Annotated in this window: 233 protein-coding genes, 1 tRNA gene and 3 pseudogenes (2 of these 237 cut by a window edge); 74 read left to right on the plus strand and 163 right to left on the minus strand. The window is 51.3% G+C overall.

Translation table 11 applies throughout. The annotated features are described in order from the left end of the window. On the plus strand, positions 1-1,052 hold the 3' portion of the coding sequence (locus UNDYM_RS24465; protein WP_162043451.1) for a PAS domain-containing sensor histidine kinase. 319 nt of this gene lie to the left of the window's left edge; 1,052 of the gene's 1,371 nt are visible here — the last part of the coding sequence; its start codon lies beyond the left edge, outside the window; the stop codon is at positions 1,050-1,052. Between the two features lie 5 nt (positions 1,053-1,057). On the opposite strand, the gene UNDYM_RS24470 is transcribed toward UNDYM_RS24465, so the two are convergent. Together UNDYM_RS24470 and UNDYM_RS24475 are read right to left on the minus strand one after the other, a co-directional pair. Further along, positions 1,058-2,290: an ATP-binding protein gene (locus tag UNDYM_RS24470; protein WP_232063585.1), complete on the minus strand. Its 1,233-nt coding sequence runs from the start codon at positions 2,288-2,290 to the stop codon at positions 1,058-1,060. Positions 2,291-2,308: 18 nt separating this feature from the next. Continuing rightward, complete coding sequence (locus tag UNDYM_RS24475; RefSeq protein WP_162043452.1) at positions 2,309-2,998, minus strand: response regulator; 690 nt, start codon at positions 2,996-2,998, stop codon at positions 2,309-2,311. A 214-nt stretch (positions 2,999-3,212) separates the two neighbouring features. Here UNDYM_RS24475 and UNDYM_RS24480 point away from each other — a divergent pair, with 214 nt between their 5' ends. Both UNDYM_RS24480 and UNDYM_RS24485 read left to right on the plus strand, forming a co-directional pair. Then, positions 3,213-4,091 carry an intradiol ring-cleavage dioxygenase gene (locus UNDYM_RS24480; protein ID WP_162043453.1) on the plus strand — a complete coding sequence of 293 codons (879 nt, stop codon included), beginning with the start codon at positions 3,213-3,215 and terminating at the stop codon, positions 4,089-4,091. A 289-nt stretch (positions 4,092-4,380) separates the two neighbouring features. Beyond that, positions 4,381-6,174: an ABC-F family ATP-binding cassette domain-containing protein gene (locus UNDYM_RS24485; RefSeq protein WP_162043454.1), complete on the plus strand. Its 1,794-nt coding sequence runs from the start codon at positions 4,381-4,383 to the stop codon at positions 6,172-6,174. A gap of 72 nt (positions 6,175-6,246) precedes the next feature. Here UNDYM_RS24485 and UNDYM_RS24490 read toward each other — a convergent pair whose 3' ends face one another. The 4 genes from UNDYM_RS24490 to UNDYM_RS24505 all read right to left on the minus strand — a co-directional run bounded on the left by UNDYM_RS24490 (position 6,247) and on the right by UNDYM_RS24505 (position 9,052). After that, on the minus strand, positions 6,247-6,519 hold the full coding sequence (locus UNDYM_RS24490; RefSeq protein ID WP_162043455.1) for a DUF2614 family zinc ribbon-containing protein: 273 nt from the start codon (positions 6,517-6,519) through the stop codon (positions 6,247-6,249). Between the two features lie 49 nt (positions 6,520-6,568). Continuing rightward, positions 6,569-8,065, minus strand: coding sequence for a sensor histidine kinase (locus UNDYM_RS24495; RefSeq protein ID WP_162043456.1), 1,497 nt, complete (start codon positions 8,063-8,065; stop codon positions 6,569-6,571). 58 nt (positions 8,066-8,123) lie between these two features. Further along, positions 8,124-8,765: a response regulator transcription factor gene (locus UNDYM_RS24500; RefSeq protein ID WP_162043457.1), complete on the minus strand. Its 642-nt coding sequence runs from the start codon at positions 8,763-8,765 to the stop codon at positions 8,124-8,126. A 122-nt stretch (positions 8,766-8,887) separates the two neighbouring features. Then, positions 8,888-9,052, minus strand: a complete 165-nt coding sequence (locus UNDYM_RS24505; protein ID WP_162043458.1) for a hypothetical protein — start codon at positions 9,050-9,052, stop codon at positions 8,888-8,890. A gap of 159 nt (positions 9,053-9,211) precedes the next feature. Here UNDYM_RS24505 and UNDYM_RS24510 point away from each other — a divergent pair, with 159 nt between their 5' ends. Further along, complete coding sequence (locus UNDYM_RS24510; RefSeq protein WP_162043459.1) at positions 9,212-9,883, plus strand: energy transducer TonB; 672 nt, start codon at positions 9,212-9,214, stop codon at positions 9,881-9,883. Here UNDYM_RS24510 and UNDYM_RS24515 read toward each other — a convergent pair. Continuing rightward, the gene (locus UNDYM_RS24515; protein WP_162043460.1) at positions 9,880-10,080 is read right to left on the minus strand and encodes a hypothetical protein; all 201 of its coding nucleotides are present in this window, start codon (positions 10,078-10,080) and stop codon (positions 9,880-9,882) included. The two genes, UNDYM_RS24510 and UNDYM_RS24515, sit on opposite strands and share 4 nt — an antisense overlap. A gap of 215 nt (positions 10,081-10,295) precedes the next feature. On the opposite strand from UNDYM_RS24515, the gene UNDYM_RS24520 reads away from it, so the two are divergent. Both UNDYM_RS24520 and UNDYM_RS24525 read left to right on the plus strand, forming a co-directional pair. Further along, positions 10,296-10,652, plus strand: coding sequence for a hypothetical protein (locus tag UNDYM_RS24520; protein WP_162043461.1), 357 nt, complete (start codon positions 10,296-10,298; stop codon positions 10,650-10,652). 85 nt (positions 10,653-10,737) lie between these two features. After that, positions 10,738-12,363, plus strand: a complete 1,626-nt coding sequence (locus tag UNDYM_RS24525) for an alkaline phosphatase (protein WP_162043462.1) — start codon at positions 10,738-10,740, stop codon at positions 12,361-12,363. 82 nt (positions 12,364-12,445) lie between these two features. On the opposite strand, the gene UNDYM_RS24530 is transcribed toward UNDYM_RS24525, so the two are convergent. The 6 genes from UNDYM_RS24530 to UNDYM_RS24555 all read right to left on the minus strand — a co-directional run bounded on the left by UNDYM_RS24530 (position 12,446) and on the right by UNDYM_RS24555 (position 18,613). Beyond that, positions 12,446-13,285 (minus strand): penicillin-binding protein activator LpoB, encoded by an 840-nt coding sequence (locus UNDYM_RS24530; RefSeq protein ID WP_162043463.1) that lies wholly within the window; start codon positions 13,283-13,285, stop codon positions 12,446-12,448. 46 nt (positions 13,286-13,331) lie between these two features. Further along, entirely contained in the window at positions 13,332-13,946 is a 615-nt protein-coding gene (gene lpoB / locus UNDYM_RS24535; protein ID WP_162043464.1) for a penicillin-binding protein activator LpoB, read from the minus strand. Between the two features lie 53 nt (positions 13,947-13,999). After that, a complete protein-coding gene (locus UNDYM_RS24540) occupies positions 14,000-14,401 on the minus strand; it encodes a YcfL family protein (RefSeq protein ID WP_162043465.1) in 402 nt (133 codons plus the stop codon). A 22-nt stretch (positions 14,402-14,423) separates the two neighbouring features. Next, the gene (locus tag UNDYM_RS24545) at positions 14,424-15,965 is read right to left on the minus strand and encodes a COG3014 family protein (protein WP_162043466.1); all 1,542 of its coding nucleotides are present in this window, start codon (positions 15,963-15,965) and stop codon (positions 14,424-14,426) included. A gap of 211 nt (positions 15,966-16,176) precedes the next feature. Then, complete coding sequence (locus UNDYM_RS24550) at positions 16,177-17,154, minus strand: S9 family peptidase (RefSeq protein ID WP_162043467.1); 978 nt, start codon at positions 17,152-17,154, stop codon at positions 16,177-16,179. Between the two features lie 244 nt (positions 17,155-17,398). Then, a complete protein-coding gene (locus tag UNDYM_RS24555; RefSeq protein WP_162043468.1) occupies positions 17,399-18,613 on the minus strand; it encodes a toxin-antitoxin system YwqK family antitoxin in 1,215 nt (404 codons plus the stop codon). Between the two features lie 284 nt (positions 18,614-18,897). Here UNDYM_RS24555 and UNDYM_RS24560 point away from each other — a divergent pair, with 284 nt between their 5' ends. The 3 genes from UNDYM_RS24560 (at position 18,898) to UNDYM_RS24570 (ending at position 23,782) form a co-directional block, all read left to right on the plus strand. Next, on the plus strand, positions 18,898-21,246 hold the full coding sequence (locus tag UNDYM_RS24560) for a Tex family protein (protein WP_162043469.1): 2,349 nt from the start codon (positions 18,898-18,900) through the stop codon (positions 21,244-21,246). 282 nt (positions 21,247-21,528) lie between these two features. Then, positions 21,529-23,049, plus strand: a complete 1,521-nt coding sequence (gene adh / locus UNDYM_RS24565) for an aldehyde dehydrogenase (protein ID WP_162043470.1) — start codon at positions 21,529-21,531, stop codon at positions 23,047-23,049. Between the two features lie 343 nt (positions 23,050-23,392). Continuing rightward, positions 23,393-23,782 carry a DUF779 domain-containing protein gene (locus UNDYM_RS24570; protein WP_162043471.1) on the plus strand — a complete coding sequence of 130 codons (390 nt, stop codon included), beginning with the start codon at positions 23,393-23,395 and terminating at the stop codon, positions 23,780-23,782. On the opposite strand, the gene UNDYM_RS24575 is transcribed toward UNDYM_RS24570, so the two are convergent. Continuing rightward, a complete protein-coding gene (locus tag UNDYM_RS24575) occupies positions 23,783-25,630 on the minus strand; it encodes a sigma-54-dependent Fis family transcriptional regulator (RefSeq protein ID WP_232064266.1) in 1,848 nt (615 codons plus the stop codon). A gap of 283 nt (positions 25,631-25,913) precedes the next feature. Between UNDYM_RS24575 and grxD the strand changes: the two genes are divergently transcribed. Further along, positions 25,914-26,225, plus strand: coding sequence for a Grx4 family monothiol glutaredoxin (gene grxD, locus UNDYM_RS24580; RefSeq protein ID WP_162043472.1), 312 nt, complete (start codon positions 25,914-25,916; stop codon positions 26,223-26,225). 7 nt (positions 26,226-26,232) lie between these two features. Further along, positions 26,233-26,823, plus strand: coding sequence for a UbiX family flavin prenyltransferase (locus UNDYM_RS24585; RefSeq protein WP_162043473.1), 591 nt, complete (start codon positions 26,233-26,235; stop codon positions 26,821-26,823). Here the strand turns inward: UNDYM_RS24585 and UNDYM_RS24590 are convergent. After that, on the minus strand, positions 26,820-27,665 hold the full coding sequence (locus UNDYM_RS24590; protein WP_162043474.1) for a hypothetical protein: 846 nt from the start codon (positions 27,663-27,665) through the stop codon (positions 26,820-26,822). The genes UNDYM_RS24585 and UNDYM_RS24590 overlap by 4 nt on opposite strands. A gap of 164 nt (positions 27,666-27,829) precedes the next feature. On the opposite strand from UNDYM_RS24590, the gene UNDYM_RS30870 reads away from it, so the two are divergent. Both UNDYM_RS30870 and UNDYM_RS30875 read left to right on the plus strand, forming a co-directional pair. Continuing rightward, positions 27,830-28,693, plus strand: a complete 864-nt coding sequence (locus UNDYM_RS30870; protein WP_232063586.1) for a hypothetical protein — start codon at positions 27,830-27,832, stop codon at positions 28,691-28,693. Then, positions 28,675-29,913, plus strand: coding sequence for an esterase-like activity of phytase family protein (locus UNDYM_RS30875; protein WP_232063587.1), 1,239 nt, complete (start codon positions 28,675-28,677; stop codon positions 29,911-29,913). The genes UNDYM_RS30870 and UNDYM_RS30875 overlap by 19 nt, the downstream gene beginning before the upstream one ends. Before the next feature lie 55 nt (positions 29,914-29,968). Here UNDYM_RS30875 and UNDYM_RS24600 read toward each other — a convergent pair whose 3' ends face one another. Next, positions 29,969-30,853, minus strand: coding sequence for a LysR family transcriptional regulator (locus UNDYM_RS24600; protein WP_162043475.1), 885 nt, complete (start codon positions 30,851-30,853; stop codon positions 29,969-29,971). 78 nt (positions 30,854-30,931) lie between these two features. Between UNDYM_RS24600 and UNDYM_RS24605 the strand changes: the two genes are divergently transcribed. Both UNDYM_RS24605 and UNDYM_RS24610 read left to right on the plus strand, forming a co-directional pair. Next, positions 30,932-31,360, plus strand: coding sequence for a DoxX family protein (locus UNDYM_RS24605; protein WP_162043476.1), 429 nt, complete (start codon positions 30,932-30,934; stop codon positions 31,358-31,360). Positions 31,361-31,372: 12 nt separating this feature from the next. Next, positions 31,373-32,035 carry a glutathione S-transferase family protein gene (locus UNDYM_RS24610; RefSeq protein WP_162043477.1) on the plus strand — a complete coding sequence of 221 codons (663 nt, stop codon included), beginning with the start codon at positions 31,373-31,375 and terminating at the stop codon, positions 32,033-32,035. Positions 32,036-32,094: 59 nt separating this feature from the next. On the opposite strand, the gene UNDYM_RS24615 is transcribed toward UNDYM_RS24610, so the two are convergent. The 7 genes and pseudogenes from UNDYM_RS24615 to petA form a co-directional block, all read right to left on the minus strand. Next, positions 32,095-34,281 (minus strand): S9 family peptidase, encoded by a 2,187-nt coding sequence (locus UNDYM_RS24615; RefSeq protein WP_162043478.1) that lies wholly within the window; start codon positions 34,279-34,281, stop codon positions 32,095-32,097. A gap of 191 nt (positions 34,282-34,472) precedes the next feature. Beyond that, a tRNA-Thr gene (locus UNDYM_RS24620) sits at positions 34,473-34,548 on the minus strand. Positions 34,549-34,606: 58 nt separating this feature from the next. Then, the gene (locus tag UNDYM_RS24625; RefSeq protein WP_162043479.1) at positions 34,607-35,098 is read right to left on the minus strand and encodes a ClpXP protease specificity-enhancing factor; all 492 of its coding nucleotides are present in this window, start codon (positions 35,096-35,098) and stop codon (positions 34,607-34,609) included. A 155-nt stretch (positions 35,099-35,253) separates the two neighbouring features. Beyond that, positions 35,254-35,865, minus strand: a complete 612-nt coding sequence (locus UNDYM_RS24630; protein ID WP_110256517.1) for a glutathione S-transferase N-terminal domain-containing protein — start codon at positions 35,863-35,865, stop codon at positions 35,254-35,256. Positions 35,866-36,016: 151 nt separating this feature from the next. Beyond that, entirely contained in the window at positions 36,017-36,781 is a 765-nt protein-coding gene (locus UNDYM_RS24635) for a cytochrome c1 (protein ID WP_162043480.1), read from the minus strand. 22 nt (positions 36,782-36,803) lie between these two features. Next, positions 36,804-38,215 (minus strand): annotated as a pseudogene (locus UNDYM_RS24640) (cytochrome bc complex cytochrome b subunit). Beyond that, entirely contained in the window at positions 38,215-38,829 is a 615-nt protein-coding gene (gene petA, locus UNDYM_RS24645; RefSeq protein ID WP_162043481.1) for a ubiquinol-cytochrome c reductase iron-sulfur subunit, read from the minus strand. The pseudogene UNDYM_RS24640 and the gene petA overlap by 1 nt, the downstream one beginning before the upstream one ends. Before the next feature lie 400 nt (positions 38,830-39,229). Here petA and mscL point away from each other — a divergent pair, with 400 nt between their 5' ends. After that, on the plus strand, positions 39,230-39,649 hold the full coding sequence (mscL, locus tag UNDYM_RS24650; RefSeq protein ID WP_162043482.1) for a large conductance mechanosensitive channel protein MscL: 420 nt from the start codon (positions 39,230-39,232) through the stop codon (positions 39,647-39,649). A 160-nt stretch (positions 39,650-39,809) separates the two neighbouring features. On the opposite strand, the gene UNDYM_RS24655 is transcribed toward mscL, so the two are convergent. Beyond that, positions 39,810-40,571, minus strand: a complete 762-nt coding sequence (locus tag UNDYM_RS24655) for a Nif3-like dinuclear metal center hexameric protein (RefSeq protein ID WP_162043483.1) — start codon at positions 40,569-40,571, stop codon at positions 39,810-39,812. Positions 40,572-40,584: 13 nt separating this feature from the next. Here UNDYM_RS24655 and UNDYM_RS24660 point away from each other — a divergent pair, with 13 nt between their 5' ends. Both UNDYM_RS24660 and UNDYM_RS24665 read left to right on the plus strand, forming a co-directional pair. Continuing rightward, positions 40,585-41,760 carry a Do family serine endopeptidase gene (locus UNDYM_RS24660; RefSeq protein ID WP_162043484.1) on the plus strand — a complete coding sequence of 392 codons (1,176 nt, stop codon included), beginning with the start codon at positions 40,585-40,587 and terminating at the stop codon, positions 41,758-41,760. 6 nt (positions 41,761-41,766) lie between these two features. Next, entirely contained in the window at positions 41,767-42,441 is a 675-nt protein-coding gene (locus tag UNDYM_RS24665; RefSeq protein ID WP_162043485.1) for a DUF2461 domain-containing protein, read from the plus strand. Here UNDYM_RS24665 and tatC read toward each other — a convergent pair. From tatC to UNDYM_RS24825, 32 genes are all read right to left on the minus strand, one after another. After that, entirely contained in the window at positions 42,427-43,200 is a 774-nt protein-coding gene (gene tatC, locus UNDYM_RS24670; protein WP_162043486.1) for a twin-arginine translocase subunit TatC, read from the minus strand. The two genes, UNDYM_RS24665 and tatC, sit on opposite strands and share 15 nt — an antisense overlap. 44 nt (positions 43,201-43,244) lie before the next feature. Beyond that, complete coding sequence (tatB, locus tag UNDYM_RS24675; protein WP_162043487.1) at positions 43,245-43,730, minus strand: Sec-independent protein translocase protein TatB; 486 nt, start codon at positions 43,728-43,730, stop codon at positions 43,245-43,247. Between the two features lie 46 nt (positions 43,731-43,776). Continuing rightward, the gene (gene tatA / locus UNDYM_RS24680) at positions 43,777-43,992 is read right to left on the minus strand and encodes a Sec-independent protein translocase subunit TatA (protein ID WP_162043488.1); all 216 of its coding nucleotides are present in this window, start codon (positions 43,990-43,992) and stop codon (positions 43,777-43,779) included. A 118-nt stretch (positions 43,993-44,110) separates the two neighbouring features. After that, entirely contained in the window at positions 44,111-44,482 is a 372-nt protein-coding gene (locus UNDYM_RS24685; RefSeq protein WP_162043489.1) for a histidine triad nucleotide-binding protein, read from the minus strand. 47 nt (positions 44,483-44,529) lie between these two features. Continuing rightward, positions 44,530-44,883, minus strand: a complete 354-nt coding sequence (locus UNDYM_RS24690) for a phosphoribosyl-ATP diphosphatase (protein ID WP_162043490.1) — start codon at positions 44,881-44,883, stop codon at positions 44,530-44,532. A gap of 10 nt (positions 44,884-44,893) precedes the next feature. Then, positions 44,894-45,295, minus strand: a complete 402-nt coding sequence (gene hisI, locus UNDYM_RS24695) for a phosphoribosyl-AMP cyclohydrolase (RefSeq protein ID WP_162043491.1) — start codon at positions 45,293-45,295, stop codon at positions 44,894-44,896. After that, complete coding sequence (hisF, locus tag UNDYM_RS24700) at positions 45,292-46,056, minus strand: imidazole glycerol phosphate synthase subunit HisF (RefSeq protein ID WP_162043492.1); 765 nt, start codon at positions 46,054-46,056, stop codon at positions 45,292-45,294. Before hisF ends, hisI begins: the two co-directional genes overlap by 4 nt. Next, a complete protein-coding gene (gene hisA, locus UNDYM_RS24705; protein WP_162043493.1) occupies positions 46,053-46,844 on the minus strand; it encodes a 1-(5-phosphoribosyl)-5-[(5-phosphoribosylamino)methylideneamino]imidazole-4-carboxamide isomerase in 792 nt (263 codons plus the stop codon). Before hisA ends, hisF begins: the two co-directional genes overlap by 4 nt. A gap of 100 nt (positions 46,845-46,944) precedes the next feature. Then, on the minus strand, positions 46,945-47,583 hold the full coding sequence (gene hisH / locus UNDYM_RS24710) for an imidazole glycerol phosphate synthase subunit HisH (RefSeq protein WP_162043494.1): 639 nt from the start codon (positions 47,581-47,583) through the stop codon (positions 46,945-46,947). 49 nt (positions 47,584-47,632) lie between these two features. Then, positions 47,633-48,235: an imidazoleglycerol-phosphate dehydratase HisB gene (gene hisB, locus UNDYM_RS24715; protein ID WP_162043495.1), complete on the minus strand. Its 603-nt coding sequence runs from the start codon at positions 48,233-48,235 to the stop codon at positions 47,633-47,635. Next, on the minus strand, positions 48,232-49,308 hold the full coding sequence (gene hisC / locus UNDYM_RS24720; protein WP_162043496.1) for a histidinol-phosphate transaminase: 1,077 nt from the start codon (positions 49,306-49,308) through the stop codon (positions 48,232-48,234). The genes hisB and hisC overlap by 4 nt, the downstream gene beginning before the upstream one ends. 69 nt (positions 49,309-49,377) lie before the next feature. Continuing rightward, complete coding sequence (locus tag UNDYM_RS24725; RefSeq protein ID WP_162043497.1) at positions 49,378-50,151, minus strand: site-specific DNA-methyltransferase; 774 nt, start codon at positions 50,149-50,151, stop codon at positions 49,378-49,380. A gap of 43 nt (positions 50,152-50,194) precedes the next feature. Beyond that, positions 50,195-51,511, minus strand: a complete 1,317-nt coding sequence (gene hisD / locus UNDYM_RS24730) for a histidinol dehydrogenase (protein ID WP_162043498.1) — start codon at positions 51,509-51,511, stop codon at positions 50,195-50,197. 17 nt (positions 51,512-51,528) lie between these two features. Then, positions 51,529-52,194 (minus strand): ATP phosphoribosyltransferase, encoded by a 666-nt coding sequence (gene hisG, locus UNDYM_RS24735; protein ID WP_162043499.1) that lies wholly within the window; start codon positions 52,192-52,194, stop codon positions 51,529-51,531. Beyond that, positions 52,194-53,444: a UDP-N-acetylglucosamine 1-carboxyvinyltransferase gene (gene murA, locus UNDYM_RS24740; protein WP_162043500.1), complete on the minus strand. Its 1,251-nt coding sequence runs from the start codon at positions 53,442-53,444 to the stop codon at positions 52,194-52,196. The genes hisG and murA overlap by 1 nt, the downstream gene beginning before the upstream one ends. After that, on the minus strand, positions 53,444-53,680 hold the full coding sequence (locus UNDYM_RS24745; protein ID WP_162043501.1) for a BolA family protein: 237 nt from the start codon (positions 53,678-53,680) through the stop codon (positions 53,444-53,446). Before UNDYM_RS24745 ends, murA begins: the two co-directional genes overlap by 1 nt. Positions 53,681-53,766: 86 nt before the next feature. Further along, the gene (locus UNDYM_RS24750; RefSeq protein WP_370529150.1) at positions 53,767-54,522 is read right to left on the minus strand and encodes an ABC transporter permease; all 756 of its coding nucleotides are present in this window, start codon (positions 54,520-54,522) and stop codon (positions 53,767-53,769) included. A 5-nt stretch (positions 54,523-54,527) separates the two neighbouring features. Further along, a complete protein-coding gene (locus UNDYM_RS24755; RefSeq protein WP_162044779.1) occupies positions 54,528-55,448 on the minus strand; it encodes an ABC transporter ATP-binding protein in 921 nt (306 codons plus the stop codon). Between the two features lie 171 nt (positions 55,449-55,619). Then, complete coding sequence (locus UNDYM_RS24760; RefSeq protein ID WP_162043503.1) at positions 55,620-55,895, minus strand: lipid asymmetry maintenance protein MlaB; 276 nt, start codon at positions 55,893-55,895, stop codon at positions 55,620-55,622. A 27-nt stretch (positions 55,896-55,922) separates the two neighbouring features. Further along, positions 55,923-56,576 carry a phospholipid-binding protein MlaC gene (locus UNDYM_RS24765; protein ID WP_162043504.1) on the minus strand — a complete coding sequence of 218 codons (654 nt, stop codon included), beginning with the start codon at positions 56,574-56,576 and terminating at the stop codon, positions 55,923-55,925. 122 nt (positions 56,577-56,698) lie between these two features. Beyond that, the gene (locus UNDYM_RS24770) at positions 56,699-57,475 is read right to left on the minus strand and encodes a VacJ family lipoprotein (protein ID WP_370529380.1); all 777 of its coding nucleotides are present in this window, start codon (positions 57,473-57,475) and stop codon (positions 56,699-56,701) included. Continuing rightward, entirely contained in the window at positions 57,472-57,948 is a 477-nt protein-coding gene (gene mlaD / locus UNDYM_RS24775; RefSeq protein ID WP_162043505.1) for an outer membrane lipid asymmetry maintenance protein MlaD, read from the minus strand. The genes UNDYM_RS24770 and mlaD overlap by 4 nt, the downstream gene beginning before the upstream one ends. 134 nt (positions 57,949-58,082) lie before the next feature. After that, complete coding sequence (gene mlaE / locus UNDYM_RS24780) at positions 58,083-58,850, minus strand: lipid asymmetry maintenance ABC transporter permease subunit MlaE (RefSeq protein WP_162043506.1); 768 nt, start codon at positions 58,848-58,850, stop codon at positions 58,083-58,085. After that, on the minus strand, positions 58,847-59,650 hold the full coding sequence (locus UNDYM_RS24785; RefSeq protein ID WP_162043507.1) for an ABC transporter ATP-binding protein: 804 nt from the start codon (positions 59,648-59,650) through the stop codon (positions 58,847-58,849). The genes mlaE and UNDYM_RS24785 overlap by 4 nt, the downstream gene beginning before the upstream one ends. A gap of 342 nt (positions 59,651-59,992) precedes the next feature. Continuing rightward, entirely contained in the window at positions 59,993-61,456 is a 1,464-nt protein-coding gene (locus UNDYM_RS24790) for a glutamate synthase subunit beta (protein WP_162043508.1), read from the minus strand. A gap of 113 nt (positions 61,457-61,569) precedes the next feature. Then, positions 61,570-66,258, minus strand: a complete 4,689-nt coding sequence (locus tag UNDYM_RS24795) for a glutamate synthase-related protein (protein ID WP_162043509.1) — start codon at positions 66,256-66,258, stop codon at positions 61,570-61,572. Positions 66,259-66,705: 447 nt separating this feature from the next. Then, positions 66,706-67,404: a transposase gene (locus tag UNDYM_RS24800; RefSeq protein ID WP_162043510.1), complete on the minus strand. Its 699-nt coding sequence runs from the start codon at positions 67,402-67,404 to the stop codon at positions 66,706-66,708. Between the two features lie 252 nt (positions 67,405-67,656). Beyond that, positions 67,657-67,998: a hypothetical protein gene (locus UNDYM_RS24805; protein WP_162043511.1), complete on the minus strand. Its 342-nt coding sequence runs from the start codon at positions 67,996-67,998 to the stop codon at positions 67,657-67,659. Between the two features lie 228 nt (positions 67,999-68,226). Further along, positions 68,227-69,204: a phosphate/phosphite/phosphonate ABC transporter substrate-binding protein gene (gene phnD, locus UNDYM_RS24810; protein ID WP_162043512.1), complete on the minus strand. Its 978-nt coding sequence runs from the start codon at positions 69,202-69,204 to the stop codon at positions 68,227-68,229. A 282-nt stretch (positions 69,205-69,486) separates the two neighbouring features. Further along, positions 69,487-70,608: an aldose epimerase family protein gene (locus tag UNDYM_RS24815; protein ID WP_162043513.1), complete on the minus strand. Its 1,122-nt coding sequence runs from the start codon at positions 70,606-70,608 to the stop codon at positions 69,487-69,489. A gap of 32 nt (positions 70,609-70,640) precedes the next feature. Next, positions 70,641-71,531 carry a heparin lyase I family protein gene (locus tag UNDYM_RS24820; protein WP_162043514.1) on the minus strand — a complete coding sequence of 297 codons (891 nt, stop codon included), beginning with the start codon at positions 71,529-71,531 and terminating at the stop codon, positions 70,641-70,643. A gap of 9 nt (positions 71,532-71,540) precedes the next feature. Then, positions 71,541-72,380 (minus strand): NAD-dependent epimerase/dehydratase family protein, encoded by an 840-nt coding sequence (locus UNDYM_RS24825; protein ID WP_370529493.1) that lies wholly within the window; start codon positions 72,378-72,380, stop codon positions 71,541-71,543. 297 nt (positions 72,381-72,677) lie between these two features. Here UNDYM_RS24825 and UNDYM_RS24830 point away from each other — a divergent pair, with 297 nt between their 5' ends. From UNDYM_RS24830 to UNDYM_RS24845, 4 genes are all read left to right on the plus strand, one after another. After that, positions 72,678-73,670 carry a LacI family DNA-binding transcriptional regulator gene (locus UNDYM_RS24830; RefSeq protein ID WP_162043516.1) on the plus strand — a complete coding sequence of 331 codons (993 nt, stop codon included), beginning with the start codon at positions 72,678-72,680 and terminating at the stop codon, positions 73,668-73,670. Positions 73,671-73,970: 300 nt separating this feature from the next. After that, positions 73,971-75,869, plus strand: a complete 1,899-nt coding sequence (locus UNDYM_RS24835; RefSeq protein WP_232063588.1) for a hypothetical protein — start codon at positions 73,971-73,973, stop codon at positions 75,867-75,869. A gap of 75 nt (positions 75,870-75,944) precedes the next feature. Continuing rightward, positions 75,945-78,365 (plus strand): TonB-dependent receptor, encoded by a 2,421-nt coding sequence (locus UNDYM_RS24840; RefSeq protein ID WP_162043517.1) that lies wholly within the window; start codon positions 75,945-75,947, stop codon positions 78,363-78,365. A 182-nt stretch (positions 78,366-78,547) separates the two neighbouring features. Beyond that, entirely contained in the window at positions 78,548-79,558 is a 1,011-nt protein-coding gene (locus UNDYM_RS24845; RefSeq protein ID WP_162043518.1) for a right-handed parallel beta-helix repeat-containing protein, read from the plus strand. Between the two features lie 18 nt (positions 79,559-79,576). On the opposite strand, the gene UNDYM_RS24850 is transcribed toward UNDYM_RS24845, so the two are convergent. Further along, positions 79,577-80,848 carry a DEAD/DEAH box helicase gene (locus tag UNDYM_RS24850; protein WP_162043519.1) on the minus strand — a complete coding sequence of 424 codons (1,272 nt, stop codon included), beginning with the start codon at positions 80,846-80,848 and terminating at the stop codon, positions 79,577-79,579. Between the two features lie 185 nt (positions 80,849-81,033). Here UNDYM_RS24850 and UNDYM_RS24855 point away from each other — a divergent pair, with 185 nt between their 5' ends. Continuing rightward, positions 81,034-81,561, plus strand: coding sequence for a GNAT family N-acetyltransferase (locus tag UNDYM_RS24855; protein WP_162043520.1), 528 nt, complete (start codon positions 81,034-81,036; stop codon positions 81,559-81,561). A 24-nt stretch (positions 81,562-81,585) separates the two neighbouring features. Beyond that, complete coding sequence (locus tag UNDYM_RS24860) at positions 81,586-82,005, plus strand: VOC family protein (protein ID WP_162043521.1); 420 nt, start codon at positions 81,586-81,588, stop codon at positions 82,003-82,005. Positions 82,006-82,156: 151 nt separating this feature from the next. Here the strand turns inward: UNDYM_RS24860 and ssb are convergent, their stop codons facing one another. Beyond that, the gene (gene ssb / locus UNDYM_RS24865) at positions 82,157-82,654 is read right to left on the minus strand and encodes a single-stranded DNA-binding protein (protein ID WP_162043522.1); all 498 of its coding nucleotides are present in this window, start codon (positions 82,652-82,654) and stop codon (positions 82,157-82,159) included. 34 nt (positions 82,655-82,688) lie between these two features. Beyond that, a pseudogene (locus tag UNDYM_RS24870) lies at positions 82,689-83,872 on the minus strand (MFS transporter). 190 nt (positions 83,873-84,062) lie between these two features. Between UNDYM_RS24870 and uvrA the strand changes: the two are divergent. From uvrA to UNDYM_RS24885, 3 genes are all read left to right on the plus strand, one after another. Then, complete coding sequence (gene uvrA / locus UNDYM_RS24875) at positions 84,063-87,002, plus strand: excinuclease ABC subunit UvrA (RefSeq protein ID WP_162043523.1); 2,940 nt, start codon at positions 84,063-84,065, stop codon at positions 87,000-87,002. A gap of 379 nt (positions 87,003-87,381) precedes the next feature. Next, positions 87,382-87,954 (plus strand): aminoacyl-tRNA hydrolase, encoded by a 573-nt coding sequence (gene pth, locus UNDYM_RS24880; protein ID WP_162043524.1) that lies wholly within the window; start codon positions 87,382-87,384, stop codon positions 87,952-87,954. Beyond that, positions 87,951-89,054 (plus strand): patatin-like phospholipase family protein, encoded by a 1,104-nt coding sequence (locus UNDYM_RS24885; protein WP_162043525.1) that lies wholly within the window; start codon positions 87,951-87,953, stop codon positions 89,052-89,054. Before pth ends, UNDYM_RS24885 begins: the two co-directional genes overlap by 4 nt. On the opposite strand, the gene UNDYM_RS24890 is transcribed toward UNDYM_RS24885, so the two are convergent. The 6 genes from UNDYM_RS24890 to UNDYM_RS24915 form a co-directional block, all read right to left on the minus strand. After that, positions 89,051-89,656: an ACP phosphodiesterase gene (locus UNDYM_RS24890; protein ID WP_162043526.1), complete on the minus strand. Its 606-nt coding sequence runs from the start codon at positions 89,654-89,656 to the stop codon at positions 89,051-89,053. The two genes, UNDYM_RS24885 and UNDYM_RS24890, sit on opposite strands and share 4 nt — an antisense overlap. A gap of 61 nt (positions 89,657-89,717) precedes the next feature. After that, on the minus strand, positions 89,718-89,930 hold the full coding sequence (locus tag UNDYM_RS24895; protein WP_162043527.1) for a hypothetical protein: 213 nt from the start codon (positions 89,928-89,930) through the stop codon (positions 89,718-89,720). Further along, positions 89,930-90,385: a hypothetical protein gene (locus UNDYM_RS24900; protein WP_162043528.1), complete on the minus strand. Its 456-nt coding sequence runs from the start codon at positions 90,383-90,385 to the stop codon at positions 89,930-89,932. Before UNDYM_RS24900 ends, UNDYM_RS24895 begins: the two co-directional genes overlap by 1 nt. A gap of 19 nt (positions 90,386-90,404) precedes the next feature. After that, positions 90,405-91,325 (minus strand): SPFH domain-containing protein, encoded by a 921-nt coding sequence (locus tag UNDYM_RS24905; protein WP_174244966.1) that lies wholly within the window; start codon positions 91,323-91,325, stop codon positions 90,405-90,407. A 185-nt stretch (positions 91,326-91,510) separates the two neighbouring features. After that, the gene (locus UNDYM_RS24910; protein ID WP_370529386.1) at positions 91,511-92,605 is read right to left on the minus strand and encodes an MFS transporter; all 1,095 of its coding nucleotides are present in this window, start codon (positions 92,603-92,605) and stop codon (positions 91,511-91,513) included. Further along, a complete protein-coding gene (locus UNDYM_RS24915; RefSeq protein ID WP_162043529.1) occupies positions 92,599-92,820 on the minus strand; it encodes a hypothetical protein in 222 nt (73 codons plus the stop codon). Before UNDYM_RS24915 ends, UNDYM_RS24910 begins: the two co-directional genes overlap by 7 nt. 141 nt (positions 92,821-92,961) lie before the next feature. Here UNDYM_RS24915 and UNDYM_RS24920 point away from each other — a divergent pair, with 141 nt between their 5' ends. Together UNDYM_RS24920 and UNDYM_RS24925 are read left to right on the plus strand one after the other, a co-directional pair. Next, a complete protein-coding gene (locus UNDYM_RS24920; protein WP_162043530.1) occupies positions 92,962-94,647 on the plus strand; it encodes an SgrR family transcriptional regulator in 1,686 nt (561 codons plus the stop codon). Between the two features lie 113 nt (positions 94,648-94,760). Then, positions 94,761-96,146 (plus strand): MATE family efflux transporter, encoded by a 1,386-nt coding sequence (locus UNDYM_RS24925; RefSeq protein WP_162043531.1) that lies wholly within the window; start codon positions 94,761-94,763, stop codon positions 96,144-96,146. Here UNDYM_RS24925 and UNDYM_RS24930 read toward each other — a convergent pair. After that, a complete protein-coding gene (locus tag UNDYM_RS24930; RefSeq protein ID WP_162043532.1) occupies positions 96,118-96,912 on the minus strand; it encodes a type IV pili methyl-accepting chemotaxis transducer N-terminal domain-containing protein in 795 nt (264 codons plus the stop codon). The two genes, UNDYM_RS24925 and UNDYM_RS24930, sit on opposite strands and share 29 nt — an antisense overlap. 243 nt (positions 96,913-97,155) lie before the next feature. On the opposite strand from UNDYM_RS24930, the gene ychF reads away from it, so the two are divergent. Together ychF and UNDYM_RS24940 are read left to right on the plus strand one after the other, a co-directional pair. After that, the gene (ychF, locus tag UNDYM_RS24935) at positions 97,156-98,247 is read left to right on the plus strand and encodes a redox-regulated ATPase YchF (protein WP_162043533.1); all 1,092 of its coding nucleotides are present in this window, start codon (positions 97,156-97,158) and stop codon (positions 98,245-98,247) included. Positions 98,248-98,444: 197 nt separating this feature from the next. Continuing rightward, positions 98,445-99,611, plus strand: a complete 1,167-nt coding sequence (locus tag UNDYM_RS24940; RefSeq protein ID WP_162043534.1) for a GGDEF domain-containing protein — start codon at positions 98,445-98,447, stop codon at positions 99,609-99,611. A 234-nt stretch (positions 99,612-99,845) separates the two neighbouring features. Here the strand turns inward: UNDYM_RS24940 and UNDYM_RS24945 are convergent, their stop codons facing one another. Beyond that, entirely contained in the window at positions 99,846-100,958 is a 1,113-nt protein-coding gene (locus tag UNDYM_RS24945; RefSeq protein WP_162043535.1) for a LacI family DNA-binding transcriptional regulator, read from the minus strand. Positions 100,959-101,106: 148 nt separating this feature from the next. Beyond that, complete coding sequence (locus tag UNDYM_RS24950) at positions 101,107-101,745, minus strand: cysteine hydrolase family protein (RefSeq protein WP_162043536.1); 639 nt, start codon at positions 101,743-101,745, stop codon at positions 101,107-101,109. Between the two features lie 129 nt (positions 101,746-101,874). On the opposite strand from UNDYM_RS24950, the gene UNDYM_RS24955 reads away from it, so the two are divergent. From UNDYM_RS24955 to UNDYM_RS24965, 3 genes are all read left to right on the plus strand, one after another. Then, on the plus strand, positions 101,875-102,867 hold the full coding sequence (locus tag UNDYM_RS24955) for a GlxA family transcriptional regulator (protein ID WP_162043537.1): 993 nt from the start codon (positions 101,875-101,877) through the stop codon (positions 102,865-102,867). A 163-nt stretch (positions 102,868-103,030) separates the two neighbouring features. After that, the gene (locus UNDYM_RS24960) at positions 103,031-103,798 is read left to right on the plus strand and encodes an MOSC domain-containing protein (protein WP_370529389.1); all 768 of its coding nucleotides are present in this window, start codon (positions 103,031-103,033) and stop codon (positions 103,796-103,798) included. An 86-nt stretch (positions 103,799-103,884) separates the two neighbouring features. Beyond that, on the plus strand, positions 103,885-105,030 hold the full coding sequence (locus UNDYM_RS24965; RefSeq protein ID WP_162043538.1) for a sensor domain-containing diguanylate cyclase: 1,146 nt from the start codon (positions 103,885-103,887) through the stop codon (positions 105,028-105,030). A 6-nt stretch (positions 105,031-105,036) separates the two neighbouring features. Here UNDYM_RS24965 and UNDYM_RS24970 read toward each other — a convergent pair whose 3' ends face one another. From UNDYM_RS24970 to rsmD, 3 genes are read right to left on the minus strand one after another with little or no spacing between them, the layout of a single operon-like run. Further along, positions 105,037-105,303 carry a YfhL family 4Fe-4S dicluster ferredoxin gene (locus UNDYM_RS24970; protein WP_162043539.1) on the minus strand — a complete coding sequence of 89 codons (267 nt, stop codon included), beginning with the start codon at positions 105,301-105,303 and terminating at the stop codon, positions 105,037-105,039. Between the two features lie 39 nt (positions 105,304-105,342). Beyond that, positions 105,343-105,843 (minus strand): pantetheine-phosphate adenylyltransferase, encoded by a 501-nt coding sequence (gene coaD, locus UNDYM_RS24975; protein ID WP_162043540.1) that lies wholly within the window; start codon positions 105,841-105,843, stop codon positions 105,343-105,345. A 55-nt stretch (positions 105,844-105,898) separates the two neighbouring features. After that, complete coding sequence (gene rsmD / locus UNDYM_RS24980; protein ID WP_162043541.1) at positions 105,899-106,594, minus strand: 16S rRNA (guanine(966)-N(2))-methyltransferase RsmD; 696 nt, start codon at positions 106,592-106,594, stop codon at positions 105,899-105,901. Positions 106,595-106,702: 108 nt separating this feature from the next. Here rsmD and ftsY point away from each other — a divergent pair, with 108 nt between their 5' ends. The 4 genes from ftsY (at position 106,703) to rpoH (ending at position 110,677) form a co-directional block, all read left to right on the plus strand. Beyond that, complete coding sequence (gene ftsY / locus UNDYM_RS24985; protein ID WP_162043542.1) at positions 106,703-107,797, plus strand: signal recognition particle-docking protein FtsY; 1,095 nt, start codon at positions 106,703-106,705, stop codon at positions 107,795-107,797. Between the two features lie 26 nt (positions 107,798-107,823). Beyond that, positions 107,824-108,498: a cell division ATP-binding protein FtsE gene (locus tag UNDYM_RS24990; protein WP_162043543.1), complete on the plus strand. Its 675-nt coding sequence runs from the start codon at positions 107,824-107,826 to the stop codon at positions 108,496-108,498. A gap of 31 nt (positions 108,499-108,529) precedes the next feature. Further along, positions 108,530-109,444, plus strand: a complete 915-nt coding sequence (locus UNDYM_RS24995; protein ID WP_162043544.1) for an ABC transporter permease — start codon at positions 108,530-108,532, stop codon at positions 109,442-109,444. Positions 109,445-109,780: 336 nt separating this feature from the next. Further along, complete coding sequence (gene rpoH, locus UNDYM_RS25000; RefSeq protein ID WP_162043545.1) at positions 109,781-110,677, plus strand: RNA polymerase sigma factor RpoH; 897 nt, start codon at positions 109,781-109,783, stop codon at positions 110,675-110,677. A gap of 174 nt (positions 110,678-110,851) precedes the next feature. Here the strand turns inward: rpoH and UNDYM_RS25005 are convergent, their stop codons facing one another. The 5 genes from UNDYM_RS25005 to UNDYM_RS25025 are packed head-to-tail and all read right to left on the minus strand — an operon-like array spanning position 110,852 to position 114,717. Then, positions 110,852-111,433 carry an SCO family protein gene (locus UNDYM_RS25005; RefSeq protein ID WP_162043546.1) on the minus strand — a complete coding sequence of 194 codons (582 nt, stop codon included), beginning with the start codon at positions 111,431-111,433 and terminating at the stop codon, positions 110,852-110,854. Then, positions 111,430-112,314, minus strand: coding sequence for a heme o synthase (cyoE, locus tag UNDYM_RS25010; RefSeq protein ID WP_162043547.1), 885 nt, complete (start codon positions 112,312-112,314; stop codon positions 111,430-111,432). The genes UNDYM_RS25005 and cyoE overlap by 4 nt, the downstream gene beginning before the upstream one ends. After that, positions 112,311-113,402 carry a heme A synthase gene (locus tag UNDYM_RS25015; protein ID WP_162043548.1) on the minus strand — a complete coding sequence of 364 codons (1,092 nt, stop codon included), beginning with the start codon at positions 113,400-113,402 and terminating at the stop codon, positions 112,311-112,313. Before UNDYM_RS25015 ends, cyoE begins: the two co-directional genes overlap by 4 nt. Before the next feature lie 9 nt (positions 113,403-113,411). After that, positions 113,412-113,969 carry a cytochrome C oxidase subunit I gene (locus UNDYM_RS25020; RefSeq protein WP_232063456.1) on the minus strand — a complete coding sequence of 186 codons (558 nt, stop codon included), beginning with the start codon at positions 113,967-113,969 and terminating at the stop codon, positions 113,412-113,414. 34 nt (positions 113,970-114,003) lie between these two features. Beyond that, complete coding sequence (locus tag UNDYM_RS25025) at positions 114,004-114,717, minus strand: SURF1 family protein (protein WP_162043550.1); 714 nt, start codon at positions 114,715-114,717, stop codon at positions 114,004-114,006. 61 nt (positions 114,718-114,778) lie between these two features. On the opposite strand from UNDYM_RS25025, the gene UNDYM_RS25030 reads away from it, so the two are divergent. Then, the gene (locus UNDYM_RS25030) at positions 114,779-114,979 is read left to right on the plus strand and encodes a twin transmembrane helix small protein (RefSeq protein ID WP_110256438.1); all 201 of its coding nucleotides are present in this window, start codon (positions 114,779-114,781) and stop codon (positions 114,977-114,979) included. A 116-nt stretch (positions 114,980-115,095) separates the two neighbouring features. Here the strand turns inward: UNDYM_RS25030 and UNDYM_RS25035 are convergent, their stop codons facing one another. The 7 genes and pseudogenes from UNDYM_RS25035 to UNDYM_RS25060 all read right to left on the minus strand — a co-directional run bounded on the left by UNDYM_RS25035 (position 115,096) and on the right by UNDYM_RS25060 (position 120,916). Continuing rightward, a complete protein-coding gene (locus UNDYM_RS25035; protein WP_162043551.1) occupies positions 115,096-115,956 on the minus strand; it encodes a cytochrome c oxidase subunit 3 in 861 nt (286 codons plus the stop codon). Positions 115,957-115,995: 39 nt separating this feature from the next. Then, positions 115,996-116,211 (minus strand): DUF2970 domain-containing protein, encoded by a 216-nt coding sequence (locus UNDYM_RS25040; RefSeq protein WP_162043552.1) that lies wholly within the window; start codon positions 116,209-116,211, stop codon positions 115,996-115,998. Beyond that, positions 116,208-116,804 (minus strand): cytochrome c oxidase assembly protein, encoded by a 597-nt coding sequence (locus UNDYM_RS25045; RefSeq protein ID WP_162043553.1) that lies wholly within the window; start codon positions 116,802-116,804, stop codon positions 116,208-116,210. The genes UNDYM_RS25040 and UNDYM_RS25045 overlap by 4 nt, the downstream gene beginning before the upstream one ends. Positions 116,805-116,816: 12 nt before the next feature. After that, complete coding sequence (locus UNDYM_RS30880; RefSeq protein ID WP_232063105.1) at positions 116,817-116,924, minus strand: cytochrome oxidase small assembly protein; 108 nt, start codon at positions 116,922-116,924, stop codon at positions 116,817-116,819. 48 nt (positions 116,925-116,972) lie between these two features. Beyond that, entirely contained in the window at positions 116,973-118,568 is a 1,596-nt protein-coding gene (gene ctaD, locus UNDYM_RS25050; RefSeq protein WP_162043554.1) for a cytochrome c oxidase subunit I, read from the minus strand. A 24-nt stretch (positions 118,569-118,592) separates the two neighbouring features. Then, positions 118,593-119,780: a cytochrome c oxidase subunit II gene (gene coxB / locus UNDYM_RS25055; RefSeq protein ID WP_162043555.1), complete on the minus strand. Its 1,188-nt coding sequence runs from the start codon at positions 119,778-119,780 to the stop codon at positions 118,593-118,595. A 222-nt stretch (positions 119,781-120,002) separates the two neighbouring features. Next, positions 120,003-120,916: pseudogene (locus tag UNDYM_RS25060) on the minus strand (methyltransferase domain-containing protein). Between the two features lie 71 nt (positions 120,917-120,987). On the opposite strand from UNDYM_RS25060, the gene UNDYM_RS25065 reads away from it, so the two are divergent. The 3 genes from UNDYM_RS25065 (at position 120,988) to UNDYM_RS25075 (ending at position 124,819) form a co-directional block, all read left to right on the plus strand. Continuing rightward, positions 120,988-121,728, plus strand: a complete 741-nt coding sequence (locus tag UNDYM_RS25065) for a ComF family protein (protein ID WP_162043556.1) — start codon at positions 120,988-120,990, stop codon at positions 121,726-121,728. A gap of 9 nt (positions 121,729-121,737) precedes the next feature. Continuing rightward, complete coding sequence (gene trmL, locus UNDYM_RS25070; protein ID WP_162043557.1) at positions 121,738-122,208, plus strand: tRNA (uridine(34)/cytosine(34)/5-carboxymethylaminomethyluridine(34)-2'-O)-methyltransferase TrmL; 471 nt, start codon at positions 121,738-121,740, stop codon at positions 122,206-122,208. 130 nt (positions 122,209-122,338) lie between these two features. Next, complete coding sequence (locus UNDYM_RS25075; RefSeq protein WP_162043558.1) at positions 122,339-124,819, plus strand: GGDEF and EAL domain-containing protein; 2,481 nt, start codon at positions 122,339-122,341, stop codon at positions 124,817-124,819. Here the strand turns inward: UNDYM_RS25075 and rfaE2 are convergent. From rfaE2 to UNDYM_RS25150, 15 genes are all read right to left on the minus strand, one after another. After that, positions 124,816-125,295: a D-glycero-beta-D-manno-heptose 1-phosphate adenylyltransferase gene (rfaE2, locus tag UNDYM_RS25080; protein ID WP_162043559.1), complete on the minus strand. Its 480-nt coding sequence runs from the start codon at positions 125,293-125,295 to the stop codon at positions 124,816-124,818. The two genes, UNDYM_RS25075 and rfaE2, sit on opposite strands and share 4 nt — an antisense overlap. 324 nt (positions 125,296-125,619) lie before the next feature. Beyond that, positions 125,620-126,483 carry a ferritin-like domain-containing protein gene (locus tag UNDYM_RS25085; protein WP_162043560.1) on the minus strand — a complete coding sequence of 288 codons (864 nt, stop codon included), beginning with the start codon at positions 126,481-126,483 and terminating at the stop codon, positions 125,620-125,622. Between the two features lie 299 nt (positions 126,484-126,782). Then, on the minus strand, positions 126,783-127,715 hold the full coding sequence (locus tag UNDYM_RS25090) for a CysB family HTH-type transcriptional regulator (RefSeq protein WP_162043561.1): 933 nt from the start codon (positions 127,713-127,715) through the stop codon (positions 126,783-126,785). Positions 127,716-127,754: 39 nt separating this feature from the next. Continuing rightward, a complete protein-coding gene (locus tag UNDYM_RS25095) occupies positions 127,755-128,819 on the minus strand; it encodes a sulfate/molybdate ABC transporter ATP-binding protein (protein WP_162043562.1) in 1,065 nt (354 codons plus the stop codon). 18 nt (positions 128,820-128,837) lie between these two features. Next, positions 128,838-129,743 carry a sulfate ABC transporter permease subunit CysW gene (cysW, locus tag UNDYM_RS25100; RefSeq protein WP_162043563.1) on the minus strand — a complete coding sequence of 302 codons (906 nt, stop codon included), beginning with the start codon at positions 129,741-129,743 and terminating at the stop codon, positions 128,838-128,840. 2 nt (positions 129,744-129,745) lie between these two features. Next, complete coding sequence (cysT, locus tag UNDYM_RS25105; RefSeq protein WP_162043564.1) at positions 129,746-130,600, minus strand: sulfate ABC transporter permease subunit CysT; 855 nt, start codon at positions 130,598-130,600, stop codon at positions 129,746-129,748. Positions 130,601-130,874: 274 nt separating this feature from the next. Next, complete coding sequence (locus UNDYM_RS25110; RefSeq protein ID WP_162043565.1) at positions 130,875-131,720, minus strand: EAL domain-containing protein; 846 nt, start codon at positions 131,718-131,720, stop codon at positions 130,875-130,877. Between the two features lie 24 nt (positions 131,721-131,744). Further along, positions 131,745-131,960: a molybdopterin-binding protein gene (locus UNDYM_RS25115; protein WP_110256421.1), complete on the minus strand. Its 216-nt coding sequence runs from the start codon at positions 131,958-131,960 to the stop codon at positions 131,745-131,747. Positions 131,961-131,986: 26 nt separating this feature from the next. Then, entirely contained in the window at positions 131,987-132,913 is a 927-nt protein-coding gene (locus UNDYM_RS25120) for an ATP-binding cassette domain-containing protein (protein ID WP_174245000.1), read from the minus strand. After that, a complete protein-coding gene (gene ssuC, locus UNDYM_RS25125) occupies positions 132,913-133,788 on the minus strand; it encodes an aliphatic sulfonate ABC transporter permease SsuC (RefSeq protein ID WP_162044784.1) in 876 nt (291 codons plus the stop codon). Before ssuC ends, UNDYM_RS25120 begins: the two co-directional genes overlap by 1 nt. Positions 133,789-133,806: 18 nt before the next feature. After that, entirely contained in the window at positions 133,807-134,952 is a 1,146-nt protein-coding gene (gene ssuD / locus UNDYM_RS25130; RefSeq protein ID WP_197741945.1) for an FMNH2-dependent alkanesulfonate monooxygenase, read from the minus strand. A gap of 142 nt (positions 134,953-135,094) precedes the next feature. Beyond that, complete coding sequence (locus tag UNDYM_RS25135; protein ID WP_232063591.1) at positions 135,095-136,072, minus strand: sulfonate ABC transporter substrate-binding protein; 978 nt, start codon at positions 136,070-136,072, stop codon at positions 135,095-135,097. Between the two features lie 8 nt (positions 136,073-136,080). Then, a complete protein-coding gene (locus UNDYM_RS25140; protein WP_162043569.1) occupies positions 136,081-137,067 on the minus strand; it encodes a sulfonate ABC transporter substrate-binding protein in 987 nt (328 codons plus the stop codon). A gap of 130 nt (positions 137,068-137,197) precedes the next feature. Next, positions 137,198-137,704: an NADPH-dependent FMN reductase gene (gene ssuE, locus UNDYM_RS25145; RefSeq protein WP_370529394.1), complete on the minus strand. Its 507-nt coding sequence runs from the start codon at positions 137,702-137,704 to the stop codon at positions 137,198-137,200. Positions 137,705-137,796: 92 nt separating this feature from the next. Beyond that, a complete protein-coding gene (locus UNDYM_RS25150; protein ID WP_162043570.1) occupies positions 137,797-138,807 on the minus strand; it encodes a sulfate ABC transporter substrate-binding protein in 1,011 nt (336 codons plus the stop codon). A 311-nt stretch (positions 138,808-139,118) separates the two neighbouring features. Here UNDYM_RS25150 and UNDYM_RS25155 point away from each other — a divergent pair, with 311 nt between their 5' ends. After that, positions 139,119-139,688: a glutathione peroxidase gene (locus tag UNDYM_RS25155; RefSeq protein ID WP_162043571.1), complete on the plus strand. Its 570-nt coding sequence runs from the start codon at positions 139,119-139,121 to the stop codon at positions 139,686-139,688. Positions 139,689-139,702: 14 nt separating this feature from the next. Here the strand turns inward: UNDYM_RS25155 and UNDYM_RS25160 are convergent, their stop codons facing one another. Next, positions 139,703-140,500 carry an IclR family transcriptional regulator gene (locus UNDYM_RS25160; protein ID WP_162043572.1) on the minus strand — a complete coding sequence of 266 codons (798 nt, stop codon included), beginning with the start codon at positions 140,498-140,500 and terminating at the stop codon, positions 139,703-139,705. Positions 140,501-140,630: 130 nt separating this feature from the next. Here UNDYM_RS25160 and UNDYM_RS25165 point away from each other — a divergent pair, with 130 nt between their 5' ends. The 3 genes from UNDYM_RS25165 (at position 140,631) to UNDYM_RS25175 (ending at position 143,718) form a co-directional block, all read left to right on the plus strand. Then, a complete protein-coding gene (locus UNDYM_RS25165; RefSeq protein ID WP_162043573.1) occupies positions 140,631-141,593 on the plus strand; it encodes an MBL fold metallo-hydrolase in 963 nt (320 codons plus the stop codon). Between the two features lie 206 nt (positions 141,594-141,799). Further along, on the plus strand, positions 141,800-143,476 hold the full coding sequence (locus tag UNDYM_RS25170) for an FAD-dependent oxidoreductase (RefSeq protein ID WP_162043574.1): 1,677 nt from the start codon (positions 141,800-141,802) through the stop codon (positions 143,474-143,476). After that, positions 143,476-143,718: a DUF2783 domain-containing protein gene (locus tag UNDYM_RS25175; protein ID WP_162043575.1), complete on the plus strand. Its 243-nt coding sequence runs from the start codon at positions 143,476-143,478 to the stop codon at positions 143,716-143,718. The genes UNDYM_RS25170 and UNDYM_RS25175 overlap by 1 nt, the downstream gene beginning before the upstream one ends. Here the strand turns inward: UNDYM_RS25175 and UNDYM_RS25180 are convergent. Next, positions 143,715-144,335 (minus strand): TetR/AcrR family transcriptional regulator, encoded by a 621-nt coding sequence (locus UNDYM_RS25180; RefSeq protein ID WP_162043576.1) that lies wholly within the window; start codon positions 144,333-144,335, stop codon positions 143,715-143,717. The genes UNDYM_RS25175 and UNDYM_RS25180 overlap by 4 nt on opposite strands. Before the next feature lie 262 nt (positions 144,336-144,597). On the opposite strand from UNDYM_RS25180, the gene UNDYM_RS25185 reads away from it, so the two are divergent. The 7 genes from UNDYM_RS25185 to UNDYM_RS25215 are packed head-to-tail and all read left to right on the plus strand — an operon-like array spanning position 144,598 to position 150,367. After that, positions 144,598-145,899: an NAD(P)/FAD-dependent oxidoreductase gene (locus UNDYM_RS25185; RefSeq protein ID WP_162043577.1), complete on the plus strand. Its 1,302-nt coding sequence runs from the start codon at positions 144,598-144,600 to the stop codon at positions 145,897-145,899. Beyond that, a complete protein-coding gene (locus UNDYM_RS25190) occupies positions 145,896-146,720 on the plus strand; it encodes a DUF1365 domain-containing protein (RefSeq protein ID WP_197740953.1) in 825 nt (274 codons plus the stop codon). The genes UNDYM_RS25185 and UNDYM_RS25190 overlap by 4 nt, the downstream gene beginning before the upstream one ends. Continuing rightward, positions 146,717-147,979: a cyclopropane-fatty-acyl-phospholipid synthase family protein gene (locus UNDYM_RS25195; RefSeq protein ID WP_162043578.1), complete on the plus strand. Its 1,263-nt coding sequence runs from the start codon at positions 146,717-146,719 to the stop codon at positions 147,977-147,979. The genes UNDYM_RS25190 and UNDYM_RS25195 overlap by 4 nt, the downstream gene beginning before the upstream one ends. After that, positions 147,976-148,554, plus strand: a complete 579-nt coding sequence (locus UNDYM_RS25200) for a chalcone isomerase family protein (RefSeq protein ID WP_162043579.1) — start codon at positions 147,976-147,978, stop codon at positions 148,552-148,554. Before UNDYM_RS25195 ends, UNDYM_RS25200 begins: the two co-directional genes overlap by 4 nt. Positions 148,555-148,592: 38 nt before the next feature. Next, complete coding sequence (locus tag UNDYM_RS25205) at positions 148,593-149,144, plus strand: DUF3833 domain-containing protein (RefSeq protein WP_232063592.1); 552 nt, start codon at positions 148,593-148,595, stop codon at positions 149,142-149,144. Beyond that, positions 149,141-149,908 (plus strand): SDR family NAD(P)-dependent oxidoreductase, encoded by a 768-nt coding sequence (locus tag UNDYM_RS25210; protein WP_162043580.1) that lies wholly within the window; start codon positions 149,141-149,143, stop codon positions 149,906-149,908. The genes UNDYM_RS25205 and UNDYM_RS25210 overlap by 4 nt, the downstream gene beginning before the upstream one ends. After that, positions 149,909-150,367: a nuclear transport factor 2 family protein gene (locus UNDYM_RS25215; RefSeq protein ID WP_162043581.1), complete on the plus strand. Its 459-nt coding sequence runs from the start codon at positions 149,909-149,911 to the stop codon at positions 150,365-150,367. Positions 150,368-150,379: 12 nt separating this feature from the next. Here UNDYM_RS25215 and UNDYM_RS25220 read toward each other — a convergent pair whose 3' ends face one another. The 13 genes from UNDYM_RS25220 to UNDYM_RS25280 form a co-directional block, all read right to left on the minus strand. After that, positions 150,380-150,808, minus strand: coding sequence for a nuclear transport factor 2 family protein (locus UNDYM_RS25220; RefSeq protein WP_197740954.1), 429 nt, complete (start codon positions 150,806-150,808; stop codon positions 150,380-150,382). A gap of 108 nt (positions 150,809-150,916) precedes the next feature. Beyond that, a complete protein-coding gene (locus UNDYM_RS25225; RefSeq protein WP_162043583.1) occupies positions 150,917-152,131 on the minus strand; it encodes a phospholipase effector Tle1 domain-containing protein in 1,215 nt (404 codons plus the stop codon). 12 nt (positions 152,132-152,143) lie between these two features. Further along, a complete protein-coding gene (locus tag UNDYM_RS25230) occupies positions 152,144-152,614 on the minus strand; it encodes a hypothetical protein (RefSeq protein ID WP_162043584.1) in 471 nt (156 codons plus the stop codon). A 570-nt stretch (positions 152,615-153,184) separates the two neighbouring features. Further along, complete coding sequence (locus UNDYM_RS25235; protein WP_162043585.1) at positions 153,185-153,499, minus strand: HU family DNA-binding protein; 315 nt, start codon at positions 153,497-153,499, stop codon at positions 153,185-153,187. A gap of 232 nt (positions 153,500-153,731) precedes the next feature. After that, entirely contained in the window at positions 153,732-154,718 is a 987-nt protein-coding gene (locus UNDYM_RS25240; protein ID WP_162043586.1) for a hypothetical protein, read from the minus strand. A 94-nt stretch (positions 154,719-154,812) separates the two neighbouring features. Then, positions 154,813-155,913 (minus strand): M23 family metallopeptidase, encoded by a 1,101-nt coding sequence (locus tag UNDYM_RS25245; RefSeq protein ID WP_162043587.1) that lies wholly within the window; start codon positions 155,911-155,913, stop codon positions 154,813-154,815. Next, positions 155,903-156,613: a hypothetical protein gene (locus UNDYM_RS25250; RefSeq protein ID WP_162043588.1), complete on the minus strand. Its 711-nt coding sequence runs from the start codon at positions 156,611-156,613 to the stop codon at positions 155,903-155,905. The genes UNDYM_RS25245 and UNDYM_RS25250 overlap by 11 nt, the downstream gene beginning before the upstream one ends. After that, positions 156,613-157,263, minus strand: coding sequence for a hypothetical protein (locus UNDYM_RS25255; RefSeq protein WP_162043589.1), 651 nt, complete (start codon positions 157,261-157,263; stop codon positions 156,613-156,615). Before UNDYM_RS25255 ends, UNDYM_RS25250 begins: the two co-directional genes overlap by 1 nt. 43 nt (positions 157,264-157,306) lie before the next feature. Further along, positions 157,307-158,998, minus strand: coding sequence for a hypothetical protein (locus UNDYM_RS25260; protein ID WP_162043590.1), 1,692 nt, complete (start codon positions 158,996-158,998; stop codon positions 157,307-157,309). 16 nt (positions 158,999-159,014) lie between these two features. Then, complete coding sequence (locus UNDYM_RS25265) at positions 159,015-160,184, minus strand: hypothetical protein (RefSeq protein ID WP_162043591.1); 1,170 nt, start codon at positions 160,182-160,184, stop codon at positions 159,015-159,017. 14 nt (positions 160,185-160,198) lie between these two features. Then, complete coding sequence (locus UNDYM_RS25270) at positions 160,199-160,849, minus strand: hypothetical protein (RefSeq protein ID WP_162043592.1); 651 nt, start codon at positions 160,847-160,849, stop codon at positions 160,199-160,201. A gap of 164 nt (positions 160,850-161,013) precedes the next feature. Further along, positions 161,014-161,640 carry a hypothetical protein gene (locus UNDYM_RS25275; RefSeq protein WP_162043593.1) on the minus strand — a complete coding sequence of 209 codons (627 nt, stop codon included), beginning with the start codon at positions 161,638-161,640 and terminating at the stop codon, positions 161,014-161,016. Next, positions 161,640-162,128: a hypothetical protein gene (locus tag UNDYM_RS25280; protein ID WP_162043594.1), complete on the minus strand. Its 489-nt coding sequence runs from the start codon at positions 162,126-162,128 to the stop codon at positions 161,640-161,642. Before UNDYM_RS25280 ends, UNDYM_RS25275 begins: the two co-directional genes overlap by 1 nt. Before the next feature lie 177 nt (positions 162,129-162,305). On the opposite strand from UNDYM_RS25280, the gene UNDYM_RS25285 reads away from it, so the two are divergent. Together UNDYM_RS25285 and UNDYM_RS25290 are read left to right on the plus strand one after the other, a co-directional pair. Next, the gene (locus UNDYM_RS25285; RefSeq protein ID WP_162043595.1) at positions 162,306-162,833 is read left to right on the plus strand and encodes a hypothetical protein; all 528 of its coding nucleotides are present in this window, start codon (positions 162,306-162,308) and stop codon (positions 162,831-162,833) included. A gap of 83 nt (positions 162,834-162,916) precedes the next feature. Further along, the gene (locus UNDYM_RS25290) at positions 162,917-165,166 is read left to right on the plus strand and encodes a DotA/TraY family protein (protein ID WP_162043596.1); all 2,250 of its coding nucleotides are present in this window, start codon (positions 162,917-162,919) and stop codon (positions 165,164-165,166) included. A 315-nt stretch (positions 165,167-165,481) separates the two neighbouring features. Here UNDYM_RS25290 and UNDYM_RS25295 read toward each other — a convergent pair whose 3' ends face one another. The 14 genes from UNDYM_RS25295 to UNDYM_RS25360 all read right to left on the minus strand — a co-directional run bounded on the left by UNDYM_RS25295 (position 165,482) and on the right by UNDYM_RS25360 (position 178,339). Next, a complete protein-coding gene (locus UNDYM_RS25295) occupies positions 165,482-166,483 on the minus strand; it encodes an HNH endonuclease (protein ID WP_162043597.1) in 1,002 nt (333 codons plus the stop codon). A gap of 38 nt (positions 166,484-166,521) precedes the next feature. Continuing rightward, the gene (locus tag UNDYM_RS25300) at positions 166,522-166,773 is read right to left on the minus strand and encodes a hypothetical protein (RefSeq protein WP_162043598.1); all 252 of its coding nucleotides are present in this window, start codon (positions 166,771-166,773) and stop codon (positions 166,522-166,524) included. A gap of 538 nt (positions 166,774-167,311) precedes the next feature. Further along, a complete protein-coding gene (locus tag UNDYM_RS25305; protein WP_162043599.1) occupies positions 167,312-168,406 on the minus strand; it encodes a hypothetical protein in 1,095 nt (364 codons plus the stop codon). Positions 168,407-168,410: 4 nt separating this feature from the next. Next, a complete protein-coding gene (locus UNDYM_RS25310) occupies positions 168,411-169,064 on the minus strand; it encodes a DUF882 domain-containing protein (RefSeq protein ID WP_162043600.1) in 654 nt (217 codons plus the stop codon). An 8-nt stretch (positions 169,065-169,072) separates the two neighbouring features. Beyond that, positions 169,073-171,643, minus strand: a complete 2,571-nt coding sequence (locus UNDYM_RS25315; protein ID WP_162043601.1) for a type IV secretory system conjugative DNA transfer family protein — start codon at positions 171,641-171,643, stop codon at positions 169,073-169,075. A 103-nt stretch (positions 171,644-171,746) separates the two neighbouring features. Beyond that, complete coding sequence (locus tag UNDYM_RS25320; protein WP_162043602.1) at positions 171,747-172,535, minus strand: hypothetical protein; 789 nt, start codon at positions 172,533-172,535, stop codon at positions 171,747-171,749. Positions 172,536-172,575: 40 nt separating this feature from the next. Next, the gene (gene icmP, locus UNDYM_RS25325; protein ID WP_162043603.1) at positions 172,576-173,733 is read right to left on the minus strand and encodes a type IVB secretion system coupling complex protein DotM/IcmP; all 1,158 of its coding nucleotides are present in this window, start codon (positions 173,731-173,733) and stop codon (positions 172,576-172,578) included. Further along, positions 173,711-174,238 (minus strand): lytic transglycosylase domain-containing protein, encoded by a 528-nt coding sequence (locus UNDYM_RS25330; RefSeq protein ID WP_162043604.1) that lies wholly within the window; start codon positions 174,236-174,238, stop codon positions 173,711-173,713. Before UNDYM_RS25330 ends, icmP begins: the two co-directional genes overlap by 23 nt. A gap of 10 nt (positions 174,239-174,248) precedes the next feature. After that, a complete protein-coding gene (locus UNDYM_RS25335) occupies positions 174,249-174,791 on the minus strand; it encodes a hypothetical protein (protein ID WP_162043605.1) in 543 nt (180 codons plus the stop codon). 23 nt (positions 174,792-174,814) lie between these two features. Beyond that, positions 174,815-175,393, minus strand: a complete 579-nt coding sequence (locus tag UNDYM_RS25340) for a hypothetical protein (RefSeq protein WP_162043606.1) — start codon at positions 175,391-175,393, stop codon at positions 174,815-174,817. Beyond that, positions 175,390-176,124, minus strand: coding sequence for a hypothetical protein (locus tag UNDYM_RS25345; protein WP_162043607.1), 735 nt, complete (start codon positions 176,122-176,124; stop codon positions 175,390-175,392). The genes UNDYM_RS25340 and UNDYM_RS25345 overlap by 4 nt, the downstream gene beginning before the upstream one ends. A gap of 5 nt (positions 176,125-176,129) precedes the next feature. Beyond that, positions 176,130-176,747 (minus strand): hypothetical protein, encoded by a 618-nt coding sequence (locus UNDYM_RS25350; RefSeq protein ID WP_162043608.1) that lies wholly within the window; start codon positions 176,745-176,747, stop codon positions 176,130-176,132. A gap of 11 nt (positions 176,748-176,758) precedes the next feature. Then, positions 176,759-177,259 carry a hypothetical protein gene (locus UNDYM_RS25355; protein ID WP_162043609.1) on the minus strand — a complete coding sequence of 167 codons (501 nt, stop codon included), beginning with the start codon at positions 177,257-177,259 and terminating at the stop codon, positions 176,759-176,761. A gap of 306 nt (positions 177,260-177,565) precedes the next feature. Next, positions 177,566-178,339 carry a hypothetical protein gene (locus UNDYM_RS25360; RefSeq protein WP_162043610.1) on the minus strand — a complete coding sequence of 258 codons (774 nt, stop codon included), beginning with the start codon at positions 178,337-178,339 and terminating at the stop codon, positions 177,566-177,568. A 744-nt stretch (positions 178,340-179,083) separates the two neighbouring features. Here UNDYM_RS25360 and UNDYM_RS25365 point away from each other — a divergent pair. After that, complete coding sequence (locus UNDYM_RS25365; RefSeq protein ID WP_162043611.1) at positions 179,084-179,950, plus strand: hypothetical protein; 867 nt, start codon at positions 179,084-179,086, stop codon at positions 179,948-179,950. A gap of 32 nt (positions 179,951-179,982) precedes the next feature. On the opposite strand, the gene UNDYM_RS25370 is transcribed toward UNDYM_RS25365, so the two are convergent. From UNDYM_RS25370 to UNDYM_RS25380, 3 genes are all read right to left on the minus strand, one after another. Next, positions 179,983-180,333: a hypothetical protein gene (locus UNDYM_RS25370; RefSeq protein ID WP_162043612.1), complete on the minus strand. Its 351-nt coding sequence runs from the start codon at positions 180,331-180,333 to the stop codon at positions 179,983-179,985. A 166-nt stretch (positions 180,334-180,499) separates the two neighbouring features. Further along, entirely contained in the window at positions 180,500-180,742 is a 243-nt protein-coding gene (locus tag UNDYM_RS25375) for a hypothetical protein (protein WP_162043613.1), read from the minus strand. Positions 180,743-180,825: 83 nt separating this feature from the next. Beyond that, positions 180,826-181,665, minus strand: coding sequence for a hypothetical protein (locus tag UNDYM_RS25380; protein ID WP_162043614.1), 840 nt, complete (start codon positions 181,663-181,665; stop codon positions 180,826-180,828). A gap of 470 nt (positions 181,666-182,135) precedes the next feature. Here UNDYM_RS25380 and UNDYM_RS25385 point away from each other — a divergent pair, with 470 nt between their 5' ends. After that, positions 182,136-182,474, plus strand: a complete 339-nt coding sequence (locus tag UNDYM_RS25385) for a hypothetical protein (RefSeq protein WP_162043615.1) — start codon at positions 182,136-182,138, stop codon at positions 182,472-182,474. 91 nt (positions 182,475-182,565) lie between these two features. Then, positions 182,566-183,096: a PH domain-containing protein gene (locus UNDYM_RS25390; RefSeq protein ID WP_162043616.1), complete on the plus strand. Its 531-nt coding sequence runs from the start codon at positions 182,566-182,568 to the stop codon at positions 183,094-183,096. 7 nt (positions 183,097-183,103) lie between these two features. Here UNDYM_RS25390 and UNDYM_RS25395 read toward each other — a convergent pair whose 3' ends face one another. Then, positions 183,104-183,793 carry a thiol:disulfide interchange protein DsbA/DsbL gene (locus UNDYM_RS25395; protein WP_162043617.1) on the minus strand — a complete coding sequence of 230 codons (690 nt, stop codon included), beginning with the start codon at positions 183,791-183,793 and terminating at the stop codon, positions 183,104-183,106. A 299-nt stretch (positions 183,794-184,092) separates the two neighbouring features. On the opposite strand from UNDYM_RS25395, the gene UNDYM_RS25400 reads away from it, so the two are divergent. Genes UNDYM_RS25400 through UNDYM_RS25415 form a run of 4 tightly spaced genes read left to right on the plus strand, consistent with a single transcriptional unit; the run spans position 184,093 to position 186,467 of the window. Beyond that, positions 184,093-184,971 carry a hypothetical protein gene (locus UNDYM_RS25400; protein ID WP_162043618.1) on the plus strand — a complete coding sequence of 293 codons (879 nt, stop codon included), beginning with the start codon at positions 184,093-184,095 and terminating at the stop codon, positions 184,969-184,971. Then, positions 184,971-185,411, plus strand: coding sequence for a hypothetical protein (locus UNDYM_RS25405; RefSeq protein ID WP_162043619.1), 441 nt, complete (start codon positions 184,971-184,973; stop codon positions 185,409-185,411). The genes UNDYM_RS25400 and UNDYM_RS25405 overlap by 1 nt, the downstream gene beginning before the upstream one ends. Beyond that, positions 185,408-186,061 (plus strand): hypothetical protein, encoded by a 654-nt coding sequence (locus UNDYM_RS25410; RefSeq protein WP_162043620.1) that lies wholly within the window; start codon positions 185,408-185,410, stop codon positions 186,059-186,061. Before UNDYM_RS25405 ends, UNDYM_RS25410 begins: the two co-directional genes overlap by 4 nt. After that, positions 186,051-186,467 (plus strand): hypothetical protein, encoded by a 417-nt coding sequence (locus UNDYM_RS25415; protein ID WP_162043621.1) that lies wholly within the window; start codon positions 186,051-186,053, stop codon positions 186,465-186,467. The genes UNDYM_RS25410 and UNDYM_RS25415 overlap by 11 nt, the downstream gene beginning before the upstream one ends. Positions 186,468-186,544: 77 nt before the next feature. Here UNDYM_RS25415 and UNDYM_RS25420 read toward each other — a convergent pair whose 3' ends face one another. From UNDYM_RS25420 to UNDYM_RS25510, 19 genes are all read right to left on the minus strand, one after another. Next, positions 186,545-187,984: a hypothetical protein gene (locus UNDYM_RS25420; RefSeq protein WP_162043622.1), complete on the minus strand. Its 1,440-nt coding sequence runs from the start codon at positions 187,982-187,984 to the stop codon at positions 186,545-186,547. Between the two features lie 112 nt (positions 187,985-188,096). Continuing rightward, a complete protein-coding gene (gene icmT, locus UNDYM_RS25425; protein ID WP_162043623.1) occupies positions 188,097-188,384 on the minus strand; it encodes an IcmT/TraK family protein in 288 nt (95 codons plus the stop codon). Between the two features lie 18 nt (positions 188,385-188,402). Beyond that, positions 188,403-189,656 (minus strand): type IV pilus twitching motility protein PilT, encoded by a 1,254-nt coding sequence (locus UNDYM_RS25430; RefSeq protein ID WP_162043624.1) that lies wholly within the window; start codon positions 189,654-189,656, stop codon positions 188,403-188,405. 13 nt (positions 189,657-189,669) lie between these two features. Further along, a complete protein-coding gene (locus tag UNDYM_RS25435; protein ID WP_162043625.1) occupies positions 189,670-190,614 on the minus strand; it encodes a type IV secretory system conjugative DNA transfer family protein in 945 nt (314 codons plus the stop codon). Positions 190,615-190,633: 19 nt separating this feature from the next. Beyond that, positions 190,634-191,167: a DotD/TraH family lipoprotein gene (locus UNDYM_RS25440; protein WP_162043626.1), complete on the minus strand. Its 534-nt coding sequence runs from the start codon at positions 191,165-191,167 to the stop codon at positions 190,634-190,636. A 532-nt stretch (positions 191,168-191,699) separates the two neighbouring features. Further along, positions 191,700-194,735: a type IV secretion protein IcmB gene (locus UNDYM_RS25445; RefSeq protein ID WP_162043627.1), complete on the minus strand. Its 3,036-nt coding sequence runs from the start codon at positions 194,733-194,735 to the stop codon at positions 191,700-191,702. Positions 194,736-195,131: 396 nt separating this feature from the next. Further along, the gene (locus tag UNDYM_RS25450; RefSeq protein ID WP_162043628.1) at positions 195,132-195,533 is read right to left on the minus strand and encodes a hypothetical protein; all 402 of its coding nucleotides are present in this window, start codon (positions 195,531-195,533) and stop codon (positions 195,132-195,134) included. A gap of 147 nt (positions 195,534-195,680) precedes the next feature. Next, positions 195,681-196,280, minus strand: coding sequence for a hypothetical protein (locus UNDYM_RS25455; RefSeq protein WP_162043629.1), 600 nt, complete (start codon positions 196,278-196,280; stop codon positions 195,681-195,683). Between the two features lie 31 nt (positions 196,281-196,311). After that, positions 196,312-197,433 (minus strand): hypothetical protein, encoded by a 1,122-nt coding sequence (locus UNDYM_RS25460; RefSeq protein WP_162043630.1) that lies wholly within the window; start codon positions 197,431-197,433, stop codon positions 196,312-196,314. A gap of 68 nt (positions 197,434-197,501) precedes the next feature. After that, the gene (locus tag UNDYM_RS25465) at positions 197,502-198,959 is read right to left on the minus strand and encodes a DotG/IcmE/VirB10 family protein (RefSeq protein WP_162043631.1); all 1,458 of its coding nucleotides are present in this window, start codon (positions 198,957-198,959) and stop codon (positions 197,502-197,504) included. Next, positions 198,960-200,048: a DotH/IcmK family type IV secretion protein gene (locus tag UNDYM_RS25470; protein ID WP_162043632.1), complete on the minus strand. Its 1,089-nt coding sequence runs from the start codon at positions 200,046-200,048 to the stop codon at positions 198,960-198,962. It lies immediately after the preceding gene. Positions 200,049-200,064: 16 nt separating this feature from the next. Next, on the minus strand, positions 200,065-200,790 hold the full coding sequence (locus UNDYM_RS25475) for a DotI/IcmL/TraM family protein (RefSeq protein ID WP_162043633.1): 726 nt from the start codon (positions 200,788-200,790) through the stop codon (positions 200,065-200,067). A gap of 29 nt (positions 200,791-200,819) precedes the next feature. Then, positions 200,820-201,140, minus strand: a complete 321-nt coding sequence (locus tag UNDYM_RS25480; protein WP_162043634.1) for a hypothetical protein — start codon at positions 201,138-201,140, stop codon at positions 200,820-200,822. A gap of 376 nt (positions 201,141-201,516) precedes the next feature. Next, positions 201,517-201,951: a hypothetical protein gene (locus tag UNDYM_RS25485; protein ID WP_162043635.1), complete on the minus strand. Its 435-nt coding sequence runs from the start codon at positions 201,949-201,951 to the stop codon at positions 201,517-201,519. Between the two features lie 62 nt (positions 201,952-202,013). Next, complete coding sequence (locus UNDYM_RS25490) at positions 202,014-202,409, minus strand: hypothetical protein (protein WP_162043636.1); 396 nt, start codon at positions 202,407-202,409, stop codon at positions 202,014-202,016. Then, a complete protein-coding gene (locus UNDYM_RS25495) occupies positions 202,406-203,107 on the minus strand; it encodes a hypothetical protein (RefSeq protein ID WP_162043637.1) in 702 nt (233 codons plus the stop codon). The genes UNDYM_RS25490 and UNDYM_RS25495 overlap by 4 nt, the downstream gene beginning before the upstream one ends. 19 nt (positions 203,108-203,126) lie before the next feature. Beyond that, on the minus strand, positions 203,127-203,567 hold the full coding sequence (locus UNDYM_RS25500; protein WP_162043638.1) for a hypothetical protein: 441 nt from the start codon (positions 203,565-203,567) through the stop codon (positions 203,127-203,129). A 5-nt stretch (positions 203,568-203,572) separates the two neighbouring features. After that, positions 203,573-203,845 (minus strand): hypothetical protein, encoded by a 273-nt coding sequence (locus UNDYM_RS25505; protein WP_162043639.1) that lies wholly within the window; start codon positions 203,843-203,845, stop codon positions 203,573-203,575. 58 nt (positions 203,846-203,903) lie between these two features. After that, positions 203,904-204,479 carry a hypothetical protein gene (locus UNDYM_RS25510; protein ID WP_162043640.1) on the minus strand — a complete coding sequence of 192 codons (576 nt, stop codon included), beginning with the start codon at positions 204,477-204,479 and terminating at the stop codon, positions 203,904-203,906. A gap of 165 nt (positions 204,480-204,644) precedes the next feature. Here UNDYM_RS25510 and UNDYM_RS25515 point away from each other — a divergent pair, with 165 nt between their 5' ends. The 3 genes from UNDYM_RS25515 (at position 204,645) to UNDYM_RS25525 (ending at position 206,668) form a co-directional block, all read left to right on the plus strand. Then, the gene (locus UNDYM_RS25515; RefSeq protein WP_162043641.1) at positions 204,645-205,019 is read left to right on the plus strand and encodes a hypothetical protein; all 375 of its coding nucleotides are present in this window, start codon (positions 204,645-204,647) and stop codon (positions 205,017-205,019) included. After that, positions 205,019-205,495, plus strand: coding sequence for a hypothetical protein (locus UNDYM_RS25520; protein WP_162043642.1), 477 nt, complete (start codon positions 205,019-205,021; stop codon positions 205,493-205,495). The genes UNDYM_RS25515 and UNDYM_RS25520 overlap by 1 nt, the downstream gene beginning before the upstream one ends. 162 nt (positions 205,496-205,657) lie before the next feature. Next, on the plus strand, positions 205,658-206,668 hold the full coding sequence (locus UNDYM_RS25525) for a hypothetical protein (protein ID WP_162043643.1): 1,011 nt from the start codon (positions 205,658-205,660) through the stop codon (positions 206,666-206,668). A gap of 7 nt (positions 206,669-206,675) precedes the next feature. Here the strand turns inward: UNDYM_RS25525 and UNDYM_RS25530 are convergent, their stop codons facing one another. Together UNDYM_RS25530 and UNDYM_RS25535 are read right to left on the minus strand one after the other, a co-directional pair. Then, complete coding sequence (locus tag UNDYM_RS25530) at positions 206,676-208,517, minus strand: phosphoethanolamine transferase (protein ID WP_162043644.1); 1,842 nt, start codon at positions 208,515-208,517, stop codon at positions 206,676-206,678. A gap of 54 nt (positions 208,518-208,571) precedes the next feature. Then, positions 208,572-209,093 carry a hypothetical protein gene (locus UNDYM_RS25535; RefSeq protein ID WP_162043645.1) on the minus strand — a complete coding sequence of 174 codons (522 nt, stop codon included), beginning with the start codon at positions 209,091-209,093 and terminating at the stop codon, positions 208,572-208,574. A 156-nt stretch (positions 209,094-209,249) separates the two neighbouring features. On the opposite strand from UNDYM_RS25535, the gene UNDYM_RS25540 reads away from it, so the two are divergent. Then, positions 209,250-209,507, plus strand: a complete 258-nt coding sequence (locus UNDYM_RS25540; RefSeq protein ID WP_162043646.1) for a hypothetical protein — start codon at positions 209,250-209,252, stop codon at positions 209,505-209,507. A 130-nt stretch (positions 209,508-209,637) separates the two neighbouring features. After that, a complete protein-coding gene (locus UNDYM_RS25545) occupies positions 209,638-210,534 on the plus strand; it encodes a hypothetical protein (RefSeq protein ID WP_162043647.1) in 897 nt (298 codons plus the stop codon). Positions 210,535-210,576: 42 nt separating this feature from the next. Here UNDYM_RS25545 and UNDYM_RS25550 read toward each other — a convergent pair whose 3' ends face one another. Further along, positions 210,577-212,592 (minus strand): NADPH-dependent 2,4-dienoyl-CoA reductase, encoded by a 2,016-nt coding sequence (locus tag UNDYM_RS25550; protein WP_162043648.1) that lies wholly within the window; start codon positions 212,590-212,592, stop codon positions 210,577-210,579. Between the two features lie 168 nt (positions 212,593-212,760). Between UNDYM_RS25550 and UNDYM_RS25555 the strand changes: the two genes are divergently transcribed. After that, complete coding sequence (locus UNDYM_RS25555) at positions 212,761-213,303, plus strand: PadR family transcriptional regulator (protein WP_162043649.1); 543 nt, start codon at positions 212,761-212,763, stop codon at positions 213,301-213,303. Positions 213,304-213,318: 15 nt separating this feature from the next. On the opposite strand, the gene UNDYM_RS25560 is transcribed toward UNDYM_RS25555, so the two are convergent. Further along, positions 213,319-214,389: a flavodoxin family protein gene (locus UNDYM_RS25560; RefSeq protein ID WP_162043650.1), complete on the minus strand. Its 1,071-nt coding sequence runs from the start codon at positions 214,387-214,389 to the stop codon at positions 213,319-213,321. Between the two features lie 258 nt (positions 214,390-214,647). On the opposite strand from UNDYM_RS25560, the gene UNDYM_RS25565 reads away from it, so the two are divergent. Together UNDYM_RS25565 and UNDYM_RS25570 are read left to right on the plus strand one after the other, a co-directional pair. After that, entirely contained in the window at positions 214,648-215,097 is a 450-nt protein-coding gene (locus tag UNDYM_RS25565; protein ID WP_162043651.1) for an OsmC family protein, read from the plus strand. Between the two features lie 24 nt (positions 215,098-215,121). Next, on the plus strand, positions 215,122-215,709 hold the full coding sequence (locus tag UNDYM_RS25570) for a Fe-Mn family superoxide dismutase (protein WP_162043652.1): 588 nt from the start codon (positions 215,122-215,124) through the stop codon (positions 215,707-215,709). A 54-nt stretch (positions 215,710-215,763) separates the two neighbouring features. Here UNDYM_RS25570 and UNDYM_RS25575 read toward each other — a convergent pair whose 3' ends face one another. After that, complete coding sequence (locus UNDYM_RS25575) at positions 215,764-216,717, minus strand: hypothetical protein (RefSeq protein ID WP_162043653.1); 954 nt, start codon at positions 216,715-216,717, stop codon at positions 215,764-215,766. Between the two features lie 11 nt (positions 216,718-216,728). Next, positions 216,729-217,148: a hypothetical protein gene (locus tag UNDYM_RS25580; RefSeq protein WP_162043654.1), complete on the minus strand. Its 420-nt coding sequence runs from the start codon at positions 217,146-217,148 to the stop codon at positions 216,729-216,731. 290 nt (positions 217,149-217,438) lie between these two features. On the opposite strand from UNDYM_RS25580, the gene UNDYM_RS25585 reads away from it, so the two are divergent. Continuing rightward, positions 217,439-218,407: a hypothetical protein gene (locus UNDYM_RS25585; RefSeq protein WP_162043655.1), complete on the plus strand. Its 969-nt coding sequence runs from the start codon at positions 217,439-217,441 to the stop codon at positions 218,405-218,407. Between the two features lie 112 nt (positions 218,408-218,519). Here the strand turns inward: UNDYM_RS25585 and UNDYM_RS25590 are convergent, their stop codons facing one another. Beyond that, positions 218,520-219,431, minus strand: coding sequence for a PhaM family polyhydroxyalkanoate granule multifunctional regulatory protein (locus tag UNDYM_RS25590; protein WP_162043656.1), 912 nt, complete (start codon positions 219,429-219,431; stop codon positions 218,520-218,522). 33 nt (positions 219,432-219,464) lie between these two features. Next, positions 219,465-220,778, minus strand: a complete 1,314-nt coding sequence (locus UNDYM_RS25595; protein WP_232063593.1) for a branched-chain amino acid ABC transporter substrate-binding protein — start codon at positions 220,776-220,778, stop codon at positions 219,465-219,467. 110 nt (positions 220,779-220,888) lie between these two features. Between UNDYM_RS25595 and UNDYM_RS25600 the strand changes: the two genes are divergently transcribed. Together UNDYM_RS25600 and UNDYM_RS25605 are read left to right on the plus strand one after the other, a co-directional pair. After that, positions 220,889-222,025, plus strand: a complete 1,137-nt coding sequence (locus tag UNDYM_RS25600; protein ID WP_162043657.1) for a DUF3108 domain-containing protein — start codon at positions 220,889-220,891, stop codon at positions 222,023-222,025. A gap of 2 nt (positions 222,026-222,027) precedes the next feature. Then, entirely contained in the window at positions 222,028-222,786 is a 759-nt protein-coding gene (locus tag UNDYM_RS25605) for a DUF3108 domain-containing protein (RefSeq protein ID WP_162043658.1), read from the plus strand. Between the two features lie 15 nt (positions 222,787-222,801). On the opposite strand, the gene UNDYM_RS25610 is transcribed toward UNDYM_RS25605, so the two are convergent. The 3 genes from UNDYM_RS25610 to queC are packed head-to-tail and all read right to left on the minus strand — an operon-like array spanning position 222,802 to position 225,775. Next, complete coding sequence (locus UNDYM_RS25610) at positions 222,802-224,238, minus strand: bifunctional serine/threonine-protein kinase/universal stress protein (RefSeq protein ID WP_162043659.1); 1,437 nt, start codon at positions 224,236-224,238, stop codon at positions 222,802-222,804. Between the two features lie 12 nt (positions 224,239-224,250). Next, entirely contained in the window at positions 224,251-224,994 is a 744-nt protein-coding gene (locus UNDYM_RS25615; protein ID WP_162043660.1) for a metallophosphoesterase, read from the minus strand. A 58-nt stretch (positions 224,995-225,052) separates the two neighbouring features. Further along, on the minus strand, positions 225,053-225,775 hold the full coding sequence (gene queC, locus UNDYM_RS25620; protein ID WP_162043661.1) for a 7-cyano-7-deazaguanine synthase QueC: 723 nt from the start codon (positions 225,773-225,775) through the stop codon (positions 225,053-225,055). A 154-nt stretch (positions 225,776-225,929) separates the two neighbouring features. On the opposite strand from queC, the gene UNDYM_RS25625 reads away from it, so the two are divergent. Continuing rightward, the gene (locus tag UNDYM_RS25625) at positions 225,930-227,213 is read left to right on the plus strand and encodes a lipopolysaccharide biosynthesis protein (protein WP_162043662.1); all 1,284 of its coding nucleotides are present in this window, start codon (positions 225,930-225,932) and stop codon (positions 227,211-227,213) included. On the opposite strand, the gene UNDYM_RS25630 is transcribed toward UNDYM_RS25625, so the two are convergent. Both UNDYM_RS25630 and UNDYM_RS25635 read right to left on the minus strand, forming a co-directional pair. Further along, positions 227,182-229,119, minus strand: a complete 1,938-nt coding sequence (locus UNDYM_RS25630; protein ID WP_162043663.1) for a serine aminopeptidase domain-containing protein — start codon at positions 229,117-229,119, stop codon at positions 227,182-227,184. The genes UNDYM_RS25625 and UNDYM_RS25630 overlap by 32 nt on opposite strands. A gap of 10 nt (positions 229,120-229,129) precedes the next feature. Then, on the minus strand, positions 229,130-229,706 hold the 3' end of the coding sequence (locus UNDYM_RS25635; RefSeq protein ID WP_162043664.1) for a glycoside hydrolase family 2 protein. 1,961 nt of this gene lie beyond the right edge of the window; only the last 577 of its 2,538 coding nucleotides appear in the window; its start codon lies off the right edge, out of view — the gene reads right to left on this strand; the stop codon is at positions 229,130-229,132.

Genomic DNA, 229,706 nt, shown 5'->3' on the forward strand with positions numbered 1-229,706 from the left:
ACGAGTTGGGTGAACTGGTAGATGCCCACAATGCCTTGGGCGATGTCTTGCGCAAGCAAAGATTGAATCTGGTACAGCGTGAATTGCTGCTTGATACCATGGTGCAGAACACGCCAGTGGCGATGATGCTGGTGGCTGACCATGGCCCCATTGTCTTCGCCAATATCGCGGCCAGGCAATTGCTGAACCAGGGGCGCAAACTCGAAGGTTTCAGTTTCAATGAGGTGATGACGCAAGTCTCGGCCTCGTTGCGCGAGGCCATACTGCGCGGTGGCGATGGCTTGTTCACAGTAGCAGCCAAAGATGCAGAAGAAGAGGAAGAGGTGTATCACCTGGCACGCCGCCACTTCAGCCTGAATGGCCGCCATCATGAATTATTTTTGCTGCGCCACCTGACGGTGGAATTGCGCCGCCAGGAAGTGCAGACCTGGAAAAAAGTCATACGTGTGATCAGTCATGAACTCAATAACTCATTGGCACCGATAGCCTCGCTGGCAAATTCTGCTGCGGTACTGGTAGGCCGTGGCCAGACCGAACGTCTGCCTGGCATCTTGCTCACGATAGAAGAACGCACCCGCCATCTGGAAAGTTTTATCGATGGTTATGCACGCTTCGCCAAACTACCGACACCGAGGCTGGAGAGTACGCACTGGGATAGCTTTATCGCTGGCCTGAAGTCGCAAGTCATCTTCACCGTGACTGACAGCTTGCCTGAAGAACCTGTCAACCTCGACAGGGCACAAATGGAACATGCGCTGCTGAACCTGTTGAAGAATGCCCATGAGTCTGGCTCAAGGGAAGATGAAGTATTTCTAAACATACGCAACTTGCAAGGCGTCATACGCATAGAAGTCATGGACAGGGGCAGCGGCATGACAGATACGGTGATGTCGAATGCCCTGATCCCCTTTTACTCCACCAAACGCAGTGGCACAGGCCTGGGCCTGGCACTGGTGCGTGAAATCATAGAAGCACATGGCGGCAGGATCAGCCTGCAAAACCGTGAAGGCGGCGGCCTGAACGTCAGCCTGTTCCTGCCTTTATCACCCTAAGCAAATTAAGAAAATGCCACTGGCAAAACCATCAACATGCACAGCCCGGCGGCACGGCGGTTGCTGGCCGTGATGCTGCCGCCGTGCGCCTGTATCACGCGCTGGGTAATCGCCAGCCCCAGGCCATAGCCTTCGCTGCTTTGTTCTGCCAGCACACTACGGTAGAAAGGCTGGAAGATACTCTGCAATTCAGCTTCCGGCACGCCTTCGCCCTCATCCAGGATGGATACATGTAATTGCGTGCCCAGTACTTCTGCGTGTAGGGTCACGGCAGTATCGGGACGGGTATGCCGTATCGCATTGCGCAAGACATTTTCCATCGCGCGGTGCAGCAATTCATAGCGCCCCAGTACGCACACCTTGCTGATGGCATCGGCAGAATATTCTGTCTTGAACGCCTTGCCTGCGGTCTTCGCTTCAAAGTGGGCATTGTCAGTCAGGTCAGCGAATAATTCGTCCATGTGTATCAGGTCTTGCCCTGCATGGGCGCCTGCTTCGAGACGCGACAGTGTCAGGATTTCACCGACCAGCTTATCCATGCGCACGGCTTCCCTGTCCATGCGCACCATGTATTCTTCTGCCTTGTCCGGCTGCTGGCGCGCCAGGCCTATCGCTGCCTGTAAACGTGCCAGTGGTGAGCGCAATTCATGTGACACATCATGCAAGAGGCGGCGCTGGTTTTGCAGGGAACCTGTCAACTGCTCGGCCATGCGGTCAAAGTCACGGCCCAGCTCTGTCAATTCGTCCTTGCGCTTACCCATGCTGTCTCCTATGCGCGTCTGTAGTTTGCCGCCTGCCAGCTCATGAAAAGCCTCGCTGAGCCGGCGTATAGGCTTGGACATATACCAGGCCATCAGGGCCGCAAACAGCAGGCTGGCAAACAGGGCAACTACCATGGGAATGAAGGCACGCGAATCGCCGCCGTCATGCGGTGGCTTGCGCATACCCATAGGCACCGGCCCAGGCTCACCAGGCGGACCACCGGGTCTGGCTGCGTCACGGAAATCCGGACCGGGACCATGTTTGAATTCAGAACCGGGGCCGGGGCCACGCCTGTCTTCATGCCGGGGTTTGTCGGGCTGCACAGTCATTGCGGCAGCCCTGGCCATCTCTTCATTGCTGCGCTTGATCCAGAAGGTCACACTGATACCGGCGATTGCCGTCAATTGCGCCAACCAGATGAAGAAAAAGAATTTCCAGAACAAGCGACCGAGTTTCAGCATACTGAGTTTAGGCATCATTACTCGCTTATTCACTTACTCGCGCGTCAGCATATAACCCTGGCGATATACCGTCTGTATGACAGTACGGCCATCGGCAAAGGCGCTGATCTTTTGTCGTATGCTGCTGAGGTGAACATCGATATTGCGGTCGAATCTGGCCAGTGGGCGGCCCAAGCCCTGCTCGGACAATTCATTCTTGCTGACGGTTTGTCCGGCATTTCTTGCCAATAACTCCAGCAAGGTGAATTCAGTGCTGGTCAGGTCCAGCATTTTATTATTCCATTCTGCCCGGCGTTGCCCTGGCCATATCTGCAAGGCACCAACGACCAGGCATAATCGGTCCTGGTCGGCATTCATGCCACTCTCGGTACGGCGCAGGATGGCCCTGAGCCTGGCCAGCAATTCTCGTGGTGTACATGGCTTGGGCACATAATCATCGGCCCCCAGTTCAAGACCGATGATGCGGTCGACATCATCGCCACGCGCCGTCAGCATCAGCACCGGCATGCGGCTGTGCTCGCGTATGCGGCGCAGGGCTTCGATGCCATTCATGCGCGGCATCATGACATCCAGTACGGCAATCGCATGCTGGCCGGACAGAGCGTCTGTCACCGCCTGCTCACCATCATGCACAGTAGTAATGGCAAAGCCCTCACGCTCAAGATATTCCTTGAGCATGCCTACCAGTTCGACATCATCGTCTGCGAGCAGTACCTTGGTCATGTTGTGTATGGGTATAAATTTTATGTATGGGCTCAGGTATTGATAATAACAAAGCCATTCATACACGCGTGCAAATTTACCTGCTTTTACAGTCCGGCAATTTCCAGGACACAAAATCCTTACCTAACTTTACCTTTGCTTTACTGCACTTAACAAGTCATCAAGACACAATGCAGCAACACTAATGTAATACCCACAGCGAGGAAAACACATCATGGAAAAGCATGGCAATCAACTGGAAACCGATCTTCATACCCTGATGCAGTCATCTGCCTCACGCAGGCAAATGCTGCGCTGGATATCGGCGGGTGGCGCTGCGACCTTGCTGGGTTGTGGCGGCGGTAGTGACGCCTCCACGGCAACATCGACATCATCAACGACAAGCACCACAGGTACAACTACGGGCACTAGCACAAGCACGGGAACAACAGGCAGCACGACTTCCTCCTGCAGCATCATCCCGGAAGAAACTGCCGGACCTTATCCCGGTGACGGCAGTAACAGCAATGGTGTAAGTATTGCCAATGCGCTGGCGCTGTCCGGCATAGTACGCAGTGATATACGTTCCAGTATTGCCGGTGCCAGCGGTGTGGCGGCAGGTGTGCCCTTGACCATCAAACTGCAACTCGTGAATACCAAAACCAGTTGCGCCTCTCTGGCGGGTTATGCGATCTATCTGTGGCATTGTGACAGGGATGGCAATTATTCCATGTATTCATCCGGCATCACTGCTGAGAACTATCTGCGCGGCGTGCAGGAGACAGACAGCAGCGGCAGTGTCAGTTTCACCACAATCTTCCCTGGTTGCTATTCAGGACGTATCCCGCATGTACATTTCGAGGTTTATCCCAGCGTGAGCAAGATCAGCAGTGCCAATAACAAGGTCAAGACTTCGCAATTCACCTTCCCTATGGCAACTTTGAATGAAGCCTACCAGGCCACGGGCTATACCACCAGCGTGCGCAACCTGTCGCAGATCACGTATGCAACAGACAATGTTTTCAGTGATGGCACCAGCCTGCAAATGGTCAGCGTAACTGGCAATGCCACACAGGGTTATGTCGTGACCCTGACCGTAGGCATTTCCGTATAAAACTTACAATGCCGGGGACAGAAGCAACTTGTTTTGCTCCCGGTATTTGCATAGAATCGGGTTTTATTTCTACTCTTTTCAAGAAAGGAGGAAATATGGAAGTTCTAAAGTATGCCATCAGCGGCATACGCAACTTTGGTACCTTTGCCAGCTCTTGTCCTGAATCCATCGCGCAGCGATAAAAGGCGAGAGCACATATATCCCATCACCCTCCGGGCCAGTTCTCGGCTCATTATCGTTAGCGCTCCTGTTGACGTGGATGTTTGCATCCCAAAACAAAGACAAGAGCATGACTACCTTATTATCTGCACAAGCATTACAACTCGACACCAGCCACGGTGTTTTATTCCAAAACCTTAACCTCACCCTGCAAGTCGGTCAACGCATAGGCTTGATAGGTCACAACGGTAGTGGCAAATCGACCTTGCTCTCCCTGCTGGCAGGACAACGTAGCACCAATAGCGGCAGCATACAGATGGCACGCCTGTGCCGCCTGCAATATGTAGAGCAACATCTGCCACCTGCTCTGCATGCGCTGAGCCTGTACGATGCGATGCTGGATGCCATCAATGACCAGCCAGAATTGCACTGGCGTGTCGATAGTCTCTTGCAAGAACTCGGCATCGATGCAAGCACTGCCGGGGTAGCCGTACAATCCCTGTCAGGTGGCCAACATACCCGCCTGCTATTGGGCCGTGCCTTATTACGCGACCCCAATCTCTTGCTGCTGGACGAGCCCAGCAATCATCTCGACTTGCCATCGCTGTTATGGCTGGAAGAATTTTTGCTGAACTGGAAAGGCGCATTTGTGCTGGTGTCACATGACCAGCGCCTGCTGAACCGTGTGACACGACAAAGCTGGATCTTGCGTGACCGGCAAATCACCTGCTTTGACCAGCCCTGCTCTGACGCCCTGCAATCCCTGGCTTTGGCGGATGAAGCCGCACAGGCCAGACGTGATGCAGAGCAATCTGAAATTGACAGGCTGGCAGCCAGCAGCAAGCGTCTGGCCATCTGGGGCAGTGTGTATGACAATGAAAAACTGGCACGCAAAGCCAAGACCATGCAAAAACGGGCAGACCGGCTGAAGGAAGAACAAACCACAGTCACCGAAGGCCAGCCCTGGACTTTGCAATTGCATGGCAAGGCATCGCCTGCCAATCATTTATTGCAACTTGAGAACCTGACAGTCAGGGCAGCGGCTGGTTTGCCAGCGCTGTTCAAACTGGAGCAATTCGGTGTACGGCCGGGTGACAAGATTGCCCTGCTTGGCGCGAATGGCACGGGCAAATCTTCACTGCTCAGGCAGTGCTGGCAAGCGATACAGTCAGGCCAGGAGTCAGACCAAAAACCCGACCAAAAATCAACACAGGACAGCGAACACATCAGTTGGCATGCGGCAGCGCAGATCGGTTATTACGACCAGTCTTTGCAACAACTGAATAGCGATGCCAGTCTGCCTGATGCTCTGTATCCCTTTGTCGCTGGCTCTGATACTGCCAGGACAGAACTGGCACGCAAGCAGGCACTGATCTCAGCAGGCTTTCCTTATCACCGGCATCAGCAAAAAGTGGCATCGCTGAGTGGTGGTGAGCGGGCACGTCTGTTGTTTTTGGCACTCTCACTGGCCAGCTACCATTTGCTGTTTCTCGATGAGCCAACCAATCATCTGGACATGCAGGGCAAGCAGGAATTGACAGAAGCACTGGCAGGATTTGCCGGTGGCTTTTTGCTGGTATCGCATGACCGGGATTTGATAGAGCAAAGCTGCCAGGAATTCTGGGTAGTACAGGATGGCCGTCTGGAAAGATGGCTGGATGCAGAAAGTGCCTATGAATGCCTGCGGCAAAAACAGCCTGCATCTGAAGTTAGGCAAACAATGCCGGCTACACCTGACACACTGCATAGTAAAGTTAGCGAGACAGTGCTCAGTGATACAGAGCTGGCTTTGCAAAGATTATGTGAACTGGAAGAATTATTGCAAGCTGATCTGGCGCGCAAACCCAGGCACCAAAAGCCACAACAACAGGCAAGCTGGCATCAGGAAATGGCAGATTTAAATCAGTTTCTTGGTCTGAATTAATTCGCCTGACCAGCAGAAAGTCGTTCCCGTGGAGCACAACATCAGGCAAGCAAGATGTCGTGCTCCGTTTTTTTAACTGCCGGGCAAACCCTGGTCACACCACATGCATGCCTCACGCTGACTATCGGTACGCATGCTGCATGCCGGGCATGCCACCAGGTTTTCTTTTTGTGTTGAAGCGTTTGAAAATACCCTGAAAAATATCCATACAGCCAGGGCAGCAAATCCCACAAAGAAAACCAGATATACCGCAGCAGAAGCAGATATCCAGTCCTGCTGTACCGCCAGCGCGATCAACAGCAACAACACTGCACTGAAAACTGATATTCTGAACAAGAATTTCATCTTGCGTATCCCTTATATATTTCCTTATCCCTCATCCCTTAGTCCAGGTTCATGCGAGCGGAAAGCGTATGAGCAATTGCGTCCCGGCTACGGGCGAGGACTGCAATTCAATCTCACCATTAAAAGCCACCACGCGCTCGCGCATACCGGTGATGCCTATGCCAGCAGAGCTGTGGTGTATATCAAAACCCACACCATTGTCGCTAACCTCTATCTGCAAACTCTTTTGCTCTTCCAGCATGGTCAGGGCCACTTCCACTTGTGTCGCCCCGGCGTGCTTCATGACGTTGGACAAGGCTTCTTGGATGATGCGATAAACTGAAATTGCCAGCCCGCTATCGAGCCCTGAAAAATCTCCGTCGCTATCAAAATGAAACTGGCAGCCTGGCACATTGCTGTTGTAATGCCTGAGCATGTCTTCGACCGCACCTTGCAAGCCCAGCATATCCAATACTTCAGGCCGCAGGCGGCGCACCAGGTTGCGGCCATTGGCATATAAATCCAGCGTCAGTTTGGTGATGGCTCTGGCGCGCTCCTGGATTTCTTCACTGGCACCATCAGCGGCCATCTGCGCAGCAAGGTGCTGTATGCGTTGAGCTTCCAGCCTTGCGGCAATCAATGAGGCATTCAGTTCATCGTGTATTTCTATAGCGATGCTCTTGCGTTCATCTTCTACTATGCTGTGCACCTTTTGTATGAGCTTGCGTTTCTCTGCATTGGCCTTTAACGCTTCATTGCGCGACTCCATCAAATCACGCGTTCTTTCCTGCACCTTGTTTTCCAGATCCTGTTTGGCCTGTTGCAGGCTGATGGACATGGCATTGATAGAAATCTGCAAGTCCCCTATTTCGCCACCCGTAGTCACTTCCAGCGTATTCGAATAATCACCTTCACGTATCTCACGCAAGGTTTCTATGGATTTTTGCAAGGGCCGCGTCAGGCTCAATGCCAGATAGACTGCCAGCACCGCGCTGACAAACAAAGCCAGCCCACTCATCGCCAGTTCAAACATGAAGCGCTGGCTATGTTTGGCCAACATGCGCGTCGCTGACATCGTGACCCTGACATAACCCAACATATCTGCATCTTTACTATCCTTGCTGGCCGTGGTCAGGGGCAAGACACCTGATGTCGCAGTCCTGGATTCTTTGAGCAAATTCACCCACACCAGTTGACGTCTGACTGGTACTTCGACCGAATGTTCCGCTTGCTGGATTTTTTCTGTAGAGATGACGTGCAGGATGTCTTTCTTGTCCGTATCGAGCACATCTATCCTGGCAATGCTGCGGTCTGACAGCATGACATCGCTCATGGTGCTTTTCAGGCCGGGCAGGTTTTTGGTCAGCAGGTTGTATTCCACACTCTCGGCCAGTGCTGTGGAGATCACATAGGCACGCTCCAGCAATTCTGCCTTGCCCTCCTGCAGGCGCGACTGATAGGAATACCAGACTACCGAGCAAAACATGTAGATCACTGGCACAAAGATGATGAGGAACAGGCGCGAGCGCAAATCCCAGTTGCGCCAGAGCAGCGCGGCAAAATTCATTGCGGCACTGCCTTGATCAAGACGGATACCAATGCGTACATCTTTGTCTGCAACAGCATCACGGTGCAATCAATCCATGTTTCACTGCTAGTTTGGTAATATAGGCAGGGCGATGTACACCCAGTTTTTCCTTAATGGCCTGGCTGACATTACTGATGGTTTTTAATGACAGGTCCAGCCGCTCGGCGATCTCGGCATTGGTCAGGCCTTCTGCCATGAGTTTGAAAATTTCCAGGTCACGCTCATTCAATAATGATTGTGGCGATTCATCCCCGCGCACCGACAGATTCGCCAGACGCTCTGCGATCTGCGGCAGGAAATACAATTCCCCCTGATGGGCGCGCTGCACAGCGGTTGCAAGGTCAGCCGGATCACAGTCCTTGGTCACAAAGGCCTTGGCACCGAGGCGATAAGCCTCCTTGATCAGCGCATCCTGATCAAACTGACTCAGGAAGACAATCTTTGCATCGGCAAACTGCGCAAGGATATCGCGTGCGGCATCCAGGCCAGTCAGGTCGGCACCAAAGCGTATGTCCAGTATCACGACATCCGGCTTCAAGGCTGCATATTGCTCAAACGCCTCCTGCGGTGTCCTGGCCTGCCCCAGCACGCTAATCCCCAAACTACCCAGCGACATGGCAAAACCCGTCATCACGATGGGATGATCATCAGCCAGCAATACCCGTATGCCATTTTGCATAATTACAACACCTTATAGATTAGCAGAGTTAATTACTCATCAAACGCAATAGTAATGCTTTTTACTAGCAATTGCATTAGCAGTAGCGCATAAAGTATGGACCATAGTGACAAAGGCGATTATTAACGGGGTTTTTCAATCCCGGCTGCGGCGGTAACCAGAGCAGCAAGTAGAAATGAAACGGGGATATTTTTTCTTTCAGGCAACGCGGAAACGATGAAATCGGCAATAAATGCCTCATGTGAGAAGCCACAAATCACAAAATAAATAAAATAAATGCTTTTCAAGTGACATTTTTATTGCTATCGTAAAGCACATGGATTGCACATAAATGCCATTTTCAACTACTCCCACAGTTAAGAAACGGCAAAAACAGTTGCATCTCCAAGCCAGCCCCGGCATGTGCTTGCGCCACGCCGGGCCAGATCCCAAACCTGGAGAACAAAATGGAATTTACACAAAACCAGCAACATCCCTTCAAGCGCATGTCACGTTTGGGTGTAGTCGCCGTGCTGCATGTGGCCCTGTTGGCTGCTTTGCTTAACAGCATGAAGATCAAGATCAGCCCGCCAGTTTTTTTTAAACCCGAGTCAATTCACGAAATTGAAAAAATCAAACCTGTAGAACCCGACCATCACCCAAGTACACCCAAGACTTTGGCCCCGCCCATAAATCCGCCTATCGCGCCTCCGACAGTGGTACCGGATAATCCACCGTCCGTTACCCCTCCTGTAGTACGTGGTGGCAAAACCGATGACGGCGAGACAGGGAAAGTCATTGAAGGCACAGGCGTGTCGGGTGGCGGTACCGGGACAGGCACTCAAGCTGTAAAGAACCCGGTCCATGTTGCAGCCGTCGTCGATATGAGCCGCTGTGAAAAGCCCGCCTATCCAGCAAGGTCGATACGTATTGGAGAGACCGGGACAGTGACACTAGCCATGCTGATAGGTACAGATGGGCGTGTGCTTGAAACCAAAACAGAGGGTAGCAGTGGCTCACGCGACCTCGACAAGGCAGCCAGCCAGGCTCTGTCACTGTGTCGTTTCACACCCGGCACCATCGATGGTGTAGCACAGCAAAGCTGGACCAGGGTGCAGTATGTCTGGAAGATAGATTAATCAGGAAGGGAAACAACAAGACAAGTCATTCCCAATGTCTTTCCCGCTTTGCCGCTTTCCCGTTTTTCTGCCTGCCTGTCGTCCGGTACCTGCGACAGGCAAGGCAGTTTTTTTAAATAGAACTTACGCAAAACCGCGCCAAGCTTGCAGCCGACCGTACTTCCCAATTCGTCATAGCCGCGCAGGCGGGTATCCATGCCTGATCGGTCCCATCGGCCTTACTGCCAAGGTGGTTGACCAACGATGGATTCCCGCTAAAAGCATGTGGGAATGACGGTTTGGGGTACTCTGTATTTATTGTGCTCATTGTGCTCATTATGATGTCTGCATGGCCGAAACAAAAATCGTCCAGGCCAATTTTGTGTAAGTCCTATTAAATATGAACTGACACCTTACGAATAACGAGCAAGCCATGTACCGCAAATACAACCACTCCAGCTATCTTCGCGCCCTCTGCTTTTTTGTCAGCATGATGCTGGCTTCTTACACAACGGCTACTTTGCCTCCCGCGATCAATAGCGAAAAGGACTTACCTGTACTCATGGTCAATATTCAGGATCATGCGGCCACCTCAACTGCAGCAAGTATTCCTGCGTTTACACCCTATCACGGCGCTATCGAACGCTCACCTTATCTGGGCTGGATTGTCCTGATATGCGCATGGCTGCTGCCAGCAGGCATGCTGGTGGTAACGCTTGTTACCGTGTTTGACTTTCGCAAACGCAGGCGGGACGATGAATTATTTACTGCGGCCCTGGCAGCACACTAAATCAAGTCTGCATCTGCATTGACATGTCTTGGTCATACTGGCACTTTAGAATAACGGCCATCTAAAATCCCTCTAAGGAAAAGCCATGTCCAAGGATCGCAAGCCAAACAAGAGTGAACTGCAACGCCGCCAGTTCCTGTGCAATGCCAGCGCCAGTGCTGCTGCCATCATAGCAGCAACCGGCCTGCCCAAAATCGTACGCGCACAAACAGCACCCGCACTCATCACCTCAGACAAGCTGCGCCCGCAATTGCCCTGTGGCGTCATGAGCGGCGACATCACGCGCGACAAAGCCATCATCTGGAGCCGCACTGACAGGCCAGCACGCATGTTGCTTGAGTATGCCAATAACGAAGCTTTCAAAAATGCTGCCAGCATCAATGGCTCGCTGGCCGTACCCGGCACAGATTACACAGCACGCATAGACTTGAGCGGTTTACCCGCAGGCCAACGCACTTATTACCGCGTGCGTTTCCAGGACCTGCAAAACCCGTCTGCTGTCAGTGAGGCAGTACAAGGCAGTTTGCTGCTGCCAGGCGGCAAAGAACGCGATATCACATTTGCATTCTCAGGTGATGAAGCGGGCCAGGGCTGGGGCATTAATGAAGCTTTTGGCGGTTACCGTATTTATGAAAGCATGCGCCGCTTCCAGCCTGATTTTTTCATTCACTCAGGCGACCAGATTTATGCTGACGGCCCCATACAGGCGCAAGTCAAACTGGATGATGGCAGCCTGTGGAATAACATCACCACACCCGCCAAGTCCAAAGTCGCAGAAACCCTGGACGATTATCGCGGCAATTTTGCCTATAACTTCTTGGACGCCAGCAAGCGCCGCTTTGCTGCCGAAGTACCCTTCCTGGTGCAATGGGATGATCATGAAGTACGCAATAACTGGTACCCAGGCCAGCAAATAGGCGAAGCAGAAAAACGTTACCAGCAGCGTGATCTGAATACCCTGGCAGCAAATGCACGCAGGGCCATGTTTGAATACAATCCCTACCGCATAGACCAGCATGATCCAGACCGTATCTACCGCATGTTCAGCTACGGCCCTCTGCTGGAAGTATTCATGCTTGATGAGCGCAGCTACCGTGGCAAGAATTCACCGAATCTGCAAACGACATTGAATGATGACGCAGCCTTCCTCGGCAAGCCACAACTGCAATGGCTGAAACAGGCACTGCTGCGTTCACGCGCTACCTGGAAAGTCATCGCCAGCGACATGCCCATCTCCATTGTCGTACCAGACCTGAACCCCGATGTCCCCAAAGGAACTTATGAAGCCTGGGCTAATGGCGACAACGGCAAACCACTGGGACGCGAACTGGAAATTGCTGAGATACTCAAATTCATCAAGCAGCACAATATCAAGAACGTGGTCTGGGTCACCGCCGATGTCCACTATGCAGCGGCGACTTATTACACGCCGGAGAAAGCTAAATTTACCGACTTCAAACCCTTCTGGGAATTTGTCGGCGGCCCCTTGAATGCGGGTACCTTTGGCCCGAATGAAGTCGATCAAACCTTTGGACCCGATGTGAAATATGTCAGCGTGCCGCAGGGCATGAAACAAAACCGCTCACCAGCAGAATTGCTGCAATTCTTTGGCATTGCGAAAATTGATGCGAAGACCAAGGCGATGACCGTGTCCATCCACGACATCGATGGCAAGAGCTTGTATAAAGTCGATATCAATCCAGAAGCCTGACAGGCTTTCAGTTACCGATGTATTTCAAAAAGCAAAAAGCCTGGTGAACACCAGGCTTTTTTACTATTGGACTGCCACAAGATTATTTATACACAGTGACCGGCTCAGTATTTTGAACAGGCACAACAGGCTGCCCATTTTGTACGCGGCCATACTGGCCACGGTTGGCGCCGCGTGGTGCACCGAACTGCACTAACAACTCATCATAGGCTGCATCAGCCAGGCTGCGGGAAGTCTCTTGCATGACCTTGCCACGGTTGAAGACTACGCGGTCACCGGCACGGCTGATGATCTTGGTATCGACACCAGAACCGCTGGCGCTGAAAGCTGCCTTGATTTCATAGGTCTTGGTATTGATCAGGCTAAAGTCAGCAACCAGGTCCAGTGACAGGCTGGCTGTCATGGAGTTGCCGTATTGCAGCTGATTACTCTCCTGGCGGAACTGGATATTGCTTACAGTACCAAACAAGACATAATCAGCACCAGGGTACATGCCCTGCTTGATACGGCCTATGATGTCATAGATTTTTTCCATGGGCTTGCCGACATAAGGGCGTGCCTGTACCAGGGAAACACCACCACCCTTGATCAATGCGCCTTTGAGGTCAGCGGTATAAGTCTTCAATTCACCACGGTCGATATAGGTATAGAAACCTTCGGCTTCGTAGTAATTGCTTTCGCTCTTGGCGTTCACATTGCCGCGCTGGGAGTAACTGTGATCGGTTTCACGCTCACTATAGCTGCCCTTGACACTGCTCTTGCTGGAAGCAGAAACCACACGGAAATATTCACTGACTTTTTCTTCATAAGTCAGGTCAGTCACCGCAATTTTTGGGATGGTCATTTTTTGTTCAGCTGCAACAGCAGAAAATGCCGCTACCGAGCAAAACAAGCCTGCCATCAGTTTTTTCAGATTCAACATCGTATTGCCTCTTTAAGAAAATAGCGCTTCAGAATGACGCACGAAATTAACGCTTGGAAGTTTTACGAATTTCTTTTTCGTCTTGCCATTCGATGGAACCATCTTCAATGTCATACAGCTTCAGGGTCATTTTGTAGAACACGTCCTTGGTGTTGGCATTTTGCTTGACGATAGAAACAATCTCGCCTTCCAGGGAATATTTGGCAGCAGTCATATTGCCCACTTTTGCCTTGCCCTGTGCCTTGTACAAACCACTCTGGTTCTGGCGCTGCAATTCATCCACGCCTTGTTGCATTTCATCGGCACTACGGGTGAACTTGACCTTGCGGCTTTTCACGAGTGCGGTCTGGATGGTGTTCATGATGGACTTGGTATCGATGTATTCGCTGGTCTTGTTGCGTACACCGGCCAAAGTCATGGTCGGGCGATTTGCCAGTACTGGGTCTTCCAGCAGGGAACCGACCATTTTTTCTGCAATCATTTGCAGGTCAGTAGAACCAAACTCATTGGTGACAGTTTCTACCGCCTTGTTGTCGCCATAACTAACCTGGCGAGCCAGGCTGACTGTAGGCTGGGACAACCTGGTCTGGCAGGCAGTCAGTGAGAGGCCAAGCAAGACGACGAGCGCGCAGCTTTTGGACAGTGAGGAAATGCGTTTCATAAATACTCCGTAAAAAATAATCTTGTTACTGTTCACTATTTCACTATAGGTGATTAGCGTGGTTCTGCGCTGAGCTCTATCCTGAAATCCGTCGCTTGCGGACCATAAGCCGTGCCTTTGACGAACTGGCTTTGCTGGCCCAGTATCATCAATGGTTTCCAGACTTCGCCATCACCTACCTGCATGCCTGCTGCATCAGTCCAGCGGAAGCGGTAATACACACGGACATCGCGGTTGGTCAGGTTGACCATCTCGGCCTGCACGACCATGACATCATTCTTGCGTTGTGAACGCAGGTCAGTCACCTGCACACCTTCTAGCGTGCCACGCACCATCAATTTGGCAGCAATACCGGGCGAAGATGCATTCGGGATATCCTGGGCCATGACAGGGGTGACAAAGCAGGCAGCCAGCAAAGCCGTGCATGCCGCAAATTGTTTGGAAATCAGTTTCATATATCCTCTTCTATCCTATAAATCAGTTGGATTTGGTGCCGGTGGTGCTGACTGTACTGGTGTTGGCCGTTGCGGCATTGGCTTTCACTACAGGTTTTGCCTTGACTGCTTGCTTGCCCTTGACAGGTGGCTTAGGTGCTTCTGCCGCTTTGGTTTCTGGCTCGGCCTGCAATTGTGCGACAGGCGTCACGCTGCCAAATTTTGCCAGGTCACCCAGGTAAGTCTTGTCCTGGTATACGCGCACAGGAACCACCATGTAGCGGCCATCGACCGTGATCTTGCTTGATTCTCCACGATTGCCAAAATTCAGATCATAATCGCCTGGAGGCAAAAATGCACGGGCGACAAACACGCGGTCTGGCAAACTGCGCCACATGCGGTCATCTGCCGGGCTCTCAGTCGCAGCAACTGCCAGATTGGCTGCCAGGCCAGCGAGTGCACCAAAGTTTTTATTTACCTGGTCCTGCACCAGACCCTTGGTAATGGCGCGCACCGCAGCACGTGTATAAATACCTGGCAATTCATCTTTCAAGGCCTTACGTGCCATGACGTTGAAGTCGGTGACCAGCGCGGTAGGCAGCATTTGATTACCAACACGGATACTGTTGATGACAGGTGCATTCGGGTCAGGGTAAATCACCGGGAAAGCAAACGAGATCGTCACCAGGCCACGGCCAGTAGGTATTGGGAAGGCGATTTTCTTGGATTGGCGAGCAGGTGAATTACCCGCCTCAATGATGAACAGTACATCCGTCACGCCTTTCTTGCGGCGGAAGCTGGTGCGCTGATCCAGTCCTTTCAGGCCATCTTCGAGCACTGGCAGATCGGGGCGCAATTCTATCGCCTTGCGGTAACCAGGAGCAGCCAGGCCAGGCTCATTCAGGGCTTCATAAACAAAACCTGCAAGATAGTGGCTGAGGGCATTCTGATAACCGTTTTTCAGTTTCAGCACTTCAGGGTCGTTCAGGGTTTCTACCGGATAGCCATTGAGTTCCTTGCCGGTGGAACTGACGCCTTTGTCCTTGGCTTCTTTCTCTGCTTCGGCTGTTTCTTTAGCGCGGAATTCTGCAATAACGGCTTCACGCTCATGCGTGCGTTTGATATCTACGCGGGCAGTATCGAGGTCACCCAGGTTCAGCCTGTCCATGGCCATGCGCGTGGTCAGCATGACTTTTTCATAGTCCTGGCCTTCATAGTCGCGGCTGGCATCACCCATGATGGTAGCGCCAATCTGGCCCATGAGTTTTTGAGGTGAGGATTTGGCAGTTTCTTCCCAGATTTTGACTTTGGCATCGGCCACGTCAAAAGCGTCCAGGCTGTCCTTATAGCGCTTGCCTACGCGCAACAATTCACCCTTTTCCAGATTCAACAGCAAGTCGGTTTTGTTATTGCCTTGCGTTTGCGCTTCTACCTGCCTGATTGCTTCTTCAATCTGGCCAGATTTTGCAACGGAAAGTGAGGCAGCGACTTTGCTGTCATGCGTAGGCGTAGTCACGCAACCAGTCAGCACAAGTGCGGCAACAACAGGTGTCAGGGTAAAGGCTTTTAGGCGCATAGTTATCATTATTGATGAGCTTGTGTAAGAGGAAATGCAAAACGCACGCATGGAAATACCCACGCGTACGTATAGCCGCCAAGTATAGTAAGGCTTTGTTTTTTTGTCATGCCGTTTACTGCTACAAATCCAAAGTTCTTGTAACTAGTTGTAATGAAATGAAGGAAAATGAATACTGTTTCGATATGAATTGCCGAAGATCAATGAAACTGCAGCAAAACTAATGTTCAAGTAGCCACAAATCTATCTGATGCATGAAGTCAGGTAAATAGTTTTTATCTTTCGTAGCAAGGCTGTGACCAGCATCGGGGAAACGCCGTATTTCTATGGTTTTTCCTGCGGCCTGAAACCGTTGCTGCAACTGGGCAAACGCATTGATTGGAATTACCGGGTCAGCGTCTCCTGCCGCCAGCAATATGGGTATGTCCAGCGCCAGCAAATTGGCAGTTTGTGGAATGGCGGCAATCTCTGACCAGTACCGCCAGCTGCGGCCATGTATTTGATCAGTATCGGGATCGGTTGGCGTAACACTTAAGCCAGTCTGTAATTGCTGCCAGGCGGGCAGCATTGCAGGATTTTGCTTCGCCAGTGAGGCATACACATCCAGCGCATTCATGCCAGCATGCGACAATAAAACCAGATGCGTTGCGGGTAGTTGCTGCGCCAGTACGGGCGCCAGTTCTGCCCCTTCGGAAATACCCATGATGATCAGGCGTTGCGGTGCTTTGCCTTGGGCTTGCAGGCCCGCCATTTGCGCACGTATGAATTCCAGTTGATCCGCCTGCCAGCGGGATGGATGATCAGCAAGTTTGTAGGCAGCACCGCAAGAGGTACCGTTCGAACCTGGCAAGATGTGGCGCTTGTGCATGATGAAAATCCGCGTACGGCCACTCTCACCTTCGAGACCGGAAAAATACTGCGGCAAAAACGGCCCCATGCTGACACAGTCTGAACCAGAGATCACAAAGATCACATTGCGCAAAGGTGCATCGAAGTCTTGCTGCTGCCAGGGCTTTCTGTTCATGTCAAAATAAATCGCCTTGCCACCATCCCTGAACTGGAATTGATGGACATTGACTGCTAGCTGTTCACGCCGCAAATCGGCCACGCTGCAGGCACACAGCAGGCAACCTAGCATCATGGCTGCCAATCTCATGAATAGCCCGGGCATATCAGAAAGCGCGAGTCTGTACTTCATCATGGATTCCAGCATCGTAGCACTGCTGTCTGGAATAATGTGCTTGACAAAAAATGACGGACAGATTCCCTCCCTTTCAAGGGGAGGGCTAGGGCGGGGATGGATTTCGGTCAAGTGACCGTTACTTAATTTACAGAAGAATCGCCATGACATTGGTTGTACTTTGGTGCCAGAACAAGTCAAGATAATTATTATGAAAAGCAGTGAGCATTACGGGAAACGCATACCCAGCAGTGTATTAACATTATTTTGAAAACGCCTTGCGCGATCCATCTTCATAGACCTGGTCATCAGCAAGCAATTTACCGCTATCATCCCAGCTACGCTCGCGCTGTATGCGGCCACGCTCATCGTAATGAGATTCCCGCGCCAGCATGCCGTTTTGTGCAAAGCTCTGGTGCACACCAATCGGACGTTCGCGGTAGCGGCCTTCATAGACATAGCGTTCAAGACTGGATAGTTTGCCATTATCAAAATAATTGCGCACTTCCTTGACGTCGTCCTTGCCTTCGACGGTGTATTTTTCACTGCGTTTGGGCTGGCCATTCAGATAAAAACTGTAGTCGGCAATCAGGCGGTTCTGGCGACGCCCCTCTTTTTCAGTCAGCGCATACAGTTGTTCACGCACTTTTGATCCACTCTCGTGATATTCAATTTCACGCTCTATGGTTGCTGGTTTTTCCGTGACATTCCAGGCGGTTTCCTTGCGCAAAACACCTTTGTCGGAATAGACCTTACGCGTTTTCTGCTTTGGTCCGAGCTCATCGACCGTATCAGGCTTGCCATTGTCATGGAAGTAGGTACTCTGCTGGCTCAAGCCTGCAAGAAAGCTGAACTGGCTCTTGAGCTTGCCACTTTCAGAATACAATTGCACCACTGAAGTCTTGCCCTGGAAACCACACAATGCTGCATCGTTGACATGTGGTGCCAGCAGGGGTTTGTCGCCACATTCGAGTTCACTCAGTTGCTTGTCTTGCGTATATTTGACAGAGGCTTTGTCACGCGGCCCCTCACCTACGAATGCCACGCGCCGCAATACACCATTCGGATACCAGGCACGCAAGAGACCACGGGTGCTTCCATTGACATTGTTTTCTTCCAGGATCACCTGTCCATTCGGTGCAAACTCCCGCAATTTGCCGTCGGTATTGCCTTTTTCATTGACACTGTATTCCTTGAACAGCACACCATCCTTGTAATAGCGCACCAAGCCGATATAGACACCGGCGCGCAATTCCTGCTCGCGCACCAGCTTGCCGCTATCCCTGTCCTTGCACTTCATGATGCCGGTTTTGCCTGCTGTGGTATAGCCATTGGCCGGATTGACTGATTCCTTGTTCAGCTCGCAATCCTCGACTGCAAATACAGCTGAAGCTGGTGCAATCAACATCGCGGCAACGATGACCTGGAAAGCAGATGGATATAAATTCCGGCTCGAATGAAAGAAAGTGGCGTCCATAATTTCTTGAGGTAAGTGGCAAAATATGCAGCAATTAAGCTAACTTTAACACTAGTAAAACTAAATCCTGTAAAACTTGGTAAGTGAAACTCGAAATGAAAAGACTGTGATAAGTAATTGATAAACAACCTGTTTATCGCTGCCCGACATCTCTTTTTAACATGCAATTCAGGCAATTTTGAAGTTCTAACCCTAGTCTCTTCTGCTGTCAAGACTGGCATAAAGTCGCAAATTGCGTATCATCTGCGCCTTGATTGCTTTTTTATTGTCTGGATTCTGGATTTATGTTGCCTTCGATTGAACAAAGACTTGCCGTAGAGCTGGCTGCCAAGCCGGTTCAGGTTGCCGCTGCTGTTGCCTTGCTGGACGAAGGTGCAACCGTCCCGTTTATCGCCCGTTACCGTAAAGAAGTGACTGGTGGCCTGGATGATATACAGCTGCGCCTGCTGGAAGAGCGCCTGCGCTACCTGCGCGAGCTGGAAGACCGCCGTACCGCCATCATCGCTTCGATAGAAGAGCAGGGCAAGATGACCCCAGTACTGCTGGACGCCATCACCCACGCCGAAGACAAGACCCGTCTCGAAGATTTGTACCTGCCCTATAAACCCAAGCGCCGCACCAAGGCGCAAATCGCTGTTGAAGCTGGCTTGCTGCCACTGGCCGATGCCTTGCTGGCCGACCCGATGCTGAACCCGGATACCGAAGCGGCCAACTATCTGAAGCCCGCCTTCACTACCGACAATGGCGACAACCCCGGCGTGCCAGATGCCAAGGCTGCCCTCGATGGTGCACGCCAGATCCTGATGGAACGCTTTGCCGAAGATGCGACCCTGTTGCAAGCCCTGCGTGAATACCTGAATGACCACGGCATTGTGGAATCCAAGGTCGTTGCTGGCAAAGAAGAAGCCGGTGAAAAATTCGCCGATTACTTCGATTATTCAGAAACCCTGGGCACTATCCCTTCTCACCGCGCCCTGGCCCTGTTCCGTGGCCGCCGCGAAGAAATGCTGACTGTGACTCTGCGTCTCGACAGCGAAGAAGAAAAACCAAAATGGGATGCGCCGCTGAACCCTTGCGAAAGCCGCATCGCTGCCCGCTTTGGCGTCAGCCAGAAAGACCGCCCTGCCGACAAATGGCTGGTCGATACTGTACGCTGGGCCTGGCGCGTCAAGGTCTTCATGCATCTCGATACTGAGCTGATGGGCAAGCTGCGCGAAACCGCAGAAATTGAAGCCATCAATGTATTTGCACGCAACCTCAAAGCCCTGCTGCTGGCAGCACCTGCTGGCCCACGCGCCACCATGGGTCTTGATCCTGGTCTGCGTACCGGCGTTAAGGTGGCGATCGTGGATGCCACTGGCAAGGTCGTTGAGCATGCGACCATTTACCCGCATCAGCCGCGCAATGACTGGGATGGTTCGCTGCAGGTATTGTCGCAACTGGCGGCCAAGCATAATGTATCGCTGATCTCCATCGGCAATGGCACGGCTTCGCGTGAAACCGACAAGCTGGCCGGCGATTTGATCAAGCTAAAGCCTGAACTCAAGCTAACCAAGATCGTGGTCTCTGAAGCTGGCGCATCTGTGTATTCTGCCTCTGAATTTGCATCCAAAGAATTGCCTGACCTGGACGTCTCCATCCGTGGTGCGGTATCAATTGCACGTCGCCTGCAAGACCCGCTGGCTGAGCTGGTGAAGATTGATCCTAAATCCATCGGCGTAGGCCAGTACCAGCATGATGTCAGTCAATCACAACTGGCGCGCTCGCTTGATGCCGTCGTTGAAGATTGCGTGAATGCGGTTGGTGTCGATGTGAATACGGCTTCTGCCCCTTTGCTGGCCCGCGTGTCTGGGCTGTCATCCAGCGTGGCGCAAAGCATCGTCAATTTCCGCGATGCCAAGGGCATGTTCAACTCGCGTTCTGACCTGCGTGCAGTACCGCGCCTGGGCGACAAGACTTTTGAGCAGGCTGCCGGTTTCTTGCGCATCATGAATGGCAGCAACCCGCTGGATGCTTCTGCAGTCCACCCTGAATCTTATCCGCTGGTAGAAAAAATCCTGGCTGATATCAAGAAGGATGTGAAGGGTGTCATCGGTGATGCTGGCTTGCTGAAGTCTTTGAATCCAGCCAAATACGCCGATGAAAAATTTGGTGTACCTACGATTACTGACATCATCCGCGAGCTGGAAAAACCAGGCCGTGACCCGCGTCCAGAATTCACTACCGCCACCTTCAAGGACGGCGTAGAAGAAATCAAGGATTTGCGCCCTGATATGATTTTGGAAGGCGTGGTCACCAACGTTGCCGCCTTTGGCGCTTTCGTTGATATTGGTGTGCATCAGGATGGTCTGGTACATATCTCTGCCTTGTCCAACACCTTCGTCAAGGACCCGCATACAGTCGTCAAGGCTGGCCAGGTCGTCAAGGTGAAAGTGCTAGAAGTCGATGTCAAACGCCAGCGTATCGCCCTGACCATGCGCCTGAGCGATGCAGCGCCTGTCGCTGGCAGCAAGCCTGAACAGCGTGGTGACCGCAATGATGCCAAGCGTCTCAATCAACACCGTTCACAAGCCCAGGCACCAGCACCTGCTGGCAACGCGATGGCAGCGGCGTTTGCGAAATTGCGTGGGTAAGTAATAAGCAAGCACTAAACTAGTTGATCAGACTGTCCCAAATTGTGACAGTCTGATCTGTGTTGCGAAATAATGTGACACCTTGATTTGTCATTCCTCTCTCCTCCGCAAATCCGTCATTAGCATCGGCAGTCATTCTCCCTCTGCACCTTCTCCCTCGCTAATCTGTACCTGCTGTATTTTTCCGCAAGGAAAATATTTTAGCCATGGCATGCCGTTTGCGTTGTTATCCCCGTGTCGCAGCTTATGCACACCATCTAATAAACAACGGAGACCACCATCATGAACATGGCAGACATCAGCAAACTCGGTATCAGCAATCCTTTCGCCAAACGCTACGATAATTTCATAGGCGGCAAATTTGTGGGCCCGGTCAAGGGTGAATATTTCGAGAATATCAGCCCCGTCATCGGCCAGGCTTTTTGCGAAGTCGCGCGTTCAACCGCAGAAGACGTGGAGCTGGCACTCGATGCTGCCCATGCCGCCAAGAAAGCCTGGGGCAAGACCTCGCTTGCTGAGCGCTCGAACATCCTGAATAGAATTGCAGACCGCATGGAAGCCAACCTCAGCCTGCTGGCAACGGCAGAGACCATAGACAATGGCAAACCCATACGCGAAACCATGGCGGCGGATATTCCTCTGGCGATTGATCACTTCCGCTATTTCGCTGGCTGCATACGGGCGCAGGAAGGTACTGTCGCGCAAATCGATGACCAAACTTATGCCTATCACTTCCATGAACCGCTGGGTGTCGTCGGCCAGATCATTCCATGGAATTTCCCTATCCTGATGGCGGTGTGGAAGATGGCACCGGCACTGGCCGCAGGCAATTGCATCGTCCTCAAACCGGCAGAGCAAACACCAGCATCCATCATGGTGTTGATTGATTTGATCAAGGATTTATTGCCGCCTGGCGTCTTGAATATCGTGAATGGCTTTGGCCTGGAAGCTGGCAAGCCACTGGCTACCAGCAAGCGCATTGCCAAGATTGCCTTCACTGGTGAAACCGGCACTGGTCGCCTGATCATGCAGTATGCATCGCAAAACATCATCCCTGTCACGCTGGAACTTGGTGGAAAATCACCGAATATTTTCTTCGCCGACGTCCTGGATCAGGACGATGCCTTTTTCGACAAATGCCTGGAAGGTTTTGCCATGTTCGCGCTGAACCAGGGCGAAGTTTGCACCTGTCCATCACGCGTGCTGATACAGGAATCTATCTATGACCAGTTCATGGCCAGGGCCATCAAGCGCGTGGCGGCCATCAAGCAGGGTAATCCTCTCGACAGCACCACCATGATAGGTGCGCAGGCTTCACAGGAACAACTGGAAAAGATTTTGTCCTATCTGGACATAGGCAAACAGGAAGGCGCACAACTCTTGCTGGGTGGCGAAAGGAATATGCTGGATGGTGACCTGGCCAAGGGTTATTACGTGAAGCCGACTATCTTCCAGGGTCACAACAAGATGCGCATCTTCCAGGAAGAAATCTTTGGCCCTGTCGTATCGGTCACTACCTTCAAGGATGAAGAAGAGGCGATATCAATTGCCAACGACACCTTGTACGGTCTGGGTTCTGGCCTGTGGACACGCGACGGCTCCCGCGCCTTCCGCGTGGGCCGCGCCATCGAAGCTGGCCGCGTGTGGACCAATTGCTACCACCTGTATCCAGCGCATGCAGCATTTGGCGGCTATAAACAATCCGGCATAGGACGCGAGAATCACAAGATGATGCTGGATCATTATCAACAGACTAAAAACCTGCTGGTGAGCTATAACCCTAATGCGATGGGGTTCTTTTAGTAGTCATTAAGTTCAAGACCTCTCAATACAGAGATGCAGAGAGGGGAATGTGGCCTGCATTTCATGAAACTAGGTCAACGTGAACCTGCATTTTCTGAGACTTTCTAAAATCCGGTGTATAGCCTCTTCCCCTTCAAGGGGATATTTGTGGGAATTCGCAAAGCATTGCTTTGCGCCACAAATATCTAAGCCGCATGCAAGCGGCGCAGTGGAATGGGCGGGATGGGGATGGGGTTCTTCCGCCAGCGGAATACATAGTCGATCAACCGAAACCCATCCCCACCCTAGCCTTCCCCTTGAAGGGGAGGGAATTTATACATAATTTATCGGAGTACAGGAAAAAATGACCACTATCCCCGCTCGCGTCACCGCTACTCCCGCTGCGCTGGAATTTATCAGCGCGCTACAAACAAAATACGGCCCGCTATTATTTTTCCAGTCTGGCGGTTGCTGCGACGGCAGTTCACCCTTGTGTTACGCCAGGAATGAATACGGCATCGGTAATGCCGATGTGTATCTGGGCGATCTGGATGGCACACCGTTTTATATGGGTAGCGATCAGTTTGAGTACTGGCGGCACACGCAACTGATCATTGATGTCGTCAATGGTATGGGTGGCATGTTTTCACTTGACAATGGCACGGGCAAACGTTTCCTGACGCGCTCGCGCCTGTTTACCGATGAAGAGAATGATTTGCTGGGTACGGCGGTTTTACACGGCCCGCAAGCTTGATCAGTCAATCTTCAAAGCGGCCAGCTTGCGGTAAATTGTATTGCGCGACACCCCCAAGGCCTTGGCCGCAGCAGTGACATTGCCCTGATGCTGTTGCAGGGTCTGTTGTATGGCATCCATTTCCAGCGCATCGAGACTGGCTGGTGTTTGACTCAAGGCCATGGCTGCGGGTTTCTGTACCACATCCATATCTTCCAGAAAATCCTCGGGCAAATGTTCGAGACGGATTTCCATATCGGCGTCCGTCATGACGATGGCGGTGCGCAGGAGATTCGTCAACTGGCGGAAGTTGCCTGGCCAGCCATGGGCATGAAATAACTGCATGACTGCAGGCGCTATCCTGTATTGCCTTCCTTCGCTTTCTGTCGCCAGGACTTTAGCTATCACGACATCAAGGTCTGTGCGTTCACGCAAGGGTGGTAAGCGCACTACCAGACCATTCAAACGGTAATACAGGTCATCACGGAATTCGCCTTTGCCTATCATCTCGCGCAGGTTGCGGTTGGTGGCGCAGATCAGGGCGAGGTTGACGGGGATGGATTTGCTGCTGCCGAGAGGTGTCACCATGCGTTCCTGCAAGACCCGCAGCAAGCGGGCTTGCAGATTCAGTGGCATGTCACCGATTTCATCGAGAAATAGCGTGCCACCATTGGCCTGCAAGATCTTGCCGACATTGCCTTTCTTGCGTGCACCAGTGAAAGCGCCATCTTCATAGCCGAACAGTTCTGATTCAATCAGGGTTTCTGGTATCGATGCACAATTCACGGCAACAAAGGGGCCGGATTTACGCGGTGAATCATTATGAACAGCCTGGGCCAGTAATTCCTTGCCAGTGCCAGTCTCACCCGTTACCAGTATCGAGATATCACGCCCTATGACACGCTTGAGTTTATCGATGGCGCGGGCAAGTTGCTCATCGCCGGTATCCAGATAATGCAGGCTCGATAGCTTGGATTTGACTTCTACCGACTGCGGTTCACGTGCATTGTCCAGCACATGCCTGGCAGCGGCTGAAGGACGCTTGAGGCTCTGGCTTTTGGCATACACACGCACACCATTATGCAGGCACAGCGTCAGCAAACCCGGAGTCGCGGTGCGGTAGTGTTCATGCAAAGCTGATACAGGCAAACCAAACAGGGAACTGAAAGTGTGCGTTTGCAAAGCAGATAGTGGCAAACCCAGCTGGAACAATCCACTGCGGCTGGCCGATAAAAAACGGCCATCATTGTCAAAGCAGGCGATGCCCTCCATCAGGGTACCCAAAAATTCCGGGCGGCTATGAAAACTGAGTTTGATGGCATCCTGAAAAGAAGAGGCAAACAACTGGTTTTCTATCATCTGCGCCGACATGCGCACCAGGGCCATGGTGTGCTTGTGGAAATTATGCTGGTCACCCGTCACATCCAGCACACCGATGACATTGCCCATGACATCAAAGATAGGTGCAGCAGAGCAAGTCAGAAAATTGTTGGCTTCGAGATAATGCTGGTCGGCATGGACGATGGTGGGTGTTTTTTCGGCAATGGCCGTGCCTATGGCATTGGTGCCTTTGCTACGCTCAGACCAGGCGACACCGGGGCTGAGGGCCACCCTGTCCGCTTTTTCCAGAAAATCAGCATCGCCAAGAGTATGTATGATGAGCCCATTCACATCGGTCAGGATGACCATATTGTGCGTGTTAATTATTTGCTCATACAAGTTTTCCATGACGGGCAAGGCATGCTGGTGCAAGACCCGGTTTTGTTCCAGCAGGGTCTTGATATCTGTCTTGCCCAGCGGGCCATAGTCTGGCGCAGCCGTGCGCGGCAAGCCATAGGCGGCTGAGCGTTCATGTGCCTGTTCTATCATCATGCGGGCAGATGATGCAGGACTTATGCCAGGGCCAGGCTTTATTTGCCCGGAGGAAATTCCAGTGTCACGCATTTGCATACGGGTCTCCAGCAACTGGCCGATTTTTTCGGCTCTAGGTAGGATATTGAGCACTTAATGTAACACTATTAGCCCATGGTGCCTGAAACTGCAAATTGATTTACATTAACTTTCCTGCACCCGGATACGCTGCTGCGGCACTGCGTGAGGCTTTCTACTATAATGCAGGTATTCGTAATTCAAGTATTCAAGAAAGATAGCCATGAGCGACGTACAAAGCTGGATCAAAGAAACTGTTACTGCAAACCCTGTAGTGTTATTCATGAAGGGTACGGCCCAATTCCCGCAATGCGGCTTTTCTGGCCGTGCGATTCAATTGCTGAAAGCCTGTGGCGTGCAAAACATGGTCACCGTGAATGTGCTGGAAGACCCGGAAGTGCGCCAGGGCATCAAGGACTTTTCCAACTGGCCTACCGTACCACAGTTGTATGTCAAAGGCGAATTCATTGGTGGCTCTGACATCATGAATGAAATGTTTGACAGCGGCGAATTGCAGACTTTGCTGAAAGACTAAGCAAGGCATGACTGACGCCGCAGCCCCCAAGCGCCTGATTGTTGCCATTACCGGTGCAACGGGTGCGATCTATGGTGTGCGACTGTTGCAAGTCTTACGCAATATTTCTGGCGTAGAAAGTCATTTGCTGATTTCAGAAGCAGGTGTACTGAACCTGCACCAGGAAATGGATTTGAAACGCAAGGACGTAGAAGCCCTGGCCGATGTTGTCCACAATGTGCGCGATGTCGGTGCCAGCATTGCCAGTGGTTCGTTCTTGTCAGACGGCATGGTCATCGCGCCCTGCTCAATGAAAACCCTGGCAGCAGTGGCACATGGGCTGTCAGACAATCTCATCACCCGTGCTGCCGATGTGGTCTTGAAAGAACGTCGCCGCCTGGTCCTGATGGTGCGCGAAACACCTTTCAATCTGGCGCACTTGCGCAATATGACAGCCGTGACAGAAATGGGCGGCATCATCTTCCCGCCCCTGCCCGGTTTTTACCACCGCCCGCAAAGCATAGAAGAGATGGTCGATCACACGTTGGGTCGCGTACTCGATATGTTTGCCTTGCCGCATGAATTAACGCCACGCTGGCAAGGTCTCAAAGAATCTTAATAGCGATCCATAATCAATTGGGTCTTCAGAGAATCCTCAGCTACAAACCAGCCACGCGAAATCAGATAAGCCTGCAATTCATCATGCTTGGCAGATGCTGTTGCTTCGCTCGTGGTCTTGAAAGAAGCTTCAACGATATAGTCAGTGCCTGTGCCAGCCTGGTTCAGGATAGGCCAGACTTCGATGTACAGCTTCAGGCCACTCCAAGTACCAACTGAGCGCTTGGCCAGTATCGGGCCATACTTGCGCGAACTGTCGAGCATGGATTTGCCCCAGCCGCTATACAGCCAGTTATCCATCTTGCCGGGGATATTCTTTTTGAGCAGGCTGCGGGAGTCGCTGGCAGACGGCAAGTCCATGCCACTGTAACCCGATTTGCTGTCTGTCTTGCTGTTGGAAATACTCAGGGTTTTCTTTTGATAGCCCCATTCAACCTGGGCTTCGTAATTCTTTTCAGTGGAATCAAAACCTTCAGCATTGGCTTTGTACAGGGCCTCGGTGATATTGCCATTGTCGATGGCATAGCGCTTCTTGTAGGTCAGCTCGAAATCACTTTCACCTTCTGTCTTGCGTATCCGCGCTATCCAGGTATTGCCATAGATATCTTTGGCATTGGTATCCATGAACAGCACATTCATTTTGGTCACGGACGTTGGCATATTGAAGGTGCTGAGTACCGTACTCTTGAGTTTGTGATCTGCATCGAGAACCACGTTCGGGTTCATGAGCAATTTGACTTCATAGTCGGGCACCATATTGCTGGCGGCAATTGCCTGGCCTAGAGGCAGCAACAATGTCAAAGCCAGACCAGATATTGCGCGACGTATCGTAGATTTCATCATGATGTGCACTCCATGGATTTTGTGTGAGCACACTATAAGAGCCAATTGTGACCTTCGCATTACGACAGGCATTATCGATAGTGTCATTGCTGCGTCACATGGCGGTAGTAAATTCGCGGGCAAGAATTTTCACGCAAATTTATCTATTCAAAAGGTCATATCAAATGATGCAAAGTAACAAGAACCTGATACTCAGCAGCCTGGCTGCCGCCATGCTGCTGAGCGCCTGCGGTGGCAGCAACAACAATACTGTTGCCACCACACCTGCCACACCTACACCAGTCAATGGCGTATTTCTGGATGCTGCTGTGGATGGTCTGGAATATTCTGTTGCCGGTGGCAGCAAGCAAAACACATCTGCCACTGGCGGCTTTAACTGCAATGTGGGCGACACTGTTGCGTTTTCTGTGGGTGGTATAGGTATCGGCTCTGCTCCTTGCGCCACGACCATTACACCATTGACACTGGCTAATTCCAGCAACGTCAAGGATGACAGTGTAGTCAACCGCCTGCTATTCCTGCAATTGCTGGACGAAGACAATGATGTTGCTACAGGTATCAAAATACCTGCTACAGTAAAAACTGCGCTCGCTGGCCAGGCGCTGGACTTCAATGCCAATGCAGCCAACTTCAATACGGCACTGACGGCAACTTTGGCCAAGCTGCCAGCGAATTACCAAAAGCTCACCGTGGATGCAGACCGCCGCACCCTCGTACGCGAACATTTTGAAGACACCATGGCATCCAGGCTGGGCACACCTGTCGTTGATACTGTCACGCAAACCAATGCCCTGGGAACGGTCAGCGCTGCCGTCACTCGTTACCAGATACAGGCTGCGGATAATTTCTTTGTGCCGTATGAGGGTAGCAATGCTGCAGTCAAGGCAGAATTCCCTAAAGGTTTCTTGCCATCCTATGGCTCTGGCCTGACCTTCAAGGGCAAAGCCGCTGATGGCTCGCTGGAATTTTATGGCATCACCGACCGTGGTCCTAACGGCGATGGCCCAAAGTGCCAAATTCTGTCGTGACGCCTGGCGCTACTGGTACTAGTGATGCAAAATTCTTCCCATCCCCCAGCTTCACGCCTTCCTTTGGCCTGATTAGTATAGGCAAGGATGGCGCGGTCCTGAAATCCAGCACACCAATCAAGTTCAGCTCCACCATCAATGCATCAGGCCTGTCTATCGCGGCAGGTAAAGTCGGTTCTTCTGCCGAAGTGCCTTTGAATGATGCCGCCAAATTTGATGCCAGCAGCAAGACAAGCTTTAGCGACTATGGACTCGATACTGAATCCATCGTCTATGATGCGGCACGCGGTGTAGTCTGGGTATCAGATGAATATGGTCCTTTCATTTTGAAGATTGATGTTGCCACCGGCATCATCCTGAAAAAATACCAGCCAGGCACAGGCGCAGCCGACCTGCCTGCTGTCTTGCTGAAACGCCGTGCCAACCGCGGCATGGAAGGCTTGTCACTGGAAGTCGCCACCGGCAAATTGAATGGTTTTGTGCAAAGCCCGCTCGATGATGGCAAGGCCAATTACATCGTGCCCGGTGCAACTGCAGCGACCAACGAAAGCATCAAGGATTACGCGAAGTTCAACCGCTGGGTAGAGTTCGACCCAACCACAGAAAAGACCAAGCTGTACGCCTACCCTATCGACAGCACGCAATACACGGCAGGCAAAACCGGCAATGCCAAACTGGGTGATATGGTGTCATTGGGTAATGGCAAATTCATCGTCATAGAACAAGGTACGGGCCCGGACGGCAAGGCCTTCAACAAGCTGATGCTGGTACAAGTACCGAGCAATGCGACTGATATTGCCAACATGAGCACAGACCTGGAAAAAAGCAGCATGACAGGTGCAGCAGTCAATGGTGTCAATTATGCCGATGTGGTCTTGCTCAAGAAAACCCAGTTGTTTGACCTGAACAATGCTGGCTGGCTGGCAGAAAAAGCCGAAGGTCTGGCCCTGGTCGATGAAAACACCCTGGCACTGACGAATGATGATGACTTTGGTATGAAGACTGTCATCGTCGATCCTAGCGGTGCTATCGTGGTTGGTGCCGACGTCACCAAGTGTACGGTTGATGCCAATGGCGCCCTGACGACTACTGCAGGTGTACTGGGCTGTACCGCAGGCAATACCATGCGTGTAGCCCGTGGTGCAGATACTGAACGCCCTAACCGCGTCTGGCTGTTCAAGTTCAGCAAAAAACTGTCCGACTTCAATATTCCTTCCTGATATTGTCTTGCCGCTAGAAAGCCGCTGTGAGTGATCAAGCTCACAGCGGCTTTTTTCATTTCAAGACCATCTCTTGCGACAGGTAAGAATACACCGCCGACACCCGGCGCAAATGCCTGGCCTCGGTATGTGTGAGCAGCCATAGCTCGGTCTGGCATTCATCCAGCACATCACTCAGTTGCACTACATCCTTGCGCCCCTGGGCGAGGAATAGTGGCAAGATACCCAGCCCCAAGCCCTGCCCCACCAACTCTGCCACGGTGAGTATGCTATTGACCTTATAGGTCGCCTGCAGCTTTGGGAAATGCTTCTTGCGCCACACGACAGACGGATGTTCTGGCAAGGCATCGTCAGGGGCTATCCAATGATGACGCTGGGCGACGTCAGCATCAAAGTGCTTTATCTTGCTGCTCTTGCCTGTATACAAAGCCACCCGTATAGGCCCCAGATGCTTGCCTATCAAATGCTGCGGTGGCCGCTTGCTTGCCCGTATGGCAATGTCGGCATCGCGCCTGGTCAGGCTGGCCAGTTCATTGCCTGCATGCAGATCCAGACTCAAGAGGGGATGCAGCAGTTGCAAAGGCTTCAAGACAGGTGCCAGCAAGCCATGCAATATGGTGTCTGTCGTTGTGATGCGCACGGCTCCTGCGACCTGATCTGGCTGCATTTGCATGGCGGAACGTGCAGCCTCCAGTTGTGCTTCCATTTGTTCTGCATGTACAGCCAATTCCTTCGCCAGTTCATTGGCCTGATAACCTGTGCGCGAACGTTCAAACAGGCGTTGCCCCAGGCCTTTTTCCAGCTTCTGTATACTGCGGAAGACGGTGGATGCATCCAGTGCCAGCCGTTCTCCCGCCTCAGCCAGCTTGCCGGTACGCACCAGCGCCAGCACCACTTCAAGGTCAGCAGCTTTTAGCTTGTATTGCGTTTTTGCATTCATAGTTTGCTCCATCACCTATTTTCATTGCAAATGCGAAATCATATAGTAGCTCCATCAACTACTTTTTTGGAGCACAAAATGACTCATTCAAATCCCTCGGCAGACCAAAGCAGCAACGCCTACGGCATCACCCTGTTACGCGTCAGCCTGGGCATCATGTGGATAGCCCATGCCTTGCTGAAACTGTTTGTGTTTACCCTGCCCGGCACCGCGCAATTTTTTACCAGCATAGGTTATCCGGGCTTTCTCGCTTATCCCGTGTTTGCGCTGGAATTACTCGGTGGCCTGGCGCTGGTACTCGGCATCTACAGCCGCCAGGTTGCACTGGCGCTGGCACCCATCATGGCAGTTGCCGCTACCGTGCATTTTGGCAATGGCTGGGTGCATACCAGCCCTAACGGTGGCTGGGAGTATCCAGTGTTTCTGATCATGACTTCAATCGCGCTCTGGTTACTCGGTGATGGGGCCTTTGCCCTGCGCCGTAGTTCACGCTTTTCACTGGCATAAGAGGGGGAAATCATGAGCAATACATATACCCTGGTCAGCCACAAGCTTTGCCCTTATGTGCAACGTGCGGCCATTACCCTCGCCGAGAAAGGTCTTGAGTTTGAACGTATAGACATAGACCTGGCGAACAAGCCTGACTGGTTCCTGCAAGTGTCACCACTGGGCAAGACGCCAGTGTTGCTGGTAGATGGACAGGCCATCTTTGAATCAGCAGTCATTTGCGAATACCTCGATGAAACCACGCCACACCGCCTGCACCCGGAAGCAGCACTGGAAAGAGCGCAACACCGCGCCTGGATAGAATTTGCCTCGACCACGCTGAATAGCATAGGCGGTTTTTACAATGCCGCAGATGCGCAGATATTGCATGCCAAGGCCGCCGAGTTAAGAACAAAGTTTGTACAACTAGAAAAGCAGCTAGGCGATGGGCCTTATTTTTCAGGAGAAAATTTCAACCTGGTAGATGCCGCATTTGCGCCAGTATTCCGCTATTTTGACGTGTTTGAGCAAATAGCAGACTTCAGATTTTTCACTGACCTTCCCAAACTAAAAGCATGGCGGCAAACCCTGCAGGCGCGGGCTTCAGTGCAGACTGCTGTCAGTGAAGACTACTCAACTTTATTGCGTGCTTTCTTGCATGCACGTCATTCAGCCTTATCAGCTTTAATGCAATAAAAAACGGTGCAGATTTTTCTGCACCGTTTTCATTATCACGTCTCGAAGGTCAAAAAAAATCAGAGATTATTTTTCAAAAATTCCCACTTGGCTTTTTGCTGCGACCAAACCACCCAATCACCGCGCGGGCCGTGGCCTGCACCGGGATACAATTGCAGACTATAATCCTTGCCATTCTTGATGAGCTCATCAATGAACATGATGGTATTTTGCGGATGGACATTATCATCCATGGTGCCATGCATGATCATGATCTTGCCACTCAGATCCTTGGCAGCTTTCAGCACGCTGCCCTTGTCATAACCTTCGGCATTCTCTTGCGGCAAACCCATATAGCGTTCTGTATACACGCTGTCATACAGACGATAATCAGTCACTGGCGCACCGACGAAACCTATCTTCCATGCCTTGCTGTGGGTCATCGCATAAGAAGTCATATAGCCGCCATAGCTCCAGCCATTCAAGGCTATCCGGTCCATATCGGCCCAGCCCTGTTTGCGCAACCAGTCAAGCCCATCGAGCTGGTCTTGCAATTCCAGTTGACCGAGTTTTTTGTGTATAGGCCAGGCACTGACCAGGCCCTTGTTGCTGGCGCTGCGGTTATCCATTATCCAGACGATATAACCTTGCTGCGCCAGGAAGTGGTACAAGAGATTATTATTCCAGCGATCAACCACTTGTGACGCCATGGGGCCGGAATACAGATGCTGATAAACTGGGTATTTCTTTTTAGGATCAAAATCCGGTGGCAGGAACAACAGGCTTTCCATCAGGAAGCCATCACGCGACTGGATTTGTTGTTGCGTGACTTTGGCCAGTTTCAGACCCTGCATTTTCTCAGGCACACCAACATCATCGACCAGCTTTTGCGATACACCTTCTGCATTGAATACTGCCTGCCTTGGTGGCTGCCTGAGGCTGCTCCAGCTATCGATGAAATGGGTATATGCACTATTCCAGCGTGCATTATGAGTGCCTGATTCTGTCGTCAGCCTTTGCAGCTTGCTGCCATCGAGATTGACGGCATACACATCATTGCCTATGGGGTTGCGTTCATTGGCCGCAAAAAAAACTTTGCCTTTGGCTTCATCCACACCATAGACGCTGCGGATATCCCAGTCGCCTTTGGTTATCGCGCCCTTGAGCTGGTATTGCTGGTCATAGCGATACAGATGATGATGGCCGGTGCGGTCAGATTCCCAGATAAAGCTGCCGTCTTTCAAGAATTGTGGCAAAGGCAGGCGCTCAACCCAGGCCGGGCTGCTCTCGCGCAGCAATTGCCTGCTGCGGTACTCCGCATCATACAGACGCAGGTCCAGCCAGGTCTGCACGCGGTCTTGCCAGGATGCCAGCAACTTGCCATCCGGTGTCCAGCCTACCTGGACGATCAGGGTTTCCTTGCCCGCATAAGGGTTTTCAGTCCAGCTGGTTTGGCCCGTCATATCGACAACGCCCAACTTGACATCAGGATTGGGGTCACCAGCCTTGGGATAGCGGGTCCGCTCACTCTTGATGGGCTGCACATGGTCGCCGCTCAAGGTATATACCGGCACCTTGCTTTCATCAAAGCTCAGGTAGGCGATCTTTTTGGAATCAGGTGCCCACCAGAATGCCCGCAATTTACCGCGGCCATAAATCTCTTCCATGTATACCCAGTCCAGGCGGCCGTTGAAGGTGGTTTCATTGCCACCGGTGGTAAGGCGTTTTTCTGTGGCAGTGGCGATATCGGTCAGGTAAATATCATTGCCCTTCAGATAAGCGACCGATTGCAGATCAGGTGACAGTATGGCTTCATCTTCAACCTGATCTGGCGTATGAGTCAGCTCCCTGACCTTGCCGCGTTGCAGATCAAGCAACCATAAATCATTTTTATATGTGAACAGGTAAGACTTCAGGTCGGGCTTGATTTGCGGTGTCAGTTTGTCTATCTGGGCCTTGGCTTCTTTTTCTGGTATGCCTGCGGCTGTCATCATCGCCAGGATATTGCCATCCAGGCTTAGCAGCTGTTTGTCCCAGGTCGCAGGATTCACCACAAATTGCTGGACTACGCCATCCTTGCTTTGCGTTTCTATCAGGCGGTTTTGTGCATCCCAGGCCAGGCGTGTCAGTGGTTTGGTGTCAAATTTTTCTTTTTTTGTCGGGTGATACAGCATTTCGAGGCTGAGCATGCCATCCTGGGCTTGAGCGGCACTGGCCGCAAGTACAGGACTAATCACCAACAACAAAGACGCGATGCAAGTTCGCATAAAACTCCCAGACCGTAAATTTAAGAAAGATTGAGTCAAAGCCCTGCCCTGGTATCTGGCAGTCAGAGATTCTGACCGTGCCCAGCTTGAGCAGTTCATGAAAAAACAGTTTATGGAATAAATATGTATGAGACGAAAAATGGATAGAAAAGAAAAAACCCACCGTTATTACTAACGATGGGTTTTTAATTTGGTGCCGACTGCCGGAATCGAACTGGCCACCTGATGATTACAAGTCAACTGCTCTACCAAATGAGCTAAGTCGGCGAAACTTTTTTCGTTTTTGCTTCGTTGCCGTTGCATTCCCGAAGACCAAGATTATAGGCTACTTTATTATTTTTAGCGAGGGCTTTTCAGATTTTTTTTCAGATTTTTTTGTTTCTTCTTCAGAAATCTGGTTTTCTACAGGCGCAGGCGTACTTTTTACCGATGCCAGGCCCAGCACAGGCTTGCTGATTTCTTCGACTTCCGCAACAGCTTCTTCGCTTTCTTCAGCCGTTTCGCTGAGATCAACTTCAAATGCCATGCCCTGGCCATTTTCGCTGGCATATACTGCCAGCACATTTTCTACCGGCACATAGATTTCGCGGGACACACCGCCGAAGCGGGCTTTGAAGGCGACTGCATCGTTATCCATCTTCAGGCCACTGGTCGCGCCAAAACTGATGTTGAGTACGATTTCACCATTCCTGACGAATTCCATAGGCACGCGCGCAGCATGGTTGACCTTGACCGCCATGTAGGGGGTAAAGCCATTGTCGGTGCACCATTCATAGATGGCACGCATAAAATAAGGTTTGGTGGATATTTCTTGCATGGGTATACGATAAATGCGATGGCTGCGATAGATGAAAATGTACTTTAGGATGTACTTGCGGATACTGTAAGACTTACTCAAGCATAGGCGTAGTGCCCAAAAACAACAAGGCTGATATGCATCAGCCTTGTTATCTTATCCTGAAATTGCCTTGCTTATCTGCGCATGACTTTTTCAGATGGTGTCAGTGCTTCGATATAGGCAGGACGGGAGAAAATACGTTCTGCATACTTCATCAAAGGTGCTGCTGTCTTCGACAATTCTATACCGTAGTGATCAAGACGCCACAACAACGGGGCAACGGCCACGTCGAGCATGGAGAACTCATCACCGAGCATGTACTTGTTCTTGACGAACAAAGGTGCCAGCTGGGTCAGGCGGTCGCGAATTTCTGCGCGTGCCTTGTCCTGCACTTTGGCCGACGCGGTGTTCTTGTCGTTTTCCAGCGTATGGACGTGGATGAACAATTCTTTTTCAAAATTGAACAACATCAAACGGGCGCGGGCGCGTTGCAGCGGGTCTGCCGGCATCAGTTGCGGATGCGGGAAGCGCTCATCGATGTATTCATTGATGATATTGGATTCATACAATATCAATTCACGTTCAACCAGAATAGGCACCTGACCATAAGGATTCATGGTCGAGATATCTTCAGGTTTGTTAAACAGATCAACATCGCGGATTTCAAAATCCATGCCTTTTTCAAACAGGACCAGGCGGCAACGTTGAGAAAATGGGCAGGTTGTACCCGAATAGAGAACCATCATTTTTATAGTTCCTTAGAAACGATCAGGGCGAGGAGCCAGTTTTGCGCACCTCACCCCAGGGATTACACGTCCGTTTACGACGGAGAAAAACGGACGATCTCAAAAAATTCCGGGCCCATACTGTTAGCAGCGCGAGCCAGAAACCTTACATTTATTTTACTTCTTTCCAGTACGATGCGTTCAGACGCCATGCCAGCGTAGCCAGCGTAGCAAGGAACAACAAGACCCAGACGCCCAGGCGCTTGCGTGTGCTTTGGGCTGGTTCGCCCATCCACTGCAGGTAAGCAACCAGGTCGCCAACGGCATTGTCATACTCTATCTTGTTCATGGTGCCAGGCGTTACAGTTTCAAAGCCAGCGAACTTGTGAACCTTCTTGGATTCATCATGCGGGTCGCTTTCTTCTACCATCTTGACGGTACGCGTACCTTGCAATTCCCACAGTACATGCGGCATGCCTACGTTAGGGAACACCATATTGTTCCAGCCAGTAGGACGGGACTCATCCTTGTAGTAAGTACGCAGGTAAGTGTAAATCCAGTCTGCACCTGTGCCGTCACCAGATGCCTTGGCGCGGGCAATCACGGACAAATCAGGAGGTACTGCACCAAACCATTCCTTGGCATCCTTGGCGGATAAGGTGGCTTTCATTAGGTCGCCGACTTTTTCGCCAGTGAACAAGAGGTTTTGCTTGATCTGCTCATCTGTCAAACCGATATCTTTCAAGCGGTTATAACGCATGGCAGACGCAGAGTGACAGTTCAGGCAATAGTTGACGAACAGCTTGGCACCATTTTGCAATGCTGCCATGTCAGTAGAGCGGTCGGGTGCACGGTCCAGAGGGAAAGTGCCGCTATTGGCCAATACCATTGCAGGAGCAAATGCCAGCACAGCGATCAGTTTTTTAAGTAATTTCATGCTTATTCTTCCTCGCTTTTTCTCAGTGCGCTGCAAATGTTACACGCTTGGGCACAGGCTTGAATGTACCCATACCGCTCCACCATGGCATCAACAGGAAGAAGCCGTAGTAAATCACTGCGCAAACCTGGGAAACACGTTCACCAGTAGGGGAAGGAGCCTGCACACCGAGGTAGCCCAGAGTAACGAAGGCAATACCAAAGACGATGTACACATATTTGTGCCAGTCTGGACGGTAACGTATGGATTTAACCGGGGAAACATCGAGCCAAGGCAGGAAAGCCAGGATCACGACAGAGCCGCCGAACAATACCACACCCCAGAATTTCGCATCGAGTGCACCAGGCATCATGCCAGCGACTGCTACCAGTGCAATTGCGGCAATTGCGATCTTCAGCAATTGTGGCAACTTGGTGGTCAGCCAGATCAGTGCTACATAAGCAACAGCTCCGGCTTGCACCACGTACAGGAACTCGGAAGTAGTTGCACGCAAGATCGAGTAGAAAGGCGTGAAGTACCAGGTTGGCGCAATATGCGGAGGCGTTTTCAGCGAGTCAGCCGGGATAAAGTTATTGTACTCAAGGAAGTAACCCCCATTTCCGGTGCAAAGAATACTACGAAACTGAAAATAGTCAGGAACACAGTCACGCCAAAAATATCGTGGAAAGTGTAGTAAGGGTGAGAAGGCACGCCATCAACAGGATGGCCATCAGGACCCAGGTTTTCTTTGATTTCTATACCGTCTGGGTTATTGGAACCCACTTCATGTAAGGCGATCAAGTGAGCAACCACCAGACCCAGCAAAACCAGGGGAATCGCAATAACGTGGAAAGAGAAGAAGCGGTTCAGAGTCGCATCAGACACCACATAGTCACCACGGATCCACAGGGACAGATCAGGGCCAATGAAAGGAATGGCACCAAACAGGTTAACAATAACCTGAGCACCCCAGTAAGACATCTGGCCCCATGGCAGCAGGTAACCGAAGAAGGCTTCGGCCATCAGGCACAGGAAAATCGCGAAACCAAACAACCAGATCAGCTCACGTGGCTTGCGGTAAGAACCGTACAGGAAGGCACGGGTCATGTGCAGATAGACCACGATGAAGAAGGCCGAAGCGCCGGTCGAGTGCATGTAACGCACCAGCCAACCCCAGGGCACATCACGCATGATGTATTCGACAGAAGCAAACGCCAGATTCGCATCTGGTTTGTAATGCATGACCAGGAAAATACCGGTAACGATCTGGATAACCAGGACCAGCATGGCCAGGGAACCGAAGATGTACCAGAAGTTGAAATTTTTAGGTGCGTAGTACTTGCCCCATTGATCATTCCACAGCTTGGTCAGCGGGAAACGGGAATCGACCCAGTTCAAGGCCTTGTCCACGACAGGAGCGTCTGCCGGGAGTTTTTTCTCAACAAATGCCATGATTAAGCCTCGCCTTTCTCATCTTTACCGATGATGATTTTGGTGTCTGATAAAAACATGTGACGAGGCACATCCAGATTTTGTGGAGCTGGTTTGTTTTTATATACACGGCCAGCCAGATCGAAGGTCGAACCATGGCATGGGCACAGGAAGCCGCCTTTCCAGTCATCCGGCAGGGATGGCTGTGCACCTTCCTGGAATTTGGAGCTTGGGGAGCAACCCAGGTGTGAGCAAATACCAACGGCAACCAGGATGTCGCTATGCTCTTTGCGTGAGCGGCTTTGCTTGTCGCAGTACTCTGGCATGTCCATGGTGTAAGGTTTTTCCGATTTTGGATCGGCAACCTTGTCTTCAGTCTTGGCCAGGCTCGCCATCATTTCTGGTGTGCGCTTCAGAATCCAAACTGGCTTACCACGCCATTCAGTCGTTTGCATTTCGCCTGGTTTCAAGGACGAGATGTCCACTTCCACCGGTGCACCTGCAGCCTTGGCACGCTCGGATGGCTGGAAAGTGCTTACCAGCGCACCTGCCGTTGCCAAGCCTGCCACACCACCCGCCGCGCAAGTGGCGACGAGCAAACCGCGACGGCCGGAATCGACCTGCTTTTCGATACTCATACCAACCCCAATCTGTCAATAATCAAAAACTGATGAAGCAAAACCCAGCTTCTAGCAACCTTAAATTATAAATGACCCGGATATGGTTTTAAAGAAAAAGATATCCGAAACGCCAACTTGCTGGCATTTTTCAACAATTCAAGCCCGAAATACAAGTTCAGGCTGGTCGCAATGCCGCTTTGAGCACAAAATCATAGGCAATAATAAATATTTAAGGCTGGAGAGAAAACAAAATTGACAAAAAACTGCAGGCTTTTCCCCTGCTTTGGGCATTAAAATCGGGATAATTACATTTTGTGCATGCATTTTTGTCGTTTATTCTGCATCACAATGAGGTATTTATCTGCGCCTCATGATCTGTTTATGATTTATTTACCAGCTTCTCACCCGGAGAATTTCTATGTCCATGTTGCATGAATTTAAAACCTTTATCAGCCGCGGCAACGTCGTTGATCTGGCTGTCGGCGTCATCATTGGTGCTGCCTTTGGCAAAATCGTTGATTCCCTGGTAGGCGATATCGTCATGCCTGTCATTGGCCGCATCGTTGGCGGACTGGACTTTTCAAATTACTACATACCGCTGAATGGCCAGGGCACGCACCTGGTGCTGGCGGAAGCCAAAAAAGCTGGCGGCGTTATCGCTTATGGTAATTTTGTGACGGTCAGCGTAGGTTTCGTTATCCTGGCGTTTGTGATTTTCCAGATGGTCAAACTGGTCAATGCCCTCAAAAAGGCAGAACCGGCACCGGAACCTGCGCCAGAAGTCACACCTGAAGATGTGTTGCTGTTGCGCGAGATCAGGGACGCTTTAAGGAAGTGATGCTATGTATCGCCCCAAAACCAGATGTTCTGGTGGGGTCAAAACAAATTGTCATGATCTGAAAGTGTGAGGGATTTCCCGCGTAAATTCATTTTTGGCTCATCACCAGAGACCCATCCCCTCCCTACCCCTCCCCTTGAAGGGGAGGGAAATTCTGGCCTCACACCGGATTATCAATATCCACAAAGCTGTGCTGCACCCCAAACGTGTCAGCAACGAATGCCCCCAGGCTCTGCACCCCAAAACGCTCGGTCGCATGATGGCCGCAGGCGATGTAGGCCACACCTGATTCGCGTGCCAGGTGTACCGTAGGCTCGGATATTTCTCCACTCAGGTAAACCGTGGCACCGGCAGTGATTGCCTGATCGAGCATGTTCTGGGCGGCACCTGTGCACCAGGCGACGCGTCCTACAGGCGCTGCCGGATCACCGATCAGCAGGGGCTTGCGGCCCAGCTTGAGTTCTATATGCAGGGCCAGGTCAGCGAGGGTGGCGATAGCTTTGTCTTCCAGTGTCCCCATCCAGGCCAGATCGTTTTCTCCAAAGCGCCCGTCAGCAACCAGTCCCAGGCGGCGCGCCAGGCCTATGTTATTGCCCAGTTCTGCATGGTTATCCAGCGGCAGATGATAGGCGAACAGGGAAATATCATTTTCCAGCAAGAGTTTCAGGCGGCGCTGCTTTTGCCCTATGACGCGCATGTCTTCACCGCGCCAGAAATAACCATGGTGCACAAGGATGGCATCTGCCTGCAATTCCACGGCTTTTTCCAATAATGCTAAACTGGCAGTCACACCGCTGACTATATGTTTAATGGTGTTACGCCCTTCCACCTGTACGCCGTTTGGGCAATAATCACGAAAATAATTGACTTGCAATTCTTTTGCCAGGAATTGCGCTAATTCGTCCCGATTCACTGATTTCATACTGATTCTCACTATGCGTCGTCTTTGGTTATTGTTTGCCCAAACTGTCACTGTCGGTCTGGCGCTCTGGTTCATTGTAACCACCTTGAAACCCGACTGGGTAAAAGCTGGCTATAACAGCAGACAAACCCAGACCCTGAATGCCGGTGCCATCGTCAAGGAAGCGCCTGCCAACAGCGTCCCCGCGCAAAGCTCGTATGGCGCTGCTGCGAAGCGGGCCATGCCCTCGGTGGTGAATATCTTCACCTCGAAAGAAGTACGTCAGCGCCGCAATCCACTGTTGAATGACCCCTTCCTCAGACGTTTCTTTGGCGACCAGCAAAACCCGCAGGCCGAGCGCCTGTCCAGCCTGGGCTCGGGCGTCATTGTCAGCCCTGAAGGTTACATCCTGACGAATAACCATGTGGTGGAAGCAGCCGACGATATTGAAGTTGCCCTCGCGGATGGCCGCAAGGCCAGTGCCAAGATAGTCGGCACCGACCCGGAAACTGATCTGGCCGTCATCAAGATCAATTTGCCGGACTTGCCTGCGATTACCCTGGGCCGCTCTGACACGGCCAGTGTAGGCGATGTAGTGCTCGCGATTGGCAATCCTTTTGGCGTCGGCCAGACCGTGACCATGGGCATTATCTCTGCGCTGGGGCGCAATAACCTGACTGACAATGCCTTTGAAAACTTTATCCAGACAGATGCGGCCGTTAACCCTGGCAACTCTGGTGGCGCACTGGTGGATGTGAATGGCAATTTGCTTGGCGTGAATACAGCAATTTACTCACAGACCGGCGGTTCGGTAGGCATAGGCTTTGCGATACCGGCAAGCACGGTCAAGCAGGTCATGGAATCCATCATCACCAATGGCCACGTCGTGCGCGGCTGGATAGGTGTGGAACCGCAGGACATCACGCCTGAGCTGGCCGACAGCTTTGGTCTGAAACAGAAATCCGGTGCCATCATCGCTGGTGTCATACGCGGCGGCCCGGCTGACAAGGCAGGCATGAAGCCTGGCGACATCCTGATTGCGATTGAAGGCAAGCCAGTCGGCAACACCACCCAGATGCTGAACCTAGTGGCACAGCTGAAGCCTGGCAACAAAGCCAAAGTCACGGTTTTGCGTGACACCAAGGAACCAACACTGGAAATCCTGATAGGCAAGCGCCCATCAGCCCGTAAAGAAGAACCAAGGGAATAAATACCCATGCATTTGATCGACCTGCAAGCTTACTTATCCGAACTGGGCGACAACAATAACCGTGCCTGGTTTGTCATGAACAAACCGCGCTATGACATTTTGCGTGCAGAATTTTTACAACTGGTGACTGAACTGATCACTGAGATCAGCAAGTTTGATCCTGCCATCCTGGGGCTGGAACCGAAAAAAGCCTTGTTCCGCATCAACCGCGACGTCCGTTTTGCGCATGACAAATCGCCTTACAAGACCACCTTCTCGTCTTCCATCGTCCCTAGCGGGCGCAAGAAACCCAGTGAAGGTGGCGGGCCCGCTTATTATTTCCAGATGGATGGTACTGGCCGTCTGTTCTATGCGGTCGGTGAATACATGCCACCGTCAGACCGCCTGAAGGCGATACGCACTCACATCGTCGCTGACCCTGATGGCTTTGCCAAGGTCTTGAAGGACAAGAAACTGAAAGCCCAGTTTGGTACCCTGCAGGAAGAAGGCAAGCTGCAACGGCCGCCCAAGGGCTTTGATGCCGACCTGCCGCATATAGAGCAGATCAAGCTGAAGAACTTCATGGTGTGGACTGAATGCCCGCTCAAGGGCATGGATACAGATGAATTGAAAACCACCCTGCTGACCGCTTACAAGAGCGCGATGCCGCTGGTAAGCTGGCTCAGGTCAGCTCCCGTTTGATTCTGTCGAGTCAGGTGCCTGGGTTGCCCGTACAAACATGGGGGCAACCAGCAAACCCAGCTCATACAATATCCACATGGGCACAGCCAGAGAAAACTGGCTGACAATGTCAGGTGGCGTCACGATGGCTGCAATCACAAAGGCACCGACGATTACATAAGGGCGTATGGCCTTGAGCTTATCCAGCGGCACCAGGCCCATACGTACCAGCACCACCACAACTACCGGTACTTCAAAGGTCACGCCAAAAGCGAGACACATGGACATGATGAAATCCAGATAGTTTTCTATGTCAGGTGAAACATTGATGGACGCCGGGGCAAATTCATTGATGAATTTGAAGACGCGGCCAAAAACCAGAAAATAACAAAACGCCACACCGCACAGAAAGAGCACGGAAGAGGAAATCACCAGCGGTGCGACCAGACGCTTTTCATGGGTATACAGGCCAGGTGCAACAAAGGCCCACACCTGATACAAAATCCATGGCAAGGCCACCATGAATGCCAGCAACAAGGTCACCTTCATCGGCACCAGAAAAGGTGAAATAACGCCCGTCGCGATCATTTTCGAGCCGGCAGGCAAAGACGCCAGCATGGGTTGTGCCAGAAAATCATAAATCGCTGAGGGCCCTGGCCACAGCATCAGGATGCCGCAGGTGATGGCCAGACCATACATGGACTTGACCAGCCTGTCACGCAACTCAACCAGGTGCGAGATGAAACTTTCTTCGGGAGCCTGTTCCGTGTGATCGCTCATGCGAATACCACCAGATTATAAAAACGCAATGACATAAGCGAAAATTAAAAGAAACTACCGCCAGAACGGGGATAGGCGCGGTGACGCGCCATTCTCGCCGACCCGGAGATAATGTGCTGGCGCTGGCCATGGCGGTTTTTATACCAGGCAGGCAAGGCCGAAGTACGAGCGAGTTTTTTACGGCGGAAGCTTTTTGCCTTGACCGCCAATTGCTCAGGCGTGGCTGTATGCAACATGGCTGTTTCAGTTTCCTGCCCCAGGTTGCGCAATTCCTGTTCAGTCTCTGACCAGGTCTGGTGTATGGATTGCTCTACATTCTGGGCGGCATCCTGTACATCTTTTTGCATCTTGCGCAATTCTTCGAGCTCGATTTCGCGGCTGACTTCAGACTTGACGTCATTGATGTAACGTTGCGCACGTCCCAGCAAAGTGCCAGCCATTCTTGCCACCTTGGGCAATTTTTCAGGGCCGATGACGATCAGAGCAACCACGCCTATCAAGGCGAGCTTGCTGATTCCCAGGTCTATCATGGGTAAAACCTACATAAAAAATCCAGATTACCGGTAAAGAATGCGATCACAGTTTGGATTTTTCTTTGGCTTCTACATCTATCGTGCTTTTGTCGGCAACTTGCTGTGAGCCAGCCTTGTCTTCTTCACCTTTGAGGCCATCTTTGAAACCCTTAACAGCTTTACCCAGATCAGGGCCAATATTGGCGATCTTTTTTGTACCAAACACAACAACAACGATAGCCAGCACTACCAGCCAATGCCAAATACTGAATGAACCCATGATGTACTCCTTATGAGAGTCTTGCTCTCGAAAAATATGAATAGAAACCCGCGATTATCAAACCCAGCCATATCACAGTGTCAGCTCAACGTCTGTTCACTGTCGGTCATCTGGTAGATCAGCGTTGTCCGCGCCAAGGCTTGGGGCCACCTATCACATGCATATGCAGATGATACACCTCTTGCCCACCATCCGGTCCGGTGTTGATGAGGGTTTTGTAACCGCCTGTCAGACTACCATCCGTCCCAAGCACAGGAGCACAACCCTGCTCTTGTGCCAGCTTTGGTGCAAGGGCAAGCATTTTCCCCAATACGGCAGTATGTTCTGGCTGTACCGACGATAAAGTATCAATATGTACTTTGGGAATGATCAACAGGTGCACTGGGGCAGCCGGGTTGATATCTTTAAATACCAGCAATTCTTCATCTTCATAGACGCTGGCAGAAGGAATTTGTTTTGCAGCAATCTTACAAAAAATACAGTTATCCACGTTTTATCCGTTCTTTTCAACAAGACGCATGATGTCAAATGATGGCCTCACGCATCCTTGCGTGCTGCCTTTTCTTCAATACCAGAAATACCTTCGCGCCTTGCCAGCTCGTCCAGCACCTGCTGAGGGCTGAGATCATACTGGGCTAACATGACAAGCGAATGAAACCACAAGTCGGCGCATTCATATAAAAGCTTGCTGGCATCACCTGAGACTCGTGCATCCTTGGCAGCCATGACGGTTTCGGTTGCTTCTTCGCCTATCTTTTTCAAGATGGCATCGTCACCCTTGGAAAACAGGCGGGCGACATAGGATTTGTCCGGGTCACCGCCATTGGCCAGCTTACGGCTTTCTATGATCTCTGCCAGACGCTGCAAAGTCTGCTCCTGGGACACACTCATGACAATATACTCATTTGTAAATACTTTCCGGGTCCTTCAAGACTGGATCAACTGCCTGCCAGTCGCCGTCATTGAGGCTGCCCTCAAACTTCTGGAAGAAACAGGAATGGCGGCCAGTGTGACAGGCAATGCTGTCAATCTGCTCTATCTTCAGCAAAACCACGTCTTCGTCGCAATCGATGCGGATTTCCTTGACCTTCTGGATATGGCCCGACTCTTCGCCTTTGTGCCAGAGCTTCTTGCGTGAACGACTCCAGTAAACTGCTTCACCCAGCTCTACCGTTTTGGAGAGGGCATCGCGGTTCATCCAGGCAAACATCAGAATATCGTTGCTGCTGGCCTCTTGTGCGATGACAGGTACCAGGCCGTTTTCGTCCCATTTGACCTTGTTCAACCATTTTGCCGCGCTCATGACAACCTCATCGGTATATGTTGTGCTGCCATAAATTGCTTTGCTTCACCGACCGTATGTTGCCCGTAATGGAAGATGCTGGCAGCCAGTACCGCATCGGCACCACCAACTTTGATGCCATCAGCCAGGTCTTGCAAGCCACCGACACCGCCGGAGGCAATGACGGGTATAGGCACCGCATCCGACACTGCACGGGTCAGACCGAGGTCAAAACCGGAACGCGTGCCATCCTTATCCATGCTGGTCAGCAAGATTTCACCTGCCCCCAGTTTTGCCATGTGCATGGCCCACTCAACAGCATCCAGGCCGGTGGCATTGCGGCCACCGTGGGTAAATACTTCCCATTTGCCTGGCCCCACATTCTTGGCATCAATCGCCACGACTATGCATTGCGAGCCATACTTGTGTGCAGCATCGGCCACCAGTTGCGGGTTGGTCACGGCAGAAGTGTTGATACCGACCTTGTCCGCACCGGCATTGAGCAGACGGCGTACATCAGCCACCGTGCGCACACCGCCACCGACAGTGAGCGGGATGAACACTTGCGAAGCCACGGCTTCAATGATCGGCAAAATCAGGTCACGGCCATCGGAAGACGCAGTGATATCGAGAAAAGTAATCTCATCTGCGCCCTGCCCGTCATAACGGCGGGCGATTTCTACCGGGTCACCGGCATCGCGCAGTTCCTGGAAATTAATGCCCTTGACGACACGACCAGCGGTCACATCCAGACAAGGGATAATACGTTTGGCTAAGCTCATTCAGTTTCTTCTTCATCGTCGAATTCACCGCTGAGTTCATCAGCACGGTCTTGTGCCGATGACAGGTCCAGCGTGCCTTCGTAAATCGAACGGCCACAGATGACGCCTTCTATACCCTCGTCCTGTACAGCGCACAGGGCTTCGACGTCAGCCAGTACATGCACGCCACCAGAGGCGATGACGGGGATGCTGACGGCCTGCGCCAGCTTGACCGTGGCTTCAATATTGACGCCACCCATCATGCCGTCACGGCCTATGTCGGTATAGACAATGGCTTCGACGCCATAGTCTTCAAATTTCTTGGCGAGATCAATCACCTCATGACCAGATAATTTGCTCCAGCCATCAGTGGCGACCTTGCCATCCTTGGCATCGATGCCAACGATGATCTGGCCGGGAAAGGCGCTACAGGCATCTGCCAGGAAACCGGGGTTCTTGACCGCAGCGGTACCTATGATGATGTAGGACAGGCCATCGTCGAGATAGCGTTCTATGGTATCGAGATCACGGATACCGCCGCCGAGCTGCACGGGGATTTCTTCGGTATCGGTTTCTTCTGCGTAATCGCGCACCGCCTGTATGATGGCTTTGACAGCCGCCTCGTTCTTGGGCTTGCCGGCAAAAGCACCGTTCAAATCCACCAGATGCAGACGACGCGCACCCTGGCGTAGCCAATGGCGCGCCATTTCGGCCGGGTCTTCAGAGAATACGGTAGCCTGGTCCATGTCACCTTGTTTAAGGCGTACGCAGTGGCCATCTTTCAGGTCTATAGCAGGAATGAGCAGCATGATATGAAAAAAAGTAGGAACGTCAATGTGGCAATAAGAAAAGACAATACCAGTAAAAAATCAGTGTAAAAAATTTACCTCAAACACCTGGTTCGTACGCTTACGGTTTCCAGTGTACAAAATTCTTATACAGTTGCAAGCCAGCCGTTGCGCTCTTTTCAGGGTGGAACTGGGTGGCGAAAATATTGTCACGCGCTACGGCACAGGCAAACAGGCTGCCGTAATCCGTCATGCCGACTGCGTGTTGCGCATTTGCGGGCTTGGCATAATAGCTGTGCACAAAATAAAAATAGGCTTCATCAGCAATATCTTGCCATAAAGCATGTGACTGCGATTGATGTACGCGGTTCCAGCCCATTTGTGGCACTTTGTAACGCGAGCCATCTGCCTGCAGTTGCCCATCCAGTGCAAAACGCACTACCTTGCCGGGCAAGAGCCCCAGGCCAGGCGTATCACCTTCCTCACTGACATCGAACAACATTTGTTCACCGACACAGACACCAAAAAGGGGTTTGTTGCGGGCGGCTTCCAGCAAGGCATCTTGCAGGCCTGATTCACGCAGGCAGCTCATGCAGTCAGGCATGGCGCCCTGACCTGGCAAAACGATACGGTCTGCGCTGCGGATATCGGCAACTTCACCCGAGATCAGTACGTTGGCCTCTGGGGCGACGGCACGCAGGGCTTGCGCTACCGAGCGCAAATTACCCATGCCATAATCTACTACTACAATTTTATTCATAATGAATCACCAGCAAACTGGTATCTCTTGTCTGCAATCTGCATTGCGATCAAAGGCTGCCTTTGGTCGAGGGTATGGTTCCTGCCGCGCGCACATCGAGCTCGGTTGCCATGCGCAGGGCGCGGCCAAAGGCCTTGAATACCGTTTCACATTGATGATGGGAATTATCGCCGCGCAAGTTGTCGATATGCAAGGTCACCAGTGCATGATTGACAAAGCCCTGGAAAAACTCACGGGTCAGATCAACATCAAAATTGCCTATCATGGCGCGGGTAAAGGGAATATGGTATTCCAGGCCTGGGCGGCCAGAAAAATCGATGACCACGCGTGACAATGCCTCATCCAGGGGCACATAGGCGTGACCATAACGGCGTATGCCTTTTTTATCGCCTATCGCCTTGGCAAATGCCTGGCCCAGGGTAATACCAACGTCTTCTACCGTGTGATGGGCATCAATATGCAGGTCGCCAACAGCTTCTATGTCGAGATCAATCAAGCCATGACGGGCAATCTGATCCAGCATGTGATCCAGGAAAGGGACGCCGGTATTGAGTTTTTGCTGGCCTGTGCCATCAAGATTGATGGCAACACGGATTTGTGTTTCATTGGTATTGCGGGTAACCGCCGCAATGCGTTCTATGGGCTTATTCATTTTGATGATAAAGATGCTGCCAGGGCAGCAAGAAAAAGAGCATTTTCTTCCCGGGTACTGACTGTAATGCGCAGACAGTCACCCAGCAGATTATGCATTTTACCTACATTTTTGACTAAAATTTTTTGTTCGCGTAATTTCACAAAGACTTGTTCGGCATTCGCAACACGTATCAGCACAAAATTGGCAGCCGAGGGAAAGACTTGCACACCTGGCAAGCTTGCCATGGCAGCCATTAATTCAGTACGTTGCTGGCGCAATTCTGCTGCTTGCGCATCCAGTATTTCTACCCTGCTCAGCACAAATTCTGCCGCTGCCTGCGTCAGTACATTGATGTTGTAAGGCGGGCGCACTTTTTCAAATTCATGCATCAGGGCATTATTGCCTGCCATATAACCAAGACGTATGCCTGCCAGGCCCAGCTTGGAGACGGTGCGCATGACGACCAGATTATCAAACTCTGCCAGACGTGACATGAAGCTGGTCTGAGCAAAGGGCTGATAGGCTTCATCGACGATGACGATGCCATCCTCGCCAACCGCCTGCAAAATGGCGACCATATCGTCAGCATCGTAGAGCGTGCCGGTAGGATTGTTGGGGTAAGCCAGATAAGTAATGGCTGGTTGATGCTCAGCAATAGCTGCCAGCATGGCTGCCTTGTTCAGCGTGAAATCCGGGTTCAGGTCGACACCAACAAATTCCAGCCCGGCAAACAGGGCGGACATCGCATACATGACAAAGCCGGGTACGGGTGCGAGCACCTTGGCACCGGGTTTGGCGCAGGCGATGGACACCATGCTGATGAGTTCATCCGAGCCATTGCCCAATACGATGTCATGTCCAGCAGGCACGCCCAGCTTTTCGGCAATCAATTGCTTGAGGCTGGCATAGGCTGGTTGTGGATAGCGGTTCAGTGCCACGCCTGCCAGATGCTTGGCCAGTTCCTGCTGCATATCAGGCGGTAGCAGGTAAGGGTTTTCCATTGCATCCAGCTTCACAAAACCGCTGGCGTCCGGCACGTGATAGGCGGACAGGCTGGCGATTTCAGGGCGTATCAGTTTGGTGATGCTCAATTCTTTACTCCATGTTCAGGCTTGTGTACTGTAACAGTGAAAATCGCTCAGACAACGGCTAGACACAAATCAGGCAGGAAGTACTTCCGTGTCTATGGAGGCCAGGCGATTTTCTATCATTGCGCAATAGTCGGGATTTAATTCAAATCCGACAAAATCACGCCCGCAACGTTTGGCAGCTACGGCAGTGGTGCCGCTGCCCATGAAGGGATCGAGTACCACGCCGCCGGGTGGGCAGGAAGCCTTGATCATGCGCTCGATGATTTCGAGCGGTTTTTGGGTAGGATGTTCTTCGCGTTCGGCATGTTCTCTATGCAGGCGCGAGACACTCCAGACATCCTTGGGATTGAATCCCAGTTCCAGCCACTTCGCACCCTCAAAAATCTTGCGGCTGCGGGCTTTCTTGGTGGCTGCATCATACGGGATACGTATTGCATCCAGGTCAAAATAATAATCTTTGGCTTTGACGAAAAAGCCTATGGTGTCATGCACCGATGAATATTTTCTTACCGTACCGCCCATGGACGGCACGCGCCTGTCCCAGATGATTTCATTCATCATGCTCATGCGCTGCTTGAGCATCACAAAGACTTCAGGCGAATAACGCCAGGTCAGGAAGATATACAGACTGCCATTGGCTTTCAGCTTGGGCAGGGCCAGGTCTATCCACTGCGCCATCCATTCCAGGTAGGCAGCCGACTCCATCTTGTCGGACTCATTGCCATAATCCTTGCCCAGACCATACGGTGGGTCGGCCAGCAATAAGTCTACGCTGGCATCAGGCAGCCGCGCCAGGCCTTGCAGCGCATCTTCACAAAAAACCTGGTTACGCCATTCGGCCATCATATGCAGGTATAGGTATTCATGGCAGACAGCAATTTTGCTTTCATGACTTGAGCCGCAATTCTGCACTGCGTGCATGCGCCTGCAAGCCTTCGCCATAGGCCAGTTCAGCAGCAACTTTACCGAGTGTTTGCGCGCCCTGCTCACTGACGAAAATCATCGATGAACGTTTCTGGAAATCATACACACCCAGTGGTGAAGAAAAACGTGCCGTGCGTGAAGTTGGCAAGACATGGTTGGGCCCAGCGCAATAATCACCGAGGGATTCAGATGAATAGCGACCGAGGAACATGGCACCGGCATGACGTATCTTGTCTGCCCATTGCTGAGGGTTTTCTGCGGAAATTTCCAGATGTTCAGCCGCGATGCTGTTGGCGATTTCGCAGGCTTCATCCATATCGCGCACCTTGATCAGTGCACCGCGATTGGCCAGTGAAGTGCGTATCACTTCATGCCTGGGCATGTCAGGCAACAGCTTGATGATGCTGGCTTGTACGGCTTCTATATAGGCTTCATCCGGGCACAATAAAATCGATTGCGCCAGCTCATCATGTTCAGCCTGCGAGAACAAATCCATCGCGACCCAGTCAGGATCAGTCGTGCCATCGCACAACACCAGAATCTCAGAAGGACCGGCAATCATGTCTATGCCAACCACGCCAAACACACGGCGCTTGGCAGCAGCCACATAGGCATTGCCGGGGCCTACGATTTTATCAACGGGCGGTATCGTTGCCGTACCATAGGCCAGGGCACCGACCGCCTGCGCGCCACCTATCGTAAACACGCGGTCAACACCAGCGATTGCTGCAGCCGCCAACACCAAAGGATTTTTTACGCCGTCTGGTGTAGGTACCACCATGATGATTTCTTTGACGCCCGCCACCTTGGCCGGTATCGCATTCATCAATACCGACGATGGATAAGCTGCCTTGCCACCGGGTACATAAATACCAACGCGGTCCAGCGGCGTGACTTTTTGCCCTAGTACGGTGCCATCTGCCTCGGTATAGCTAAAGCCAGCCGAACCACATTCGGTCTTTTGCACTTCATGATAGGCGCGTACGCGTGCTGCTGCCGTTTCCAGCGCAGTGCGGCGCTCAATATTCAATGACGCCAGTGCGGCCTGCATTTCTTCCTGCGTCAACTCCAGCGCGGCAACGCTGCTGGCATTGAGGCGGTCAAAACGATTGGTCGCTTCCAGCACGGCGGTGTCACCACTGGTTTTGACGCTGGCCAAAATCTGCGCAGCGGCGCGGTCTATCGCTTCATCTTCACTCGCTTCAAAAGCCAGTAGTGAAGTCAGTTTCCTGGAAAAATCTGCATCGGTCGTATCAAGCCGGGTAATCAGGGATGCCATGCTGTTCTCTTGGTCAATTATGCATTTGCCTTGGAGGCACGATCAAATGCTTCCAATATGGGTTGCAGACGTTCACGCTTCAATTTCAGTGCCGCCTGGTTAACTACCAAGCGCGAAGAAATTTCCATGATGTGCTCCACTTCCACCAGATTATTCGCACGCAGGGTGCTACCGGTACTGACCAGATCGACAATCGCATCTGACAAACCAACCAGTGGCGCCAGCTCCATCGAGCCATACAGCTTGATCAGATCAACGTGTACACCTTTGCTGGCAAAATGCTGGCGCGCTGTTTCGGTATACTTGGTAGCGACGCGCAGGCGTGCGCCCTGGCGCACGGCGTTTTCATAATCAAAACCCACGGACACCGCGACTGACATGCGGCATTTGGCAATGTTCAGATCGATAGGCTGGTACAGGCCAGCACCGCCATGCTCATGCAAGACATCCTTGCCCGCCACACCAAAATCGGCTGCACCATATTGCACATAAGTGGGTACGTCAGATGCACGGACGATAATGACGCGCACATCAGGGTCATTGGTCGCCAAAATCAGCTTGCGCGATTTCTCCGGATCTTCAGTGACGCGTATGCCAGCTGCTTCCAGCAAAGGCAGGGTTTCTTCAAAGATGCGGCCTTTGGACAAGGCCAGGGTCAGTTGCGAATTTACTGGGGCAGACATTATTTGACTCGCTGTATCTGTGCACCAACTGCGGAGAGTTTGACTTCCATACGGTCATAGCCACGGTCCAGATGGTAGATGCGGTCTATCAGGGTTTCACCCTCGGCCACCATGGCGGCAATCACCAGCGAGGCAGAGGCCCGCAAATCAGTCGCCATGACTGGTGCGCCTATGAGTTTATCGACACCATTGACGATGGCAGTGTGGCCGTCGATTTCTATTTTTGCGCCCAGGCGGTTCATTTCCTGTACATGCATGAAACGGTTTTCAAATATCGTTTCCGTGACACGGCTACTACCTTGTGCGATACAGTTCAATGCCATGAATTGCGCCTGCATGTCAGTCGGGAAGCCAGGATATTCAGTAGTGCGGAAACCGACAGCCTTGGGACGGCTGCTCATTTGCGCGCGTATCCAGTCCGGGCCCGTCGTCAGTATCACACCAGCGTCACGCAATTTATCAAGCGCGACATCAAGAATGTCACTGCGTGTGTTTTTCAAGGTAATGTCACCACCAGTAGCAGCTACTGCGCACAGGAAGGTTGCGGTTTCTATGCGGTCAGCGATGACAGTATGCGTTGCACCGTGCAGACTCTCTACACCCTGGATAACAAGGCGGTCTGTGCCTATGCCTTCAATCTTGGCACCCATGGCGACCAGCAGATTGGCCAGGTCAGTAACTTCTGGCTCACGCGCGGCATTTTCGAGTACGGTTTCACCTTCGGCCAGCGTCGCTGCCATCAACAGGTTTTCTGTACCGGTCACGGTAATCATGTCGGTGACTATGCGTGTGCCTTTGAGTTTCTTGGCCTTGGCATGGATGTAACCGGCTTCAATATTGATCTCGGCGCCCATCGCTTGCAAGCCCTTGATGTGCTGATCAACCGGGCGCGAACCTATCGCACAACCGCCTGGCAAAGATACTTTCGCTTCACCAAAACGTGCCAGCAAGGGACCGAGCACGAGTATCGATGCACGCATGGTTTTCACCAGGTCATACGGTGCTTCGAGCTTGTCTATGGCTGCACCATTGAGTACGGTCACACCGTTTTCCTGCGTGACTTGCAGGCCCATTTGACGCAGCAATTTCAGCATGGTGCTGACATCTTGTAGCGAAGGCACATTGTGCAATTCGACATTACCCGAAGTCAGCAAGCCTGCGCACAGGATAGGCAGCGCAGCATTTTTTGCGCCAGAAATCGTGATGTCACCATTCAGGCGGTTACCGCCTGTGATCAATAATTTATCCATTATGCAGCGTACTCTTCTGGCGTCAGGGTTTTCATGGAAAGGGCATGTATTTCTTCGCGCATGCGGTCACCGAGAACTGCGTAGACGATCTGGTGACGCTGTATCGGGCGCTTGCCAGCAAAGGCGGCAGAAACGATCACGGCATTAAAGTGCTGGCCGTCGCCTTCGACTTCCAGGTGAGTACATTCCAGACCGGCTGCAATGTAATTTTTAATTTGTTCGGGCGTAGGAAACACGGCTAACTCTCTTGATCAAAATGGTGAAGCAATTGTTGTACTGCGTATTGTTTTTTTACTTGATGCTGACTTACTCAGTGTCTCACTCAGTGCCTTAACTTGTATCCACGTTTCAACATCTGGATGGCAATCGTAGCCAGCAATAACGAGAACACGGTCACGATCATCAGGCTATGCAGGGGATCAACATCGGACTTGCCAAAGAAACCAAAGCGGAAGCCATCTATCATGTAGAAAAACGGATTGAAACGCGAAATACTTTGCCAGATGCCAGGCAGTGAATGGATGGAATAAAACACGCCTGACAGGAAAGTCGCAGGCATGATCAAAAAGTTTTGAAAAGCGGCGAGCTGGTCAAATTTCTCTGCCCAGATACCGGCAATCAAACCCATGGTACCCAGCATGGCAGCACCGAGGAAAGCAAAAATCGCTATCCACCAAGGCGCGACGAAATGCAGATCAGCAAACCAGGCCGTGACGATGAAGACACCCGCACCGACGGCAACACCACGCAAAATCGCTGCCAGTACATAGGCACTGAAAATTTCCCAGTGTGACAGCGGGGGCAAAAGGATGAAGACCAGGTTACCTGTAATCTTGGATTGGATCAGTGAAGAAGATGAATTCGCAAACGCATTTTGCAGGACACTCATCATGACCAGGCCAGGCACCAGGAAGGCCGTGTATTTGACGCCAGGATAAACCTGCACATGCTCTTCCAGCACATGGCCGAAAATCAGCAAGTACAGAATGGCTGTCATGATGGGCGCAGTGATGGTTTGCGTTGCCACTTTCCAGAAGCGCAAAACTTCTTTGTAGAACAGGGTATTAAAACCGGTCAAGCTACTCATTTGCTGCCCTCCATAATTTGCAGGAAGACATCTTCCAGATCAGCTTGCAATAAATGCATATCTTCGATGACGCAACCGTCTGCGCGGAAGGCGGCCAGCATGCCCTCGACCTGGTTATAGTCTGTCACACGCAGTGCGAACTGGCGCGGGTCTGCCTGGATTTCATGGCTGATGACTTTATCGCGCAAGCTGGCAGGCAAAGTCACTACACCACCGGCTGCCAGCGTAATACGCAATTGCGAACCCGAGATGCGCTTGATCAGGTTGGCAGTGCTATCCAGCGCCACGACCTTACCGAGCTTCAGCATGGCGATGCGATTACAGAGTGCCTGGGCTTCTTCGAGGTAATGTGTGGTCAAAACCACAGTATGACCTTCACGATTCAGGCGGGCGATAAATTGCCACAAGGTCTGGCGCAATTCCACATCAACACCGGCAGTCGGTTCATCGAGAACGATAACGGGTGGTTTATGCACGAGTGCTTGCGCGACCAGCACCCGGCGTTTCATGCCACCGGACAGGGCGCGCATATTGGCGTCGGCCTTATTGGTCAGGTCGAGGTTTTCCATGACCTCGTCTATCCACTTGTCATTATTCTTCAGGCCAAAATAGCCAGACTGCATGCGCAGGGTTTCACGCACGGTGAAGAAAGGGTCGAATACCAGTTCCTGCGGCACCACGCCCAGCTTTTTGCGGGCATTGCGGTAATCGCTGACGACATCATGGCCTTGTACGGTGATATTACCGGCGTCAGCGCGGTTCAGGCCTGCCAGTATGGAAATCAAAGTAGTCTTGCCAGCACCATTTGGCCCCAGCAAACCGAAAAACTCACCCTCTTCTATCGTGAGTGACACGCCGCCCAGCGCCTGTAGCGACTGGTAGCGTTTTTGTATGTTGCTAATTTGTATGGCTGCCATCTGGCGTGTTTGCACTAAGTGCTCATCAGGGAATTAAGAACCGGAAAACCCGGTTTCTGGCCACTTAAGTGGCGAAACCTTTGATTATAGGGGATTTTCGGGATTTGATCTGAAATGGCATGCCGGTATTCCTGGCATGCATGCCTTTCAGGAAATAGATTCAGGATGCGATCAATGTCGCTCTGAAGGATGAAGCTGGAATTGCTCGTTGAGGCCGTACAGGGTGAGCAAGCTCAACAGGTTGGCAGAGTACCCACTGAATTGCAATTGCATGCCACGCTCTATAGCCTGGCGTTGCCAGGCTATCAAGACGGCGACTGCGCTGGAATCGATTTTAGTCATTGCCGACAAATCGAATTCCGACTGACCTGCAGCTATGGCAGACAAGCCAGCAGCAGCAACTGCACTGGCATTATCATGGCTAAGCTCACCTGTTACTGTATACACAATACGTTCCCGGACTTATTTTACATTTTATTTTGCTGCACTCTTTGCTGCACTGGAGGCAGCCAGTTTTTTATTCTTTTCAGCCAAAGTCTGGATCAAGCCATCAATGCCGGATTTGCTGATTTCAGCAGAGAAGCTGCCTTTATAGGTTTCCACCAACCAGGCACCGAGTACATTGATATCAAAAATCTTCCAGCCAGCTGGCAATTTTTCGAGGCGATAGTTCAAGACGATTGGTTCACCACGCGACTGTATCACCTGGGAGCGTACCTCAACTTCTGTATCCGTTGGATCAGCACGCATAGGCTTGAATTCAACACGCTGGTCCTTGATCTGTGAAATCGCACCAGAATAGGTGAATACCAGCAAAGTGCGGAATTCATTCGTTAATTGTTTTTGCTGAGCTGGTGTCGCTTCTTTCCAGCTTTTACCAGCAGCCAGGGATGTCATGCGTGGGAAGTCTATGTATGGCAGGATTTTGTTTTCCACCATGTCATATACTTTCTTTTGATTCCCTGCCTGGATATCCTTGTCACTTTTTGCCAGATCCAGTATTTCCTGGCTCAGGCGTTTGATCAGCACGTCAGGTGCCTCTTGCGCCTGTGCCGCACCACTGGCCAGACCTGTAATAAGCAGGCTGGCGAATATCAAGTTAAAAAATTTCGTCAGAGTTCGTTTCATTTTATTGTTCCTGTTCCTGATTTTGCGGCAAATACCGCACATGAGCAGTTAACTTGTCAGCAGCCTCAGCGGTTGACCAAGCTCACTACACCTTCACCAATTCTTACATGTGCAAACAACGATCAATCTGCATCGTCTGGATTAACCTGCCCCGCACGACGCTGCAAATAGGCATCACGGAAGAAGACATATTTATCAAGCGCCGCTTCTTCCAGCAGGCTACCAGCATCCAGTACCGATGCACGCTTATCGACCAGACGCACTACCGAACCTATGTTCTTGATATACATGGGCCGTTTGTAATACCACAGATCACCGCGCATATCGACAGGTGTCGCCAGTGCATCACGCACCGTTGATGGCCCCAGTACCGGCAAGACCAGGTAGGGGCCGGACTTGACACCCCAGCGCCCCAGGGTTTGCCCAAAATCTTCATTATGCTTGGGCATGCCAGCCGCTGAACCTATGTCAATCAGACCACCTATACCTATGGTGGTGTTCACGGCAAAACGCATGACGTCGGTGACACCATCATTGACACGTCCTTGCAGCAGATTATTCACTGCATTCCAGACATCACCAATGTTGCTGAAAAAATTACCAATACCAGTCTGTACAAAACTGGGAGTTGCAGCACGATAAGCCTGTGCCACCGGTTTCACGACTGCTGTATCGACAGTATCGTTAAAGCTGAACATGGCGCGGTTAAAACCCTCCAGCGGATCGCGCGGGTTCTTACCTATATTGGTCTTGGTACTCAATACATCAAGAGTCTGGTCAGCCTTGTCCTTGATTTTTTCCACAGTGACTGTACTGCAGCCGGTCAGCAAAACACTGACCAATAAAAGGAACATGGTCAGCAACCTGCCGGTAGCAGGAAATTTATCTGTTCGTGTCATTTTTTCTCTTCCGTATTACCGTCTGCTGCTTTGCTGAACAGGAACTGACTGATCAGGCTTTCGAGCACAATGGCATCCTGGGTAAATTTAATTCTGTCACCTGCGGCCAGCAGTTTGTCATCGCTGCCTGCAGTCAAACCTATATATTGTTCACCAAGCAAACCTGCGGTCAGGATCTTGATGGATGAATTTTGTGGAAATTTGTAACGTTTTTCTAACTCCATGACGACAGTCGCCTGGTAGGTTTTATCGTCAAACTTGATTTCACTGATGCGCCCTACCACTACGCCTGCACTTTTGACTGCTGCCCTGGGTTTGAGGCCGCCTATATTGTCGAAGCGTGCAGTAACAGTATAGGTCTGCTCAAAGGACAAAGAACTTAAATTGCCCGCCTTGAGTGCCAGAAACAACAGAGCAGCGGCACCCAGCAAGACAAACAGCCCTACCCAGAAGTCGAGAGATTTTTTTTGCATTTTTCTTTTCCACCTATTTCTTGCGATTTCTTGCGATTTCTTACGTTTTTGCCAGGTACACAGCCACTTTGCGGGCCAGGCAATTAATTTATTCTTCCCTACCCGCACAGTGAAATAGGCGGGTCAGGAAGCGATTACTGGAACATCCAGGCCGTCAACAGGAAGTCCAGCCACAGCACCAGCAAAGAGGATATGACCACGGTCCTGGTGGTGGCGCGCGCTACCCCTTCGGGTGTAGGCTGCGCTTCATAGCCTTGGAACAATGCAACAAAGCTTACTGCAAAACCAAAGACGATGCTTTTGACAACACCATTGCCTATGTCCTGGAATACTTCTACCCCTGCCTGCATCTGCGACCAGAAAGCGCCATTATCGACACCAATGAGCTTCACACCAACGACATAACCACCAATAATTCCCATGGCATTAAAAATAGAGGTAAGTATGGGCATGGCGATGATGCCAGCCAGGAAACGCGGTGCCAGTACCCTTTGTATAGGATTGACTGCCATCATTTCCATCGCAGCCAGTTGTTCACCGGCCTTCATCAAGCCTATCTCTGCAGTCAGCGAAGTACCTGCACGGCCCGCAAATAGCAAGGCCGTGACGACCGGGCCCAGTTCCCGTACCAGCGAGAGCGCAACCAGCAGGCCCAGCGCCTCCTCAGAGCCATAACGGTTCAGGGTGTAATAACCCTGGTAGGCCAGCACAAAGCCGACAAACAATCCCGACACCGCAATAATCACCATGGAATAATTGCCGATGAAATGGATCTGGTCCGTGATCAGTCGTGGCCTGCGCCATAAGCCCAGGCAATTTGCCAGTATGGAAAAAAAGCTGCGGGCCGCATAACCCAGGTCAGCCATGGTCGATCTGACAAAACCACCAATTTTTTCTATCATGTGCGCTTCTCCAAACCCAGGTCCGCCTGCAGGGATGCGCCGGGATAATGGAAAGGCACGGGTCCATCTGCCTCTGCATGCACAAACTGTTTTACATACGGGTCTTGTGACACCCGCATTTCTTCTGGTGTACCTTGCGCGACGATCTTGCCCTTGGACAGGAAATACACATAGTCAGCAATCGCAAAGGTTTCGTGCACATCGTGCGACACCAGGATGGAAGTAGACCCCAAAGCGTCGTTCAAGTTCCGTATCAGATTGGCAGCAACACCCATGGAAATAGGATCAAGCCCGGCAAAGGGCTCGTCATACATGATCAATTCAGGGTCCAGCGCTACTGCACGGGCCAACGCTACGCGCCTGGCCATGCCACCAGAGATTTCAGCAGGCATCAAACTGGCGGCATTACGCAAACCCACGGCCTGCAATTTCAGCAAGACCAGGTCACGTATCATGGTTTCGCTGAGACTGGTATGTTCGCGCATGGGGAAGGCGACGTTATCAAAAACATTCAGGTCTGTGAACAAGGCACCATGCTGGAACAGCATGCCCATTTTGCGGCGGATTGCATACAAGCCCTGGGTATCGAGTTCGCTGATTTCCTGACCATTGACCTTGATACTGCCACGCTGCGCGCGGATTTGCCCGCCTATCAGACGCAAGATCGTAGTCTTGCCCGAACCTGAACCACCCATGACGGCAATCAGTTTACCGCGTGGGAAATCCATACGGAGTTCAGACAGGATAGTCCGGTCTCCATACCCAAACTGGATATCGCGAATTTCTACAAGATTTGGCACAACAATGGGAAGGTAGTTTTATAAAAACTAGATTGTAATGCAGAAAGGCAAAGAGGGTTGTACAGACAACTATATTAAAAAAACAACTAATTGATGAATATTCAGAATAATGCGCTTATTTCAGTTAAAACACGAGAAATATGTATTTTTCCAAATTTAATTCAAATCAGGGGGATGAAAATAATTTTTATTAATGAACGGAAAGTCAGTTATTTACAAAATTCCTGCCAAATTTGACTTGCCGCCGCTGACTTACAACTGATTTCTGTGATGAAGGCAAATCAAGGCAACATGCCCGTCACCACTGAAAATATGGGTGACGGACATGGATTTCAACCAGGATTAGCGAGGCAAAACAGAATCACCCATCAAGAAGGCATCCACTTCGCGCGCGCATTGACGTCCTTCGCGTATCGCCCATACCACCAACGACTGACCACGGCGCATGTCACCTGCGGCATACACCTTGTCTACATTGGTCTTGTAGCAGCCAGCACCATCAGTCGTTGCCCTGGCATTGCCACGCGCATCCTTATCGACACCAAAAGCATCGAGCACCTGTTGTACCGGCGAGACAAAGCCCATGGCCAGCAAGACCAGGTCGGCTTTCATCTCAAATTCTGAATCAGGCACTTCCTGCATCTTGCCATCTTTCCATTCGACGCGGCAGGCGATCAGTTTTTCGACCTTGCCTGCCTTGCCTTCCAGGCGCTTGGTAGCTACTGCCCAGTCGCGGTCGCAACCTTCTTCATGTGAAGAAGAGGTGCGCAACTTGGTTGGCCAGTAAGGCCAGACCAGGGGTTTGTTTTCTTGCTCTGGCGGTTGTGGCATCAGTTCAAACTGGGCAACTGATTTGGCACCATGACGGTTGGATGTGCCTACGCAGTCAGAGCCGGTATCGCCACCACCAATGACGACGACATGCTTGCCACTGGCCATGATCTGGTCCTTGACCTTGTCACCAGCGTTGACCTTGTTTTGCAAGGGCAAAAAGTCCATGGCGAAATGCACACCTTTGAGTTCGCGGCCAGGCACGGGCAAATCGCGCGGGGTTTCTGCACCACCGGCGATGATGACGGCATCGAAGTCTTTTTGCAGTTGCTCAGGCGAGATGGTTTCCTTGGCCCAGTTGGTCACTGTTGCCGGGAAGTCCTTGCCAACGAATACGCCAGTGCGGAAAGTCACCCCCTCTGCCACCATCTGATCGACACGGCGGTCGATATGGGATTTTTCCATCTTGAAGTCAGGAATACCATAGCGCAGCAAGCCACCGACACGGTCATTCTTTTCAAATACAGTCACATCATGGCCAACACGCGCCAGTTGCTGTGCCGCTGCCAGGCCCGCAGGACCAGAGCCAACCACGGCAATTTTCTTGCCAGTCTTGATGGATGGCACTTGCGGTACGACCCAGCCGTTTTCCCAGCCTTTGTCGATGATGAAATGTTCTATCGACTTGATGCCAACAGCGTCGCTATTGATACCCAGGGTGCAGGCTGATTCACAAGGTGCCGGACAAATACGGCCGGTGAATTCCGGGAAATTATTCGTCGAATGCAGGGTATCGAAGGCCAGTTTGTAATTGCCGTTGAACACCAGGTCATTCCAGTCAGGGATGATGTTGTTCACAGGGCAGCCGTTATTACAGAAAGGAATGCCGCAATCCATGCAGCGTGCGGCCTGCACCTTGGCCTGGCCATCATCGAGATGCACCAGAAATTCCTTGTAATGCTTTTTGCGTGACTGCGGCGCTTCGCTTGCTTCCTGCAAACGCTGGTATTCCATGAAGCCGGTAACTTTACCCATTTTCTAACCTCAATTTTGTTGCGGGCATCTGCCCTGTCCGAATCTAAAATAAGCTGAATAGTCTGGAGAACACAGGAAGGCGCTACCGCAGCATGGCGGCAGCACTCACTCAACTATGCCGTGACTTTTTCCTTTTTCGCTGCGAGCTGTTTGGCTGCATACATTTCACCCAGGGCGCGCTTGTATTCGGTAGGGAATACCTTGACGAACTTGGCACGGCTGCGGGCCCAGTCGTCCAGCAAATTGCGGGCGCGGGTACTGCCTGTGTGTTTGAAATGACGCTCTATCAGATTGCGCAGGATGGCTTCATCCGTCTCGCCATCACCGCCACGCAGGCGGCTGTGCCAGATGGATTTATCCAGGGTCGCGATCTGTACATCGCCAGCCAATACCGGCTCCAGTGTCACCATGGACATATTGCACTTGGCTTCGAATTCAGCTTCCGGGTCATACACATAGGCGATACCACCTGACATACCGGCAGCAAAGTTACGGCCTGTGTTACCGAGAACGATGACGGTGCCGCCTGTCATGTATTCGCAGCCATGATCGCCCGTACCTTCGATGACAGCCAAGGCACCGGAATTGCGTACGGCGAAACGTTCGCCAGCCACACCATTGATGAAGGCTTCGCCAGAAATCGCACCATACAGGACGGTGTTACCGCAGATGATGTTATCGACAGCCCAGCCACGGAATTCTGTATTCGGGCGGATGATGATACGGCCACCGGACAAGCCTTTGCCTACATAGTCATTGCCTTCACCGACCAGGTCCAGCGTCACGCCATGGGCCAGGAAAGCACCTGCAGACTGGCCAGCCGTACCTTGCAACTGTATGTGAATAGTGTCATCCGGCAAACCGGCGTGACCATATTTCTTCGCCACTTCGCCAGACAGCATCGTACCTACCGTGCGGTTCAGGTTTTTGATCGGTGAAATGAAGGATACTTTTTCACCAGTCTCCAAAGCGATTTTTGCTTGGGCAATCAGTTTATTATCGAGTGCTTTTTCCAGGCCATGATCTTGTACATCGACATGGCGTATCGCTGCACCCTCAGCCAGTTCTGGCTGATAGAAGATGCGGCTGAAATCCAGCCCCTTGGCTTTCCAGTGGGCGACTGCCTTGGATTTATCCAGCAGATCAACACGGCCTATCAAATCGTCGTAAGTGCGTATGCCCAGTTGCGCCATGATCTGACGCAACTCTTCTGCGACGAAGAAGAAGTAATTGACGACATATTCAGGCTTGCCAGAGAACTTCGCACGCAAGACCGGGTCTTGTGTAGCCACACCTACTGGGCAGGTATTCAGATGGCATTTGCGCATCATGATGCAGCCTTCGACCACCAGCGGTGCTGTCGCAAAACCGATTTCATCGGCACCCAGCATCGCCGCAATCGCGACGTCACGGCCAGTTTTCATCTGGCCGTCAGCCTGCACACGCACGCGGCCACGCAAACCATTCAAGACCAGGGTTTGCTGGGTTTCAGACAAGCCCAGCTCCCACGGTGTACCAGCATGCTTGATGGAGGACAAAGGTGAAGCACCCGTACCACCATCATGACCGGCGATGACGACATGGTCAGCCTTGGCTTTGGACACACCGGCAGCCACTGTACCAACACCCACTTCAGATACCAGCTTGACCGAGATCGAGGCTTTGGGATTGGCGTTTTTCAAGTCATGGATCAACTGCGCCAGATCTTCAATCGAATAAATATCGTGATGCGGTGGCGGAGAAATCAAGCCCACACCAGGAACAGAGAAACGCAGCTTGGCGATGTATTCCGACACCTTATGGCCAGGCAACTGACCGCCCTCACCCGGCTTGGCACCTTGCGCCATCTTGATCTGTATCTGGTCGGCAGAACTCAGGTATTCCGTCGTGACACCAAAGCGGCCAGACGCGACTTGCTTGATTTTCGAGCGCAGCGAGTCACCGTCCTGCAAGGGAATATCGACTTCTATCTGGTCCTTGCCAACGACAGACGCCAGCGTCGCGCCCTGCTTGATAGGGATGCCTTTCAGTTCTTGCTGATAACGCGCAGGGTCTTCACCGCCCTCACCAGTATTTGATTTGCCGCCTATGCGGTTCATAGCAATCGCCAGTGTCGCATGGGCTTCTGTGCTGATGGAACCCAGGGACATCGCGCCAGTCGCAAAGCGTTTGACGATTTCCTTGGCTGGCTCTACCTGATCCAAAGGTATTGCCTTGGCAGGATCGATCTTGAACTCAAACAAGCCGCGCAAGGTCATGTGGCGCTTGCTTTGATCATTGATGATCTGTGCGTATTCTTTATACGAATTATAGTTGTTGGCACGTGTGGAATGCTGCAGCTTGGCGATTGCATCCGGTGTCCACATGTGGTCTTCACCACGCACACGGAAAGCATATTCGCCACCGGCATCCAGGGCGTTTTCCAGTACCGGGTCGGCACCAAAAGCAGCCTTGTGCAAACGCAGGGCTTCTTCTGCAACTTCAAATACGCCTATGCCTTCTACATTCGATGCCGTGCCCTTGAAGTATTTATCGACCAGGGATTTGTTCAGACCCACAGCCTCAAAAATCTGCGCGCCGCAATAAGACATATAAGTAGAGATACCCATCTTGGACATGACTTTCATCAAGCCCTTGCCGATTGCCTTGGTGTAGTTGTAAACCGCTTTTTCTGCCGACAATTCACCCGACAAATCCTTGGCCATGTCGGCCAGTGTCTGCATTGCCAGGTAAGGATGAACTGCTTCTGCGCCATAACCTGCCAGCAGGGCAAAGTGATGGGTTTCACGGGCAGAGCCAGTCTCGACTACCAGGCCTGTGGTGGTACGCAAACCCTTGCTGACCAGGTGCTGATGCACAGTCGATGTTGCCAGCAAAGCCGGGATGGCGACATAGTTGGCATCCATCTTGCGGTCAGTGATGATCATGATGTTGTGGCCAGACTTGACCGCATCAACGACTTCAGCACAGATGGAGGCCAGGCGCGCTTCGATACCATCCTTGCCCCAGGCGATGGGGTAGCAGATATCCAGTTCGTAGGACTTGAACTTGCCACCAGTATTGGCGCTGATATTGCGCAGCTTCGCGATGTCAGCAAAATCCAGTATCGGTTGCGCGACTTCAAGACGCATCGGCGGGTTGATGTTATTGGTGTCGAGCAGATTAGGTTTTGGACCTATGAAAGACACCAGCGACATCACCATCGCTTCGCGGATAGGGTCGATAGGCGGATTGGTTACCTGCGCAAACAATTGCTTGAAGTAGTTGTACAGAGGCTTGAGCTTGTTCGACATGACAGCCAGCGAAGAATCATTGCCCATGGAGCCTATGGCTTCTTCACCACCTATCGCCATCGGTGCCATCAGGAACTTGAGGTCTTCCTGGGTGTAACCAAAGGCCTGCTGCCTGTCCAGCAAAGTCGCCGAGTATTCTGTTTTGTCTTCTGCTGCCTTCAATTCATTGAGCTTGATACGTACCGATTGTATCCACTGCTTGTAAGGCTTGGCATTGGCATAGGTATCCTTGATTTCCTTATCGTCGATGATGCGGCCAGCTTCCAGGTCGATGAGGAACATCTTGCCTGGTTGCAGACGCCATTTCTTGATGATCTTGGATTCTGGAATAGGCAGAACACCGGATTCAGACGCCATGACGACCAGGTCATCATCAGTAACGATATAACGTGCAGGGCGCAGGCCATTACGGTCCAGCGTACCACCAATCTGGCGGCCATCGGTAAAGGCCATGGCGGCTGGTCCGTCCCATGGTTCCATCATGGCAGCGTGGTATTCATAGAAGGCACGGCGGTTGTCGTCCATCATGGTGTGGTTTTCCCAGGCTTCCGGGATCATCATCATCATGGCTTGCGCGATTGGATAACCAGCCATGACCAGCAATTCCAGCGCATTGTCGAAACTTGCAGTGTCAGACTGGCCTTCAAATATCAGCGGATACAGTTTTTGCAGATCGTCGCCAAGTACGGCGGATTTCATGACGCCTTCACGGGCGCGCATCCAGTTGAAGTTACCTTTAACGGTATTGATCTCACCATTGTGCGCAATCATGCGATAAGGGTGGGCCAGCGGCCATTCAGGGAAGGTATTGGTCGAGAAACGCTGATGCACCAGGGCCAGCGCAGACACGCAGCGATCATCCTGCAAATCTTTATAGTAGACACCAACCTGGTCAGCCAGCAGCAAACCTTTGTAGACGATGGTGCGGGCAGACATGGATGGTACGAAATATTCCTTGCCATGCAAGAGCTTCAGGGCCTCAATCGCATGTACAGCCGATTTGCGTATCACATACAGTTTGCGTTCCAGTGCATCGGTGACCATGATGTCAGGGCCGCGACCGATGAAAATCTGGCGTATGACAGGTTCTTTTTCACGCACAGTAGGCGACATGGGCATATCGCGGTCTACCGGCACATCACGCCAGCCCAGTACTACCTGGCCTTCTGCGCGCACGGCACGTTCTATTTCCTGTTCGCAAGCCAGGCGGGATGCATGTTCCTTAGGCAGGAAGATCATGCCTACGCCATATTCACCGGGTGGAGGCAGGTTGATGCCCTGCTTGGCCATCTCTTCGCGGTAATACTGGTCAGGAATCTGGATCAGGATACCGGCACCGTCACCCATCAGGGCATCGGCACCAACCGCGCCCCTGTGGTCAAGATTTTTCAAAATCAATAAGCCCTGATCGACGATGGCATGTGTCTTCTTGCCTTTGATATGGGCAACAAAACCTACGCCACAGGCGTCATGTTCATTGGATGGGTCGTATAAACCTTGAGCGTGCATAGTGGATCTCCGGAGGACAATTTCAATATCAGGACTTACGTGAAACAGCTGTCGGCATGAATAGCTGGCTTGCTTATCTTGGCTATTCAGCAATTTTGCTGGCTGCGGATGGCAGCTTGATGACGTTAGCTTGAAGGGTGATCAAACTGTGGGCCATGCTTCCGGGTAAGGGCACGGCGCTACGCTGGACAAATGTGCCAAGTATTTTTTAATACCGGCACGACAGTTTGGCGTAAATCCTGTCAGGACAAGACAGAGAATAGTGCAGTGCAAAATATTACGCAACTGCTTTAATTAGGGTCAGTGTCAATTTAAAATAATCATATTCTCATGAATATTTAAATAGGGACATAGTAAAAGAAGCCGTGTTGACTGAGTTTCCGGTGCTCATATCAGGATTTTTCGGTATGAAAGTAGCCCGCAGGCAAGCTTATGTGAAAGAAGAGCTCAGGCGCTTTCCAGGGCCTTGCGGGGGCGGCCACGCTTGACTGGCTCTACCCGCCTCTCAGTCAGCTTGCTCATTTCTATCTTGAATTTAGCCGAGCCCAGCATCCAGGCCTTGGTGGTAGCCTGGCTAATTTCACTGATTTGCGTATTTGACAAGCCATGCTCCAGGCTTTGCTTATAGGCAGCCTCGCGCTGGAAAGGCGTATTGCCCAATGCCCAGTAACAACTATGATCAGTGATCAGGGGGTCAATATGCAAACCTACATGATGCCTGTAACTGGACCAGGTGTAATCGAGCAAATCCTGCACCAGACCGGCACGCAGAGGATTGCTTTCCATATAAATACTGCAAGGGATGAAGTAATTGGCAGATTCAATGACAGTCGCACGGTAGCGTCCCTGCCACAGGGTGCCGGTGCGCTGATATTTGCGATTGAAATAAGGGACATAGTGACGGCCCAGCCACTGCATCATCTTGCCCAGACCTGGTTCATCACCGGGTGTCAGCAGCAGATGCAGGTGATCTGGCATCAATACATAGGCATGGATGGCAACATCAAACAGCTTGGCCGCTTGCTTGAGCCAGTCCAGAAAGCTGCTGTAATCCTCGGCATCCTGAAAAATCACGGCACCGGCATTGCCACGCTGGATAACATGATGTTGCTGATGCGGAATAACGAGTCGGGCTAATCTGGCCATGGGTGTGCGGGCAGTCCAAAAGAGTCTGGATTGTGCTTGGCATCAGTCTGTCTTGTCAAAACTTATCTGCCAGCACATGCACGACAGTACCGCAACATCCTGGCGACAGCGAACTGATGCATGCATAAGCTCGCCATGAGCGTAATCACCATGCCCGCCTTGCGGGAGCATGGATCAGCTAAGGACTTTCAAGGATGCTTTTGCCGCCGCCAGCAATCCGGCCTGGCCGGAACGCTGGCAATCATACGGCGCTCAGGCTGCGATGAGTTCTTGAGCCGGGCTTTTCAAGCGGAAAGCTTTGAGTGCACGGGATGCATCCGGCACTGCGACGATTTCTGGAGTACCAGTCATCAATTCAGAAATACGGCTTTTCAGGGCTTTTGCCTGTGTCGCCAGATTGAAATGTGCAGGACGCTGAGTCTGCACTATGCTCCAGCGCGCTACAGGCGCATGGCCGCTACCATCCAGCAAGGATTTTTCACGCAGCCAGTTCTCGAAAGAACGGGTCGTCATGTTGCTTTCTATCCAGATCAAATGATCGGAAGTCATTTTCTTGCTGTTGTCCGAAGGGCGAACCAGTATTTCGTAAATCATTTTCTGACTCCTTAAAGGGAAACTTTGCTTAAAGGAAGGTGTCAGCAAAGATTCTTTAGTCCGAAAACGCACCGGTTCGCGATTCAGTTGACATGATAAGTTACAAAACTCGAAAATTTTTTTATATATTTTATAAAAAAACAATAAATTGGGCAAAATTTGAGCAAAATGCCCTATTTATTGCATTTATTTCAGCTTTTGTTACAAATTAGCTGGAACTTTTCAGGCTTATTTGATGCGTGAGGCTTCAAGAACGAAGCTCAGCTTGCCAAAACGTGCACTAACTTCATCAAATTTCTTTTGTTTTTGCGCATCAGTGAGGCTGGTGTTATTCAAATTGTCGCGCAAAAGGCTAAACAATGTTAAATCGGCGATAGGTTTCAACTGTGCATCGGTAGAACGCTGGAAACCGGACAAATTCAAAATGTCTTTCAACACAGCCTGCGCCTGTTTTTGCTTGCCATAATTGACAAAGAAATCTTCTACGCGGGTTTTCAGGGCTGGCGACATGTCCTTGCGGTACAGGATAGGGTCATTGGGTATCAAAGGCGAAGTCCAAATGACGCGCACCTTGCTGAGCTGATCTGGTGCTTCTTTCTTCAGCCTGTCCATCTCTTCACTATTAAAGGTGGCGACATCGGCTTCACCGCGCAAAATAGAAGAAAAATTCGCCTGATGATTACCAACGATGACCTTCTTGAACAGTTTTGCCGGATCTATCTTGTTCTTGGAAAACAGGTAATAAGCAGGAACCAGATAACCAGACGTCGATTTTTTATCGCCATCAGCAAAGATATACACGCCAGGTTTGGAAGAGACCTGGTCAAAGCTGGTCAGTGCGCTTTTGCTGGATGCAATGATGACGGAGTTATAACCGCGTGAACCATCACTTTTGACCATTTGAGCAAACACGGTCGCCTTGCCATCTTCCACCGCATCCAGTGCGACCTTGCTGCTCAGCCAGGCGATTTGTATTTTGTTTTCTTTCAAACCAGCAACGATGTCGCTGTAATTCGAAGAAATGGCGGCAGTCACTTCTGTGCCTGTGCTTTTTGCCAGGTCATCCAGCAAAGGCTGCCAGCGTTTGCGGGTGTCCTCTATGCTTGTTGTAGCGATCAGACCTACGGTGATTTTTTCTGCTGCGTGGGCAAGGGACATGAACATACTGCTGAGCAGCAGTATCAGGGCGAAACTTTTTTTCAACATAAGACCTCAATAGAAAAAGCAAATACCCAAAGCACGACAGTGCCTGTGACCGGTCAAACATGTATGCGGTAGCAAACAAACAAGTGACGTCAACGACGTACTCTGGGACAGGAATGGGGGATGGTGATTGGATACACACTGATTATTTTTTGTGCATCAATTGCCTGCCATTATAGCATTAGATGAATTTGAGCAATCAATTCCCCTAAAGCAAGAAATGTTTTAAAGTTAATTCACCAGACACTTGACCATGGAATTCGGTTAGTGAGCCCTGTGTTTTACTCAGGGCTCTTGGTCTGACAGCACCTGCTTGCTCTTCGGCAGAGGCGTGACAGAAAAGCGCAAACTGGTCACAGACTTAAACACTTGCCCTGGATTAAGCACCGTCGAAGGAAAATTCGCGTGATTCGGGCTGTCGGGCAAGTGCTCGGTTTCTAAGGCAAAGCCGTCATGACGCTGGTAGGCTGAGGCTTCGCTGCCATCAAAGCCATTACCGCTATTGAACTGCACAGAGGGCTCTGTGGTGTAGATGTCCATTTGCCGGCCAGATACAGTTTCAGAGATGCGTGCAACGGCCCGCAGGGACTGATCCCAGTTTGCGAACAGCAGACTGTGATCATAGCCAGGTGGCTGCCCCAGCAAGGCGTCAACTTGTTCAAGATGGCGTGTGATGACGGTGGGCTTACGCAAATCCAGCACGCTATCATCTACCGACAAAATACGTCCCGTAGGTATGCGTTTATTGTCGGTCTCGGTGTAACGGTCGGCATGGATTTGAAACAGGTGGGTACTCAAACCTCTGCTGCCTGCACCCGCCAGGTTGAAATAGCCATGATTGGTCAGGTTGATGACTGTCACTTTATCACTGACGGCACGATATTCAATATTGAATGCATTGCGCGCCTTGTACAGGCGGTAAGTGACTGTTACCCGCACTTCACCCGGGAGGCCCTGATCACCGTCAGGGCTGAGCAAATTGAAATGCGAGCCCAGACTGTCGTTCTTATCAAAGTCCTGGCGTGACCACACCCGTTTGTCAAAACCTTGCGGGTCACCATGCAGGGCGACGCCTTTTTCATTGGCAGGCAGATGATAAGTTTGTCCATTCAATGCAAATTCCGCTTTGCCTATGCGCCCAGCATAGCGCCCTATGATGGACGCATGCCTGTGCCGAGTAGTTAAATAAGCTGGCAAATCAGGTAGCCTGAGCACTATATTGGCCAGTCTGCCATCGCGGTCTGGCACTTCGACAGTAGTGATTGTCGCGCCATAATCTATATAGCAAACCCGCATCTGCGTGTCGTTTTGGAGGCAGTGTTCCTGCACCGCCTGACCATTAGCTGTCTTGCCCCAGTCGCTATCCTGACTGTGGGCGGCGAGCGCCACAGTGCTAATACACGCCATACACGCCAGAATGACGAGCATTACTATGCGAACTAGCGACAACTGGAATCCGGCTGGCTGCCACGCGTGATGCCAAGATTGGCAAAATAGACGTAATCATCCTTGTCCTGATTCAGCATCCCATGATGCTTGCGGTAGATGCCCCATTTCGGGCGCATGTGGTCTGCCCCTGTACGCCATAATTGCAGGCCTGCGCTGTCGATTTCCAATACGGGCTTGTCGTCCTGTCCGCGCATGCTCAACTGATAACGTCCGGCAGAATTTGAGAATGTGATCTGCTCGCGCACGTCTATCCATTGTCCCTGTATCTGCGACAAAGCCACCGTGCCGAGCACATGATAAACACCGCCCTCATTTTTCAGATCATCAATTTGCCGCACTTCCATACGGCCACTCGCCAATGGCGTAAAAGTGATCAGTGGCGGTTCCGCATAGCGGCCACCATAGGCCTTGATCTGATGGATATGCGTAAACGAGGGTAAAAACTTCATGCCAGCATCAATCTTGAAACGCCAGCTATACACAAAGCTGTTATTTTCACGCGCCTTGAAGGCCTGATGCATGCCCATCAGACTGGGGGCAATCTTGATCTCGGTGCGAGAACGGTCACTACCCTCAGCCATGGTCTTGCCATCCAGGTTGACATCTGTCGGGTCTATCGCCAGCACAGCAAAATAGGCGGGCACTACATCATCACCCGCCTCAATAATATGCGGCCTGGCTGGTGCGTAGCGCGTATCACTCGGGGCTTCCACTGCTCCCTTGCCAAAGACATTTTCTATCCTGGCATAGGTATCTGTGCCACCCGGCTTTTGTGCATTCAGGCACAAGGTATTGCCGGTTATGCCGGAAGTCGCATCAGCGGCAAAAGCAGGCAAAGCACTGGCAGCCAGCAAGATACTGGATAAAATGGTTAAGCGCATGAACTTGCCTCAGTCCTGATATTGCGGCCCAGCGACGACGAATGGCCCACCCTGATAGGTGCTGGTCATGTCGTCAGCAGCAGGCCAGTTCGCAGTCAGCGGGAAACGTCCGGCGAACTCGCTGGAACTATCCTTGGGCACAAACCCCAGATGTGCTGCCTTGCTGTTATCCCACCATTTCGCCGGATTGTCCGATACGCCAAAGACGATGCTGTGACCAACTTTTGGCGTGAACAGCGCCGCCCTGATCAATTCCAGCAAATCATCGTAACTGAGATAAGTCACCATCATGCGGGTATTACGGGGCTCAGGAAAGGACGAGCCTATGCGCAGGCATACCGTCTCTATGCTAAAACGGTCATAGTAATAACGTGACAGCGCTTCGCCATAAGATTTGCTGAGACCATAAAAACCATCTGGCCGCAGCGGGCTGTCCGCATTCACTTTTTCTGTCGTCGGATAAAAACCAACGACATGGCTGGAACTGGCATAAATAACGCGTTTGATACCCAGCTTGTGTACCGCTTCATACAAATGATACATGCCCAGGATATTGGCCTGCATGATGGGCTCAAACTTGTCTTCGACAGAGATGCCGCCAAAGTGCAGCACGGCATCGACATCTTTCAGTAATTCAAATACCCCTGCCCTGTCAGCCAGGTCGCAGGTCTGCGCCTCTTCGCCAGGCACCAGGTTTTCTATATCGACGATATCACTGAGTCTGAGTATTTTTGTCCAGGGCTTCAGGCGTTCACGCAAAACCCGGCCCAGGCCACCGGCTGCACCCGTCAAGAGCAGGCGATTAAAAGGCTTTTCACTGGATTGCTCACTAAATTGTTCAGTCATCATCATTTTTGATTTCAGGTTGGTGTAGGCCCTGATTTGCCCTGTTGTAGCAAATCAAGGCAAATCGGGCTGTTAGTTAAACGTTTAACTAAGTATATAGAAATTTCTGCCGTGGTCAAATATTTCCTTGCCACCCTACGCAAATCTATTCCCTGCTCTCGAAGAGTGTCGCCTTCCGAGGTGCGCCTGGGAGATGACATTGATGCATGTCTGGTAGTTTGTACGGTAAGATGCATCCTGAATCAGCCTGGCGGTTAAACGCTTACAACCATGGCTTGTCTGGAATACTTTTTATACGCGATGAAGAAAAAACCACCGACCATACGTGATGTCGCCGCAGAAGCAGGCGTCTCTACTGCCACCATTTCCAAATTCATCAATGGCACGCAACGTTTTTCTTCTACCGTAGAAGCCAGGATCACCGCTGTCATTGACAGCCTGGGCTACCGCTCCAACCCGCTGGCGCAATCCATGATCACCGGGCGCACCAAGTCCATAGGCCTGTCGATACTCGATGTCAGCAATCCCCATTTCACCAGCATCGTCAAAGGGGCCAACCGCATCGCCATAGAACATGGCTACACCTTGTTGCTGGTCGATACCGAAGAAAACCTGGGTCGCGAAAAACCCCTGATAGAAGCATTGAGCCGCCGTGTCGATGGCATGATACTTTTTTCACGCATGAGTGAAGCCGACCTGAGCTGGACCGAGCAATTGGAAAAACCCCTGGTATTCTTTGGCCGCCTGAGCCAGCTCAGTTCGCCCTGTGTCAGCAGTGATGATCACAAGGGTGCCTATATGCTGGCGCAACACTTGCTGACCCTGGGCCACAAGCATATTGCCTATATGGGCTTCAATAAATCCCGCCGTGATGAAGAACGATTTGGCGGCCTGCAGGAATGCCTGAACGAGCATCAACTGACAGCAGAAATCTACAACGTCAATTCACCGTCTGCACAAGAAGGCGAACGCCTGTGCTCCTCCATCATGCTCGGCAAACAGCATCCTGATGCCGTGGTTTGCTATAACGATCTGATGGCGCTGGGCTTCATGAAAGAAGCGCAAAACCTCGGTTTTGATATTCCCCGCGATGTTTCTGTGGCTGGCTTCGACAATATCCAGTATGGCCGTTACACCTCGCCAGCATTGACTTCTGTCGATCTGCAAAGTGAAGAAATGGGAGTGGCCGCCATGCGCACGCTGATAGGCATCATCAATGGTGAAGCCGCACAGGGCCTGACAACGATAGCGCCACAACTGGTCTTGCGCTCATCCGTCATGAATAGAAAATAAGCCTTCCCCGGCAAACAGCAAGACCGGCAAAGCAAATCCCATTTGTGCAAAAAAGCAACAATTTAAGAAAACGTTTTCTTTAATACGATGTACAGGCCTATCTCTGCTTAAAGAAATTCCCGTTCTTGTCATTTGATCTCTATTCAAAGACAGCAAATTGAATAGCGATCAAAAAATTTTAAATTCAGGTTTACCTTCAATTTGAATTCATCTACTATTTAGTTAAACGTTTTCCTAAATGCTTTGAAGCACAAGCGCGAAGCTGCATATACAGGGAGACATAACAAAATCAGGAGATGTATGTCTTACCGCAATCCCATACTCAACAATCTGTACAAGCTTTGCATCACAGCATCTGCACTTGCCTGGAATCTGACAGCCTCAGCCAACGCCAACCTGCCTTCGCAAGCGGCACAAGCGCAACTACTGCCCATGAACACCATGGTGCAGGAATCGCTGTATCCCCAGCTTGACTACCTGTCGCAAAAACTGCTGACCGAGAGATTGCAAACCACACTGGCGGGTTACCCTGCTTTCAATGGCAAGGACAAATTCCTGTCAGGGAAAATCGCCACCGGCCTCGCCCATTTAATGCTGAACCCTGCCCTGACACCAGAAGCCAGGCGCAAGGCTGCAGAAAATTTCCGTACCAGTGCCGACATGACCGTTGATATGGAAAACCATACCTGGGGCATTTACTATTATTTGCTGGCACTGCAACAGATACAGCAAGCGGGCTTGCTGGAGCAGGCAGTCAGTCCGGCCACCCTGACCAAACTCAAGAAACAACTGGACTGGCGCAGCTTTGTCAATGAAGCTGACCTGAAACTCATCAACTTGCCGACCAATTATTATGGCGTGGCATTTGGCGTGGCACGTCTGCGCATGTTGCTCGGTTGGGAAGATGCCAGTGGCAGTGAAAAACTTTTGAACACCCTGCTGGCGCATTACGATGCCCACTCTGGCGAATATGGTTTTTCTGATGAAACCGATGGTGAAGGCCGCTTTGACCGCTACAGTATTTTATTGATTGCCGAGATTTGCCACAGGCTCATAGAAACCGGCAAGGAAGTCCGGCCTGACTTGAAACTGAAACTCAGGAAAGCCGCAGACATCGCCCTGAATATGGCAAATGACAAGGGCGATGGCTTCAGCTTTGGCCGCAGCATAGGCGCTTATGGTGATACGGCGATACTCGAAATTCTGTCGGCATCTGCTTATCTGGATGTCTTGACGCCCACGGAAAAAGATTACGCCTATGCCTACTCCACCCGCGTATTCAGCAAGTTTTTAAGCGTCTGGTATGACCCACAATTGCACTCCGTCGATTTGTGGGGCAAGGGCAGGAAAACCGATGCCTACCGTGGTGCGCACAGGGTGCTGGGTGAAAATTTTTCGCTCCTGCATCAATTGCTGACGACGAATGCCATCTGGCACAAACTCGGTTATGACCAGCGTATACCGCTGGCTGACCTGCAAGCATGGGCAGATAAAACCCAGCCACGGTTCAGCTTCAACTGGTTTGCGCGCGGTGAGTATGACAGGGCATTGGCTATCTATCGCGACCGCCAGCATGTGTTCAGCCTGTTACTGGCCAATGGCGGTGCAGGCCAGCATGCGAACAGCCCCTACTACCCGCTACCGTTTTCAAATGATCTCATCGTCGGCATACCGGACAGTGGCTTTGCCCATCCCCAGCTTATCCCTAGTCTGACGCTGACAGATGGCAGCAAGCTGCTGGCGACCGCCTTCATCAGCAATATCCAGACTGGCAAGACAGCGAAGGGTGAATTTCTCAGCTATCAGCAAAGCGGGCTGACACGCATGACAGGTGAAGGCAAACCGCCTCAAAAAGATGAGAGGGTAAAGCTCAATAGCCGCTATCAGTTTGAACCCGGCAGCATCAACAGGACAGATGAATTTGCAGCGACCGACAACACACAGATACAGCAAGCCAGCCTGGAGTTCAGCAGCTTTTCTGATGCTGTCAGACAGGATGGTAATCACATTTATTTCAGCAAAGGTGGTGTCACTGAATTCATCGTCGAAGGCCTGGAGAAATGCATGGTTAAACGGGTAGTTGGCGACGCTTACTTCCAGACCCCGGCTGGACCCTTCATCAACCATATCAGTTGCAGCACGCAACAGTTAAAGCCTGGGCAGCCACTGAAAATCAAATGGACGATACGGTACCAATAAAATTTAGCAACAAGAATTTAGCAAAAAAAATCAGCAGTAAAAAATAGTACAAAACTACAATATCCGGAGACAAGAATGTCAGCACAATTCAGCAACAAGCAACATCCCATGCAACTCAAACCTCTGAGCTTTGCCATCAGCCTGGCCATGCTGGCCCTGACTCAGGCAGCACAGGCGCAACATGCAACTACTGCAGAAACATCCGACGGCAAACTCAATGAAGTCGTGGTGTCGGCCAACAAGCGCATAGAAAAACTTGACCATGTGCCGATGGCGATTTCTGTCCTCGGTGATGCCACCTTACAGCGTAATAATGTCAGGGAAATCGCTGACGTCATCAACCTGTCACCCGCATTGTCGATTACCTATGGTTCGACACCTGCCAATAATGGCATCAATATGCGCGGTATAGGTACCACATCAATAGGCATAGGTGTAGAAGCTGACGTGGCAGTCATCATTGATGATATCCCAATGGGCATGCAGGTCAAGGCCTTCCAGGATTTGACCGACATCTCACGCATAGAAATCTTGAAAGGCCCGCAGAGCACACTGTTTGGTAAAAGCGCGATTGCCGGTGCGGTCAATATCGTCACCAAGCCTATCTCCGGCCCGCTGGCAGGTAGCGCCAGCACCTTATATACCAGTGATGGCGAATGGCGCTTTGGCCTGACTTACGGTGGGGAAGTATCCGAGAAATTCGGCTTCAGGCTCAGTGCCAGCGATAACCGCTTCCCCGGCAATGTGAATAACCTGACTGATGGCAGCAAGGTCAATGGTTCTGGCGGCAAGACCTTCATGGCCAAACTCAGCTGGCATCCTACCGACAATATCGATGTCGATTTTTCGCCACGCTATAACAGCACCGTCACATCCTGCTGCGTGCTGGCACTGACCAGCCTGACACCGGCACAAGGCGGTCTGTTGTCGAATATCGCGCAACTGCCAGCCACGACTTTATTGAATGGCATACGCATAGGCGCGGACAACACCGATGTGCGCAATGACACCATGACAGGCCAGACTTCCACCAGCCGTGGCGCAGGCTTGAAATTCACTTACAACTTTGCCGATGGTTCTGCGCTGACCTCGATCTCTTCCGTCGACCGTTATTATGCAAACGACTCTCGCGACCAGGACTTTGTCGATGTACCTACCCTGCTGTACTACCCGCTGGCGAATGGCAAACCTGCCGGCATCAATGCTGGCTATACACAGTACGGCACATTTGATGTGAAATCGCAAACCCAGGAATTGCGCTATACCTCGAATGACAAGAATTCGCTGCGTTATGTGATCGGTTACTGGTATGGAAAAAATTCCATAGAACGCCATTTCATACGCGGCTACAACGGCATTGCACTGACCACGCCCATCCAGTATTTCACTGACACGTATAACGTCAACAGCGCGGTGTTTGGTCAGGCGACCTGGGACTTTGCCAAGAACTTCAGCCTGCTCGCAGGTTTGCGTTATAACCGTGAAACCTCGGGTTACCGTTTCTCCGTCGGCGCACCACCACCTGGCGCATATGTACAGACTGATTATTTTTCCAGCCTCGACAATACCGAGAATTCCACCACCGGCAAACTCAGCCTGCAGCATCAGGTCAATAACAACCTGATGGTGTATGCCATGGGCTCCACCGGCTATAAAGGCCTGGCCTATGACTTGACCAGCGGCTTGAATGCAGCCACTGCGGCCCAGCAACCAGTCAAATCAGAAACTGCCAAGACCTTTGAAATTGGCCTTAAAGGCAATTTTCTCGACAACCGCCTGACGCTGAATGTCGCCGCCTTTAATAGCCGGTTCAGCGACTACCAGCAGAATTCTGGTGGTTATCTGCCTGGCACGACAACTTATGTGACGCGCCTCAACAGCGTAGGTGGCGTGCAGACACGCGGCGTGGAAATGGATGTCTCGGCATTGGTCACCAGGGACTTGATACTGAACGGCAGCATAGCCTACACCGATGCGACGATTACAGAGTTCCCAAATGCCCCTTGCTATAACGTTGCCGGCAGCCCTAACGGTGGCTTCAATGCCGAATGCCAGTTGAAGTCTGCCCAGTATGGTGGACAGAACGTGCAAGACCTGGCGGGAGCCAGAATGCCGAATGCGCCCAAGATCAAAGCCAACATAGGCGGACAATACGACCTGCGCTTCAGCAACCTGCCTTTCGACGCTTTCATTACAGGCAGTGTGCGTTATCAAAGCGATGTCATCACCAACCTGAACCAGGACCCTACACTGGCGGTATCTGCGATCAGCGTGACGAATATCGGTTTTGGCATCAGGGACAAGATGAACAAGTACAAACTGAGCTTCTTCATCAACAACCTGTTTGACCGCCACTATGCCAATACCGGTTTCACCGGTGTCGGTAGCTGGAGCTCCAAAGCACCGAACCCTGTGCTGACAGTGACCAACACCACCTGGACACCGGCCCGTGATGCCTTCCGTTATTTCGGTGTCAGGCTGGACGCCAAGTTCTAGACCTCTTCACAAATTCAGGCAGCGTCATAAGTGACGTGATAAGCAGCCAGCACCATTCATCACGCTCCTGATGCTCATACGTTTTTCATCCTTTCAAATTCCGGCATTCCTGCCGGATGGTTTTCTGCTGTCTGTTTTTATAACGAGAAATTAATCCCATCCAAACAAGCAAGGAGTACATCATGTTATCGGCAACATCAAATAGCAAAACAATGAGCTTGAAACCGGCTGTGGCATTCATCACGCTACTAGCCATTGCACTGCCTGCAATGGCAACGACTTACAAGGTCACAACAGCCAAGGAATTGCAGGACGCCATCGGCAAGGTAAAGGCAGGTGATGTAATACAACTGGCAGCAGGCACCTACAAGGACAAGTTCGTCATCAAGAACAAAAGCGGCAAGGCTGACTCCCCCATACAACTGACCGGCCCAGCCGGCTCATCTGCCGCCGTGCTGGTGAACAGCGGCGGTTATGGCCTGTATCTCGATCACGCGAATTACTGGATCATTGATGGCATCACGGTCAATAATTCAGGCAAGGGCATCATTCTCGACACCTCCACCAACAACGTACTGCAAAACCTGACCGTGCATGATGTCGATGATGAGGGCATACATTTTCGCGCCTTCAGCACCGACAATGTATTGAAAAACAGCCACATCTATAACACCGGCAAGAAACAGGCTGGCTTTGGTGAAGGCGTATATATAGGATCAGCCAATTCCAACTGGTGCACTTACACTTCATGCAACCCGGACAAGAGTGACCGCAACAAGGTGCTGACCAACAGCATAGGGCCGAATGTGAATGCCGAGGGCATAGACATCAAGGAAGGTTCATCCGATGGTCTGATACAGGGCAATACCTTCGATGGCAGCGGCATCAGTGGTGAAAATTATGCCGACAGTGTGATTGATGTCAAAGGTAATAATTACGCCATCACCGGCAATACCGTCAATAACCATCCCACTTCCAGCGACAAGAACCTGCTGGACGGCTTTCAGGTGCACCAGGCTTATACTGGCTGGGGCAAGAATAATAAATTCAGCAGCAACCGTTTTAACCTCAATACCAAGGGTTATGGCATCAATGTACAGCCAGGCCTGACCGGCAATATCGTCTGTGACAATAACTCGGTAACGAATACAACAGGCGGTGTCGCCAATGTGGCACTGAGCCATTGCCAGTAATGAGTATGCGCCCGGGCTTTAGCTGATCTGCCCGTCTTTTGTTGCCTGTTCACGCAGCTTGTCTTTCTTGCTTTTACGCTTGCCCTTGATGCCGCCAGTCGGCGCATCAGGGCTGGCATCAGACTCTGCTTTGTGTGTTGCAATTGCCACAGGCTCAAAACCGGGCAAGGTCTCGCGAGGCACACGCTTTCCCTGGCGTTTTTCTATGAGGCGGAAATGCATTTCATGTTCAGCCAGGATAAAGCTGATTGCCGTGCCACTCGCACCGGCACGGCCAGTGCGGCCTATGCGGTGGATATAATCATCTGCCGAACGCGGCAAATCATAATTGACGACCGCAGGCAGGCCAGCAACGTCAATACCTCGTGCCGCCAGGTCAGTCGCAACCAGTACCTGTATGCGGTTCGCCTTGAAGTCAGTCAGCATGTGCTGGCGCGCACCCTGGCTGGCATCGCCATTAAATGCCTTTGCCTTGATACCTGCTTTTTTCAATTTATTGCTGACGGTGTCGCTCGCATATTTGGTGGCAACAAACACCAGCACGCGCTCCCATTGCTGCTCTTTGATCAGGTGCACCAGCAGGCGGGTACGCTTGTCAGCATCCACTGATATCGCCCTTTGCGCGATATCAGGCAGGTTCTCAGTCAGGTCGGCAATCGCGATGCGCACAGGCTCATGCAACATGCCTAGCGCCAGCTTTTTGACTGCGGGTGAGAAAGTGGCCGAGAAAAACAGGTTTTGACGCTTGGCAGGTAATTGCTCAAGTATGCGTTTGATTTCATCGGCAAAACCCAGGTCCAGCAAGCGGTCTGCCTCATCCAGCACCAGTGTCGCCACGTCTTTTAAAGACAGGGCATTGTTATCCAGCAAATCGAGCAAGCGACCCGGCGTACTGATGACGATATCAGCCCCACCACGCAAATGCATCATTTGCGGGTTGATGGACGCGCCACCATAAATCACCGCCACCTTCAACTTCTTTGGTAAATGCTCTGCCAAAGCCTCGATTGTTTGGCCTACCTGCCCGGATAATTCACGGGTAGGTACCAGTATCAGGATTTTGACTTTACGCTGTTTGCTGCTTTCTTCCATGCCTTGCTGCAAGCGCTGTAACAGTGGCAAGGCAAAGGCAGCTGTCTTGCCAGAACCGGTCTGTGCCAGCGCCATGACATCCTCGCCAGCCAATACCGCCGGAATAGCCTCAGCCTGCACCGCAGTTGGTGTTTCATACTGGCGTGTGGCGACCGCTTGCAAGAGTTCCGGGATCAGGCCTAGGGATTCAAAAGTCATGGGTAAATTGGAGAAGGGAAAAAGAAATTCTGTATTGAGCGTTACACTATAAAATCAAGCTGCGCCACAAGCTTCATCGCGCGGAGATGTCGCTCCATCAATGCGCATTGTAGTGCAAAACCGCCCTGTATCTGCAGATACCTGTCCCTGCAATACATGTGCTTACTCATCAGGGAGTCGGTGTTTTGACAACAATTACTTTCATCCAAGCGGACTTTGCCCGCCACAAAGATGTGCTCCTGGCCATGAATCTTGAATACATGGGCTGGGTCGCCGCACACATCAAACAGGATTTTGGTATTACCAGCGAAGACTTGCTCGGCATGCCACTGACAGATTATGTAGCTGGTGCACTGGACAAAATCTGTGGCACAGATACACTGGACAGCATGTTTTATCTGGTGGAGACAGACGGCCAGATAGCCGCCATGGGTGGCAGACGCGGCACACAGCCAGGCGTGGCCGAGATCAAGCGCCTGTATGTATTGCCAGGTTTTCGTGGCCTGCATCTGGGCGATGCGCTTTTACAACGCCTGCTCAGCGACGTACGCCAGCAGGGCTATGAGCGCGTGCGCCTCGACAGTGCACCCTTCATGCATGCAGCCCACAAACTTTACGAAGCAGCAGGATTCAAGGATTGCCAGCCCTATGAAGGCGCAGAAGTACCGGCGGTCCTGCATCCCCGCTGGCGGTTTATGGAATTGATACTGTAAGCAACACTCACTTTGAGGCAACCCATGCAAATCCAGACCATCCTGGCCTTTGGCGGCCATAGCGAAGCAGCGATACAGTTCTACAAACAAGCCATAGGTGCAGAAGTGCAAGTCATGCTGCGCTGGAAAGACAGCCCAGACCCGGCCATGCGCAGCGTATCATCCGATCCGGATAAAATCATGCATGCCTCATTCCGCGTAGGTGACACCATACTGATGGCAACTGACGGCATACAAACCCTGGCCCAGCCTGACATCAAAGGCCTCCCACTGAACCTCGAAGCCAGGGACGACAGCGAAGCCAGGCAGCTATTCGCGGCCCTCAGCAATGGTGGAACAGTACAGATGCCCCTGAGCAAAACCTTCTGGACCTCACTGTCAGGCATGCTGACAGATCGATTTGGTGTCTCGTGGATGGTGAATGTGGCCTCGCCCGAGGAATAATGCAACATTTACTTTGGTCTTGACTCAAAGAGAATTGGCACAACACTGGAAAGCAAGGCTTCATTCATCACGCCTGTTTCAATCATATAAAAGAAAAAACCCACTCCTGTGTAGAAGTGGGCTTTTGTTTACGTACTAAACAAGCTCGGGGTTAGAACGGAATATCATCATCCATATCCGAGAAATTCGGTGCCGGGCGTGAGGCTGGGGCCTGGCGTTGTTGTGGGGCTGCCTGTGGGCGTGGGGCTGGTGCACCGCCGCCGCCACCACCGTAGCCACCACCATCATCCATACCTGCGCCGCCGCCCATGCCCTGGCGGCTGCCCAGCATTTGCATGCTGTCGGCCTTGATGTCGGTTGCGTATTTTTCTACGCCGTCTTTGTCGGTGTATTTGCGGGTACGCAGGCTGCCTTCAACGTAGACTTGCGAACCTTTTTTCAGGTATTGACCGGCGATTTCTGCCAGTTTGCCGAAGAAGGTAATGCGGTGCCATTCTGTCTGTTCTTTCTTTTCACCGCTGGACTTGTCTTTCCAGCTATCGGTGGTCGCCACGGTGATGCTGGTCATTGCATCGCCTGATGGCATGTAACGGGTTTCCGGGTCTCTCCCAAGGTTGCCAACGATAATGACCTTGTTCACTGATGCCATATGATTCTCCTGATTTTTCCTGATACAAATTAATTTAAGCCTTTGCCCCAGCGACAGTTTTGCTGCGTTTGGGTATATTCGGCATATTGACAGCGATAAGCAGCCATATCGCTGTCAGGACTGCACTTACAACAAAAACGGATGAAGCTGCCATATGCTGCTTTATCCAGCCCCCAGTGCACCACCACAGAACAGGCCTATCGCCTGCAAGGTGTTGTACACGCCGAGAGCCGCCCCCTTGGCTGCTGGCGGGGCAATACGTGATACCAGCGAGGGCTGGCATGCCTCCAGAATATTGAAGGCAATGAAAAAAGCAAACAATAAAATTACCAGCATGACCGGGGACTGCAGGTATTGCCACAAACCCAGTTCAACCAATAATAATAAAGCAATTGCCGCAACAAATACTTGTTTCATCTTGCCAAATTTTTCACCAATGAAGATTGCTGGCAACATGGCAACAAATGAAGCAAACATGACAGGCAGATAGACTTTCCAGTGCGCGGTCACCGGCAGGTCAGCATATTGCACCAGTGCGGCTGGCACGACGACGAACATGGCCATTTGCGTCAGGTGCAGGGCAAACACGCCGTAATTGAGGCGCATGAGTTCTGTATTCTTCAAGACCACGGAGAGGGGCACGGGCGCATGGCGTATCGCCGGTGCTTCTGGCGTGATGAACAAGACAACGGCGATACCTACCAGTGACAAGACACCCGTCATGGCAAAGATGCCGCTCATGCCTATGCTTTGATACAGCAAGGGTGCGGCCACCAGTGAAAATGCAAAGGTCAGGCCTATGGAGCCACCTACCATGGCCATGGCCTTGGTGCGGTGTTCTTCTCTGGTGGTATCGGCAATCAGGGCGGTGATGGCGGCGGAGATCGCACCTGCGCCCTGTATGCCACGACCGACGATGACACCAATCACTGTGGTTGCAGATGCTGCAACAAAAGCGCCAATCGCGAACAACAACAGGCCAATGACGATGATGCGCTTGCGGCCAAACTTGTCAGAAGCTATCCCGAACGGGATTTGCCCGAAGGCCTGGCTCAGGCCATACATGCCCATGGCGAGGCCAACCAGGCTGGCATTGTCACCATCAGGCAGGGTCTTGGCATGAATCGCAAATACCGGCAGGATGAGGAACAGACCCAGCATGCGCAAGGCAAAGATGGAAGCAAGGGAGGCACTGGAGCTGATCTCCTCACGGCTCATGCCGGCAGGCTCTTGCTCACTCAGGGCGGATGCATCGGAAGATGTTGCAATAGTCATATTCAAAAAAGCTCGTCCAGTGTATTTAGTTTGCGCAAAGCAAAGGCGAGCCCGCAGTGATTTTCAAAACCCGTTATAGTATCAGGTTGCACGCCTACTTCCTCCAATTCGGCCCAAATTCAGCACAGAGATTATGACGACACGCACAAAAGCAGCAAAAGCGCCCAAACCGGCAGAAATCGACTTTGATGCCAGTGATGTTCAATTGGCACAAAAACGCGAATTGATACGTGTACGCGGCGCACGTACCCACAACCTGAAAAATATCAGCATAGACTTGCCGCGCAATAAACTGGTGGTCATCACCGGCCTGTCTGGTTCGGGCAAGTCTTCACTGGCTTTTGATACCCTTTATGCAGAAGGCCAGCGCCGCTATGTAGAATCACTGTCTGCCTATGCGCGCCAGTTTTTGCAATTGATGGAAAAACCGGACGTGGACTTGATCGAGGGCTTGTCACCGGCCATCTCCATTGAGCAAAAAGCCACTTCGCATAATCCACGTTCTACTGTTGGCACGGTCACCGAGATACATGATTACCTGCGTCTGCTGTATGCACGCGTGGGTACGCCATATTGCCCGGATCACCCGGAGAACCCGCTGGCTGCGCAATCTGTCTCGCAAATGGTGGATGCCGTGCTGGCCATGCCTGACGATACCAAACTCATGATACTCGCGCCTGTGGTTGCCAACCGCAAGGGCGAGCACATGGATTTGTTTGAGCAGATGCAGGCACAGGGCTTTATACGTTTTCGCGTACAGAGCGGCACGCATGAAGCGAAAATTTATGAAGTCGATAACCTGCCGAAGCTGAAGAAGACCGAGAAGCATTCTATTGATGTCGTCATCGACCGCGTCAAGGTAAAAGCGGACATCAAACAGCGTCTGGCCGAATCATTTGAAACCTGTTTGCGCCTGGCAAATGGCCGTGCCCTGATTGTGGATATGGACAGCAATCATGAGCAATTATTCTCGAACAAATTTGCCTGCCCTATTTGCGGTTATTCATTGCAGGAGCTGGAACCGCGTTTGTTCTCTTTCAATAATCCCATGGGTGCCTGCCCTGAATGTGATGGTCTTGGGCATATAGAATTTTTTGATCCCAAGCGCATCGTCGCATTCCCTAACTTGTCGCTGGCCAGTGGTGCGGTCAAGGGTTGGGACAGGCGCAACCAATTCTACTTCCAGATGCTGTCCAACCTGGCGGCATACTATGAATTTGATATTGATACGCCTTATGAACAATTGCCGGAATCTGCTCAGCAAATCATTTTGTATGGCTCAGGCAAACAGCAGATACCGTTTACCTATATCAATGAAAAAGGCCGTACTGTCATCAAGGAACATAGTTTTGAAGGTGTGGTGACGAATCTGCAACGCCGTTATCGCGAAACTGATTCCATGGCCGTCAAAGAAGAGCTGGCCAAGTTCATCAATGAAAAACAATGCCCATCTTGCGATGGCGCACGCCTGCGTATAGAAGCGCGTTATGTCAAGGTGGGTACAGGCAAGCAGGAGAAGGCAATTTACGATATCAGCGCCATGCCTTTGCGCGAAACCCTGCATTTCTTTGAACACTTGAAATTGACTGGCTCCAAGCGCGATATCGCTGACCGCATCATCAAGGAAATCACGGCACGCCTGACTTTCCTGAATAATGTCGGTCTCGATTATCTGTCGCTGGAACGCAGTGCCGATACCCTGTCTGGTGGTGAAGCACAGCGCATACGCCTGGCATCGCAAATTGGTTCTGGCCTGACTGGCGTCATGTATGTGCTGGATGAACCTTCTATTGGCTTGCATCAGCGCGACAATGACAGGCTTATCGATACGCTCAAGCACCTACGCGATATCGGCAATAGCGTGCTGGTGGTTGAGCATGACGAAGATGCGATACGTTGCGCCGACTTTGTGGTCGATATGGGTCTCGGTGCGGGCGTGCATGGCGGTGAAATTATCGCCCAGGGCACCCTGGCAGATATCATGGGCAACAAGCGTTCGCTGACAGCGCAATACCTCAGTGGTGCGCTGGAAATTGCCGTACCAAAGAAACGTACGAAAGCAGACCCGGCCAAGCAATTGCTGATTGCCGGTGCGCGCGGCAATAACCTCAAAAAAGTATCGATGAAATTGCCAGTTGGTTTGCTGACTTGCGTGACCGGTGTTTCTGGTTCAGGCAAATCGACGCTGGTGAATGACACGCTGTACCACGTCGCTGCGCGTCACTTGTATGGTTCTCAAACTGAACCGGCAACATTTGACCACGTCAGCGGCCTTGAGCATTTTGATAAAGTCATTTCTGTCGACCAGGCACCTATTGGTCGTACCCCACGTTCCAACCCTGCCACTTATACTGGCTTGTTCACACCTATACGTGATTTGTTCGCCACCGTGCCAACCGCAAAAGAACGTGGCTATAGCGCTGGCCGTTTCTCCTTCAACGTCAAGGGTGGCCGTTGCGAAGCCTGCCAGGGTGATGGCGTCATCAAGGTCGAGATGCATTTCCTGCCTGACGTGTATGTGCCTTGCGATGTCTGTCACGGCAAGCGCTATAACCGCGAAACTCTGGAAGTGCATTACAAGGGCAAGAATATCAATGAAGTGCTGGGTATGACGGTGGAAGATGCCCATGAATTCTTCAAGGTTGTGCCTATCATAGCGCGCAAATTGCAAACCCTGCTGGATGTGGGCCTGGGTTATATACGCCTGGGGCAAAGTGCTACGACCCTGTCGGGTGGTGAGGCGCAACGCGTGAAGCTGTCGCTGGAATTATCCAAGCGCGATACTGGCCGCACCCTGTACATCCTTGATGAACCGACCACTGGTTTGCACTTCCATGATATCGCGCTGCTGTTGAAGGTCATACACAGATTGCGTGACCAGGGTAATACAGTCGTCATCATTGAGCATAATCTTGATGTCATCAAAACCGCTGACTGGCTCATTGATCTTGGCCCTGAAGGCGGCGCTGGTGGTGGCAAGATCATTGCGACAGGTACACCGGAAGAAGTGGCGGATAATCCTGAGAGTGTGACTGGCAAGTACTTGCTGCCACTGTTGAAGAAATCAAAATAAGGTAATGCCTTGATGTGAGGCGCTGTTCCTGCAAAGGAAACAGCGCCTTTTTTATTGATGTTGCGTTGTGATGTTGCGTTGAGCGATGTGCATTTTCATGAGCGTACTTTAGGCTTGGTTATAATAGCTTTCAATCCGCAGCACATCAGTTCTGCAATAACTAAAAACAGGACTTACGCAAAATTGTCCCAGCAAGGCTATCGCTAAGGTAGCCTCCCTTGCAAGGGAGGCTCGTTACGTTGGCAGACAACATGTTGTCTGAAACCCCAACTACACCGTAGCGACGAAGTCAGTACTGTAGTACGCGGCTCCTAGGAGAGTCGCTGCAACGCAGCTGGGGCGGTTTTGCGTAAGTCCTATACAAGATACCTGCTTAGCAATGACCATACGCCTGATCGTTGGCCTGGGTAACCCCGGCCCTGAATATGAACAAACCCGTCACAATGCCGGTTTCTGGCTGGTAGATCAATTGCCAGCCAGCCTGCAAAGGGACAAGAATTTCAATGCCCTGGTAGGCAAGACGCGCATCGCCAACCAGGAAGTGTGGCTGCTGGAGCCACAGACCTTCATGAACCGCTCGGGGCAATCGGTAGGCGCGATCTGCCGCTTCTACAAGATCACGCCAGACCAGGTACTGGTGGTGCATGATGAACTGGATATCATGCCTGGCATTGCCAAGCTCAAGCTCGGCGGCTCATCCGGCGGACATAATGGCCTCAAGGATATTACTGCGGCCCTGGGCACCCAGGATTACTGGCGTTTGCGCATAGGCATAGGCCACCCGCGCAGCCTGAATCTAACCCAGGGTGTAGCAGACTTTGTCTTGCACAGGCCACGCAAGGAAGAGCAGGGGCCGATAGACGAAGCGATCGCCAATAGCCTGGCTGTGCTACCCTTGCTGGTTGAAGGCAAATTTCCTGAAGCGATGATGCAACTGCATACGACAAAATGAGTTCAGCGATACAAATCCATGCCGGTCGCAAAGCATACGCCCACTTGCGCGAGCATGGCTTGCGTGCGCAAGATATTGCCATCATCCCGGCAGCGGCGGGCGGCCCCAAGGGTTTGATCTTGCAGGCTCTGGATCAATGGATATTTGGTGAGTGGTTGCCAACTGCACCGCGTGAACGCACGCTGATCGGTGCATCTATCGGTGCCTGGCGCATGGCGGCAGCCAGCCATGCTGACCCTGTGGCAGCTTTCCAGCGTCTCGGTGATTTGTATTGTGAACAGCGTTACCCTGAAAAGCCCTCCGCCCAATATGTGACGCGCGAAATCCAGAATCTCTTGCACGACTTTATTGGCGGCCATGAGGCAGAAGTCGTCAACCAGCCCTTGCACAGGCTGCATTTGCTGGCAGTGCGTGGTCGTGGTTTGTTGACGGCACCACAATCGGTGAGCAAGGCCAAGGCTGGTTTTGTGGCCGCCACTTTTGCCAACCTGACTTCACGCTCGCGCCTGGCCAGGCATATGGACCGCGTTATCGTGGGTGACGAGCGTGACCCGCTGTTCTGGCTGAAAGCCAGGTTCGATGGTTTTGACACTCACTTCTGCCCGCTAAAGACTGATAACCTCGGCTGGTCGTTGCTGGCATCTGGCACCCTGCCGCTGATCATGGAGCCGGTAAGGAATATCCCGCATACGCCAGCAGGTACTTACTGGGATGGCGGCATCATTGATTACCATCTGGCCTTGCCCTATTCGCGTGTGTCTGGCAGCAAGGATGGCGACCTGGTGCTCTACCCGCACTTTACCGACCATATCGTACCCGGCTGGCTGGACAAGCCCTTGCCATGGCGCAGGGCAGGCATGGGCGCTAACCGCCAGTGGCTGGACAATGTGATCATGGTGTCACCGTCGCCGTCTTTCCTGAAGACGCTGACACGCGGCAAGCTGCCTGACCGTAAAGACTTTTTTTACTACGGCACGAATCATGATTTCCGTATCCAGAACTGGAAGCTGGCAATCAGCGAGAGTGCACGCATGCGCGACGACTTTGCAGCATTTGTTGAGAAACCAAATCTTGATCTGGTACAGGCTTTGAATTTTTAAGCTGGCAAAGATAATTTTTGTTCGCGCTGCTCGGCCACGTACTGAACAAGTTCAGGAAAAAATTCCAGGAAACCTTTGCTCAATGCATCGTAATTGCTGAGCAAATCACCCAGGCCCGCACGCAGCAAATCACCATTCTTTGACAGCCTTTGCGAAGTGCGCGCTACGGCAATTCTGACGCCGTCAAATTCATGATAAGAGCCCAGCCAGTCCTGGCTCAGCATGCGCGGCAAGGCTGCCTGCAGATTATCAGGTAAGACTATTTTGGATTGTTCTTGCAGGGCACCATAAAACCGCTGTATCAATTCGTGACGTGCAACAGGGCTAGCTTGTGGCCAATGCTGGCTCAACACATGGTCATAAAAGATATCCAGCAAGATGCCGGCATAGCGGCGGTGCTGGTCCTGGAACAAGGCTTTGGCCTGCAAGACGATGGGATGGCTGTCGGTATAGCTATCAACTTGCCTGTGGATTTGTATATCAGCCTGGATTTCAGGATGATAGAGCGCAGTGTCCTTGAGTTTGACAAAGTCACCGAGCAAGGCTCCCAGCATGGCTTTATCGCTATGCTGGGCCAGGTAGATGTGGGCAAGGTAATTCATATTCGCTACAAGTATAGCTGGCTTTGTATTTACCTGCTTCTGCGTCCAGATTACCTTATCCCTATTCCTCTATTTGCTCGCCATCTTTATCGGCACCGTCAGACGCTGTCTTGGCGGTGGGCACATGCCGCCCCTGTTGCTTCAATGCCTGCCTGAGCAGATACTCAACCTGGGCATTGGCACTGCGCAGCTCTTGCGCCGCCATGCGTTCGATCTCGTTCCACAACAGGGGATCGATACGCAGGGGGAAGGATTTTTTTCCTGGGCTGGCCATTATCTGGCATTCAAACGTGGAGTGATATAACTGAGCAGGCGCTGCGGATCTTGTGTACCCAGGCGCAGTGCCTTGCCATTGCGCAAAACCACCAGTATGGCGGTATTACCAGTGGCGTTATATAACATGCCTTTGCTTGTGAATCTGATGCCATACCCTTCCATCATGCTGGTAGTGGTGGCTTCTGCATAAGCAATATCCGACAGGGCAATTTTCCAGGAAGGAAAACCAATCAGACCAAAATGCCAGCGCAGATAACTTGCATCAACACTTATGGTCAAGGCTCCAAGTAAAGCCAGCAACAGCAGGCTCACCAGCGGCAAGGCCAGTTTGATGCCTGTCATTCCTGGCCCCAGGTATATCATTTGCACCGCGAGTAAGAGCACGGTACTGACAGGCAGGATAATCCACAGCAACTTCATCCACTGTTTTTCCACATAGACTGGATGTTCCATTTTCTTGTCTCGCTACAAATTAATTGTATAAAGTGCCGGTGTTGATGACGGGCTGGGTCTCTTTATCCGAGCACAGCACCACCAGCAAATTGCTGACCATGGCCGCTTTTCTTTCATCATCGAGTTCGCATATCTTGCGTTCTGACAGACCTTGCAAAGCGGCCTCCACCATGCTGACCGCACCATGCACGATTTTCTTGCGGGCGCTGATGATCGCTTCTGCCTGCTGGCGGCGCAACATGACCTGGGCAATTTCTGCGGCATAGGCCAGGTGTGTGAGCTTGGCGTCTTCTACATCAATGCCGGCTGCAGTAAAGCGCTTGTGCAATTCATCACGCATGGCACCGGCGACGACGTCCATGCCTGCGCGCAATGTGGTTTCGCCTTCAGCCAGGTCTTCGCCATCATCATAGGCATACTGGGTTGCCAGGTGGCGTATCGCTGCTTCAGACTGAATATTCACAAACCGCTCAAAATCATCGACATTGTAAATCGCCAAGGCTGTGTCCTGCACCCGCCAGATAATGGCTGCACCAATTTCCACAGGATTGCCGCGCTTGTCATTCACCTTCAGCGGCGCAGTGTTCAAAGTACGGGCGCGCAGGCTGAGCTTGCGTTTGGAATAGAAAGGATTGACCCAGCGCAGGCCTTCGCTGCGGTCTGTGCCCTTGTATTGACCAAACAAGGACAACAAGGCCGCTTCATTCGGTTGCAGCATGTACAGGCCGGTGAGGATGAAAAGACCCAGCACCACAGCAGCCAGCCGCATCAGCACGCCAGACAGGCTGGGCTGCCCAGCACTAAGCAGATCGATAAAACTATAGGCACCGCCTGCGACAAACAGCAAGCCCACGACAATCATGAAATAACCGTCCAGCGACGTAAGTGGGCGCTCTTGTATTAATTTTTTACCAGTCGCCGACACTGAGGTAGTACTCATACTTTCTCCTGATAGATGGCACTTTGAAATCAAAGTGATATCACTTTAGTGCGCAGACATGGAATTGTCAAGGACGTTTATAAAATGAATGAAGTTACAGTTCAGCAGGCGAAAAATGACAAAAAGGCTACTCTTTACGAATAGCCTTTCAGGTTGACGGACTTACGGTAAATATCTGCCGGTGTTCAGGATAGCGGGAACAAATTCTTCACGCGGTTACCGGCAAGCTGCTTGCTCGCCGCCAGCACAGACAGGCAAGTCCTGGGCTTGCAAGTGACGGCGGCAGGTTCGGCTGCCGTCTCGTTCTCGGGCACCTGCTCTTCAACTGGTTTGCTGCGGGTACCGGCAAAATACATAAGCACGCCCAGCATGGCAGCCGATATCAATACCCAGAACATGACATCACTGTGGAAATGCGCGAGCAGGAAACCGCAAATCACAGGATTGAGTGCCGCGCCAAACATGGCCAGGCTCTGCGCCCCGTAATAACTGCCGCGCTTGTCGGCAGGGGCGATCATGTCGATGAACATATATTCACAGGGAATGACGATGACCTCACCTACGGTAAAGACCAGGGTTGCCAGCACCCAGCTCATGGCGCTGCCGGCATGCATAAAACCCAGCAAACCCACGGCATACAAAGTGGCACCCAGACTGACCCAGCGGAACAGGTATTTTTGCTGCATCAGCTTACCTACCGGATATTGCAGAGTCACCACAGTCACTGCATTGGTGATGAGGATAAATGGCAGCAATTGTGCCGTTGCCTGCGTGCCCTGGCTGACGATCAGGTATTGCGACAGATAACCCGAGACAAAACGGCCAAACACAAAGGACGTGAGCACACTGCCCATGGAAAACAGGATAAGGCGGCGGTCACTTCTCAGCACGCGCATGGTTGCCCTGAAACCGGCAGGGCTGGATCTGCTTGCTTCTCCTGTCCTGGGTGCAGTGCCAGGCTTGCCCAGCACCTGCGACGCCAGCAGCGAAAATGCAGCCGCCATCCACAGGGGTCCGGACACCTTGATGGCAAACAGCCAGGCACCCAGTACCGGCCCCAGGGCAAACGCCACATTGATCAGGGTGTAGTTCAGGGAAAATGCCTTTGGTCTTTGCTCAGGCGGCAACAGATCAGCCAGTGTGGCTTTCAGGGAAATACCGCGCAGGGTCAGTGCCGACTCTATGCACATCAGGACGAACAGTGCAGTCCATGCATTCGGCACTATCGTCAGCGTGGCCGTGCTGACAGCAACGACGATGCCAGCCAGTTTCATCAACAAATTCTTGCTGAGCCGGTCTGCCAGATAACCGGCATACAGGCTGAACAGGGTAGAAGAAAAAATACTCCCCCCAGGACCCAGCCTATGGTTTGCTGGTCAATACCGAGGTGCTCATAGAGGTACAGTGCCATGAAAGGCAGGGCAACGGCGCGCCCCATGACAAACACAAAAGAACTGAATAAAAGCCGGATTACGGCGGCGGGAAAGCGGGACATCATCTTCCTTTTCTGTACATTCAACAACAGATGGGTACTGATGTCAGACAGTATGATAAAAAAAGCTGAAAGGAAAAATGGATATAATTTAAAAAAATTTTTCCCCTTTTATGGGCCAGGCCAGCGCTTACACTATCCCGCATGAAACTGCTCGATCATTACCGCAAGCTGCATGCTTTTCTGCAGCATCAGGAACAACAACCTGGCCTGCCCGCACTGGCACTGGCCATGCATTGCAGTGAGCGCAATATGCGCAACCTGCTGGCAAAAATGCAGCAACGCGGCTGGCTGGACTGGCAGGCCGGGCGTGGGCGTGGCAATCACTCGCAATTGCAGCTTTTGCAAACCCCAGATAACCTGGCGCTTGATCATTTGTCGCAATACCTGGCACGTGGTGATCTGGAGCAGGCTTTTGCCAGTCTCGACGATCACCAGCGACAGCAACTTGCAAGCCGCCTGCCGGATTACCTGGGCATGCCAGACAGTGCCTGCCGCAGCTTGCGCATGCCCCTGTTCCGCAGCGTAGAAAGCCTGGATCCTTTAAAAGTCTATGGCCGTCTCGAAGCACATCTGGTGCGGCAGATTTTTTCGCGCCTGACAACCTTTGATCATGAACAGAATGCCTTGCGCCCGGCAATTGCCCATCACTGGGAAAGCGAAAAAAATGGCAGCATCTGGCATTTCTGGTTGCGCTCTGGACTAAGTTTTCATGACGGCACTGAACTGAGCACAGAAGATGTCAAGGCCAGCTTCTTGCGACTGCGTGATGAATCAGCGATTTACCAACGCTTATATCGTCACCTGCAATATGTGGAGACTGGCCCCAGCCAACGTGTGAGTTTTTATCTCGATCACCCTGACCAGTTGTGGCCAAATTGCTTGGCCACGGCCAACTCCTCCATCGTGCCACGTCACCGTGCAGCTGACTTTGCACGCTTCCCGGTTGGCAGCGGTGCATTTCGCGTAATACGCAACAACACCTACCAACTGACCTTGCAGGCTTTCAAGGATTATTACCGTGAACGCCCTTTGCTTGATGAAATAGATTTGTGGATGCTGCCACCACCGTCTGGCCCATCAGGCTTTGATTTGCAGTTTGGCTATGCGAACCAGGATTGTTCAAAAAAACAAACGATTGCCGGTGCAGAGTCCGGTTGCACTTACATCATCTGTAATTCTTCGCGCAGCTTTTTTAAAACTGCAGAACAAAGGCTGGCACTGGCAGACTGGCTGGCACCCGAAACCCTGTTTGATCCAGAAGAACGTAGCAGGAAACCGGCCTCAGGCTTGCTCGCCATCTGGAAGCACCGCGTCGCCAAAAAACCCAGGTGCAGCAGCTTCAAGGCTGGCAGTAAATTACGCATGGTCAGTGGCCAAACGCCTGAAATGCTGAGTCTGGCGCAAGCGGTAAAGCAAAGGCTGGAAGCAGGTGGCATCACGGTTCACTGGACCAGCCTGCCGTATGATCAACTGCTGGCACGTGAATGGATGAAAGACGCTGACCTCGTCGTCACCCGCGAAGTCATGCATGACGACCAGGATTTTGGTTGCTATGAATGGTTCCTGGCCGACAGTGTTTTCCGCCGCTGGATGCCCGCCAGCGCCCTGAAACCTCTGGATGCTGACTTGATGAAGGTCAGGGAACTGGCAGACAGCAAGCGCCGCATGCTGGCCTATGCACGCATAGGAAGGCGACTCGTCAAAGAAGGCTGGATGATCCCCATCTCGCATGAAAACCAGCAAGTCAGTATCGCCCCGCATGTGGCGGGCGTCAGGATGACGCCGTTTGGTTTTGTGTCTTTCAATGAACTGTGGCTGCGGCACTAAGCTGGCTTTTGAGAGTGTCTATCGTGCTTATAGTGCATATGAAAATCCGGCCATAGCGGGGTAATTGCTTTCTACGGTAAGATGCTGATCCAGCTATCCTTTGTTTGTACAGCATGAAAACCCGCATCCGCACTGAAGCCGCCGCCCTCTGGACCATTGCCTGGCCTGTCCTGATAGGACAACTGGCCACGGTAGGCATGAGCGTGGCCGACGTCGCCATGACCGGCCACCTCAGTGCAAACGACCTTGCTGCGGTGTCACTGGGTGCGAATGTCTGGGTGATTATCCTGGTCAGCGTGATGGGCATCATGATGGCGGTGAATACCGTGATCGCCCATGAAGTAGGCGCAGAAAATCATGAACGTGTACCGCACATGGTGCGCCAGGCTTTGTGGCTGGGCCTGGGTGTTGGCCTGGTTGGCTGTGTGTTGCTGAATGTCGCTACCCTGATCTTCAATTACCTGCAACTGGAGCCAGCCATCAATGCCAAGGCTTCAGAGTTTGTCCATGTCATCAGTCTGGGCATGCCTGCCTTTGCCATGTACCGCGCCCTGTATGGTTACACCACCAGCCTGAACCAGACCAAGCCGGTCATGGTGATTGCACTCGGCGGCCTGGCTTTCAATATCATCATCAACTGGCTGTTTATTTACGGCCATTTGGGTTTCCCCAAGCTCGGCTCTACCGGCTGTGCCATGGCTACCGGCATGGGCTTATGGCTGATGCTGGGTGCCATGATATTCTGGATGCGACGTGCCGCAGTCTATAAAGAGACTTTTCCCTTCAGCCATTATGAGGGACCGAATTGGGCAGAGATACGTTCTACCCTGCGCCTGGGCCTGCCTATAGGTGTTACTTATTTTGCTGAAGTCTCAGCCTTTGGTGCCGTCGGTTTGCTGATCGCCCGCTTTGGTGTGGTGCCAGTTTCGGCCAACCAGATCGCCCTGAATTTTTCCTCGCTGGTGTTCATGGTACCCATGAGCCTGGGTATCGCCCTGACTACGCGGGTAGGGCAAACTCTGGGTGAAGGTGACCCTGAGCGTGCGCGCTTTGTCTCCTGGATAGGCTATGCCTTATCGATGAGTTTTGCCGTCATATCGGCACTGGGCATCATGATCTTCCGCGACCTGGTGGCGGCGGCTTACACCTCTGACCCGGCGGTTCAGGCACTGGCATCAGAGTTGTTGCTGTATGCGGCGATCTTCCAGTTGTCTGATGCAGCGCAGGTCACGGCATCCTGTGCCATACGCGGCTACAAAGTCACGCGCACACCGATGCTGATACACCTGATGGCATTCTATGGTTTTGCCCTGCCCATAGGTTGCGTGCTGGGCCTGGCACCATCGTGGATGCCATGGCATCCAGAAGAACCGATGGCAGCACGTGGGTTCTGGACAGGTCTGGTACTCGGCCTGACTATTGCCGGTATCATGCTGACAGGCTTGCTGCATCAACTCAGCCAGCGCAGGATCAGGCAAGCTGCTGGTACAAGCCAGTAATGCCATCCATGGTGCTGAGTATGCGTTCACTGGTGGTGGCAACATTGATCGCATATTGACGCGCATTTTTGGGTTCGCTGATCTTGCGCAGGGCATCGTCAAAAAACATCCATTGTTGCTGTGCCAGCGCCAGTTCTTCGCGTATGCGTGCTGTGTTCGATGGCGCTGCCTGCAGGGTTGCCATGCCGGCGACAAAATCCTTGCGCGCAAGCTCGAGCTTGGCCATCACATCCGGCGGCGCAACTCCCCATTGCTGGGCCTGGTAAAACTTGGCCATTCTTTGCGAGAGCATGCGCTGGCGGCCTGCGATGTTCACTAACTGGCCCATGGCCGTGCCAGAATAGGTTTCCAGTTGTACCGTGGCCTTGTGGGCAATGCTGAGGACATCTTCATTGAGCACCATGATGAGGCGGGCATCTTGCTGATTGGGCTGCTTCTCCAGCAAGACTGTTTTATAGGCCAGCCAGTTCTTTTCCATTTCAGACAGCAATTGCTTGTTGTCACTGGTGGGTGCAAAAGTTTTGAGTTCGGCCAGTTGTTTGTCAAAACTTGCCAACGAGCTATCAAGTATCTTGCGCGACTGCTCAAGCTCTATACCCTGCCCCAACTGCAGATAAGCCTTGGCCAGACGCTGCGACAACATGCGTTGGCGACCGGATTTATTGATCGCCTCATTCAGGCTGATGACCTGCGCGATTGCATAAGAAAGCACGGCAAGATTGCCCACTGTTAACACTGCCTTGCTTATAAATCCGCGTCTGTTCATTGCTTGCTCCTGAATAATTATTGGAATTAGCATTCACAAAGCAAACTTCATACCTGTATTTTTAAGTAAAACCGCCCCAAAATAAGGCAAACATCATTTTGTTGATCATTTTGCTCTTGCGTTTTTGTGCTGCTGCCATTGCATCATTCAGGCGTTTTCCAGGTATTGTTGCCAGAATCGGTCTGGAGGGCGGGCTTTCCGGTAAAATAGCGGGTTAATTAAATCTCCAACTGGCAAAACATCATGAGTCTCAAATGCGGCATCGTCGGCCTGCCTAACGTCGGCAAATCCACACTGTTCAATGCGCTGACCAAAGCGGGCATACCGGCAGAAAATTATCCTTTCTGCACTATCGAGCCTAATGTCGGTGTTGTTGAGGTACCTGATCCACGTCTGAAGCAATTGTCTGACATCGTCAAGCCTGAGCGCATCCAGAACGCCATCGTTGAATTTGTCGATATCGCTGGCCTGGTGGCCGGTGCCTCCAAAGGTGAAGGTCTGGGCAACCAGTTCCTCGCGCACATCCGCGAAACTGACGCCATCGTCAACGTGGTGCGCTGCTTTGAAGATGACAACGTCATCCACGTTGCTGGCAAAGTCAGCCCGCTCGACGATATCGAGGTTATCCAGACTGAGCTGGCCCTGGCTGACATGGGCACGGTAGAAAAAGCCATCCACCGCGAAAACAAGAAAGCCCGCTCTGGCGACAAAGATGCGCTGAAACTGGTGACCGTGTTGGAACGCATCATGCCCGCCCTGAACGACGCCAAACCAGTGCGCGCCCTGGGCCTGGATGCAGAAGAATTGCTGCTGATCAAACCACTGTGCCTGATCACAGCCAAACCGGCGATGTATGTCGCCAACGTTTCTGACAGCGGCTTCACCAACAACCCATTGCTGGACCAGTTGACTGCCTACGCAGCATCCCAGAATGCCCCTATCGTCGCCATCTGCGCTTCGATAGAATCTGAAATCGCTGACCTCGACGATGCCGACAAGGCCGACTTCCTGGCTGACATGGGCATGGAAGAACCAGGTCTCGACCGCCTGATACGCGCTGCATTCAAACTGCTGGGCCTGCAAACCTACTTCACCGCCGGCGTCAAGGAAGTACGCGCCTGGACCATACACGTAGGTGACACCGCCCCGCAAGCAGCAGGCGTGATCCACACCGACTTCGAACGCGGCTTCATCCGCGCCCAGACGATTGCATTTGATGATTACATCACTTACAAGGGCGAAACCGGTGCCAAGGAAGCAGGCAAGATGCGCGCTGAGGGCAAGGAATATGTGGTCAAGGATGGCGATGTGCTGAACTTCCTGTTCAACGTCTGAAGAAATCTGACCAACATCAGAAACCCCACAAAAAGCCGCGACATTCGCGGCTTTTTTGCTTCCTTTTTTGCTTCCTTTATTGCCCTTGTGTCCGAGATGTAATATTTTAAGTGCTTCACTGTCCAGCAGCGTCCATTATCTCGCGGAGAAAATTTGTCTGATAAATATCCATGCATTACCACTTATGAAAGCCAGACATGAATCTTGATGTACGCACCATCATGCTGATGTGGAGTGGCATTAATCTGCTGGGTGCGGGAATGATGGCACTCATCAGTTTTCATGCGGACAATGTCAGGGGCGCACGTCAGTGGGCGCTGGGACATTGCTGTATGAGTATAGGTATTTTTACCAGCACACAGATGTCCCCCGAATGGCCTTCGTTGATTATTGCCAGCGTCCCTTTCATCGCGGGTTGTGGTTTTGGTCTACTCTTTAACGGAATTGAAGCTTTCAAGGGAAAATGCTGCCACTACTGGGTTCCAGCATGGATAGGCGGACAAATGATGCTGCAAAGCCTGTGGCTGGGCATCGTGCATGACAATGTGCGCATGGTAGTCACCGCCAACTCTCTGCTGGTCAGTGCCATATTCGCTGCCTGTGCGCTGAGTCTGAACGTCAAAGCCACGCAGCCATTAAAAACCGCTTACAACCTGGCCGCAGTGTCCTTTTCATTTATTGCCTTAGTGAGTTTTCTCAGGGCTTTGAATATCCTGCTTAAACCGGCTGAAGAGATTTCCTTGTTTGCACAGGGTAATGTCAATCCGGTGCTCATTGTGCTCGGTGGCTTGTCGCAACTATCCATCTCGCTGGCACTAGTTCTACTAATCACTTTCCGCCTGGTCAGTGATTTACGCGAGCAAGCCTCGCATGACAGCCTGACAGGACTGTTGAACCGTCGTAGTTTCGAAGATGAGTCAAAGCGCTTGCTGGCGCGTGCCACCCGGACTGGTGAGACTTTGTCTGTCATCATGATTGATGTTGATTACTTCAAACGTATCAATGATGTACATGGTCACCAGGCGGGTGATGAAGTATTGCGCCGTCTGGCAGCGCTGTTGCAGTCTGTGGTTCGCAGTGAAGATTGCATGGCCCGTTATGGCGGGGAAGAGTTTTGTGTTTTACTCACTGGTACTGGCGAACAAGGCGCCGCGCAATTGGCTGAGCGTGTGCGTTCGCTGTATGCTGAATTACAGATAAGCTGGAAAAACGAGGCACTGCAAAGCACTCTGAGTGCTGGCATTGCCGATTCTTTAGGTATTGGCATGGATTTGGCTGCACTGGTAGAGGCCGCAGACCAGGCATTATACCGGGCAAAAAATGCTGGTCGTAACTGCATAGCCTTGTATTCGACAGGCAGTTAAATGCCCTTGTTTAAGGCAAGAGTTCGCTGGTTGTTTGAACGGAGAGACAGATTATCCCGGGCATGAAATTCAAGTTGAATGTGCTGCAACTGAATGCGGGCGAAATCCTGATGAGTCGCTTGTGGCAATCCCGGTATATTGCCGGATTAATGAATTTAATTGATATCAGACTATCGATCTGGCGCTAAGTCAGGCGCAAACAATTGAAAATCGGTCGCGAGTAAAAAAACAATTTTATGTGCTGTCGCGTTCGACGATAGAAAAACCTATATCCCTGACCTTGTCTGTTACAGGAATACCATTGACGCGGTCAATGATGAAGCGTGCCGCCAAATTGCCTATAGTCGTACCGTCTATGCGTACACTGGTCAGTGGTGGATCAAGGTCTTTTGAAAATTCCTGGTCACCCAAGCCGATCACTGCCAGTTGTTCAGGTATGGCAATGCCCATCGCGTGGGCTTCTATGATGACACCCAGGGCCATCATGTCCGAACTGCAAAAAATCGCATCGATAGCGGGATCATTCTCCAGCAGGCTACGCAGGCCACTGCGCCCACACCCTAAGGTAGTCGGGGCTTTAACGATGCATGTAGCAACTTCAGTCGCACCTACCCGCCCCATCCCCATCCCCAAAGCCGCATCAGAAAACGCCTTGTTGCGACGCGCTGCGCGTTCATCATTGGCACTGATGGTGGCCACGCGCTGACGCCCGCGGCTATGCAGATATTTCGCCACTGCCTCACCAATTTTTTCGTGTGAAAAACCAACCAGCATATCTATTGGAGTAGGTGTCAAATCCCAGGTCTCCACTACCGGGATACCGCTGGCAAGCAAACGTTTACGGCCCAATTCTGAACGCATGATGCCGGTCAGGATGACACCATCTGGACGACGTCCTATGATGGCCTCAAGCAAAACATCTTCCCTTGAATTTTCATATCCTGCCTGGCCCAGCATCAATTGATAGCCTTCGTCTGCCAGTGATTTGGTGAGCGACTGCACCATCTCCAAAAATACTGAGCCAGTTATGGTCGGCACAACAGCCGCAACGAGTCGGCTTTTTTTTGACGCCAGGCCACCTGCCAGCAAATTGGGAACATAGCCAGTACGCTCAACCGCTTCACGTACACGTGCCAGAACTGCTGGAGATACAGCATCAGGGGTATTCAAAGCCCGTGAAGCAGTAATCGGCGCAACATTGGCAAGTTTTGCCACATCGCGCAAAGTAAAGCCACCGCTGGAGCGACGACTACGACGCACTGTGTCAGCCGGAAGCAGGTCCGTTACAAGCTCTTCAGTTGCAGTATCAAGTTTGGCTGTCGTGGTCTTGGATTGCTTGTTTTTCATTCATAAATTATAGCATTGCACATTCAGTCAACCATATGCCAACTGCGACGCCCTTGTTGTCGTTGTTACTGAATTTGCCCGGTTTAAATCAAAAAACCCGAATGCAATGCAATCCGGGTTTTGTCATACAAGACTAGAAATTCTGAATTTATCCAACTGCGCGTTGGCGCCCAGCCATATGTGAACTGTAGACATCGCCTTTGCTTAAGAGCGTACCTGCTTCAACTGCAACTATCCAACTGTCTGTACTGGCAACCGCAGCAAAATTGGAATGAAAGACGACACTGAAGGCACGGTGAATTTCTTCCGCAGTCGCATAACCAGCCGCATTTTCATAAGGCAAAGAGCCTGTGGCATCACTCAGCATTTCGACCTGATAACCCAGGTGTGCCGCTTCAAGTATGCTGCTGGCATTGCAGTTGTGCGTCATGTAGCCAACTATGCTCAGGGTATTGATCTCATTCTTTTTGAGCCAGGCTGCCACATCAGTGCCAGTAAAAACACTGGCCATGTTTTTTTCTATGCGGTGATCAGCGTGACGGCTGGCAACCACTTCATGCAACTCCCAGGTTTTGGAACCACGCGCAAAGATAGGTGAAGTTTCTGGCGCAGAGTGCTGCACCACCAATACAGGAATACCCGCAGCCTTGGCCACATCCATCGCCCGGCCTATGTTTTGCAGGGATACTTGTGGATCAGGGTAGCTGATTTGCATATTGCCAGTGAAATATTCATTTTGTACATCAATAACGATCAGAGCGCGTTTTACAGGGTTGCTGGCAGTCATGGCATTTCCTTTTGAGGTAAATTCAAGGTGGATTGAATAAAACAGCAGCGCTGTTCATGGGATGTATTTTCAGCCATGCAGGCTCAGAATATAAGTGACCCGATTGCCAATATTCGATACAATCAGGCCATGCTCACATCTCCCCCTGACAACAAGATCAATATCGCGGTGCTGGCCTTTGATGGCATCAGCCCTTTCCATTTGTCTGTCCCCTGCATGGTATTTGGTGAGCATCATGGCGGGCTGGACATGCCCTTGTTCGATCTCAAGGTCTGTCTGGCCCTGCCCGGCAGGGCACAGGCTGAAGTGCGCACCAGCGCTGGCTTTGGTATTCACGTGCGGCATGGTCTGCCTGCACTGGGTAAGGCCGACATGGTAGTCATCCCCTCCTGGCATGATGACTTGCGCCCTGCCCCGCCTGCACTGCTGCAGACACTGCGCCAGGCACATGCACGGGGTGCGCGCATCATAGGTTTGTGTCTGGGTGCCTTTGTGCTGGCCGAAGCTGGCTTGCTCGACAAGCGCAGCGCCACCACGCATTGGGCTTTGAGCAAGGCTTTTACTGAACGCTATCCCCAAATCAGCCTGGACCCGAATGTGCTGTATGTCGATCATGGTGATGTCATTACTTCAGCGGGCACTGCCGCGGGCATAGATTGCTGCCTGCATGTGCTGCGCAGCACCTATGGTGCCGATGTGGCGGCCCATGTTGCCCGGCGTCTTGTGGTTGCACCGCACAGGCAGGGTGGGCAGGCACAATACATAGAACAGCCCGTGCCTGTGCTGGCCACTGATGACCGCCTGGCCAAAGTACTGGAATGGATGCTGGCTCATCTGGCAGAACCGCAGCAACTCGATCAACTGGCGCAGAGAGCCTTGATGAGCAGGCGCAGCTTTACCCGTCACTTCCAGCAGCAGACTGGCACGACCGTGGGTAAATGGTTATTGAACCAAAGACTGGCGCTAGCCCAGCGTCAACTCGAAACCAGCAAGCGGGCAATTGATGACATCGCTGCTGATACCGGTTTTGGCACAGGACTATTGCTGCGCCGTTATTTCGCCCGTGAATTTGGCCTTTCCCCTTCAGCCTACCGGCATGCTTTCCAAGGGAATGAACGGTAGCCAGACGTCATCAAAAGCATGGGCTTGCGAAGCAACTGGCATGGAATATGCCTGAAACATCAGCATGAATAGAGCTTAGCCATTAAAATAGCCAGAACTCATTTCATAATCAGGGGAGATGCATTCCAGCATATTTCCCGGCTAACTTAATTGCATCAAGACCATGCCCAGCATATTGTCCCTTAGCATTTACCCCATCAAGTCCTGCGCCGGTATCGCGCTGGAGGCGGCCACGCTGACTGAAACCGGCCTCAGTTTTGAAGGCATACATGACAGGGAATGGATGCTGGTCAACCAGCAAGGACAATTCCTGACGCAAAGGGAATTCCCGAAGATGGCTTTGATACGGCCAGAAATCCGCAGTGACGGGCTCTACATCCACGCACCCGGCATGCCTGCGCTCTCCCTGAACCCGCAAGAAGATACCAGTACTACTTCAGTCACGATCTGGGAAGAAAATTTTCCCGCCCTCGATTGCGGGCAAGCCATGGCTGACTGGTTCAGCAAGGCGCTGGATACGCCCTGCCGACTGGTGCGTAGCACGCCACAGACGCAGCGCTATGCGAGTCAGAAATGGACAGGCGACAAACTGGTCGCTACCCGCTTCTCTGATGGCTATCCCATCTTGCTGACGGCAACTGCTTCTCTGGATGACCTTAATCAGAAACTTGAAAAACAGGGTCGCAGTGCGCTGCCCATGAATCGCTTTCGCGCGAATATCGTGCTGGATGGCATAGAAGCTTTTGAAGAAGACTATGCAGAGAATTTTGAGATCGGCAGCCTGATACAACTGCGCCCGGTAAAGCCGTGCCCGCGCTGCCCCATGCCATCAATAGACCAGAGTACAGGTGAGTTTGGTCCTGACCCTATGGATATCCTGCAGACCTACCGCGCCAACCCCTGGTTGATGGCGGCATCACCTTTGGCATGAACGTCATTGTCGAACGGGGCGTAGGGCAATTGCTGCGTGTTGGTGATGCCATCAATATGAATATCGCATTCTAATTACAGACCAACATGGAAAGCATGATGCCAGCGCATACCGATGCAGAGCCAGATGAAGCCCCGTCTGCGCTACTGGAATTGCAGCATGAAAATCAGGCGCTGCGTGCACGGCTGGACAGCTTGCTTGAACTTGCGCACCGCAATCAAAGCATCATGGCGCGGCACCAGAGTTTTGATCTGAAGATTATTGGCGCCAACAGTTTTCGTGAACTCATCACAAATATTTTCAGCGCACTGGCGATCACTTCAGAGCTTGATGTAGTGTCTCTGGTCTTGTTCGATAAAATGGGCGACTTGCAGCAAATGCTGTGCGACCTGAAGATAGACCTGAATGAATTCCCGCACCTGGTTTTCTTGCGGCATGAAGTAGAACTGAGCCAGCCAGAAACTGCGCTGCACAAACCCCAGTTAGGCCTGTACCAGAGCCTCGCTTACTCATCTTACTTCAGCAGCTTCAATAAAAAACCGGCAAGTATTGCCATCATCCCCATGCGCAGGCAAGGCCGCCTGATTGGCTGCCTGAACCTCGGCAGTTTCAAGGCTGACCGTTTCCAGCCGAACATGGCAACAGATTTTATCGAGCGCCTGGGTTCCATCATTGCGATCTGCCTGGAAAACGTCATCAACAATGAGCGCCTGACTTATATAGGCCTGACCGACCCTTTGACGAATGTCAGCAACCGCCGTTATGTCGAACAACGCATGCTGGAAGAAATTGCCCGTGCGCGTCGGCAAAGATACAGTATTGCCTGCATGTATCTGGACATCGATTTCTTCAAACAGATCAATGACCGCTACGGGCATCAGGGTGGTGATGATGTGTTGAAAGAGGTTGCAAAAAGGATCAAGAATGAATTGCGTCTCAGTGACACCCTGGGCCGCTTTGGCGGCGAAGAATTTGTCGTGGTGCTGGTCAACACCAATCTGCATGATGCGATACAGGTGGCAGAACGCATACGCAAAAGCATTGCTGGCCAGGATTTTGTCCTGAGTGAAGCGGGCACTTGCCAGGCCACGATATCCATAGGCCTAACCACCATTGATGAAAATACCAATTACGACAATGCCACCAGCATCGCGCGCGACCTGGTGTTGCGTGCCGACCGTGCCCTATATCAGGCTAAAAACGGCGGGCGTAATCAGGTGAGGTGTTTTTAAGCAGACTTATGCTTGCGCAGGCTTTTTGTCGGCCTGCAGTTGTTCGTACTTGGCCTTAAGCTGCTCCGGAGTTTCACGCCACTCAGGATTAAAAGGAATACAACTGACCGGGCACACCTGCTGACACTGCGGCTCTGTGTAATGACCTACACATTCAGTGCACTTATGTGGATCGATCTCATAAATTTCCGGCCCCATGTAGATGGCGTCGTTAGGGCATTCGGGTTCGCAGACATCGCAATTGATGCAATCGTCTGTAATCATCAGGGCCATGTCTTCACTTTCATGTGCTGATTATTCAGCACGTACTAATTAACTACTCGTCTTCTCGGCCAGCAAAGCAACTTTCTTCTTCAACCAGCGGTCCACTGAAGGGAAAACAAATTTTGACACATCACCGCCAAACATGGCGATCTCACGCACTATCGTACCTGAAATAAATTGATATTGATCAGAGGGCGTCAGGAACAGGGTTTCTACATCTGGAAGCAGGTAACGGTTCATGCCTGCCATCTGGAATTCATATTCAAAGTCAGACACGGCACGCAGGCCACGCACGATGACGCGCGCATCATTCTTGCGCACAAAGTCTTTCAGCAAACCAGAGAAGCTCTCTACCTTCACATTTGGATAATGGCCCAGCACTTCATTGGCAATTTCCAGGCGTTCATCGAGGGAGAAAAATGGATTCTTGCTTTTGCTATCCGCCACACCCACCACCAAAGTATCAAAAAGACCAGAGGCGCGACGCACCAGATCTTCATGACCGCGTGTCAGCGGATCAAATGTTCCCGGATAAACGGCTGTGACCATCTTCACTCCCTTTTTTCGCAATCTGCATAAGGATATGCACCAAGTTGAGCAGGCATTATGCCTGATTTTCGTGCGCCTCATGCGGCAAAATGTTGCGTTGCAGTATATGGAAGTACACACTACCTGCTTTATCTGCGCGGATAACTTGCCATCCACTTAATAATTTAGCCAATTTTTCATCTGTCGCTACGTCGCCAGAAGAGATAGTCAGTGACAATTCTGATTCGACATAAATACAGCCCTTAGCGCTCAGCAATGGCGCACAGGCTGGCAGGACACGCTCCAGCCAATCCTGCTCAAAAGGAGGATCAAGGAAAATCACATCCATTTTCTGAGCCTGGTTTGCCATGCCCTCGACTACCTTGAGTGCATCTGCCCTCAGCAGCTTGCATTGGCTGGCTTGCAATTTATCCCGCACTTGCTCCAGTTGTTTATAAGCTGGCGTATGTGCCTCGACCATGATGACTTGCGCTGCACCACGGCTGGCGGCTTCAAAACCCAGGGCGCCACTACCTGCGAACAGGTCCAGGCATTGCACGCCTGTCCAGTTACTGTGCAGCAAGTGGTTGAGCCAGTTGAACAGGGTTTCCCGGACGCGGTCTGGCGTAGGGCGTAACCCCTCGGCATCAACCACGCTGAGCAGGCTGCGCTTCCACGCACCGCCTATGATGCGGACTTGATGGTGTTGACGTTTTACCGGTGTGGCTTTTGCGGCCGCGTTTTTTATTTTTTTATTACTATTTGTTTTCATTGCATGCTTGCTACGGCTAAATCAGTTTATCTTGCGCTGTCTGTTAAAATGGCAGCATTCTAATATCAGGGCTGGCTATTTTGCCGCCCGCACTCCCAAAATATCCCGATGTTTAGTTTTTTCAAAAAGAAGCCCAAAGAAGAGGCGCCAGTTGTTGTGGCTGATCCGGCACCGCTAGTCACTGCGCCAGGCAGTCATGAGGCTGTTGTTCCTGCGCCAGCGGCTGAAGTTACGTCACTTGTTACGTCACTTCAGACTCCTGCGCAGGCAGAAGTACTTGCCGCCAAGCCACAAGAACCTGAGCAAAAACGCTCATGGTTAAGCCGCCTGAAAGCCGGGCTGGCCAAAACATCCTCGAATCTTACCACCCTCTTCATCGGTGCCCGCATTGATGATGATTTGTATGAAGAACTTGAAGCTGCCCTGCTGACCTCGGATGCAGGTGTCGAAGCTACCCAGTTCCTGCTCGATGGCCTGAAGAAAAAGGTCAAGGAAGAAAAGCTGACTGATGCAGAGCAAGTCAAGGCGGCCCTCAAAGCCCTGTTGCTGGAATTGCTGACCCCCTTGCAAAAACCGCTGGAACTGGGTCGTTACCAACCCCTGGTCATGATGATCACCGGTGTCAATGGTGCGGGCAAGACCACCACCATAGGCAAGCTGGCCAAACATATGCAAAGCCACCATCAGTCAGTATTGCTGGCTGCGGGCGACACCTTCCGTGCGGCAGCGCGTGAGCAATTGACCATCTGGGGCGAGCGCAATAATGTCACTGTCATCGCGCAAGAATCCGGCGACCCGGCGGCGGTGGCGTTTGATGCAGTGGCATCTGCCCGCGCCCGTGGTACTGATGTAGTGATGGTGGATACAGCAGGCCGCCTGCCTACCCAGTTGCATCTGATGGAAGAACTCAAAAAAATCAAACGCGTCATCGCCAAGGGTATGGATGGTGCACCACAAGAAGTATTGCTGATCATCGACGGCAACACTGGCCAGAATGCCCTGGCCCAGGTCAAGGCCTTTGACGATGCGCTGCAACTGACTGGCCTGGTCATCACCAAACTTGATGGCACAGCCAAAGGTGGCGTGCTGGCAGCAATCGCCAAGAACCGCCCTGTGCCCGTGTATTTCATCGGCATAGGCGAGCAGATTGAAGATTTGCAGCCGTTTAACGCCCAGGAATTTGTTGACGCCCTGCTCAGTTAATTGCTCATAAAAGGTCTAACGCGATCATGATTGAATTTGAACACGTCAGCAAACAGTATTCGCAAGATGTGTATGCACTCAAAGATGTTTCATTGTCAATTGCCGCCGGTGAATTGATCTTCCTGGCTGGTCCATCTGGTGCAGGTAAATCGACCTTGCTGAAGATGATTGCAGGCATAGAGAAACCGACGGCGGGGCATGTCAGGGTCAATGGCCAGGACATAGGCAAGCTCAAAACCAGCAGCCTGCCTTATCTGCGCCGCAAGCTGGGCCTGATTTTGCAAGACCAAAAATTACTGACTGACCGCCATGTGCTGGCGAATGTCATGTTGCCCATCATCGTCACTGGTGCCTCCCATGCTGAAGCCGAAACTCGCGCCCGCATTGCGCTGGAAAAAGTCGGCCTGCCGGACAAGGCTTATTCCCTGCCGCTGGCATTATCTGGTGGTGAGCAGCAGCGGGTGGCAATAGCCCGCGCCATTGTCAACCGGCCACAGATCATCCTGGCAGACGAACCTACGGCCTTCCTCGACCGTGATAATGCCAATAAGGTATTGAGTGCGCTGAAGGCTTTCCAGAGCGCCGGTGTCACCTGCATTATCTCCAGTCATGATGAACAATTTCTCGATCAGGCCAGCCGTGTGATTTACCTGAGCCAGGGCCAGGTCGTCAGCACCTGGAAATCCTCACTGGCCGCCTGATCCTGCAGTACAGAATAACAAGGAAGAATTCATGACCAACTGGTTTCGTCAACACTTGTTCGCCATCAAGAGCGCCTTCGCCCATCTGCGTGGCAGCCCGGGTAATTTCCTCTTCAATGTGCTGGTGGTCGCCATTGCACTGGCGCTACCCATCGCCGGCCTGACCCTGATAGAAAATATACGTCCCATCTCGTCGCAACTGTCCATAGAACCTGAGATCAGCATCTTCGTCAGCCCGGACACACCGAGGGCAACGGCCACCGCCTTGTCAATACCGCTGAAGAAATTGCTGAAAGAAAAAAACATCACGGCCAACCTGAACTTCATTCCCAAGGACAAGGCCCTGGCCAGCCTGGAGCAATCATCCAACCTGGCGGAAGTCTTGTCTACCCTGGGTGGCAATCCCCTGCCGGACGCCTATGTCTTGTCCATGTCGAATAGTGATGCTGGCAAGATAGAAGCGCTGGTCGAAGAAATAAAGCAAATGCAGGATGTCGATGTCGTGCAACTTGATTCTGCCTGGGTCAAGCGCCTGGCAGCACTGGTGCAAATCATGCAACTGGGTCTGATGTTCCTGGCCGCCACTCTGGGTGTGGTGGTGATCGTGGTGGTATTTAATGCCACCCGCCTGCAAGTGATTTCACACAGGGCAGAAATTGCCGTATCGCGCCTGTTGGGGGCGACCAACAGTTTCATCCACAAGCCTTATTACTATACCGGCGCCTTGCTGGGCCTGCTGGCCGGAGGCCTGGCATTGGGCTTGATTGCTGCTTCCCTGCAACCCTTGAACAAGGCAATTGCCGAATTTGCTAAATTATATGCCTCAGAATTCCATCTTGTTCCGTTGGGTATCGTACAGAGCGCCATACTGCTGGCTGTTAGCATGTTGCTTGGCCTGATTGGTGTTTTTCTGTCAGTAAGAAGGCAGTTGGCTAGCGCCAGCTAAATTTTTGACACCTGTCTCACAATAAATTGACTGCTGTTTCGTCTCCATAGTGCTGACCGCAGTGTTTGGCAATATCTGGCACCATGGCATCAGCCTGCACATCCAGGTTTTGCAACAGGCTTTTACAATTTGCATCGAATTGATTGCAACTTTCCACCCAGGCGTCTATCTAAGCACTATATATGCTGTAAATGAATGCTTGTTTTTCAATAGATTTATTTGATGAACTTCATAGAATCTGAGTATTAGCACTCTTCTCAAGAGAGTGCTAATATAGGAACTTGAAAGTGCCAAAAGGAGTAATTGATACTCTTAAGGCAGCAATAAGGAGGAAAAATGGCAACTACATCGACACAATTGATCCCTGCAACCGACAGCACAGCGCTGGCTCTAGGCTTTAGTGGCACGCTGGGTAATATTGATGCCTATATCTCTGCAGTCAACCGTCTGCCCATGCTCACGCATGAAGAAGAAATTGACTACGCTAAAAAATTGCGTGATGACAATGACCTGGCTGCCGCTCAGCAACTGGTTATGTCGCATCTGCGCCTGGTAGTTTCCATCGCCCGCGGTTACCTCGGCTATGGCCTGCCGCATGCAGACTTGATTCAGGAAGGCAATATCGGCCTGATGAAAGCCGTCAAACGCTTTGATCCTGACCAGGGCGTGCGCCTGGTATCCTATGCAATGCACTGGATCAAGGCTGAAATGCATGAGTACATTTTGAAAAACTGGCGCCTGGTCAAAGTAGCAACGACCAAAGCCCAGCGCAAACTGTTCTTTAACCTGCGCAGCCATAAAGAAGGCCTGGACGCGATGACACCTAAGCAGATTGATGCCCTGGCATCAACACTGGATGTCAAACGCGAAGAAGTCATAGAAATGGAAATGCGTTTGTCCGGTCACGATATCGCCCTGGATGCACCGACGGATGATGATGATGAGAAATTTGCTCCCATCGCTTATCTGAAGACTGAATCTGACGAGCCTACCCGTGTGCTGGAAACGCGCCAGTATGACCGTCTGCAAAGCGAAGGCCTGGAATCTGCATTGTCCAAGCTGGATGCGCGCTCACGCCACATCATAGAATCACGCTGGCTGAAGAATGATGATGGTACAGGTGCCACCCTGCATGAACTGGCTGACGAATACGGTGTTTCTGCCGAGCGTATACGCCAGATCGAAAGCGCAGCCCTGAAGAAAATGAAGGGCAGCCTCAGCAGTTTTGCATAATCAAAACAGGCTGCAGCAATGAAAAAGGCACTCGCAAGAGTGCCTTTTGTTTTATCCAGCGTGCTTTGTGGCCGTTTTTGTGGCCGAGCGTTGGCTATCCGAGGTCGGTTTCGCGGTCAATTTTGCCGCTCATTTCGTGACATGAGTGCCGTCTGCTTTGTATTCTCTGTCGCTTTACTTCAGCAGGATTTTCAAATCATGGGCAACAGCTTCTGCCCCCTGGCCATGGCGCAGGAATAAGCGTATGCGCCCCTGAGGATCAAATACATAGCTGCCCGCCGTATGGTCCATGGTATAGCTGCCGGGTGTTTTGCCTTCTACCTTTTGATAAAACACCTTGAATTCTTTGGCTACCTTGGCCGTTGCAGCGGCATCGCCATACAAGCCCAGGAAGCGCTTGTCAAAATTGGGGACGTAGTTGGCCAGCAAGGTCTGGGTATCGCGTTCAGTGTCCAGGGTCACAAACAGCACCTGCACCTTGTCCGCATCCGTGCCCAGTAATTTCATGACATTGGCCATTTCCACCATGGTGGTCGGACAGACATCCGGGCACTGGGTATAGCCAAAAAAGATCACTACCGCCTTGCCCTTGAAGTCTGCCAGCGTACGTGCCTTGCCATTATGATCTGTCAACGCAAAGTCTTTGGCGTAATCGAGGCCGGTCAGGTCAGTGTTATTGAATTTTTCCTGGGCCGGGGCGCAAGCAAGCAGGCTCAACGCCATCAGCATACTGGCCATGTGCTTCAGAATTTTCATAGCTTGATATAGTGATCAATCAACAAGGCTGCAAACAGCAGGGACAGGTAAATAATGGAATAGGCAAACGTCTTGCGCGCCAGCACGTCATCATAGTGCTTGTAAATACGCCATGCATACCAAAGGAAAATCAGACCCAGGATAATCGCGCTGACCAGATAAATCAGGCCACTCATATGTACCGCATAGGGCAGCATGGTGGTAGCAAACAGAGCAATGGTATACAGCCAGATATGGAAGCGGGTAAATTCAAGGCCATGGGTAATTGGCAACATCGGCAGGCCGGAACGCGCGTAATCGTCGCGCCTGTACATTGCCAGCGCCCAGAAATGCGGTGGTGTCCAGACAAAAATGATCAATACCAGCAACCAGGCCTGCATAGGCACATCGTTTGCGACAGCTGCCCAGCCCAGTGCTGGTGGCATGGCACCTGACAAACCACCAATGACGATATTTTGTGGTGTCGCCGGTTTCAGGATGATGGTGTAAATGACGGCATAGCCAACGAAAGTGACGAAGGTCAGCCACATGGTCAGCGGATTGACCATGGTATACAAGACCCACATGCCCATGCCACCGATGACGCCGGAGAATACCAGAGTCTGCGGCACCGTAATCTCACCCTGGGCTGTTGCACGGCGTGCAGTTCTTGCCATGCGAGAATCAATTTCTTTTTCCACCAGGCAATTTACTGCGAAAGCAGCACCTGCCAGCAGCCAGATACCTACGGTGGCAGCGACGACTACGCGCCAGGCAGGCAACTCCGGTGTCGCCAGGAACATGCCGATGACGGCGCAAAATACCGCGAGCTGGGTCACACGGGGCTTGGTCAAAGCCCAGTACTGAGCCAGTCGGTTGGAAGGCAAACTTAAAGTGGTCATGATCTATCTTTGGCAGCGGCAAGGCTCACATGCCTTATGCGGTAGTTTAACATGGTCAGCAAAAGCACGAGCATGGCAGCCATCCCATTATGCAAAACTGCCAGCAGCAAAGGCCAGGAAAAAAAGACGGTAGAAATGCCGATGATGAATTGGGCAATAATGGCGAGCAGGATGTTACGGCCCAGTTTCTCCAGCCCGGCAATCTTGCGCGCCCTGAGCGCGGCCCACAGACAGACTGCGACTACCAGCAAGGCAAAGTTCCTGTGCACCCAGTGTATGGCAACCAGGGCATTGAAAGGCAGGTAATCACCATTTACAGTCTGGCCGAGCTGGCGCCACAGGCTGAAACCATGTTCAAAGTCCATCGCCGGTATGACCTGGCCATTGCACATGGGGTAGTCCTGGCAAGCCAGGGCAGCATAGTTAGTACTTACCCAACCACCCAGACTGATTTGCACAAACACCAGCACTAAAGCCAGGCTGGCTGGCCATAGCATGCGCCTGCCATCGGCGGCAGCAATGCTGCGGCCCGGCAGCGAGCTGCTTTGCTGTTCCAGGCTGGCACTGAGCAGTGCCAGCAAACCCATGCCGAGGATGAGGTGAGTGGTCACTATGACGGGTTGCAGCTTGAGGGTGACAGTCCAGGCGCCGAATGCACCTTGCAGGCAAACAAAGAACAGCAGGAAGGTGGCCAGCCAGGGACTGCTTGCAAGCTGGCGGCGGCGTACCCAAGCGATCGCCATCTGGGCAATAATCAGTATGCCCACACTCATCGCCAGATAGCGGTGCACCATTTCTATCCAGGCTTTTTGTAAAGTCACGGGGCCAGTTGGCATGGCAATTTCTGCCGCCTTGATCGCGGCATGGGATTGCAAGGGGTTGGACTGACCATAGCAACCCGGCCAGTCCGGGCAACCCAGACCAGAATCTGTCAGGCGGGTGAATGCGCCAAACATGATGAGCTCAAAAGTCAGGGTGACAGTGACCGCAATGAGCTTGCGGTATTTATTCTTTTCCCTGGACAGGAATACCATAGCCGCCGGTATTACCGCGACCATCAGTGCTGTCAATGCTATCTGCAACCACATGATTATTGTTTAACCTATCGCTGACGCACGCAATAATTTGCTGAGGTCTTTTTTAATCTTGTTGGCATCTGCATTTTTTTGGTAACGCATCATCAGATTGCCTAGCGGATCTATGAGGTAAATATGGTCGCTGATCTGGGTATCGCTCTCGGTCGGCAACCAGGCCTTGAGGGCGGCAGGATCAACCTTCAGCATGCGGGCCCCATCATGCTGGCGTATCAACATGGTATCGATGGGAGCATCGTCGGTGATCAGCCAGACGCGCTCTATCCTGTCCATTTCCTTGCCCTGGGCGGTGCGCAACTGGCGGATATCATACATTCTTTTCTGGCAAGCCTCGGCGCAGGCACCGCTATCTACCTGCAGCATCAGCCATTTGCCTTTATAGGCTTCCAGACCAATCACGGGATCAGTCGCCGCCGCACCCAGCAGATGCCCGGCCAGCTTGGGCATGGGGTAGTTGCGCGGATCAAGTATGGTGCCGTAATTGGTGCGGCCCTCAGGCTTGATGACATAGTAGGTCAGGTAAGAAAAAACCATGGGGGCAGCACAGACTGCCAGCACCATCAATAATTTCCAGCGACCACGCGACTTTTGCTTTTCAGTTTTTTCCACGACGAAATCCAGTAACAACAAAAAATAAGAAGGCCATCAGAGCCAGTGCATACCATTGAAAGGCATAGCCCCTGTGCTTGTCAGCACCCGCCGAAGGCATCGGCCATTCGCGCGAGAGACCATCGTTTTCCAAAGAAGTTTGTTCCAGCACAAAGGGATAAAAATCCCAGCGCGTCTGTTTTGCCAATGCTTCAACATCGATATTTTGCAGCAGGCTGCCAGGTTTGACCGCCTCGGCCTGGCCGAGTTGCATTACCCGCTCCAACCTGTCCCTGAGTATACCTTCCAGCATGACTTGACCGCCTGGAACCGGAATATCCGGCACATGCATCCTGTCACGCGCATCACGCGGGTGCCAGCCGCGGGCGATCAGGACATACTTGCTGCTATTGGCCAGTTTGAAAGGCATCAGCACATACAAACCTGCTTTTCCCTGCAGGGGACGGTTATCCAGATACAAGGGCCATTCGCGTATGAATTGCCCGCTGACTTGCAGCTTGCGAAACGCCAGCAACTGTCCAGGCGGCGTTTGCGCATTCAATGCCAGCGCAGGCAAATGCTGGCGCTCGGCCATTTCCGCTGCCAGCGTTTCTTTTTCCTCTGCCCTGTGGGTCTGCCATTGCGCCAAAGCGATGCCCAGGCTGATCAACAGCAGGCTGGCGATAAACGGAATCAGTCGGAAGCGGAAGGAAATAGGCATTCAGGTATTAAGGTATTACAATGCAGGAGTCGATCAATTAAAGTATCAACAATAACCGAGTATGAAAATTCTTGTCGCCATCGCTTTTTTCCTTATCCTGTTCAGCCTGGGGTCTGCCCTGGTTTATCTGATGAAAGACAAGGGAAAAAGCAATCGTACGGTCAAGGCACTGGCCTTCAGGGTGGGGTTTTCCATCACGCTGTTTTTGCTGATCCTGCTGGCCAACCATTTTGGCTTGATACAACCTACCGGTATCAGGTAAGTCCGTCCCGGATTTCAGGGACGTAAGGGTTCTAACACTACCAGCTATTCAGGCATTTCCATATATGTAAAAAAGCCGCACTAACTGTGCGGCTTTTTTTACGCTACTGCTTGCTATTACAGCCAGTAGACCACGACGTACAGACCCAGCCAGACCACGTCAACAAAGTGCCAGTACCAGGCAGCGCCTTCGAATGCGAAGTGGTGTTCAGGTGTGAAATGACCTTTCATGACACGATACAGGACAACCGACAACATGATCGCACCCATGGTTACATGGAAACCGTGGAAACCGGTCAGCATGAAGAAAGTGGAACCATAGATACCAGAAGTCAGTTTCAGGTTCAGTTCGCTATACGCATGCATGTATTCGTAAGCCTGGAAGCCCATGAACACTGCGCCCAGCAAGACAGTAGCAAACAACCAGAATGCTGTCTTGGCACGATGGCCTTCACGCAAGGCGTGGTGAGCAATCGTCAGCGTCACGCCGGAAGTCAGCAACAAGGCCGTATTGATCGTAGGGATAGGGAAAGGGCCCATGGTCTTGAAGGCTTCGACTGTACCAGCCGGGCCCACATTACCCCAGTTCGCAGCAAAATCAGGCCACAGGACTTTGTGATCCAGATCAGCCAGCCAGGGCATGGAGATAGTACGTGCATAGAACAATGCACCAAAGAAGGCTGCAAAGAACATCACTTCAGAAAAAATGAACCAGCTCATGCTCCAGCGGAAGGAAACGTCGATACGCGCACTGTATTTGCCGCCTTCAGATTCAGCAATCGCATCGCCAAACCAGTTATACAAGACCACCAGTGTCAGGATGATACCTGCGAAGTTCAGGTAAGAACCCCAGGCCAGACCGTTGACCCAGGCAGAAGCACCTATCATGGTCAGCAATAAGGTGGTGCCACCAAGTACTGGCCATTTGGATGGGCCAGGCACAAAATAGTATGGCGCATTAGCGTGTTGAGAACTCATTTCCATCTCCCGATGCAATTTAATGTACTACTTGAATTGTTATTTTGCGACTACATGTCTGACTATCATGATCAGCACTGAAATAAAGATCAGCGCACCTATGATGCCGGCAATAATCACGTGAACAGGATTCAACTGCGCTGCATCCTGCTCATAATCTGTTTTCTTACGTATTCCCAGAAACGACCAGAATACGGCTTTCATTGTTGCGAAAAACGAAGCCTTACGCTTGCTTGCTTCTTTCAAATCAGTCATGACTTACCCTGCCCTTCTCCAGCTACGCCAGTTGCTGCCTGTGGCTTGACGCCAACTTCAAAGAAAGTATAAGACAAGGTAATCGTCTTCACATCTTTGGGCAGGGCCGGGTCCAGATAAAACACTACCGGCATTTGCCGCGCTTCATTTGGCCCCAGAGTCTGCTGCTTGAAACAAAAGCATTCCATCTTCTTGAAGTAATTGCCAGCCTGTTGTGGTGCGTAGCTGGGTATGGCCTGCGCATCCATTTTGTAAGACTGCTTGTTGACTACTTCATAAACGATTTGTGTCATTTCACCGGGGTGCACTTTCATGCTCGCCACGGTAGGACGAAAACGCCACGGGCCCTGCGTATTTGCATCAAACTCCACCGTCACTTCACGGCTTCTGTCTATCTGGGAATTGGAAATCTCTTTAACCGAGATATCCTTGGGCGTCAGTATATTCACACCCGTCAATTCACAAATCTGCTTGTAAATGGGCACCAGCGCGTAACCAAATCCAAACATCAGAACCGCGATCACCAGCAACTTGCCCAGCATTTTGGCATTCAGCTTGTTCTTGCCAGCGACGCCGGATTCCTCTTGCAACATGAAGCTATCCTATCAACGTAACCAGGTTTGCTTGATGAAGACACCGGCAAAAAACACCAGTGCCACAGAAAACAAAATGATGGCAGTTCGCAAGTTATTCGGTTTTTTTCGATTACTCATTTTTTGTCTTGCTCCGGCAAAACCGGAGCAAGCCTCAGCCGCACTACATTATTTGAATTCTGGTGGTTCTTCAAAAGTGTGGAAAGGCGCAGGGCTAGGCACTGTCCATTCCAGGCCTTCAGCACCATCCCATGGTTTCGCTTCTGCTGGTATGCCGCCTTTGATGGACGGGATAACCACTGCCAGGATGAAGTACACCTGCATCAGACCAAATCCAAACGCGCCGATAGTGGCAATCTGATTGAAGTCAGTGAACTGCGCTGGGTAATCAGCATAACGTCGTGGCATACCGGCCAGACCCAGGAAGTGCATAGGGAAGAAGGTCACGTTGAACAAAATCAGCGAACCCCAGAAGTGGATCTTGCCGCGCGTTTCGTTGTACATGAAACCTGTCCATTTTGGACCCCAGTAGTAGTAACCGGCGAACAAGGCAAACAGGGAACCCGCCACCAATACATAGTGGAAGTGGGCAACCACGTAGTAAGTATCCTGCAACTGGATGTCAATCGGGGTCACCGCCAGGATCAGACCTGTGAAACCACCCATGGTGAACACGAAGATGAAGCCGACTGCAAACAACATAGGTGTCTCGAAAGTCATCGAGCCTTTCCACATCGTCGCCACCCAGTTAAATACTTTCACGCCGGTAGGTACCGAGATCAGCATGGTGGCATACATGAAGAACAACTGTGCCGTCACTGGCATACCGGTTGTAAACATGTGATGCGCCCAGACGATGAAGGACAGGATCGCGATGGATGCGGTTGCATACACCATCGATGCATAACCGAACAAAGGCTTGCGGGCAAATGCAGGAACGATCTGGGAAACGATACCGAAGGCTGGCAAAATCATGATGTACACCTCTGGATGTCCGAAGAACCAGAATATGTGTTGGTACATGACAGGGTCGCCGCCGCCAGCTGCATTGAAGAAGGATGTACCGAAATGACGGTCAGTCAGCGTCATCGTAATCGCACCGGCCAGAACTGGCATAACAGCGATCAGCAGGTAGGCAGTAATCAACCAGGTCCAGCAGAACATCGGCATCTTCATCAAGGTCATGCCAGGAGCGCGCATGTTCAGGATGGTCGTGATGATGTTAATGGAACCCATGATGGAAGACGCACCCATGATGTGGACCGCGAAAATCGCCATATCCATGCCAGGGCCCATTTGTGTGGACAATGGTGCATACAGTGTCCAGCCGGCAGCCGTTGCGCCGCCAGGAACAAAGAAAGAACCCATCAGCAACAAGGCGGCAGGTGGCATCAGCCAGAACGAGAAATTGTTCATACGGGCGAACGCCATATCAGACGCGCCGATCTGCAGTGGGATCATCCAGTTGGCAAAACCAACGAAAGCCGGCATGATCGCGCCGAACACCATGACCAGACCATGCATGGTGGTCAGCTGGTTAAAGAACTCCGGTTGCATGAGCTGCAGACCAGGCTGGAACAATTCGCTGCGAATGCCCAGGGCCATAACACCACCGGCCAGCAACATCGTGAAAGCGAACCACAGATACAGGCTACCGATATCTTTATGGTTGGTGGCAAACAACCAGCGCTGGAAACCATGTGGATGGTCATGCGCGTGGTCGTGAGAGTGATCGTGAGCGTGATCAACTGTAGTAGTGCTCATCTTTTCTCCTGTTCTTCCTGTTTATTACTTACGCGCAGCCAAAACTTCAGCTGGTTGGACGATGTTTTCAGCAGCCTTGTTAGACCAGTTATTGCGGGTATAAGTGATTACAGCAGCAATTTCTGTGTCAGACAAAGTAGCCTTCCAGGCTGGCATGCCACCCTTACCATTCAGCAAAATACCGACTTGAGCTGCTTTAGGACCAGTCACAACAGCCGAGCCGTCGAGTGCAGGGAAAGCACCTGGTACACCCTTACCGGTCGCCTGATGGCAGGCCACGCAGTTTGCTGCATAGACTTTTTCGCCACGTTGTTTCAGCTCATCGACAGTCCAGACCTTGCTTGGATCATCTGCCTTGGCAGCCATTTCTTTTTTCTTGGTATCAACCCATTTTTTGTAGTCATCGTCAGAAACGACATTGACAACGATAGGCATGAAGGCATGTTCTTTACCGCACAGCTCTACACACTGACCACGGTAAGTACCGATTTTTTCAGCCTTGAACCAGGTATCACGGACGAAACCAGGAATCGCATCCTGTTTCACACCAAACGCGGGGATAGTCCAGGCATGGATAACGTCATTGGCGGTAGTGATGATGCGGACTTTCTTGTTGACCGGTACCACGACTTCATTGTCAACTTCAATCAGGTAATTGTCGCCGCGTTTTTCTGTAGGTTCTACGCCAGGTGCGCCAACTTGCGTACGGGGAGTCGCCAGTGTCGAGAGGAAGGAAATGCCTTCGCCCTCACCCTTCAGGTAATCATAGCCCCATTTCCATTGCATGCCCGTGGCTTTAATGGTGATGTCGGCGTTCGAGGTATCTTTCATTGCAACAACAGTTTTTGTTGCTGGCAAAGCCATGACAATAACGATGATGAAAGGCACAACTGTCCAGGCGATCTCAACAGCGGTACTTTCGTGGAAAGTGGCAGGCTTATGGCCAACAGATTTGCGGTGTTTCAGGATGGAATAAAACATCACCCCGAAAACTGCCACAAAAATGACCATGCAGATAACCAGCATCAGGTTATGGATGGAATAGATTTGCTCCGCAATTTGCGTAACAGGTGGCTGCAGATTCAACTGCTTGACTGCCGGACCGCCCTTCATATCCACTACCGGACCATTGACCACCGCCCACGTTGGCAGACTAGCAGCCAAGAGCGAGGCACCCAGCATGAACGACTTTAATCGCTTAGCATGTTTCATGAATTTCCCCAAAACCCGATTAGAATTCTTTTAACAGAGCGCCAGGGACACAGATTCAAAAAATTTTCATATGCGTTCCGGCAACTTCCACAACTGCAAGAGTATAAGGCGTAAAGCAGGGCGATATCAAGCAGAATACATGAATGACATCTATGATCTCGCTCAAATGTCACAAAGATTTATGAAGAAATTTTACAGTTTTTCGGCTTTTTTTGATCTGGATTAAGGTGATTTTTTAGGCAAATCAAAACGGACTATGGATTCTCCGGCAGCAGTTTTGCGGTTGACTGGCCGGAAAGCATGGCCGTAAACCACTTCCAGCGTCAGGGCTATGCGCCCATCCGCATCTTTGCGTTTATCCAGCGCTGCCAGCAAGCGCGCATGGGCTTTGCGGCCCAGCAAGGCTTGCCTGCGTGTCATCAATGGATTGCCCCGAGGGCGCGCACGTCTTCCAGCAATTTATCGGCACTGGCATAAGTCAGCGTGATTTTTTCCATATCCATGACAGGCGTGGAAAATCCTGCATTCACCAGCATATCGCCAAAATCATGCATATCCACAAAAGGCAGCACATGTGGCAAATCATCCACTTCAGCAAAGGCCTGGCGCAATTCCACCAGGGTATCCGGGCCAAAGCAGGAAAACATCAGCAGGCCCTCGGTGCGCAATACCCTGCGCCATTCGGCAAATACCAGGTCGGGTTGCGGGTGCCAGTGCAATGCCAGATTCGACCAGATCAGATCGACACTGGCATTTGCCATAGGCAGACGGGCGAAATCAGCGCATAGTAAATACTGGCTGGAGTCCTGGCGCAAGGCCGCGGGCGTCCATTTGGATAACAAACGCCCGACCGCGCTCCTGGCCGCCAGGTGCTTGTCCTTGCCCGCCTCCAGCATGGACAAAGAAGCATCAATACCGTAAGTTAGAGCAGCAGGATAACTTTTTTGCAATTCAGCAATATCATCTGACTCGCCACAACCGGCATCCAGGACAGCAGCAGGCTGGATTTTGACGAGCTCCAGTTTTTCACGCATGCGCGTGGCTATTTCACGACGCAAAAAGTCGGAAGCACGGATTTTTGCTGCATCGGCAAACAGACGGCGCACCAGTTGCAGATTGATAGGAGCACTCAACATAGGCAAAATAATAAGGAATAAGTTTTTTCTTCAAGCAGGCAGTTTACACGCTTGTATACACTCATGCGCTCATGATCACAGACAAACTCAAAATGGCCTGGAAAAGAGGCCTGGCTGCCCTGATACCAAATTCCTGCGCCCTGTGCCGCCTGGATAGCAGCGAAGTGGTTTGCCGGGCATGCCATGCCCGCTATTTCCAGACCGTTCAGACCAGGTGCCTGCAATGCGCCCTGCCCTTGCCACCCGCCAGTGCCAGTCCACGCTGCGGCGATTGCCTCAGCAATCCACCGGCCTTTGACTACACACTGAGCGTCTGTGATTATGCCGCTCCCCAGGATCAACTGGTGCTGTCTTTGAAATTTGCCCATCAACTGGCCCTGGTGCCCTGGTTTGCCGGCATGCTCAGGGATAGCATACTGCAGCAGCAAGGCCTTGAATTACCGGATTTGCTGTGTGCCGTGCCGCTGGGTAAAGACAGGCTGGCGGAGCGTGGTTTCAACCAGGCCTGGGAAATCACCCTGCCACTGGCGAAGCATCTGGGCATAGCGGCCAACATGCATCTCCTGCAACGCAGCAGGAACACTGCGATGCAAAGCAGCTTGCCAAATGCCGCCAGGGCGCGCAATGTCAAAAATGCCTTTTGTATCGATGAAAGCCAGCAAGAAAGTCTGCGCGGCATGCATGTGGGTATCGTCGATGATGTCATGACTACTGGCATGACCCTGCATGAAATCGCTACAATGTTGAAACGTTACGGTGCCGCCAAAGTGACAGCTTATGTTTTTGCCCGCACCCTTCCCCATATTCACTAAGGAATCACCTTGTTTCACGTCGTCCTGGTCGAACCAGAAATACCGCCAAATACTGGCAACATCATCCGCCTCTGTGCCAACACAGGTGTGCAACTGCATTTGATAGAGCCACTGGGCTTTCCTCTGGACGATAGCAAGATGAAACGCGCAGGTCTTGATTATCATGACTACGCGACCATGAAAGTGCACAAAAACTGGGCAGAGTTTTGCGCCAGCGAGCAGCCCGACAGCAGCCGCATGTTTGCCATGACCACCCACGGCTCCACCGCTTTTGCAAACCTGGCCTTCCAGCCCGGTGATTATTTTGTGTTTGGTGCAGAAACCCGTGGCCTGGCACCTGAATTGCGCGAGTCCTTTCCGGCCAGCCAGCGCATACGCCTGCCTATGCGGCCAGATAATCGCAGCCTGAATGTATCCAACACGGTGGCAGTCGTGGTGTATGAGGCCTGGCGTCAAAATGGTTTTGCGGGCGGCAGCTAAGTTTTGGTGAACAGTGTTTTCATTGCCACATGTTAATTACCTAAATTACCACACGGCACCTGAAATTTGCTGCATTTGCTGAAAAAACCTTTAGCATGTTTGCAGTAGAGCGAATATCAGGGTCAAGACCGTGCAAAATCCGGCAACTGAGCAATTTGAAAATGATTTGCAACAACTGCGGCATTTGATTGATGCCCTGCCCGTCTGCATTTCTTATGTCGATGCCAATTACCACTACCAGTTCATCAACCAGGTATATATAGACTGGTTTGGCATACCCCGCGCTGCAGTCATTAACAAGCACATGGCCGAAGTCATAGGCGAAGAAGCTTTTCAGCATGTGCGCCCGCAGGTAATGCGTGCACTGTCAGGAGAAAGCATCGCCTACGAAACCACGGTACCCTACCTGCACGGCGGTACCCGCAGTATCTCAGCCCAGCTCTTTCCAGTATTTGATCATGACGGCAAGGTCAGGGGTTGCTATGCCATGATTATTGATATCAGCCAGCGCAAGCAAAGCGAAGAGCAATTGCATCTGCATGAAGAGCGCTGGCAACTGGCACTGGAAGGTTCTGGTGACGGTGTCTGGGACTGGTACCCGCAAACTGGTATAGAGATATTGTCTGACCGCCTGCGCGAAATTTATGGCTATACAAAAGAAGACATAGCTGATTTATCCGAAGAACTGGACAGGCGCACCCATCCTGACGATCTGAGACAGATGCATCTGGACAGGCAAGCCCATTTTGATGGCAAGACACCCATTTATATCAATGAACACCGGGTGCAATGCAAGGATGGCAGCTGGAAATGGATACTGACACGCGGTACGGTCATACAACGTGATAGCGATGGCAAGCCAACCCGCGTGGTGGGCACCCACACCGATATTTCAGAGCGAAAGCAGGCTGAAGTTGCCCTGCGTGAAAGCGAAGAACGCTTGCGCATGGCACTGTCAGCTACTCATCAAGGCTTATATGACTTGAACGTGCTGACTGGTGATGCCATAGTCAGTCCAGAATATGCGCACATGCTGGGTTTTGCACATGATGGTTTTCGAGAGAATAAAAAGAACTGGGTAGCCAGGGTGCATCCCGAGGATATCCCCGCAGCAGCGCGCGCTTTCAGAGAACATCTGGAGGGCAGGAGCGATGAATACCGGGTCGAATTCCGGCAAAAGAAAGCCAGCGGTGAATGGGCGTGGATACTGTCTGTCGGTGCGGTGGTGGAATGGGACAGGGATGGGCGGGCGCAGCGCATGCTCGGTACCGTGCTCGATATCACAGAAAAGAAAAAAACCGAAGCCCTGATCTGGCAACAGGCAAATATCGATACCCTGACCGGCCTGCCGAACCGGCGCATGTTTTATGAAAGGCTGGATCACGACATCAAGCTCAGCAAACGCCATAAGCTGGCGCTGGCTGTGCTGTTCATTGATCTGGACTTTTTCAAGGAAGTCAACGACACCCTGGGCCACTCCACTGGCGATGCCTTGTTGATAGTAGCCGCGCACCGACTACGCAAGTGCGTCAGGGAAAGCGATACCGTGGCCCGCCTCGGTGGTGATGAATTCACCGTTTCTCTGCCAGAGATGCATGAGGAAAACCGGGCTGAGACCATCGCGCAAAACATCATACGCAGCATGTCCACCCCCTTCCAGCTGGCGGGCGAAGAAATCTATTTGTCTGCCAGCGTGGGTATCACCGTCTACCCGCGCGATGCCGACAATCTGGATGACCTCATCAAGCACGCCGACCAGGCCATGTATGCGGCCAAGGCCCAGGGCCGGAATCGCTTCAGCTATTTCACACCCGGCCTGCAGACTGCTGCATTGGCACGTCTGCGCATGACGAATGATCTGCGCACTGCGATTGCTGAAAATAGCCTGCGCGTCTATTTCCAGCCCATCGTCGATATCCATAGCGGAAAAATACAAAAAGCTGAAGCTCTGGTACGCTGGCTACATCCCCAACGGGGATTCATCAGCCCCATGGAGTTTATTCCCATTGCAGAAACCAGCGGCCTGATCATCGCCATCGGCGACCTGGTATTCCGTGAGGCGTTGCGCTGGGTCAGGAAATGGCGCGAGCTGTATCGCCCAGATTTCCAGATCAGTATCAATCAGTCTCCCATGGAATTCCAGGGTGACCAGGAACGTTATATCAACTGGATACATGAGCTGGCGCTACAAAACCTGCCTGGCCAGGCCATCAGCGTAGAAATTACCGAAGGATTATTGCTGGATGCCAGCCAGAAAATCACCAGCAAACTCTTGCAGTTCCGCGACGCCGGGATACAGGTGGCGCTTGATGATTTTGGTACCGGTTATTCTTCACTGTCTTACCTGAAGAAATTTGATATCGATTACCTCAAGATAGACCAGTCCTTCGTCCGTAACCTGGCAACGGATGCCAGTGATATTGTCTTGTCAGAAGCCATCATCATGATGGCGCACAAGCTGGACCTGAAAGTCATTGCCGAAGGGGTAGAGACGCAACAGCAGCATGACTTGCTGAAGCAGGCAGGCTGCGATTTTGCGCAAGGTTATTTATTCTCGAAACCCTTGCCACCGGAAGAGTTTGAGATCTTACTGCAGCGACAAAAAACTTAAGCGCCTGAGCGCACTTTGGCCAGCAATTTGCTGGTCGAACGGTCATGCTCAAAATCGATGGCTGCTACCGTACCACCATAGGCCAGCACCGCCTGACCTTCGGGTATGGCTGTCATATCATAGTCACCGCCTTTGACATATACATCAGGATGCGCTGCCAGCACTGCCTGCAAAGCGGTATCTTCATCAAATTCCACCACCAGGCTGACAGACTCCAGCGCTGCCAGTACCGCCATTCGGTCTTCACAGGAATTAACTGGCCGGTCATCGCCCTTGCCCAGTCGCTTGACCGAAGCATCAGTATTCACCGCCACCACCAGCGAAGCACCAAATTCGCGTGCATCAGCGAGATAGCTGACATGACCACGGTGCAGGATGTCGAATACGCCGTTGGTCATGACCACGGGTTTGGGTAGCTCGCGTACACGTTCCGCCAATTGCTCGCGGGTGGTGAGTTTTTTTTCGAATTCTGGCATAGGAAATTTGTGGGTATTTTACGAAAACCTCTCACCACAGAGGCACGGAGACACAGAGGGAAATCGCAAGGTTTTTCGTAGGTTGGGCTACGGTTTACCAGCCCAACACTGTGCCTTTGATAAACGAATACGTTATTTTTACGCCGAGTGTTGGGCTGGTGAAACGTAGCCCAACCTACGAATTGCAAACATTCGCGTTTATTTTCTCTCTTGAATTTCTCTGTGCCCCTCTGTGCTACCTCTGTGTCTCTGTGTTGAACGGTCTTGAATTTATAAAAAAAAGCCGCTAATGATTAGCGGCGATTGTACAGCTTCAAACCAGGTTTATGCCGCACTAGGCAAGCTGCCAGGCAAAATAACCAATCTTTGCGCGACTTCCTTGCGATAGCGGTTCAAGTCTTGCACGGTTTCGAAAGTACGCTCGAACAGCAGCGACATATTGTGCAGGATGCGATCGACAACTTTCTTTTCCCACACACCATCGAACTTGATCTGGCCGTCTAGCCAGCGTTCCAGCCAGTCTGGATCAGGCAGGCGTGATTGTATGGTGTCGTTAGGGAATAATGCCTGGTTCACATGCAAGTTGGTCGGGTGCAAAGGTTTTTCCGTACGTCTGGCGGACGCCATCAGGACGCCGATCTTGGAAAACGCAGCACGGGCTACATCGCCGACTTCAGCCAGGGATTTTTTCATGTAGCGCAGATAAGCACCGCCATGGCGTGCTTCGTCCTGGCTGATGATTTTGTAGATATGCTTGATGACAGGCTCGGTGTGCCAGTCAGATGCGCAGCGGTACCAGTGGTTCAGGCGTATCTCGCCGCAGAAATGCAACATCAGGGTTTCCAGCGGTGGTGCGGGGTCGAACTCGAAACGCACATTGTCGAGTTCTTTTTCTGTCGGCACCAGTTCAGGATGGAAGCGGCGCAGGTACTCCATCAGGACCAGGGAATGCTTTTGTTCTTCAAAAAACCAGATGGACATGAAGGCACAAAAGTCACTGTCGCCACGGTTATCACGCAAAAACATCTCAGTCGCAGGTAAGGCAGACCATTCGGTGATGGCATTCATCTTGATGGTTTGCGCCTGTTCAGGTGTCAGTTTGCTGGCGTCATACTTATCCCAGGGGATGTCTGACTCCATATTCCAGCGCACTTGCTCCAAAGACTTAAACAATTCAGGGTAAAGCATGGTCAACCTCTGATAAAAATTGCGGAAATTAGAATAATTTGCCTAATTTTACCAGAGAGATGTGACGCCTTCACGACAGTGCCTGAATTGCTTAAAATTTAGGCGGGAACACAACAGAAAAATAAGACTTGCGCAAAATTGTCCCAGCAAGGCCTTGCCTGGGAAAGGTCCCTTGCAAGGGACCTTCGTTTCATCGGCGGACAACATGTTGTCCGAAACCCCGATTGCACCGTAGCGACGAAGACAGTACTTTAGTACGGCTAGGAGCTGCAACGCAGCTGGGGCGGTTTTGCGCAAGTCTACGCTATTTCGTTTTCACTTACTGCCTGCCTAACCTCGTCCCTGTCCAGGTTAGGCGCAAACTGTTGTATGAATTCATAGGTATAAGCACGCAGATAGGCACCACGACGTACCGCCAGACGTGTCACATTCGATGCAAACAAATGACTGGCAGAAATAGTCCTCAAACCATGTGCACGTTGCACTTCTATTGCCATAGAAGCCACCAGACCCACGCCCAGACCCAGCGCCACATACTGCTGGATAACGTCAGAATCCATCGCAGTCAGGACGATATCGGTGCGCAAGCCAGCCAGGCGGAATGCGTCATCAATATGACCACGACCGGTGAAACCTACATCATAGGTAATCAGTGGACAATTCGACAGGTCTTCCAGCGTCAGTTCTTCCTTGCTCAGGAGTGGATGACCTTCTGGCACGACGACTACGTGATTCCATTCATAACAGGCAAAAGAAGCCAGGTCCTTGAACTGTGACAGCCCCTCAGTCGCAATACCGATATCGGCCTTGCCAGACAACACCCATTCAGCAATATGTTCCGGGGAACTTTGTTGCAGGGCGATGCGCACTTCAGGGAAAGCCTGGCGGAAGCCTTGTACCACCTTGGGCAGCACATAGCGCGCCTGGGTATGGGTAGTAGCGATTGTCAGCGTGCCTTTGGACTGGTCAGAATAGTCCTCGCCAGCCTGGCGCAGGTTTTCTGCTTCCAGCAGCAATCTTTCTATGATGGGCAATATGTCCTTGCCTGGCTCTGTCAGGCCAGTCAGGCGTTTGCCATTACGCTCGAATATGTCGACGCCAAGTTCTTCTTCCAGTTCACGGATCTGGCGGCTGACGCCGGGCTGGGAAGTGAACAGCACATTTGCCACTTCAGTCAGGTTGTAACCACGGCGTGAAGCTTCACGGATAGAGCGTAATTGTTGGAAATTCATAAGGCACCTTATTTTTATTTATTATTTCGTATTCACTATTTATTGGGTATCGACAAAGACATGCAGGCGTTTGGGGCGCACTACCAAGGCTTCACCAACTTTGAGTTTCAGTTGTTCATAGCGTTCTGTAGAAATCATGGCTTCGACCAGTTCGCCGTTGTCATCTCTTTCCAGTTCCAGTTGAGCCAGCGGGCCTATGCTGTGGACGCGGCGCAGTTGCACATTGAGACCTGCCGCACCGGGCGAATAACGGTCTATTTCAAGTTCATGCGGGCGTACATAACCGGTACCAAAAGCATCACGGGTATCGGCATGGCCAGGTGCTTCAAAAGGCACTCCACCGGCATCGAGTATGCCTTCATGGATACGGCCACGGAACAGGTTCACATTACCCAGGAAACCATACACAAAAGGCGTGGCCGGATGGTGATATACCTCAGCCGGGGCACCAACCTGCTCGACCTTGCCGTGGTTCATGAGCACGATCTTGTCAGCCACTTCCAGTGCTTCTTCCTGATCATGCGTGACGAAAATACTGGTGACATGCAATTCATCATGCAGACGACGCAACCAGCGACGCAATTCCTTGCGCACCTTGGCATCGAGCGCGCCGAAAGGCTCGTCCAGCAAAAGCACGCGCGGTTCTACTGCCAATGCACGTGCCAGCGCAATACGCTGACGCTGGCCACCTGACAATTGCGGTGGATAACGGTCAGCCAGCCAGTCGAGTTGCACCAGTTCCAGCAGCTTGGTAACTTTTTCTTTGATCTCGCTTTCTGAAGGACGCAAATGGCGTGGCTTGACGCGCAGGCCAAAAGCGATATTTTCAAAAATCGTCATGTGCTTGAACAAGGCATAGTGCTGGAATACAAAGCCAACCTGGCGTTCACGCACATGCTGCGCAGAGGCATCTTGCCCGTCGAGCAAAACCTGGCCACTGTCAGCATATTCCAGACCGGCGATGATGCGCAGCAGCGTGGTCTTGCCGCAACCAGATGGTCCCAGCAAGGCGGTCAGTTCACCATTAGGAAAATCCAGCGAGACATTGTCCAGTGCGGTAAAACTACCAAAGCGTTTTTGTAATTGATTAACAGCGATACTCACGGTGAACCCCTTCTCTCTCTATTCTTGCGGCAATTGGCGGTTTTCATTGGTGCGCCATTCGACTAATGTTTTCAACGCGAGTGTCAGCAAAGCCAGCAAGGTCAGCAGTGACGCGACAGCAAAGGCGGCGGTGAAGTTGTACTCGTTATATAAAATCTCGACTTGCAGCGGCATGGTATTGGTCTCGCCACGGATATGGCCAGACACTACCGATACCGCACCAAACTCGCCCATGGCACGCGCATTACACAGGATCACGCCATACAGCAAACCCCATTTAATATTCGGCAAGGTCACGTACCAGAAAGTCTTCCAGCCAGATGCGCCGAGCACCAGTGCAGCCTCTTCTTCTTCGCTACCCTGCGCCTGCATCAGCGGTATCAATTCACGGGCGACGAATGGAAAAGTCACGAAGATGGTTGCGAGCACAATACCGGGTACCGCAAACAAAATCTTGATTTCATGATCACGCAGCCATTCACCAAACCAGCCCTGTGCACCAAACAGCAAGACATAGATCAGGCCAGAAATAACCGGTGACACCGAGAACGGCAAATCAATCAGCGTCAGCAAAACATTCTTGCCACGGAATTCAAACTTGGCGATAGTCCAGGCTGCCGCTACACCAAACACCAGGTTCAGCGGCACGGCTATGCCTGCAGCTATCAGGGTCAGTTTGATGGCTGACAAGGCATCTGCTTCTACTATCGCTGCCAGGTAAACTTCCCAGCCCTTTTTCAGTGCCTCAGCAAAAACGGCTGCCAGTGGAATGAATAAAAACAGGGTCAGGAACAGCAATGCAGTCACGGTCAAGACGATGCGTACCCACAACGGTTCCAGCGTTGCCGCTGGGGTTATCACCGGCTCATGCCTGCGTGCAGTGATGGGTGTCTTGACTGGCGTGTTGATGGCGGCTGTCGTCATGATCAATCCCTCCCTGCATTTTGGCGGCTGCGCGTCCATGCCTGCAACGCATTAATCGTCAGCAGCAAGGTGAACGATAGCAAGAGCATGACCACAGCTATCGCTGTCGCCCCGGCATAATCATATTGTTCGAGTTTGGTAATCATGAATAGCGGCGTAATTTCAGAAACCATGGGCATGTTGCCAGCGATAAAAATCACTGAGCCATATTCACCGGTGGCGCGGGCAAAGGCCAGTGCAAAACCCGTCAGCAAAGCCGGTATTATGCTGGGCAAGATCACGCGCAAAAATGTCTGCAGATGACTGGCACCCAGACTGATGGCGGCTTCTTCCAATTCTTTTTCAGCTTCTTCCAATACCGGTTGTACGGTACGCACGACGAAAGGCAGGCCGATGAATGTCAGCGCAATCAAAATACCGAGAGGCGTGTAGGCAACCTTGATGCCCAATGGTGTCAGCAATTTGCCTATCCATCCATTGGGTGCATACAGGGTTGCCAGCGTAATGCCTGCCACAGCGGTGGGCAGCGCAAATGGCAAATCCACCAGTGCATCGATGAGGCGCTTGCCAGGAAACTTGTAGCGCACCAGCACCCAGGCAACGATGCCGCCAAAGAAGACGTTGATCAGCGCACCCAGCAGAGATGCACCAAAAGTCAGGCGGTAAGAAGCCATCACACGGTCAGAAGTGACGGTATTCCAGAAAGCTTCCCAGGTCATGGTGAAGGTTTTCAGGAAGACGGCAGAAAGCGGTATCAGGACAATCAAGCCCAGATAAAACAGGGTGAAACCCAGAGAAAGCTGAAAGCCGGGTATCACCCGTCTAGCCTTTTTATTTGATCCTGGAAACTGCGCCATGCTTAGCCTTTATTACAGATATGACTATCGATGAGCAATCTTCCCAGTATTTTGTTATATAGAAAACGAATTTTTTCTTATGCTTACATGCGTTTTTCGCATATAGATTAGACGCTAATGGGCAAAAATGCCAAAAAATTATTCAAAAGTCATTGGATTGACGATGAATCAGGCATTTTTCGGTTTTGCATATGCAGAAAGCGCAAAAACGCAGAGACACCGCTGCAAGCATCTGCATCGATGATCTCTGCGTTAGTTGTTGAGATGAAAAATCTCAGGCGAGTTTGAATTCTTCTTCGTAATGGAAGCTCAGCTTGCTTTCTTCGCGGCTTAATAATGCCGCTTTGGGCAAATCAAACAAGAAACCCTGTACCAGATAAGGGCTGGCAGTCTGGTTGGCCTCACGCAATGCCTGCAGACGCTTCTGGTTTTCTATGCGGCGGAAAATAATGTGACACTGTGCCCGGTCAGCCTGCTCCAACAAACGCACCTGGGCACCTGCATCGTTGGCGAGACTGATATCGACCTTGATAGATGAAGGCCGTATGCGGTCCAGTAAATCAAGGGCTTGCTCCAGACTGGCCGCATGCAAGCCTATGCGGAAACCATTGCGCCGGTAATTCTCAGCAACGTGGGTCAAGACCCAGCGCTGACTGGGTGTGATCAAAGGCAGTTGCAAGACGATATCTGGATGTGGCAATTCCAGCACATCAAGAATGCGGCGGAATGCCATGCCATGATTACCCTCCACTGCTGCCAGCAAGCGGCTATGCACACTCAGGTATAAGTCCAGCTTGGCACTTTCTGGCTGCCGGTAAAAATTCAGGGTGTGCAAGAGCCGGCACAGCCTGTCCAACTCTACCGACTCATCATCATTGGCAGCATTTTCCAGCAATTTCCAGATATTCAGGCCCTGGTCATCGCTGGCATAGCTACGTGCATAGGCCTCATAAGCTACGATACGGCCATCATCCCCAGCGCGTATGGCCTGGAAGGCGCTGGTCAGGGTGGAATTAAAATAACGTCCGCGCGCACGCCCTTGTTCATCCAGCCACAAATTGGTGGTGGCCAGCGTACTTTGCAGACGACTCAGGTAGTTTTGCAATGCGGGAGAATGCATGCCTGCCTCAGCTTAAAATTCTATCTATAACTTGGCGATAGAAACTTCTGTCGCCTTTACCAGCGCCACGACTTCTGAACCGATGACCAGGTTCAAGTCTTTGATGGAGCGTGTAGTAATGACAGAAGTGACGATGCCTGCGGGTGTCTCAACATCGACTTCAGACACGACAGATCCTTCGATGATGGCCTTGATTTTGCCGCGAAATTGATTACGGACGTTGATAGCTTGTATGCTCATGATAATTCCTTAAATTAGTGAAACAATCAGATTGCCCATGCAACCTGATTGACGGTCCTCAACAAAGACACATCACCCAGTTCGGTGTCTGGTGCGGCTGAAGGTTTTTGTAAAACGCGCTGCAAGATACGGTCTTCCAGCTCGGCAAATTTTGGATTGCCACGCGCCCGTGGGCGGGGCAAGTCGATACGGGTATCCAGCGTGATCTGCCCATCCTCTATCAGGATCACGCGGTCTGCCAGGGCGATAGCCTCTTGTACATCATGTGTCACCAGCACAGCAGTGAACCCGCGTTGTTGCCACAGGCTTTCAATCAGGTTTTGCATCTCTATGCGGGTCAGTGCATCGAGTGCCCCCAATGGTTCATCAAGCAGCAACAAGGCTGGTTCATGCACCAGCGCTCTTGCCAGCGCAACACGCTGACGTTGGCCACCGGACAATACCGATGGCCACTCGTCAGCGCGCTCTGCCAGCGCGACCTTTTCCAGAGCCTGACGGGCCCTGGTCTTGTCACTGCCCAGACCCAGTGCGACGTTGGCGATAACAGACTTCCACGGCAGCAGGCGCGAATCCTGAAACATCACCCTGGTATCTGGTTTTGCTTTTCCCTCAGCAAATTCAAGGATGCCGCTATCGGCTTTTTCCAGGCCGGCAATCAGGCGCAGCAAGGTACTCTTGCCGCAGCCGCTACGGCCTATGACGGCGACAAACTCACCTGCAGCAATCTGCAGATTCAATGACTTCAATACCTGCCGTCCCTGATACGATTTTTGTATGAGGCGCAGACTGAGTGCGGTACCGCTGCTAGCTGACGTACTCCCTGCGTTCTGGGCGGTTTCAGTCCCTGGCGACCATTCACCTTTGGCAGTCTGCTCCCAGCCACCATCAAGTTCGTCGCGCAGGGCGATGATGTCTGGAACGGCACTGATGGAAAACTCTGAAAATTGACGCATCATGCTGCCCTCCCCTGATAGCCCGGATGCCAGCGCAGGCAATACTGTTCAAGCCCACGCGACAGCACATCGGCCAGCTTGCCCAGCAAGGCGTATAACAATATGCCGACCAGCACCACATCGGTTTGTAAAAATTCACGGGCATTCATGGTCATATAACCTATGCCTGCCTGGGCAGAAATGGTTTCTGCAACGATCAGCAAAACCCACACCAAGCCCAGAGAAAAACGCACACCCACCAGTATTGAAGGCAGCGCACCCGGCAAGATCACATCGCGGTATAAAGCCCAGCCAGATAAGCCATAGCTTTGCGCCATTTCTATCAAGCCCTTATCGACAGTACGTATGCCGTGAAAAGTATTCAGATAGACAGGAAAAAACACGCCCACCGACACCAGGAACAGCTTGGCCATTTCATCGATACCAAACCATAAGATCACCAGCGGTATCAAGGCCAGCGCAGGAATATTCCTGACCATTTGCAGCGTTGTGTCTAGCAAGGTCTCTGCAAAACGAAAACTGCCTGTCAGCAAACCCAGCAACAGCCCCAGCCCACCGCCGACGGCAAAGCCGGATATCGCCCGCCATAAACTGGTCTTGGCATGTACCCAGATTTCGCCGGAAGCAGCAAGAGTCCAGAATGCTTTTACCACTGCCAGCGGTTCAGGCAAGATACGGCTGGACAACCAGCCAGTCTGCGCTGCCAGTTGCCAGAACAGGATCAATGTTACTGGCACCAGCCAGGGCAAACCCCGCTTCAGCAGACGCACGCTGACCTGGCGAAAGACATCTGGTTTTTTTGCGGCAAACTGTGCTGCATGGCTGGAGTCACCCTGCGCATAGGTAGCAGCAAATTCACTCACTTCAGTAATCATTGGTCCCATATTGCCTCCCTAGCTTTGCGATACCTTGGGGACGATGCCATTGGCCATGACTTCACCAAACGGGCCAGTCAGGCTGGTGGAAACACCGGGCACAGTCTTGCCTATCAGCGGGAATACCAGTTCTGAAAAACGGTAGGATTCTTCCAGATGCGGGTAGCCCGAGAAAATAAAGGTGTCGATGCCAAGCGCCTGATATTCCTTGATGCGTGCGGCCACGGTTTCAGGGTCGCCAACCAGCGCAGTACCTGCACCACCGCGCACCAGACCGACACCGGCCCACAAGTTGGGCGACACTTCCAGCTTGTCGCGCTTGCCGCCATGCAGGGCGATCATGCGTTGCTGGCCAACTGAATCCATTTTGGCAAAAGCTTTTTGTGCACGGGCAATGACTTCATCATCGACGTAACGGATCAGGTCATCTGCAGCTTTCCAGGCTTCATCGTTGGTCTCACGCACAATTACATGCAAACGTATGCCAAAGCGTAAAGTCCTGCCATGCTTGGCTGCGCGCTCACGCATGTCGGCGATCTTGGCGGCTACTGCTGCCGGTGGCTCACCCCAGGTCAGGTAAACATCGACCTGCTCTGCTGCCAGCTCATGTGCCGGTTCAGAAGAACCACCAAAATACAGCGGCGGATAAGGTTTTTGTATCGCCGGGTACAAGGTTTTTGCGCCCTTGACGGTAATGTGCTCGCCTTCGAAATCATAACCGGCGTCACCACCTTCGCCAGCCAGTGACGCACGCCAGACGCGCAAGAACTCTTCGGTGATTTCATAACGCTTTTCATGATCGGCAAATACACCATCAGCTTCCAGCTCACCCTGATCACCACCGGTGACGATATTGATCAGTAAACGCCCCTTGGATAAACGGTCAAAGGTCGCGGCCATGCGCACTGCCAGGCCGGGGCTGCTCAAACCGGGGCGTATCGCCACTAGAAATTTGAGTTTGCTGGTCGCGCCTATAAGGCTGGAGGCTACCACCCAGGCATCTTCGCAAGAGCGGCCAGTAGGCAAGAGTACACCGTCAAAACCCTGGGTGTCGGCAGCCACCGCAATCTGCTTCAGGTAGTCATAATTGACTTCACGCGCGCCATGTGTCGTCCCCAGATAGCGACTATCACCGTGGGTGGGAATAAACCAGAATATATTCAAACTCATTATTTGCTCCTGTATTTTTCTAGTGTCATAGTTAGAGGCTTTTGCAAAATTAATCTGGCTAGGCGTCGTCGGCGCAGACAGTGCTTTAGCACGGCAAGACGGCGCAACAACGCCAGATTATTTTTGCGAGAGCCTCTCATAGTTTGGTGCCCGGTGGCAGCCACACGGCATCACGCACATTGACTGCTTTGGGTATCAATTTTTGTTGATAAAAATTGTCAGCCACTCTTTGCTGTTCATCGACGATGTTCTGGGTCAAATACACCACTGGAGAACGTGGCCGACGTTCCAGAAAGCTGGCGATGGTTGGTTTATCCAGGCCCGTGCTGGCGGCTATGATGGCAACAGCTTCATCGCGGTTCTTTTGTACGAAGGTATCGCTGCGCGTCAGTTCTTCAAACAGTACTTGTATGACTTTGGGATATTTGTCAGCAAAGCTGCGGGCAGACAAATAGTGAGACAGATTGTTGACCAAGCCCTTGCCTGTCGCCAGTATTCTTGGTGCTGCGCTTTGCTCAATCGCGGCCCAGTACGGGTCCCAGATCGCCCAGACATCGACACTGCCACGCTCGAAAGCTGCTCTGGCATCAGCCGGTGCCAGATACACAGGCGTGATGTCTGACCATTGCAAACCAGCCTGCTGTACAGCGCGCAAGACGTGGTAATGCGCACTTGAGCCTTTTTGAAAGGCGATTTTCTTGCCTTTCAATTCTGCCAGCGTGCGTATGCCTGAATCAGGTTTCACCAGAATCGCGCTGACACCAGGCTTGGCCGGTTCAGCACCGACATACACCAGATTGCTGCCCGCTGACTGGGCAAAGATAGGTGGCGGCTCGCCCGTGGTGGCAAAGTCTATGCTGCCAACTGACAGGGCTTCCAGCATTTGTGGGCCTGCAGTAAATTCAAACCAGGTGACTTTGACACCTTTCAATTGCTGTTCCAGCGCCTGCCTGTGTTTTAGCAAGGTCAGGTTGACTGAGCTTTTTTGAAAACCTATACGTAACTCTTTGGGTAATTCTTTAGGTAAGTCGGCACTGGCTGCAAAGCTGCTCGCAGGCAGTACGCTGCTCAAAGCAAGAGTCAATAGCAAGCGGCGGATGGCAGACAATTTCATCATCAGCCTCAGGTCTTGACCGCAAATACTGCATCGCGGATATTGATGCGCTTGGGTATCAGTTTCAAGTCAGCAAAGGTATCTGCTATGCTTTGCTGTTCCTTGATGACTTGTTCAGTCAAAGGTTTGACGCCAAAACCAAAACGGGAAGTGGATAATTCCACGATGCTGGTTTCCAGCCCGGTTTGCGTGGCCAATATGCTGGCAACTTCCTTGTGGTTTTTCGCTGCCCAGTCATCGACCTTGGCCAACTCTTCGAGAACGATGCGTAAGATTTCAGGGCTTTTTTGTGCATAGGGCCGCGCAGCCAGATAAAACTGGTGATTGCTGACCGCACCTTTGCCATCGACCAGTATTCTTGCCCCTAGTTGTTTTTCAGCCGCCGCCAGGAAAGGGTCCCAGATCGCCCAGGCATCAACACTGCCACGCTCAAATGCTGCGCGTGCATCGGCGGGCGGCAGGAAGATAACTTCGACATCCTTGTAATTCAGGCCTGCTTTTTCCAGCACCTTGACCAGCAGGTAATGCACATTGGAACCCTTGTTCAAGACTATTTTTTTACCCTTGAGGTCTGCTGCTGATTTCAAAGGAGAATTCTTGGGCACAATGACAGCTTCACCACCTGGTGCTGGCGGCTCATTGCCGACATACAGCAAATCTGCACCGGCAGCCTGGGCAAAAATTGGTGGTGCTTCACCTGTGGTACCAAAATCGATACTGCCTACATTCAAACCTTCCAGCAATTGCGGGCCAGCGGGAAACTCTGTCCATTTGACATCGACACCCTGGGCAGCCAGACGCTTATCCAGCGCCCCTGTCCCCTTGAGCACCGTCAGTGTTCCATACTTCTGATACCCTATGCGCAGACTGGTCTTTGCCTTGTCCTGGGCAAAGGCTTTGGGCAAAACCACGCTCAAAGCGGCCGTGGTCAAGGCCGACAGACGGCTCAGGGTAAGACGTTTTTCCTTGCTGGTAATTTGAATTTTGCGGCTCATGTTCTGCTTTCATATTTTGGACAAGACTTCCCCCTGCCGGGGTGCCAGCATGAAAGAAAGGTTTTTAGTAAATGATGTTAGAGCGGGTACTTGCTCAGTCCTGTAGCAATGCGGCTATGTTTTGCCAGGGTCAACAAGGTAAAACCAGTTCTGCTTCTGTTCTTACTGATGGTCGCAAAATACTCAGGCTATCAAGCAGGAGCTGCACACCATCTTCTACCCTTTGCTGTATCGCCGTATCCAGCTGCAAACCTTGCAGCTCTGACCAGCTCACTTGTGCATCTGTCGCATAAATACTGGGCAGGATATGCCGGGCCGACAGCGACGCAAGTACCGGGCGCAAGCCATAATCAAGTGCCAGCATATGTGACTGGCTGCCGCCGGTCGCGAGAGGTAATACCAGCTTACCGGCGAGACCATCCTGCGGCAGAATATCCAGGAAACTTTTCAGCAAACCACTGTAAGCCGCTTTGTAGATAGGTGTAGCGATGACTACCGCATCTGCTTTTGCCAGCAGGCTTTTGGCTGCCGACAATTCAGGATCAGAAAAGTCGGCATGCATCAAAGCCTGGGCAGGCAAGTCCCTGACATGCAGACTGCTGGTACGCTGCCCCAGTCCATTGAGCTTGATACCCACGTGATTCAGCAATCTGGCTGAGCGTGAGGGGAAGACGGGCTTCCCGATAGCAATAAGATGCGCATGTTCTTGCCTCCGGTTTTTACTAAAGCTTATTTTTTGCCTGGCTGATAGATCTGGTCAAAGATACCGCCGTCAGCAAAATGCTCTTTTTGCGCCTTGGTCCAGCCGCCGAAAGTGTCATCTATCGTGAACAGTTTCACTTTAGGGAATTGCGCTGCATATTTTTTCGAGGCTTTTTCTGTGGTCGGACGATAGTAGTGCTTGGCTATCGTGTCCTGACCTTCATCGGTATACAGATAGTTCAGATAAGCTTCTGCCACTTTGCGGGTGCCACGGCGGTCGGCTACTTTATCAACAACAGCGACCGAAGGTTCGGCCAGAATACTGGTCGATGGGGCAACAATTTCCACCTTGTCCGGGCCCAGTTCCTTGATTGCCAGCAGGGCTTCGTTTTCCCACGCCAGCAAGACATCACCTATGCCACGTTCAACAAAAGTCGTGGTGGCACCACGTGCACCAGAATCCAGCACCGGTACGTTTTTATACAGCTTGGACAAAAACTCTTTTGCCGTCGCTTCGCTGCCGCCTGGCAGTTTCAGGGCATAACCCCAGGCTGCCAGATGGTTCCAGCGTGCACCACCTGAAGTTTTAGGATTAGGCGTGATCACGGCTACGCCAGGCTTGACGATGTCTGCCCAGTCCTTGATACCCTTGGGATTACCCTTGCGTACCAGGAATACGATGGTAGAAGAATAAGGCGAGGCATTGTGTGGCAAGCGTTTTTGCCAGGCTTTGTCGAGCAAGCCTTTTTCAGCCAGCGCATCAGTGTCATAGGCCAGTGCCAGCGTGACCATGTCAGCATCGAGGCCATCAATCACGGCACGTGCCTGCTTGCCAGAACCACCATGGGATTGTTTGATGGTGACATTGTCACCGGTTTTGGCTTTCCATTGCTTGGCAAAAGCCTGGTTTACATCCTGATATAACTCACGGGTAGGGTCATAGGAAACATTGAGCAGGTTGATGTCTGCAGCTACTGCGCCAAATGATGCAAAACTGGCTACGATGCTTGTTGCGAGGATTATCTTTTTGATCGTCATCTCTAAGTCCAGGGAAGTAATAATTTTTATGAGGAGTACAGGATAAAACGGCTCTATATAAATTAAAACGAAGTGTTTCGATGTTTTATATGTGTTTTTGGTATATGGCGCTCATCATGATGAAGACCGAAAAGCTCAACACGGAATGAGCACAGAGGCACAAAGCGAAAGCTGAATTAAGTTATATATCACTTGCACCTGTTTCTTTTATTGAAACAATCATAACTGCCGTTCATCAAACACTTGGTCTCCAAGCTATTTATTTCCTCAGGACTGAGCTAAGATGACATTCTCTTTTTCAGGAGTTAGCCATGCTGCGACGCACACCAATTCAAGTTGCTGTTTTTCTGGGTTTGATTACTTGCTCATTGGGAGCGTGGGCTGATACCGGTGATGCCTGCCCGGCCGTGCTGAATCACAAATTCAAGCGCCTGCAAGATGAAGCGCCGCAAGACCTTTGCCAGTACAAGGGCAAGGTGGCACTGGTGGTCAATACTGCCAGTTATTGTGGTTTTACCAAGCAATATGAAGGTCTGGAAGCGATGTCGGCCAAGTACGCCGACAAGGGCCTGGTGGTGCTCGGTTTTCCATCGAATGATTTTGGCAAGCAGGAACCGGGCAATGACAAGCAGATTGCTGATTTCTGCTTTAATACCTATGGCGTGAAATTCCCCATGTTCAGCAAGTCTTCTGTCATGGGCAAGGATGTCAATCCCATGTATGCGCAGTTAATCAAGGCGACCGGCACGACACCAAAATGGAATTTTTATAAATACCTGATAGACCGCAAAGGCAATGTCGTTGCGGCCTACTCCAGCGTGACCACGCCAGACGACAAGAAACTGGTCGCCGATGTAGAAAAGGCACTGTCTGCACAGTAACTCCTGCTTGATCCCTATAAAAGCTTGGGCACATGGCCCAACTGACGTGATATAGCACTGGCACTGGCGCGCAAAGCCTGTGCCAGTTCACCATTCCATTCCGTATCAAAACTACCCTTGGGGCCGGTGGCAGTAATCACCAGGCTCAGTGCCTGGGCATGATTGAAGACCGGCGCACTGAAGGCGTTGATGCCCGGTATTGGCAAACCCTGCGCCCTTGCCAGCCCCTGCTCTCTTACCTCGGCCAGTACGCTGGCGATATCCTGAGGTTTCATCTGCACGCCAGCCTGCCCTATCACCAGCTCATCCCTGAGTTCCCTGGCAATCACCTTATCGACCAGGGCTTGCGGCAAGAAGGCAGAAAACACCAGCCCCGTTGCCGTACCCAGCATGGACATGACCGAGCCCGCATGCATGTTCACATGGATGGGCCTGCTCGATTCTGCGATATACACCACGGTAGGGCCATGGCTGCCCCATACCGCCAGCGCCACGGTGTGATCCGTGGCAGCAGCAAGGCGGGTGATCTCTGGTATCGCCAGTTTGACGGGCGACATTTGTTGCAGACTGACCAGGCCCATCTGCAAGGCAAAGGGGCCTAGCTGGTAAGCACCGGTCGCCGCATCCTGCTCGACCAGGCCGAGTTTGCCAAAGCTGACCAGATAGGCATGCGCCTTCGATGCTGGCATACCACTCTCACGCGCCAGATCCCCCAGCGACATGGCGCGACCAGAGCTGACCAGGGCATTCAGGATCAGGCCGCCGACCTCGATCGCGCCTATGCCGCGTCTTTCTTTGTTTTTCTCTGTCATGGCTGCCCCTTGATTAACATGAATTCATTTTACTATTAACAAATGCATTTACAAATAACGAATTAATGCTTATTCTTATCCAATAACATCTCCTCTATCTTGAGTACAACACTTCTCAAAGGTTATCCCCATGAGCACCAAGCAATTTGCCTCTCACGCCGATCTGGAAGAAAAGAAAGTCAGCTTCCAGCAACTGTCCGAACATGCCTATGCCTATACGGCCGAGGGTGACCCCAATACCGGCATCATTATCGGCGACGATGCCGTCATGGTCATCGATACCCAGGCCACGCCCATCATGGCGCAGGATGTCGTGCGCCGCATACGTGAAATCACCGACAAGCCTATCAAGTACGTCGTGATGTCGCATTACCACGCGGTAAGGGTGCTAGGTGCCAGCGGCTACGTGGCCGAAGGCCTTGAGCATATCATCGCCAGCCGCGATACCTATGACCTGATTGTTGAACGTGGCGAAGCCGACATGAAGAGCGAGATAGGCCGCTTCCCACGCCTGTTCCGTGCGGTGGAAAGCGTACCCGGTCTGACCTGGCCGACCATCACCTTCAAGGGCGAAATGTCGATCTGGCTGGGCAAGCTGGAAGTGAAAATCATGCAGGTCGGGCGTGGCCATACCAAAGGCGACACCATCGTCTGGTTGCCACAGGAAAAAGTCTTGTTCTCTGGCGATCTGGTTGAATTTGGTGCTACACCGTATGCCGGCGATGCCTATTATTCAGACTGGCCGCAAACCCTGAGCAATCTGGAAGCCATGCGAGCCGACAAACTGGTACCAGGTCGCGGTGCCGCCCTGACTTCGCCCGAACTGGTGGCAGCGGGCCTGAGTGAAACCCGGTCTTTCATCAGCGATTTGTTTGCCAGCGTCAAGGCAGGGCAGCAACAGCAGCATGACCTGAATACCATCTACAAGAATACCTATGCGACACTGAAACCCAAGTACGGCCACTGGGTGATTTTTGATCACTGCCTGCCGTTTGATGTAACGCGGGCGTTTGATGAAGCGTCGGGGCATGTTGATCCGCGCGTGTGGACGGCGGAGAGGGATGTTGAGATGTGGAAGAGTTTGGAGGGATAGTTTTAAGTTCAAGACCTCTCAACACAGAGGCACAGAGGGAGGAAAGACTGCTTGCAGGCAGTCTGCGTTACGCAGGCGAGCGGCACGCCGCTCGAATTCCCTGCTACACCACAGAGAAAAGTAAATGAAATCTTTTTTCTGTCGTAATTAAGCATACATCTCTGTGTCTTTTTTCTTCTCTTTGATGCATTAGTGGGAGCCGCATTTTGCTTAGCACTTATCAATATCAAAAATTCCCTTTTGTGACTCCAGCGGAGTTGCAGACGAAGGAAATCACGCGCCGCAAGGTTGTCATCGTCGGTGCTGGCCCTGTTGGTTTGGCAGCGGCGATAGATTGCCAATTGCAGGGGCTGGATGTGCTCGTGCTGGATGATGATGATACAGTGTCGGTAGGTTCACGCGGCTTATGCTACGCCAAGCGTACACTGGAGATACTCGACAGGCTCGGTGTGGCAGCGGCGGTGCGTAACAAGGGTGTGGAGTGGAATGTCGGGCGCACTTTTTTTCGCAAGGATGAAGTATTCAATTTCAATCTTTTGCCTGCGCCTGATCACAAGCACCCTGGCATGGTGAATTTGCAGCAATATTATCTGGAAGATTTTCTGGTGCAGCGGGCGATGGAACTCGGCATAGAGTTGCGCTGGAAAAGCCGTGTCACTGCGATTGAGCAAAGCGATGATTTTTCTACCTTGCAGATAAGCACACCAGAGGGTGATTACAGCCTGCAAGCCGACTGGCTGATCGCCTGCGATGGTGCACGCAGCCCCTTGCGCCAGATGCTGGGGCTGGAAGTCGAAGGCAAGGTTTTCATGGACCGCTTCCTGATCGCCGATGTCGTCATGAAAGCAGATTTTCCGGCAGAGCGCTGGTTCTGGTTTGATCCCCCCTTTCACCCCAATCAATCGGTACTGCTACACCGCGAAGCAGACAACGTCTGGCGCATAGACTTTCAACTGGGCTGGGATGCCGACCCGGTGGAAGAGCGCAAACCCGAAAACGTGATACCACGCATCAAGGCCATGCTTGGTGACGACAGGGAATTTGAGCTCGAATGGGTCAGTGTGTATACCTTCCAGTGTAGGCGCATGGAAAAATTCCGCCATGGCCGTGTGCTGTTTGCTGGCGACGCTGCACATCAGGTTTCTCCCTTTGGCGCACGCGGTGCCAATTCCGGCATACAGGATGCAGACAATCTGGTGTGGAAACTGAAGCTGGTTGTTGATGGCAAAGCACCAGATAGCCTGCTGGATACGTATTCCGATGAACGTGTATTTGCAGCAGATGAAAATCTGCTAAATTCGACGCGCTCTACTGATTTCATCACACCCAAGAGTGCTGTCAGCAAATGCTTTCGCAATGCCGTATTGAGCCTGGTCCAGGAACATGCATTTGCGCGCAAACTGGTCAATTCCGGACGTTTGTCTGTACCTGCCATCTTGTCGGAATCGAATTTGAATACAGAAGACAGTGAAGAGTTTGATACAGCTCTGCAGCCTGGTGCGCCGTTTGAAGATGGGCCGGTTATTAATCAAAAAAAATCAGGTTTCCTGATCGATTATTTGCGACCAGTTTTTCATGGTCTGTATTTTTGCGATGCTGTATCTGACATTCCTGATGCACATCTGGCAGCGATCAAGGCTTTGGAACAGGAGGAAATTCCAGTAGCCACGATCATCATCAGCAAACAGGAAAGTTCACGTGATGGCCACCAGGTTCTGGCCGACATCAAGGGTCTGCTACACCAACGTTATGGTGCTGGCAATGGCAGCTATCACTTGCTCAGGCCTGATCAACATCTGACTGCACGCTGGCAACAATTTGAACTCAATCAGGTACGCAAGGCAGTACAAACTGCCTGCGGCAATTCATCAGGAGTGGCATGATGCCTTTGAACCTGCAAGCCAATTTCCATTACCCAGACAAATCAGCGCAACGTGATTACAGTGCGGGTGATGATTTTTATCAGTTATTGATAGACAGCCACCGCGACCTCAGCGATGAAGCTAGCTCCTCCCTGAATGCAAGATTGATCTTGCTGCTGGCAAATCACATAGGTGACATCAGTGTCTTGCAGGAAGCGCTGCGCCTGGCTGCCACAAAACAAGAATCAACTTCAGCAACTTAAGCTTTCCTCGCTTCATTCGACAAAAACCCACCTATGGTCGCATGCACCATGGCATCAACGATTTGCTCATGCGTCAAACGCTTGTCACGCAATAAAAATTCCATGGTTGGGTCACAGGCGCGTGAATACAGGGTATAGACCAGCACGTCATCCGGCACCAGCGGCGTCAATGCGCCCTGTTTTCTGGCGTCTGCGACCAGCGCGTAAAAGCGCTTGTTGACGCGCAAGGCCACCATCACGTAATCCAGGTTCAGCATCAGGCTGCGTTGCAGGGCCAGACTGGTTGAAGGCAGATGTGGCACACCACCTTGCAGGCGCAAGCGCAAAGACCAGGCCAGGATATGCCTGATCTTGTCTATCGCTGGCATGTCTGCCGCCAGGGTATCCAGCTCAGCCTGGGTCGCCTTCAGCAGCCGCGTCATGGCTGCAGATGCCAGCTTTTCCTTGGAAGAAAAGTGCTTGTACAGGCTGCCCTTGGCTATGCCCACCGCATCGGCGACATCATCCATGGTCATCAAGTCATACCCTTTTTCTGACAAAAGGCGATTGACAGCATCAATGATGGCTTCTTCCCGCGCATCAAACTGTTGTTTTTTAAAGGGAATACGGATTTCCATTATTTTTTCTGCACAAATAAAGACTTTGTAGTATATTTTGTGACTGATGAGTCACAAAATGAAATTTATGGTCATATTTTAACCCATGGCAGCTCTTTTACCAGATAAATTATCGGTCACGGCAACATCAAAAACACCTGAATCCAAACAACTGAAGCTTGCGTATGTATATATGAATACAGCTCTGCCATAGTTACAGCTCAGATAGAAGTGGCATTTTTACAATAAATATATTTTTTATTTTCTTCAATAAATTCAGACTATGAAAATCGCTGTCATCGGTTCCGGCATCTCCGGTCTGTCTTGCGCATACAAGCTTGCTAAAGCAGGGCATGAAATCAGCCTGTTTGAAGCCAATGATTATTTTGGCGGCCATACCCATACGGTAGATGTCAGCCTGGAAGGCCAGACTTATGGTGTTGATACAGGCTTCCTGGTGTTCAACCACAAAACCTATCCCAAGCTCGTCAACTTATTCAAGGAATTGGGCATCGCCACAGTTGCGACAGACATGTCTTTTTCGGTAAAGATGCCGGTTGGTAAAAATGGCAGCCGCCTGCTGGAATGGGCAGGTGCCAATCTGGATACTGTATTCACTCAACGCCGCAATCTGCTGAACCCGGCCTTCATACGCATGTTGCGCGATATCCTGCGCTTCAATAAGCAGACGACTGCGCTGGCAACGGGGCAAGATCATCCAGACTTCAAGCAGCCTCTGGGCAGCTTTCTTGATCAACATGGCTATAGCAAAGAATTCCGCCAGTGGTACTTGCTGCCCATGGCAGCCTGTATCTGGTCTTGCCCCACTGAGACGATGATGGCTTTTCCGCTGTCTTCTTTCGTGATTTTTTGCCACAACCATGGCTTATTGCAAGTGAATGACAGGCCGCAATGGCAAACTGTCAAAGGTGGCGCAAGACAGTATGTAGAAAAGATCTTGCCGGGCATCGCACACAAGCATTTGCAAACCCCGGTTTTAAGCGTACGCGAAAAAGCAGCGGGGGCCATTGCGGTCAAGACGGAAGAAGGTACCCAGGTATTTGAGCATGTGGTTTTAGCCAGCCATAGCGACCAAAGCCTGAAATTGCTGGCGGATGCTGACCTGGCCGAGCGTCAGATACTTTCATCCGTAAAATACCAGCCCAACCGGGCAGTGCTGCACACTGATGCCAGCGTGCTACCGGAAAACAAAAAAGCCTGGTCAGCCTGGAATTATCAAAGCGAAAGCGGCAGCGAACCGCGTGTCTGCGTGCATTACCTGATTAATCAATTGCAGCCCCTGCCTTTCAAGACACCTGTCATCGTCACCCTGAATCCAATTGTAGAACCAGCTGCAGACAGTATTATCAACAGCTTTGATTATTCCCACCCGGTCTTTGATGCAATGGCCATCAATGCACAAAACCAGCTAGCAAATATACAGGGCAGGAGGAATATCTGGTTTGCCGGCGCCTGGACAGGCTATGGCTTCCATGAAGATGGCTTGAAGTCAGGTCTGCGCGTCGCGGAAACCATACTCGCGCGTGCAGAAGCAGCTTACGAAAAAATGATACGTGCGGCATGAACATGAACACGCCTGCCATCAAATCTGCGGTCGTCTTGTGCACGGGTGAAGTCATGCACAAGCGTTTGCGTCCGGCAAAAAATGCTTTTCGCTATGGCGTATTTTTTATCCGGGTACCTGTGCGTGACATCAAGGACATCAATCGCATGAGTACGCCCAAATTGTTTTCTGTGAATCGCTTCAATGCCCTGTCTTTCCATGAACGTGACCATGGTGATGCCAGCCAGCCATTGGCGCAATGGATAGATGCTTTGCTGAAAAGCGAAGGCATCAGCGATGCTGACGGAGAAATCTGGCTGCAATGCTTTCCACGTGTGTTTGGCTATGTGTTTAATCCTGTGTCTTTCTGGTTTTGTCATCGCCAGAATGGCGAGCTGCGTGCGGTGGTGTGCGAGGTACGCAATACCTTTGGTGAAAAACATTTATACCTGTTGGAAAACGGCGGCAAGCTGGTCAATGGCGAAGAATTGCAAGCCAGGAAAATTTTCCATGTTTCCCCTTTCTGCAAAGTCGAGGGCAACTATCGCTTCTGCTTCATGAAAGCTCAGCAAGACTTGCGCGGACAAGCCGCACAACATTCGCTCATAAAACATCTGGCGCGTATCGATTACGAAGATGCAGAAGGCCCCTTATTGCTGACCAGTGTTTCTGGCCGCGAACAGGTGATGAGCAACATGCAAATCGTCAGAGTCATGCTGCGCTATCCCTTCATGACCTTGGGTGTCGTACTGCGTATCCATGTGCAGGCACTGCGCCTGTGGATCAAACGTGTGCCTTTTTTTTCCAAACCTATTCCTCCTACTGAAGAGTTAAGCCGATGAGCAGCCTACATCCCACATTCACCTCTGGCGCGTCTGCAGCTGATAATAATGCACAAAATGCTCCACTGAACAGCAAGCATTTCCCGGCGCAAGCCAGGTTCGTGTTAAGCCTGCTGAACAAGCTTGAGCACGGTTGTCTGACCATACAATTCCCTGATGGTCAGACGGCCAGCTTTGGCCGCACATCAGAAGGCTGGCAACATGTGAGCCTGCATCTGAAAGACTGGGAGTTGTATCGCGCCGTACTCAAGTCAGGTGACATCGGTTTTGCCGAGAGCTATATAAACGGGCACTGGACCACCAGCAGCCTGACCGGCCTGATAGAACTGATTTCCCATAATCGCCAGCAACTGGAAAGCGTCATCTACGGCAGCTGGTGGGGCAATCTGATCTACAGGATCAAGCATCTGCTGAACCGCAATTCACGCAGTGGCAGCAAGAAAAACATTCATGCCCACTACGACATAGGCAATGAATTCTACAAGCTGTGGCTGGACCCTACAATGACTTACTCCAGCGCGATTTATTCTGGCGAGCAAGAGCAATCACTGGAAGAAGCCCAACTGGCAAAATACCGCCGCATACTGCATCAACTGGCCTTACCAGAAAATGCCAAAGTACTGGAAATAGGCTGCGGCTGGGGCGGCTTTGCCGAGATGGCGATACGTGATGCCGGTGCCCACGTCACTGGACTGACGCTCTCCACCGAGCAATTGCAATATGCCCACGCGCGCTTGCACAATGCGGGTCTGCATGCGCAAAGTGATTTGCGCATACAAGACTATCGTGATGCAAACGGCAGCTATGACGCCATCGCTTCGATAGAAATGTTTGAAGCTGTTGGCGAAGCCTATTGGCCAGGCTATTTTGAATGCCTGCAACGCAACCTGAAACAGGGTGGCCGTGCCTGCGTGCAGAGCATCGTCATTGCGGATGAATTATTTGACCGCTACCGCAAGGGTACCGACTTTATACAGCAGTACATTTTCCCTGGCGGCATGTTGCCATCCATAGAAAAATTCCACGCGATGGCAGCAGGCTACGGCATGGAGGTACTGGATACCTATAATTTTGGTCTCGACTATGCACGCACCCTGTTGCACTGGCGTCATGCATTCATGGAAAAATTGACGCAGGTCAAGGTCCAGGGCTTCGATGATCAATTCCTACGTACCTGGGAATTTTACCTGGCTTACTGTGAAGCAGGTTTCCGCGCTGGCAGTATTAATGTCACGCAATTCACATTGAGGAAAAAATGAACGCCCCATTCGTTGTGCGCAGTTTTTTTCTCTCACTACTGATGTCAAGTGCAGTAATCACTGTGTATGCGGAAGATAAAACGACGAGTTACGTACCGGCACACATCAGTGAAGAAATCCCACAGGCCAGCTTGCAAGGTACAGGCAGTTTTCGCTGGTTTGGCTTGCATATTTACGACGCGAGCTTGTGGTCTTTACCTGAAGGCTATAAGCCGGAAAGTGACAAGCCACAAAAGTTTGCATTAGACCTGGCCTATGCCCGCACTTTGTACGGCAGCAAGATCGCTGAAGCCAGCATAGATGAAATAGAAAAACTCAAGCTTGGTACGCCAGAAAAGCGTGAGCGCTGGCTGACACAGATGAAAGCAATTTTTCCAGACGTCAAACAGGGTACACATATCACCGGCATTTATCTGCCGAAAGAAGCTGCCAGGTTTTACTTGAACGGGAAATTGTTGGGTGAGATACGCGATGCAGAATTTGCCCATGCTTTCTTTGCAATATGGTTGGACAAAAAAACTACAGCACAGAGTTTGCGTAGCAAGCTGCTGGGCAGCAAAGCTGGCGTCAATTAAACACACCGCCAAAAAGAGCAATCACTTCAGGAAAGCCTATGTTCAAGCAAACTTACCGATTATTTTTCTGCAGCCTGATCATGCTGCTGACATCCTGTGCCAGCCAGTACGAGCCTGGCCGCTACCGCAATGAAACGCCCAAGCTGGACATGCAAAGCTATTTCAATGGCAAACTTGATGCCTGGGGCATGTTCCAGGACAGATCGGGGGCGATCGTCAAACGCTTTACCGTAGTCATGGATTGCCAGTGGTCAGGCGATACAGGTACGCTCAATGAAGACTTCAGTTACTCAGATGGCAGCAAGCAAAAACGTATCTGGACCTTGAAGAAAGTGGGCAATGATCAATTCACCGGCACTGCTGCCGACGTGATAGGCGAAGCGAAGGGACAAGTATCTGGCAATACCCTGCACTGGAATTATGTATTGGCATTGCCCGTCGATGGCAGCATTTACAATGTCGATTTTGATGACACCATGGTCTTGATGGACGACAGGATCATGCTGAACCGCGCCATCATGCGCAAGTTTGGCGTCGAGCTGGGCAGCGTGACTCTCTCCTTCACCAAACGTAGCAGCACCACACCATGAACCCCGTCATACGCGACTGGCGTGGCAAACGTGTCTGGATCATAGGCGCGTCCAGCGGCATAGGTGAAGAAACGGCGAGGTTGTTGCTGACCCTGGGCGCCAGGGTCGCACTGTCTGCCCGCAAACTGCCGCAGCTGGAAGAAATTGCGGCTGACTACCCCATGGCCGAGGCCGTGGCAGTGGATATCTGTGATCATGCCAGCATCATGGCCTGCCATGCGGGCCTGATGAAAAAATGGGGCAGCATTGATCTGGTACTCATCGTTGCAGGTAGCTACAATGAAATGCGGGCAGACAGTGTTGATATGGCTGCAGTTAACCAACTGATAGACATTAATTTGCGCGGGGTTTATCAATGCCTGGATGTGGTCCTGCCTGCGTTGCTGAAGCAAGGCAGTGGCGGCATAGGCGTAGTCGGTTCAGTTGCGGGTCTCTCAGGCTTGCCCAAGGCGCTGGTGTATGGGCCGACCAAGGCGGCCATCATCAATTTGTGTGAATCCCTGTACCTCGATGTGCGGCCAAAAAATATCGCGGTATATATGATTAATCCCGGCTTTGTGGAAACGCCGATGACAGCGAAAAATGACTTCAAGATGCCCGCATTGATCAGTGCACCTGAAGCAGCGGTGGCTATCGTCAAAGGTATGCAAAGGGGGGACTTTCATATCCACTTCCCGCATCGTTTTACAAACTGGCTAAGACTGGCGCGTCTACTGCCTTACCGCAGCTATTTTTATCTGGTTCATAAAGTCACAGGTTTATAAATGTCCAACGCCCATGTACCAGTTCATGTAGATCATCAGGCCAGTCTGGATAAGCTCGTCAGCTTCTTTGAATCCATCACACTGGCGGCCTGCCAGGACTTGTCAGATGTCTACACTGAAGATGCCTATTTCAAAGACCCATTCAATGAGCTGCGCGGCCTGCCTGCCATCAACCAGGTTTTCCAGCACATGTTTGTGCAAGTTCATGAGCCGCGCTTTCGCGTTACTTCTACTGTGTTGCAGGGTGACACCGCTTTTCTGGTCTGGGATTTTTTATTTTCGATGAAAAACTTCAATGCAGCACCGCAATGCATACGGGGTGCCACGCATATACGTTTTGTGGAAGATGGCCGGGTGAGTTTTCACCGTGATTATTGGGATGCGGCAGAAGAATTGTATGAAAAGCTGCCCGTGCTGGGCAGCTTCATGCGTTTTTTGAAAAACCAGGCGCGCAAATAGTGTGCAAGTAGTTTATTTGCCTGCCTTATACGCTGGCAAATATTGCGCCAGCCTTGCGCCCATTTCCTGGCCCAGCGCTTGCAATCCACTCATGGGCCTGACCATGACTTCAAAATCGACGATCTTGCCATCGGCATCAAAGCGTATCATGTCTATGCCCTTGAGCTGCTTGTCACCGACATTGGCACTGAATTCCAGCACGATATTCAAACCATCATCGGAAGACAATTCGCGGTGATAAGTGAAATTTTCAAATACCTTGACGACGGTACCCAGTATCAATACGACTGCCTGGGCGCTGGCATAAGGCTGATGCGCCATGGGAGAACGAAAGACCGCATCTGCATGCACGATGGATGGCAAGGCACTCAGGTCTTTATTGGCAATCATCTCATGCCAGGTTTGCAGGGAAGCGGCAACGGCGTCGGGCAGCTTGTTCATTGTCATCCTTTTATGTTGATTTAACCCGGTATGCTTCGGGCTTTATGTAAAAGGAATGATCTTAGACCAAATTCTGCCTGCGGGTATTTTTGCTGTTGTAATTTCAGTCTACAGTTTTGGTTGTACAGGTTTCGCGACTTCAGGCGTACGTGATAACAAACGACTAGAGGGGCTGTCATCTGCACTCAATACATTCAGGTCGGCACCTGGCCTCGTGGCCGTAATGGGCTTGATACTGCCGCTGAACTGTTCCAGCAATTTCTTATCGACAGGTTCAACTGCTTTACCATCCGGGTCTTGCTTGGGAGTGATCCCGCGTTCTTCTACCCTGCGGTAAAAAAACTTGTGTTGAGTAGAATCATGGATAACACTCTTCTCTGGCTCTACCGGCACTTCACGCTTCATGATCAATGCTGAACCCAGGCTGGCATTCAGGTAACCACTCATCAGATTGAAGTTACGTGTTGAGAGGCCATTGAGCTCATAACCACCACCTATGTCGCTATGGCAGCCAGCAGTCGTCACACCGAGGAAACGCTTGTCAGCCGACAGGCCCTGCGGAATGATGTTATCTGCCGGGAACAGGGAGCGATGTTCATCGCCCGCCTTGATTTGCAAACCGCTGATGACTGAATCGGCAGGCCGCCTGTCCTTGCGCTCTGGTGCTCCCGTCGCAACCGGGTCGTACATGGCCAGTGCCTGAGGGATAGAGCCTGGCTCCTTCAAAGGTGGCGCAGTATAGATTACCTTATCATCTTTCAGACCCAGGCTCAGCGCATAGGTTTCGACCTTTCTGGCATTCGGGTCCTGGACACCTCTTTCATCGACCATCCGTGTAAAGCCTGCCGCCTGCTCGGCACCGCGGCTAAAACCGACAGAAACGACGCTGATCTTGGCATCGGGATTTTCTTTCAGCCAGACAGCCGCCTGATTATCGAACTGCTCATACATCGCTTCCAGGCGTTCCTGGTAAGTGCCGCCAGTGGCGCCATCCCAGGTACCCTTGAGACCACCCTGGGTACCCGGACCTTCCTTGTAATATCCGCCGATATGTGGATTGTCCTGTGCCGCTGCCTCAATCTGATCCTTTAATAAACCAACATTGGTTATATGCTTGGGATCATGAATTGCATCATTACCTGTGCCATCAAACAGGGCCACGAAAACCCGCGAATTGGGATCCTTGCTGTCATATAACTGAGGCACTTCAAAGGCATTGATTTGCTCCTCTGCCTTGGTATAAGTCGCCAGTTGGGCAGGAGTAGCCTGCCTTACGTCAACGCCATCCGATTTCACAGGATCAGATTTCACAGGGTCGGTCATGGAATGGTACCGTTAATAGGTTTTTGAATAAGCCAAAGTACGGTGGTCGTGATGATCGCGTGTCGCCTCATCTTTTTCGAGCCGTATTGTGACGAACATGTACACGTTCAAAGTTCTGTCATTCACTTCAATAATGATAGTAGGCTGACCACCGGAGATGGGGTCGGCCTTGTATATCCGGCTAACATCATCTGTATGCAAGACCTTGCGGTCCTTGAAAATGTCGTCCAGATTCAAGCTGGCAGAAAGCTTGCTGCCATCTGCTGCAGACCATTTGACTTCAACCGGTCCGGCAAAAGTGATATAAGACCCGGATTTAAAATTTGGGTATCTGTTTTGATCTTTCTCGGTCTTCGCGGGTGCCAGTTTTCCTGCACTCAGCTTGTGTGGTGTTCCTGCATACAGGACATCAACATCACTGGCGCTGTACACCTGGATGTTCAAATCATGTTTGGAGAATTTCAGAAAATCTTCATTTGCCATTGCGCTAGATCCCAATTGTGTTTGTAAAGCGATTGCCATCAAAAATCCTGCAAAATTTCGTTTAGAGAGTTTCATTTTTACCCATCTTTGCACAGAACGCATGCGATGAAACCGCAGAAATGCATGCCAGAATTACACCGATTAAATATGCTGCATACGAATTATTATCAGAATTTCAAAAATAATCCAAGTTACAGTGCAATTCCTTAGCAGTTGAGGAAAAACGACATCCAGAATTGCGGATAAAGCCAGCGTTTTCACCACACCTGGCGACATGACTGATGGCTCCGGAATCTGATCACTTACAGGCAAAACAACATCGCGTTACAGACTTGATGACAATAATTATACGTCCACGCTTTTTATTTTACAAATAAATATACGAATAAAAGTAAAAAAACATTTTAAGAATTGATTGTGCAAAAACTGCCCTGAAATCGCCTCCTGCGGCCGTGCTGTTTGGGCGCAGGATTTTGCTGAGTCGTGATAGGGAAACAGAGATAAAAAAACGGATGCCACAGCATCCGTTTTTTATAATAATAAGCGAGTCGCGCCAAGGCTGATCCGGGCTTAATCGTCCTCTTCCTTTATATCATCCACGGGCAGATTATTAACCTTGTTCTGCAGATAACGGCTGGGTTTGAACTTGGGAACCCTGCGGTCTTCTATCATGACAGGCTCGCCTGTGCGTGGGTTCCTGGCCTGTTTGGCATTTCTTTCAGCAAGTTTGAAGGTGCCAAAACGGCTGATCTTGGCTTCACCATCTTCTACCATCTCCCGGACTATCTCGTCAAAGACGAAGCTGACGATGTCTTTTACTACATTCCTGGTCAAATCACCCTGATATTTGCTGTAAATACGCTCGACGATGTCGTGTTTTGTCATTTTTTATGAAAGCTTTCTTATAACAGCGATTAACTGCCTGGTTTGCAGTCAACAACTGCCGATTTTCTAAAAAGCTATAATATGCCTTCATAAATTGAAAGTCAAAACGGGCTGGACGGAAGGAAAAACGGGCTGGCAGGCAGCCGTCTGCAGAAATTGCCGCTCAATGACAAGCCGGAAAGAGGGTCATGACGTCAAAAAACACTATTGCGCAGCTCATAGCGAGCAAGCATTAAAGGCCAGGGATAGGTGACGCTTTGCGCGCAGGCATTTCTGGCTGCGCCTTATTTTTATCTGCCGTGCCGGGGCCAGGCAAAGGCATAGCCGCGGCAGGCGCAACTGCGTTGCCATTGCGTGCCAGTTCCTGCAACTTGCTCTTGCCATCTGCCTCACTGACTGTACGGGCATCCGGGCCATAGCGCTGGGATACTGTCATGCTCTTGTTTGACCTCAGTTGCAGTGACAAGTCGTCCATCTGCGCTTTTATCAAGCCTGCGTTTGCTGGCGGCAAAGCAGATGCCCTGGGCATCAACGCCGCCGGTTCTTCTGTTGCCATTTTGCGCACCAGCCAGTTCGATTTCAAGACATCCATGGGCAATGGCGCAGCTTTGGTCTGCTCAGTCTTGAGACCGGCTGATTCAAAATTTTTGGCATAGTCTGCCTGCCTGTCAAGATTGGCTTTGAGGTAAGCAGATGACTCATCCTGCATGCGCCGGTTTTTTTCACGACTGGCCGGGTCAAAGTATTTTTGCCGTATCTGCGCTTCCCTGTGCTCAAAATATGTTTTTTGCTGCACAGTCATTCTCTTGCCATCACCACGATCCAGTCCCAACAAGTGCATTTGCAATTTCTCCATCGCGGCATCCAGCGATTTATATTGAGGACTGGCGTCACCGGCCTTCAGCTCGGACTGATATTTTTTTTGATAATCCTCAATCTGCTTTCGTCTTTCAGGAGACATCTTCGCCAGTTTTTCAGCATTCGCTGTCTGCATGGCTTTCAGGATTTCATCGCCATTCTTGCCTTTCATGCCGGCAACGGCCGCCTGATATTTTTTGCTGTCCTCGGCTCTCAATTTTGGCGCGCTGCCCGGGCCACTCTGCGCTTTTTTCTGTTCAGTGGCGGTTTTATTTGCGCCGGGACTGTCCATCTGTGTCAGGTCGTTGACTTGCCGGGCCTGAACACAAACAGGCCATATCATGCCAAGCAACAAAGACATGATTGCTACCTGGTGTATGCAGTATTTTCTTTGCTCAGACTGATGAGGGCGCGCGTTCATTTCATCGATACCGGGTTCACAAAAGTATCAGGCATTAAGGTGAAATACTGCGCAATGCAGGTTCACGCAATTTTTTGGTTTTCATCTGGATAGCGAGTTCATTGAGCAGCGCTGTCCTGGTGGCAGACAACTGCACTATATTCTCGGCAACTTCCTGTTTTTGATACTGCATATAGATCTGGTACGCCGTCATGACTGCCAACTCATAGTACAAAGGCAGCTCTCCCTTGAGTGAGAGTTCGGAATACCACTGTTCAGAACCAAAGCGCTTCTTCGCCTCACCAACTATCATTTCAGAAAATGACATTTCTTCCGCAAGCAAAGGCGCGGGCATAGGTGGTTGTTGCGATGCATTATCACCAGACTTGGCGATTTTGGCAGCATCCACATTGGCAACAGGATTGGGAACAGCAACGGACGAACTGGGCACCGTTCCCGTCGTGGCATTCTGCGCCAGATATTTGTCGTAAAACTCTTTGTCGAAATTAGGTGTGGCTGCGCCAAAAACATCCCTGTCTGTCACGCCAGCCGGACGTACCAGGCTCAGGGGTGGCTTTCTCTCTGGTTTATCGACGGCGGCCTGATAGGTAAATGAAACACCACCGCAAAACGGTGGCGGTATACGCCAGGCCTTGGTGCTGCTGGCCTCACCTTTGGTGATCACTTCCAGATGGATATGTTCGGGATTGGGCAGGATACCGGTGTTCGACGGTACGCCTATCTTGTCACCGACACTGATGCTGGAACCATTCAGCCTGGCCTTGCCGCTGGCGTCAGGTTCAAAACTTTTCAGGTGGCAGAATTTGGTGGCAAAACCATCTGGCTGGCTGATGACAACCATATTGCCACAACCAGCAGTACCTGGAAAAGAGCGGTAAGTGCCATCCAGCGGTGCTACTACCATGGGGTCGGTCAGTACTTTTTTTGAAAAGTCCGTACCATAGTGAAACTGCCATTTGCCACGGCCATTAGGATTGGCATCAAAGCGCCAGCCAAACGGGCTGCTGACAACCAGTTGTCCCGACTTGATGACAGTTTGCAGGCAAGTGCTTGCCGACGCCAGGTTTTGCGTCATCAAGCTCGCGCAGACTGCTGTCGCCAGCAGATAGGGTCTGAGATTAAATTTAGCCTGCATTTTTTTTCAACAATGGTTTTAGTATGGACTTAATCGTGTCTTTTTCATTCCGCGTGGGATTTTCGCGCTCCATCAAAAATACTCCGGCCTCATAAGCGATCTTGTCTTCAAATCCCAGGCCCAATGCTGCCCAGTTCAGGTATTGCCTGATTTTCTCATTGCGTAATTCGCTCTGCGCACGGCTTGCTGCTGTCTGCACTGTCTTGCATACTGTCTGGTCGTACTCACTGTCATGTGAAGTGTCAACGCAGATACTGTTATAAATAAAGTGATGCAAGGTCAGGTAAGGCAAATCAAGTGCCACACCCTTATTCTGGTCAGCCTGTTTCAGGCGGACGGCGGTATAAAACAAAATTTGCGCTGATACCACCTGGTCATTTGCCGCATACCACGCCATCTTCTTGTAGATCATGGCATAGCGCTTGTCCGGCTCACTGGCAATAATGCCAGCAGGACGCAACACCGCCATCTTGGGATAGGCATAGGCCAGCGAGGTATCGATTTTCTTTACGGCATCCGTCTCCTTCATGGAGAATATCTTGTTCGCGTCAGCCCGATTCTTCGCCGACTTTTCTATCATGTAAAACGAAAACCAGGGACTGTCTTCTGCAGGCTCACTCCCCAGGCTGGTTTGCGCCTGCACGACACCAGCAGCAAGGCAAGCCAGGGTAAATAACAAATAATTGAAAAACAGCCGCATCATCGTTTGGCAATGTATTGCCTGGCCTTGGCATCAAAAGTAAATGAAAAAGTCCGGTCGAGTTTTTCCAGTGCCGTTCCAGACCGGTTCATTGCCGTTCCTGTCTGGCGCAAAACCACATCCGGGTAATCTGGCGTGACCGAAACAGGGAAGCTGGCGGAAAGCTTGCTGTCGGCACAAAGCTTCTTGCCCTGGCACGCGGCACCTTCGAGGTTATTCAACAGTACTTCAGCAGTCTTGAGTACGCTTTGAGGCTTCTTGTCTGCGCCGAAGATAAAGATTTCTGCAGATGCATACATATAGCCCCCTTTATTTGCGGGAAGCAAAACCACGGCTACCTGATTTTTTGTCTGCGAAAAAAATCCACCAGCCCCGCTGGCGTCTTCCACAGCGATACTGGCTACACCACCAGGGCCGCGCACATTAATCGCATCATTACTACACTTGCCTGACTTCTCAGGGCAATTACCGTCACGGACAAAACTCGACACCCAATAGGTATCCTTGCCACTGTCAGCAAGGGCAATGATTTTTTCGACACCTGCGGCCGATTTTGCTTCCTGCCCCAGCTTGACTACATCTGCAGCATGGGCAGTTGCAGTTGCCGCAAGCACCGCAGTCAGGGTAATTGTGAGCACACTTCTTTTCATGGTTTCACCAGGTCTTCTCTGTTTCTCTTTTACATGACCGGCATCAGCAAGCATTGATGCCAAATTTCTTGCGCCAGAATTCCCAATACATCTGACCATTGATCTGCTCCAGCGGGACACGCGGACTCATATTGCCCTGGATAGCTTTTTTCCTGGCTGTAGATAAAGGCGCACCTGTTGTGATATTGTCGTAAATCTGCTTGAAACCGGCAGCGCCCATATTGTGCATGCCGTACAGGACAAACACCGGCGGCACACCTTTCACCCCTTGCGGGAAAGTGCTGCTGAAAGCTGCGATATTGGCGATCGCATATTTTTTAGCGGCGATACCGTTCTGGTAGGGATCAAACACCTGCTCAGGCAAGAGCCCGCTCATGCCTACGTCGGCCAGTGCGCCAGCACCCATCTGATACAGGCCATAGTAATGAGCCGGGCTGACGGCACGCGGATTCTTGGTTGATTCTACATAGGCATAGTAATGCCAGGCAGAGCGGGAAATACCAAAATTGAGCAAAGGGGTTCCAGAGTCACCGTTGGCAAAGGAATTATTGATGGCGGCATTCACATCTGCCTTACCCATGGCTTCATATTTGGCGAAATCGGCACTGGCGGCGCAGCGTGCCTGCGTCTCTGGCGAGCCTGTCGTTGTTGAAGATGGATCAAGATTGGGATTAGCGTCAGCAATCTGATTGGCCACGTCGGCACGCGCTGAATTGTCTGCATTGAACGCCACCACCACTTTACTGCGGCGGGCGATCTGCGAATTAAGCGAGTGAGCCACGGTGCTCATGCGCGCCTGTATGACATCATTACTACCTGAAAAAGCTTTCCTGGTGTCGGAATTGTAAGTGTCTTCGTTGTAATCAGTGGCAGGATAATTACCCATGCCCATGACGTTTTCTGACCATACCATGGCCGCACGCTTTTCTTCTTCTGACAGCTGGGTGGTCTTCGCCTCACCAGTCCTGGTATAACCAGGTGGCATGACATCAAGATTCTGCAGGTGATCGGCTGCGGCAGCTTCGCAAATACCGTTAAATACATCGGACATGCTGCAATAAGTCGTGGAATGGCGCAGATAACTTGCCTCGGCATCTGCCATCCTTGAAGTACGCATGCTATTGACAAGGCGGGTATTCATTGCATCAGCCGCTATCGCCGTGCCGGAAGAAACCAGGGGCGTGACCTGCGTTTGTGCAACCAGCTCATTGCAGACCTTGGTAGGCATATTCGTGCCGACTCCCTTGATCAGGGTAGCAGCAACGGCTTCTTCCGGACCACGGGGAGTGCTGCCGGGCAGGCCAACTTGCGTTCCATACAGGAAGGACTTGCCCTGCAACATGGCCGCTTCGCCATCATTCTCGACTTTATTGCGCGCCCCGCCAAGTTCAAAAGCAGCAGCTACTTTTGCACCTGCGCCCCAGGTCTCAGGCAATACCTGGTAGTTAACCAGCGAAGCAGCGGCAAGAGTCACGGCAGAAACCGCGGCAGAGATGGCTGCGATGATCAATGATGTGGATTCAGATATGGCAAGCAGCATATCCGGCGACCAGATCTCGCAGATAGTGTAGCCCATATAAACGCAGACACCAGCCCTGGCCGACTGCGAAATAAAGAACAGGGACAACAACAAAAAACTCAAATAGAACGGAGCATACCGCCGCAAACCACTCTTCCTGGCGGCGGGATGCTTTTGCGATTTTTGTTTATTGAAATAAGTCCACATGAATGTCATCGCTCTTTGTATGCGATTAAGGAGTTGTACCAATGGAGCGCAGAGCCATTTCACGATTCTTCGCGTAATTCGGATTCATGCTCACGGCAATTTCATTGAGGATCGCAACCTGTGTCGCCAGGTTTTGCTCCACCCTTTCCTGCTGCACATAGGATTGATAATCCATCCAGCTTTTGAATGCCATCATCTTGTTCAGCTCACGCAACAGACCATTGGTATTGTATTGCGACAAGGTCAGATACCAGGACTGATCGACAAAGCGGTTTTCCACGAACAACTTCATGGCCTGCAAAGGCGACAAGGCTGTGATACCAGGTGCAACCAGGCCCATGGAATCTGGTGTCAGGCTGGGATCGACCTTGCGCATCAGGGCGCCATTTTCCATCGTCGCCAATGGCACGGAAGCCCTTGCAGCATAAGTATTATTGGCTGACAGCCATTGCTTGCCTGCGGCAGTCTTGGAAATTTCATCGACATTCTTTGGCGTATTCGGCGGTTCACCCACTACGTTGACCGCAAAACGTGATGCTGCAATCAGGCCTGCATCGTCCAGTGGTTTGTCAGCGGATGCCAATACCGTCTTGGAAGCATTGACCGGTGCCTGGTAATAACGCTTGCCTTCTGCACTGTTTTCCAGATAAATCATGTCGTCCTGATAGCGCTTGGCCATCTCTGCACGAATATCCGGCGCACCGTTGCGGAAGTAGTTAACTTTTTCCTGCACGCTTTGCGAGTCTGGTGAAACACCGCCCACAGCAGAACCCAGAGTCGTGGATGAGGCCAGGTCATAGCAATTGCGCTGACCATTGAGCATGGGGTCTTTGATATTCAGCAAGGCGATCGCAGCGGCTTCATTGATCTTGATATCACCATCAACGGCAATCTTGCCTTCTGCCAGTACCTTGGCTCTCGCGCCATTCATTTCAACGGCAGCCTTGACCTTGGCACCGGCACCCCAGATTTCAGGCAGGATTTGCAATTCGACGAGTTCAGTCATGGCGGCAATCACTGCGACCGCTGCAGCCTCCACTGCGGCAACTACTGCAGCACCTGCAGAAACCGCACCTGCCGCAGCAGCCACACCGTCACCGCAACAGGCATCAGCACGCAAAGGAATTAATGTGACTGGTACAGCAAGGGCGCATGACACTGCAATCGCCACGAATTTTTTATTCAGATTTTTCATCGCTTAACCTTTACTCATAAGCCAGGAATAGTCGATTGAGACTGGGCGGGCGCAGCAGGTGGCGGCGCTGGCGAATACACAGGTGGCGGGCTGGACGGCCCGCTGCCGACACTGACGAAGCTGCCAAAGGTATTCACGCCTGACTGGTTGATACCCGAGTTGACAGTACTGACTGCATTGCTGACTGCGCTATTCCACGCCCCGGTGGCCGCTGCACATATCTTCATGATGATGTCGTTGACCAGCTTGTCGATGAGCTGATTCAGGATGGCTTCAAATGCCGCCGTAAAACTGAAACTGGTAGGCAGATTGAAAGCCACTGAAATCAACTGGATATTGTTGAGACAGGAATTGATGGAGTCGTTGAAACGCTTGACAGGGTCGCCCGGCGCCGCCGCAGTTGCCATGTTTCTCGACGACTTGTTGATGGCGTCGTCCATATCATTGCCGCAGTTTTTTTGCGTTCTGGCCTTGGTTTCACTGGTGCCCAGTGCATTTGATGCACGCATGTTTTTTTGCGTATTCGCATCCAGTATCACCAGGCTGGAATCCACCGAGCCCACTGCACCCACAGTCGAGACACTGTCTGCCCTTACCATGGCTGGCATGATGGCGACAGAGACTATCAACAAACGGCACATCACATTTTTCACAATTTCCCGCATCACTAAGCTCCTTGCTTTCGTATCATTGTCTGAGCTGCTCAAGCGCATACATCCTGTTTATTCTGCCTATTTATGTTGCTTATTTATTTCGCTCATTTACTTCGTTTATTTACTCTACTTTTATACTGTCTTTTCTATCCCGCCCAACACAAGCGCCGCGCAAATTACAAGCCTGGTATCGCGGACGGGGGGCTAGCTGGCGCGGGTGCTGCAGGTGCCGGGCCAGGCGGCGCAGGTCCAACAACGACAACACTGCCAAAAGTATTGATACCTGATTGATTGATACCCGTATTAAGCGTATTGATAGCATTACCAACGGCAGAATTCCATGCCCCAGTCGCAGCAGCACATATTTTCATGATGACTTCATTCACCAGTTTTTCCATCAACTGTTTGAGTATTGTTTCAAACATTTGTGTAAAACTGAAACTGGTTGGCAAGTTAAACACCGCAGAAATGGTCTGTATATTGTCAAGACAGGCGTTCACGCTGTCATTCAGTTTTTTGACTGAATCACTGTATGTCATGGAACGGGCCATGTGCTGCTGCCCCTCTGTCAGAGAATCTTTTGCTTTTGTGGCACAGGGATCAATTGCTGCCAGCTCTGTCTGATTTGCCCCCACGACCCCATTCAGCTCCAAGGTTTTTTGTGCGCTTGCATCCAGCGTGGTAATGGTCAGATCGCCCACGCCGGACATGCTGTCAGCAGCACTGATACCTGGCATCAGCATCAACGATGCCATTATTAATGACCAGACTGACAGCAGTAATTTTTGAGAAATGAATTTCATCAGGCCACCCGCACGCGCCGTTCAATGGCAGCCTTCACTGCAGCCAGTCGCTCAGGTGCAAATACCGTTTGCAACAGCGCTGTCTTCCGTGCGAAGCGCAATCTGTCCATCATGAGCTTGAAAGCCACCCGGTCAATAGCAGTCACACCACCCTGCTCATACAGACGCTGCGCCTCATGCAGGAAATTAAATTCAATTTCAGGAAATCCGGTTTCCAGCCAATACACCAAGCGCAAGGCCCTGGACGAATGCAAATAGGCGAGTACAACCAGCAAGTCGTTGATGAAAGCCGCCTTTTGTCCAGACTGCACAGCCTGGGCCAGCATGGCTGGCATGGATGTCACCAGTACTGCCAACTCATCATCCATGGATGCATCACCATCCAGCACCCAATCCTCGGTAGCATCCATCGCGCCAATAATATACGGCGCACCGGGCGACACTTCGCTCCAGTACGTCTCCAAGCCTTTACTTGTTAAATCAACCATATATTATCCATGCCAGAAAATACAACACTGACGCATTATAACTACAGAATTATTTAAAGAAAATACCCTTGTACTTTTTACTTTGTTTCAAAAAACCTTTATAAGCAATAAGTTTTTTAAAAATATTATTTTACTTGTCGAGTTTTTACCATCAGGTTATCATTAATAATTGAAAAAGTGAAAGTAAAAAACTTAATGGCGGTAATTTTGGACAATAAGTCAACATTAAGAAATGTAAATTCAGCAACATCCGAAGCCGAGGCAACGGATGAATTTAGCGACAATTTGCAAAAACATAAAATGATAGAGGCAGCCCATCATGTTGCCGACATCATGCTGGGTCCGGTAGGTGGTGTACTGGTAGCGCACGCCTTGCATGCCGCAGATATGGCTGCAGAGTTGTACAACCAGCCTAATACGAACAATGCAAATGCCATCCCGTTAAACCAGCCGCATTTAACGTTGAATGGGGTGCCGACAGCAAAACCGGTATTAGTTCTTGATGCGAATGATGACCCCAGAAACCCAGGCAAGAAATTGAATAAGAAACCGAGTGAAAAAGTGCTCAGTGAAACCGAGAAACGCTATCACGAACGAGCCTTTAGTCAGGCTATGGATTTGACGCCAGCCATTCACCTGCCTTCGGACCGACCGGGTATGCCGACCGCCACGGCACGCAAGAGAAAACGAATTACACCGATTTAAAAGTACTTAGGGATGATTTAAACCATTCCAGCAAGAACATTGTCAGAGTCGCCCAACTGCATTCAGCCATTAAAGAGATAACCATGCGGATACCAAAACACTTTAGCAAATATGCCGTGCTTCCACTTTTATATTTCTTTCAGGTGACGAGTGCTTATGCAGGTAATTTCTGGGTACCCACCAAAGGAGACGAGGATTATTCGATAATGATCCTGAGGTACGTTTTCGGCGACGTCGTAAAAAATATTTATAACGGCAATATAGCCTCCAACGGTACTCACATCCTTTCCAGTTTGCTAGGCACCATGAATGCTGGCGTTCTGGTCATTGGCATGATTATCATGGCCTACACTTATATTGGTGGGGCGGTACATACTGCCAAGGACGGAGAGTGGCTGGGCAAAAAATGGGACACCATGATGGTTCCATTACGTACTGCTGGCGGCATGGCGATGTTGCTGCCAACGGTTGCAGGTTATTCTTTCTTGCAAGTAGTACTGATCTGGGCTGGATTACAGGCAGTTGGACTGGGCAGCACAATCTGGAAGACTGCATATAAGAATATCGGTGAACAAGCCTCTATTGCGCCCCCATTTCTTGCTCCAAATAAAACTGCAAAACAAGTATTCCTGATGGTAGCTTGCAAGCAGGCCGGTGATATGTACGGTATGAAAATCACTCCGAATGTTAATATTCCAGACGGAAAAATTATTTACGCCGCCGAAGGATCCCAAGACGCCGGTAGTGCGGGCTATTGCGGCACCATACAGTGGAGTGCTTCGAGCCTGATAACGAAGCTGGCCAATGCAAAAAACACCCTGATTGGTTGCGACAATTTCTTCTCTAGTGAGACAGGCTGCACAACATTGCTATCAGATACTGACGGTCAGCCAGCCTCAAAATTCAACGTAACCGGTTTTGAAGCCGTCAATTTGTTTAACGATGCGGACAAGTTAAAATTCGAAGCAAAAATGCGTGAGGAGCATGGAATAATTATTGCCAACATGCTCAAGAATCCGGATCTCATAGCGATGGCTGATGCCTTGCTACTGTCAACGGATGCCTCCAAAGTTGCGATGCTTCCGGGCAACACGTATCAAAGCACGCTTTCAGACATCCAGCTGCAATACGAAAAAGATTTGATAGCAAAAATTCAGTTGCACATGAAATCAATTTTGTTAAAAAATGGCTCCATCCAGGCTTTATGGGTAAGTCAGATGCAGGCAAAAATGGAAGACGCAGGATGGCTACATGCCGGTTCTTTTTACATGAAGATCGGCAACTTGAATAATGCCATTCAAAATGTGATCAATTCCTCGATTTCTACCGCTTATACCATCCCCAATATTGCCGGTATGCAGAACGAGAGTCAGAATTCCGCGTTCTCTGTTTTTCTGAACAATATCCAGCAAACTATCATCGGAACAAATGACCTTGCGAATAAGATAGAGAGTAACACTCCAGCAAAGTTCGATATATTCGATATCAGAAAAACCTGGAATAGCATCACTGATGGCATTTCCACAGGTATGTTGAAGTTCGCCATGGTAGGCGAAATTGGGAAAAATGGCCTGGATCCCCTGATACAGCTGAAGTCAATTGGCGATACTGCCATCGTGGCAGGGGAAATCATGCTGGTACAAGGTTCTGGTGCCTTGCCGTCCGGTGAAAAATCTGGCAACGCTACCACCATGTCGATTATTTTGGCAGCCCTGACAGGGATCATGTTGAGCATGGGCATGTTCCTTGGAATAATATTGCCCATGCTCCCCTATGTATTTTGGGTTTCTGGTGTCGCCTGGTGGTTAATCTCCTTTGTTGAGGCTGTCATTGCAGCGCCAATTTGGGCAATTGCGCACATGCATCCGGAAGGACACGATATTGCTGGCCGTGGCTCACCGGGCTACATGTTTGTCTTGTCTATCCTGGTACGTCCCGCATTGATGGTTATCTTCCTGTTTGCCGCCATGCTGTTGATTAAACCTATCATGACTGTCGTCAATCAAGGCTTCTTTCAATCAATCTCGAATATGACAGAAGGCTCGATGGTAGGCATCATGACTTTACTTGGGACATTGATACTGTATTCGGGCATCACTACCAAAATGATTATTACTGTGTTTGGCATCATCAATACCGGACCGGACAATATCATGCGCTGGATAGGTGGCAGTGACTCTGTCGGCAGTCAAGCACAATCAATGGCAGGCAATATCCATCAGGGCGTTGATGGTGCCGGCAGTCAGGCAGCAGCAGGGGTAGGTCAGGTTGTCAAAGGGGTTGGTGGCAAGATGGCTGCCAAACGCGGCAGCGTAGTATCCTCAGCGCAGTAAGCGCTTCATCATGCGCAAAATGCCATCCCTGCTCCCGCTATAGCATGGGCAAGGATGGCATATTCAATTCAGGTGTTTTGGCCAATAACGATAAAGACTTTGGCACAACAGTCTTGCGAAACCTGCGCTGCAAACTCGTCGATCTGAAATGCGTATTTGTGACTGCGTACAGGTTCGTACCTTAAGAAATCACTGTTAATTTAATGAAATTCTTATGGGTAAATCAGGCCAAATCTTCCAGCAAAACAAAAACGCCATATACATGCCAAAGAACTGTATATGGCGTTTTACAAATTCACCTGCAATCCAAAAAATTCAACCCTCTTTCTGGGCACCCGCTATAGAAAACAATTTCATGCTGTTCAGTGGGAGCTGGGATAGAAAAGGCAGCTTGGAGCCGACTTCACGTCCCCGCTTTGGGCGCTTTACCACCTGGTTGTCCTCCCCGGGAAACTGCAAGCCTGTGCCATCAAGCAAATCCAGATTCAATTCCCAGGACTTTTTGGACCGCTCTTTCCATATATGCAGGGCATGCTGGTAATACGTCTGCGCCTGCGGTTTGCTCCAGCCATTAATTCTCGCCAAATGCGTCATGGCCGCTTCAAATTCTTCATCACTCTTGGCCCTGCTCAGCTCTATATTCTTCACCGAGTGGCAACGAGGACATAAACTCATCAGGGCTGTAATTTTTTGCGTTCCCCTGGCTTCGTCATATTCAAACACTTCATGACATTCAACCGGGTGTTGATGACCCTGTTCAAAACCATTTTCCAGGCAGATCTCGCAACGGTACCCGGCCCGGACAAAAATCGCTTTCTTGAGACGGTTAAATTCTGCGTGACCAAGATAGCTGCGGACACTGGAAAAACGGCTGGAAAATGGGACAGGCTCTACAGACAGTACTGGACGGCTCAAGGGCACCTGCAACAGGTTTTCTGCGCTCGAAGCGGTAGTGACGATAGTCGGACGCAGGGCCGCCATTTTTTTCAATTCCTGCTGCAAGGCAGGCAATTCACTGACAAGCACACCAATTTCACTGGCCTGCTTGTTGACTACGCGGACATACGGGAATATGGCAGCCAGTTGCGTCAGGCCAAAATTCAATTCATCCCTGAACAGCAGTCCCTGCTCTTCATAGAAGTCTTCACGCCCCAGAATCCGGCGCTGCGCCAGTGACAAGGGGCCGAGTAAGCACAAGCGCTTGCTTTGCGTATCAGGGTCATAGGCCACCACCATACGCAAGGTGTGCATCGACAGGTCCGCCCACTTGGTCAGTGGCTGAGCTGCGGTTTCTGAAGATTTCAAGTCCTCATTCATGATTTCGTCCACTGAATGCTCCAAACTAAAACGCAATATCAATCTTTCTGTTCCGGGTTTTGCTGAGTCTGTTTCTTCAAGCTGGCACCGGAGCGCCAACCTGTTACATCCGTCTTGAATCCATGTACGATGTTCCGTCCTAACTGCCGCAAGGAACGCAAGCACCAGACAACTATGCGTGCAAACAATTTTTGCGGCCTGGTCGCCTCTGGATCAAGTTCAGATTGCTGATCGAAGGCATATACAACAAGACAAAGCAACACGACCACCAAAATCCAAAAGTAAACCATTTCTACCTCACACTGTCTTTTTTTCTTGCCGCCTTCATTTCCATGGGCCCTTCATTGTTGCAGAGAAGAATGTCCACATGATGAAAAATGCTGACTCGCTTGTTTAAATTTAGCTTAAAAAGACAGGAGTTGCCGTAGATTAATAATAACTATTCATGAATCTTGGCAAGCGTTTAAGCCACATATCTTAACCTAGCGGCCATATTCAGCCTATAGCACGAGGTTCAAACTGGTTTTGCTTTTGTTTCTATTTGCAAGCACACTTGACAAAAAATAAAATAAGTAATTAACAAGCATGCAGACCACTTCATGACTGTTCCTTTCTCATTCACAATACTTGAGATTTTGCTTGAAATACTGCTATGAAGCAGCGGCGATTTTAGCCATCGTTTCAACAGAACTCAGGCCGCAATTGCCGCTAGTTGCATGGCATCCCTGTCAGCCTGTTTTCCATCAATTCAAACACTGAATACCTACTCAAGTATGTAGATTGCAGCCTCATATTTCAGCAAGGTCCAAAGTCAGGAAACATTTGGTTTCAATTTTTTCTGATCATGCGCTCTATCTGTTCTACTTCAGGTTGCTCAGGGACAATGAAAGCATTGCGTTCACCACCACGCTGATAAATCAGCAGAGGAGTTCCTCTAAATTTGGTATCGCGTAAGAACAACAGATTTTGTGACAAGGACCGCGCCATCCTGTCATCCGGCGCGACCGACTTGATGGTTTTTCTGAACATTTTTTCGACGATATCGGTTTCACCGCGATTCAATAAAAAGTAGGCTGCCATCTGCGCCGATGGGCTTTGCATATTATTACCGCTTAATGAAATGACCGGTATCCAGCGTACGCGCAAGAGACCGCGCTGCACATAAGGCCGCAGCATTTCCCAGGTTTTGTGGCAATGCGGGCAGATAGGGTCAAAGATCACGTACACGATGTTATTGCCACTGCCCTCTTCTACCCATGCGGTAGATTTTTCTGCTGCGGCAAAAACCTTGTTCTTGAACTCAGTAGGAACAGTTTCCAGCTCACGGATGGTGGTGAGCATCTTGCTTTGCTCGGAAACCGTCTTATCGACTTCGCTTGCCTGCGTTGGTGACAATCCTGGGGCCGCAACAGGCGCAGCCTGGGCGACGCCTGCCTGCTCAGCCATCTCGATTTTGGTGATGGAGCCACCTGCAGAGTTAAAGACTTCGCCAGCCGCCAGGAATTTGCCGTTGGCAGTAACATAGAATATTTTCTTGCTGCCATTGCGTTCTACCACCAGGCCCTTGAAGCCGGAAGAAGAACGGAATTCCTTGACGATATTATTACCCTTACCCTGCATGATGCGGTTCCAGTCTGGCGCTGACTTTGGCGCAACACTCTTTTGTGACAAGGGCAGGCCGTCTTCACCAAATAGCTCACCTGAAAAAAGATAGTCACCGTTTTCAGTCACATAAAATGTCTTCTCGGCACCGCCAGCCTCGACGACCAGGCCACGAAACCCGGAAGGTGAAGAAAAATCCTTGACGACTTTGTTGCCGCGCGATGTCATGATTTTCTTCCAGTCCGTCGCTGCCATTGCAGACAGGGAAAGCGACACACCCAGCGCCATGAGCATACTTTTTACCAAGCGTTTCTTTTGCATTACATCATGCCTTCCATAAATTCGGCTTTCCCACTACATCAGTGTGAACAAACCCACGTTTTTTATATAAGCCAACACCGCCAGCCCTGAGGCTGAGAGCGGCACCGGCGAGATCCTCGACACTGACACCATCGAGCCAGCCATCTGCAGCGCCAGCATAGACATGGCCGGAATCTGCTGCTGCGCCTTCGGTCTGGTCATTCGTGACCCAGGAACGATAACCAGAGGTCAGGTGGTAATAACCATGTATGCCCTGGTTAAACCAGAAATGGCTCTGCACCGCTGTAATCAAGGCTGCCAGGCGCATATCCACCTGAACTACCCTGCTGCTCCTGACATCCCTTAAAAACCAACACAGGCGCTTGTAGCCTTCGGCATCGATACGGCCATCCTTACCCCAGAGCAAGAAGTCAGCCCGTTCAGCTGCATGCCACTTCGAGGCTTCGCGCGTCAGATAAATACGGCGCAATATGCGCCCTTCACCAGATTTCTCTGGATAGTAATAATCCGGCCTGAACAACTGCCCAGCTGCAACATTGGCAGCGCCCACCGTGGCAGGCAGGATCAGCCCCGCCGCAACAGCAAAGGATTTCGCCAGGAAATCACGTCTGGGTGACGGCACTGTGCTGGTATCCAGATTGGCTGGCGGCTTGTACATTCGCATGCCTACCTGACAGCGTATTTCTTGCTGAATGTTTCTACCAGGCTGCTTTTGCCGCTGCGTTTTGCCGGTGTAGGCTGGCAGGCATAAGAGGCGTTAGCAACAATGGCATTGATGACATGCGTGGCATCATTTTGCGCTTTCGAGGCATCCACACCCAGGAGCCTGTCCATCGCCACCAGAGCAGCATGGGTATGCTGCTGGTCTATCAGTATCTGTGTTTGCGTGGCCTTGCCATATTTTTCTTCCATGGCATACAGATCACTCAGGGTAGTGGCTGTTTGCCAGCCTGTTTCATACGCATTTGCAGGTGCCAGTTGCTCGTGCATGCTGGCCTGTATATCTGCAGCCCAGGGGGCGACCACTGCCTTGCTGGCTTCATCCAGACTATCATTGCTGCGGCCAAAAATGCTGATCACGGCACCATCAAATTCCTGTTCTGCCGCTTTTTTCTGGCCGGATCGTTTGCCAAACAGGGTACGTGCGGTGCGCTCTCTGATGCCTGTTTCCTGTACTGCTGGCGCTGCCTGACTCTCTGCTTTCACGGAAGCGGTATTGCTTGTGGGCTGGACGACAGCCGGTGCGCTTTCAGCGGCGGGCGTGGTCCTGGTGATATCAGCAGTTGCGGCTGTAACTACCGCTTCTTTCGCAGCCGCTACGTCTTTCTCTGCCTGCGCCTTAGCGACATCGGTTTTCTTTTTCAATGCTTCCGGCGACAAATCCCATTCTGCCATTTCACCATAGGCAGGTGGCTTGACTTTGATGAAGTGATTCAGCCTGTATTTGGTCAAGAGATTACGTTCATCGACCATGCCGCATGAGAACATGCGGGCGCGGATAATCCTGGATTTGAACAGGATATGTGCTTCACCCGGTTTTTGCTCTTTCAAGTCTTGCAGGGAACCGCGTGAACGCTGCTCCATGGTGGCATTCATATTGTCCATATAATTGGTGGACATGCCATTGGTGCTGGCTTGCATGCCGCCCATGACCATGACGTCAGCCATGCCTACTGACTTTTCAAAAATCTCGTAAGTGCGTTCTGCATCTTCCAGCTTCATGAATATCTTGATATTGCAGTTGGCGGCGATGGAGGCAGCATCTTCCTTGGAAGCCTTCTCGAAGCCCGGCATATCCTGGCTGGCGAATACCATGCTGAAACCCAGGCTACGTGCCTGCGCAGGCATGACGGCAACACCGGGCACGGCATAGGCACCATACTCATCAAGTATCGTCACAAACGGCGAAGGCGCATTGGTAGGGCGGTTATCCAGCACTTCCATCTTGCTGCCTTCCATCTGCGCACCAAGAGTAGCTGCCATCATGTTTTTCAGACTCATGATGACGACTTTACCCAGATTGGCCAGCTCGTCCTGAGACTTTTCCAGTGCAGGCAGCAAGACCACCAGGATGCGGCGATTGACGACGACGTCGTACAGATCGACTTCACCAAGATTGGTTTTAAAGATATGACCCAGCGTATCAGACAAGGAACCCAGCACGCGGGTAAATTGCATTTGCAGATAGCCATGCTGTTCCAGCGTCGTGGCGGATTGATCAGCACCTTTCTTTTCTACAAAGCCAGGCAGGGAACTCAGGTATGCCTTGATGGCAGCCTGGGCGCGGTCAGACAATTTGATCGGCGTGCCATCGATAGGGTTCTTGCCATTCGATAAGGCGACGATGTATTTCAATTGCATGAAGTCACGTATGACTTCGACGTCCAGCAAGATACGACCGGCATCACGCAGGGATACCAGGGCGATCATCAAACCGGTCAGCAGGGAGATCGCACGGCCTTTCCACATATCACCGCTACCGCCGGAATCACCCATGAGGCCGACCAGCAATTGCGTCAGCGCATCTGATGCACCAAAAGCAAAGGGATTGATGGTATTCGATAACTTGCTCAGTTGCGGACCTTCAATATCGCGTGAGCCTGTACCAAAATTGATGATGAGGAAATCATCTTCCCTGCCCATTGCACGACTCATGGAAAAGATCGTGGCAAACAGGCTGGCATCGCCTTTACCATCGACGAAAATAAAGCCTGAACCCTGCATCAGGGCGTTATAAGCCATGGAAACCAGTGTCACGGTTTTACCGCTACCGGTAGAACCAAAGATCAGGATGTGGGTACGCAGGTCATCATTATTGAACCAGAGTTCGGCATCGTCTTTTTTGCGGTTGCCAAAATGCGAAATACCCTTGGCCCAGGTGGGCTTGTCGGTTGCTGGATTAATTTCTTCAGGATCAATAATGCCTGAGCGGCCCTTGCCATCATTCGCAGCAGCGTCATAGTCAGTGGACATCGGCATGCGAAAAGGCAGGCTGTAATGCTTGAAGCTGGAGCGTATATACAGGAATAGCAGGATACCGAATGCGACGATGTATTCATGCCAGGTAGGCGAGATCATGGCGGCGGCGCCAATCACAAACATCAGTATGCTGGCAGCTTCCGGCTTGAAAAGAATATCTTCTTTTATTCTTTGTAACTGCGGACGCGTATCACGACGTCTGTGATGGGCCTTGACCTCATTTTCCGGCTCAAGACCTGCCTGTTGTGGTTGGGCCATACTTCCCTCAATACTCAATTATGTCGATAACATCTGCCAGTAACTTCAAGGGCCGTGCACCTGTCATACACCCGCCCTTTTCACTCCTGCACCAGGGCTGCCATTAAAAGCCGAAATTACCCTGGCTCTGTTCAGGCCTGGCTGCAGCACCCTGCGCTGGCGATGCTTGTGCAGTTTGTGCAGGCTCCATCGCTGTGCCAGGGCCACCGAGCATGGAGGATGGATCTGGCTGTGCTGGCATGGTTTGCGGTGGCTGTGCCATGAGTTCACTGCCGACAGTGCGGCTACGGTTGATGTTTTCCATCTGCCTTGCGACTTCCGGATTGCGCATTTCCATGCTGGTGGTAATTTCCTCCAGGGACTTTTGCGGTGGGCGCTTGATCATGGGAATGGTCAGCAGCAAATACAAGACGATAAGGGCGCCGAGAATTTTCCAGAACCGGGTTTTCCTGGCATTCAGTTTTGCCAGCTTGCGCAAGGCAATACCGGCACTTTGCATATTCGTAAAGGAGGCCAGCACCATGCCATGTTCCAGCCCGTTACCCTGTCTGACGATGAGGTGATAGGCATCATTCTTCAAGTCACTGACCAGGCCACTTGCCAGCCTTGGCAGGACACGGTCAGGCTGGATCGCAGGAGCCGGGGCCGGAGCAGCATCCACTTCACCCGCAGCGACTGGAACTGCCTGCGGTGACAGGGTAGATCCGCTTTCTATGGAAAATATCGAAAAACCCTGTTCTATGGATGGGAAGCGTATGACATTGGCCACTTCAACTTCGCGCGCACCTTCCAGCAAGATTTTTCCAAGCACAGTCAATTCATGCGAATTGAAGTTCTTGTTGACCTGTATAGCCTGATAGCTTTCAAAGCGATTGATCAGATTCTGTAACATTCCGTTTTCCTAAATAAAATCATGTTGAATTCAAAAGCCATCACACCTGGCTGCCATAGGTATCGAGGTATTCATCAAGATAAGACTCCAGGCCATCCAGCGCTGTCTTGACATAGGGGCGCATTACTTTGGCACCTGACTGCAGCTCGGCCTGATAATGGGCAAATATGCCTGCAGATTCCATCCAGCAGGTACGGCGTCCCAGGGCGTTGAACATATAGAACAGCGTGCGGTTGACCGGCTTGAGCCATAAGAATTCGGCTGAGGCCACGACACCACTGCTGCGTGCCTTGTCCAGCAGGGCCAGCATGGCAGTCGCCATATAGGCATGGCGCGCGAGTATCTTTACGATGACTTCGGTATTTCTATATTTTTCAAAACAAGCCAGGCCCAGTTCAGTATCGAATTTTTCCAGTGCCAGCTTCACCGACAGATCATTGCTGGCAACACCTGCTGCCGTGCTTGATGCTGATAACTGATTCAATATCTTCAGTGCAGTTTTCTTGTCACCACTGATCTTGGCCATGAAAGAACCCAGCAATGCTTTGAGATACGGAGGCAAATCATTGAACGAGACAAATTTGGGGCCAAGCTGTCTGATCAATGCGACCTCTGCGCTGGCGCGGTCAAGACGGCGCTTATCAACCGGCAAGCCACTGACAGGCGAAATCTCCTGATAGGTTTCCCATAACTGGTTTTTTTCTACCCACTCCTTGGGAGTCGTGCTCCAGGCCCAGCGGCCACTCTCCACTGGCACCTTCAGGAGATTGGCGTCCAGCACTGGTGTAATGCAGGGCCACAATGCCACTTCTTTTTTTGCCAGGCTGAACATGTCCCAGCGTCGTTTGAATTTTTGCGATGGATGCTTGAAGAAAATATAGACGCCCATGGCAATACATAACAGCATCGCCGGTATCTTGGTGTACTTGCCTATCAATTCACCATTGGCGGCGAACTCACTGTACTCGACCTTACCGTAAGGTACGCTGCCCATCCAATCGACTGCCGCACGCACATCGGCATCAAAAAAACCTATCAATGGCCCGGTCACATAAGAACGGAACAGGAAAACTGCGCCGACAATAAAGCCCTTGCCGACAAACCAGAGTATCAACACACCTGCGGCAAACAGCAGCATGGCCCACAGGCCCTCGTTGGAAGTATCGTTACCGGAATTACCTGCTTGTGGTGGCGGCATGCCCTGCTCCTGCGATTAAATATTCCCATCGGCCTTTGCTGGCATCATACAAAGCCAGTGACCGGAACCAGTTCAAAAATTCTGTGTCTCGTTGAATTGCCTGATATTTTTTATACACATTCCCTACGTAAGTGGAGCGGTAAGGCTCATTCGCCGAATGATATAAACCTATTGCGCACCACACATCCGATTTGCAGGTGAGATACCTGAGCTTGAAAATATTCGCCCCTACATAGGCATTCAGGCAGTTATCTTTCAATACCCTGCTCAAGGGGATGCGATGCTCAGCCAGGTACTGCTTCCAGCTCGCATCATTGATCTGGAAACGGCCATAATCCTGCGTACGGTTGGCATTGCCTGAAGTACGTACCGATGAACCGCGTTCCTGCGCATAAATCGCCAGCAGTGCCATGGATGGCACCTTGTAATACTCAGAAGCACCTTTAATACAGGAGTAAAAGGCTGGCTCAGAGCTGGTATCCACTGGCGCAATATAGGCATCCACGAACCTGTCCTCAACTATTATTGTGGTTCTTGTTCAGATCGATGACCTTGGAAGACTCTTCTGTACGCTTGCCCGCATCGGTTTCTGTTTTTTCACTCAGCCCGGCACTGATCTCCCTGACACTTTCAGACAAGAAGGGAAACAGTATTCCCAAATACTCGGCAAATGAGAAAAGGGCGCGGTGACGTATCTGGGTCAGGCGAAAATGGGCGACCAGCCATCTGGTACCTATCATCAGCATGACGGCCATGGAAGTCACCAGATGTGTGACAGGGTTTTCTGAATATGGGGAACCGCAGGCAAACAGGAAAGCGATTGCTGTCAGCAAGGCATAGATAGTCGTTTCTTTTTTTCGGTATTCCAGAAATCCGGCAATATCATCCTCAGTCCAGCCCAGGCGCTCCTGCGCTTCATTGAAACTTTCTTCCCTCTCCGAACGCGCACTGGTAAACAAGCGCTTGAATGCGCTCCGGGTAATACCTGCCGCTTTCTGTGCATCGCCAGAAGGAACAAGTTTGCGCCTGAGTGGCGATGCTTCTTTTTTTTCCGTCATTGGAGCTCCACAAACAGCAGCGATTAAGTATTTTCCGTTACAGGCTCAGGCATGGGCGTAAGCACCATCTGGAATAAATCCAGCAAGCCGTTGGCATTGACTATCTTTTTTTCTTCCAGCTCTTCCAGCAAACGTCCATCATCTATCTCAAAACGCCAGTCTTTCACTTTACGGTAACTGTACTGGTGCATGCGTTCGATAGCGTCATGTACAAACAATAAAATCACGGAAGGTGACACCAGCAGGCCAGCATCTGAAATCTGTGCACGATAACCCGTGCGGCTCTGGAAACTGGGATCAGGAATCCAGTCTATGCCAAAGCCCGGGGCCAGCGTGCCTTGTGCTGGCGCGACGGCATAATCGCCTTCAAAAAAAGTATCTTTGTAGTGCCGCTCCGCCAGGTACAGCATGGCGGGAAACAGGCCCTCTTCACCATACACCCAGTCATTTTCACTACGGCCATAGACGATGCCATCATGGACACGACCATCCGCATTATTGGCAAAGAAAATATATTGAGGCGCAAGCAGAGATTCCATGGTGTCGCGCAATACAGGCAGGCCATTGATGTTGTCTGCTGCGCTCGTGACTGCTGCATTCATTTGGCACGTATCTCCAGAATTTTCAATTCGCAGACCTGATTCATGGCATCCAGTGCCAGTTTTTTATCGACCTTGCCTATCAAACCCAGTTGCACTGCACGGTTTTGCGGAGAAATGTAATACTGGTCTTCAACCAGGGTGCCAAACAGGGTACTGATGTACTGCATGGGCTTGCTACCCGCTTCACGGACAAAGGGCAGGCGCATGACCTGCTCGCTCAACTGCCGGGCTTTTTCTTCATAAGGTGGGAAAGGCTCGCCACGTGACCCGGCCAGCAATGCGCCCATGGCAACGTCAGAGAAACCCGCGCAGATCTGGCTGGCCTGTGCCATGGAAAATACGGAGGGAACACCACTGGCTGTATCTTTTTGACCAAACGGGTTCTGCGCAGCAGCACCAGTAGCAGGCGTGGCCGTGGCATTTCCACCAGCCAGTTCCTGCGGTGCGCCTGTGGGTTTTGACATATCCAGGGACGGTACTGCAGTATTCGCCTGAGCATTGCCAGACAAACCAAAATCACCACTTACAGTTGCCGCAGTCTCATCACTCTTGCCACTATTACCTGCCATACCGGCATAAGCCACCACTGCACAAGAAAGTACGATCAGCAGCAAAGCTGCAAGGCCAGCATATTGCAAGACCTGAGGCTTGCCACCGCCCTCAGGGACATACATGCGCGTGCCCAGCAACAGCAAACCCAGGATAAAGAAAGAAGTAGCTGCGTAAACCATGGGCTTTATTTACCTGAACGGAAATAGTCAACGAAGGCCGTCTTGCCTGCCGCTTTTTCCGCTGCGATACGCTCTTGCTCATCACGCTGCGCTTCAGCAGCTTCGGCCATCGCATCTCTGAGTTCTATACGGATATAACGCTCTTTTTCAAACACCGTAATCTGCACGCTTTTTGTACGCAAGCGTTTGCTGTCTTGATATTGGTGGAAATTATTTCTTCCCTCATCGGAAAAATAAGCCAGGTCTTCCATGGCGGCATACAGGTTGCCAACAAAGCTGCCATCAGACTGCACGTAAGGGTCCCAGCCCAGCGGAATACGGGATTCAAAGCGGAAGGCATAACGATGCGCCCAGGCATCCACATGCTGCCCGAGAGTCTGGCCACGTTCATAAAACCAGGTGTAATTCATGGTCACGGGGTCTGCTTTGGCATGGTCTGCGGCTTGAGCAGGTTCGAGCTTCATGTCGCGCATGAAAGGTGAAGGCGGCTTTGCCGGCAATTCGACTATGCCCTTGAAATTGTTTTCTGGAATAACTTCACGATACTGCGCTGTTGTTTGCCGTGTGGCACAGCCCGATACAGTGAGCGCTGCCATCACTACTACCATAGAAAAAACTTTCACCTGTCACTCCTCTATACAGCGAATCCGACTTGATAATCCAGCGATACCGGCACACGTTCTATTAAATTCACCGCGTAACCACCCGACTGCTCCAGCTTGACCAGACCGCAGCCATCGCGAAACAGGAAAGACATGGCAAAGGCCTGCTGTCCTTCCGTGCCATACATGCCAACTGCCCTGGCTATCATTTCATTCATGACATAGCGGGTGTTCACATGCAGGGATTTGATGTCATAGTCCAGCACAACTGTGGCAGACACCGCAACATCCACCTGCAACTGCCCGTCTGGTCTTGACAGAAAAATCATGCAGTTGCGAAAGCAAAATGGGGCAATCACTTCTGCATCCAAAATCATCTGCACATCCAGCAAATATTGCACACAGAGTTGCACTGCTTTTTGCAGGGCAATCTTTTCTGCAGGCTTTATAAGCACGGCCTCTTCACCAGTGAGCAGATTCGATTCCAGGTTCACAGCAAACGCTCTACGCAAGTAAATTAAAAAAGCAGCCATTGGCTGCTTTACTGTTCAATACAGATATATGTGACTGGTGTATGCGCCGACTTTCTGCATGACCAGATCAGACTGGTTGCAGGCCGGACGAATGCAGACTCAGGATGCTTTCATGCAACCTGCCGCACCGGGCAGGCAATCTGGCAAAACATCTCGGTCAGTTGATTGTCCATCCATTCAATTGTGCACGTATCCGGCGCAAAAGCAGGACAAAGAAATCATCATCTTTACATTCGCATTTTGTGGCGCAGGCAGCAGCACCACCCCCATATATGAGGCAAAGTTTAGGCGAATGAAAATCAAAAGTCAAACGATTTTCCGCAAGTACCTTTCAGACATGGGAAAACCTTCTGCAAGCAGGGCTGTGACGGCGTGGTCGTGCTCTTCCAGGCGATTGCATTTGATCGCCAGTTCAGCAAAATTTGCCGAAAAAGCAGGAATGGAACCACCATATCTGGCATCAACTATCCAGTTGACGAACCTCCTTAAATTCCCACTGGCAATCTTTTTTTCCGACCACTCTTTGACACGCTCAAAATTATGCAGAACCAGAAGCTCAGGACGCGGCACCTTGACGACAAATTCACCGATGGGGTCGGAACATATCTTGTCTTCGTAAAACTCATAATCACCGTTGGTCTTGAGCATTTCATACGGAGGATGCAGGGATTGCACCAGCATCAGTTTAATATCGCCCTCACCCAGCTCCAGACCATAAGAGTACTCACCTGCGACAAACACCAAGGGAGGCCCCGATTCAGACTTGATTGCTTCCAGCGTGAAAGCACTTGAATAACATAGCCCTGTTGCATTCTTGAAATGCAGGCTGGCCAGACGTATTGCATGCCGCATCAGAATGGCCTTGCCATCCGCCATCTTGTCAGTGGGTATATATACGCCGTGTGCCACACGTTGTATCAGTGCTTTTTGTGCCAGGTAGTAACTTTTATTTTTTGCGATATTGGTCCCGACTATCATGAGCTCGGGAAACACTTCATCCACCACCACTTCCTTGGCAGGTGACTTGCGTCGCGCTGTCACTTTCTCTACTTTCTCAGGCACAGTTTTACTTGATTTCAATTACAGACTTCCTCGACAAAAACAATGATTACGAAACGGAACTCATTTAGTGAGCATGAGTGAAATGCGTCCTAGTATATTCTGAATCAGGGCTCGTCCAGCGATTCACATACACACTTAACAACACCTGCCTTTCTTTAATGTGCAGACACATCATGAAGTATTTGCATTTTTTACTTTGGCAGGCAGATAAAAAGGCAGATATGCATGCGTTACTGCACTCACTTTTGAGCCATGTTATGGCCTTTGCGGCAAATATCAGACGTCATTGTGTTACATTTTGTAAGACGCTCACAAGCTCCATGCCAAGACCGCACTTATGCCCGACAATGTAACTCATAAAAAATCGTGCGCATGCTTCCCAAATTTAGCTATGTCAACGAATCCGCTCACGGGACGTTTTGATGAACGTTGCATTTGCTCCTGAATTCAGTCTGGAAATAATAAGCTTGCGTTTTTACCAGTTGAATTTCTGAAAAGTGCCCTCATTTGCACGCGGTATATCAAAAAAATTTGTCGCACTCATTCCTCTGGATATGAGTGACATCAGAGCAAAGAAATTGATTTGAATTGGGGTGTGTACGGATACTTGCATCGCTTGATATTGATGACTGCAATGAAGCAAGACATGAAATACAGCAGCGCACGCGGCCGGATGGTCACAGTTTGACTTTCCTACTTTAATTTCGTAATATCTCGCGTGCTAAAAATAAAAAATTGCTCGAATGGAGCAAGAGGACAAAGATGAGTGGCTCAACTATCGATCTTACGGAGGAAGATATTCTTGATGTACTTCGCCGTAATGGAGTTGATCCTGAATTTGTCTCTCCAGAGCAACTAGACCGCATTTTTGAATATGTTGAATCGGAAGAAGACCGCGTTCTTTCGGGGGTACTTTACTTTGAAGACCCCAAGCAAATTCAAATGTATGCGCGTGTCGAAATCGCCAATATATTGCGCGAAAAGGGCATACTCGAAATCAAGCCCGAGCTTGCCATCACAGTCACCGGCGCCTGCCTGATCAGTACTGATATTTTCGAGCGCTACAATAAAATTCGTGCCGAAGTTGAAAAACTGGAAAAATTCGGAAATGTTGCCATCACCATTAATCCTGGTGTCGATGGTGACAAATCGGCACATCAGATCAGTGTAGATATTCATGAAGTCGCATTGGAGAACGTCAATGCGGCCTCTCTGATCACGGATGCACTGTCAGAAATTTCCAAGCGTGCCATGCTCGGCGGCAGCTTTCAAGTCAACTTCATTGAACAGCGTGAAGACACAGCAACACATCAACGCAATATCGATAGCGGCATCATGCCAGCCAAACTGGAAGTCATTGATTTTGGTTACGGTAGTGATGGCGATGAAAAGTTTGCAGAACGCACCTACAAAGACGTGGAAGGTGATTTCTTCACACTGCGCCGTGAGGCAGGCGGCTATTCCCAGTTCAGCGTGATTGGCCCCTACCAGAATGCCAGCGACAAGAATAATGCGACTGTCAGCACACTCAATGGTGATAACTGGACCAAGGTAGAACCTGAACTGTTTGAGTTAATCAATCAAAAGCTTGAACAAACTGCCACCGCCAGAAGCACCCCAAAAATGTAATGCAAAAGTGCAGGCATTTATCTGGCTGCCACCTACTTTTGCCTGACCTCTTTCGCGCTCACTGCACTCTTCTTGCTATCGGCAATGGCCTGCGCTACTGACTTGGGTATTTCTGTGCTTGAACTGGTGGCATAAAATGGCCAGGGGCGCGATGCCGGACATTTGTACTCTATCGTTTTTTTATCTTCGGCCAGGCGCCAGGCTATCCTGGTCTTGGCTGACAAGCCCCTGCAATCACCAACGGGATTCTGCACCTCGGCAGCGGTGATCTCACCCTCATACCTGAAGGGATAGGAAAAACGCTCAATAGCGGCAGCAAAGAACCACAGCGTTGCCATCAGCAACCAGATTCTGACGAATAAAACAAGATCCGAAATTTTCATGGGCAAGCCAAGCAGGCAAATTTGATATAGGGTGCGAGCCGCGATGAGTGCGCACGCAAGCAATCACGGCAGACAGATTATCTGCCTTCCCCATTTTACTTACAAGCAGGCGGCTACCCTGATACAACATGAGGCAGCCAGCGTATGAGACCTGCCAGTGTCCGGCTTATTTCATCGACAATGCGGCATCTTTCGCCAGTGATTTGACTGGCGGTTCTGTAACTGAAGACATCAGCATCTTTGACGGCGTAAATGGCATATCCATCTTGCCACCCTTGTCGAGTTTGCCCAGACCTTCCTTCAACACCCCGGAAGACATGACAGACTCTGCCAGTTTTTCCACACCTTTTTCCATCACTTTTTGACCTACATATTTTGCGGCCATGCTGGCCAGGACTGGCAATGCCATACATCCTCCCTATATAAACGCTAAATACGCGCTAAGCCCTTAGCGCCAAAATTGAACACGAACTAGCTCCCGCAGAGCCTGCCTCAGGCGCGAATCGACTCCCGCCGCCCCAGAGCAGCCCCATACAGCAAGCCCTCCAGCCTGAAATAAGTCTGGGTCTCACGCACCATGGACGCATCTGCCGTTGATTTTGCAATCACGTGCAAGAGGCGCGATATAAATCCAGGTTCAGGCAAATGCCCAGTGTCTGACTGCTTGAAGAACACAGCATCCACCATGGAAAACAATTGCATTTCGTCCTGATTCAAAAACGCATCACTACTGGTGACCACGACAAAAAAAGCTGCCAGCACCCTGCACAAAGAATAACTGCAAGCACTCTCATTCGCCTCTGCAACGTTGACAAACTGCAGCGCCAGGGCTTCCAGGCCCGCAACATCCTTGTTCCGCAGAAAAGCCAGCAGAGCAGCCTGATAGGCTTCACGCGACAAGCCATGGCAGGCATGTTGCACGCTCTTGTACAAGCCATCCTCAATGTCCCAGAACACATAAGGAGCAAAAAAATTGCCACAAGCCGGTGGCAAGCGGCCTGAGACATCAGACAACAGCAAAACCTCTTCATAAAAAAACAAAGTAGGCCCGGCACCGAAGCGAACGGCATCTCTCAGATATGAAGTCAGTATCGTCATTGCGCGCTTGAATGCACGCACCTCCCGCGTTCCCAGTACGGCTTGTGCAAATGTATGCTGGATTTCTTTGGCGAATACCGTAGGTGCGACAAATCCGGCGACCCTCAGCATATCTGTCGCATAAGATAAACCTGAATACACTAAAGGGTCTGGAGTACCGGCATTATTCGAAATGATCTTTCCCACATCACCGAGTGCAGCAACCGCACTTTCAGTGGCAAGGGAAGAAACCATATCAAGTTCATGCCGCCACATCAGTCTCAACCTTTTCAGTCATTTGAAAATACGACAGTAAAAAAAGCCAATCGAGGCTCACGAGAATAGCGCATCTGACATCGTCACTCAGACAAAAACCCTGGCACCATACCCCTTCCGGCGCAACAAGCACTGCAAGCTCACATCAAGCCAATGATTATACAAACAAAAGTAACAAAATCAAGAATAATATATTTGTAAACAATTCTAATTATTGCCTCCCCTTGGCCGTGGATGATCAGCCAATGATGGCAAAAAGAATGAATGGAAATTAAAAACTTGCTTGAAATATGCAGAGTATTACTAAATAATAGTCAATAAATTGAAGAAATATGCTGATGACCAACGCACGGTTGCGTAGGGCTACACTCAGCGTTAAGCAAGAAAACGCTGCGCAAATGCTGAACAGGCAGTCTGCGCCCCTTCAGACCAAGCAGGCCGCAGACAAAATGAATAATTCCAGCCAAGCAAGAGCAAGCACGAACTTAGTCAGACCTGGTGACACCGAGCGAGCGTCTGACCTCAAAGACCCGAATATCACACCAGGCAGCATACTCGACATGGATGCTGATGGTCGCCGCGATACCAAAGAAATGAGCCTGCACGCCTTGTGGCATTTGCGGCATGGTGACGCGATGATCAATGGGCAAGTCGCCCACCCCACGCAAAATTGCGTACTGGCACTACCAGAATTGCTGCCCAGCACTAATATTCCCGCCATACCCACGCCAGTGCCAACGCCATATAAGGATATGTGCGCACCAACACCTTATGAAGACGAAGAATAATTGCGTTTTTTTGCATTTATATCCGGCATGCCCAGGCCTGAAGCAATAGAATAAGCTTTCGTCAGTTGCCTCCCTATAAACAAGGATATGAATGAACGAGCAATACAATGAAGAGAGCATGCCATGCCCGGTATGCCGCGAAACCATTAAAGTTGGCGCCTTAAAATGCCGCTTCTGCAATTCCAATCTGAAAACGGCTGCGGTCGATCAAGAGGCAGAGACAGAACATGTTCTGTATTCAGGACACCCTGCGGTCATCTATAGCGCCTGGCAATGGCTGGCCGTGATCTGCACTCTCGGCATTGCCTTTATTTATTACTGGATGGAGAGTATCTCTGTCACTTACCAGATCACCACCCAGCGCATCAAGATAGAGCACGGCGTATTGTCCAAATTAATGGAAAGCGTGGAACTGTTCACGATAGAACATTTTGATGTCTACAAGCCCCTGGGCATGCGCCTGGCGGGTTATAGTAGTATCAGGCTCAGGTCATCCGATGCCAGCTCGCCGGTCATCAGCATCTATGGCATTGATGACCTGGAAAAACTGGCAGATCAGTTGCGTGAATGCTCCCTGCGCGAACGCAGCAGGCGCAAAATCACTTCGATTATCCAGACCTGATACCTGCTCAAAATGCCGATGGCTTGCCGGCATTTTTTGTATAAAACTCTTTCACCTGACTCAGCAAGGCGGCTTCGACCGCCTGGTTGTCGGCATACTCTTGCGGCAGGATCAGCGCGCGATTGAACAGGATGAATACAGGCACGGAGTAAACCCCATATTGCCTGGTCAGCATCTCGGCACGGTTCACGTCTGCCTTTATTTCAGCGCTCTTGATGGTAGTGACGAATTCCGCCACCGGGACAGCCTCTTTTTGCAAGAAACTGCGGATAGAGTCAGGGTCCCCCGCATTCAGGCTCTTGTCCTGGATGGCGATAAACAGCTTGGCACGCAATTGATGCTCCAGCCCCATTCTGCGCAGCGTATAAAAGATCGCGGCCTCTCTTTCACCCACCTTGCTGTCGCTGCGCCAGTTGGCAGAAAAGACTGCCGGTATCTGCTCGAACGCATAAATGCCCTGTTGAAACAGCACAGATTGCTTGGCCTGCCAGCTATTGACGCTGGGCTCGACAGCACGGCAATGCGGGCAGGTGTACATGAAGAACTCAAGAATCTTCTTGTCTTCGGGCTGGGTTGCCATGGCTGCCTGCATCAATTCCTTGGATTTACCGGTATCTGTACAGGCAAACATCAGGCCGGAAATCAGAAAAATTCCAGAAATTTTAAAAAACATCTTCCACATAGTCTTGTTTTGCATTTGCCAGTCCAAATTTCACTGTAGTTTCAAGATTGCATTAGCTATCAATGCAAATTTGATGAATAAATGAAATAGTAATGCATTTTCTGGTTAATGATTCTTTTCCAATAGCGATTTATTTTGCATTTATATTGAGTTAAACTCTCATGATTAAATGAAAATATTCATTTGGGTATTTTGTGCGCGTGCCTGCCAGCCGGGCTTGTGCGCCCGGCATATTCACGCGCTATCGGCACGCAAGACATCTTGCCGGTGAGCCACCTGGCTGAAACTATGTAAAAGAATAAACGAGGTCACGAATGGAGTATTGGAAACTGGCCCGGTGGCCACATTGGGCTTCAGGCTTTTTCGCCCTGATGGGTATTTTCTATGCAAGAAAGCTGTTTGACACCAATTATCTCGCCATTTCTTTCTGGTTCTTTTTTCCTTTCCTGCTGGCCGGTATCGCTTCCGAATTACTGATCACGGCGATCAGCCTGAAAAAAAATGTACGCCTGTTGTCTGATACTGAAAGACAGCTGTCCCGGCATTTCGACTGGAAAGTCATTGCCTGCCTGGCTATCGTGCTGTTTGTCACGGCAACCATCCTGTCCAGTGTATATACCAAAGGCATCCATAGCAGCTGGTTCATCATGGCCATGGCGGCACTGGCGCTGATCTATGGCCTGGTATTGCGTCAGGTATGGCTGGTCGATGCACTGAGTTTCCCTCTGTTTTATCTGATCCCCGCAGTTGCCGGCACACTGGATACCATGCTGCCTCTGTTTGCAACGCAGATTGTGCTGGTGTATATGTTCGGCGTCATGGTGTATTCGGTCAGGCTGACTTCGATGCTGGAAGTCTCTACCATGACCAATGAAGACCACAGTTATACGATGGCAGGCGGCATCTATGACCGTCACCTGATGGCATACCTGCTGGGTCTGAGCGGGGCAAGCTTTGCACTGTCCATGGCTTATCACCTGATAGAGCAGGCCAGCAGGATGGGGCGCGCCTCTCTCGTCATCATCCCACTCATGATTTACGTGATCACCCACGTAACACAACATTACAGAGTGTATGTAAAAGGCCAGGGTCCTGAGAAGAACTTCCGCGAAGTGATATGGAATCTGCGTGTCCAGCTATGTAGTTGCAGTGCCCTGGTTTTACTCGCTATCGCAGTTAACTGGGGAATCTGATGGTATCCAAAGCACGTGTCAGCCTGGTATTGCTGAGCTATCTTTTATTGGGTGGGGCATTGCTGGCATTGCCCGTGCTATTACTTGTCGTAAAAAACATCGCTTACCGCTTTGAAATACTGGCCGGCTTTTACGTCTTGCTCTTCTTCGCTTTCGTGGTCAGGAGCTTCATGCTTGGCGGTGGCCTGGATTTGCGCCTGACTACACAAGTCAATGAAGTGTATGGTGCCAGCCTGAAAAATAAGCCAGACCGGTTTGTCGATTTGCAATGTATGAGTTTACTGCGGGTCTTTGGCGTGTGGCTGGTATTTCCAGCCGCATGGACATCAAAAATTATTCAACAGGCTGATTTATTCCTGGCCTACGAACTGAGCCTGGATGCATGGATTAATCATGCCCCGGCACCACGCCTGGTCAGTGAAGAAGGGGAAACATCTTGAGTTACGCACTTTTTCTACACACGCTGGAACAAAAGCGTGACGAAGACGGCCATGCTGGCTGCTACAGGGACGACGCCATCAGGGCATTGGCACAGGATGATATCTCATCCATGTTGAACAAGGAGAGGGGTATGAATATCCGGGAGGAAGGCACAATGGCGAAGAACAGGCTGGAAGAATTGAACCAACTTTTACAATCAGGCAGCAAACCTGACTTCTCTGCTTCAGATGCGGCCTGCAGCCCGCAGTCATTTGATGTCAAGTACGCCGGGGCTGTGGAGCGCTGCAATCTTTTCCTGATACAAAAACAATTAACCAGTCTCAATACCCAGGCCGCCCGTGTGGATGCGGCAGCCAGGCTGACGGGCATTGATACCAAAGATATCAAACCAGAGTCACTGCAATTACCCGAAAACCAGACACTGCTCAAGGAACTGCAGACATTCCGGAAACTGAGCATCAATATCGCTGGATTGCTGGCCTTTGATATTTCACGTCAGGAACGCTCAGAACATCTGCAAAAAAACATACAGCAAATCGGTGTCAAAGCCAGGGAAATACTGAATACCCTCTCCCCCATCCATCATGAGTTGAGGCTGGAAACAGAGGATGCGAAACAGGCCAATACGGGAATCAGAAATGGAAATTGAAAACGCATGCTTTTACCTGATCAAGGACAAGGGTAGTGAAAAAATTGTATTCACGCTGTCAGATGGTGTTAAAGACAGATTGCGCTTCATTGAGAATATGAGTGCAGGCCTGGAAGAGTCTTTTGACCCGGCTACATCCACCATCGTCCGCCGCATAGGCAATGCCACTGAAATCTGGGAAGACGAATTCTCAGCAAAGGTGCTGGGCATCCTCGTCAATGACGGCCTGGAACTTGATACCCTGGAATCCTTGCAACTGGTACAGCAGATACGCCAGCAATCACTGCCTTTGCATGACTTGAATGGCATACGTGGCCTGGTTGCCCAATTGCACGAAGAACGCCGGGAAATTGAAGCTTCGCGCAGTAATTTATGGCGCAGCTTTGCGCATCGCTCCGCCATCTGAAGCACATAAAAAAAGTAAATAAAAAAAGCACCGCATTATTTTAATTTGCGGTGCTTTTTTGTTTATCTATGCTCTGTTTAGTCGGTAACGATAATCAAACGCCCCAACAACCTTGACTCCACCTGACGGATACGCTTGCCGGTGGCAATTTCAATTTCACGCAAGGCACCATCAAAAGTACCAAAGAAGGTACCGCCCATCTTGATATCCTGATCCTTGGTCTGGTAAGACAGCGAGTAACCATTCTTTGATGCCAGGCGCAACAGTGCATTGCGCAAGGTTTTGTCATTCAATGAAATTTCCCATTTGGTGCGTGAGGCCTCCTGCACTTCCACATTCGCCTGCACCGGGAAAGAGATCACGCTGCTATTGGCTGTGGTCGTCGCTACCTCTGTGATGACATTATTATCGACTACTGATGAAGTAGCTTGTGCCTCTGCGGCAGCAAACCTGGCCTTGGTCATAGCTGGTTTGGCCTCATCTGCGCCTGCAACTGCTACGGGCAAATCCATCCTGCTCATTCTATAGCCGCCTGCGGCAGGCCTCGGGAAACGGTAGTCAGCACGTATCATTCTGGCGGCAGGGGTGGGCTTGGCATCGCCATCTTCAAAGCTGATAGGTTGTGCAACTGGCTTGGCCGTGGTCGCATCCTGAGGAGCAGATGAGGGCCCCGGCTTGACCTGCTGGCTGCGGGCATTCAGTTGCTCAAGCTTTTCACGGTATTGTGCCTCCAGCGCTTCGAGTTGCGCCATTTTTGCCCTGGTTGCCTGCTCCACGCGCTGGTTGATCATGCTGTCTATCGTGCCATCAGTTACCTTGACACCAACACTGGCGCTGCCGCGATTGTCGCCGACTTCACCCAGCGCACGCACGGGTACATCCACGCTCGCTATCGGTACTGCACGCGCTTCTGTAATCGCAGCGTGCGCCGGTTGCAGACGCAAGGCGATCAGAGGCTCAGGGGTCTCAAATTGCTGCCTGATGGTCACATGACGCAGTATGCTCTTGTCCTTGCCCTGGCTGAGCAACTGAGATGCGTAGTTGCGGTTGGACATGGGTGCCAAAGTGATTTCACGGCTTTCCCAGTTGATATCGGCAATCAGCTTGTGCTTGAGTAGCACACCATCGAGTGCAATCACCCAGGTCTGGGCACTGTTCCACTCTATCTTGTTCCGCAGATTCACGCCTTTCAGCGCGAACACACGCCAGCCCTGGCTTTCCGGCACGATACCGCGCAAGCCTGTGAGCATATCGACACCCTTGTTGGCAGCCACCGGTATCATCACCATGTCCATGTCGATGTGACCATGATGCAGGGTATTGGCGGTTGCGCCCACTACCCGCTCTTCACGGACATCAACCACTTTTCTCTGCGCACCAGATATCTGATAGACATAAGGCGTATTGGAATTGCTGACGACCTCAAAGCCCGCCAAGGCAACCGGCGCATAGGCCGCAAACCCAGTGGCAAAAATACTGGAAACCAGAATGCTCAATAAATTGCGTGGATATTTCATCAGTAATTACTCCGGTAGCGCAACGCTACAAAAATTAAATTCTTATTTGATGCCAAGACTCATACACCATCCAGGGTACATGCCGACATGGCACATGAGTCTCAAAGCAATGCTAACTACGGTAACGCTTCATTTCATTCCAGTTTTTTGCATAACGGACCTTGCCACCGATAAAGCAACGCACCAGGCGAAACACCACCATTGGTGAATACTTGAAACGTTCCAGTATCGTCAATGCCACAATCACGGTAACAGCCACTACAAAGGTGAACATATTGGCGTGCAATAACCAGAACACCAATGGGAACACTGCAACATAGTTAATACCCAGGAAACGCAACTCCCTGGCAGAGTCACGCCAGATTACTTTCGCGGTGCCGTCATCTATATTATTTGCCATCTCAACTCCTTGTCAGGGTCAGTCACTGCCCAGCATGCGTTCTGCCTGGCTGGCACTGACTTCATATTTTTTGTATTCAATCTCGGAAATCATGCCTTCACGGTAGTAACGCCTGGCCTCATCTACCAGTAGCTGCTTTCTTTCCTTGACGATAGAGTGCGTCAGGAAGGGCAACATGTTCACATCAGCGCCTACCTGCTCTATCAGACGAGTCTTGACCTCATCATCAAACACAAGATACTCACGCAAGGCGATACGTTTGAAATTACCGTCATCATTTTTTTCTGTCGAAGCAACCAGGCGCTGAGTCAGGATCACCTTGGTGGTATCGATCAGATCGACCATCTTGGATACCCGCTCTTCATGCGGGAACACATTCACCATGCGCTTCCAGGTCTGGCCTACCGAGTTGGTATGCAGGGTGGAATACACCGCCTTACCCACCTGGGCTGCCATGATCCCGGCATTGATGGTTTCATGGTCACGCATTTCACCGACCATGAGGATGTTCGGATCACGGCGCACTGCATTACGGATAAATTCTGAAAATGATTTCAGGTGGCGGCCTATCTCGTGCTGGGCCACCATTGATGAATAGCGTTTGCATTTATCGAAGACAAATTCAATAGGATCTTCCCCCGTCAATATGCGTTTGTTCGACTCCGGCTGTTCCAGGATGTAGCGGATGACCGCCGCCAGCAAGGTCGTCTTGCCTGAACCGGTTTCTCCCGTTACCAGCACCAGGCCAATTTCAGGGAACAGTTGCTCCATCAGTTCAGGAGGCAACTTCATGGTAGAAATTTCTGGCGGGTTTTCCTGCAAAGGACGCATGACGATTTCTACACCCGGCCCTGAAGGCGAGAGGCAACCGGTCGCATTCATACGAAAGCGTACGGATACGCCACGCTGCCCTTCCAGTTTTAATTCATAGGCATAGTCAATCGCTTCACCGCTACCGAGTTTGGATGGGCCATTGGTACCATAAACCTCAGTGACGATGGTATTGAGTTCACTGGTTTCCAGGCTGCGCTTGGTAAGCTTGAAGATGGGCTTGCCTACCCTGACCTTGACCGGGTCACCCGTCTTCAGATAAATATCAGATACGCCTATGTCCAGGCAATGCTGCAGCAATCTGCGAAAAGAGTTTTGCTCAAAGGTATTGGGCACGTCCTTGAATGCATAACGTGCTTCGACCGCCTCGCGGTCGAAATTGACATCCTGATTTTTTGCTGGCTTGGGAGCAAGTGCAATAGGCTGTACAAGCGCGGACATAATTAACTCGCTATCAAAAGCTGGGGAACAACATCCAGTCGTTGGAATTCAAATTGAATTCAGGACGCTCGGTAATGGTCAGCGTAATATCATCAATCGATATGCCAGTCTTGCCATTGCCAGTAACGCCAAGGCGGTTGCGCGAGACAAAGGGCTTGGTCACCAGGTTTTGCAACAACAGATATTGATAGCGCTGCATGCCGGAGAAGTCTTCATTCAGCATCGCCAGATTTTGACGGTAAATCGCATTCGCCTGATCTACCCCCTTGTCCCAGCCTTCAGCCAGCGCCTGGTTCCAGACCCGCTTTTCTTCATCATTTTTAGGGAACAGGCTGGGGTGCACATCATTGCCCGGCATGCCTGCATCAAACACCAGATAATTTTCCCAGATAGGAATGGTGGTGATCAGACGTGCCTGCTTTTTGATGCGGAAGCTGGCCTTGGAATAACGCAGCACATCACCCTGGCCATCTTTGTCGCTCAACAGGTTTTTTGCACCCAGTATGACAGGTGGTTGCATGACGCAATTTTCGTTAGGGCGTTCAGCAATCAGTTTTTGCGAGTAACGGTTTTTTTCTTCCTTGCCGCAATCGAGCATCAATGGTGCAAAGTTGAATATCCTGTCCATCTCTGAACGGTGACGGTACAAAAATTCCTTGATCAAGATAGACCGGGCAACCAGGCCATTGCGTATGCCCAGGCCATAGGCAGCTTCGCGCACGGCAGCTACACGCAGGTCGCGGATATCGCTGCCCTTGAATGGATCATCCTCACTGCGCTTGGCCTTGGCAATATTGTCTGCAGAAAAATCATCCAGTGTCGGCGCGGCAGATTCTCTGACCGTGTTGCCGGCATTCAGATTCACAGTGATGGGCTCGCCTTTGCTGTCGTAGGCAAAGGCAGAGGCACCACATAGTGCAAGCAAGGATACAACAGCAATTTGACTTAATTTGAACATACAAGACCCGTTATCAATATTAGTCAAAGAAGCGAACCAGCACTTTTCTTCTTGCTTCATCAACCACGATATCTGCACGTGAACCTGCCTGCAAACCGGCATCGCGCAAGATGGAAGCGATGGATTGTTCCCTGGCATTGATCTTCACCATGACAGGTATGGCAGGCACACTGCCTTCGGGCTGCATGTATTCATAGCCAGAACGTATTGCCATCTGACGTGCCACTTCCTGTATCGGGCCAGCCTCCCAGACAAAGCTGATTTTTGCCGTCATGCCATAGGGTTCTTTGGTATTGGCCGCCTTATCCATTTTCAACTGTTGTGTGGGCGAGAGCTGGGCTTTTTCAACTGCGGCGCGGGTATTGCTCGCTTCTGCCAGCAATTGCGAATTGCGCTCTATCGCATCGGCAGTTGATAACAATTGCTGCTGCAAAGTCACTGTCTCTGACAAACGCGATTTCTGGTCCTCTGCCACCTTGGGATTTCTCGTCTGGCAGCCAGCCAGGGTTGCAGAAACAACTAACAAGCTAACAGCAAATTTGATCTGGTTCATGGATGAAGTCTCTGAGTTGCAAGCGCGCATTCAACGCGCAACATGTAAGGCCCTGGTGGTACAGGATTTTCATCAGCACCGGTCTGGCATGCTGTTGAAAACCTGTTTATTTCCATTTCTACGAATGAAAATCAAAATAATACGAAAACTTTAAGACAATGATAGCATAAAATATTTGCAGATTTTGTTGAAATTACAGCGCTGAAACAGAGTATTTTTCAGGGCGCAGCAGATTCTGATTTTCTTGCAACAATGCACGCACTCCCCCTGTGGGCTGCAAGATTCAGACAGTCCCAGACATGCATTGCTTGCAGGAAAATTGGGAGCAAAGCATGATTGAATTTACCGGGCGACAAACAGTGCCGTCGAACGAGGCTGTGCAAGCAGAGGAAACAAGCATTGGCAGACTATCCACGGCATCAGCCGCAACCAGGATGATGGGCGTGTCGCCAACAGTCTTCAGCATGCTCACACCAGAACGGACAGCAATTGCTGTCCGTTTTCAGTTCCGCTATGTATGCTTGAGCTAGTTTTATACCAAAGCCGCTGCCCGCTTTTTCTCTTCGTGGTCTTTTTTATGGGAATACGTCAGCAGTTCCTCAGCCATGGCTTCAATGATATTAGTGTCGTCATCCTCACCTATCATGCCGGTGGCGGATTTTCTGGCGAGCTCCCGGCGTTCTATCTCATCCATGGCTGAACCGTCAGGGAAGTTTTCTGCCAATACCCTTCTGGCCTTGGAAGATCCGATGGCTCGGTAGAGCTTGTCCCTGAGGATGGTGTCTTTGCGCGTGGTTGAGAATGCCCATAATTCCATGGGGCCGACAGTGTTGGTCAGTAATTGCTCGTTCCTGTGTTTCTTGGTCGAGAAAATCGCCAGGAAAGTCGAACCACCAGAACGCGGCGGGTGCACCCGGCCAGACTCCAGTGCATGACGGGCGGTTTTTGACAAACCAAAACGGTCGCCAATTTCTTTGACCTGGGCAGCATCACCACCATCCAGTACAAAGATGGACGTCGCAAACTCCACCATCTCTTTATCAAAGTCATTCATGGATTGCGACAGCAGGCAAACCTGCACGCCCCATTTGCGACCTTCACGCATATATACCAGCACCTGGTCACGCACCACCGGTGAATTTTCTGTCCTGTGGAATTCATCGAAGACAACCCGTTTAGGATCTTCCTTGATTTCATCGACGCGGCCTTTGTGGTAAGTCTTGTACAGAGGACGGCATTCCTGCAAATTCTCTTCATTGAAGAAGAAGTTGCGTGTGCCGATGAACTGACCCAACATATACATGATACCGGTGCGGCGGTCGGCAGCAGCACCGCCGGATTTGGCCACTTCATCCAGATCAATCGCGACGATACGTGTATCACCGATATCGAACCTGGTGGTTGATGTCAGTACCGGATACTCACGCAAGACGGACTGTATCATGCGCGAAAACGCATCAACGATGGTTTCGGAAGTCGCGGTCTTTGGTTTGGTGTAAACGTCCCTGAAAGACTGATCCTGCACAACAGATGTCAGGTCATTCATATTGGGGACGGCAAAGCGCTGGGCCAGGATGGCTTCATGCACCATGCCGTGCCTGAACAATTCGTCGGTGATATCCCACCAGGTAGTAATTTCATCGGTATGCAGCCCCAATGACCTGACGGCAGCATCGACTTTTTCATCCTGATGCTCAGAGTAACGTTTGGGGCTTTTTTCTGGTGAATACAGGCGATAAGCTTCGTCCACCACCATACCGCAAATATCCGGCATGCCGTCATAAGGCTCAGTCTTACCCATGGGCATGGTCAACAGGGTCAGCAAGTTGACCAGGAATGCGCGCTCTTGCGGTATCGGGTAGTGATAGCCAAGCTGGGTATCAAAAGGATTGACGGCATATTCCGGCGTCATGCGTAGACGGAAATAATTGGCCAGATGCTTGAGATTCGGCGGTAGGGCATCCTTGACCAGGGAAATCAAACCGCTTGATGAAGGGCCGATATCAATCACGGAAATGCGCGGCAGGCGCTTGAGGCCGGGCATCACGCAAATTGCCCAGTTCAACATATTCGACAAGACCGACTTACCAGAACCTGGTTTCGCAAAAATGATATCGATCCAGGTCGTTTGTTTGCTGGAGCCAGGCTGATAAGGCCAGAGTTTGCCATCCGGTGAGCGAAATAGTACTGCACCTTCTTTCCACGAAGACGCCGGACGCTGCAGAGGCATCATATAGACGATGTCTGGCAATGGAGCTATTGCAGGCGTGCCCATATTTTTTGTCGAAAAGCCGACCAGAGTAGACGCAACTCCCTCGAAAGGGTCGCCACTCTTGTCGAACACTTCTATGCCGCCCCAGCCTTCGATAGCACGCGCCAGTCTTTGCTCACGGCTGCGCAAGAGTTTTTCTTCGCCTACCGGTGCCCAGGTCGCAAATGACATCGACACTTTGACGACGGTGCCGCCTTCCATGTCCTGATAGTTCTGCAAGGCCTGCACCGCATTATTGGCCAGTTTATTGTTAGCAGAGGCAAAGGAGATCAGGGCCGCTATCATGGATTTCATACCAAATCCACGCACGCCGCCGCCTTCCATCATCATCGAATAACGCCACGGCAAATCCGCTTCCCTGAGGCGCGCAAACAGCCTTTGGAAAGTATTGATGTCCTTGGGAAAGAGGTAGACATGCACAGGTGCAATGATGCGGTCACCTATGCGCAGCCACTTGCCATTCAATTCTTCGGCATCACGCGGCATGATCTGATGTTCTATGCGCGGATACAGGATGTCTGAAATATCGCGGGGATGTGGATTTTCAAAAGCACGCGGGGACAGCTTGTCTCCCAGCAGCCTTGGTTTCCACAGCTCGTCTGTGTAATCTGCATCATAAGACATGCGTGCCACGCGCAAGGCAGTATGCGCATCCAGGATTTCGCAATCCAGACCCGCCGTCTCCATTTCCAGCTTGACGGAACGCTTGAAGGAACCATGCCTGTCACGCAGTTCACGGATCGCCGCAAACAGGTATTGGCTGTGCTTCATGATGGGCACGCTATGTTCTTTGTTGAACTGGACTTTTTCCTTGGTGGCTGCGGCTGCCTCAGCCTTGGTCATGGACGAACCATGGGTCCACAGCACCAGATAGCACTCTTCATGTGAGGTGTATTGCGACATGTGCGCGACTTTGGCATCGAACATGTCCTGCACATCCATTTGCAGGTTCCTGGCCGTTTCCCTGGAACCATCGAGGGCATAAGTGATGTCGCGCACCACAAAGTCTTTGTCACAACCAAAGACGATCTGCATGTGGTGCCCTGGATTGCCGAAGAAAGCTTCTATCCCCTGCATCAGTGAGCGGTGGATGGAAGCAAACTCTTCCACACCAACCAGAAACCTGGCGCCATCGACCCGTATAAAGCTGATCAGGGAGCCATCTTTGGCGACCAGGGTGCTCTCGTCATCCGTGGTTTCCAGTTCACAATAAACAGAAGCAGCGCTCCTGAACATGGAACCAGCCCAATAGACGAATTCATCAACACCTTCAAGAACAGAATTTACAACCGACATATTTTCCCCGATCAAATAGCGGTACTCCAGATAATCGGTACATCACCCCTATCATCTGGAAACATCAAATGAGTCTCTCTGCATACACCCCGGTGCAACATGGACGTTGCATGGACACGGGATGGATATAAAAAAGCCCCGCAGACATGGCCTGCGAGGCTTTTTGTGACTCTTGCAAATCACTGCCGTTCCGCCTGCAATGACTTCCATAATCCAGCCATGCCAACTCGCATTAAGCCAGGCTGTATTTAGCCAAAGCCAGACATTCATCACGCCATTGTTCATGAGAAGACCTGAATGCCATATACCTTGCGCTCCAGATCCACTTATGAAGATGGCCTGCTTTGTTTCCCGGCCTTACCGGCCCCGGCTTGCGCCAGAACCAGCATAAAAATATTAAGATGCGTAGCTGCTGTATTCGTAAGAAACGCGCGTGCTGCTTTGCGTACCACCCCACAGAGACTGACCAGCACTGGACATCAAGGATGGCAGATACAGCAGACCTGCAGCCACAGCCAGCATGACGATAGGCGTGGACAGAGGTGTTTGCTGAGGATTGTCTTTATGTGCCTTGAATTTGAACATGGAGCCACCTGCCAGCGCTACACCAGCCATATAGCAGGCACCCTGTATCATGACTTGCACGCCATTGATACTGTCTGACGCAGTCATCGCCACTTGACCGATGGATTTAGCCTGCGCGAACGCCAGTTCCGGGACCAGCGCTACTGCTACGCCTGCCGCCACGCCCAACACAACACCCAGCTTGCCTTTGATACTTTTGTTAAGTTTTTTCATGGAAACACTCCTAAGCTTTAGAAATAGATGCAACAAAGTCCGGTAAGAACATCGTCAAGAATACCTTAGACAAAAAATGCTTTCAAGTTTTTATACAAACAAAAGTAAAAATATTTTCCTTTTTAAGACAATCTGCAAAGCCTGGTCTCAAGGTGTGAGGATAATGTTGCTGATGCCCAATGTTTTTTGCAGAATTTCTGAAAGTGCGACAATATTCAGGCAAAAAGTCCCACCTACCAGCAATACGATGGCGCGCTTGGCGGTGTCTTCCTTATGACCACCACCAGAACCCAGCATCTTCAGTGCATACCAGCCACGGGCAAATGCAATCAAACCTATCAGGTTAACGAAACCGATAACGACCCGCGCCGCCTTGATACCGTCCGCATCCAGTATGGAAGAGGTGGTGTAGGTCATGATGGTGCTGGTACCAAAGGTGGAAACCAGGAAGGTGTCGATGGAAGAAGACAGATAAAACATGCCGGTTGCGGCCAGCAATGTCATCACCACTGACATCGCCCCTTCATCGGATTTTCTCTCCCCTATGCGCTTTAACTTGAACATGGAAAAACCAAACAGGAACATCGCCACGACAAAAGCGACGGCCTGCACGAAATTCCATAGCCCTGGTATGCTTTCACCAAAGGTCAGTAGCATGGTCAAGGCCGTCGGGCCTTGTGCAAAGGCTGGCGCTGCCAGCAAGGTGGCGGCTATGCCAGTAAAAAATCGAAAGCGCGATGCTGACATCAAAGTCCCCATAGCTGTCATCAGTTATTCATCAGTTATATGTACGTCCACCTGCCTGGAAAGATTTTCTTTCGAAATCGATTCTCTCCAGACGTCCCAGGCCTTCCATGTCACCTCCAAGCTCAACCTCATGGGTCAGGCCGTCACGGTCACGGTAAAGTACCCGGTCGCGCAAGATGGTCAGGCCTTGCAAGGACAAGGGCCTGGGCGTGGCATCCATTCCCTGTGTGCGTGCAGGCAAGCCTTGCACTTGTGCGACACTGCTTTTTGACGATGCGCGTGGCAATTCTGCTGCCACGGCGTTGCCTGGCCTGGCAGTGTCGAAAAGCATGACACGACCACCTGCAGACTGAACAGCCTGAGCGGGCTGAACTGACTGGCCTGACCTGGCATTCGCCTGCGTTGGTTCACGCTGCGCTTCCGGCAACCCTCCGGACTTATTGGATGCATTACAGAAAGCACGTCTGGGTTCGTATTTGCAAAGTTCAGCTTCCAGGCGCAATTTAGTCAGGCCGAGGTCATTCACCCGCCCTTCCAGCATGCTGACATATTGCTCCCGCTTCTGTGCATCCTGGCTTGGTGCATAGGTTGGAGCAACTGCTGCGCTTTGCAAGACAGGCCTTGTCACCATCGTATTTGCTGTTTGTGCAGGTACAGCTACCGGGGCAGGGGCAGGCGCTGCCGTTGTGGCCGTAGTTGCCGCTGCAACAGGTGCAGCCGGATTGCTGCCATTGCGGTTTTTGAGCTGCGCCAGCGCAGCCAGGTCATCATTCTGGGGCTGACTGGCAGATGCGGCTGCGGTTTCAGCCGCAGGCTTATCTGCCGCCGCTGCCACTGGTTTGTCTTTTGCCTCGGCCTCTCGCTTCTTGCGTTCAGCATCTTCCTTTTGATTTTTGTATGCCTGCTGCTGCCGCATGCGCTCACCGTTTTGCGCGGCCTGGAATTGCATGTACTGGTAGTAACCATAGACACCCATGACGAAGAGCATGAGGCCACCCATGACCAGGTACATGGTCTTGTTATTATTTTTTGTTGCTGCCGCCGACATAGGCACTACTTTGTTTTCTGGCTCTGTCTTAACAGTCTGTGAAGAAGCAGTACCGGCATTTTCATCATGCTCGCCTGAAAGGCCATCCCAGTCATTCATACCCATCATTTATTCCTTATCTTCAATTTACTTTTGGCTTTGCGGTCAAAAATGAAAATCCGTTTTACCAGCTACTAGCGCTGACCATACACAGGGATTTGCCCATACACTGCGGGCTGGCCACCATAGGCTGGCTGAGGATAGGCAGGTTGCGGCACATATACTTGCTGCTGACCATACATGGCTGGCGGCTGGACAGGCGGCATAGGAAGCGCAGGTGCATAGGCATTTGCAACTGCGGCCTGTGCAGCGGCCTGCCTTGCACCATTTGCCGTAGCAGCGCCCGGTGCAGGCCCGCTATTATCAGCATTAACACCTTCGACATAGACGATGTCAGCCGCGACCAGCAGACCTATCTCTGTTTGTGAATACACTTCCAGGGTATTTGGCCTGTTGGTATACGGTGCCAGCGTGCTGGCAACACGGTTCATGGTTTTTGCGGCACCACGGGCGATCAATTGCTTGTTGTTAAGCTCTGACTGCGTCACGATGGTCGGCGAACCATTCTGGCCATAAATAACCGTCGAATTATTTTGCGCCTTGCCTTCTGCATAACCCTGGGCAAAATCAACGATGGCAGCCAGCCCGAATTTGGTCAGCAAATGCCTGTCTACATTATCGGCAACCGCTGCACGTTTCGTATCACGATCGACAGCAAAAATTTTGACGGGGATGGAACGCTCAAACTTGGGATGGTTCAGCGAGGTAAATTGAATCACGGCTTTTTCTGAGTAAGGCGCAGTTTGCCCGGACAGTGCACCGAGCAACTTGCCGCCCTTGAATGGCCCACTCAGGATGTAGGCGGTGACGGCACTGGGCTCATCCGTATTCATGCCTATATCGATGCTGCCATAGAAAATATCGCCTGCCCTGGCAAAGACCTGGCCTTTCTTTTGTGTCTCGGCCTTGCCAACTTGCTGCTCATGAACATCTTTTTCTTTTTTCTCACCCTGGGCACTCTCACTGCCTACATAGGCCGTATAGAAAACCCTGGAGCCCGGCTCCCATACCTCATTGATCTTGGCTTTGTCGGCAGTCAGCTTGCGCTTCCATTCATCGACTTTTTTCTGTTGGGCAGCTTCTGCATCACGGATATCCTGCTCACTGGGTTCGCGTGGCCCTGCATACCTGGCATAGCCATTGTCTGCATTGCGCGCCGCATACATGCTGGGGTCTATGCCGTTGCCAGTACTGGCAGCAGACGCAGGAGCAACGTCTGGGCGCATCGTTGCAATAAAGGTCTGCCCGCTTGACTCTGCCCGCTTGGCCGCATCTTCGTTGGCAGTCTTGCGCAAGTCAGACTGCTGAGCATCGACTTTATTGGGGTCAATGGCGGTTTTTTTATTCGCATCGGCAGGCAGGGCTGCGGTGCTGGTGGGTTCGCTCGACTCCTTGCTCATGGAATTTTTCTTGATCATGCCATTGACTGCCAGTGCAATACCGGCGACCAGGACAACGGCAACACCAATGACCATCATGCGGGATTTAGGATTTGCCAGGAAAGCCATTCCGCCTGTTTTCTTTTCTGCCATTTAAAACCCCGACACGCGTAATTCAACACTCTTACCTTCTTGCGCCGCATAGATCACCGGCGTACGCGCAGGAAGCTCATAAACATTGGTACCATCAATCGAGGACATGGTTCCTGTCCATGATGGTGAGCGCACTGAAGTCTTGTTGGTCAGGCGCAAATACATTTTTCCATCCAGCATCCAGGCCCTGGCATCTGCCCCCTCAACCCTGAGTTCCTGTGCTTTTTCTGGCACCACGCCATTGAGCATGGAGAACATCGAAGAAGAAGCCTCAGGCGGCATTTGCTTTTCTATCAGGGCAGCGGCATTCGGTCCGCGTACAGGCATCCTCGCGTCCAGACGCACATCAGTTTCTTTTTGACCGGTGACCAGGCGCACAAAGACTGGTGTGCTCATGCCTGCCAGGAAAACTTTCAAATTGCCGTAGGCATAATCCTTGATAGGTTCCAGGGCAATTTCATGCGGATTATTATTCGGATGAAATTCCACAGCAAACATGGTCTTGGAAGGAGCCGCAAATTTGACGACAGGCCAGGGATTGCCCGTTGAATCCGTGAACAGCAAGGACGAGTTTTCATTGACGTTCAGGCGCATCACCGGGATCACCGAGCCAGGCTGCAAGTTCACAATCACCGAAGAAATCACCGCCCTGTGCATCTGCCCGTCAGGCGTGCGCACCGAACGCTTGAAATCATCAATACGGTCGTAATAGCGATTGATTTCATCACGGCTGAAAGTCACGGTTTCATCGAGCAACTCATCAAAGGCCTGCTCTTTGGGATCGCGGAACTGCGGCATCTTGAGTTTGGTACGTGGTTTCGCATAACCATCTGGTGACGGCAGCATGGCAGGGTCGCTATACCTGGCATTCAGTTCAGATGCTGTCAATCTCGCTGCGCTGGCAGGGCTGGCCTGCTGCATTGACTCTGCAGGTGCGGGTGGTAAGGCACTGGGCAGGGCCATTTCACCGGGTTTGGTTTGTGACTTGGCAGGCGGAGCCTCGGCACCAGCCTGTCTGGCCAAAGCGGCAGTACCAAGCAACCCCATGAAGAGTGCGCAGGCAAGCTGGATATTTCTATTCTTATTCATCATCAACGACCTCAAATCACCGCTCGAATGTACTGAAGCTATCAATCACCACGCCGCGCGGGTTCTCCAATGGAGAAATGGCACGCAGGTTCATCTTGATGATCAGTTTTTGCTTGATAGGACTTTGTCCGAAAGGCGTGTAAGTCACATCGATCGGCATTTCTACTTTCCACATATAGATACCATTCACCGGTGCCTCGCCAGTAATCACAGGACTGCTGCTGACAACGGCGGACACCAGCATGGATTTTTCCTTGACGGTCTGCAACGTGCCTGATTTATCCAGCTGGTCCATGTATGCCTGCCAGCCCTCGGCACTGAAATAATCGACATTGCTCTGGAACTGCCTGCGGTAATTCACATAGTCATAAGTAAAAATCGAAGTGACCGACTCAGCAGCCCAGGTCAGCAAGGCATTCTTGGAGATGGTGGGGCGGCTGATGGGGCGCAATTCAATAATGCGTCCATCATTTTCTGCGGCGATATACAAGGGCTTGGGGGGATTGCGGTAAACATCGTACAAGGCATACGCCAGCAGGATAGTCAGCACCAGCAGACCTGCCACAATTTTCTGGATAAAGCGGTAACGGTCGAGATAAAACTCGGCGCGTGCCATATTCAGTTCAGGCTGCCCTGTGGTTTCCCTGGTATTGCCGCCTGCAAGCGACGCGTCAACTGCATGCACAGGCGGCTTGGTTTCCGCCTTGGCTGGCAATTGTTGTTGAGCTATGGAGCCAGACATCTTGATCCTCTTACACGTTATTGATACGCTTATTCAACATTTGCTGCTGCGCCTGCTGGCGCATTCGCTGCCTTGGCGGCCCTGGCAGACTTTACCTGGCCGACAGTGTCAAACTGCTTCAATTTCACCAATAAGCCATTGCGCGTGGTGGCATACAAATCACGCTGGGGAAAACTGGCATATACCAGGAACATCGCCACCACCAGGACTATGTCCAGACCGACCAGGCCTATCGCCAGGACAGTCATGCGGCGGAAGTTATCCCTATAAAATTCAAAGCCATAACGCCTGGTCTTTTTGACCACAGGCTTGGGCGTTGGCGGTGCTGATGTTGCAGGGTCTTTTTTCATAGAAAAATTTAGAATTCTTCAATAATCTTATCATGTCAATTTATGAAAACAAAGGCCAGATAAGGTTTTTTCGACATTTATTCCAAATTCTACCAGCTTTACAATTAAATTATTAAGACAATGATGGTAAAAAACATCTTGTTTGTAACAAGGCAGCGAAATACTGTCAGCTGGCAACCATGAAGGGAGTTTTCGGAGGGAAATATTTCAAAAAAATAAAGCCGAGAGTAAAGCTGAAAAGCAAGCGTCAATTCCATGTCTTGAAGAAACAATGGGACATGCAGAAAGAAATCTTCACCATCAATCATGTTTGCGCATGACTTGCTTCAAATCACCCTGTATCAGAGGCCAGGGTGATGCAGGCACCTAGATCCGGCTATTCCTGCAACATTTCCCGTATCATTGCGAGGCGATTCAGATACACGGCCTCGCCATTGGCATCATCAGACACAGCCGGAGAAAAATATTCATCCTTCATCTTGTCGAACAAAGTCTCCTGCACGGCCCTGACTGCCTGGTCTTCTGCGACAAATGGCAGCAGTGGCAAGGCCCGCCCGAAAGGAAAATTGGTCGCACAACGGTTCAGCACCTGTATTACGCCGTACAGGGCCTCCAGCGCTTCCGCCAGCTTTGCGCCACCATCAGCAGGTAAATCTGCGGCCATGGCAGGGCTGTTCTGCTGCAAATGCCGGTAGTATTCAGCAGCCAGGCCTTCCGGGACCTGTATCGACTGGTATAGCTGCAGAGCCCTTTCCACATGAGGTTTGTGCAGGTTGTGCAGGGCTTCGACTAATTGATCTATCAATGGCATGGCATGTATTCCAGGTGATATATTTTGCAGTAGCTGATTGGGGTCAGCTTATTTAAGATAAATTACTCAGTCAGATTCACATTGCAGGTTTTCTTTTTTCCACCCTGCGCCATGGCTGCCTGATAGCGGCTGCTGGCGGCTTGCCTGGAGACATCCATCAGTGATTCCTTCATCTTCTCCACATCAAATTCTTGCGAGGCGGCTGGCTGACTGTTGCCGATCACCATCTTTCCATCCTTGTTTTGCAGCACATCTCCACCGGCGGCTTTACTGCCTGCAGGAGTACCGTTGCAGCTCATGATTTGCGGCTTTACCGGCGCTGATTTAGATTTCCCCAGCAAATCCACATTGACCAGTTTGATGCCGCGCTCAGCAGCCAGCTCTTCGCTTAGCGACCCACCCGCAAGGCATGATTGTGCAGCAGTAGCAAAGCAGACCAGGAGGTATAAATTTTTCATAAGCCCTTCTCCAGCATTTTGACTTCGTACGAAGGATCAATGATTTCATCACATTGCTTGATCACTGCCAGATATACCGGCTCATTCTTTTGTACCTGCGCCTCGGCAATCAGGAAAAAGTTTCTTGACTCGCTGATGGATGACTTGAATTTGATATTACGGCCAGACGGGCTGATTTTTTGCCCCGATCCCAACAGGTGGTACTTGAACATGCCAAACACATCCACTTCCATTTTCCCTGCATCGAGCTGCATGGGCCTGACGACAAAACTGACATCCTCAAAAAGCACCTGCTCACCTACAGTCCCGCTCTTCTTGAAGGCCACGGAGAAATACTTCCCCAGTATGAATTCGTAATTCGCTGACACCGCATACTGCTGCAAACGACTGACATTCATCCTGGCAAAATCACTGTCGAATTCATCAAATTTCGATGAAAACGCGTAGAAAGAGTAAGGACCACTGACTTTTTTCTCACACTTGCGGACCGCCCCGCAAACTTGCCTGGCGACTTCACTACCTGCAGGCAGGCGATAAATAGTCAGCTCATATTCGTTGTGGTGCTGAGGCACCTGGCCAGGCAAGCTGGCCCTTGGCCTGGGGTCAGGCTGAGGCTTTACCCCGGCAGCCGGTGCCGCCAGCACCGGCCACATGAGTGCAAGTGCACAAATGCTGATGGGAATGTGTAGGCGCAACAAAACCTGCTCCTGTCTGTATCTAGCGATTGCGCCTGAACAGGCGGGCAATACCCAGACGCACGGCCTGCCCTGCCGTTACCAGGGCGAGCAAAAACACGGACAGGCAAAAACCATAAAACAACCAGGCCAGATAAGCCTTGAGTTGTGGAAACAGGGTATTGGCGAGGAGGCCGATCAGAAAATATACGCTCACCAGCAGCAGGTGCAGCCTCCCGGTTGTCATTGACGGCAGGCGCAAGGCAAAGCACAGAGGCAGCAAGAGCAATGCACAAAAAATAATCAGGCTGAATACACGCTGTTCAAAATAGATGCTGAGCATGCGGGTAAGACCAATTCCAAATAGCAGACAAATCACGGCACTGACAGCAAACAAGATTTGCATGACGCTGCCCGACATGGTGGTTGACTTGCCCGCGGCATGATTGGCGCTGACTGCGTTAAGTGTGCTAACTGTGCTCATGGTACTCACTCTTTACTTTCATCAAGTACTTGTTTCCAGGCCGCAAACCGGGCCAATTGCTGCATAAAAAAACTACGGTAGAAAAAATAGCGTCCCAACTCATAGAAAATAACGCAGACAAAAGCACCAGGTATTGCCATGGCACCCGCGCCGGTGGCATTCAGGGCTGTTACCAGCAAGGCAAAGACAGCGACGGCACTGAGCATGCACAGGACCAGGAAAAACAGGGTCGTTGCCAGCCTGCGTAATTTCTTGCGCAAGAATGATTGATACATCATGGCTTATTTACTCTTATTCATTTGTGGTTGACAGAGCGCTTGCAGCAGTTGGCCTGCATCATTTTTTCGGCAATGCATTCGGTGAGACAAATTCCGTTTTTTCTTTCAGCTTCGGTGCTACACCGTCGTCAATGCAGACACTGCGAAATGTAAAACCCTGCGGCCTGCTGTCTTCGTACGACTTCAGCTCGGCTGGCTGCAGCAAATCCTTGCGCTGGAACTCCAGCAGGTTTTTCTTGGCATAGGCATAGATCGCCTTATAGTCAGATACCTCGTATTTGGACGCATTCAATTGATCATAGGCAGTGAAAAAATTGCCCTGGACTGTTGTTGCCTCTTTGACGCATTCTTCCATTTGCTTTTTACGGATGGCAAGAAGCTCTTTTTGTTTTTCATTAAATGGTTCCAGACTGACATTAATTTCCAGCTCCTTGAGCTTGATTTGCCTGTCACTGGCAAAATGTCTGACAAACATCAGGTCAGTCGCGAGTACAATCAAGCGTTGCGAGCGCTTGTCATCAAGCGGTTCCCTGATCTCCGGAATTGGAATTTTTTTCTTGTCTTGAGCATGGGCAATATTGCAAGTACTTCCAAATACCAAAGTGGCTAACAAAGACAGAGCGAGTTTATTCATTGACTTAACCGAATTTTAAAAAATACATACCCAGCAATAGTTTTTCATCGGAACTGCGTAATTTACAGGGTTCTGCATGGTGCATCAAAATTGACACTTCCAGACACAATTGCTAGCATTCGATGAGAAAAGTTTTTTTACCTTCATTTTTATAAAGGTATTTTGATGAGCTTAACAAATATTGCGGAAAAATACGAGAATGAAACCGAAAATTCTGTATTACCCACATGGAAAAAAGAATTTTTCCAGACCTTGAACAAGAACCCGGCCATAAAAACCATTTTTTTGCGCCTGGAAACCCAATACGTGCAAAAAAAACAAGTTCATCACAGACTGGTTCCCACCATCGCCTGGAAAGTGGAATTACCAGGCTTTCAGAGCAATTCTCCGGCGCAACTTGCAGAATTGCGTCGGGAGCTGGTGGCAACTTTGAAAGTGAATGGTGTTCAGGTGGTCCACAAGACCGACGAATGGATGCGCCACCTCAAAGCCCATCATGAAGTAGGCATGTCGTATGCAAGACTGTGTGGCGTAGCTTGATGAAGAAGTTGATATGTACGCTGACGGCCACGGTCTTGCTGGCCTCCTGCGGGAAAGTCTCTGCGCCCGCAGCCAGCGATGGCATAGCCTCACCCAACATGAAAGTGCCGCTGAGCCTGTTGCAACTGGAAATGGCATGTGAAGACGTGGCGTCCATCATCATGGTCTCCATGTCCAACCGGCTCAGGAACGTCGATGTGTACAAGACCCGCAGCTTTGCCCGCTCTGTTGCCGACTCTTTCGATACCCGCTTCCCAGAGTTGCCCGCTGATATACGCCTGCAAACCAGGCGCATATACATGCAGACAGTCAGTGATCAATATCTGGCTGAACAATCGGTCATACAGCAGCAGGTCGAGACCTTCCGTCAGTATGGTGAAAATCAATTCAGGGATGGCGCGATCAAGGCCTGCAAACACGGCTTGGCGAATATCCCTCAGGGCGAGGCTTTGCCAGTATTGCAGTTAAGGAAATAAGACACTTTTGTTATCTTTGTTGGTACAGCAAATGCCCGGGGCAACATGTATCATCTTTATTTGCCTGCCATATGTCATATAGCAGGCAAATACACTATGCATCATCAATAAGCAACAATGATCAATGCGCCAACTGTACGCATTTCCTCAGAAAAATAAAAAATGAATACCCCGAACACGGTTAAATCAAAAATAGACAATATCCTCCATGAATTACCCCGCTTTGGCAGTTATGCGTTTGCTGACCTTGCTGCTGAAAAAGAGAGAATACGAGCCATCCTCGCCAAGATCCTGGAAAAAAGGGAAGAAGAGCCGCAACTGAGTGGCTTTGAAGAAAAAATTCTGGCAAAAGCGCTCAATGTCTATGAGCCCTATATTGATGCAGCGATACAACGCAAGCAGACCGGCGAAATCATTATCCGCCCGCTGCATACCATCGCCTCGATACAGCCGGAACAGATAGAGACAGGAGCAGGTGAGAAATTATGGATCAAGTCTGTGCTGAAGACACGCTATGCGCTGAGCATGCCAGACGATTTGATACTCAAGCTCGAAAGCGTACGCGACTGTAATTTCCGCATCCGCATGGAAGAAGGCTTTACCGATCCTGATTTGCCCGATCTGAACGGAATGGCACATTCAGAGCAATTCAGCCTGCTGCCTGAAGGTTACCTGAGCCGCAATGAAGACGGCGTGCCTTTACTGTATGCGACAGCCAGAAGCACCATACCCTTGGCGCTGGACATGCAAAACGTGGTCAGAATCGAATTTGCCAACCGTAATCATGGCGGCGAATTATGGCGTCACCCGCACTACCAGTTAAACGATGGCTGTTTTACCAGTCTGGACATGCAGGGATTCTTGCTACGCTCCAGGCTGATGGCGCATATCTCGAAATCACAGCAGCGCTATGAGATCAAATTATATGACCATGGAAAACTGATCGCAGAGTCACGTAATTTCCAGACCCGGCATGCGAAACATGCGCTTGTTGAAAACGAAAACCTGCTCAGCAATGTCGCCTTGAAAGAGGCCATACTCAAACTCACGCCCAGGCCTGGCGAGTTGCCTGAAGAAGGCTTCCTGGAAAAATTTGACACTGCACAAAAGGATTGGTTCGCGTCGGTAAGGGCAAAAGAGCTGGCCCGGATAGGTATGGATTTAGACGTCTGAAGCCTGATTACTCCTTGGCCTGCAACATGCCGCAGGCTCCCGCTTTTTCCTTGGCGGTATTGAAGTCCAGCTCAGTGTTTTGCATGTTCATCACCATTCTTTCCGGCCTGACGCGGTACTCCCTGACCAGGCTATGTTCGGCAGGGAAGTTTGCAAAACTGATGCCTGCCATGTCCAGCAAGGTGGCGAAATTGGCACTGGTCATGCTTGCCTTGTCCTGGTTCTTCAAGAGATTTTGCCACATCGTCACATGCTGCTGACGGTAGGCCTGATTGGCCCAGACAAAATAGGGCACGCGCAAATTCTCTTCATTCAGGACGCCATGGCCTATGAATTTGCAAGCCTTGGTGGGTAATGATTCGCCGTGATCTGAGCCATAGATCATGGCAGCATTACCCGGCAATAAAGCCAATGTCTGCATGATTTCACCGAGCACATGATCGGTATATCTGATGCTGTTGTCGTAGGCATTCGAAGTCGCCTGCATGTCATCGATTGGTTCTGCTCCTGCCTTGCCTGCGCTGCTGACAGGATATTTCTCAAATGCCCTGGGATATCTGGCAGAGTAAACTGCGTGGCTGCCCATGGTGTGCAGGACGATGAGTTTTTTTGCCGGTTTTTCTTGCAGGATATTTTTGAGCGGCCCCAGCAAGGCATCGTCATACACCAGGCCCAGGGTTTCGTCTGATTCAAAATACTGCTGTACATCGGCCTCTGCTGCGAACAGGGTCGTGACATTGTTCAAAAAACTTTTCTTCACCTGCGTCGATAAGAAATAAGTCTTGAAGCCGGCTTCCCTGAAGGCTGAAATTAGGGATTTCTGTCGCGCACCTTCCTGCATGATGTCGCGCCCGCTCAAATAGATGGGTATCGACCCCATCGTGAATGTGCGCGGAGTAATCATGTCACGCATGCTGACCAGTTCGCCGTTTTGCCTGGCTTTGAGCAGATTGGGAGAGGTATCACGTTCATAGCCGTTCACAGTCCAGCGGTCAAACCTGGCTGTCTCGCCCAATACCAGCACATAGGTTTCTTGTGCATCTTTGCTGGCAGGCTCCGCTGACGGCGCGGTTGCCGCTGCACCAAAACGGAACTGACTCAGCTTCTGTTCCATGCCGCGCATGACTTTTTCTTCGCGCCAGAACATCCATAACCTGACAGGCAAACCATAAGGATAGGTATCTTTCACGGTAGAAAGCAAAGGCGGCAGATTGCCAACACCAAACAGTTTTTCTTTACCATCTTCGCTGATGGTCGGATAGCGGTTGGCATTTTTCTCTTTGAGGTAAGTACTGGCACTCATGGCACCGATGTACCAGCCATATCCAGCGATGCACAGCAGGCAAAGAATCACGAAGCCGCCAGGCTTAAAAGCGCTGCGGCGGGCAAAATAGATTGCCAGCGCAGTACTGGCTGCGCATAGAACAAGCCACAACATGGTGATCTGAGCATGCTGCAACAGATAATGAAAGGATTCGCTGCTGTCGCTGGTCGTGAGTATGGAATACAGGCTGGAACCGGATACACCACCAAACTCATAGGCGACATAAGCTTCGGCACCTGCGAAGATGGCCAGCAAGGCAGTCAGCAACTTGAGCACCAGCAGCTTCTTCCATAACTGGAAAAAGAGAAAGGATACCGGCAATACAAACAGGATGATTTTGCCACCGTACAGGGGCAATGCTGCAGCTTTGGCAATGACGATACCGTTGGCGATGGCAAACGGTATCAGCAAGAAAAAGAAAGACAGCAACTCATAAGACAGGCCAGCTTTAAGCTGGTGCTGGTACTGATTTTGTTGCTGACTTTGCTGCTGATGCTGCTGTGACTGGCTGGCAGTGGTATTCATTGATTCTTGCAAGCGGGTACGGTGCACCGGCTATGACTCTATTAGTATTGCTGGTTATTGTGGTTTACTGGCAGCCACAGGGGCAAACATGCGCAGGCGCATGACTGAGTTTTCATTCTTGAATTCAATACCGTCCTGCGTCCAGGCACTGATCACGCTGCGTGCCTTGTCCGACATCAGGCCGGTGTGCCCCTGTAAATTCTCAAAGTAAATGACATTGCCTTTGATTCTATAGACACCGGACAATTGCTTGCTGACATCTGGCGTGGTCTTGGCCCAGTCTTTTTTTGCCGCATACGAAGACACACTGAATTGAAAGCTGCGGTTCTCTGCCAGACTCATTTTATATTCCAGCACCTGTTGCCTGGATTCAACCGCATTAATGAAAGTGCCTGGAATTATTTTTACATCCGGCATTTTTTCTGCATTTTCCACCATCGCGGCATATTCCGGTGCTTCTTTCAGCGGAGTACTGCCAACCGCATCAAGCTGATTTTTATTGCCAAAAAATTCAACAAGCAAGGCAAGGCCCGCAACGAATACTGCTACCAGCACAAACTTGTTGATCAGCCGCATGAAATTCTCTTTCCTTTTATTAGCTAATGAAAGTAAAATTTCATCAGCATTGACGATAAAGGCAATGTTATCATTAGCTGACAAAAACTGGTCGAAAAACCGTCATTTCAGGTTTTTGTGAAATCCAGACTGTATTGCACCAAAGAATCCGGGATTATGAACACCATACTTGTCGCCTTGCTGGCCAATATGATAGGCAATGAAATGCTGGCCCCGAATCAGCCGCGGCCCAATGGTCTGCCCATACTGTACCGCTGCGAGGTGTATCCGCAAGCGAAAATCAATCCAGAAAATTTTGACATGGTAGTCACCCAGGGTCTGCGTAATTGCGTGGCCATGCGTGAAATGACTTTTCCCGAATACCTGGACTGGCGTGACGAGCAGGCGAAGAAAAAACCGGCTGCGCCAACTTAACTCCGCTTAGCCCCTGCATTGGCTTGATTTAATTGTTAGCAAGCCCGGGTTGCGCATACAATGCAAGGAGTCTTTCTGCATAACAACAAATTATCAATCATCAGACATTTCATTAAAAAGGTCACTATTCGTGCTTTCTGAACATCTGAATGCCAGCATTTTTTCTGAAACAGAGATTAAAAAGCACTGTGCACGAATTATTATCGATGGCTATGCCATAGAAGCCAACGACGGTGTCGTACCCACTGTTGCTGAATGCCTGCAGGCAGAAAATGGCCTGCGCATCGTCGAAACTTATCTGGCCAGGGGCTATCCTCGCCAGTACTTCAGCCGTTGTGCCCTGCCCCGTGACAGCAATGATTTCTTGCGGGCATTTGCGATTTCAGACCGCTCAAAAATCAGGCTGTATGGTGACATACTGGGCTTCTCTGTTTTCTTTGGCAATCTGCCCATTACGGCACTCTTGCTCGAAAGTATGCACGACAGCCTGGGCAAAACCCATTTTGTCATGACAGAAGACAGCAGCCTGATCTCGGATGAAGAACTGAAGGCACATATCAGCTATGACAATATTGCCGAGTACGCAGCCAATGAAAATGAGCGCTGGACCATGCTGGAAGTGGCATTGGCAGCACCAAATGGCGCCGTACTTGAATTGATAGAGAACCGCCTGAATACGGATGCGCAAAAGATTATCCTGCGGCAGCAACTGCGGCTGGAGAAAAACAGCCTTCAATCACCACTGTCGAAAATGGTGCGCTATTTTATCGACACTCAACGCATCGATAAAATCGCCATCATAGACCGCTTGCTGAAAGAGATAGGCAGCCCGGTCAGCTTTGCTGAACACTTTAGCGATATCGTATTTGATGCGATACGCAAGCGCTCTTTGCCACCATCCAAGCTGGCCTTGATACCAGGCTTGAACAAGCACATGGCTGACCGTAACCAGAATTCATGGTCGCTGTACCTGGATGCGTTTATTTCAGATCAGGACAGGCCGGAATACGAAAAGCTGTTTGCCTGAACACTGCTGGCAGAACCAGCTGCCAGCAGTTTCATGCCTTATTTAAATTGTCGCTGCCAGACGCGTACCCTGGTTGATAGCACGCTTGGCATCCAGCTCCGCCGCTACATCCGCACCACCGATCAGATGGACCGGTTTGCCTGCAGCTTCGAGCATGGCTTGCAGGTCACGCCTTGGTTCCTGGCCCGCGCACAGAATCACATTATCAACAGGCAACAGCTTTTGTTCGCCACCGATGGTGACATGCAAACCCGCATCGTCTATCTTGTCATAGCTGACGCCGGCTATCATTTGTACTTCACGGTTTTTGAGTCCTGTGCGGTGTATCCAGCCCGTGGTTTTACCCAGACCATCACCAACCTTGGAAGTCTTGCGCTGTAACAGGAAAATCTGGCGTGCAGGTTTTTCCACATCAGCAGTACGCAAACCACCGACGTTTTTATAGTCGGTATCGATACCCCATTCAGCATAGAATTTTTCCGGATCCAGACTAGGGCTGGTACCGCTGTGGCTCAGGTATTCTGCAACGTCAAAACCTATGCCGCCCGCACCTATGATGGCAACAGATTTGCCGACCGTTTTCTTGTCACGCAAGACATCGAGATAACTGAGGACTTTGGCATGCTCTATACCTTCGATAGGTGGGACACGCGGAGTAATACCCGTTGCCAGTACGACTTCATCAAAGTCTGCCAGGTCGGATGCATCAACCTTGGTATTGAGCTTCAATGTGACACCGGTCAGTTCTATCTGTTTGCCGAAATAACGCAGGGTTTCATAAAACTCTTCCTTGCCCGGCACTTGCTTGGCGATGTTGAACTGGCCGCCAATTTCAGAACCGGCATCAAACAGGGTGACAGCATGGCCGCGATTGGCAGCAGTCGTCGCGAAGCTCAGACCGGCAGGACCAGCACCAACTACCGCAATGCGCTTGGCTTTTTCCAGCGGAGCATCAACCAGTTCAGTCTCATGGCAGGCACGTGGATTGACGAGGCAGGACGTGACCTTGCCGCCAAAAGTATGATCCAGACAAGCCTGGTTGCAACCTATGCAGGTATTGATTTCTTCTGCTCTTCCCTGTTCTGCCTTGCGCATGAACTGCGGGTCTGCCAGCAGCGGGCGAGCCATGGAGACCATGTCGCAATAATCATCGGCCAGCAATTGCTCGGCCACTTCTGGCGTATTGATACGGTTGGTCGCGATCAGGGGGATGTTCACCTGGCCTTTGAGCTTCTTGGTAACCCAGGCAAAAGCGGCGCGTGGCACCTTGGTAGCGATGGTAGGGATGCGCGCTTCATGCCAGCCTATGCCGGTATTGATAATTGTTGCACCAGCCGCTTCTATGGCTTTGGCCAGTTGCGTGACTTCTTCTAGGGTAGAACCACCATCGACCAGATCCAGCATGGACAGGCGGTAAATGATGATGAAGTTGCTTCCTACTTTTTCGCGTATGCGGCGCACGATTTCTATAGGGAAGCGGATGCGGTTTTCATAAGCGCCGCCCCATTCATCATCGCGCTGGTTGGTGCAAGCAGCGATGAATTCATTGATCAGGTAACCCTCAGAGCCCATGACTTCAACACCATCATAGCCAGCCGATTGCGCCAACGCAGCACAGCGGACGAAGTCAGAGATGGTTTGTTCGACTTCTTCTGTCGTCAGTGCATGCGGCTTGAAAGGGTTGATCGGTGCCTTGATGGCGCTAGGCGCAACCAGGGTAGGCTGGTAAGAATAACGGCCAAAATGCAAAATCTGCATGGCGATCTTGCCACCGGCATCATGCACGGCCTTGGTGACTATTTTATGATGTTCTGCTTCTGCCTCAGTGGTCAGCATGGCACCGCCGTGCATAGGGCGCGCTCTTTCGTTCGGGGCAATGCCACCAGTCACGATCAGGCCTACGCCGCCACGAGCACGCTCTGCATAAAACGCCGCCATACGCTCAAAGCCATTGTCGACTTCTTCCAGCCCCACGTGCATGGAACCCATTAAGAGGCGATTAGGTAAAGTAGTAAAACCCAGATCGAGTGGCTTTGTCAGGTGAGGATAAAAAGACATGGCGTATTCCTAAATATAGAGGGTTCAATCAAGCCGCAGATGCTGAAAATACATATTACACAACTGAGTATGCAACTGAGTGCATAAGAGAATACCGAAACTGCTTTATTTATGCAACCAGTTGCATATAAAATGTCTGAAAACCACACCGACTATTTACTCTAAAACATGTCCCTGCCCCACGCCTTGCTGACCTCGATTGCCGAAAAGCCATGTTCAGGTTATGACCTGGCTCGGCGTTTTGACAAGTCCATAGGCTATTTCTGGCATGCGACACACCAGCAAATCTACCGGGAACTGGGGCGCATGGAGGCGCAGGGCTGGGTAATATCGACCGAAGTTGAAGGTGGCCGCGCAGGCAAGAAACTCATCGCCATTCTGCCTGCGGGCCGGGATGAGTTACGACGCTGGGCCAGTGAAAGCAGTGCACCGATGAGACTGCGGGATGACATGATGGTCAAACTGCGGGCTGATGCTGCCATAGGCCCCTTGGGTCTGGCAGAAGAGTTTGAGCGCCGCCTGCAATTGCATGAGCAGGAACTGGCAACTTACCTGGAGATAGAAAAGCGTGACTTCAGCGCCCACACACTGTCACACGAGCAACAATTGCGTTACCTGATACTCAAGGCGGGTATCACCTTTGAAGAGAGCCGTGTGCAGTGGACTAAAGAGGCTTTGCGCATCTTGAAGGATGGTGCAGAAGCGAAGTGAGCAAATTCCACTCCCTTATTTAGGCCTTGGCCGTTTCACGTCAGCCTGTACCGCCTGCAAACGGCCAGCACGCAATTCAGTCACCGCCTTGGCGACAGCAATTGCCACATTGCGCGATTCCTGCTGGATGGCGACATCGGCATCCAGGGTTTCATGGCTATTCGCATAGGGTTCGTAATAACCTATGTAACGGCCCAGGCGTGCCTGCGTACCCGCATCGATAAAGCCCATCCAGTCCAGCCAGTCTGTTAATGCACGGCGCGAGTCATCCACTCCAGCAACATCTCCATGTACGATCAAGCCATAAGCGCGGCCTGCCAGATGCTGAGGATAATTCCAGCCCACCATTTCCAGTTCCTTGGCTTTGTCGGCTTTTTTACCTGAAGTGGATGTCGGATCAGGGTTGCCGCCATCGGCGCAGACGAGGCGGTCTATCATGAGCTTCAAGGGGCTGGGACTTTGGTACCAATAGACTGGCGTGACGATGATGACGGCATGGGCGGCAGTCCAGCGTTCATATATTTCTGCCATCCAGTCATTGGTCTGGTTCAGTGCATGATTGGGGTAGCAACTACAAGGCCAGTGACACAAGGGCATGGCTGTTGACGCACAGCCTTTGCAGGGGAAAATATTCCTGCCATATTCTGAGGTCAGCAAACTCAGGTCCAGTACATCAGACTGAATATTGACTTGCTCCAATTCCTTTTTGGCGATTTGCAGCAGGCGAAAGCTCTTGGACATTTCACCAGGACAAGTGCCGTCACTGCGTGCAGAAGCGCAAATCAGCAAAACACGCGATGGTGTCGATGCCTGACTCCACTTTGCTTGCGCGGCTTCCAAACGGTCTTTGGTCGCCTGCCATTCCACTGACAGATCATAATCAGGGTCTGCATAGCCAGCGCCAGCTTTTCGCGTGAAAGGGGCTTTGCGCCCTTCATCATATGCATGCCAGGCAATTTCTTCCAGCCTGGCGATGGCAGACTCTTCTGCACCAAAAGCCGGATCAATAAAACTGGCACGATAGCGCTGCCCAAATTCTTCGCGGCTGAGTTTGGTTTTTGCCTGGCCTAAGCGTATCTGTATCATGGTGTTGAGTTCCGGGTGATTTAGCGCAGTCAAGCAACGCAGTCAAGCGAGTCATTCAGCATTCATCAACGATAGCAAATATCATCAATACTGTTCTGTGTGTTAGCGAACAGATGCGTTTGAAGCACAGGCATAGTCTGCATGTAGTTTATCAATTAGCTATAAATCCCAGGTCCGGAACACTGATGTGCGAGCTGCTTTTTTTTCCGCCATATCGTGTCTGGTCTATTTGAAGCAAACCATAGAAAAGGAATGGCCATGAGCGAAAAAACAGCAAGCGTACATTGGGAAGGTTCAGGAAAAACTGCTGTCGGTAATATCAGCACGGAAACCGGCGCATTGAAAGACTATCCCTATGGCTTTGCCAGCCGTTTTGAAGATGACAGACGCGGCAGCAACCCTGAAGAATTGCTGGGTGCAGCCCATGCAGCCTGTTTCACGATGGCATTTTCATTTGCCTGCGAAAAAGCGGGTTTGAAAACGACTGATGTTGATACCAAAGCCAGCGTCAGATTGTCCAAACAGGGTGATGGCTTTGTGATAGACCGTATTGCGCTGACCATGGAAGCGAGCGTTGCAGGCATAGACGATGCGCAATTCCAGGAAATTGCAGCAGCCGCAAAACGTGACTGTCCACTCTCCAAAGCACTTGTCAGCGTTCCTGAGATAAGTCTGCAAGCAACACTGCGTGTGGATACCACACCGTAAAATTGATATCGGAAGGAAACTGACATGTTACATACCTTACCCGAACTGCCGTATGCAATGGATGCCTTGCAACCGCATATCTCCAAAGAAACTCTGGAATATCATTACGGTAAGCATCACCAGACCTATGTGACGAATCTGAATGCCCTGATCAAGGACACGGAATTCGCAGAAGAATCACTCGAAAACATCGTCAAGAAATCAACAGGCAGCATATTCAATAATGCCGCACAGGTGTGGAACCATAATTTTTACTGGCAAAGCCTGACACCCAGCGGTGGCGGTGTCGCCATTGGTGCACTGGGTGATGCGATCATTACCCAATGGGGTAGCTTTGATAAATTCAAACAAGAATTTACTCAGTCTTGCGTCAGTAATTTTGGCTCCGGCTGGACCTGGTTATTGAAGCGTTTTGACGGTAGCCTGGCGATCGTCAATACCTCGAATGCTGCCACTCCCCTGGTTGGTGTCGATAAGCCGCTGCTCACATGTGACATCTGGGAGCATGCCTACTACATCGACTACCGCAACCAGCGTCCCGCTTATATGGATGCGTATTGGTGTCTGGTGAATTGGGATTTTGTTGCGGCGAATTTCTCTGAAGCAGGATAGTGACGACGGATAGCCACACAAGCTATCCGTCGTTTATTTGAGTCTCTTCGTAATTCAGACTTTACAGGAAGAGGGCTCTCGTTTCTGCGCGGGGCTGGAACTAAGTGCGACCAGTCTGGAAGACGGCGTATCAGCCACAAGCAGCAAACCTGCTGCGTCATCGCCACGCTTTTTGTCTATCCTGTTTTGTTGTTCTGCGTGATCCAGATGTACTTTCCCCTCATTGATATTGGCCTGGTATTTAGGATCAGGAGCAGTGGCAATTGAGAGATTTGCTTCGTCCTTGGCCAGGCTGGTGCCGCGGTAAGCAGAGCCTTCAAACAGGCTCTTGGAACCTACTTTTTCAGCAATCTTTTTCTCGCTGCCATCGGCATTCACATGGGTGGATGCCTTGACTTCCATATTGCGCATCAGCTCGTGAGAAGAAGACGCTACGGCCTTGAATACTTCGGTCAGCGAACCGGTTTCTTCGTAAATAGACTCGAAGATTGCCTTGGGTTTGCCATTGATGTGTGTGACCTCTGGATTTTTCAATATGGTGGGCAATTCCACCAGACCCAGGGTACGGTCGGCACCGGCATAGCCGCTGAGTGTCATGACCTCGCCCCTGGTAGCAGCAGCAAAGCGTGCCGAGGCGTCAGCCCAGCGGCCATCGGTTGCCGCAAACATGAACTGGTTGGCCGGATGATCGCGCTTGCTCAGGACTTCATCGACTGACTTGCAGTTATGCGCTTTCGCGACCGCCTCAAGATAATCTTCTGATTGCAGGAAAGCGGCTACCGGGGTCTTGTTGATGGCACGTATGTCCTCATGGTTGGCGACCATGAGTTCAACCAGATCATTGCTGGATATATCTTTATGCACCATGCCGCCGTACAGCAAGGTGACCTGTCCGTCAGAATAGACAGAGACCTGATTGGCAAGGTCTTTCAATGATTCCGGCGTGCGGTAATCTTCCGGGTGATCCTGCAGCAACTCTGTGGCTTGCTGGTGACTGAGACCTGACATAAGTCCCCCGCTTAAAAGTCGAATACTGCAATGTGGGCGGAATAGGCTGGCGACAAAGAACCATCGCGGTAGGCCCGCAAGGCATCTTTGAGGTCTGCCATGATGCTGGCGCGATTTGCCTCAAACCCGGCTTTGACATCGGCCTCCGGTTCATGCATGCCCAGCCAGCTCCAGCTGGTTTGCCACTTGTCGCCATCCAGGCTCTGCCCTTCGCTATTGAAACGCAGCCGCAACAAAATACCTTTCCAGAAAAAACTGAAATTCTTTTGGGAAGGCTGTTCACGGTCGTAGGTCATGTAGCGCAGATAAATATTGCGCTCGCGGTCTATCACCCATCTGGAGGCTGTCGCCATGGGAAACTGTTTGTCGATCTCGCGCAAGCCAAAGGCCACGACATCGGCTTCCGGGATTCTTTCATAGACAAAGGCCACTGGTGGTTCTCCTGATGTTTCAGTTAAGCAAATGAATAAAATTACGTTCCAGCGCTATCATAATGTAGCAACTTTTTTCGCTGCTAAGCTAATAACAAAATCCTGAACATGATGCAAATCTGCTTACACATTGTTGCGCTTTAATATAAAACACACAATTACTTGATTGACACGCTTACACCTGTCATGCACCATCCATTTACTTTAATGCATCATGCGCCCAGATACGACGCCATATTTGGGAACAGTCATAGCTTGACCAATTTCAACAACCTTCATCCAGCGACCACATGAAAAGCTCACCTTCTCTGAAAACTCTCAGTCTGCTCTCAGTCAGTCTCGCATGTATCGCAGCTCCTGCCCTGGCTGCAGATTACAATCCATTTCCCAAAGCCGGTGTCTATGATGCCAGCGACAATGGCTTTGAACGTCTGTTGACGGTGAAGCCTGATGGCAAGTTCACCCTGGAAGTGGCAGAAAAAAGCAAAACTGGTAATTCGCGTAGCGGCTCAGGCGAAGGAAAACTGGCGGATGCGCCCGGTGGATGGAGCTTTAGCGAAGGCCGTTGCAATATGACCCTGAAACGCGCTGCGGGCGGCATGCAATTGCATGTAGAAACTTGCGCCAGTGCCTGGGGCGATGTGCCATTCGACGGCAAATACAAATACCAGGGTGAAGAAGTCGCTGCGGCACCGGTCAAGGCTGCGCCCGCCCCTGTCCCTATGCAAAAAACTGCAGCACCTGCCCCTGCAACAATAGCAGCCGCCACACCTGCTACAGCCATGACGGCAGCGCCAGCTCCAGCAAGTGGCCCGCTGCCCTCCCGCAAGGAGTTGATGGAAAAATGGGCGAATATTGCAACCGACGGTATTGCCGGAAAAAGTGTGCTGGTCTGGACCAAGTCCACCGGCAGCATATCACCAGACACCACGCTGGAAGCTTATTCCCAGGCCGCCTTTGTCGTAGATACAACGAGTGATTACCAGGCACTGTCAGCAACTGAAAAGGCCAAGTTGCCACTGCGCCTGATCAATATCCCTTTGCCTGCGACCGGCCCGAAGGAAGGACTGGAGTTCGAGGTTGACTGCAAGTTTGGCAAATCCGATAAAGTCATCGCAGTTAATGTCGCCAGCCAGGCCAAGGGAAAACCAGTCACACGCAAACGTGCAAGTGCCTGGATGCTGAATAACAACTTCGAAGTAGTGGAAGTAAAACCGGCGAACAAAGCGAAATGCCCGACCGCGCAGGCTGGTTACTAAAACCGGAGTTTGACGATTGAAACTGGAATGGCACCCTTGGTGGGTGCCATTTTTTTACCTGTTTTTAAGAAAATTAATTCAGGCTGGAGCATGTCTGCTGACGATATTTTCCTTACCTGGCTTTTGTCGTTTTGCTGGTCTTCGCTAAAGGTTTGGCAGCCGCTTTAGGTTTTGCTACTGTTTTTGCTGCTGGTTTGGCCGCTGAGCTGGCAACTGATTTACTTCCAGCTCCTGCCTTGCTGGCAGGTTTGGCTCTAACACTTGCGCCAGCTTTTACAGTTTTGGTCGCTGCACCAGCTGTACTTTTGCCAGCCGTTTTTTGTACCGGCGCGGCTTCTGCTGCCGTGCTGCTTTCCTGCTCCCCTTGGATGGCCTTGCTGACGGCTTGCTTGAACTGTTCTTGCAACAGCCCCCACCAGGCGGCGGGGTTGACAAAGGGTGTGCTGGCATCTGCTGAGTCTGCCTCTTTAGTAGCTTTGGCAGCATTGGTAGCGTTGTTAGTTTTAGTAGATTGAGTGAGCTCTTCTACCGGCGCTTCAGCCTCTGCAACAGATGCGCCTGCTTCCGGCGGCATGTCGGCGCTATCTTCGTCCACCTCATCATCAGGATCAGGTTCATCGACCTTTGTCTTGGCCGTATGTGGATGCATGGGCCAGTCGGCATTGCTATTGCTGTTACTGTTGCCCGAATTGCTGGCTGTTGAACTTGTTGTTGCCTGCTCCGCCATCGCACCAGCCTGCTGCGCGTGCTGGGCAAAGCTTTCACCTATCGATTGCAGCGCAGCCAGCGTTGCGCGTTGCACTTCGAGTGCCTGTATGGTCCCGCGCAGCATATTCATGTTGACTGTCAACCAGGATTCGACCGTCTTCAAATCCTGGATTTTCTTGTCCAGCTCATCGACTGACATGGGAGGGGCAACCATGCCGGGCACCTGCATATTGCCCCAGAGTTTTTTGACGAAAGACAGGGTATCGCCCATGGCATTCATGCCGGGAATCTCGGAACCAGAAAACGGATTACTCATACGATTCTTCCTTCATATTTTCAGGGTTGCAGTTTATTTAATTCTAAGCATCTTGCATGAGCTGGGCAAGGCCGTCAATCGCGCATCGAAATATCGCTCGGTTTTAAAACCGTAGCCACTGCCCTCATTATCAAAACGCACACCACTCTCGCCCTTCTTTTGCATGACCGAGACATACAAGGGCTGTATCAGTTGATGGTCTTCTGCCCGCATGATGGCGTCATGGAAGGCATTCCTGTAATGCGCGCCTTCCATGGCATGGGCCACGGCTGCTGCTTCGGTCGTCCTGGCTTTTTCTATCGCAGTAACCAGCATCTCCACCATGAGCTGCATGCGCAGATGCACATAATCATCACGCGGGTCGGGATAGCGCTGACGGAACTGCTGATAAAAGGCGTCGCTGTCAGCCCCACCGGCGTTGGGGTGCCACTCCGCCACCGCACGCACCCTGCCTATGCCAGCATCGCCCAGTGCCGCCGGTGCACCCAGGCCATTGCCATAGAAGGTATAGAACTTGGTCACCATGCCTGCATCCTTGGCTGCCTTGACCAGCAGGGTCAGGTCATTGCCCCAGTTACCGGTGATCACGGCATCGGCACCGCTGGCCTTGATCTTTGCCATATACGGCGCAAAGTCCTTGATCTTGCCTATCGGGTGCAGGTCTTCACCAACAATCGCAATATCCGGTCTTTTCTCGGCCAGCATGGTACGTGCTGATTTATTGACCTGGCGGCCAAAGCTATAGTCCTGGCCTATCAGGTAAATCTTTTTGGCGCGGCTGTCAGCCTTGATGACTTCAGTCAGCGCATGCATGCGCATGTCGGCATGGGCATCGAAACGAAAATGCCAGTAACTGCATTTTTCATCGGTCAGTGCCGGATCGACCGCAGAATAGTTAAGAAAGAGCAGGCGATTATCCGGTGTACGCTGATTATGTTTGTTGATGGCATCCACCAGTGCCAGGGCAACAGCAGAACTATTACCTTGCACAACAAAGGGAATATGCTGATCTGTTACATGCTTGAGCGCAGTCAGGGAATCTTCTACTCCCTGTTTGTTATCAAAACTGCTTAATTGCAGGGGATGTGCACCATCAGGCAGGCGCACGCCGCCACGCGCATTGACTCTTTCTATGGCAATCTGCAAATTTCTTTGCACTGCCTCACCGGCATTGCTGAAAGCGCCGCTGAGGCCGTCTATCATGCCTATGCGTATTGGAGCAAGAGCGGAGCCGGGCTTGGTGTTTCCAGGATTTTGCGGCGTCACCGCCTCGACATTCTGTAGCAGGCACAGCGCCAGCAACATGAGGGAATATCGTTTCAAATAGTTTGTTATTGTCATCGGCATCAGATTAATCCTGGCATATCCAGCATGATTGCTGCAAAAAATGCCATTTTACTCCCTGGCAAAATACCTCAGGTCATCCAAAATTTATCTACTGCGTTTACACTAGCAGGATGAATGCTACCGCCCCTCAATTTGATACCATGTTGTTGACCCGCCAGAATATGCTGTTTTTGACGCTGGCAGTATTGCTGCACCTGTTTGTCTTGTATGGCCTGGACAGGGACGTGATGCCAGACAAGCCACGATTGCAGGAAAACCCCATCGCAGTGCAATTCAGGGATATCCCTGAACAGACGGAGCAAAAAACCGTCAGCCCCGCCCCAAAACCAGGCCCACAAGCAGCGCCTGAAGCAAAACCGCCCTCTGCGGTGAAAAAGACGGTGACGCCTGTGGTCAGCCCTGAGCCGGAACCCGCCCCCGCGCCTGAACCAGCTCCTGTAGCACCTGTTGAAGTGAAGGATAATACGCCTGTACTGGCAGCAGAGACCAAGCCTGAAGTCAAGGCAGACGAGGCCAGCGGCACGCCTGGCCAGGACAGCAGCAATACGGAGGGGCCGCAAACCTATCCTGTGCGTGCGCCCCAGACCGGCACGATCAGCATGCGCATCGTGCGTACTGAACCTAACCGCAGCCCGGTTTATGGCGACGGTGAGATTAACTGGGAGTTCAAGACTGGCCGTTACAAGATGAGCATCAATGCCTCGCTGGATTTGTTACTGACCTCCATCAACCTGTACCAGATGCACAGCGAGGGCCTGATTGATACGTATGGCATCACACCTGCGACCAGTTCAGAAAAACGACGCAACCGCAGTGAGACGGCGACTCATTTTGACCATCAGAAAAAATCTGTCAGTTTTTCTTCCTCAAATAAAACGGCAGAAATAAAAGATGGTGCCCAGGACAAGGCCAGTTTCCTCATGCAACTGGCTGGCATAGGCTATGCCGATCCCGAGAAATTTCAGCCTGGCCGTGAAATCCGGTTGCAAGTCGCTGAAGAAAGGGATGTCACCACCTTTGTCTTTATTGTGACCGCGTATGAAGAAGTCGAGACCAAGGCAGGCAAGTTCATGGCCTGGCATATAGTGCGCCCGCCCTTGCCTGGTTCTTATAATTCCAAGCTCGAAGTCTGGCTGTCACCCGACCAGCACTGGTATCCGGTGCAAATACGCAATACGGAAAGTAATGGTGCCGTGACTACCCAGACCGCGACCAAAATCATCAGCATCACCAATATGGAAAGATAATAATGCGCACCGCAAGAGCCCCGCTTTTCACTCTATTTCTTACCCTGCTGCTAGCATCAGGCCTGAACAGCCCTGTCATGGCGCAGGGACATGAGACTGCCACCAAATATGCGACGAAGCTGCCACCTTCGATTGAGCTGCAATACAGCATCAAGGCCAAACAAAGCGGCTTGCCGCTGAGTGGTTCAGCCTCAGTCAAATGGCAAACCGGCGACCAGAAATACAGCATCATCACAGAAACCCATGCCATGCTGGTCGGCAAAATACTCGATGCGAGCAGCGTGGGGAATATCGATGATTTTGGCCTGGCACCCGACAAGTTTGTCGAAAAACGCTTTCGCAAACCCGCCACCACCACCAGCTTTGAGCGCGACAGCAAGACCCTGCGCTTTAGTGCATCTGCTGAAACCTATGTACTTAAAGGGGGAGAACAGGACAGGACCAGCGCCAGCTGGCAGTTGATTGCCATCGCCCGCGCCGCTGGCGATGCTTTCAAGGCAGGTACGGAATGGAAGATGCTGGTGGCTGGTCGCCGCGATGCCGACCCCTGGACTTTCAAGGTCGTCGGGCCGGAAAACATCAAGACCCCGATGGGCGACATGCTCGCCATCCATGTCAGCAAGGCACCACCTGCTGATTCCAAGGATCAGCAACTGGATTTATGGCTGGCGCCCAGCCTGGAATGGTATCCGGTAAGGCTGAAGTTCAGCGATGCGGATGGTGATTATGTCGATCAGGTGCTGGAAAGCCTGAAAAAATAAGACCGGGCTGCACGACTATTTTTCATGTGCCTTGACAACCGTGACCGTACATTCTGCCTCGGCCACGACTTGCGCAGAAACACTGCCCAGATAACGGCGCAAGGCAGAGCTGCCGCGTGAACCTATAATGATGTGATCGACCCGGTTGCTGTGGGCATAATCAATGATGGCGCTGGCTGGATCGGGTGCTTCCAGCACATGAAAGGTGATCTTGTCGGGGTTCAGGTTCAGCGGCCTGGCCCAGTGCTTGAGATCAACCAGTTGTTTGACATGGATGTTCTCACCCTGCTGTATCAGGCTTTCATCCATGCCTATGCGGCTGACCTTGCGTATGGTCAGACAGGCCAGGCGCGCACCGGGTTCGGTTTGCAACATGCGTCGTGTGATATTACGCAGGCTGGCTGCCAGTGCTTCTGAACCACCGGTCAAATCCAGCGCAGCGACGATGATGGGCGCGCGGGATAATTGATCTGCTGCGCCTTGCAACAAAGCCGGCTCTGCCCCGGCTGCCTGAAAACGCCGTTTGAGTACTGACAGATAACCATCCTGCCCCTGCTTGTCGGCCCTTGCCGTTAATTGCAACTGATCTGGATGCTGCAATAAAAAAGCCAGTTGGGCAGCCGTATCAAAGCGGGCCTGCGGCTCCACTTCCAGGCAGCGCAAGATAATTTCCTGCAACCATGGCGGTATCTCACTGCGATGGCTGCGCGGTGGTAAAGGGTCGCGGTACAGGCGTTTTTTTAAACCGGATACTGAAGTCGGATGACCAAAGGGCCGCTGCCCGGTTGCCAGGTGATACAGCAAGACCCCCAGCGAAAACAGGTCACTGCGCGGCTCATTGCGCACGCCCATGACCTGCTCTGGTGAAATATACGGGCCAGTGCCCATGGGCAGGCGGAATTCTTCATCCAGCAGATCGGGCAACCTGTCATGCCGCGACAGGCCAAAATCGATGAGCACCGCCGTACCATCGGGGCGAAACATGATATTGCTGGGCTTGATATCGAGGTGAATGACATGCTGCTTGTGCAGATCCTGCAAGGCATGCGCGACCCTGATGCCGATATCGACTACTTCGGCCAGCGGCAAAGGTGCATCTTCAAAACGGCTGCGCAAGGATGTACCGGCAATCTGCTCCATGACGATATAGGGCTGGGCATCAAAATCACCAGCCCCAAAATAACGCGGCACATGCCTGCCCTTGAGCTTGGGCATGATCATTTGCTCGACTTCAAAGGCGACGATGGCGGTTGGGTCATCTGTTGAAAACAGCAGGGGCACTTTCATGATCAGCGGGCTCTGCTCTGCCTCACCCTGTGTCGATGCATGACGATTACGCAGGTCAGTGACGCGCCACAGGGCAGCCATACCACCGGTATGCAATTTTTCTTCAAGGCGGTAGCCGTCGAATTCCATACCGCTTTGCAGCTTTTGATGTGGGTGAGTGCTCATATCCACCCTGGCTCAATTACCATGCAGCAGTCTGTGCCCCAAAGCTGGTGGCAGGCCGGCAGCAATGATTTTCTGGCAGGCAGTTTCTGTATCGTAGGGAACGCGGTAATAGGTCAGTTCCTGGTCTTCAGTATCAAAAGTCGCGTAACAGGCGGCAGGGTTGCCATCACGCGGCTGGCCTGCCGAACCGGGGATGACCAGCCAGCGCCGCTGCCTGCTCAATGGTATGCCTTCTTCAGGTACTGGAATGAATTCACCGGTCTTGCCAGTCAGACTGATATGGTAGAGGGTGGGCATGTGTACATGACCACAGAAAGTAATATTGGCCTTGGTCGCATGCATACTGCGTGTGGCTTCCATGACGCCGTCTATGTATTCCCATTTCTCCGGTGCCCATGCATTCGCGTGGACGAACAACAAGTCTTCCCACTCTATGCGGTAAGGCAGTCTGGCAATGAAATCGAGTTGCCCGGGACTGAGCTGGGCACGTGTCCAGTCGACCACGGTCCTGGCAGTCGGGTTCATGCCCTGCCTGTCACTTTGCAGCAAACCGGCATCGTGATTGCCGATCAGCGCCCAGGCACCCTGGCTGACATATTCCATTACTTTATCCAGCACCCAGCACGGATCAGCACCGTAACCGACCAGGTCGCCGAGGAAAGCATAGCGCGTCACCTTGCGCTGTTGCGCATGTGCCAGGCAAGCTTCCAGTGCTTCACGGTTGGCATGCAGGTCGGTGATGATGGCAATCAGCATAGTGGGGCTTCATTCATGGTGTATGCACCTATTCTAGGCCTGCAAGTTAACGGCAAGCTTACAAATCAAAGTTACCGCTGCGGTAATACTCATAACCGCGGGCGCGCAAGGCGCAGGCAGGACAGGTACCGCAACCATGACCCCATGGATGCATGTCGCCACGTTGCCCGAGGTAGCAGGTATGCGTGTCTTCGCGTATCAGATCAACCAAAGCATTGCCACCAAGTTGTTCTGCCAGTTGCCAGGTCTGGGCCTTGTTGATCCACATCAGCGGGGTTTCCAGCTTCAGGCGGGTATTCATGCCCAGGTTCAGCGCTACCTGCAGAGCTTTCATGGTGTCATCACGGCAATCGGGGTAGCCGGAAAAATCGGTTTCACACATGCCACCGACCAGCACATTCAGCCCGCGGCGATAAGCCAGCGTGGCTGCGGTCATCATGAACATCAGGTTGCGGCCTGGGACAAAGGTATTCGGCAAACCGTTTTCCTGCATTTCTATGGCGATGTCTTCTGTCATGGCCGTATGCGAAAGCTGGGAAATCAGCCCCAGGTCTATCATGTGATCTTCACCGAGGCGGCTTTGCCATTCGGGTGAAAACTGGCGCATTTTCTCTATCAGCACAGGCCTGACACTGAGTTCTATGGCATGACGCTGACCATAGTCAAAACCTATAGTCTCAACATGGGAATAGCGGGACAGTGCCCAGGCCAGACAGGTGGCAGAATCCTGGCCACCACTGAACAACACCAGTGCCCGGTCTTTAGTGGTTAAATTATTCATAAATGACGGAAAATAAAGGTAAAGCTATTGTAAAAGAATGAAATACTTTGTGTATCAGTCAGTCTTGATGTTATGTTTCTGTTGCAAAATATGCTGAGGTCAGCCCACGCACTGCAATCCCGCATCATAAGCCAGGACTCTCTCGTGCAAGCTCATGAGTTTTTATAAAAAATTTCTTTCTTCTTCCATCTTATCGGTCATCGACCAGGGCATGCTCAGCGCCCTGAATTTCGTCATTGGCATTTTGCTCATGAATCTGGTGGCCAAGGACGACTATGGCCTGTATGGGCAATTGTACGCCGGTGGCTTGCTGGTCGGCCTGATTGTTGATTCCTGGATAGCCGGCCCGCTGACCACGGTTGCACCATCGGTCCACGGTGACACCCGTAAATCCCTGTTGCGCCACTATTGGTACAAACAGGTATTCTGGACCATGGCGATGGGCTCGCTGGCTTTCGTGATTGTAGAATTCGTCCCGGCAGCAACTCATTACAGCAACAAGAGCTGGCTGCTGGGCGTGGTATTTGCCACTTACCTGTTTGGCAATGGCATACGTGAATATGGCCGTACGGTGGGCTTCATACAGTCCGATATCATTTCTGTATTGCGGCAAGATATTTTATATGTAGGCCTGGTCGGCATAGGCCTGGCGTCCCTGTATTTCAGCAAGCATTTTGACCTGGTCACGGTATTTGTGCTGCTGGCTGCCTCATCTTTCCTGTGCACGCTGGCCAGCCGCCAGCACTTCCTCGCACATACCTCTACCGATGTTGAAGCCCATGCGGAAGAAGAAATTCGCCAGGCCATCAATGATCATCAGGAAACCATCTCAGGCCACGGACGCTGGGCAGTGTCTGGCGTCATCGTCGGCTGGCTGTCGAATTACAGTTATGTGTATCTGTCCGGTGCCTGGCTGGGGGTAGCGGCAATTGCCGACCTGAATGCCTCGCGCCTGATGCTGATGCCCATACCGCTGGCGGTGGCAGCCTGGTCGCGGGTAGCCAGGCCGGAAGCCAGCCGTCTGATGGCAGAAAAAGACTGGCATGGCCTAAAGCGCCTGACCCTGTTCTCCATCGCCGGGATAGAACTGGTGGTACTGGCCTATGTTGCCCTGCTCCTGACCTCACTGCCCTGGCTGGAAAACCATGTCATCAGCGCCAAGTACAGTGGGCTTGATCCTCTGGTCATGATGTGGGGCGCGTATTTCGCCATCAATGCGGCGCGCTGGGTGGGCACCTCCTGGCTGTCCAGTGGTGGCGCCTACAAGCAAATGTTTTTCCTCGGCAGCGTGACGCTCAGCATGGTATTACTGATCACCGCCTTCAGTATCCCGCGCATGGGGGCACAAGGCGCTATCCTGGCACTGATCGTGGTCGAAATATTTGAACTGATCGTGGTCTGGCGTTTTATTCTGCCACGTCTGCAGAAACAGGCTTAACCTGGTGGTCTGAACTGGCAATCGCATCAAAACGTCGCTGCGGTGCTACAGGTGTGGCGATGGCTGCCAAGCTTTCCTGCTGACGATAACTGTAGCGGTGCAGCAAATGCCTGCCGATGAAATCGACCAGGGCCAGTTGTGACCAGCGTGGCGTAAAGGTATGGTCAGCCCCTTTGAAAAACTTCAGGCAGATACGCTCGCTCTGCCCCAGCAATCTTGCATGCCTGCCAAATTGCTCGGTCATGACATCCACTGCCGTATCACTGGCTTCATAAATCAGTACCAGCTCAGTACCCCGGGCCTCGAGATTCTTGAAATTACGCGCCACTTGGCCAAGAAAGAGATTGCTGTGCATCAGGCGGGTGCCCAATGATTGCCATTGCGTGCGCAAACGCTTGCCTATGCGACGTAATAAATTACCGGTGATCTGGCGAAAATCCACTTGCCCTTTGAGTACGCGTTTCCAGGTATCTCCCCTGGCCATAGCATGCACATAATAATGTGTGGATTTGATGGTGGCTTTCTTGCGTGCTTCTATGGTGTCACCCGCACGCCAGCGATAGGTCAACTGGTTCATGAGTACCAGACCGCTGACACGCTCATCCCTGAGTCCACTCAGATAAGCCATATAGGCTCCGGAGCATAAACCTGTCAGTACAAAAGACGGGCTATGATATTTACCCTGCATGAAATACATGGCGCTACTGAGATCATCGACACTGGATGCGGCATGGACGTCATTTTCCTGGTCGTCCGGCGTAGTCCTGCTATAGCCTATACCCGACTTGTCAAAGCGCAGGACATAAAAGCCCTGGCCGGCGAGGCTACGTGCGAGAGTGACATACAGGCGGTGATTGCCAACCCTGTGGTTGGCACCGATATTGCACAGGATCACGGCGGGCAAGGCAAACGCATCTGCCCCGGTCTGGTGGCTGACTATGCCTGTCATCCCTTCAAACTCGACCAGTTCCTCTTCGACGATGGTATTGGCAATACGCAGGCTGGCGATATCATTTGTCACGGGGATATCCCTGCTGGCAATTTCGTGCAAGGGGAAGTAGCGCGCCAGCCAGGTCTGCATCTCTTGCCAGATTGCATGTGGCACTTCAGTATCATGAGCGTCTTCACGCATCATCGCAGCATAGCCCGGTAATGCTGACAATTGCAGGGCATGGTCATGATGGTGCCAGGCCTGTACCAGCCTGGCCTCCTGACCTGTAATATCATCACGTTCTTGCAAAAAGACCGGCATGGCTGGTGCTGGCAGCTTGCTCAAGTCCAGCTTGCCCAGGCTGCTGCGGGTAGCTGCGCTGAACTCATAACCGGTCAGCTCATCATCCGTGACCACATGATTGGGGTCTATGGTCTGCTCGGTCTCCACATCTTTTTGCAGTGAACTCATGCTGCGCAAGACCAGCATTTCACGCGCATAGGCACGACCCGAGATGACTGGTGCCATCAACATGAGAGCCTTGGCATCGATGCTGGCTGCCACTGTCGCTGCCAGCAAAGCCCCGAGACGTAAACCAAACAGGGCGATATGTTCTACACCTGCCATCTGACGCAATTGGGTAGCAGCCTGGCGTATATTGTTTTGCCACAGCTCTATGCGCTCGCCCCCAGCATCAGCAACATCAGCAGCATCACCAGTATTGTTATAGTCAAAAAAGCAGACATCAAAACCGGCTTTTGCCAGATGCGTGGCCAGGTGCTTGTACGCCAGGTAAGACACCATATACTCATGCCCGAAGGGTGGGCAAAGCACCACACCGCAGCGGCGACTGCCACCTGCATCGCGTATGCGGGCAGGATGGTACCAGCCCAGCATGGGGGAAGCCGCATCACCAAACCAGAAGGCTTGTGGCGTATATAAAATGTCTTTGCTGGGATACTGTTGTGTTGCCAAATCTGCCCCGCTAATTTACTACATTAGTTACTACAGTAGTTGCTGTACTAGCCGTACTATTTTCCAAAACCGCCCTGACACCCGTCAGCGCATTCTGTGCCTGCACCTGCCCAGCTTTAACAGACTTGCCGTGAATGGCAGCCAGGCGCACTTGCCTGCTGCTGCCAGGTGCCATATGAAAATAATTATCTTCCGGGAGCATGCCCGGGATTTGTATGCACACTGCCTGAGCCAGTTTTTGCGTACTCAGATGCAGAACATGGTTACCATCCGGATCCAAACTACAATGCGCACGCAAACCCACATCGGCCTGCGCTGCGAATTGATGACCCTGCGGGAAATGAAAGTCATTGGCGATGATCTGCTCGCAGTCATACAAAACAGTCTCCACCACATCATGCCCCGCGGGCCCGAAGCGATAGGCATAGCTGGTATCAATAAAATGCGGCAATAGCGCATAGTCCTGCACTTTGCTTACACTATGCGCCGCCACCTGCATGGCAATGCGGCCATGGGCCACGCGGGTTTCTGACTGCCGGTACAAATTCAGTTCCAGCTCACCCTCGAATGCCTGCGGTCCGTCATTG

The organism is Undibacterium sp. YM2, from assembly GCF_009937975.1.
Classification (GTDB): domain Bacteria; phylum Pseudomonadota; class Gammaproteobacteria; order Burkholderiales; family Burkholderiaceae_D; genus Undibacterium.

Coding starts and splice junctions, on each gene's coding strand:
- UNDYM_RS24470 (WP_232063585.1), bottom strand. CDS start 2,290: ATGCCTAAACTCAGTATGCTGAAACTCGGTCGCTTGTTCTGGAAATTC.
- UNDYM_RS24475 (WP_162043452.1), bottom strand. CDS start 2,998: ATGACCAAGGTACTGCTCGCAGACGATGATGTCGAACTGGTAGGCATG.
- UNDYM_RS24480 (WP_162043453.1), top strand. CDS start 3,213: ATGGAAAAGCATGGCAATCAACTGGAAACCGATCTTCATACCCTGATG.
- UNDYM_RS24485 (WP_162043454.1), top strand. CDS start 4,381: ATGACTACCTTATTATCTGCACAAGCATTACAACTCGACACCAGCCAC.
- UNDYM_RS24490 (WP_162043455.1), bottom strand. CDS start 6,519: ATGAAATTCTTGTTCAGAATATCAGTTTTCAGTGCAGTGTTGTTGCTG.
- UNDYM_RS24495 (WP_162043456.1), bottom strand. CDS start 8,065: ATGAATTTTGCCGCGCTGCTCTGGCGCAACTGGGATTTGCGCTCGCGC.
- UNDYM_RS24500 (WP_162043457.1), bottom strand. CDS start 8,765: ATGCAAAATGGCATACGGGTATTGCTGGCTGATGATCATCCCATCGTG.
- UNDYM_RS24510 (WP_162043459.1), top strand. CDS start 9,212: ATGGAATTTACACAAAACCAGCAACATCCCTTCAAGCGCATGTCACGT.
- UNDYM_RS24515 (WP_162043460.1), bottom strand. CDS start 10,080: ATGGATACCCGCCTGCGCGGCTATGACGAATTGGGAAGTACGGTCGGC.
- UNDYM_RS24520 (WP_162043461.1), top strand. CDS start 10,296: ATGTACCGCAAATACAACCACTCCAGCTATCTTCGCGCCCTCTGCTTT.
- UNDYM_RS24525 (WP_162043462.1), top strand. CDS start 10,738: ATGTCCAAGGATCGCAAGCCAAACAAGAGTGAACTGCAACGCCGCCAG.
- UNDYM_RS24530 (WP_162043463.1), bottom strand. CDS start 13,285: ATGTTGAATCTGAAAAAACTGATGGCAGGCTTGTTTTGCTCGGTAGCG.
- lpoB (WP_162043464.1), bottom strand. CDS start 13,946: ATGAAACGCATTTCCTCACTGTCCAAAAGCTGCGCGCTCGTCGTCTTG.
- UNDYM_RS24540 (WP_162043465.1), bottom strand. CDS start 14,401: ATGAAACTGATTTCCAAACAATTTGCGGCATGCACGGCTTTGCTGGCT.
- UNDYM_RS24545 (WP_162043466.1), bottom strand. CDS start 15,965: ATGATAACTATGCGCCTAAAAGCCTTTACCCTGACACCTGTTGTTGCC.
- UNDYM_RS24550 (WP_162043467.1), bottom strand. CDS start 17,154: ATGAAGTACAGACTCGCGCTTTCTGATATGCCCGGGCTATTCATGAGA.
- UNDYM_RS24555 (WP_162043468.1), bottom strand. CDS start 18,613: ATGGACGCCACTTTCTTTCATTCGAGCCGGAATTTATATCCATCTGCT.
- UNDYM_RS24560 (WP_162043469.1), top strand. CDS start 18,898: ATGTTGCCTTCGATTGAACAAAGACTTGCCGTAGAGCTGGCTGCCAAG.
- adh (WP_162043470.1), top strand. CDS start 21,529: ATGAACATGGCAGACATCAGCAAACTCGGTATCAGCAATCCTTTCGCC.
- UNDYM_RS24570 (WP_162043471.1), top strand. CDS start 23,393: ATGACCACTATCCCCGCTCGCGTCACCGCTACTCCCGCTGCGCTGGAA.
- UNDYM_RS24575 (WP_232064266.1), bottom strand. CDS start 25,630: ATGATAGAACAGGCACATGAACGCTCAGCCGCCTATGGCTTGCCGCGC.
- grxD (WP_162043472.1), top strand. CDS start 25,914: ATGAGCGACGTACAAAGCTGGATCAAAGAAACTGTTACTGCAAACCCT.
- UNDYM_RS24585 (WP_162043473.1), top strand. CDS start 26,233: ATGACTGACGCCGCAGCCCCCAAGCGCCTGATTGTTGCCATTACCGGT.
- UNDYM_RS24590 (WP_162043474.1), bottom strand. CDS start 27,665: ATGATGAAATCTACGATACGTCGCGCAATATCTGGTCTGGCTTTGACA.
- UNDYM_RS30870 (WP_232063586.1), top strand. CDS start 27,830: ATGATGCAAAGTAACAAGAACCTGATACTCAGCAGCCTGGCTGCCGCC.
- UNDYM_RS24600 (WP_162043475.1), bottom strand. CDS start 30,853: ATGAATGCAAAAACGCAATACAAGCTAAAAGCTGCTGACCTTGAAGTG.
- UNDYM_RS24605 (WP_162043476.1), top strand. CDS start 30,932: ATGACTCATTCAAATCCCTCGGCAGACCAAAGCAGCAACGCCTACGGC.
- UNDYM_RS24610 (WP_162043477.1), top strand. CDS start 31,373: ATGAGCAATACATATACCCTGGTCAGCCACAAGCTTTGCCCTTATGTG.
- UNDYM_RS24615 (WP_162043478.1), bottom strand. CDS start 34,281: ATGCGAACTTGCATCGCGTCTTTGTTGTTGGTGATTAGTCCTGTACTT.
- UNDYM_RS24625 (WP_162043479.1), bottom strand. CDS start 35,098: ATGCAAGAAATATCCACCAAACCTTATTTTATGCGTGCCATCTATGAA.
- UNDYM_RS24630 (WP_110256517.1), bottom strand. CDS start 35,865: ATGATGGTTCTCTATTCGGGTACAACCTGCCCATTTTCTCAACGTTGC.
- UNDYM_RS24635 (WP_162043480.1), bottom strand. CDS start 36,781: ATGAAATTACTTAAAAAACTGATCGCTGTGCTGGCATTTGCTCCTGCA.
- petA (WP_162043481.1), bottom strand. CDS start 38,829: ATGAGTATCGAAAAGCAGGTCGATTCCGGCCGTCGCGGTTTGCTCGTC.
- mscL (WP_162043482.1), top strand. CDS start 39,230: ATGTCCATGTTGCATGAATTTAAAACCTTTATCAGCCGCGGCAACGTC.
- UNDYM_RS24655 (WP_162043483.1), bottom strand. CDS start 40,571: ATGAAATCAGTGAATCGGGACGAATTAGCGCAATTCCTGGCAAAAGAA.
- UNDYM_RS24660 (WP_162043484.1), top strand. CDS start 40,585: ATGCGTCGTCTTTGGTTATTGTTTGCCCAAACTGTCACTGTCGGTCTG.
- UNDYM_RS24665 (WP_162043485.1), top strand. CDS start 41,767: ATGCATTTGATCGACCTGCAAGCTTACTTATCCGAACTGGGCGACAAC.
- tatC (WP_162043486.1), bottom strand. CDS start 43,200: ATGAGCGATCACACGGAACAGGCTCCCGAAGAAAGTTTCATCTCGCAC.
- tatB (WP_162043487.1), bottom strand. CDS start 43,730: ATGATAGACCTGGGAATCAGCAAGCTCGCCTTGATAGGCGTGGTTGCT.
- tatA (WP_162043488.1), bottom strand. CDS start 43,992: ATGGGTTCATTCAGTATTTGGCATTGGCTGGTAGTGCTGGCTATCGTT.
- UNDYM_RS24690 (WP_162043490.1), bottom strand. CDS start 44,883: ATGAGTGTGTCCCAGGAGCAGACTTTGCAGCGTCTGGCAGAGATCATA.
- hisI (WP_162043491.1), bottom strand. CDS start 45,295: ATGAGCGCGGCAAAATGGTTGAACAAGGTCAAATGGGACGAAAACGGC.
- hisF (WP_162043492.1), bottom strand. CDS start 46,056: ATGAGCTTAGCCAAACGTATTATCCCTTGTCTGGATGTGACCGCTGGT.
- hisA (WP_162043493.1), bottom strand. CDS start 46,844: ATGCTGCTCATTCCTGCTATAGACCTGAAAGATGGCCACTGCGTACGC.
- hisH (WP_162043494.1), bottom strand. CDS start 47,583: ATGAATAAAATTGTAGTAGTAGATTATGGCATGGGTAATTTGCGCTCG.
- hisB (WP_162043495.1), bottom strand. CDS start 48,235: ATGAATAAGCCCATAGAACGCATTGCGGCGGTTACCCGCAATACCAAT.
- UNDYM_RS24725 (WP_162043497.1), bottom strand. CDS start 50,151: ATGGCCGAATGGCGTAACCAGGTTTTTTGTGAAGATGCGCTGCAAGGC.
- hisD (WP_162043498.1), bottom strand. CDS start 51,511: ATGGCATCCCTGATTACCCGGCTTGATACGACCGATGCAGATTTTTCC.
- hisG (WP_162043499.1), bottom strand. CDS start 52,194: ATGTCTGCCCCAGTAAATTCGCAACTGACCCTGGCCTTGTCCAAAGGC.
- murA (WP_162043500.1), bottom strand. CDS start 53,444: ATGGATAAATTATTGATCACAGGCGGTAACCGCCTGAATGGTGACATC.
- UNDYM_RS24755 (WP_162044779.1), bottom strand. CDS start 55,448: ATGGCAGCCATACAAATTAGCAACATACAAAAACGCTACCAGTCGCTA.
- UNDYM_RS24765 (WP_162043504.1), bottom strand. CDS start 56,576: ATGAAACGAACTCTGACGAAATTTTTTAACTTGATATTCGCCAGCCTG.
- UNDYM_RS24770 (WP_370529380.1), bottom strand. CDS start 57,475: ATGACACGAACAGATAAATTTCCTGCTACCGGCAGGTTGCTGACCATG.
- mlaD (WP_162043505.1), bottom strand. CDS start 57,948: ATGCAAAAAAAATCTCTCGACTTCTGGGTAGGGCTGTTTGTCTTGCTG.
- mlaE (WP_162043506.1), bottom strand. CDS start 58,850: ATGATAGAAAAAATTGGTGGTTTTGTCAGATCGACCATGGCTGACCTG.
- UNDYM_RS24790 (WP_162043508.1), bottom strand. CDS start 61,456: ATGGGTAAAGTTACCGGCTTCATGGAATACCAGCGTTTGCAGGAAGCA.
- UNDYM_RS24795 (WP_162043509.1), bottom strand. CDS start 66,258: ATGCACGCTCAAGGTTTATACGACCCATCCAATGAACATGACGCCTGT.
- UNDYM_RS24800 (WP_162043510.1), bottom strand. CDS start 67,404: ATGGCCAGATTAGCCCGACTCGTTATTCCGCATCAGCAACATCATGTT.
- UNDYM_RS24805 (WP_162043511.1), bottom strand. CDS start 67,998: ATGATTTACGAAATACTGGTTCGCCCTTCGGACAACAGCAAGAAAATG.
- phnD (WP_162043512.1), bottom strand. CDS start 69,204: ATGTTGAAAAAAAGTTTCGCCCTGATACTGCTGCTCAGCAGTATGTTC.
- UNDYM_RS24815 (WP_162043513.1), bottom strand. CDS start 70,608: ATGGCGTGTATTAGCACTGTGGCGCTCGCCGCCCACAGTCAGGATAGC.
- UNDYM_RS24820 (WP_162043514.1), bottom strand. CDS start 71,531: ATGCGCTTAACCATTTTATCCAGTATCTTGCTGGCTGCCAGTGCTTTG.
- UNDYM_RS24825 (WP_370529493.1), bottom strand. CDS start 72,380: ATGATGACTGAACAATTTAGTGAGCAATCCAGTGAAAAGCCTTTTAAT.
- UNDYM_RS24830 (WP_162043516.1), top strand. CDS start 72,678: ATGAAGAAAAAACCACCGACCATACGTGATGTCGCCGCAGAAGCAGGC.
- UNDYM_RS24835 (WP_232063588.1), top strand. CDS start 73,971: ATGTCTTACCGCAATCCCATACTCAACAATCTGTACAAGCTTTGCATC.
- UNDYM_RS24840 (WP_162043517.1), top strand. CDS start 75,945: ATGTCAGCACAATTCAGCAACAAGCAACATCCCATGCAACTCAAACCT.
- UNDYM_RS24845 (WP_162043518.1), top strand. CDS start 78,548: ATGTTATCGGCAACATCAAATAGCAAAACAATGAGCTTGAAACCGGCT.
- UNDYM_RS24850 (WP_162043519.1), bottom strand. CDS start 80,848: ATGACTTTTGAATCCCTAGGCCTGATCCCGGAACTCTTGCAAGCGGTC.
- UNDYM_RS24860 (WP_162043521.1), top strand. CDS start 81,586: ATGCAAATCCAGACCATCCTGGCCTTTGGCGGCCATAGCGAAGCAGCG.
- ssb (WP_162043522.1), bottom strand. CDS start 82,654: ATGGCATCAGTGAACAAGGTCATTATCGTTGGCAACCTTGGGAGAGAC.
- uvrA (WP_162043523.1), top strand. CDS start 84,063: ATGACGACACGCACAAAAGCAGCAAAAGCGCCCAAACCGGCAGAAATC.
- pth (WP_162043524.1), top strand. CDS start 87,382: ATGACCATACGCCTGATCGTTGGCCTGGGTAACCCCGGCCCTGAATAT.
- UNDYM_RS24885 (WP_162043525.1), top strand. CDS start 87,951: ATGAGTTCAGCGATACAAATCCATGCCGGTCGCAAAGCATACGCCCAC.
- UNDYM_RS24890 (WP_162043526.1), bottom strand. CDS start 89,656: ATGAATTACCTTGCCCACATCTACCTGGCCCAGCATAGCGATAAAGCC.
- UNDYM_RS24895 (WP_162043527.1), bottom strand. CDS start 89,930: ATGGCCAGCCCAGGAAAAAAATCCTTCCCCCTGCGTATCGATCCCCTG.
- UNDYM_RS24900 (WP_162043528.1), bottom strand. CDS start 90,385: ATGGAACATCCAGTCTATGTGGAAAAACAGTGGATGAAGTTGCTGTGG.
- UNDYM_RS24905 (WP_174244966.1), bottom strand. CDS start 91,325: ATGAGTACTACCTCAGTGTCGGCGACTGGTAAAAAATTAATACAAGAG.
- UNDYM_RS24915 (WP_162043529.1), bottom strand. CDS start 92,820: ATGTCCCGCTTTCCCGCCGCCGTAATCCGGCTTTTATTCAGTTCTTTT.
- UNDYM_RS24920 (WP_162043530.1), top strand. CDS start 92,962: ATGAAACTGCTCGATCATTACCGCAAGCTGCATGCTTTTCTGCAGCAT.
- UNDYM_RS24925 (WP_162043531.1), top strand. CDS start 94,761: ATGAAAACCCGCATCCGCACTGAAGCCGCCGCCCTCTGGACCATTGCC.
- UNDYM_RS24930 (WP_162043532.1), bottom strand. CDS start 96,912: ATGAACAGACGCGGATTTATAAGCAAGGCAGTGTTAACAGTGGGCAAT.
- ychF (WP_162043533.1), top strand. CDS start 97,156: ATGAGTCTCAAATGCGGCATCGTCGGCCTGCCTAACGTCGGCAAATCC.
- UNDYM_RS24940 (WP_162043534.1), top strand. CDS start 98,445: ATGAATCTTGATGTACGCACCATCATGCTGATGTGGAGTGGCATTAAT.
- UNDYM_RS24945 (WP_162043535.1), bottom strand. CDS start 100,958: ATGAAAAACAAGCAATCCAAGACCACGACAGCCAAACTTGATACTGCA.
- UNDYM_RS24950 (WP_162043536.1), bottom strand. CDS start 101,745: ATGACTGCCAGCAACCCTGTAAAACGCGCTCTGATCGTTATTGATGTA.
- UNDYM_RS24955 (WP_162043537.1), top strand. CDS start 101,875: ATGCTCACATCTCCCCCTGACAACAAGATCAATATCGCGGTGCTGGCC.
- UNDYM_RS24960 (WP_370529389.1), top strand. CDS start 103,031: ATGCCCAGCATATTGTCCCTTAGCATTTACCCCATCAAGTCCTGCGCC.
- UNDYM_RS24965 (WP_162043538.1), top strand. CDS start 103,885: ATGGAAAGCATGATGCCAGCGCATACCGATGCAGAGCCAGATGAAGCC.
- UNDYM_RS24970 (WP_162043539.1), bottom strand. CDS start 105,303: ATGGCCCTGATGATTACAGACGATTGCATCAATTGCGATGTCTGCGAA.
- coaD (WP_162043540.1), bottom strand. CDS start 105,843: ATGGTCACAGCCGTTTATCCGGGAACATTTGATCCGCTGACACGCGGT.
- rsmD (WP_162043541.1), bottom strand. CDS start 106,594: ATGAAAACAAATAGTAATAAAAAAATAAAAAACGCGGCCGCAAAAGCC.
- ftsY (WP_162043542.1), top strand. CDS start 106,703: ATGTTTAGTTTTTTCAAAAAGAAGCCCAAAGAAGAGGCGCCAGTTGTT.
- UNDYM_RS24990 (WP_162043543.1), top strand. CDS start 107,824: ATGATTGAATTTGAACACGTCAGCAAACAGTATTCGCAAGATGTGTAT.
- UNDYM_RS24995 (WP_162043544.1), top strand. CDS start 108,530: ATGACCAACTGGTTTCGTCAACACTTGTTCGCCATCAAGAGCGCCTTC.
- rpoH (WP_162043545.1), top strand. CDS start 109,781: ATGGCAACTACATCGACACAATTGATCCCTGCAACCGACAGCACAGCG.
- UNDYM_RS25005 (WP_162043546.1), bottom strand. CDS start 111,433: ATGAAAATTCTGAAGCACATGGCCAGTATGCTGATGGCGTTGAGCCTG.
- cyoE (WP_162043547.1), bottom strand. CDS start 112,314: ATGACCACTTTAAGTTTGCCTTCCAACCGACTGGCTCAGTACTGGGCT.
- UNDYM_RS25015 (WP_162043548.1), bottom strand. CDS start 113,402: ATGTGGTTGCAGATAGCATTGACAGCACTGATGGTCGCGGTAATACCG.
- UNDYM_RS25020 (WP_232063456.1), bottom strand. CDS start 113,969: ATGGTGCTGGCAGTCTGTGCTGCCCCCATGGTTTTTTCTTACCTGACC.
- UNDYM_RS25025 (WP_162043550.1), bottom strand. CDS start 114,717: ATGCCTATTTCCTTCCGCTTCCGACTGATTCCGTTTATCGCCAGCCTG.
- UNDYM_RS25030 (WP_110256438.1), top strand. CDS start 114,779: ATGAAAATTCTTGTCGCCATCGCTTTTTTCCTTATCCTGTTCAGCCTG.
- UNDYM_RS25035 (WP_162043551.1), bottom strand. CDS start 115,956: ATGAGTTCTCAACACGCTAATGCGCCATACTATTTTGTGCCTGGCCCA.
- UNDYM_RS25040 (WP_162043552.1), bottom strand. CDS start 116,211: ATGACTGATTTGAAAGAAGCAAGCAAGCGTAAGGCTTCGTTTTTCGCA.
- UNDYM_RS25045 (WP_162043553.1), bottom strand. CDS start 116,804: ATGTTGCAAGAGGAATCCGGCGTCGCTGGCAAGAACAAGCTGAATGCC.
- UNDYM_RS30880 (WP_232063105.1), bottom strand. CDS start 116,924: ATGAGTAATCGAAAAAAACCGAATAACTTGCGAACTGCCATCATTTTG.
- ctaD (WP_162043554.1), bottom strand. CDS start 118,568: ATGAGCACTACTACAGTTGATCACGCTCACGATCACTCTCACGACCAC.
- coxB (WP_162043555.1), bottom strand. CDS start 119,780: ATGAAACATGCTAAGCGATTAAAGTCGTTCATGCTGGGTGCCTCGCTC.
- UNDYM_RS25065 (WP_162043556.1), top strand. CDS start 120,988: ATGATCACAGACAAACTCAAAATGGCCTGGAAAAGAGGCCTGGCTGCC.
- rfaE2 (WP_162043559.1), bottom strand. CDS start 125,295: ATGCCAGAATTCGAAAAAAAACTCACCACCCGCGAGCAATTGGCGGAA.
- UNDYM_RS25085 (WP_162043560.1), bottom strand. CDS start 126,483: ATGCTTTACCCTGAATTGTTTAAGTCTTTGGAGCAAGTGCGCTGGAAT.
- UNDYM_RS25090 (WP_162043561.1), bottom strand. CDS start 127,715: ATGAATTTCCAACAATTACGCTCTATCCGTGAAGCTTCACGCCGTGGT.
- cysW (WP_162043563.1), bottom strand. CDS start 129,743: ATGACGACAGCCGCCATCAACACGCCAGTCAAGACACCCATCACTGCA.
- cysT (WP_162043564.1), bottom strand. CDS start 130,600: ATGGCGCAGTTTCCAGGATCAAATAAAAAGGCTAGACGGGTGATACCC.
- UNDYM_RS25110 (WP_162043565.1), bottom strand. CDS start 131,720: ATGCATTCTCCCGCATTGCAAAACTACCTGAGTCGTCTGCAAAGTACG.
- UNDYM_RS25115 (WP_110256421.1), bottom strand. CDS start 131,960: ATGAGCATACAAGCTATCAACGTCCGTAATCAATTTCGCGGCAAAATC.
- UNDYM_RS25120 (WP_174245000.1), bottom strand. CDS start 132,913: ATGCGTCAATTTTCAGAGTTTTCCATCAGTGCCGTTCCAGACATCATC.
- ssuC (WP_162044784.1), bottom strand. CDS start 133,788: ATGATTACTGAAGTGAGTGAATTTGCTGCTACCTATGCGCAGGGTGAC.
- UNDYM_RS25135 (WP_232063591.1), bottom strand. CDS start 136,072: ATGAAATTGTCTGCCATCCGCCGCTTGCTATTGACTCTTGCTTTGAGC.
- UNDYM_RS25140 (WP_162043569.1), bottom strand. CDS start 137,067: ATGAGCCGCAAAATTCAAATTACCAGCAAGGAAAAACGTCTTACCCTG.
- UNDYM_RS25150 (WP_162043570.1), bottom strand. CDS start 138,807: ATGACGATCAAAAAGATAATCCTCGCAACAAGCATCGTAGCCAGTTTT.
- UNDYM_RS25155 (WP_162043571.1), top strand. CDS start 139,119: ATGCTGCGACGCACACCAATTCAAGTTGCTGTTTTTCTGGGTTTGATT.
- UNDYM_RS25160 (WP_162043572.1), bottom strand. CDS start 140,500: ATGACAGAGAAAAACAAAGAAAGACGCGGCATAGGCGCGATCGAGGTC.
- UNDYM_RS25165 (WP_162043573.1), top strand. CDS start 140,631: ATGAGCACCAAGCAATTTGCCTCTCACGCCGATCTGGAAGAAAAGAAA.
- UNDYM_RS25175 (WP_162043575.1), top strand. CDS start 143,476: ATGCCTTTGAACCTGCAAGCCAATTTCCATTACCCAGACAAATCAGCG.
- UNDYM_RS25180 (WP_162043576.1), bottom strand. CDS start 144,335: ATGGAAATCCGTATTCCCTTTAAAAAACAACAGTTTGATGCGCGGGAA.
- UNDYM_RS25185 (WP_162043577.1), top strand. CDS start 144,598: ATGAAAATCGCTGTCATCGGTTCCGGCATCTCCGGTCTGTCTTGCGCA.
- UNDYM_RS25190 (WP_197740953.1), top strand. CDS start 145,896: ATGAACATGAACACGCCTGCCATCAAATCTGCGGTCGTCTTGTGCACG.
- UNDYM_RS25195 (WP_162043578.1), top strand. CDS start 146,717: ATGAGCAGCCTACATCCCACATTCACCTCTGGCGCGTCTGCAGCTGAT.
- UNDYM_RS25200 (WP_162043579.1), top strand. CDS start 147,976: ATGAACGCCCCATTCGTTGTGCGCAGTTTTTTTCTCTCACTACTGATG.
- UNDYM_RS25205 (WP_232063592.1), top strand. CDS start 148,593: ATGTTCAAGCAAACTTACCGATTATTTTTCTGCAGCCTGATCATGCTG.
- UNDYM_RS25210 (WP_162043580.1), top strand. CDS start 149,141: ATGAACCCCGTCATACGCGACTGGCGTGGCAAACGTGTCTGGATCATA.
- UNDYM_RS25215 (WP_162043581.1), top strand. CDS start 149,909: ATGTCCAACGCCCATGTACCAGTTCATGTAGATCATCAGGCCAGTCTG.
- UNDYM_RS25220 (WP_197740954.1), bottom strand. CDS start 150,808: ATGAACAAGCTGCCCGACGCCGTTGCCGCTTCCCTGCAAACCTGGCAT.
- UNDYM_RS25225 (WP_162043583.1), bottom strand. CDS start 152,131: ATGACCGACCCTGTGAAATCTGATCCTGTGAAATCGGATGGCGTTGAC.
- UNDYM_RS25230 (WP_162043584.1), bottom strand. CDS start 152,614: ATGGCAAATGAAGATTTTCTGAAATTCTCCAAACATGATTTGAACATC.
- UNDYM_RS25235 (WP_162043585.1), bottom strand. CDS start 153,499: ATGACAAAACACGACATCGTCGAGCGTATTTACAGCAAATATCAGGGT.
- UNDYM_RS25240 (WP_162043586.1), bottom strand. CDS start 154,718: ATGTCTTTGTTGCTTGGCATGATATGGCCTGTTTGTGTTCAGGCCCGG.
- UNDYM_RS25245 (WP_162043587.1), bottom strand. CDS start 155,913: ATGCAGGCTAAATTTAATCTCAGACCCTATCTGCTGGCGACAGCAGTC.
- UNDYM_RS25250 (WP_162043588.1), bottom strand. CDS start 156,613: ATGCGGCTGTTTTTCAATTATTTGTTATTTACCCTGGCTTGCCTTGCT.
- UNDYM_RS25255 (WP_162043589.1), bottom strand. CDS start 157,263: ATGAAAAGAAGTGTGCTCACAATTACCCTGACTGCGGTGCTTGCGGCA.
- UNDYM_RS25260 (WP_162043590.1), bottom strand. CDS start 158,998: ATGACATTCATGTGGACTTATTTCAATAAACAAAAATCGCAAAAGCAT.
- UNDYM_RS25265 (WP_162043591.1), bottom strand. CDS start 160,184: ATGAAAAATCTGAATAAAAAATTCGTGGCGATTGCAGTGTCATGCGCC.
- UNDYM_RS25270 (WP_162043592.1), bottom strand. CDS start 160,849: ATGCGGGAAATTGTGAAAAATGTGATGTGCCGTTTGTTGATAGTCTCT.
- UNDYM_RS25275 (WP_162043593.1), bottom strand. CDS start 161,640: ATGAAATTCATTTCTCAAAAATTACTGCTGTCAGTCTGGTCATTAATA.
- UNDYM_RS25280 (WP_162043594.1), bottom strand. CDS start 162,128: ATGGTTGATTTAACAAGTAAAGGCTTGGAGACGTACTGGAGCGAAGTG.
- UNDYM_RS25290 (WP_162043596.1), top strand. CDS start 162,917: ATGCGGATACCAAAACACTTTAGCAAATATGCCGTGCTTCCACTTTTA.
- UNDYM_RS25295 (WP_162043597.1), bottom strand. CDS start 166,483: ATGAATGAGGACTTGAAATCTTCAGAAACCGCAGCTCAGCCACTGACC.
- UNDYM_RS25300 (WP_162043598.1), bottom strand. CDS start 166,773: ATGGTTTACTTTTGGATTTTGGTGGTCGTGTTGCTTTGTCTTGTTGTA.
- UNDYM_RS25305 (WP_162043599.1), bottom strand. CDS start 168,406: ATGCAAAAGAAACGCTTGGTAAAAAGTATGCTCATGGCGCTGGGTGTG.
- UNDYM_RS25310 (WP_162043600.1), bottom strand. CDS start 169,064: ATGTACAAGCCGCCAGCCAATCTGGATACCAGCACAGTGCCGTCACCC.
- UNDYM_RS25315 (WP_162043601.1), bottom strand. CDS start 171,643: ATGGCCCAACCACAACAGGCAGGTCTTGAGCCGGAAAATGAGGTCAAG.
- UNDYM_RS25320 (WP_162043602.1), bottom strand. CDS start 172,535: ATGTTACAGAATCTGATCAATCGCTTTGAAAGCTATCAGGCTATACAG.
- icmP (WP_162043603.1), bottom strand. CDS start 173,733: ATGCCGCCACCACAAGCAGGTAATTCCGGTAACGATACTTCCAACGAG.
- UNDYM_RS25335 (WP_162043605.1), bottom strand. CDS start 174,791: ATGACGGAAAAAAAAGAAGCATCGCCACTCAGGCGCAAACTTGTTCCT.
- UNDYM_RS25340 (WP_162043606.1), bottom strand. CDS start 175,393: ATGAATGCAGCAGTCACGAGCGCAGCAGACAACATCAATGGCCTGCCT.
- UNDYM_RS25345 (WP_162043607.1), bottom strand. CDS start 176,124: ATGGTTTACGCAGCTACTTCTTTCTTTATCCTGGGTTTGCTGTTGCTG.
- UNDYM_RS25355 (WP_162043609.1), bottom strand. CDS start 177,259: ATGGCTGCTTTTTTAATTTACTTGCGTAGAGCGTTTGCTGTGAACCTG.
- UNDYM_RS25365 (WP_162043611.1), top strand. CDS start 179,084: ATGAGTGGCTCAACTATCGATCTTACGGAGGAAGATATTCTTGATGTA.
- UNDYM_RS25370 (WP_162043612.1), bottom strand. CDS start 180,333: ATGAAAATTTCGGATCTTGTTTTATTCGTCAGAATCTGGTTGCTGATG.
- UNDYM_RS25375 (WP_162043613.1), bottom strand. CDS start 180,742: ATGGCATTGCCAGTCCTGGCCAGCATGGCCGCAAAATATGTAGGTCAA.
- UNDYM_RS25380 (WP_162043614.1), bottom strand. CDS start 181,665: ATGGTTTCTTCCCTTGCCACTGAAAGTGCGGTTGCTGCACTCGGTGAT.
- UNDYM_RS25385 (WP_162043615.1), top strand. CDS start 182,136: ATGAATAATTCCAGCCAAGCAAGAGCAAGCACGAACTTAGTCAGACCT.
- UNDYM_RS25390 (WP_162043616.1), top strand. CDS start 182,566: ATGAACGAGCAATACAATGAAGAGAGCATGCCATGCCCGGTATGCCGC.
- UNDYM_RS25395 (WP_162043617.1), bottom strand. CDS start 183,793: ATGCAAAACAAGACTATGTGGAAGATGTTTTTTAAAATTTCTGGAATT.
- UNDYM_RS25400 (WP_162043618.1), top strand. CDS start 184,093: ATGGAGTATTGGAAACTGGCCCGGTGGCCACATTGGGCTTCAGGCTTT.
- UNDYM_RS25405 (WP_162043619.1), top strand. CDS start 184,971: ATGGTATCCAAAGCACGTGTCAGCCTGGTATTGCTGAGCTATCTTTTA.
- UNDYM_RS25415 (WP_162043621.1), top strand. CDS start 186,051: ATGGAAATTGAAAACGCATGCTTTTACCTGATCAAGGACAAGGGTAGT.
- UNDYM_RS25420 (WP_162043622.1), bottom strand. CDS start 187,984: ATGAAATATCCACGCAATTTATTGAGCATTCTGGTTTCCAGTATTTTT.
- icmT (WP_162043623.1), bottom strand. CDS start 188,384: ATGGCAAATAATATAGATGACGGCACCGCGAAAGTAATCTGGCGTGAC.
- UNDYM_RS25430 (WP_162043624.1), bottom strand. CDS start 189,656: ATGTCCGCGCTTGTACAGCCTATTGCACTTGCTCCCAAGCCAGCAAAA.
- UNDYM_RS25435 (WP_162043625.1), bottom strand. CDS start 190,614: ATGTTCAAATTAAGTCAAATTGCTGTTGTATCCTTGCTTGCACTATGT.
- UNDYM_RS25440 (WP_162043626.1), bottom strand. CDS start 191,167: ATGAACCAGATCAAATTTGCTGTTAGCTTGTTAGTTGTTTCTGCAACC.
- UNDYM_RS25445 (WP_162043627.1), bottom strand. CDS start 194,735: ATGTCGGTTGTAAATTCTGTTCTTGAAGGTGTTGATGAATTCGTCTAT.
- UNDYM_RS25450 (WP_162043628.1), bottom strand. CDS start 195,533: ATGAAAAAACTTAACAAAAGTATCAAAGGCAAGCTGGGTGTTGTGTTG.
- UNDYM_RS25455 (WP_162043629.1), bottom strand. CDS start 196,280: ATGTCAGCATCGCGCTTTCGATTTTTTACTGGCATAGCCGCCACCTTG.
- UNDYM_RS25460 (WP_162043630.1), bottom strand. CDS start 197,433: ATGGGTATGAATGACTGGGATGGCCTTTCAGGCGAGCATGATGAAAAT.
- UNDYM_RS25465 (WP_162043631.1), bottom strand. CDS start 198,959: ATGGCAGAAAAGAAAACAGGCGGAATGGCTTTCCTGGCAAATCCTAAA.
- UNDYM_RS25470 (WP_162043632.1), bottom strand. CDS start 200,048: ATGAATAAGAATAGAAATATCCAGCTTGCCTGCGCACTCTTCATGGGG.
- UNDYM_RS25475 (WP_162043633.1), bottom strand. CDS start 200,790: ATGTCTGGCTCCATAGCTCAACAACAATTGCCAGCCAAGGCGGAAACC.
- UNDYM_RS25480 (WP_162043634.1), bottom strand. CDS start 201,140: ATGAAAAAAGACCCTGCAACATCAGCACCGCCAACGCCCAAGCCTGTG.
- UNDYM_RS25485 (WP_162043635.1), bottom strand. CDS start 201,951: ATGCCATTGATAGATCAATTAGTCGAAGCCCTGCACAACCTGCACAAA.
- UNDYM_RS25490 (WP_162043636.1), bottom strand. CDS start 202,409: ATGAAAAATTTATACCTCCTGGTCTGCTTTGCTACTGCTGCACAATCA.
- UNDYM_RS25500 (WP_162043638.1), bottom strand. CDS start 203,567: ATGAGCACAGTTAGCACACTTAACGCAGTCAGCGCCAATCATGCCGCG.
- UNDYM_RS25505 (WP_162043639.1), bottom strand. CDS start 203,845: ATGATGTATCAATCATTCTTGCGCAAGAAATTACGCAGGCTGGCAACG.
- UNDYM_RS25510 (WP_162043640.1), bottom strand. CDS start 204,479: ATGAATAAACTCGCTCTGTCTTTGTTAGCCACTTTGGTATTTGGAAGT.
- UNDYM_RS25515 (WP_162043641.1), top strand. CDS start 204,645: ATGAGCTTAACAAATATTGCGGAAAAATACGAGAATGAAACCGAAAAT.
- UNDYM_RS25520 (WP_162043642.1), top strand. CDS start 205,019: ATGAAGAAGTTGATATGTACGCTGACGGCCACGGTCTTGCTGGCCTCC.
- UNDYM_RS25525 (WP_162043643.1), top strand. CDS start 205,658: ATGAATACCCCGAACACGGTTAAATCAAAAATAGACAATATCCTCCAT.
- UNDYM_RS25530 (WP_162043644.1), bottom strand. CDS start 208,517: ATGAATACCACTGCCAGCCAGTCACAGCAGCATCAGCAGCAAAGTCAG.
- UNDYM_RS25535 (WP_162043645.1), bottom strand. CDS start 209,093: ATGCGGCTGATCAACAAGTTTGTGCTGGTAGCAGTATTCGTTGCGGGC.
- UNDYM_RS25540 (WP_162043646.1), top strand. CDS start 209,250: ATGAACACCATACTTGTCGCCTTGCTGGCCAATATGATAGGCAATGAA.
- UNDYM_RS25550 (WP_162043648.1), bottom strand. CDS start 212,592: ATGTCTTTTTATCCTCACCTGACAAAGCCACTCGATCTGGGTTTTACT.
- UNDYM_RS25555 (WP_162043649.1), top strand. CDS start 212,761: ATGTCCCTGCCCCACGCCTTGCTGACCTCGATTGCCGAAAAGCCATGT.
- UNDYM_RS25560 (WP_162043650.1), bottom strand. CDS start 214,389: ATGATACAGATACGCTTAGGCCAGGCAAAAACCAAACTCAGCCGCGAA.
- UNDYM_RS25565 (WP_162043651.1), top strand. CDS start 214,648: ATGAGCGAAAAAACAGCAAGCGTACATTGGGAAGGTTCAGGAAAAACT.
- UNDYM_RS25570 (WP_162043652.1), top strand. CDS start 215,122: ATGTTACATACCTTACCCGAACTGCCGTATGCAATGGATGCCTTGCAA.
- UNDYM_RS25575 (WP_162043653.1), bottom strand. CDS start 216,717: ATGTCAGGTCTCAGTCACCAGCAAGCCACAGAGTTGCTGCAGGATCAC.
- UNDYM_RS25585 (WP_162043655.1), top strand. CDS start 217,439: ATGAAAAGCTCACCTTCTCTGAAAACTCTCAGTCTGCTCTCAGTCAGT.
- UNDYM_RS25590 (WP_162043656.1), bottom strand. CDS start 219,431: ATGAGTAATCCGTTTTCTGGTTCCGAGATTCCCGGCATGAATGCCATG.
- UNDYM_RS25595 (WP_232063593.1), bottom strand. CDS start 220,778: ATGCCGATGACAATAACAAACTATTTGAAACGATATTCCCTCATGTTG.
- UNDYM_RS25600 (WP_162043657.1), top strand. CDS start 220,889: ATGAATGCTACCGCCCCTCAATTTGATACCATGTTGTTGACCCGCCAG.
- UNDYM_RS25605 (WP_162043658.1), top strand. CDS start 222,028: ATGCGCACCGCAAGAGCCCCGCTTTTCACTCTATTTCTTACCCTGCTG.
- UNDYM_RS25610 (WP_162043659.1), bottom strand. CDS start 224,238: ATGAGCACTCACCCACATCAAAAGCTGCAAAGCGGTATGGAATTCGAC.
- UNDYM_RS25615 (WP_162043660.1), bottom strand. CDS start 224,994: ATGCTGATTGCCATCATCACCGACCTGCATGCCAACCGTGAAGCACTG.
- queC (WP_162043661.1), bottom strand. CDS start 225,775: ATGAATAATTTAACCACTAAAGACCGGGCACTGGTGTTGTTCAGTGGT.
- UNDYM_RS25625 (WP_162043662.1), top strand. CDS start 225,930: ATGAGTTTTTATAAAAAATTTCTTTCTTCTTCCATCTTATCGGTCATC.